The organism is Oribacterium sp. oral taxon 108 str. F0425 (assembly GCF_000214455.1).
Taxonomy (GTDB): Bacteria; Bacillota; Clostridia; order Lachnospirales; family Lachnospiraceae; genus Oribacterium; species Oribacterium asaccharolyticum.
On sequence record NZ_AFIH01000001.1, the window covers coordinates 1,082,967 to 1,313,652 of the forward strand.

Here is a 230,686-nt window from a genome sequence, read left to right on the forward strand (position 1 = left end):
GGAGGTCTTAATAGAGGAAGTTCGCGAACTTGAGGGGGAAACGTATTACACCGGTTTTAATAAAGAATACATTCGGTTTTATATCCCTCTGCAGAAAGACAGTGCATTAGAAATCGGAGGGGTTTATCCGGTGCTTGCGGAGAAAGCCATGGAAGAAAGCCTGCTTGGAAAGCTCTTTTCAGAATAAATACAAGTTCATAGGAAATTCACAAATCCCCTCGGGAAAATTCTTGACAATCTCTTTTCCGAGGGGTATATTATGAACATGTGTTAGCACTCGATATATATGAGTGCCAATAAATCCAAAAAGGAGGAAGGTGGTCTTGTGGATCAGAGAAAGCTTATTATATTGACAACGATAATCAAGAACTATTTAGAGACCGGTGAGCCGGTAGGATCCCGAACCATTAGCAAGTACTCCGGTCTGAACTTAAGTTCCGCGACAATTCGGAATGAGATGAGTGATTTGGAAGAGATGGGCTATATTTTACAGCCTCACACTTCCGCAGGAAGAGTTCCTTCCGACAAGGGTTATCGCTTCTATGTAGACCAGTTGATGGAGAAGCAGGAGAGAGATTTATCGGATGTTCGAAGTTCGATGTTTGACAGGATTGAGAAGCTCGAATCCGCCCTACAGTCTCTGGTTAGGAATATAGCGAGCGATACTCATTATACGGCACTTGTTTCCGGACCCAGGATGGAGAAGAACAGGATTAAGTTCTTACAGATTTCTCTGGTGGAAAAGGGAAAACTTCTCTTTCTTCTGATGTTCGAGGGAAATATCATTAAGACGATGACCGTGGACATTGATGAGGATTTAGAGCAGAATGCGATTCTCTCCATTAACCTTCTTTTAAACGATGTTCTGGGCGGACACAGTGTGGAAGAGATTACGGAAGAATACATTCGGACACTCCTGGATAGGAGCCGGCACAGAAAGACGATGGGACTCCTTCTTCAAAGCTTGGAAAGTATGCTTCGTACCGATGAGCAGGATGTGGAAATCTATACCTCGGGCGCTACGAACATTTTCAAGTATCCGGAGCTTATGGATTCGGAAAATGCATCCAAGTTGATTTTTGCTTTGGAGTCCAAGGAGGAACTTGCCGGTCTTTTACAGGAAGCGGAAGAGAAAGAAGAGGACAACAAGAGTATTCAGGTTTATATCGGAAAAGAAAGCCCCCTGCAGGATATGGCAGACTGTGCACTGGTTACGGCAAAGTACCGGCTTGGAAACGGAATGCACGGTACAATCGGGGTAATCGGACCGAAGCGAATGGATTATGAAAAGGTACTGGATACCTTGAGCAGATTAATACAGGAAATGGGAGAGATTCCCTTGCAATAGGAAGGAGACGTTGTGTCAAAGAAGCATAATGAAGACGAGAAATGGAAGAGGCAGTCGCACGAAGGCGGCGAGCAAGGAAGGGAATGCACAAAGGAGGCGTCTTCCGAAGGTGTAAAAACCGCGGAGGAATGCAGTACGGAGAATTGCTCCGGGAATGCAGGGGAGCAGGAAGTGCCTGGCGAAGAACAGACTTCTTCTACACAGACTTTAGGAGAGGATTCGGAGGAGGCTTCTTCCGGAAAGGAAAATTCCGAAAAAGAGGAGAATGCGGAGCTTTTACAGCTGAAAGATAAATATCTTCGCACCTTGGCGGAATACGAAAACTTCCGAAAGCGTTCCGAGAAGGAAAAGGCGCAGATGTTTGAACTTGGCGCAAAGAGCATTATCGAGCAACTTCTTCCTGTAGTGGATAACTTTGAGAGAGCCTTGGAACATATCCCGGAGGAAGAGAAAGAAAACTCTTTTGCAAAGGGTGTGGAAGGAATTTATAAGCAGATTCAGAAAATGTTTTCAGATTGTGATATTCAGGCAATTGAGGCTGTAGGACAGAAGTTCGATCCTGCGCTCCACAATGCCGTTATGACGGAAGAAGAGGGAGATGCGGAAGAAGATACCGTAACTGCCGATTTGCAAAAAGGCTATACCTACCGCGGAAATGTGGTTCGCCACTCCATGGTGAAGGTAAAGAAGTAAGGCGAAGATAAAGAATCGATGTAAAGAAAAACCGATGTGAAGAAAAACTGCTGTAAAGATGAAGTAGTGTATAAACAGACGAATAAGCTTTTAAAAGAGCTTTTTCCATAAAGTAAAGCAAGAAATCAAATTTAGAATAGAAAAAGGAGAGTAAGAATATGGGAAAGATTATAGGAATTGACTTAGGAACAACCAACAGCTGTGTAGCCGTTATGGAAGGCGGAAAGCCCGTTGTTATCCCGAACGCCGAGGGTATGAGAACCACACCGTCCGTTGTGGCATTTACCAAGAATGGTGAGAGACTTGTGGGAGAACCTGCAAAGAGACAGGCGGTAACCAATGCGGACCGTACCATTTCTTCCATTAAGAGACATATGGGTACCGATTATAAGGTTTCCATAGACGGAAAGGATTATACTCCGCAGGAGATTTCCGCAATGATTCTGCAGAAGTTAAAGACCGATGCGGAGAGTTATTTGGGAGAGAAGGTAACCCAGGCGGTGATTACCGTTCCGGCTTACTTTAACGATGCACAGAGACAGGCAACAAAGGATGCCGGTAAGATTGCAGGACTTTCCGTAGAAAGAATCATCAACGAGCCGACAGCGGCAGCACTTGCTTACGGTCTGGAAGATGAGTCCGAGCAGAAGGTTATGGTTTATGACTTAGGTGGAGGTACTTTCGATGTTTCCATCATCGATATCGGTGACGGCGTTATTGAAGTGCTTTCCACAAACGGGGATACGCATCTTGGCGGTGATGATTATGATGATCGTATTACCAAGTGGCTTGTCGAGGAATTTAAGTCCCAGGAGGGCGTAGACCTTTCTCAGGATAAGATGGCTTTACAGCGTTTAAAGGAAGCGGCTGAAAAGGCGAAGAAAGAGCTTTCTTCCGCAACGACAACCGATATCAACCTTCCGTTCATTACCGCGACAGCTGAGGGGCCGAAGCATCTCGATATGAAGCTTAGTCGTGCCAAGTTTGAAGAGCTTACTGCGGATTTAACGGAGAGAACCGCGATTCCGGTACAGAACTCTCTTCGTGATGCGGGCTTAACGGCTTCCGAGCTTGGAAAAGTACTTCTTGTCGGCGGTTCCACCAGAATGCCGGTAGCACAGGAGAAGGTAAAGCAGTTAACCGGAAAAGAGCCTTCCAAGAATCTGAATCCGGATGAGTGTGTGGCTCTCGGTGCGGCAGTACAGGGCGGAAAGTTAAGCGGAGAAGCGGGAGCAGGTGATGTTCTTCTTCTTGATGTTACTCCGCTTACCCTTTCTATTGAGACCCTCGGCGGCGTAGCAACTCCTCTTATTAAGAGAAATACAACCATCCCGACCAGAGCATCTCAGGTCTTCTCTACTGCAGCGGACAACCAGACTGCCGTGGATATCAATGTAGTACAGGGTGAGAGAGAGTTTGCAAGAGACAACAAGAGCCTCGGTCAGTTCAGACTGGACGGCATTCTTCCCGCACAGCGCGGTGTTCCACAGATTGAAGTTACCTTCGATATCGATGCAAACGGTATCGTAAATGTTTCCGCTAAGGATAAGGGTACCGGAAAGGAGCAGCATATCACGATTACTTCCGGCTCCAACATGTCCAAGGAAGATATCGATAAGGCTGTCAATGAAGCAGCGCAGTTCGAAGCTGCCGATAAGGAAAAGAAGGAAGCTATCGAGGTAAGAAACGGAGCGGATTCCATCGTATTCCAGACCAAGAAGGCACTGACAGATGTGGGAGATAAGATTTCCGACAGCGAAAAGGCAGGAGTAGAAGCTGACTTAAAGGCTTTGGAAGATGTTCTTTCCGCAAATCCTCTGGAGAGTATTACGAAGGACGGTGCTGAGAAAATCAAAGCAGCGCAGGAGAAACTGATGCAGTCTTCTCAGGCACTCTTCACCAAGGTCTATGAGCAAGCACAGGCTGCAGGCGCAGCAGGCGCCGGAGCGGAAGCGGGTAGCAGTGCAAATGCCGGACAAAGCGCAGGTAATGCGGATGACAATGTGGTAGACGGAGACTTTAAGGAAGTTTAATAGAAAAAAGGTTTCCCGAGCCTTTCGTTCGGGGAAGTAAGTAAGAACCGTTTCGTAGGTATCGGACTCTCCGGTACCTACGAAATATTGCGTATGATATGAATTCCCCTTCGGGGGGAGATGTAAATATAAGGATTCCCCTTCAGGGGAAAAGTGAATTGGATAAGAGTCCCCTTTCGAGGGGGAGGAAGAGAAGAGGATTTGTAAACATGGCAGAAAAGCGTGATTATTATGAGGTGCTGGGGGTAGAGAAAAATGCCGATGACAGTGCTATAAAGAAGGCGTATCGGCAGCTTGCAAAAAAATACCACCCGGATGCGAATCCCGGAGATGAGACTGCCGCCGCAAAGTTTCGGGAAGCCTCGGAGGCCTATGCGGTTCTGTCTGATCCGGATAAGAGAAAGGCGTATGACACCTATGGCCATGCGGCATTTGATGCCAATTCCGCTGCAGGAGCAAGTTCCGGCTTCGGAGGCTTTGACTTTAGCGGAATGGATATGTCGGATATCTTTTCGGAGTTTTTCGGCGGCGGGTTCTCCGGAGGCGGATTTTCAGGTGGAAGAGCTTATGGGCGTCGTGCCAATATGCCGGAAAAGGGCGACAATATTCGCGTAGGAATACGGATTACTTTTGATGAAGCAATAAAGGGCGTAAAGAAGAATATAAAGATTCGCTATAAGGATACCTGTAAGACCTGTAACGGTTCCGGTGCAAAGCCGGGAACGGAGAAGACGACTTGCCCAAGATGTAACGGTGCAGGACAGGTCAGAATGACACAGCAAAGTTTATTCGGTATGATTCAGCAGGTAACGACCTGCCCGGAGTGTCACGGTACCGGCTCTATCATTAAGGAGAAATGTCCGGATTGTAAGGGCGCAGGCTATATCAATACCGAAAAGACGATGGAAATTTCGGTTCCTGCAGGAATCGATGACGGACAGGCAATCAGGAGAAGTGGCGGAGGAGATCCCGGAAGAAACGGAGGACCGAGAGGAGATCTTCTCGTTGAGGTTTCCGTAAGCGACCACCCCTTTTTTAAGAGACAGGGAATCAATATTTACTCCACGGAAGCAATCAGTTTTCCGAAGGCTGCCCTTGGAGGAACAACGATTGTGAAGACGGTAGACGGACCGGTTGAACTGAAGATTGCTGCCGGAACGCAGTCGGAGACTCGTACTCGTTTAAGAGGAAAAGGCGTTCCGTCCTTGCAGAATCCGAATGTGCGCGGTGACCACTATGTCACACTGGTAGTGGAGACACCGAAGAAATTGAATAAGAAGCAAAAGGAAGCTTTAAAGGCCTATGCCGAAAGCTGCGGAGAAAGCGTAGAATAAAGGGCATTGCATTTTGTATGGGAAGAGAGACGTATGCAGCGTCTCTTTTTTTGTGTATCGAACAAAAAATGTGCAATGCTCGTTTTTGTTCCCTTTTTATACTTAAAATAAAAATACCCTTAAAAAAGCTTTAATATATTCTGCCAATATGCCGATATCTATAAAAGAATAAGGAGTACTGATTCTCAAGGAGGAAAAATGGAAAAGAAAATGAAAGAAAAGAGGCCTGTGGTAAAGAAGGCGGGATCATGGAAGAAAATCAGCCTTGCGGGAAGAATTTCCGCAATTCTTTGTGTTTCCATGTTGGTGGTTTTTGTTCTGATGAATATCTTGATTCTTGCGGCGGCAGGACAATCTTTTGAAAAGGTTAATGCGGATTATTTATATTCCACAACATCCTTAAACGTAGAAAGAGCCAAGAAATCAATTACACTTGCGGAAAATACCGCAAAGGCAATACAGGATCATTTGGAGGAAATGTACACGGAAACGGATAATGGCACACCTTCCGTTCCCAGTGTTTTAAAGGATTCGATTTTGCTTACGGAGAAGCGTTCCTATGAGGAAAACTATCTTCTGGATTCTGTCTGGGAAATGATTCGTCATGACGAACATATCATGGGCGCCGGTGTATTTTTCGAACCGAACGGTTTCCAGCAGGGTGTGCCGGAGTATGCCATGTACTTAGGCCGTGACAACGGAGATGAAAATAAGCGTTTCTCCAAGTTCCTGGACTATAAGTTCTACGGTAACGGAGCGGAGGAATACTATACCAAGGTGGCAGCGGAGAAGAAGAGCCACGTGGTAGATCCTTTTGTGTCTTCCATCACGGGAGAAACCATTTTTGTTTTGGTAGTACCGGTACTGTATAAGGATGAGTTTAAGGGCGCGATTGTAGTTGACTTAAATGTGACTATGTTTAAAACTCTTGGACAGGATGAGTCCGGAGAAGGCGCAAAGACCTTCTTTGATGTAGTAAATCAAGACGGAAAATTTGTTTACAGTTCGAACCCGGAAGCAGTGGGGAAGAACATCGCGGAATATGTGGGAGAAGACAACTTTAAGAACAATATCCAGAGCAGGTTTGCAGATCGTGAGACCTTCCATGTAAAGGATAGTCACCGTGTTCGTTATTTCTCACCGCTTACCATTTATGATACGGACTGGTATGTGCAGTCGGCGATGAGTCTGGATGTGTATAATGCGGGAAAGAATAGACTTCTCTATACCCTTGTTTTTGCAGAGTTTGTGATATTCGTTCTCTTACAGGTTGTGATTTTCTTTACCACCAGACGTTCCTTGAAACCGCTTGGAAAACTGGCGAAAGAGAGTGATAAGATTGCGGACGGTAACTTTAACATCGATATCAGCTATCCCTATCAGGATGAAATCGGTCGTTTGATTCAGAGCTTTAAACGGATTATAGAGCGTTTAAATTATGTGGTATCGGATTTACATTCCAAGCTGGGAGCATTCTCTCAGGGAGATTTTGGACAGGAAATTCATGAAGATGAGAACTATAAGGGGGATTTCCATCCGATTCTGATTTCTTTACAGGAAATCTCGGGCAGTCTGAATGCAACCTTAAAAAATGTACGGAATTCTTCTTCCGAAGTCAGCAGCAGTGCAGGGCAGGTTAGCTCCATGGCACAAAGAATTGCGGACGGAACAACCAAGCAGGCATCATCCGTATCGGATCTTTCCGGAACGATGGACAACATTTCCAAGCAGATTCATCATACGGCAAAGCAGGCTGAGAAAGCACAGGAGCTTGGAGTACTCAGCGGTTCTCATGTGGAAACCAGTAACCAGAAGATGACGGATATGCAGGGCGCTATGGAAGAAATCACCGAGAAGTCCAAAGAAATCAGCAAGATTATTAAGACAATCGATGACATTGCTTTCCAGACCAATATTCTGTCCTTGAATGCGGCTATCGAAGCCGCTCGTGCCGGAGAGGCCGGTAAGGGCTTTGCCGTAGTTGCGGATGAAGTCGGAAACCTGGCGAAGAAATCACAGGAAGCGGCACAAAATACCTCCGTTTTGATTGAAGAAACCATCGGAGCGGTACAAAAGGGTGCAAGATTCACGGCAGAGACTGCGGAAGCACTGCATTCCGTATCCGACAGTACAAACCAGGTGAACGAATTGATTTTGGAGATTTCCAAGGCTTCCGAGGAAGAGTCGGAAGGAATCAACAAGCTCAGCGAAGGAATCCAGGAGATTTCCGCTGTTGTGCAGGATAACTCCGCAACGGCTGAAGAGAGTGCTGCAACTTCTCAGGAATTGTCGGCACAGGCAAATCTGTTGAATAACTTGGTTGATAAGTTTAACTTACGTTAAAACAGAGCTTACTTCTTTTGGAAAGAGCGGAAAAAATAGTTTGTGAAAAAAAAACTAAGTGACTTTCCAAAAGAAGTATGTATAATAAAAAACGTTGGGAACAGTATGGATTAAGAAAAAGCTTCCTAAAAGCAGTAGGGGTTTTCTTTGGGAAAAAGAAACAGAAGAGAGCGGAAGAGAAGTTTTTTCCATCAGCCGAAGAAAGAAGGAGAAGAATATGGCAAATTTGGATTTGACGAAGTATGGCATTACAGGAACGACGGAAATCGTACATAATCCCTCTTATGAAACACTGTTTAAAGAGGAGACTGCAGAGTCTTTAGTCGGATATGAGAAGGGTAGAGTCAGTGAGTTAGGTGCTGTAAATGTCATGACCGGAATTTATACCGGACGTTCTCCCAAGGATAAATATATCGTTATGGATAAAAATTCCAAGGACACCGTTTGGTGGACCAGTGAAGAATATCCGAATGATAACCACCCGGCTTCGGAAGAGGCATGGGCATGCTGTAAAGAGCTCGCTAAGAAGGAACTTTCCAATAAGCGTCTTTTCGTAGTGGATGCTTTCTGCGGTGCGAACAAGGACACCAGAATGGCCGTTCGTTTCATCGTGGAGGTGGCTTGGCAGGCACACTTTGTGACCAATATGTTCATTAAGCCGTCCAAAGAGGAATTAGAGAACTTTGAGCCGGACTTTATCGTATACAATGCGTCCAAGGCGAAGGTAGAAAACTATAAGGAACTGGGACTGCACTCCGAGACTGCCGTAATGTTCAATATCACAAGTAAGGAGCAGATTATCTTGAATACCTGGTACGGCGGAGAAATGAAGAAGGGTATGTTCTCCATGATGAACTACTATCTGCCTCTTAAGGGCATTGCTTCCATGCACTGCTCTGCCAATACCGATTTGGACGGAAAGCATACCGCTATTTTCTTCGGCCTTTCCGGAACAGGAAAGACAACCCTTTCCACCGATCCGAAGAGACTTTTAATCGGTGATGACGAGCATGGTTGGGATGATAACGGAGTATTCAACTTTGAAGGCGGATGCTACGCGAAGGTTATTGACTTGGATAAGGATTCCGAGCCGGATATCTACAATGCCATCAGAAGAGATGCGCTTCTTGAGAATGTAACGGTAGATGCAAACGGAAAAATTGATTTTAAGGACGGAAGCACAACGGAGAATACCCGTGTGTCCTATCCGATTAATCATATTGAGAAGATTGTACGTCCGATTTCCGCAGCTCCCGATGCAGAGAATGTTATTTTCCTTTCTGCAGATGCTTTCGGAGTACTGCCTCCAATTTCCATCCTTACTCCGGAACAGACAGAGTACTACTTCCTTTCCGGTTTTACCGCAAAGCTTGCCGGAACGGAGAGAGGCATTACCGAGCCGACTCCGACCTTCTCCGCTTGCTTCGGACAGGCATTCCTCGAGCTTCCTCCCACAAAGTACGCTGAGGAGCTCGTTAAGAAGATGAAGAAGACCGGCGCAAAGGCATACCTTGTTAATACCGGTTGGAACGGTTCCGGAAAGAGAATTTCCATTAAGGATACCAGAGGAATCATCGATGCCATCTTAAACGGTGATGTTGTAAAGGCGGAAACCAAGACCATTCCGTTCTTTGATTTCGAAGTTCCGACAGCGCTTCCCGGTGTAGATCCGAAGATTCTGGATCCGAGAGATACCTACAGCGATGTTAAGGAATGGGAAGACAAGGCAAAGGATCTTGCAGGAAGATTTGTAAAGAACTTTAAGAAGTATGAGAATACCGAGCTTGGCAAGAGCTTAAAGAATGCCGGCCCGAAATGCTAATGCAATAGTAGAAAATACTGCGATACTTACAGGAAATGGATAAGATTGGAAAATCTTATCCATTTCCTTTTTTTGAATGGAATACCGCTCGCGGATTGTGCGGTATTCCATTCTGAACGAGTATCGTGCACAGAACGTGCGCTGGCTCGGTTAACAAGAGTGAAGAACACGAGGAATTCCTTGCAAAAACTTGTAGATATTCTTAAGGCGGCTTTCCCGAGAAGAGAAGCTTTGCTATAATGCAGAAAGAATCAGTTTGGAGGGGAAAAATTGGATAGTAGAAAAAGACGTACAGCCAGGAGTCGCAGTTTTAGCAGAGAAAAAGAAGATTTTTCAAATTTGGACATTCCGATTAGGAGAAGTGAAACGCGAAGAGAACGCGATGTGAGAGAATACAGAGGGCAGGAGACTGATAAACAAGAGGAAGGGTATCGAGCTGCAAGAGGAGGAAAGAGGAAGAGAAAGAACCCTTTGAAGGGTGTCTTCTTTCTTTGTCTGTTACTGGTCGGCATTTTTTTCCTTTGGCGCTTTCTTTCTCCTTACATCGGAAAACAATATCGTACGATTGCAATCTTCGGATTGGATAGCCGCGACGGAAATAAGGAAGCGGGTGCGTTATCGGATGTCATCATGCTTGCGAGCATCAATAAAAGAAGCGGAGAAATCAAGCTGACTTCCGTTTTTCGCGATACTTATTCGGAGGTGGACGGAAACGGCAAATACCACAAGATGAATGAAGCCTATTTTTTAGGCGGGCATAAACAGGCCATCAAAGCTTTGGAACGGAATCTGGATATTTCCATTGATGATTATGTAAGTTTTAACTGGGCTGCCGTGGCAAAGGGGATTTCCGCACTCGGAGGGGTGGACCTGGATTTGTCCGACGCCGAATTCTACTATATCAATGCTTTTATTACGGAAACAGTGGAATCCACCGGTATTCCTTCCGTACATTTGGAACATGCGGGGATGAATCATTTGGACGGTATTCAGGCGGTGGCCTATGGAAGACTTCGCTTAATGGATACGGATTTTAACAGAACGGCCCGGCAGAGAAAAGTTCTGAGCCTTGCCATGGAAAAGGCCAAAAAGGCGGGGCCCGTGAAGATGATATCCGTAGCGACACAGGTTTTACCGGAAATATCCACCAGTATGAATATGGCGGATTTTACAGATTTGGCTTCCCAGCTTGGAAGATTGCATCTTGGAGAAACGACAGGCTTTCCTTTTGCAAGAACGACGATGAAGATTAAGAAAATGGATGTGGTTATTCCGGCTACATTGGAAAGCAATGTCATCGAGCTTCATCAGTTCCTTTACGGAGAGGAACATTATCATCCCTCTGCAACGGTAAAGAAAATAAGCGACCATATTGCGGAAGTTTCCGGTGTGACGAAGCCTTTGGAAAATGCGGAAGAAGCAGGAACGGGTGGAGGAACGGTTCGAAAAAAGGATAAAAAGCAAGAAGAAAAAACCACTAAGAAAGAGGAGAAATCTTCCAAGTCCGAGACAGAGGAGAAGAAGGAAGAGCATAAGAGCGAAACGGAAAAAAAGCTTTCCGAGACGGAGGAATCTTCTATCGAAGTGAAAAAAGAAATAGAAAAGGAAACGGAGAAAGAGGAGGAAAAAGTAACGGAAGAGAATTCTTTGGGTCCGGCAGGAGATATCGGGAAAAAAGTTATAGAGTCTTCTGAGGAAAATGCAGAAAATCCTTGACATTTCTAAAGACATTATGTACTATATCTGAGTCGCCTTTTTTAGGTGACTCAATTCTATAGGGCTATCGCCAAACGGTAAGGCAACGGACTCTGACTCCGTCATTTCAAGGTTCGAATCCTTGTAGCCCTGCTTAAGACTCCACACACGGGAGTCTTTTTTTATTCTTAAAGAGTACTTTTCTTGAAGTGTGCGGGATCACGTTCATAACGGACATCACATGCGAGGCTTGAGGTATCTTGCTCATAATGCGTATCATGCGCAAAGCGTGCGATATCTCGTTTTCCAATAAACTGTTCTATGGAAAGTGTTGGAAATGGCAAAGCTTTCGGATAAACTTAAAAATATTAAAAAATAGTATAATAGATAAATTGAATCAATCGAGTCTCTTAAATCCTCCAATTAGATAAGGATGGGAATCGTGTTATAATAAGAGCAAGAAGAAGCGAGAAGGCCTGTAATAAAGGTGCTTTAAAGCAAAATTTCAGTCACTATTTATTAGGCGATGCTTCCTTTCTATTTCCGAAAAAGAGCTGCGGCGGTCGCCACAGCTCTTTTTCGACATGAATAAGCGTCTATTTAAACGGAACTGCATTTGGAAAGAGCGTCCTCGTCTGCAATTAAAATAACATTTTTGTGGAATTGCAGGATGGAAGCCGGAACTTCCGGACTGACCGGACCTTCCAAAACCTTTTTCAAAATAGCGGCTTTGTCTCTGCCGGATACCAAAAGAAGGATTTTCTCTGCTTGCATGATGGTTCCGATTCCCATCGTGTAGGCTTCTCTCGGTACCTCATCCTTAGAATTAAAGAAACGTTGATTGGCTGAGATGGTTTCTTCAGTGAGCTGCACGCAATGTGTTTTTGCGGGGAAAGAATCACTCGGCTCATTGAACCCGATGTGGCCGTCATGTCCCAGACCTAAAATCTGCAGATGAATCCCGCCGAGACTTTGAATCAGTCTTTCATAGCTCTCACAGGCTTCTTGGGCATCGCTTAGACTGCCGTCCGGTACATGCGTATTTTCCTTGGCAATATTGACATGATGAAACAGTTCCTGATTCATAAAGTAACGATAGCTGTGACTATCCTCTGGAGCCAGACCCCTGTATTCATCCAGATTAACGGAGCGAACGGCAGTAAAGTCCAACTTTCCTTCCTGGTACATTTCTCGCAAAACCTGATACGTTCCCACCGGGGTAGAGCCGGTAGCGAGCCCCAGCACGGGCTTTTCTCTTTGGACAATTTCCGCAGCAATGTACATGGCTGCCTTTTTGCTTAAAGTAGCGTAATCCTTCACTTTTACAATCTGAATCATGTTCTTTCCTCCTGCTGATAGAGTCTCTGTTTTAGAATTCCAATCGGATGTTCCGACGGAAGGATTTATGGATATGTAGATGCTTTCAATACGCTTCGTTTTCTCGTATATCGTAGCAAAATGAAAGAAAAAGTACAAGAAGACGAAAGATGGTAAAAGAGAGATTTTATGGTATACTATAGGACAAACTTTTATGGGAGGGTTAAGGCGTGTTTAAAGATAAGAAAAACCAAAACGGTATAGAGAAAAAGAATCGATTTGCAGAGCATGGCAAGGGTTTTGTTTCAGCTCTTCTGCTCTGTTTTACAATCGGCGTTTTTTCTTTGGCATCGGGAGTTTCCGTAAAAGCTGCGGAAGGCTGGGTGAATCGTGAGGGCAGTTGGTATTATTATCCCTCTACGGAAGAAGAGCATTATACGGGCTGGATTCGGTCGGAAGATTCCGGTCGCTGGTATTATATTGTAGATGGACAAATGCAGACCGGTTGGGCGTCTTGGAAGGGAAAGTGGTATTTTCTGAATGCGGACGGAGGAATGGCCGAGAAACAATGGGTCGGAAACTTCTATGTAGGAGAGGATGGAGCAGTCCTTACGAATACGGAAACTCCGGACGGGTGGAAACTTTCAGGAAACGGATCCTATCTTCTGAAAGGAAAACCGACAGAGGAGTTAAATGAAAAAACGGCAAGATACATCAAGGTTTTAATGGAACATCCGGATGCCCGTGCGGTTTTTGACAGTCCGAGTCAGCTTGTCATGGAAAACGGAAATGGCTATCCTTTTGTTATTTTTAAGAAGATGAGTCTTTACGATTCGAAAACTTCCGAACTGCTTTATGAGGGAGATGCAGGTTTTCACAGGAATGCCGTACTGGAGTATTATGATGGGGAAGAATTGAAATTGATGCAGACCATGGATTTTATGCAACACCATTATCTTAGCGGAAAACAGGTTCTTATTGATCCGGCAGGATTGATTACTTATGTTGTGGGTGAAAAACGATGACTTTACAGCAGCTTCGGCAGATTATTGCGGTAGCCGATTCCGGCTCCATTAATGAGGCGGCAAAACGGCTGTATATTACACAGCCCAGTTTGAGTGCTACGATCAAGACGGTTGAGAAGGAAACGGGAATCGACATATTTTCACGTTCCAACAGAGGCATTGTGGCAACACCGGAGGGAGAGGAATTTTTGGGCTATGCCCGTCAGGTTTCCGAGCAGTACCAGCTGATGGAAGACAAGTATTTGACCGGAACGCCTTATAAACAGAAATTCGGTGTTTCCATGCAGCATTATACCTTTGCCGTGGAAGCATTTATCCATCTTCTGAGACAGTATGAAAAAGACAATCTCTATGAATTCTCTATTTTTGAGGGAAGAACCATCGATGTCATAGAGAATGTGCGCAAGCAAATCAGTGAGCTGGGAATCATTTATCAAAACGATTTTAATGAAAATGTGATAGGAAAGATTTTACGAGAGGGAGAGTTGGAGTTTGTCCCTCTTTTCTCCTGTAATATCTATGTTTTTATGGCAAAATCGAATCCGTTGGCCAAGAAAAATTTAATTCAGATGGAAGACCTGATGGATTATCCCTGTTGCAGTTTTGACCAGGGAGAGCGGAATTCCTTCTACTTTGCGGAAGAGGTACTCAGCACCTATTCCTACAAAAAGTTAATCAAGGTCAATGATCGTGCTACCATTTTAAATCTGATGGTAGGATTAAACGGCTACACGCTTTGCTCTGGCATCATTTGCCAGGAACTGAACGGACCGGAGTATATTGCAATTCCCCTGGATACCAAGGAGAGTATGCGGATTGGGTACATCAAACATAAAAAAATGCGTCTTTCGGAGCTTGGAAAGAAGTATGTGGAAGAACTGAAACAATATGAGGGGCAACAGTCCGGACCCATTAGTGCCGGAATGTGAATTTTAGAGCTATCGTTTGCAAAACTTGCGTTAGCTTCTTGATAACGGGCATTCTTTTTTTGCTCAGGCGATTATCTAAAAAAATTTAGGATTGGAGAATTATGACTTTGGATTTTATTGTACCGATGCTTATCCTCTTGCAATGGAGGACCAATATTCCTTTTCTCGATCAAATGCTGGAGAAACTTTCGAAGCTTAGCGGCGGAAGAGAAGAAATTGTACTGCTTGCGCTGTTTATACTTCTGCTTCTATTCCTTCTTTTTATAAGAAGAGTGATACGGAAAAGAAGGCAGAAAGAAGCCTTACAGTATCATATTGAGGAAAAGGACCGGTATCATATCAGTATGGAAAAACAGGACTTGCATAAGCTGGTATCTCTTTTGATAGAAGGACTCGGCGGCAAAGATAATATCCTGTCAGTACGTTTTGATGCAAAGAAGCTGAAAGTCAAGATAAAAGAATATGCCCTGGTTCAGGAGAATACTCTTCGTATGGCGGGTTTTCCCGGCGTTGTACGTCCCAGTAAGGACGAAGTTCACCTTCTCATTGGAGATGAGGCCGGGGAGCTTTGTGAAGCTTTACAGAATTTGAATCTATAAAAATGGAGGAGAAATGAAAAAGAGCTATGAAATCGATATGACGAAGGGAAGTATTTTCCCTAAAATCTTGAGTTTCAGCTTTCCTCTTATGCTCACCGGGATGTTGCAGCTTCTCTTTAATTCGGCGGACGTCATTGTGGTAGGGCGCTTTGTCGGACATAAGGCGATGGCGGCTGTCGGTTCTACCGGAACGGTTGTGTATCTACTGGTGAATCTTTTTTTGGGTCTTGCCATGGGGGTCAATGTTTGCATAGCGCAAAGCATCGGTGCCGGAAAGCAGAAAGACACGGAAGAAGTATTATCTACGGCGTTCTGTGCGGCAATCGTATCGGGAATTCTTGTTTTCTTTCTGGGAAATTGCATTATACGCCCTATGCTTATTCTGATTGCCATCCCCGAGGATGTGTTTCAGGATGCGGAGATTTATCTTCGCTATTATTTCTTTGGAGTTCCTTTTTTGATTCTATATGATTTCCTTGCGGCTATTTTTCGGGCGGTCGGAGATACAAAAAGACCTCTTTACACACAAATTGTAGCGGGAGTGATCAATGTTCTTTTGAATCTTTTTTTGTAATAGAACTTGGTTTAGGGGTAAGAGGCGTGGCGATTGCAACCAGTATCTCCGAGGCCTTTTCTTCTATAGTCCTCTTCGTTCTTCTTTTAAAGGAAGAGGGAGCATTGAAGCTGCCGTTACATCACCTTCGCATTTATCCGAAAAAACTATATAGAATCTTTCAGCTGGGAATTCCCGCCGGCGTGCAGGGAATGCTTTTTTCCATTTCCAACTTGAGTATTCAGTCTGCTTTGAACTCCTTCGGCTCCATGGCTATGGCGGGAGCCACTGTTGCAGGAAATATTGAAGGTTTTGTTTACATTGCCATGAATTCCGTGTCACAAGGAATGCTTTCTTTTACCAGCCAAAATCTGGGTGCAAAACAGTATAAGAGAATCAATGACATCTTAAGGAACTGTGTTTTGGCTCTGGGGATGATTGCTGTAATCAGTAATATCCTGGTTCTTTTATTTTCTAAAAGTCTGGCAGAGCTTTTTACCAATTCGGAAGAGGTGGTGCGTTATGCGCAGGAGAGAATGTTTATTATTATTTGCCCCTACTGCCTTTTTGGTCTGATGGATGTTCTGGTGGGGGGCTTGAGAGGTTTCGGCTACAGTTTTCAACCGATGATTATCAGTTTGATCGGAATCTGTTGTACCAGGGTTTTTTATGTCTTAGTGCTTTTTCCGCTTCCGGCCTTTCACGGACTAAAGCAGCTTTATTTCAGTTATCCGGTGACTTGGGTGATTACCTTAAGTTGCCTTTGGGTTTTATACAAAAAGGTACGGAATACTTTTCCCGCTACCAATGAAGAAGGAGTAGTATGAGAAATTTAACCTTATTAACGGACTTTTATGAACTGACGATGATGCAGGGTTATTTTAAGAGCGGAAAATCACAGGATAGGGTGATTTTCGACATGTATTACCGAAAGAATCCTTGTGGAAACGGCTTCTCTATCTGCTGTGGTCTGGAGCAGGTAGTGGAATATATTCGAAATCTTAACTTTAATGAAGAGGATATCGATTATTTAAGAAGCCTGAAGATTTTCGACGAAGATTTTATTGACTACCTTCGAGGATTCCATTTTACGGGAGACATTTATGCCATTCCGGAAGGAACGGCAGTATTTCCGAGAGAACCTCTTGTAAAGGTGATTGCACCGGTTATTGAAGCCCAACTGATAGAAAGTGCATTACTGAATATCATTAATCACCAGTCCCTTATTGCGACAAAGGCAAGCCGGGTTGTACATGCCGCAGCGGGAGACTCGGTCATGGAATTCGGACTTCGAAGGGCCCAGGGACCTGATGCGGGAATTTACGGGGCAAGGGCGGCGATTATTGCAGGATGCATAGGCACTTCCAATGTTTTTGCCGGAAAGAAATTCGGCGTTCCGGTTATGGGAACGCATGCGCATTCCTGGATTATGTCTTTCCCGACGGAATTGGAGGCTTTTATCACCTATGGAAGACTTTATCCGGAAAGTTGTATTCTGTTGGTCGATACTTATGACACCTTAAAGAGCGGTGTAAAAAATGCGATTCGTTGCTTTGATACCTTGAAGGCGGAGGGAATCAAACTAAAGCGCTACGGAATCCGGATGGACTCGGGGGACTTGGCTTACCTTTCCAAGAAGGCGAAGAAGATGCTGGATGAGGCGGGATATACGGAAGCCGTGATTTCCGCGTCCAATGATCTCGATGAAGACTTAATCAGCTCCCTAAAATTGCAGGGAGCAACAATCAATTCCTGGGGAGTAGGCACGAAGCTCATCACCTCCGAAAATCAACCCAGCTTCGGCGGAGTCTATAAGCTTGCGGCAATTATGGGAGAGAACGGAGAGTGGATTCCGAAAATTAAGCTCTCCGAGAATTCCGAGAAGATTACGAATCCGGGAGATAAGCAGGTTTATCGTATCGTGCAAAAGGAGAGCGGAAAGGTCTTTGCGGATTATATTTGCCTCGCGGAGGAGAAATTTTCCACGGATGAGGATTTGACTTTGTTTGATCCGGTGGAAACCTGGAAGAAGAGCACCCTGGAAGGCGGTAGCTATACGATGGAGCCTCTGCTTCAGCCTATTTTTGAAGGGGGAAAGCTTGTTTACACTTGCCCGAGCGTGGAGGAAATTACCGAACATGCAAAGAGAGAGTTGGACAGACTCTGGGATGAGTGTAAGCGTTTGAAAAATCCGCATAATGTCCATGTGGATTTATCGGATAAGCTCTACGAGATGAAAATTAAGCTTTTGGAAGAGTATAGATAGGCAGTCCGGAGAAGTGCCAATCTTTCCTACACTGCTGTATTCCTACACTGCTGTATTTTCTGCAGTGGATTGTGCGCTTGGATTTCTTGCTTTCTTTTTCCCGAATTATTATAATAGGACGGATAATGCTGAATGAAGGAGTGAATCATGTTTAAAAAAGTAGATACCAATATGAATTTTGTGGAAAGAGAGAGGGAAGTCGAGGAGTTTTGGAAAAGGGAAGATATTTTCAAAAAATCCATTGAGGAGCATAAGGGCGATCAGTCTTATGTTTTCTATGACGGCCCTCCTACCGCAAACGGAAAACCGCATATCGGTCATGTGGAGACCAGAGCATTTAAGGACATGATTCCCCGTTACCATGCCATGAAAGGAAATATGGTTCCGAGAAAAGCCGGTTGGGATACTCACGGTCTTCCGGTAGAGTTGGAAATCGAGAAGGAAATCGGCATCAACGGGAAAGAGCAGATTGAGGCTTACGGTGTAGCGCCTTTCATTGATTTATGTAAGAAAAATGTTTGGAAGTACAAGGGCATGTGGGAGGATTTCTCCTACAAGGTAGGCTTCTGGGCAGATATGGAAGACCCTTATGTAACCTATCATGACGACTTTATCGAGTCGGAGTGGTGGGCCTTAAAGGAGATTTGGAAGAAGAAGCTCTTGTACAAGGGCTTTAAGGTTGTGCCCTACTGTCCCCGTTGCGGAACCCCGCTTTCCTCCCATGAGGTAGCGCAGGGGTATAAGGAGCTTACAGAGCGTTCCGCTGTAGTACGCTTTAAAATCAAGGGTGAAGAGGGCTATTTCCTCGCATGGACAACCACGCCATGGACCCTTCCTTCCAATGTAGCGCTTTGCGTGCATCCGGATCTTGACTATGCGAAGGTCAAGGCTTCGGACGGGAATCTCTATATCCTTGCCGTAGCGCGTCTTGACGCTGTACTTTCCGGTCTTGCGAAGGAGGGCGAAGAAGCCTACTCCGTTTTGGAAACCTGTAAGGGGAAAGACCTTGTGGGTCTTAGCTATGAGCCTCTGTACGCCGGTGCGGAGAAGGAAGCGGAGAAGCAGCATAAGAAAGCCTGCGTTGTAGTTTCCGACTACTATGTCAGTGCAGATGACGGTACCGGTATCGTGCATATCGCTCCTGCCTTCGGTGAAGATGACGGCCGTATCGGAAGAGAGAATGACCTCGCTCTCGTGAAGTTCGTGGACAGCGAAGGAAAACTCACGGAGGAAACGCCTTTCTTCGGTATGCGTTGTAAGCCGACGGAGAAGGAAGTTATGGAAGGCGCAATCAGTGCCGACCCCGAGGTTTTAAAGGATCTGGATAAAAGAGGCCTGCTTTTTGATGCGCCGAAGATGACGCACAGCTATCCGCACTGCTGGCGTTGCGGAACACCTCTTATTTACTATGCAAGAGAGAGCTGGTTTATCAAGATGTCTGCGGTAAAGGACGAATTGGTAGCCAATAACAATACGGTAAACTGGATTCCGGAGTCTATCGGAAAGGGAAGATTCGGCGACTGGATTGAGAATGTACAGGACTGGAGTCTTTCCCGTGACCGTTACTGGGGAACTCCGTTAAATATCTGGGAGTGCGAAGGCTGCGGACACCAGGACGCAGTAGGCTCCATCTCCGAATTACGGGAAAGAGCGGAAAATTATCAGGAAGTTTTAAATAAGCTGAAGGCGGAGGGGGATAAGGGCTATTCCTCCGACCATGTAGGCTATGAGCATATTGAACTGCATAAGCCTTACGTGGATATGCTGACCCTTTCCTGCCCGCACTGCGGAAAGAAGATGAAGAGAGTACCGGAAGTCATCGACTGCTGGTTTGATAGCGGTGCCATGCCTTACGCGCAGCACCATTATCCCTTTGAAAACAAGGAGCTCTTCGAGTCTCAGTTCCCGGCACAGTTTATCTGTGAGGCGGTAGACCAGACCAGAGGTTGGTTCTACTCTTTACTTGCGGAGTCGACCTTACTTTTCCATAAGGCACCTTTTGAAAATGTTCTCGTTCTCGGCCATGTGCAGGACGAAAACGGGCAGAAGATGAGTAAATCGAAGGGCAATGCCGTAGACCCGATGGAGGCTTTACAGAAGCACGGTGCCGATGCGATTCGCTGGTTCTTCTATACGAACTCCGCACCCTGGCTTCCGAACCGTTTCCATGACGGAGCTGTGGTGGAGGGACAGAGAAAGTTCCTTTCCACCCTTTGGAATAGCTATGCTTTCTTTGTTTTATATGCGAATATCGATGACTTCGATCCGACAAAATACAGCTTACACTACGAGAGTCTATCTCCGATGGATAAGTGGCTCCTCAGTAAGCTGAATACTTTGATTGCTACGGTAGACAATAATTTAGCGCAGTTTAAGATTCCTGAGGCGGCCAATGCCCTTGAGGAATTCTGTGATGAGCTTTCCAACTGGTATGTAAGACGTTCCAGAGAGCGTTTCTGGGCAAAAGGCATGGAAGAGGATAAGGTCAACGCCTACATGACGCTTTATGAAACACTTGTTACCTTTGCAAAGCTTGCGGCACCGCTTGTCCCCTTTATTACGGAGTCCATCTATCGTAACCTTGTTTGCTCCGTGGATGCATCGGCACCGAAGTCGGTACATCTCTGTGCCTATCCTGTTTCGAATCCTGCTTACATCATCAAGGATTTGGAGGAAAATATGGACGAAGTGCTGGCTCTTGTAAAGCTTGGAAGAGCAGCGAGGGAAAAGGCGCAGGTTAAGAACCGTCAGCCGCTCTCCATAATGTATATTTCCGGTGGAAAGGCACTGGAAAAACAGTATGAGAGCATTGTGCGGGAAGAGCTGAACTTAAAGGCCATTGAGTTTAAGGAAGATTTATCTGACTTTACCGCCTATATTTTTAAGCCGCAGTTAAAGACGGTAGGACCGAAGTACGGCAAGCATTTGCAGGAAATCCGTACTTACCTGACAGAACTGGACAGTAAGACGGGAATTAAAGCTCTTGAAGAAGGGGCTATCCGCTTTACAGCTAAGGACGGTACTGCAGTAGAGCTTTCCAGAGAGGATTTATTGATTGAGTCCACGAAGAAGGATGGCTTTATCACGGAAGAAGACGGAAAGTACACCGTGGTACTGGATACGAACTTAAGTGAAGAGCTGAAGGAAGAGGGCTTCTTAAGAGAAATTATTTCCAAGGTACAAACCATGAGAAAGGAAGCCGGATTCGAGGTTATGGATCGCATTCATCTTTCCGCAAAAGGCAATGAAAAGCTGATTGCTCTTATGCAGAAATTTGAGAAGGAGCTTTGCAAGACTGTTCTTGCAGATACGCTTAGTTTCGGAGAATTAAGGGGCTATGTAAAGGACTGGGATATCAATGGAGAAGAGTTAAGCCTTTCCGTAGAAAAATAGATCGAAGAGTAGAGGACAATCTAAGGAGGGAAAATGCAAAAGTTTGATAAAGCCATGTTGAAAAAAGAAATTGAAAACAATGCCAGAAAGCTTTTCAGACGAGAACTTACGGAATTAAATGAGAAAGAAGCTTTTCATGCAGTAGCGGCGGCAATCCAGAATCAGATTATTGATGACTGGATTCTCACAACCAAGCGTGCGGAAGAGGAAGATCGGAAGAGGGTCTACTATCTTTCCATGGAGTTTTTAATGGGAAGAGCACTCGGGAACAATATCCTGAATCTTTCCGCACATGAAGAAATCAAGGAAGTGCTTGAGGAGCTCGGTTTGAATTTGTCCGCCCTGGAAGACGCCGAGCCGGACTGGGCTCTTGGTAACGGAGGCCTCGGAAGGTTGGCTGCCTGCTTTTTAGACAGTCTTGCAACTCTTGGCTATTGGGCTTGCGGTTGCGGAATTCGGTATAAGTACGGCTTCTTCAAGCAGCAGATTGTAGACGGCTACCAGAAGGAAGTGGCGGATGACTGGTTAAAGGATGGAAATCCCTTTGAAATCCGCAGAGCCGAGCTTGCCAAGGAGGTGCGTTTCGGCGGTTGGGTAGAAACCGTACAGGAGGCGGATGGAAGGCTTCGTTTTATACAGAAAGGCTATCAGTCCGTAGAGGCAATCCCTTATGATACGCCTGTGGTTGGCTACAATAACCATATTGTGGACACTCTTCGGGTTTGGGATGCCAATGCGAAAGAAACCTTCAGTCTCGACGAATTTGATAAGGGAAATTATCAAAAAGCGGTAGAGTCTGCCAATATGGCTAAGAATATTGTGGAAGTATTGTACCCGAACGACAATCATTATGCCGGGAAGGAATTGAGACTTCGTCAGCAGTATTTCTTTATCTCCGCATCGGTTCAGACCGCAGTAGAATATTACGCCAGAAAACATAACGGAGATGTCAGGAACCTGCCCGAAAAGGTTGCCTTCCAGTTAAATGACACGCATCCCACGGTAGCAGTAGCGGAACTGATGCGTGTTTTAATGGATGATTATCAGTTAAGCTGGGATGAAGCTTGGGAGATAACGGTCAAGACCTGTGCTTATACGAACCATACCATTATGGCGGAGGCCTTGGAGAAATGGCCGATTGAGCTGTTCTCGAAGCTCCTTCCCCGTATTTACCAGATTGTAGAAGAAATCAATCGTCGTTTTTGTGAGGAAGTCAGAAGAAAATATCCTGACCGGGCAGAGGCTAAGATTGCCAAAATGGCGATTATCTATGACGGTCAGGTTAAGATGGCCCATCTTGCCATTATCGGAGGCCATGCGGTAAACGGTGTGGCAGCGCTACATACGGAAATCCTGGAAAAACAGGAGTTGAAGGATTTCTATGAAATGTATCCCGAGAAATTCTCCAATAAGACCAACGGGATTACCCAAAGAAGGTGGCTGCTCCATGCGAATCCGGAGCTTGCCGAGTGGGTTACAAATAAAATCGGAGATCAATGGATTACGGATTTACCCCAAATTGAGAAACTTGCAGTCTATGCTGAAGATAAAAAGGCACAAGCGGAATTTATGGCGATTAAACGACATAATAAGGAAAGACTTGCGCGCTATGTCTTTGAACATAACGGCATCAAGCTCAATGTGGATTCCATCTTTGATGTCATGGTGAAGCGTCTCCACGAGTATAAGAGACAGCTTATGAATATTCTGCATGTCATGTACCTTTATAACCAGATTAAAGACCACCCGGAGAAGGATTTTTATCCGCATACCTTTATCTTTGGGGCGAAGGCGGCAGCAGGCTATAAGACGGCAAAACTCACGATTAAGTTAATCAATAACGTGGCGGAAGTCATCAATAACGATGCTTCTATCAGGGATAAGATTAAAGTAGTATTTGTAGAGGATTATAAGGTTTCTTCTGCAGAAGTGATTATTCCGGCAGCAGATTTCTCCGAGCAGATTTCCACTGCGTCGAAGGAAGCTTCCGGAACTTCCAATATGAAGCTGATGTTAAACGGTGCCTTGACCATTGGAACGATGGATGGGGCAAATGTGGAAATTGTTAAGGAAGTCGGTGCGGAAAATGCCTTTATTTTCGGTATGAGCAGTGATGAAGTGATTCAATTGGAGCAGAATCGAAGTTATAACCCGATGGATATTTTTAACAATGATCAGGAAATCAGAAGAGTCCTGATGCAGCTGGTAAACGGCTTCTACAGTCCGGAAGATCCGGAGCTCTTCAGACCGCTTTATAATTCTCTCTTAAACACCAAAGAATCCGATGTAGCTGACCGCTACTTTATCCTGAAAGATTTACGTTCTTACATTAAGGCACAGGAAGAAGCGGTAAAGCAGTTCCAAAATCGGGATTGGTGGGCTAAAGCGGCAATTTTGAACACATCCCATGCCGGAAAGTTCTCTTCCGACAGAACGATAGAGGAATATGTAAGGGATATTTGGCATCTCGATAAAATTACTCTGTAAGGAAGAAAGAATGGAAGTATTGCTTCAGCTGGAATTGGAAGCAGAGGAGAAGCAGGCCTTTCAAGACCTGATTCTCCTCTGTAATCGAGAAGACGGAACCAACTATGACAGCGGTCTGGACTATGATTTCTTTTACAGCATTCGAAATGAAGAGAAAAAGGAAAGCGGAATCAAAGAAGAGTATCTTGCTATTTTGATGGGATATAAACTCGGAGAGCAGGAAGAAGGACAGGACATTTTGCTTTGTACGGCTTTTGTACATCCCTCCATGCGAGGACAGGGACTTTTTACCATGTGCATGGAATGCCTTTATGATGATTTTCGTGGTAAGAAGATTCGCCTGATGAGAAAAGAAAAGGATGAATATTTTCTGCATTTTCCTTATATCTATACAGAGTATTTTCTGGAAAAAACTTTGGAACGACCGATTGCTTTTCCGGGAGAACGACGAGTTTATCCTTACGGAGAAGTGTTTTTTTCTCCCTATAACGAAAAAACGCTTTACCTTTACGGGCTTATGGTAGAAAATAGATTCAGAGGACAGGGTAAAGGAGAAGAAATTCTTCGTGACTGCCTGGACAGGGGAGAGGCCGGAGTATATCAAAAGGTGATTTTGCAGGTGGATTCCCGAAATAGAGCGGCAATGCGGCTTTATACCAAAATGGGTTTTCAAATAAAGGATCTGGTCTCCTACTATAGGGGGGAAAGAAAGAGGAATAGAGATGGAAAGAATATATAAGGTCATGCGAAATGCGGGAGCGGCATCAATCGCTATGGGGGTGATTTTGATTACAATAGGACTTGTCACCGGGATATTGTCTATTGTAGAAGGCTCTATTCTCTTAAAAAGGAAAGAAGATTTGACATTTTAGGAAGTAGTGATCATGCGTGCTAAAGAAATGACCAGAAACAGGTGGTTTGGCGTTGCGTTTTTTGCACTGTATATCCTTCTCCTGTTTTATATTCTATTCTTTTCCGAACTGAATGGAAGAGGACTTATGAACAGGGATCATATCAGTTATAATATGCATCCCTTTCGAGAAATTTACAGATATCTGTTTTATTGGAAACAGATTGGTTTGTTGAACGCTCTTTTGAATCTTTTCGGTAACATTATCGGCTTCGTTCCTTTGGGGTTCTTACTGCCTTCCTTTTCGGGGAGATGCAGGAGATATTGGTACAATACACTTATGGCAGGATATCTTTTGTCCTTTGCGGTAGAGTTTTTTCAGCTGGCTTTCCGTGCGGGAAGCTGTGACGTGGATGATATCATTTTAAATACGCTCGGAACTGCATTGGGGTATCTTTGCTTTCTGTTTGTACAGTTGGGAAGAAGTAAGAGAAGAGAAAAAAAGAATCTCAGATAAGAAGAAAGTAGGGAGGAAATCATTTGGAGAAGGAAAAAAGATATTCCTACATACGAAAAAATTGGCTAGAGGGACTGTGGGGGCTTGTATCCTTTCCGGATTGGCTCTCCTTCTTTTTTTATTTTGTCTTGCTTATTCTTTTTTAAAAAAGGGAGAGGCGGGACCGGCAGTTGCGGCACTGGCTCTTTTGTCCGTGAATTTTTCGGCCTTTTCTCTCCGCCTTGCGCTTCCTGTGGAGAGAGGAGAGTTTCTTGAAAAAAGATTGCTTTATGGAGCGGTAGGCTTATCTGTTTTGCTACTCTTTATCTGGCTTTTTTTTCTTTTTTTGGGAATGAGAAGATGAATCTTACGAAAAAACTATTGATTTTGTAAGGCTTGTAAAAATGCATTTTGCTATAATGAGGAGGCTATGGGAGAGAGACTGGAGCTTTCATGGGAGAGAATAAGGGAAATTCCGGAAGAAGTGAATAGGGACACCAGGCACGGTGCTTTTTTTGCTTCATTAAGTGTGTTTTTTTTACAATTTTTAAAGGGAAGAGAGGAAGAGAATTTTAATAAGGAGAGCTTAAGAGCCGTCTTGACGGAATGTCTCCGGAATTGCTCGGATTATCTTTTTCCACAGGATGCCCTTCAAAAAATGGAAGAGGGAGATATTCTTTCCGTCTTACTTTATCTTTCACTTGGGCTTGTGTATGAGAAAGAGGAAGAGGCAGTTTGTCGTGTATTGGAACTTTTTATTGAACTGTATTTGCTCTTGCAAGATTCCTCGTTTTCGGACAGACAGAAGCTAAAGGATGTGCTTTATGCTCATTTTTATGATTATACGGGGGATTTTTTAGAAGAGTGGTTTATATATGGCAAGGGGACAAAGACAGGGATGCTTAGCATCCATAACCCTTTGTTTCCCTTAATTTTTCCGTTCAAAACGGTCTCTCCTTTCTTTACGGAAGAATATGAAGAGGCGCATCGAAATGATTTGGCTTTGATTCTGGGAGATCGTCTGCTTAGTCATCTTAAACAGGAACTGGAAAAGCTTCGGAAAAGGGTGGATTTTAAACCGATAAGCAAAGAAAAGATGCAATCCGTTTTATTGGAGGAATCGGTTTTATCATCCGAGCCTGTAAATTGGAGCGATTCTCCGCATGCTTTGACCTTTAATTCGCATCAGATAAAATTATTAAAGAAGTTTAGAGAAGAGTTCTTTCTTTGTTAGGCTGAAACAGCAGAGCCGAAAAATTGTTTTTATTGGAGTCAGGAGGAGCATTTGCGAAACAAAAGTAGGAAAATCTATAGTATGCTTTTTCTCCTGTTGCTTTTATGGGGAGTTTTATGGGAGGCAGAGAGTGCCTATGCGGCAAATTGGGGAAGTGTAGAACTCACTGCGGAAGAAGCTGTTCTTATGGATGCGGACACGGGAGCCGTTTTATTTGAAAAAAATACAGAAGAGAAGGGCTATCCCGCCAGTATTACGAAGGTACTTACAGCCCTTGTTGTTTTGGAGCATACTTCACTGGATGAACAGGTCAGCTTTTCACACGATGCGGTTTACAATGTCGATCAGGGTTCTTCCAATGCGCAAATAGAGGCCGGAGATGTACTGACGGTAAATGATTGTTTGCATGCCTTACTCTTAAAATCAGCAAACGAAGCCGCAAATGCTTTGGCGGAACATGTAGCCGGATCCCGGGAAGCCTTTGCCGAGATGATGAATGAGAAGGCTAAAGAACTGGGCTGTACCGGCAGTCATTTTCAAAATCCTTCCGGCCTTTTTTCGGAGGAGCAATATACGACTGCAAAAGATATGGGACTCATTGCCATTGCGGCATTTCACAATGAAGAGTTCATGAAGATTGAGAAAGATTTACGATATACCCTCTCCGGTCTACAACGTCTTCCGGAGGGAAATATCTTATATATGGAACATAAAATGATGCTTCCGGAATCCCGCTTTTATGATTCTCGCGTGGTGGCGGGAAAGACAGGTTATACAAGGGACAGCGGGAATACTTTACTGACTCTTGCTAAAGAAGGGGACAGAAGACTGGTTACGGTTGTTTTGAAGGATAAGAGTCCCTATCACTATAGTGATACGAGTGCCATGCTGAATCTGGGATTTCAAGAAACGGAAAAACAGAGCTTGGAGGATACGGAAGGCTTTCTGGAGAAGATTAGGGCGGAACTGGTAGAAAAGGGGACGCTTACAGAAGAGACGAAGCTGCATTTTTCTTCAAAAGTGATGCTCACCCTTCCTAAAGGGGAGACACAGGAGGGAATTTCTTATCTTCTTTTAGAAGATGAAGCGGAAAAGAAGGAGCTTTCCGAAGCGGAGGAGAAGGCAAGCGACAGCGGCATGCCCGATGCGAAGGACAGTGCTTTACCTCATATTGTTTTTCTGTTAGACGGCAGAAAGGTTGGAGAGGCAAATTTATATAGAGAACAAAATATACGAGTGATGCTTAGCGAAGCAAGCCCTAAAACCAAGGCTGCCTTTTTTGCGGTTACCATTAGCGGTTTTACGATTATGATTGCAATAGCTGTTTTTCTTTTTGGAGGTGGTGCGCTTTACGGTGCAAAAAATTTCGCAGACGAGAGAAAAAGGAGAAAGAAGTGGAAGGATCGGAGAAAGAAGAGACTGGAAGAAATGAAGATTTCGGAGGAAGAATTCCGAATACTTCTGGAAAAACGGAAAAAAGAGAAGAAGAACTGAGAGAAGAGCCTTATGAAGAGGATCAAGAGATAGAAAGGGAACGGGAAAGGCTTCGTAGGGAGAGAAAGGAAAGAAGAGAGAAAAGACAGGAAAAACGCAAGAAGGAAAGGAATAAAAAGCTTTTACTTTGCTTACTTCTGCTTGCGGCTTTATTTTGTGTAGTATTTTTACTGCGAGGCTTTAGTAATTTGGAAAAAGCAAGGCCGGCTTCCTCTTCCAATTTAACAAAAGAGCTAAATCTGACCATTGTTAAAAAGATTTCCGAAGAAGAAAAAAATGCACTCATGAAACAGGCAGAAGAAAGGCAGGGACTGGTCTTGCATTTTTTGAGTCCTGATACGGATGAGAACAAAATGGAAGAGCAAATTCGGAATTTCCGGACGGATATCCTTCTTACAGGGGATGGAAAGAATGCCAAACTTCTTTCCGCATACAGTGAAAAAGAAAAAACGCCGGTTCTGTTTACCTCCTATCTTCCCAAGGAATCCATGGGCGACTACAGCTTTTGTTTGGGGAAATCGGCAGAGGATCAGGCCGTGGACTTGTCGTTCTTTGCCTATAATGAGGCGTTTCGTTCTATCGGGATTTTGGAGCCGGAAGGATCTTCAAGCGCTCTTTCTCAAGAACTTTCGGAAGCCTTTCAAATTCTTGGCGGGACTTCCCGAATCTTACAGTATTCTTCAATGGAAGATATGAAGACGAAAGAAGCGGAGTTGGAAAATACTGGAGCGGATCTTTTATTTCTGGAAGAGTATAGTGAGGAAGGAGCGGCTTTCCTTGCGGAAGAACATAATCTTCCCGTTTTACTGGGGGAGGATTGGGATAGAAATGATTTTCCCGGAGAGACTGTACTTAAAACTTCCTCCTATCTCTATGGAAAAGATACCCTTGTCTCAAGTCCCAATGCAGCTGAACAAAAAGAGTCGGTGAGTGAAGAGGAAAGCGGAGAAGAGGGGAGCAGAGAGTGGGATGCATTAAAGCTCGCCACGCTTGCGATGGAAAAGTCCGGAAAAAGCTGGGAGGATAAACTGGAAGGTCTGGATTTCCAAGGAACTTACGGCGAATATCAACTTGTTAAGGGGGGCTATGCGCTTCACGGCAGACCCGTATTCTATGAAATTGCAGAGAATAAAAGAGTAGCGCTGTCTCGGTGATTGCATCGAATGGAATGATAGGAAAGGCTTACGCTGAATCAAAGGAGAAACATATGAAATTCACAAAGATGGAAGGTGCGGGAAACGATTACATTTATATTGATTGCTTCCAAGAGAAGGTAGACAATCCGAAAGACTTGGCGATAAAGATGTCTGACAGACATTTTGGAGTAGGAGGAGACGGTATTATCCTGATTGAGCCTAGTGACCGAGCGGATGCTTTCATGCATATGTTTAATGCGGACGGTTCGGAGGGAGCAATGTGCGGAAACGGCATTCGCTGTACCGCAAAATATCTCTACGACCATGGGATTGTGCGCCCTGATATTTCGCTAATAAAAATAGAGACCAAGTCGGGTATGAAAGAGATTCGCTATGAAGTAAAGGACGGGAAGCTCTTTAAAGCCACCGTGGATATGGGAGAGGTGAAATTGGACAGTGATTTACCCGAGAAGATTCAGATTGAAGGACTGGACCTTTCTTTTGTGGGGATTAATACCGGCAATCCGCATGCTATCTACTTTTTAGAGGATAATCCCATACTGGGAAAGAACATTTATGAGATTGATTTTTCCCGCTACGGGCACAGCTTTGAAACCCATCCTCGTTTTCCGAATCGAGTAAACAGTGAATTTATTGAGCTAAAGAATAGAAGAGAAATCAATTTTCGGGTTTATGAAAGAGGATCGGGAGAAACGCTTGCCTGCGGAACAGGAGCAACGGCGGCAGTTGTCGCAGGAAATCTACTGGGAAAGCTGGATGAAGAGGTACTTGTGCACCTTTTAGGCGGTGACCTCACGATTTTCTATGATAAAGAAAGTAGACATGCCTTTATGAGCGGAGGAGCGAGAGAAGTCTTTAGCGGAATTTGGGAAGAATAATCATTAAAAGAGGCTGTAAAAAATCAAAATGATAGATAAATTTTCAGCAATATAGGTCTGAATGTGGGGTAGTCTGAGCCCGTCGGTACTTGCGAAAAACAAGAGAAACGCAGTTTTTCGCTTAGTATCCGTTACGAGGCGAAGCTAGCGAGAGCGTGCCCCAAGTTCAGACCTATATTGCTTAGAAAGATAGTTTGATTTTTTTACAGCCCCTTTTTATTCTAACTCCCACTTTCCATGTAAGAGCTCTTGCTTGTATTAAATTTCATACATATTGCAGGCTTAGAGCAGAAGCAGTCCGTTTCCCACTCCCAGTCTGTCTGCGCCTGCAGCGAGCAGTTCTTCTGCAAATTCTTTGCTTCTGATTCCGCCACTGGCCTTAATCTTCATCTTGTCGGAAACGGATTCCTTCATGAGTTTCACATCTTCCACAGTAGCGCCTCCGGTGGAAAATCCGGTAGAGGTCTTTACAAAATGCGCACCGGCTTCTTCGGAGAGCGCGGAGGCTTTTTTGATTTCTTCTTTTGTAAGGAGACAGGTTTCAATGATAACCTTCACAATTGCCGGCTTAGAGGCTTCCACAACGGCTTGAATATCCTCTCTTACATAATCGTAATCCTTATCCTTCAAGGCGCCGATTTGAATAACCATATCCACTTCGTCGGCACCGTCCGCTACCGCCTGTTTCGCTTCAAAAGCCTTGGCTTTTGTGGACATAGCCCCTAAAGGAAAGCCTACAACACAGCAGGTCTTTACCCCGGAGCCGGAAAGTGTCTTTGCGACTAAGGGCACATAGCATGTATTTACACAAACCGAGGCAAAGCCGTGCGCCTTGGCTTCTTCACAGTAGCGTAGAATGCTTTCCTTCCCTGCATCCGCTTTTAACATGGTGTGGTCAATTTTTTTAGCAATATCCATGGTTTTTCTCCTTATCCCGTATTTTGTTCTGGGCTACGGTCAACATCAGCTTGATTCGATTCAGCTGATTTACTTCTGAAGCACCGGCATCGTAGTCCACGGCAATGATGTTTGCTGTGGGGTTATGCCGCTTCAGCTCTTTGATGACACCCTTTCCGACAATGTGGTTCGGGAGGCATCCGAAGGGCTGCGTACATACGATATTATCTACCCCTTCGGACAAAAGTTCAAGCATTTCTCCGGTTAAGAACCAACCTTCTCCGGTCTGATTTCCCAGGGAGACATATTCTCTGGCAAGAGAAGCCAGTTCCCGTATTTCGCTCGGTGCGGTAAAGTGCTTGGATTTCTGCAATTCCTTCTTCGCCGTCTTACGGAAGGACTCCAGTAAACTGATTGCGATATTGCAAAGAGCTTTTCCCTTCCAGGAAGCTCCCAAGTTCTCGTGCTTAAAGTTCTGGTTGTAGAAGCAGTAGAGCAGGAAGTCCATAAGATCCGGCATCACGGCTTCCGCCCCCTCTTTTTCAAGGAGCTCCACAATGTGGTTGTTGGCAAGCGGAGAGAACTTTACAAGGATTTCTCCCACGATTCCGACCTTCGGCTTTTCTTCCGAGGAGAGTGGAATGTTGTCAAAGTCACGAATAATGCCCTTTACATTCTTACCGAACTCAAAAAGCGGAATGCTCTTCTTGGAAAGGCTTTCCTGACAGATTTTCTTCCACTTCTGATGTACCGCTTCCGCAGCACCGGCCTGCAATTCATAAGGTCTTGTGGCGTAGAGAAGACGCATAAAGAGGTCTCCGTAAACCACACCCTGGAGGGCTCTTGTAAGAAGCGGAATCGTTATCTTAAAGCCCGGAGTGGATTCCATCCCGTTGGCATTTAAGGAAATAACGGGGATATGTCCCATTTCCGCCTTGTCCAAGGCTCTACGAATAAAGCCAATATAGTTTGAAGCACGGCAACCTCCTCCGGTTTGGGACATGATGACTGCGGTCTTATTTAAGTCATATTTTCCGGAAAGGAGTGCTTCCATAACCTGCCCTACCACGATAATGGAAGGATAGCAGGAATCGTTGTTTACATACTGCAGTCCCGTGTCGATAGCGGAACGGTTATCATTGTCCAGCACCACAAGATTGTAGCCCTCCGCACGAATTGCCGGCTCAATGAGCTCAAAGTGCAGCGGAGACATCTGCGGACAAAGGATGGTGTAGCCTTCTTCCTTCATATCCTTGGTAAAGAGGGTTCTCTTGTACTGCTCGGAACGGATCTTTCTTCTGTACTTTTTCTCGGAACGCACGCGGATAGCGGCGAGGAGAGAACGGATACGGATTCTTGCGGCGCCGAGGTTATTGACCTCGTCAATCTTTAATACGGTGAAAATCTTATCGGAGCCGTTCAAGATGTCTTTTGCCTGATCCACTGTCACGGCATCCAAACCGCAGCCAAAGGAGTTTAACTGGATAAAGTCCAGATTTTCCTGTGTCTTCGTAAAGGCTGCCGCGCGGTAAAGACGGGAGTGGTACATCCACTGGTCGGTTACAATAATCGGACGCTCCACTTCCGCAAGGTGGGAAATGGAATCTTCGGTCAGCACGGCAAAGTTATAAGAAGTAATCAGTTCCGGGATACCGTGGTGAATTTCCGGATCACAGTGGTAAGGACGGCCGGCCAGGACAATGCCTCTGTGACCGGTTTGTTCCATCCACATAAGAGTTTCTTCTCCCTTTTCCTCAATATCCTTTCGGGACTGAAGAAGCTCTTCCCAGGCAAGATGCGCGGCATTTCGAATTTCCTTCTCCGTAAAATTCCATTCCTTAAACTGTTCGCCGATTTTCTCCATCGTCCAGTCTCCGGCGGGCTTCACGGAATCTTTAATCTGCTTCGGATGCACAAAAACCTTGGTCAGCTGATCTGTTAGAATCTTCTCATTGGTAAAGGCGAGGAAGGGCTTCATAAAGAAAATGCTCTTTTCCTCGAGATTTTCCACATTGTTTTTGATATTCTCCGCATAGGAAGTCACCATGGGGCAGTTGTAGTGATTGCCCGCAGTCGGAGTTTCATTTCTTTCATAGGGAATACAGGGATAAAAAATGAACTTCTGCCCCTTGTTAATCAGCCACTCGATATGTCCGTGTACAAGCTTTGCCGGGTAGCACTCGGACTCGGAGGGAATAGATTCAATCCCCATCTCGTAAATCTTCTTGTTGGAAGAGGGGGAGAGCACCGTACGGAAACCGAGCTCCTTAAAGAAAATCGCCCAGAAAGGATAATTTTCATACATATTTAAAACTCTCGGAATGCCTACTTCACCTCTTTTGGCTTCTTCCGGAGAAAGCGGCTCATAGCCGAAGATTCTCTTAATCTTGTACTTAAAGAGGTTCGGAATTTCGGACTTGGCCTTTGGAAGTCCTGCACCGCGTTCACAGCGATTTCCGGAAATGAATTTCCTGCCATGACCGAAATCGTTTATGGTCAGCACACACTTGTTGCTGCAAAGTCCGCAGCGACTCATAGTATTCTCATACTGTAAGTCTAAAATTTCATCCAAGGAGAGCATGGAAGTTTTCTTGTAGCCGGCCGCATCAAGCAGTGCCTTATCCTCTTCTCCTGCAAGAATCTCGTTTTCCAGCTTTTCCGTTTCAATATAGTAGCGTTCTTTGGCAATAAGAGCGGCACCGAAGGCTCCCATGATTCCGGCAATATCCGGACGAACTACATTCTGTCCAAGAGTTTCCTCCAAGGCACGAAGTACGGCGTTGTTATAGAAGGTTCCCCCCTGTACCACGATGTGTTTCCCGAGATCCTTCGGATTCGTTACCTTGATGACCTTATATAAGGCGTTTTTAATCACGGAGTAAGCAAGACCGGAGGAAATGTCAGCGACGGTAGCGCCTTCCTTCTGGGCCTGCTTTACATTGGAATTCATGAAAACGGTACAACGGGATCCGAGATCCGTGGGGTTCTCTGCAAAGAGGGCTTCCTTCGCAAAATCTTCTACGGAATAACTCAAGGATTTTGCAAAGGTCTCTAAGAAAGAGCCGCATCCGGAGGAACAGGCTTCATTTAATTGCACATTATCCACCGTGCCGTCCTTAATATGAATGCACTTCATGTCCTGCCCGCCGATGTCCAAGATACAGTCCACATCCGGCTCGAAGAAAGAAGCGGCATAGTAGTGGGCAATGGTCTCCACCTCGCCCTCATCCAGCTGAAAAGCGGACTTAAGAAGTGCTTCTCCGTAACCGGTGGAGCAGGAGTAGGCGATTTCCGCATCGGAGGGAAGCTGTTCTTTAATTTCACTAACCGCACGCATGGCAGTTTTAATGGGAGAACCTTCATTTCCGGAATAAAAGGTATAGAGCAGTTCTCCGTCCTCGGAAATCAAAGCAAGCTTTGTTGTGGTAGAGCCTGCGTCGATTCCGAAGAAGACTTTTCCATGGTAGCTCTTTAAATCTCTTCTTTTTACTTTCGCTTTTTCATGTCTTTTTATAAATTCCGCATATTCCTCTTCGGAAGAGAAGAGAGAGTGCATTCTTTTAATCTCACTGTCCATCTGAATTCCTGCGCGAAGGCGGGGAATCATTTCGGAAAGGCAAACAGGCGCATTGTTTTCCTCTGCATTCAGGGCGGACCCCATAGCTGCGTAGAGGTGGGAATTTTCCGGATTGATAATTTCCTCGTCTGTGAGCTTTAAGGTACGAATAAAGCTGTTCCGAAGCTCCGGCATGAAGTGGAGAGGGCCCCCAAGAAAAGCAACATGACCGCGGATGGGCTTACCCTGTGCTAAACCGGAAATCGTCTGGTTACAAACGGCCTGGAAAATGGAAGCGGCAAGGTCTTCTCGAGCTGCACCCTCGTTAATCAAAGGCTGAATGTCGGTCTTCGCAAAAACACCGCAACGAGCTGCAATAGGATAAATCATCTGAAAGTTCTTTGCGAGCTCATTTAATCCTGCCGCATCGGTATCGAGAAGAGATGCCATCTGGTCGATAAAGGAACCGGTACCGCCGGCACAGATGCCGTTCATTCGCTGGTCGATTCCACCCTTGAAATAAATAATCTTTGCGTCTTCTCCGCCAAGCTCGATGGCAACATCCGTCATGGGATAGTTTTCCTTTAAGGCGGAAGCTACAGCAACAACCTCCTGACAGAATGGCTGCTCCATATGCTTTGCAAGATTTAAACCGCCGGAACCGGTCACCACAATACGACAAGAGAGGTCATCATGTGCCTCTCTTGCTTCTTCTAAAAGGTCTGCTAAGGTTTCTTGGATATTGGCGAAGTGCCTCCGATAGTCTGCAAAAATAAGATGATTCTCTTGATCAAGGATTGCCACCTTTACGGTGGTTGATCCGATGTCAATGCCCAGTCTGTATGTTTCCGTCATAAATACACCCAATCTATACTTTCTAAGTCCTAACAAATATCGTTTAAATAGGAAATAAAACCAACAGTCTGTTACTCTAGCACAGTTCAGGATAGGCAACAAGGAAGGCTTTCTAAAAAAAGAATAAAAGTTTAAGAAATCACAGAATTGCATGGAATTTAAAGCTGTGTAAGAGGTTTGACAGGGCTTTTTCCCCGCGATAAAATACCTTCGTTAAGCGAGAATGGAAAGAAAGCGGAGAGGGCGGTTAATGCAAAGTTTTGTCTTATTGTCCGGAAAAGAAAAAGGAGAGAAAATGAGTGATTTCAGAATTAATTTCATTGATAACTGGGAGAAGAAGGAAGTGAACCTCTCGGCGTTAGAAGAAGCTTTGGAAAACGGTACTTCTTCGGTATATAGAAATCCCCGTTTAAGGAAGATTTCCGCAAAATGGAAAAAATATAAGGAGAGAGGAATTTCCAATCTTTATCTTTTAAAGGAACTGGACGATGACGGAGTAGCTTGTGCGTACTATGCCTATTCCATAACGGACGGCGTGATTTCCGAAGAAATGCTGGAAAGTTTAAGAGCGATTTGTGCAGAGAAGCTTTCTTCCGGGGAGATGCGGGCAGAGGGTTCATTTTCCAAGCCGAACGAGTGGTGGGACTCCAACCCGAAGCGTTCCATTAAGGCGGTAGAGTCGGGGCAGGCGGACAGTTTAAAACAGTATCTTGCGGCAGAGCTCTATCCTAAGGGAATTGTGATTGATGCCAGATCGATTAAGACATCTCATGCAGGAGAATTGGCCTGCTCCGCTATAGCTTGGGGTGTAACGAACTCGATCTTTAAAAAGGGAGCCTATATGAGCACTCTGATTCATAATGACATGCTCTAAACGTGTGAAGAATGTATATCTGTAAGGAATGCAAACTTGTAAGGAATACGAACCTGTGAGGAATATGAGCCTGTAAGGAATATGAACCTGTGAGGAATACGAACTTGTGAAGAATGCCTAAAAACATAGAGGGAAAGCTTGCTAAAAAAACGTAGTACAAGTATACTTTCTGCGTGTTTGTGATAGAAAAAAGCGGTCCTTTTGCTTTTTGAAGTACCGGTGTTTTTCTTAAAATCAAATTGGGAAAAGGGTGAGTTATGAGCATTTTAGACCGATTGGAAAGAAAACTGGGGCGCTATGCCGTTCCCAATTTAATGAAATATATCTGTGCGATGTATGCATTGGGATTTTTGATTCAGATTACCGCACCGGAGTTTTATTTTTACTATCTGGACTTGGATCCGGAAGCCATTCTTCATGGACACATTTGGAGAATCTTAAGCTTTCTGATTTATTATCCTGCGGCAAACGGATTCGGCTCCATATTCTGGGCAATCATCGGAATTATGGTTTATTACAGTATAGGAAAAACGTTGGAGTATCTTTGGGGGAATTTTCGTTATAACTTTTTCTTTTTTTCCGGAGTCATTCTCTATAACGTGGCGGGAATTCTGATTTATCTTTTAACCGGTGTATCCCTTCAGTTGAATCCGACCTATATGGGATTCAGTATTTTCCTGGCCTATGCTTTGACTCTGCCGGATACGGTGTTTTATCTTTATTTCTTTATTCCGATTAAGGCAAAATATCTGGCGCTCATAGAGACTTTACTTTATCTGTATTTTCTGGCGGTAAGTCAAAGCCCGGGCGAGAAGCTTTCGATTGTATTGTCTTTCGCAAACGTTATGCTCTTTTTCATCCTTTTGAATCAGGGCAAGAGAAAAAATATCTTTAATATAAAAAACTACAGATAGATTTTATGGCAATTTATTATGCGAAAGCAATTGAAAGGCTGTAGCAGAATGAAGAAAACTTGTAGAGAGTATCAATAAGGAGATTAAAATGAGAAGAACAAAAATGGTATGTACGATGGGGCCGAATGAGAATGATTACAGTGTAATGAAGGCTATGGCGGAAATTATGGATGTCGCCCGCTTTAATTTTTCACACGGAGATCATGAGGAGCACCTTGGCAGACTGGAACTCCTGCGGAAAGTGAGAAAGGAAGTGGGAAGACCGATTGCTGCACTGCTGGATACCAAGGGACCGGAAATCAGGACAGGTCTGCTGAAAGACGGACAGAAAATTACTTTACAGGAGGGTGAGAAGATTGTCCTGACTACAGAAGAGGTGGTGGGAACCAAGGATAAAATCTTCATTAACTACGATAAGCTGCACGAGGATGTAAAGCCGGGGAATGTGATTTTGATTGATGACGGTTTAATCGGCTTGGAAGTAGAGACTGTAAAGGGAGTAGAGATTCTTTGCAAGGTGACAAATGGGGGAGAACTTGGAGAGAGAAAGGGCGTGAATGTACCCGGTGTACCGATTCAGTTGCCCTCTATCACGGATAAGGATATTGAAGACATTAAGTTCGGTCTTGCGGAAGATTTTGACTTTGTGGCAGCCTCTTTCATTCGTTCCGCTGATGCGGTAAGACAGATTCGCTCGCTTATTGATGAAGCCGGATCCCAGATGAAGATTATTTCCAAAATTGAATCTCAGGAGGGGCTGGACAATATCGATGCCATTATTGAAGCGTCTGACGGCATTATGTTGGCAAGAGGAGACCTCGGTGTGGAAATTGAGGCAAAACGTATTCCTCAACTCCAAAAGGAAATTATTCAAAAGTGTAACTATCATGGAAAACTCGTCATTACTGCGACCCAGATGTTGGATTCCATGATTCGAAATCCGCGTCCGACAAGAGCGGAGGTAACAGACGTAGCCAATGCGGTATACAACGGAACGGATGCGGTGATGCTTTCCGGAGAATCCGCAAATGGAAAATATCCGCTTGAGGCTGCAAAGACCATGGCGTCTATCGTGGAATATACGGAGCAATTTCTGGATTACAAACAGTTTAAGACCCGAATGGTGGAAAAAACCGTATACGAAAGCATCGGAAATGCGATGTGTGCAGCTTCCGTGACGACGGCATCGGAGTTAAAGGCGGCAGCCATCGTGGCATCGACACTCTCCGGGATTACTGCTTCCATGATTTCGAAGTATCGTCCGATTACACCAATCTATGCGCTTTCACCCAGTCAGGTTGTGACCAGACAGATGATGTTGTTCTGGGGGGTTACTCCTATTTGGGCAAGAAGGGCAGAGACGACAGACGAGCTTTTCGAAAGTTCCATTGAGGAATTGAAGGACAGAAAATTGCTGAAGAGCAAAGACATCTGTGTTATTACGGCGGGTGTGCTCTCACGCTTACACAGAAAGCAGGCACCGACCGGTACCAACATTATGCGTGTCATGGAAGTAGACTAGGATTTGTTATGGAAGTAGACTAGGATTTTACTTGAAAAGTCCCTCTAGCTTGTTTAAGATAGAGTGGACTTTTTTTATGCTTAAGAAGATTCAAGGGGGAATATTCCTTGCAAATCATTGTTGCAGGAAATTCATGCTGTGCATTGGAATAAGTATAAGAGAATGTAAGGGTATAGTAAAATGTGCCGTGAGAGCACGAAGGAGAAAAAGATGAAGAAAGCATTTGTGGATTATCGTAAAGCCAAGGAAATCGCGGAAACGTATCCAACTCCTTTCTATCTTTACGATGAGGAAGGAATTCGAGAAACCGTCAGAAATCTATATAAAGCTTTTTCCTGGAATGAGGGGTACAGAGAGTATTTCGCGATTAAGGCGACGCCGAATCCGTCCATTCTTCGCATCTTGAAAGAAGAAGGTTGCGGGGTGGATTGTTCCTCCGATGTAGAACTGAGTCTGGCGGAGGCTTGCGGATTCTCCGGATCGGAAATTATGTTTTCTTCCAATGATACGCCGGATGAAGAATATGTTTTTGCAAATCGTCTTCACGGTATCATCAACCTGGATGACTTTAGTAATATTGAGGAAGTCAGTGAAATATTGGGGGTACTTCCGAAGACCATGAGCCTTCGCTTTAATCCGGGAGGCTATTTCAGCATCGGAAACACCATCATGGACAATCCGGAAGAAGCCAAATACGGGATGACCGAGGCACAGATTCTGGAGGGCTACCGGATATTAAAAGATAGGGGAGTGGAGCACTTCGGCATACACGCCTTCCTTGCTTCCAATACCATCAGTAACGACTATTACCCCGAGCTTGCGAGACAACTTTTTTCTTTGGTCGTAAAGATTAAGGAAGAATGCGGTATTTCCCTGGAATTCGTCAATCTTTCCGGCGGCGTGGGGATCCCTTATCGCCCGGAGCAGGAGGCAACCGACATTTTCCTGATTGGAGAAAAGGTGAGAGAGGTTTATGAGGAAATCCTTGTGAAGAACGGTCTCGGACACATACGACTTTGTTCGGAGCTTGGACGCTATGTTTTAGGACCGCACGGAGCCTTAATCACAAAGGTTATCCATTTTAAGAATACCTATCGGCATTATGCGGGTGTGGATGCCTGTGCATCGAATTTGATGCGACCGGCCATCTATGATGCCTATCATCATATTACCGTGCTCGGGAAGGAAGATGCGAAGGAGACGGAAGTCTATGACGTAGTCGGTTCTCTTTGTGAAAATAATGATAAGTTTGCAAAAGGGAGAGAACTTCCAAAGCTGGAAAAAGGAGACTTGCTTTTCATCCATGACACCGGTGCACATGGCTTTGCCATGGGTTACAACTACAACGGAAAGTTGTGGTCTTCAGAACTTCTCTTACAAAAAGACGGTACCGTGAAAATGATTCGCCGCGCGGAGAAGGACACTGATTACTTTGCAACCTTGGACATCGATGAAGGACTGAGCAACTATTTACAAAGCAGAAAATAGAGTCCGGAAGATTACAATTTGTTTTTAGACGAAATGCTGTGGCTTTATGCATGGTATTGGGTTAGCGATATTGAAAAAGTAAAGAGAGGCAGTATGGCATTAAAGAAAAAGGCCGTAACCGGCATGAAGGATATTTTACCGAGAGAAATGGCGGTGAGACAGCGGGTATTATCCACGATTCGAAAGGTGTACGGGAGATTTGGCTTCACCGAGATTGAGACACCTATCGTGGAGCATCTTTCGAACCTCCTCAGTAAGCAGGGGGGAGATAATGAGAAGCTCATTTTCAAGGTGGAAAAAAGAGGAGAGAAGCTGAAAGAGGCGTTGGAAAAAGGCGATTTCGAGAACCTTTCCGATTCCGGATTGCGCTATGACTTAACCCTTCCTTTGTCCCGCTTTTATGCGGAAAATCAAGGGAGTCTTCCATCTCCCTTTAAGGCTTTGCAAATCGGGCCGGTCTTCCGTGCGGATCGTCCGCAGAAGGGGCGATTTCGAGAGTTTTGGCAGTGCGATATTGATATTTTCGGAGATGCGAGTTATCTTTCGGAAATTGATTTGCTTCTTGCAATGGGGACTGTCTTACAGGAAATCGGCTTCGGAGAAAAGTATCCCTTTTATATCGTATTAAATGACCGTGCTATCTTAAAGGCTATGCAGAGCTATGCGGGATTTCCGGAGGAGGATTTTTCGGAGATTTCCATTGTGCTTGATAAAGAGGATAAAATCGGAAGAGAGGGAGTTCGTGAGGAACTGCTTTCTCTCTCCTACACGAAGGAGCAGATTTCCCGGTATGAGGACTGCTTATATCTTGTGAAGGGAGATAAGGAAGACATTCTGAAATTACAGGAAAAGCTCGGCGCGCATCTTGATGAAGAGGTCGGAAAGAATCTCTACCGGATTATGAAAATGGTGGAGGAGAGCGGAAAGGGTGCGATTCCCCTTCGCTTCGATCCGACGCTTGTGCGCGGAATGGGATATTACACCGGTCCCATCTTCGAAGTGCGTTCCACCCTGTTCTCCGGATCAATCGGAGGAGGCGGACGATATGATAAGATGGTGGGAAAGTTTATCGGTGTGGACACCCCTGCTGTAGGATTTTCCATCGGCTTTGAAAGAATTATCGGCATCCTTTTGGAGGGAGAAGAGAATACGCATTCGGAAGGAAAAATTGCTTATTTGGTAGAGAAGAAGGTTTCCGAAGAGAAGCTTTCCGCCTGTCTTTCGGAAGTCATGGAAAGAAGGGCAAGGGGAGAAACCGTGTTACTTACCCAGATGAATAAGAATAAGAAGTTCCAAAAGGAAAAGCTCAGCTCGGAAGGGTATAACGAATTTGTAGAAATCTACGGAGACTAAAGGCGCATTGCAAAGTCCTTCAGTAAAAAGAAAGTGAAAGAACTGTGCACGATAAGCAAGTGCTTAGCTTAAGAAAAAGCCAAAGATAAGCAAGCGCTACTATAGTATTGACAAAAGAATAAAATAGAATTTTAGAATAAAAAGACTATATAGGACGGAAAAGAAAAGAGGGAAATTATGGCAGAGTCAATGAAAGGTTTACACAGAACGGCCAGATGCGCCGAGCTGGGAGAGAGCTATATCGGAAAAACGGTTTGTATGATGGGCTGGGTACAGAAGTCCAGAAATAAAGGCGGTCTTATTTTTACCGATCTTCGTGATCGCTCCGGTATTTTGCAAATTCTTTTTGAAGAACAGGAATGCGGGAAAGAGGTTTTTGAGAAGGCTAGTGAGTTAAGACAGGAGTATGTCATTGCCGTAGAGGGAGAAGTGAGAAGCCGTGGTAAGGACAGTAATGCGGCACTTTCTACCGGTTCCATTGAACTTGTGGCAAAGAGCCTTCGTATCCTTGCGGAAGCGGAGACCCCTCCTTTCCCGATTGAAGCGGATTCCAAGACTAAGGAGGATCTCCGTCTAAAGTATCGCTATCTTGACCTTAGAAGACCGGACCTTGCAAAGAAAATCATGACCCGTGCCAGACTTTCTCAGCTGATTCGTCACTTCCTTTCCGAGGAAGGCTTTTTGGAGATAGAAACCCCGACTCTCATTAAGTCCACCCCGGAGGGAGCAAGAGACTTCCTTGTGCCGTCCAGACTGCACAGAGGTGCCTTCTATGCACTTCCCCAGTCTCCGCAGCTTTTAAAGCAGCTTCTTATGGTTTCCGGAATGGATCGTTATTTTCAGCTTGCAAGATGCTATAGAGACGAGGATCTAAGAGCGGACAGACAGCCGGAGTTTACTCAGGTGGATATGGAGCTTTCTTTTGTGGATATCGAAGATGTACTGGAGGTAAATGAGCGCCTTTTAAAGTATATCTTTAAGGAAGTTTGCAATGTGGATATTGCCCTTCCGCTGCAGAGGATGACTTGGGACTATGCGATGAATCACTATGGCTCCGATAAGCCGGATCTTCGCTTTGATATGCCTCTTATTGAGCTTACGGAGGCGGTAAAGGACTGCGGATTTTCCGTATTTTCCGACTGTGCAAAGGCCGGCGGAACAGTAAAGGGTATTTTGGTAAAGGGTCAGGCGGAGATGCCCAGAAAGAAGCTGGATTCCTATGTGGAGCTGGTTAAGGGCTATCACGCAAAAGGGCTTGCCTGGTACGGCGTACATGAAGACGGTACGGTAAAGTCTTCCTTTGCAAAGTTCCTTTCGGAAGAGGATGCAAAGAGGCTTGTAGAAGCATCGGGATTTGAAAAGGGGGATCTCCTTCTCCTCGTTTCCGACTTAAAGAGAAATGTGGTTTGGGATTCCTTGGGAGCGCTGAGACTTGCGCTTGGAAAGGAACTCGACTTAATTGATAAGACACAGTGGAAGTTCCTTTGGGTTACGGAGTTCCCGATGTTCGAGTATTCCGAAGAGCTGGGACGCTATCAAGCTATGCACCATCCTTTTACCATGCCGATGGAAGAGGATTTGCATTATCTGGACACGGATCTTTCGAAGATTCGTGCCAAGGCTTACGACATTGTTTTAAACGGGACAGAGCTTGGAGGCGGCTCCGTGCGAATTCACCAGAGTGATGTGCAGGAGAAGATGCTGGAGAAGCTCGGCTTTACACCGGAGAGAGCGAATGAGCAGTTCGGCTTCTTAATGCAGGCCTTCCGATACGGAGTACCTCCCCATGCCGGGCTTGCGTACGGCTTAGATCGCCTTGCGATGTGGATGGTCGGTGCGGAAACGATTCGTGATGTGATTGCCTTCCCGAAGGGTAAGGACGGATCGGATGCCATGATGGATGCCCCTGCTGAGGTATTTGACCCGCAGCAGCTTCTGGATTTGAATATTGCTGTCATAGCCGAGGAAGAAAAGAGTGAATAAAAAGGAATTTTTACAGGCTTTAAGAGGGGAGCTTATCAATTCAGTTTCAGGACAGATTATTGAGGAACAGCTCCGGTTTTATAGTGAGTATATTGATACGGAGGTGGGGAAGGGAAGAGGAGAGGAGGAGGTAGTAGCCGAGCTCTCCGCTCCGAATCTCTTAGCAAGAAGTATTATTGAAGCCGCCGATGCGGGAGGAGACCGTGTGGCAAGAACCACACCCTTCCGCTATGAGGAGAAAGACATCAACTATGCTTCGGATGAAGAAGACCTGCGTTATCAGGGAACGGCTTCCGAAAAAGACAGGTTCGACTCCGAAACGGAAAGCCTTCGCTACGAAAGGCGAGAGAGCAGTTCGAATGGAAGCGGAAATTACAGTAGAAATACAGCTTATGGAGACAGTGGCAACGGCGGATACGGTAATAGCAGCTACGGCAACAACAGAGAAAGCCACGGTTACAGGCCCTATATTCCGGTAAGCAGTACCGGTTGCCTCCTTTTCACCATCGTTGTGATTGCACTTTTGGTGCTGGTGGTGTTGGTTTTTGTGGGAATTCTGTCTTTCCTTGCACCGATCCTTTTCCCGGTGCTCTGTATTGCTGTGATTTTATGGTTGCTTTCGGGGATATTGAATCGATAAAGGGCAGTTCAGCTCATGGATGGAAATGCTCTTTTTCGACTGATTCATAACGAGTATTGTACGCAAGGCGTGCGATATCTCGTTTTATCATTGTGAAGCGATAAAGGAGAAAAATGCAAAGATTTGAATTGATTGTACCCTGTCATTTTGGACTGGAGTCCATTTGCAAAAAGGAAATCCATGACCTCGGTTACGAGGTTTCTTCCGTGAGCGATGGAAAGGTGCAATTTATCGGGGACGCGGAAGCCATCGTGCGGGCCAATATTTTCCTGCGCACAGGAGAAAGGGTACTTTTGAAAGTCGGCTCTTTTCATGCGGAGAGCTATGAGGACCTCTTTCAGGGCACAAAGGCCCTTCCTTTAGAGGACTTCCTTCCTGTCGATGCTTCCTTTTGGGTCACGAAGGCCAGCTCCGTAAAATCCAAGCTTTTTTCCCCGAGAGACATTCAGGCGGTGATGAAGAAGGCGATGGTAGACAGGCTTGCCTCCATTTATCATCAAACTACGTTTTCGGAGCACGGAGCAAAGTACCCCTTTCGTGTTTCTCTCTATAAAGATGAGGTTTTGGTTTGCCTCGATACGAGCGGAGAGTCTTTGCATAAGAGAGGGTACCGTTTGAAAATGGGAAAGGCACCCATTAAGGAAACTCTTGCGGCAGCTCTGATTCTTCTCAGTAAGTGGCGGGATGATGCCCCCTTTGTAGATCCGATGTGCGGTGCCGGAACCTTTCCGATTGAGGCGGCTATGATTGCGGCCAATATTGCGCCGGGCATGGAACGGAGTTTTACGGCGGAGGAATGGGCGAATCTCATTCCGAAGAAGGAATGGTACAGCGCACTGGAAGAAGCGGAAGACAATATTGACCGGCATTTATTGGAAACGAAGGAAAACAGCTTTGGAAAAATGGTGGATATTCAGGGCTATGATATTGATCCCGCGATGATTCCCGTTTGCAGAGAAAATGCGGAAAGAGCGGGGGTGGCAAATCTCATCCATTTTCAGGAAAGAGAAGTGGCAAAACTGTCGCACAGTAAGAAGCATGGTTACATTCTGACGAACCCGCCTTACGGGGAGAGAATCGAGGATAAGCGAAATCTTCCCTTACTCTATACAGAGCTTAGAGAGGCCTTTGAGGGGCTTTCCGAGTGGCAGCTTTGTCTGATTACAGCCTATGAACAGGCGGAAAAATACCTCGGTAAGGCAGATAAAAACAGAAAAATCTATAACGGAATGATGAAGACATACTTTTACCAGTACAAAGGGAAATAGGAGTGTAAAATGCGGATTATCTTTGCGACGCATAATGAAGATAAGTTACGGGAAATCCGGGAAATCATGCGGGAATTTCCGGGGGAAATCAAAAGCAAGAAAGAAATCGGAGAATTGGGGGATGTTGTGGAAAACGGCAGCTCCTTTTTGGAAAATGCCGAGATCAAAGCACGTGACTTATATGAAAAGCTGAAAGGGAAGGGGCTTCTACAGGATGGAGATATCGTGATGGCGGACGACTCCGGCCTTTCCATTGAGGCGCTTTCCTATGGTCCCGGAATTTATTCTGCGCGCTTTTTGGGGGAAAACACAGCGTATTCGGAGAAGAATAAACGGATTCTTGCCATGCTTAAGGAGGCTTCCAATAAGAGTCGCTATGCTTACTATACCTGTGCAATCGTGGCGATTCTTTCCGACGGGAAGACTTTAAAAACGGAAGCCCGTTGCGAGGGAGAAATAGCAGAGGAAATAAGAGGAGAGGGGGGATTCGGCTATGATCCCATCTTCTTTATTCCGGAATGCGGTAAGATGGCTGCAGAACTTTCCGAGGAAGAGAAGAATCGCGTCTCTCACAGGGGAAAAGCGCTTCGGAAAATGGTGCGTATCCTGAAGGAAGAAAGTGCACATTTAGAGGGAAAACAAGCTTCGGAAGACAAGAAGGAAGGAAAGCCGAAGGATGATTCGAAGAAAGCGCAGGAGACCGTTTCCGAAGAAGAAAAAAAGATTCTTGTGGTGTCTGACAATCACAGAAAGCTGGAAACGCTGTTTCAATTAATCGATGCCAATCCGGATATCAGCTGTTTTCTGCATTTAGGGGACAGTGAGGGGGGAGAGGAAGAGATTCGTGCTCGTTTGCCGAAGAAATGTGACAGCTATTTTGTGCAGGGAAATAATGATTTTTTCGCCTATTTGCCGAAAGAGGCGGAAATCAGACTGGGAAAGGAAAGACTTTTTCTTACACACGGTCACCTTTACGGAGTGAATTTTGATTTACAAAGACTGGCAGACGAGGCAAAGGACAGAAATTGCAGTATGGCTCTTTTCGGGCATACGCATAAGCCTTGTCAACGTACGGTGAACGGCGTACTGTGTATTAATCCCGGATCCATCAGTTTTCCGAGGCAGGATAACAGAAGGCAAAGTTATGCCATGTTTTATTTGGATAAGAAGGGGAATCTTCGAACGGAACTCCGCTATATTTAAGATGGATTGGATAATCTGCATTTTTACGATTCTTTTGACCAAAAAATTCTTGACAAACAAATTGAAATTCGCTACTATAAACGAGTCGCACATGATGCGTTTACGATTCAGTAGCTCAGCTGGATAGAGCAACGGCCTTCTAAGCCGTGGGTCGGGGGTTCGAATCCCTTCTGGATCATTTTGCGAGAATAGCATGGTGGCCATAGCGTAGTTGGTTATCGCGCCAGATTGTGGTTCTGGAGGTCCCGGGTTCGACTCCCGGTGGCCACCCTTTTTTTTGAGAAGGGTTTTTATTTTCCCTTATCTCGCAATATTGGAGGGTGGCAGCTCTGGCACTCACCAGCCTTAGGGCCATCGCCAAGCGGTAAGGCACAGGCCTTTGACGCCTGCAGTCGTTGGTTCGAATCCAACTGGCCCTGTTATGAGACACTAGCTCAGTCGGTAGAGCACTTGACTTTTAATCAAGTTGTCGCGGGTTCGATTCCCGCGTGTCTCATTCCTTTTTTTTAAGGGACATGCGGATGTGGCGGAATTGGCAGACGCGCCAGATTTAGGTTCTGGTGGGCGACCGTGCAGGTTCAAGTCCTGTCATCCGCAGTAAGAAAATAGAGATGTTTATCTTGAACGAGTAAAACTCCTTTCGAGTTTACTCGCTATTTTTTTGTAATTTTATCTTTCTTAAGCACCTCGGCCATAGACTTTTTCACACTTAGCCTTTATGCTAAGTAAAGCATCTTGTAGTTTGTGCGGAGAGAGAAAAAGTCGAAAAAAATGGATAATTTTCTAAAGAAAAAAGGAGAGGACTATGGGAACAGCACACAATAAGGCGGAAGTAGGAGACATTGCAAAAACGGTTTTGATGCCCGGAGATCCCTTGCGGGCTAAATATATTGCGGAAACCTATTTAACAGAGGTGAAGTGCTTTAATTCCGTACGAAATATGCTTGGCTTTACCGGAAAATACAACGGGAAAGAAATCTCCGTTATGGGAAGCGGAATGGGAATGCCTTCTATCGGCATTTATTCCTATGAGCTTTATCAGTTTTACAATGTGGAAAGTATTATTCGTATCGGTTCTGCAGGTGCTTTGCATGAGGATATTGATTTGAAAGATCTTGTATTTGCGCAGGGGGCATGTACGGATTCCCGTTTTGCCTACCAATATGAATTGCCGGGCAGTTTTGCTCCGATTGCGGATTTTTCTTTATTGGAAAAGGCGGTATCGGAGGCACGTGCTTTGGGAACCCGTTTTAAGGTGGGCAATGTGGTTTCTTCCGATATTTTCTATAATGTTTATCCGGAGGCGGCAAAGAAGTGGGCCGGCATGGGGGTCCTCTGTGTAGAAATGGAGGCTGCAGCGCTCTATATGAATGCGGCCAAACTCCATAAGAAGGCACTGGCCATTCTTTCTATTTCCGATCACATCCTGAAGGGAACGGAACTCAGTCCGGAAGAAAGACAGACCGGTTTTTCCGAAATGATGGAAATAGCATTAAAACTGGCATAGTGTGATTTGCTTCAGAAAAGGAGGAGTCCATGATTAATTATTCGGAAGATGACAGATGCTATCATATCGGAGTCAGACCGGGAGAAGTAGGAAAGTATATTATTTTACCGGGCGATCCGAAGCGTTGTGCAAAGATTGCACAGTATTTTGATAATCCTGTGCAGGTTGCGGACAACAGGGAATACATAACGATTACCGGGACCTTACTTGGAGAGAAAGTCAGTGTATGCTCCACAGGAATCGGTGGTCCCTCCGCCTCCATCGCCTTGGAAGAACTCAGTCAGTGCGGAGGAGAGGCCTTTGTGCGTGTAGGTACAGCGGGAGGAATGGATCTTGCCGTGGAATCCGGTGACCTGGTTATTGCGGAATCCGCTGTTCGCATGGAAGGAACTTCCAGAGAATATGCCCCGCAAGAATGGCCTGCCACTGCAGACTTTTTTGTGACAAAGGAGTTGTATGAAGCGGCGGAACGTCTCGGCTTCAGAAATCATGTGGGCGTAGTGCAGTGTAAGGATGCTTTTTACGGGCAACATAAACCGGAAGATTTGCCTGTTTCCGGGGAATTGCTGGAAAAGTGGCAGGCCTGGTTGAAACTCGGCTGTAAGGCGTCGGAGATGGAAAGCGCGGCACTTTTTACAGTGGGTGCCTATCTGAAGAAGAAAATCGGAACCGTACTGTTTATCGTGTCCAATCAGGAGCGAGTGAAGGCCGGCTTGTCCAATCCGATTTATCATGATACGGATAAAGCGATACAAGTTGCGGTAGAGGCCATTAAGGAAATGATTCGTAAAGAAAGAAAAGGATAGGAAGAATCCGGATGCATACCGTTCTTAGAGAGAGTCAGGGAAACGGGAAAGGAAGATTATGAAATTTAAAAGAGTATTTTTAATTGTTTTGGATTCTTTGGGAATCGGAAACGGAAGAGATGCCGCGCATTTTGGCGATAGCGGATCGGATACATGGGGACATATTGCGGAAAAGATGGAAAATTTCTCTATTCCGAATTTGCAAAAGATGGGAATCGGGAATTTTAAAAAATTGAAAGGTGTTTCTCCGGTAGAGCACCCTACTGCGAAGTTCTTCCGACTCAATGAGGCCAGTAGCGGCAAGGATACGATGACCGGACACTGGGAGATGATGGGGATTAAAACAGAGATTCCTTTTGTTACCTTTACGGAAACCGGCTTTCCGAAGGAACTGATTGACGAGTTGGAAAGACGAACAGGCAGAAAGGTTATCGGAAATAAATCTGCTTCCGGGACAGCGATTCTGGATGAATTGGGAGAAGAGCAAATCAAGACCGGAGCTATGATAGTTTATACCTCCGCAGATTCCGTTTTGCAGATTGCGGCTCCCGAAGACGAGAGATACTTCGGTTTACAGGAGCTTTACCGTTGCTGTGAAATTGCAAGAGAAATATGTATGAAACCGGAATGGAAGGTGGGCAGAATTATCGCCAGACCCTATGTGGGAGAAAAAGCGGGAGAATTCAAAAGAACCGCAAATCGGCATGACTTGGCGGTGAAGCCTCCTCAGGATACCGTTTTAAATGCCTTGGAGAAGGCCGGTTTCACGGTCTTTTCCATTGGAAAGATTGCAGATATATTTGACAATGAAGGGATTACCGAGGCGGAGCATTCCAAGTCTTCGGTACATGGGATGGAGCAGTGCATTGCGGCGGCTGAAAATAAAGATTTTAAAGGACTCTGTTTTGTGAATTTGGTGGATTTTGATGCGATATACGGACATAGAAGAGATCCTGTCGGATATGGAGAGGAAATTCAGCGTTTTGATGAGAAACTGGGAAAACTCTTGTCCGTGATAAAAGAGGATGATTTGGTGCTTCTCACGGCTGACCATGGAAACGATCCTACCTTCAGCGGAACGGACCACACCAGGGAGCAGGTACCGCTTATAGCCTATTATAAGGGGATAAAGAGCGGAGAAGGAAAAGAGCAGGAGAGCTTCGGCGTAATCGGAGCAAGCATTGCGGAGAATTTTTCCGTAAAAATGCCGGACGGTTTGGTTGGAGAATCCGTACTATCCGAAATCATAAATTAGTGTCAAGATGAGAAGTATGTCTGAAAAAACAAGGAATACATGGCTTTAGCCTTAGAACTTGCAAAACAAGCGGCAGAGAACGGAGATGTTCCGATAGGGGCGGTCATTGTTTATGACGGCTTGAAGGAGGATTCCCCTATGGGAAGACTCTGTAAGGAAAAAGGCATTCAGACGGGAGACATTCTCGGAACCGGATTTAACCAAAGAAATTTGCTGGGAAATGCCTTGAGTCATGCCGAGATTCTTGCAATAGAGGAAGCCTGCAAGAAAATAGGGGACTGGAGACTGGAAGATTGTACGCTTTACGTCAATCTGGAGCCTTGTCCGATGTGTGCGGGAGCCATTTTACAGGCACGGATTCCCAGGCTGCAAATGGCGATTCGAAATCCTAAGGCGGGATTCTGCGGTTCCGTTATGAATATCCTGCAGATGAAAGAATTGAATCACCGCGTAGAGATAAGCGAAGGCTTGGAATCGGAAGAGGCACGAGCTTTGCTGCAAGGTTTTTTTATAAAGCTAAGACTGAAGGAAGAATAAGCGGGAATCAAAAAGGAAAAGGAAGGTCGGATGAGGGAAGTATTTGCAAAGCAAAAAGAGAAAAGAGCCATTCTTATTGCGGCGGGAAGCTTCTACGGGCTTCCTTTTTCCGTGACGGAAAGTGATCTTGTGATTGCCATAGACGGAGGGATGAAGTACTGTGAAGAAGAGGGAATCAAGCCGGACTTGCTTCTGGGAGATTTTGATTCTTACCCATTCGGAGAAGAGGGAGTGCTGCTTTCTTCAGCCGACCCCAAAAATCTTTCCGACGGAGCTATAGGGCAGGAGCAAGAGCAATACGTCATATTCGGACAAAGTTCTTTAACAAGGAAAGATTACAATTCTGCGGTCATCCGCTTACCGAGAATTAAAAATGAGACGGACCTTCATGCGGCAATTCAGGTGGCTTTGGAACAGGGAGTTCGGGAAATTCATATTTTCGGTGGACTCGGAGGATCAAGAATGGACCATAGCTATGCGGCTTTACAAAGCCTGGCTTATTTGACCGCTTCGGGTGCGGAGGGATATCTGTACGGAGAAAAACAGGTTTTTACGGCTCTGAAGAACGGAACAAAAACATTTTCCAAAGAATATAAAGGCTATTTTTCCGCCTTTTCTTTTACGGAGGAGTCCAAGGGAGTGACGGAAAAAGGATTCAAGTATCTGGTGGAAAACGTCAGCTTATTTAGTACCGAACCGGTTGGAGTCAGCAATGAATTTATTGGAAAAGAGGCGGAGATTTCGGTAGAAAACGGAATCTTGATTTTATGCTACGAAGTCTTGCAAGCATAAATAGCCTTTGCTATAATTTATAACGAGTGTCGTGCGCAAAGCGTGCGATATCTCGTGCATAACGAGTATCGTGTGCAGAGCGTGCGATATCTCGTTTAGGCGAGCGGACAAGACTTGGAAAAGTTTTTTGTATCGTTTTACACAGACTTTGCTGGGGCGTTCGAGGCCACACAATTTGAACCTACAAATATGACATACGGGATTCCAAGATTTGTGATAAGGAAAGCAAGCCTTCCGTCCGCGGTAAAGGATCCTTGAGATATCCGTGAGGTTACCCACCTGGCAATCAGCTAGGAGTCAAACGTGTGGTACGGCGCTTCGGTAGTCTGTTTTATATCCTGTACTTATGCTTCATATCAGTGGATGTGGAGCTTTTTTTATAAGATGCTGCTTCGTAAGTGTTCGAAATAAAATTTGTTTTGAGAATAAGGGACAGAAAAATGAAACATGAAGAGTGGAAAGAGCAGATAAAATGGGGACTGACCGCCTTTTCAGTATTGGCGGCGGTTTCTTTAGTTTACATTGTGGCAAGTAACTTCTATCTTGTAGAACAGAATTTTGCCATATTTTTACAGATTTTAATGCCTATTATTTACGGTGCGGTTTTAGCGTATTTGATGAGTCCCGTATATAATGTTGTGGTTTCCGTTTTAGGAAAAGCATATCATTCCCTCTTTCGTAAGGAGGCTTCTCATCGTTTCTTGGGATTTTTCGGAACCGTAGCGAGTCTTTTGTTTCTTTTTCTTTTAACCAGCGGCTTAGTTTCCATGCTGATTCCGGAACTGACGAAATCGGTTCTGAGTCTGTACTTCAGTCTTCCGGATACCATTAATCGTTCCTACAACAATTTGACGGTTATTCTGGAAAAATTTCCCGACATTAGGCCCTATGTGGAAAAAACCTATGAAGAAGTCAGCCGATTTTTTGTTGGAACGACGGATAGTACACAAACCATTTTCTCCCATTTGCAAAATCTGGCGACCTTCTTTACAAACGGAATCTGGAGTACTCTGACGATTGTAAAAAATATCCTGATCGGACTCATTGTTATGGTCTATCTTTTAAATATGAAGGATCTTTTGAGGCGGCAGTTCAGAAAACTCCTCTTTGCTCTTTTTTCCCGGAAGAAGGCAAAGGAAATTATTGAAGAACTGCAATATGTACATCGTGTTTTCGGAGGATTTATTCTGGGAAAAATCATAGATAGTGCGATTATCGGAGTGATTACCTTTTTCGTTTTGAGCATCATGAAGATGCCCTATACTTTGCTGGTTTCCGTAATTGTGGGAGTCACCAATGTCATTCCGTTTTTTGGTCCTTTTATCGGTGCGATTCCCTGCTTTTTCCTGATTTTACTCACCAGTCCTGTGCAGAGTCTTTATTTTGCGATAACCATCCTTATCATTCAGCAGATTGACGGAAATATTATCGGGCCGAAAGTTCTCGGGGATTCAACCGGCTTATCCAGCTTTTGGGTGCTTTTTTCCATCCTCTTATTCGGCGGTCTGTTCGGCTTTGTGGGAATGATTATTGCGGTTCCTTTCTGGGCGGTTATTTTAAATACGCTGCGTCGTTCTGCAGATAAGCGTTTACGGAAAAAGGCGTTGCCCGTTTCTTCTGCCGAATATGAGGATTTTGAAAAAATGGCAAAAGAAGTTTCTCCGGAAAAAGTTCATGGAGAATAGGAGTCGGGAATTGTAAAAAAGTTTTAAGTCCGTTATAATGATACGGTTTACACGGAGCATTGCGGCTTGTACGGTATATGCTCGATATAGGCAGGATGGATGAGGCTTAAGCTTTTCCGCTTGTAAAAAAGAAAAAGGACAGATAGAAGAATGCTTTCCATTCTTTAAAGAGTCTATAAGAAACGGAGAAAAAGAGATGGCAACATTATTAGAAAATTGGAGAAATGCAGCGTACGGGAACGGATTAAACAAGAATGAACAGGAAGCACTTTGGCAGAAGTATTTTACCTTGGAGAAGGGCTTCTACGAGAAAGTGCTTTCCGATCCGAAGAAGGTTTATGAAGGGAGCGTTAAGGAGCTTGCCGAGCAGTTCGGGATTGAAGAGTTTATTTTCGTGGGCATTCTGGACGGCATTGATGAGTCCCTTGCCGGTTTCCACAATCCGATTGACAGCATGGATGAGAATACAACGGTAAAAATTCAGGTTGATCCGGAGAAACTGTACTACAACATGGTGGAAGCAAAGGCTTCCTGGCTCTATGACCTTCCGCAGTGGAACGACATCTTATCCGAGGAGAGAAGAAAAGAACTGTACAAGGAGCAGAAGAAGTCCGGTACGGTTAGAAGAGAGGGAAAGAAGATTTACCCGAACGACCTTTGTCATTGCGGATCCGGGAAGAAGTACAAGAAGTGTTGCATGAGAAAGGACGAAGAAAGAGAAAAGGAACTTTCCGCAAATGAGTAGTAGAGATTATTTACTGAGAGCAACAGCGGCTGAGGGGCAGATTCGTGCTTTTGTTTGTTCGACCAGAGATACGGCGGAAGAGCAAAGAAAACTTCATAATACTTCACCGATAGCAACTGCGGCAATAGGAAGACTGATGAGTGCCGCGCTTATGATGGGAGTGGACTTGAAGGGAGAAAAGGACTTGATTACGCTTTCCGTTAAGGGAGACGGCCCGATGAAAAGTCTGGTTGCTACAGCAGATTCTCACGGCACAGTGAAGGCGACTTGTGCCAATCCCTATGTCATTTTACCGGCAAAGGCGAATGGACACTTAGATGTTGGGGGCGCAGTGGGAAAGGGATTTCTTTCCGTGATTCGCGACAATGGCCTGGGAGAACCTTATGTAGGACAGACCCAGCTCTTAAGCGGAGAAATTGCGGAGGATGTAAACGCCTATTTCAGTATCAGCGAACAGATTCCTTCCTCTGTAGGTTTGGGAGTATTGCTGAACAAGGAAAATACGGTGGAAGCCTCCGGAGGCTTTATCATTCAGCTTTTGCCTTTCGCCGAGGAAAGTTTACTGGATAAGCTGGAGGAAAAGCTGAAAACGGTACATTCGGTTACGGATCTGTTAAAGGACGGTCATACACCCGAAAGTCTTTTGGACTTCCTCTTAGGTGATTTTTCTCCTGAAATTCATGAAAAGCGAGAGCTTTCGTATTTCTGTAATTGTAGCAGGGAAAGAGTGGAGAAAGCTTTGATTTCGCTTGGAAAGAAGGAGATAGAGTCTCTGATTTCCGATCATAAAGCACAGGAAGTTCGTTGTGATTTTTGCAACAAACGCTATATTTTTACGGAAGCGGAATTGGAAGCGCTTTTGAAAAGATAAGAATATATGGGAAAATCCACCAAAACAGCATGGCATATAAAAGAATATTAGTTGACTATGATGAATTCGTATGCTATTCTTATTTTGTTGTAATCAATTTCGGTTACAATCGTTTTTTTGGAGGATATAGTAATGAAAGGTACAGTAAAGTGGTTTAATAACCAAAAGGGATACGGATTCATCTCTGATGAGACAGGAAAGGATGTATTCGTACACTACTCTGGTTTGTCCGGAGAAGGCTACAGGTCTTTAGAAGAAGGACAGGCTGTTGAGTTTGAAGTAGTTGATGGTGCTAAGGGACCTCAGGCTACCAATGTAGTAAAGCTTTAAGAGATACGATAAGCTTTGCGTACATGACTTGAGAAGTGCTGTGTACAGCCACGGATAGACAGACACAAAGCATCAATCATCTCACTTTCTCTTTAGTTTTGTACCGTATTGTAATATAGATTTCTTTCTTTCAGTGGACAGGATTGTTTCCTTTTAGAGAGAGACAGCATTGCAAGAAGTGGCAAGTTAAAAGAAAAGAAGCAGGACGGCGAGAAGCCGTCCTTTTTTTATTCGAAAAGACGTGGTACACTAGGGGCTGGCTATTTTGGAGGATGATTTCTTTACGGAGGAGGAAGATGGACAAAGGCACCAAGAAATTGACGGCTTACGCAATGTTGCTCGCGCTTTCCATGATTCTGGGTTATCTGGAATCGATGATTCCGACGCCTTTTCCGATTCCGGGAATCAAGCTGGGTCTTGCCAATATTGTCAATATCATCGGTCTCTTTTCGTTGGGTATACTGCCGACGGGAATCATCAGCTTTCTTCGCGTGCTGCTTCTGTCCATGCTCTTCGGAAACCTGATGACCTTAAGCTATTCCATGGCGGGATTTTTCCTGAGTTTTTTTGTGATGATTCTTGCGAAACAATGTTTCAAGTTATCCTTCATTTCCGTAAGCCTTTTGGGGGGGATTTTTCATAATATCGGACAAATCCTGATGGCGGCCTTTCTCCTCCGAAATCCTGTTCTTTTTGCCTATTTACCCTTGCTATTACTTGCCGGAACGGCAGCAGGAATCGTGATGGGAGTTTTGGCTTCTATAGTGGCGAAACGTCTGGGGAAATTTTTCAGAGAATTAAGAGGATAGCTTGTCAGAAGCAAGTTTCGGTGCTATTTTATAAAAGAACAAACGTTCCTATGAATAGATGTCTTTTCGTTCCGTCTTGCAGTGCTTGTTTCTGTATTCTGGCATTCGGGAAAGAGAAAGCATAAGGTGGAATACAAAAAATTAGAATAGAGATAGAAAAGGGGAAAATTTTGGAAAAAGGGCAAATTTTGGAAAAGAAGTGGATCAAAATTCGAGGTGCCAATGAGCACAATTTAAAGCATGTCAATCTGGATATTCCGAGAGATTCCCTGGTGGTGCTTACCGGACTTTCGGGTTCGGGAAAGTCCTCTCTTGCCTTCGATACGATTTATGCGGAGGGGCAGAGGCGTTATATGGAGTCGCTTTCCTCTTACGCGAGGCAGTTCCTCGGACAGATGGAAAAGCCGGATGTAGAGCTCATAGAAGGACTTTCTCCCGCGATTTCCATTGATCAGAAGTCGACAAACCGAAATCCGCGTTCCACGGTGGGAACCGTCACGGAAATCTACGATTATATGCGTCTTCTCTATGCAAGAGTGGGCGTGCCCCATTGTCCCGTGTGCGGACGAGAGATTAAGAAGCAGACCGTGGACGAGATGGTGGATCTCCTTATGAAGAAGGAGGAGGGAACAAAGATGCAGCTTTTTGCTCCGGTGGTACGGGGGAAAAAGGGTATGCATGAAAAGCTCCTGCAGAGCCTGCGCCGTTCCGGTTATGTTCGTGTACGAATTGACGGGAATCTCTATGAGCTCGAAGAGGAGATTTCCTTAGAGAAAAATATAAAGCATACGATTGAAGTCTTGGTGGATCGTCTGGTGGTGCGTAAGGGGATTGAAAAGAGGCTTACGGACTCGATTGAGCAGGTGCTCTCCCTTAGTAACGGCCTTCTTTTGGTAGACTTTTTAAATGGAGAAGAGCTTCAACTCTCTACGAATTTTGCCTGCCCCTTTGACGGCACAAGCATTGAAGAAATAGAGCCGAGAAGCTTCTCCTTCAACAACCCTTTCGGAGCCTGTCCGACCTGCTTCGGTATTGGCTATAAGATGGAATTTGACGTGAAGCTGATGATTCCGGATGAGAGCCTCTCCTTAAATGAGGGTGCGATTTCTGTACTGGGCTGGATGAACTCGAAGGATGAGGGAAGCTTCACCCATGCCATGCTTGTGGCCATGAGTGAGAAGTACGGCTTTTCTTTGGATACGCCCTTTCAGGAGCTTTCGGAAAAGGCAAAGGATCTCATCATAAACGGCACAAAGGGCGAGCGGGTGACAGTGCATTACCAGTCGCAGTACGGGAAGGGTGCAGTGCATCAGGTGGCGTTTGAGGGCTTACTTGCCAACATTGAACGCCGCTATAAGGAATGTTTTTCCGAGAAAATGAAGATAGAGTATGAGCAGTTTATGCGCATTACTCCCTGTCCGAGCTGCCACGGGGCGAGACTGAAGCCCTCATCCTTAGGCGTGACTGTCGGAGAGAAAAATATTCATGAAGCGACCATGCTTTCCATGGATGAGTTCTTTGACTGGATTAATTCTATTCGTTTAAAGCCTATGGAAGCGAAGATTGCGGAGCAGATTCTTCGGGAAATTAAGGCGCGATCCAGGTTTATGCTGGATGTCGGCTTAAATTACTTAAGCCTTGCCCGTTCCGCGGGAACACTTTCTGGAGGGGAGTCGCAGAGAATTCGTTTGGCGACCCAGATTGGATCGGGTCTTGTGGGGGTTGCCTATATTCTGGATGAGCCGAGCATCGGTCTTCACCAAAGGGACAACGATAAGCTGATTGCAACCTTAAAACGACTTCGTGACCTCGGAAACTCCGTTATCGTCGTAGAACATGATGAGGATACCATGCGGGAAGCGGATATGATCGTAGATATCGGTCCCGGTGCGGGAGAGCACGGAGGAGAGGTAGTTGCCGTGGGAACGGCGGAAGAAATCATTCAAAATCCGGCTTCCATAACGGGACAGTATCTAAGCGGGAAAAAGAAGATTCCACTCCCGAAAAGCAGAAGACCCCATACCCATACCTTGGATGTTTTCGGCGCGGAGGAGAACAATTTAAAGAATATCGATGTACAGATTCCGCTTTCGGTCTTTACCTGTGTGACCGGGGTTTCGGGTTCCGGAAAATCCTCCCTTGTAAATGAAATCGTGCACAAGTACTGCGCAAAAACTTTAAATAAGGCGAGATTGGTACCGGGTAAGTTCCGTAAAATCACGGGAACGGAGTACCTGGATAAGGTAATCGATATAGATCAAAGTCCGATTGGAAGGACGCCCCGTTCGAATCCGGCGACCTATACCGGGGTCTTTGACCTCATTCGTGACCTTTTTGCAAGTTCCAAGGATGCCAAAGAAAGGGGCTATAACAAGGGAAGGTTCTCCTTCAATGTAAAGGGCGGTCGTTGTGAAGCCTGCAGCGGAGACGGAATCGTAAAGATTGAAATGCACTTTCTGCCGGATGTCTATGTGCCCTGTGAGGTTTGCGGAGGGAAACGCTACAACAGGGAAACTCTGGAAGTAAAATACAAGGGAAAGAGTATCTATGATGTTTTAAACATGACGGTAGAAGAGGCATTGACATTTTTTGAAAATATTCCTAGCATTAGTCGTAAGATGCAGACTTTGATGGACGTGGGGCTTTCCTATATCCGTCTGGGACAGCCCAGTACCGAGCTTTCCGGAGGAGAGGCGCAGCGAATCAAGCTGGCTTCGGAGCTGAGCCGAAGAGGTACCGGAAAGACACTGTATATCTTGGATGAGCCGACTACGGGACTGCATTTTGAGGATGTACGGAAGCTCGTGGAAATGCTGCAAAGACTTGCCGACGGCGGAAATACCGTGCTGGTGATTGAGCATAATTTGGATGTCATTAAATGTGCTGATTATCTTATTGATATGGGACCGGAAGGGGGGGCCGGCGGCGGAACGGTGCTTTGCACCGGCACCCCGGAGGAAGTGGCAAAGAATCCGAAGTCCTATACCGGGCAGTACTTGCAGAAGTATTTACAGTAGTATTTACAGTAGTCTTTATAGTAGTATTTGCAGTAGTCTTTGTAGTAGATTTACTTGAAAACGGTAAAAATCCAGCTAGGATAAGGAGGCAAAAATGAGTGCGGATTGTATTTTCTGTAAGATTGCAAACGGGGAGATTCCCGCGAAGACGATTTATGAGGATGCGGATTTTCGTGTGATTTTGGATATTGCACCGGGCACACCCGGTCATGCTCTTATTTTACCGAAGAGCCACGGAGAGGATCTTTTTAGTCTGGATGATGCAGTGCTTCAGAAGGTTTTTCCTCTGGCAAAAAGAATGGCGAAGGCGATTATGAAGGCAACGGGGGCGAAGGGTTGCAATATCGTGCAGAATAACGGCGAAGTAGCCGGGCAGACCGTGCATCACTTTCATGTACATATTATTCCGCGTTTCGGGACGGAAGGAAATATTGTCTCTTGGAATCCTTCCGAATATGCTGATGGAGAAATGGAAGTTTTGCAGGAAAAGATGGTAAAGGAGCTTCATGGCTAAGATATTGTTAACCGGCGGAGGAACGGCGGGACATGTGACCGCGAACCTTGCCTTACTCGGGGAATTAAGAGAAAAGCATACAATTTATTACATGGGATCCAAGGACGGTATAGAGAAGGAACTGGCGGAAAAGGTAGGACTCCCTTACTTCGGGATTTCGACAGGAAAGCTTCGTCGCTATTTTTCTTTGCGGAATCTCACAGATCCTTTTCGGGTAATCAGTGGATTTTTTCAGGCAAGAAAGCAGATTAAGGCATGGAATATCAATCTGGTCTTTTCCAAGGGGGGCTTTGTGGCGGTACCGGTGATTTTCGCGGCGGCAAGCCTAGGAATCCCGATTATTTGCCATGAGTCGGATTTTACACCCGGACTGGCAAACAAGCTGACCATTCCTTTCACGAAGAAAATCTGCTGTAATTTCCAAGAAACGGTTTCTCTTCTCCCCAAGGGGAAGGCGGTTTGTACCGGTGCACCGATTAGAGAAGAGCTTTTACAGGGAAGCAGGGAAGAGGGCTTAAGGCTTTGCGGCTTCTCCGGAGAAAAGCCGGTGTTGATGGTGATTGGCGGAAGTCTGGGCTCCGTGGCAATCAACACTGCCGTTCGGGAGAATCTAAGAAAATTAGGGGAAAACTACGACATCATCCATATCTGCGGGAAGAAGAATGAGGACAAGTCTCTTTCCGATTTAGCGTATTACAGGCAGTTCCCTTATGTGAATCAGGAGCTTGCCGACCTCTATCAGGCGGCGGATTTTGTGATTTCCCGCGCCGGAGCGAATGTGATTTATGAGATTCTGGCCTTAAAAAAGCCGAACATCCTGATTCCTCTACCGAAAAAGGCTTCCAGAGGAGACCAGATATTAAATGCGGAGTCCTTCTCTGCACAGGGCTTTTCCATAGTTCTTCCTCAGGAAGAGCTGGAGGAGAATCCTTCGGTACTCTTGGACTGTCTTGAAAAACTTCATGAGGACAAGGAAAAGTATATTAAAGCGATGGAAACATCCAGAGAAAGAGACGGCCGAAAGAATGTGTTGGCTGTTATTCAGTCTGTTCTGGACAGCAAATCTTAGTATAGAGAAGGAGAAAAGAAAATGATTGGAATCATCGGTGCTATGGAGGAAGAGGTTGCCCACTTGGTTAAGCTCTGCGAAGAGCGGGAAGAAATTGTGCAAGGCCCCTATCATTTTTATAAGGGTAGACTCTCCGGAAAGGATGTGGTGCTGGTTCGTGCAGGGGTTGGGAAGTGCAATGCGGCAGCTTGTACGCAGGCCTTGATTGACCGCTTTCACCCGAGTTACATTTTTAATACGGGGATTGCCGGAGCGATTTCTCCGGAGGTGCATATCCTGGACCTTGTGATTTCAAGAGATGCCTTGCAGTACGATGTGGATGTGACTCGCTTTGACTATCCTCTCGGGAAGGTACCGGGCGATGAGAAAGTGGGATATGATGCGGATGCGCGCCTTTTGGAACTAGCTGTAGAGGTAAATCAGGAAATCAATCCGGAACACAATAGTTATATAGGACGGGTAGTTACCGGAGACCGCTTTGTATCCTCTCATGAAACAAAGGAGTATTTGAAGAAGACCTTTGATGCCGCATGCTGCGAAATGGAGGGAGCTGCCATAGCACAGATTGCCACGAAGAACGGCGTTCCTTTTGTGATTCTTCGTTTTATTTCCGATGAGGCCAATAATGAGGCAAGCATGGTGTACGAGGAATTTGAAGCAAAGGCCATAGAAAAAACGGTGGATTTTATGTTGGAGTTTTTGCGAAGAGTTTAATCTGCATCAGAATAAGATTTTGTGAAGGGTTTGGGCTGAATTAGAATAAGATTTTGCGAAGAGTTTGGGCTGAATTAGAATCCATTTTTGCTTTGGGATTTTAAAGTATTTTTAAGAAAAGATTTCTAAAACAGGGAAGAAAGACTTGCGTGTCCTCTTACCTGTTTTTATAATAACGGAAGTTGTTTGGAATTTTATTCTTTCTATAGAGGATGGCTTAGGATCGTTTTTAGAAAAGGAGAAGAATATGCTGAAGTTGGATTTATCGAAGGCAAGACAGTTTGTTTCCGAAGAGGAAATGGCGAATTTTAAGGCACAGACGCTCTTGGCAAAAGAGATTTTGCTGAAGGGAAGCGGCGCCGGAAATGATTTTCTCGGCTGGGTAGACCTTCCGGAGAATTACGATAAAGAGGAGTTTAAAAGAATTCAGGCTGCCGCAAAAAAGATTCAGGAGGATTCCGATGTTTTACTGGTTATCGGTATCGGCGGATCCTATCTTGGAGCCAGAGCAGCCAATGAATTTTTAAATCACAGCTTCTACAATGAGCTTCCGAAGGAAGAGAGAAAGACACCGGAGATTTACTATGTGGGAAACAATATTTCCTCCAAGTATATTTCCGATTTAAAGCAGGTTTTAAAGGGAAAGGATTTTTCTGTAAATATCATTTCCAAGTCCGGAACCACTACCGAGCCGGCCATTGCCTTCCGTGTGTTTAAGGCTATGCTGGAAGAAAAGTACGGAAAAGAGGGAGCGGCAAAGAGAATTTACGCGACAACCGATAAGGCAAGAGGGGCTTTAAAGAGCCTTGCCGATGAGATGGGCTATGAAGAATTTGTGGTACCCGATGACGTAGGAGGAAGATACTCCGTGCTGACTGCTGTCGGACTTCTTCCCATTGCCGTTACCGAGGCAAATATCTGTGAACTGATGGAGGGTGCCGCTTCCATGAGAAAGGCTCTTTTGGAGCAGGATTACGAAGTAAACCCGGCCTTGCAGTATGCTGCGGCAAGAAATATTATGCTTCGTAAGGATAAGAAGATTGAGATTTTTGTAAACTATGAGCCTTCCTGCCATTATATTTCCGAGTGGTGGAAGCAGCTCTACGGAGAGTCTGAAGGAAAGGATCAGAGAGGCATTTTCCCGGCTTCCGTAGACTTTACAACCGACCTGCACTCCATGGGACAGTTTATTCAGGAGGGAGCAAGACTGCACTTTGAGACGGTTTTAGAGGTCATGGAAAGTGCAGCGGAACTTGTACTGGAGAAAGAAGAGATCGATACGGACGGCATGAACTACCTTGCCGGAAAGACCGTGGATTTTGTGAATAAGGCGGCTATGCAGGGAACAATCCTGGCACATACGGACGGAAATGTACCGAACTTCCTCTTACAGATTGATAAGCAGTGTGAGAGAACGCTCGGAGAGCTTTTCTACTTCTTCGAGTTTGCCTGCGGTGTCTCCGCTTATATAAACGGCGTGAATCCTTTCAACCAGCCCGGTGTAGAGAGCTACAAGAGAAATATGTTTGCGCTTCTCGGAAAGCCCGGATATGAGGAACTCGCGAAGGAGTTGGCAAAGAAATAAAAACGAGGCTATAAGCCTTTCATGAGAATGAGATATCAGGGCTGGATTTTTAGATTTCAGTCTTGATGTAAAGCGAATATTTATAAAAATGGACTGCAAAAATCAAAAGATTGCATTTTAATGCTATGAAAGTTTTGATTTTTACAGTCCCTTTTATTCCTCAATCACCTGAATTTCCAATCCGTCAAAGTAAATCTCCTCCATAAAGGAGTCGGAAAGAAAAGTTGTTTTGGAACGGGTTTGAAATTCTCGAATTCTTGTCGGAAGCCAGATGGGGACCGGCAAATCAAAGTGATGACAGATTTCTTCCAGTGCGGTATAGACTTTTTTGGTTCTGTTTTCAGCTCCTTCCTGCCTGGAGACGCAGGAAGCCATCACTTTTCCGTTTTTCAGTATTTGTCCGCTTAATCGAAACATTAAAACCCCCGTATAAAATCATCTTGAAATCCATTTTTTTCCTTACGGGACAGTGTCACCGTATGGAAGCTTTCCAAGCTTAGTCTGAAAAAGTTTTTTTGTCAAAATAATTTCCGTATATCTTAGGTATTGAAAAATTATAATCAAAGAATTGTATTGCAGAAAACTTCTTACAAAAAGTGCTTTTCAGAGTTCATTGTAAGAGTCGGGAAAGTATGTTATAAGTAAAGAAAGATACAAAGATGAACGACAGATTTTTCAGAGAGAATAGAGAAGAAAGACGGAGGCCGAAAATGGGACTGGAAACAGAAAATCCTAAACTTTTTTTAGAACAGGCAAAGGCGGAATTAGAGAATTATCATGGAATACAGGATAGATTACAGGAATCTCTTGCCAAAGAAAAAGATGCGAAACAGGCATTTGAAAAAGACAGGGCTGCTGTTACGGAGAAAATAGAAAAGACAATCAAAGACAGGCAAAAAGAACTGGAACAGTCGTATGACCAAAAAATCAGTCAGAGTAGCGGAAAGATTAAAAAAGCACAAAGCGAAAGAGATGCGGCGAAAAATAAGGGAATAAAAGAGCGTATTGCGGACGAGAGTGCGCCGCTGAAGCAGGAAAATATCGAGCTAAAGAGGCAAATGCAGGGGATTTGCAAAAGAGAAGGCGCACCTCTTTTCATTGCGAGTAAATTCTTTGCCGTATTATATAAGCCGGTCAGTTTTGTGGAAGTGTTGATTTTGATTCTCTTATTTCTTCTGATTTTCGCAGCTCTACCCTTAGGACTGTATTTCTTTTTGTTGAAATCTAAGGGAATCTTATTTTTGGCAGGAATCTATTTGCTGGATATTTTGCTTTTCGGCGGACTGTATGTCTTCGTCGGAAACAGAACGGTAGGAAAATACAGAGAGGTGGTAAAGCAGAGTATTGCCATCCGTAAACGGATTTTAAGAAATAAGAAGTCTATGAAGGCATTAGCAAGGGAAATCAGAAAAGATTCCGATGAGGGCCATTATAATTTGACGGAGTATGATGATGAACTGGCTTGTTTGACGCAGGAAAGGAATGATTTTATCGCTCAGAAGCAGAATGCATTGCATAATTTTGAAACGGTAAGTCAGGAAATTATTCGTGATGAGATCGAAAATGCAGAGAGAGAGGGCTTGGAGGCCTTGAAGGCGGAATGGCAAAGAAATACGGAGGAGAGAATCAGTCTTGAAGCCGCAGAGCGGGAAACAACATTGAAGCTGTCCAAGGAGTTTGAACAGTATATCGGAAATAAACATATGAATGTTGAAGATTTACAGGCGATGATTCAGATTTTGGAGGAAGGAAAGGCCCAAAGTCTGACCGAGACAATCTTAAAACTGGAAGAGGGAGATAAAACCCTTTAAATCGGGATAAATAAAGTTTCGAAAAACCGTACCGTAAGAGGATGAATTTGCAAAGAATTGCAGAGTAAAGTCCGCTACAGTACGGTTTTTTCTGTTCTTACAGTAAGAAAATAGTTTCAATTCGTATAAATTTTGTAAAAAAATACAAAATATTTGGCACTCTATTACCATGGCTCTTAAATAATAAGATTACAATAAGAGAAAGTCTAAGTGTATTTTTTCATGTACATTTGGAAATATTATCAATGAAACCTTTTCAAGGTTAATGATTGATTTTTCACAATTTTAAATTAAGCGCGCAATTTCAAGTTGTGGGAATCAGTGGAATTAGAAGGAGGAAAATCATGTCCAACATTCATGTAACGAGTGAGATTAAAAAACTCAAAAAAGTTTTACTTCATAGGCCCGGTGATGAATTATTGAACTTAACCCCGGATACATTGGGAGAGTTATTGTTTGATGATATTCCGGATTTAGCGGAAGCACAGCTTGAGCATGATCGTTTTGCGAATATTTTAAGAGATAATGGTGTAGAGGTTGTATACCTTGAGGATTTGATGGCAGAAACTCTGAAGGCCCGACCGGAAATCAAGGAGCAGTTCCTGGATCAGTGGATTACCGAGTCCGGTGTTCACACAGAAGTATATCATAAGATTATCAAGAATTATTTAGAGAAGTTTAAGGATGAGAAGGAATTGGTTCTGAAGACCATGGCCGGTATCACCTTTGCCGAGCTTGGTGAGATTCATACCAATTTCCTGGTAGACCGCATTGCAACCGCTTCTCACCTTCTTGTTAATCCGATGCCGAACCTTTACTTCACACGTGATCCGTTTGCATCCGTAGGAAATGGTGCTGTAATCAACAGAATGTTCTCCGTAACCAGAAACCGTGAGACGATTTATGCGGATTACATCTTCAAGTATCATCCGGATTATGCAGGAAATGTGCCTGATCTTTATGGTCGTAACAACTACTTCCATATTGAGGGTGGAGACGTATTGAATGTAAATGAGAAATTACTCTTCATCGGAATGTCTCAGAGAACACAGCCTGAAGCGATTCAGGAACTTGCTATGAAGATGTTCTATGAGAACGAAGGCAATAAGATTGAGACCATTCTGGCATTTAATATTCCGGTTAGCCGTGCTTTCATGCATTTGGATACCGTATTTACACAGATTGATACCGATGCCTTTACCATCCACCCGGGAATCATGGGAACCTTACAGGTTTTCGCCATCACCAAGGATGCCGCAAAGCATGATGTAAAGATTGAAGAGCATACCGGAAAGCTGGAAGATATTCTCGCAAAGTTCATGGGACTTCCGAAGGTTCGTTTGTTCCCCTGCGGTGCCGGAGATGCACTTGCAGCAGAGAGAGAGCAGTGGAACGACGGTTCCAACACACTGTGTATCGCTCCCGGAACGGTTATCGTTTACAAGCGTAACTATGTAACCAACAAGTATCTGAAGGAGAACGGCTTCAACGTTCTGGAGCTTGAAGCATCGAACCTTTGTGTAGGACGTGGCGGCCCCAGATGTATGTCTATGCCGCTTGTTCGTGAAGATTAAAAATTGTATTAGAAGAGAGAGAGGGAAATTACTATGGGAGTTAATGTTAGAGGAAGAAGCTTTTTGACACTGTTGGACTTCACACCGGATGAAATCAGATATTTCTTGGAGCTTTCTGCCGAGTTCAAGAGATTAAAGGCAAACGGTGTTGATCACAGCTATTTGAAGGGAAAGCAGGTTGTTCTGCTTTTTGAGAAGACCTCCACAAGAACTCGTTGTGCATTTGAAGTTGGTGCTCGTGACCTGGGAATGGGCGTTACTTTCCTCGATTCCGGATCTTCTCAGATGGGAAAGAAAGAGTCTCTGGAAGATACCGCGAAGGTATTGGGCCGTATGTATGACGGTATTGAGTACCGCGGATTTGATCAGAAGGTTGTTGAAGACCTTGCAAAGTATTCCGGTGTTCCGGTATGGAACGGTTTGACCGACTTATATCATCCGACACAGATGCTTGCAGATATCCTTACCGTTAAGGAAGAGTTCGGTGATGTTAGAGGCCGTAAGTTAACTTTCTTCGGCGATGCTCGTAACAATGTTGCCAATTCCTTAATGGTTGTATGTGCTAAGCTCGGTATGCACTTCTGTGCTTGTGGACCGAAGGAGCTTATGCCGACTGATGATCTCGTTGCTAAGTGCAGAGAGGTTGCAAAGGATACCGGAGCTGAAATTGAACTTACCGATGATATCAAGATCGGTGCAAAGGATGCGGATGTCCTTTACACGGATATCTGGCTTTCCATGGGTGAGCCGGCAGAACTTTGGGAGAAGAGAATCAAGCTTCTTCGTCCGTATCAGGTAAACAAGGAGCTTATGGCTATGGCTAAGCCGACAGCTATTTTCTTACACTGCCTGCCTTCCTTCCATGACCGTAATACCACTGTCGGAGAGGACATCTACCAGAAGTACGGCTTAGAGGCAATGGAAGTTACCGATGACGTATTCCTTGGCAAGCACGCAAGACAGTTCCACGAGGCAGAGAATCGTATGCATACTATTAAGGCTGTAATGTATGCTACATTGAAGTAGGAGAAGAGCATGGCAAAACGTATTGTTGTAGCTCTCGGGGGGAATGCCTTAGGCAATACCCCCGAAGAGCAGCTTGATTTAGTGCGTCATACCGCAAAGACAATCGTGGATTTGTCTGAAGCGGGTTATGAGGTGATTGTGGGCCATGGAAACGGACCGCAGGTAGGAATGATTAACCTGGCAATGGAGTTTTCCAGCACTAAGGGCGGAAACACACCGTATATGCCGTTCCCGGAGTGCGGCGCCATGTCCCAGGGATATATCGGATATCATTTACAGCAGGCAATTCAGAAGGAATTAAAGGCACGTCATATCGATAAGGAATGTGCTTCCGTTATCACACAAGTTGTTGTAGACGAGAAGGATCCCGGATTTGCTAAGCCGACGAAGCCGGTAGGAAGCTTCTATACGAAGGAAGAAGCTGACAAGATTGCCGCTGAGAAGGGATTTACTTTTGTGGAAGATGCCGGACGCGGCTATCGTCGTGTCGTACCATCTCCGATTCCGCAGCGTATCGTTGAGCTCAAGGTTGTTGAGCAGCTTGTGAAAGCTGGCGATATCGTGATTACGGTTGGCGGCGGCGGCATTCCCGTAGTAGAGACCGCTGACGGCTTAAAGGGCGTAGCGGCAGTAATCGATAAGGATCGTTCCAGTGCTCTTCTTGCGCAGGATATCGGAGCGGATATGCTGATCATCCTTACCGCTGTAGACAGAGTTTGCATCAATTATAACAAACCGGACCAGAAGGAACTTCCAACCATGAATCTGGCAGAAGCTGAGCAGTATATTGCCGAGAAGCAGTTTGCACCGGGCAGTATGCTTCCGAAGGTTCAGTCATGTATGGAATTCGTAAAGAATAATACCAACGGAGGAACCGCTCTTATTACCTCTTTACAGAAGGCAGCCCTTGCACTGAAAGGTGAAACAGGTACTATTATTACAAAATAACTAGAAGGGGGATAGTATTTCTGTGAAAGCGAAAAAACAATCTTTAACAGCGTTTAGTATTTTATTTATCATTTTGGCAGTTTTATGCATCATTTCCGTTCTTTTGAACGGACAGCCGATTAGCAACGATATTATTTCCGGTTTAAATCCCGATAAGTACGGTGATTTGGTTAAGACCGTTGCGGATGGTGGAACCGTTACCGTTGTTGGAGCTAAGCTGAATAACTTTTTTATGGCTTATCCCAATGGATTCGTTAATGCAGCGGACTTAATTGTATTTATCGTATCCATCGGCGGATTTATCGGCGTAGTGATGAAGACCGGTGCACTGGAAGCGGGTGTTTATCATCTGGTTAAGAAGATGCACGGGAAGGAAGAAGTTTTAATTGTAATCTTAATGGTTCTTTTCTCCATCGGCGGATCTACCTACGGTATGGCGGAAGAGACCATCGGCTTCTATGCCCTGATTACCACTGCACTGGTTGCAGCGGGCTTTGATACCATTGTTGCGGTAGCGACCGTTCTCCTCGGTGCAGGTTGTGGTGTTTTGGGATCCACCATTAACCCCTTTGCAACCGGTGCGGCAACCTCCGCATTACAGAGCGTAAATGTTCCTTACAGCAGTACAACCATCATGGTTCTCGGCTTTGCGCTTTGGGTTACTTCACTGCTTATCGCGATTATCTTTGTACTGAGTTATGCCAAAAAAGTAAAAGCGGATAAGGGATCCACCATCCTTTCCTTACAGGAACAGCAGGACATGAAGGATCATTTTATGAAGGAAGACGGCCAGACCTTGGAGTTTACCGGAAAGCATAAGGCCGTTCTGATTGTATTCGCTATTTCTTTTGCGGTTATGATTGCTTCTCTGATTTCCTATCAGGACATCACCTTTGGCGGAAATGAAGACGCTTATCTTGCGGCACTTGGCTGGTCCGATTTCTTAACCGGTGTTCCTCTTGGACAGTGGTATTTTGCGGAGTTGGCAGCTTGGTTTACTTTTGCAGCTGTTCTTGTCGGCATTATGGCAAGGATGTCTGAAAACGAATTGATTAATACCTATCTTGACGGAGCAAAGGATCTTCTTTCCGTAGCGCTTGTTATTGCGGTTGCCCGCGGTATCACGGTTGTGATGCAGGCAACACATATGGACTTCTGGATTTTGGATAAGTCTGCAGCAATTCTGAAGGGTGTTCCAGGATTCGTCTTTGCACCGCTTTCCTATGTCATTTACCTGGTACTCAGCTTCCTGGTTCCTTCCACTTCCGGATTGGCAGGATTCTCCATCCCGGTAATGGGCGGATTGGCAAACACTCTTGGATTCGATGCATCCGTAATGGTTGCCGTATTCTCTGCAGGTTGCGGTTTGATTAACCTTTTCACACCGACCTCCGGTGTTGTAATGGGTGGTCTGGGTGCTGCCAAAGTAGAGTTAAAGACCTATATGAAGTGGGGACTAAAGCTCTTTGTAGCAATCGGCATTGCAAATATCGTTGTTCTTTCTTTGGCAATGATGATTATTAAGTAGTTTGTAAGTAATCCTTGCAAAGCATATAAGAAGGACTTCTGCTTGGAAGTCCTTCTTTTTTTATACCCTATATTAAAAAAATTAAATTTATTTATAATATCTATGAATGAATTTGTGCTATAATAACAAAAACAGGAAAGAAACAATAAAAAAGTTCCTTCTTTTTCACTTTGGCGTTCCGGCATTCTTTAAGGAACTATGTGAACTGTTTTGAGGAAGAAATGGATGAGTAAAAAGGCAATTATGCAAGAAAGCTGGACATCGGGAATCAATCCTGTTTCCCTTTGTTCTTTTGATTATGAAGCGATAGAGAAGCCAACGAAGGCCATGATGCATCAGGCTGCTCGCTTTATGTATTTTAATAAGGGTGTCGGTAAGATTAAAATTGACGGGGTGGAGTATGATATTGTACCCCATACTTTATGTGCTATTACCCCTTGGAAGGTAACGGACATCATAGACGTTAGAGATACTTTGCACTTGAGCCTCATCGTTTATGACTTTCAGTTTATGAATACGATGCTGAAGGTGGCTCCCGGTTTGGAGGTGGATAGTACAAGCTTATTTACTTTTTTAGCGTCTCATCCGGTAGCTTACCTGGAAAAAGAGCAGATTTCCACGATTTATAGAATCATGTCCTCTCTGCAAAATGAATTGGGCGTGGATTCGGCAGTAATGAGACAGGCGGAGCAACCTTTCACTTTCCTTTATACGGTAGTAAAGATATTAGAGCTCATGGTAGAGTATCGACGATGTTTAGCTTTGACGGAAGAGGCTGTGAAGCAAAAAAACAATATTGGGATACAGAATTCTATCTTAAGCTATATCTATTTTCATTCAGCCGAGCACTTGACTTTGGAAAAGGTTGCAGAGGTCTTTTATATCTCCGAATCTTCCTTGTCCAAGAGGCTGAGCGATTTAACGGGAACAACCTTTACGAAGCTTTTAAATGATATACGGATTGAAAAGGCAACAGATTATCTGATCTATACCGGATTAACCTTGGAAGAAATTGCAGATATATTGGGCTTTTCCGATGCATCCCACCTTTCCAAGCATTTTGTGGAGAAAATGGGACTGACACCGAACAAATATAGAAAGGCTTATGGAAAAGAGGGGGCGGTGTATCGTCCCGGAGATAAGAATATTGCTCTGGAAGTTACCGATTATCTCTATAACCATTATGATGCGGATGACTTATTGGCCAGTACGATTTCGGAGAAGTACGGGATAAGCGTTTCGGAATTAAATCGAGCTCTATTATATTATACGGAAATGAATTTTATAACCTTGCTGAATTTTGTTCGAGTGAATAAGGCCAGTGAGATGCTGGTGGATTCGAATTATTCCATCCTGGATATTTCGGTTTCTGTGGGCTATAGTAATATAAAGACCTTTAATTTGAATTTCTACAAATTCAAAGGAATGACCCCCAGTGAATTTAGAGAGTCTATCACCTTGCAAAGGACAGATCAGTCTGAAAATAAGTATAAAAACAAGGATAAAAATAAAGAAAAGAAAAATGGAGTTTAATGAAAAAGTTCCCGGGTTACCGGGAACTTTTTTATAAGGAACGCATATGAAAAGGGATATCGAGCTGTTGCAAAACTTCGGCTTCTCTTTTATGACAGGTGAAGAGAAGAATCTGAGCAGGATATGCCTTATTGACAAAAGAAAGTGCTGCAGCCAGACGGTTTTCATCATACATGGCAAAGCTGTCATCAAAGAGTAAAGGAAGGTATTCTTTCCGTTCCTTTTGCAAGAGCTTTGCCATGGCCAAACGTAAAGAAAGATAAAGCTGATCGATTGTTCCGGTAGAGGCCTGCTCCAGAGGTAACATTGTTTCTTTCGTATTTACAAAGATACGCAGATTCTGGTCAATAAAAAGAGAATCATAGCGTTCCCCGGTGATATAGGAGAGAATTTTTGCGGTTTCTTTGTTTAAATAAAAGGCAAAGCTTTGATAAATCTCTTCGGATAAAGCGTGAATCCTTTCTTTTGCTTCGGCAATGGCTTCCAGCTTCTCACGAAGCTTCTCGTTGTCATAGAGACTTGGACGGATTTGCTCCGCTCTGTTTTGCCAACTGCCGATTTGACGCAATTTCTCTTCCAGCACGTTTTCTTCTTCCTCTAAACGCTTTTTTCTTTCCTCTTCTTTCTGTTCCTTTTCTTTCAACGCGGAAATATCGGTATTTAGCTCCTCAATTTTTGCTCGCTTTTCAGAAAGCAATGTGAAATTATTTTTTACTTCGCTATAATATTTATCCAATACATAAGGGCTAAAGAGAGAGGAAGGAGCGGATTTATCCACCTCTTCTTTACTGGAGTTTGAAAAAGCGGCGTATGCGGCAAAATTTCTCTTATTTGCAATCTCCCGGAAAAAAAGATTCTGCTTTTGTTCCAATTGGATACGTTTCTTTCTTTCCACAAAGCTCGTAAAAGAGAAAATTCCGAAGAAAAGACCCAAACAGAATGCCGGATAAAGCATGGGAACAGAACGAATCTGAAATGCAAAAACCTCGGAGATAGGGTAGTCGGTATAAAAATACAGATAACTCAATAAAGAGTAGCAGAGGAAGAGCACGGACAGGAAAAGAAGGCAAAACGGAAAAAGGAAAGCTTGCTTTTTTTGCCCGTCTAATGCCTCGCTTTCGGATAGAAGTTGTTTTACAGTGCTTTCTTCGTTCAGAACCTCTTCTTCCGAGTGGAAGCCCTCCTTGTGGACAAACTCCTCCAAAGTTTGTATTTCTTTTTGTAAATGCAATATTGCGGATATTTTATTTTCAAGCAAGTCCTTGTCATTTTTTTCTTCCTGAGAAGACGGAAACGCTTTGGCTTCGGAGGCAGAGTCTGAAATTAGATCCGGTGTTTCCTCGCGCTCTTTTACGGAAAGTTCTCTTTGGCTGTTTTTAACGTCTCCCAGTAAAGAGGAATATTCCTTTTCCGCCTGAAAATAAATCTGCTCTTGGATTCTCTTTTCTTCTTCACTAAGATAGGCAATGGCAGCTTCCGGATTAATGTGCATATTTCCACTATGTTCCATATTGGAAAAAATCTTTTGCAATTCTTTTACCATTTCGCGGTCGGTGCCGGATTTTAATTGACGAATAAATACCGTATTATGAAAGCTTTCCGAGGAAAAAGAGGAGAGCGCCTCTTCGAGAAAGCAATCGGCATCAGAGACGGGGGTGTTCGTGTCGAGCTGAAGAATCACTGCATTTCCGCCGGAGAGGAAATCCCGACTCAGACAATAGGACTTATTTTGATAGGAAAAGAAAAGCTTTCCGCCAAATGGCAGCTCCTTTTGGAACGGACGGTGACGAAAGAATTGCTCCTTCCTGCTCGGAGAAGAAGGAATACCGTACAGCATTCCCTGAATAAAAGCATGTAAGGTGGATTTTCCGGCCTCATTTTCTCCGTAAATTACATTGCAGAGGGGAGAAAAATCCAATGAAAATTGATGAAATTTTCCGAACCCCGAGATTTCCAAGCTGGTAATAATCATTTTTTTCCTCCGGAAAGCAGTGCAGAGATACCGTAATGCAAACTATCTTTTTCTCTGGCGGATAAGTTCTCATTTCCTTTTTTTAGGTAAGAACGAATATAAAATCCGATTAAATCGTTACTATGCTCACGGTAGAGGTTATAGAAGTCATATTCCGGAACACTTTCATCAATCCACTCAATGACGCGGCTGTTTTGGGGCAATAAATCTTCTCCGACATGGGTTTCGGGATCTCTTTTCCCGCTGAATTTGATGCGATAAATGTGTTGCATCCCTCTTTTCTTGATTTCGTCGGAGAGTCTGTTTCGGAGCATTTCGGTTCCTACACCGGTATCCAAACGGAAATGAAGCGAAATGTATTGTGTATCGGCAAGGCGAATAAATTGCAAAGCATCAATCTTTTTCTGCAAAGGATCGAGATTTCCCAAAAACACGCCGTGTTCCCCTAAATTCTCCTTACTGAGGGCTTCCGGTGAACCGGAAAAAACCACCTTATCCGCTAAAAGAATTTGTTTATCGGCTTCTCCCCCCAATGCAACATAGGAAAAAGGAAGAGCCTGCAACTTTTCCGGATTTTGCGGAAAAGGTTCTTCCCTTGAAACGTTGCAAAGCAGAACAGGAATCGCTCCGCTGTGTTCCGGGGTAAAATGCTCCAATGCCTTTTTTCTGTCAGCCTTTTCCTGTAAGCTGAGAATTTCAAGGTTTAATTCTTCAATATAAAGTTGTTCCTGTTCTTCTTTCAGGATATGTACATTTCGCGGGAAAATCGCAGAATTCAGAAAATGGTAGGAGAGGTCCGGTTTGGAATAAAAGAAGACATGACAAAAAGGAATCCGAGAGAGATTCTGTCGGATTCGTTCCACATCTTCCTTTAAAGGAGAAAAATGGAAGCTTTGTCCCAAAAGAAACAAAGCATCCACATTTTCCTTAAGTGCTAAATCTACAATTTTATCCAAAGAGGAGAGGAGGGCATTGCTCCGCTCTCTTCCCCATGATTTTTGTCCATCGGGAATCATCCCCAAATGGAGATCGGAGGCATGAATAAAACGCATGAACGTTCCTTCCTTTATAATTCGCAGTTGCCAACGGTTCTCGGGAAGGGAAGCACATCTCGTATATTGCTCATTCCGGTAATATACATTACCGCTCTTTCAAAGCCCAAACCGAATCCTCCGTGTCTGGTACTGCCGTACTTACGCAGGTCAAGATAGAATTGGTAATCCTCCATATTCATATTCAGCTCCTGCATCCGTTTTGTCAGTTTATCCAAATCGTCCTCTCTTTGCGAACCACCGATGATTTCTCCGATTCCCGGAACCAGACAATCCACTGCGGCTACCGTTTTTCCGTCTTCATTCAACTTCATATAGAAAGATTTGATGTCTTTGGGATAATCGGTTACAAAGACAGGACATTTATAGATTTCTTCCGTCAAATAGCGTTCATGTTCTGTTTGCAGATCCGAACCCCACTTGACCTTATACTCAAAACGGTCATTTACCTTTTCAAGCATTTCTACAGCCTCGGTATAGCTTACTCTGGCAAAGTCCGACTTTACAATATGTTGCAGACGCTCTAAAAGACCCTTGTCAACAAATTGATTCAAGAATTCCAATTCTTCCGGTGCATTAACCAAAACGTATTGAATAATGTACTTCAGCATGTCTTCTGCAATAAACATCACATCATCCAGGTCGGCAAAAGCCATTTCCGGCTCAATCATCCAGAATTCCGCGGCATGTCTTTGGGTGTTGGACTTTTCCGCACGGAAGGTTGGACCGAAGGTGTAAATATCGCGAAAAGCCTGAGCAAATGCTTCTCCGTTTAACTGCCCGGAAACGGTAAGGCTGGTTTTCTTCCCGAAAAAATCTTCGCTGTAGTCCACTCTGCCGTCCTTCATGGGGACATCGTTCAAGGGGAGTGTGGTTACCTCGAACATTTCACCCGCGCCTTCCGCATCGGATGCGGTAATCAAGGGAGTATGGACGTAGACAAAGCCTCTCTCCTGAAAGAAGGAATGAATCGCATAGGCAATTTGAGAACGGATACGAAATACAGCCTGAAAAGTATTGGTTCTGGGACGTAAGTGCGGGATAGTTCTCAAATACTCCAGACTATGCCTTTTTTTCTGTAAGGGATAATCCGGCTGCGTTTCCCCCTCTACGGAAATTTCCACAGCCTGCAGTTCAAATTCCTGCTTTGCTTCAGGTGTGGGAATAAGCTTTCCGCTTACGATAACGGCAGCGCCTACACCGAGCTTGGCAATTTCACCGAAGTTTGCCATTTCGTCATGATATACGACCTGAAGCGGTGTAAAAAAAGTTCCGTCAGAAATAGTGAGGAAGCCGAAATTCTTGGAATCCCGATTACTTCTTACCCATCCGCTGACACAAACCTCCTGGTTTAAATATTCCTCCTTGGAAAGGAAAATATCCCGAAGTCCTGTGATTTCCATAAGTCCCCCTTATACATAATTAAACTGAATGGCAGAGTTATAAAATGAAATTTTGCCATAAAAAGCAGCGTAATCGCTTAACTATCTTTGTAGTATACTTAAGCTAAGGCTTTTTTTCAAGATTATTTGCCTCTTCTTAAGCAGAGATAGATGCAGAAAAAAAGAGCAAAGATATTTCATGAAGGAAAAGAATAAAGAACAAAAAAGAAAAGTGTTAATTAATTTTATAATGAAAATAATTTATATAAAAGTTGCCGGTTTTTATAGATTTATTGACATTAATTCTTGTGCAAATTAAACTAAAATAAAAAATAATGAGAGGAGAAATGTGATGTCTTGTACAACGCTTTTGGTGGGGAGAAACGCCAGCTATGATGGTTCCACTATGATTGCCAGAAATATGGATTCCGGCTCGGGAGAGTATACTCCGAAAAAAATGCTCAGAGTTTCCGGGAAGAATGCTCCGAAGAAGTATAAATCGGTACTTTCTCATGTTGAAATTCCTCTACCGGAAAAGGCTTTGGACTATATTTGTTTTCCGGATGCACTGGGAGATAAAGGAATATGGGCAGGCGCGGGAACGAACAGTGCCAATGTTTCCGTCTCGGCTACGGAGACTATTACCAGTAATGAATTAGTGCAGGCGGCAGATCCTTTGGTGGTTTTGCATAAAGAAGGAAGAAAGGAGATTCCGGGTGGAATAGGAGAGGAGGATATGACAAGCCTCTTGCTTCCGTATATTCATACTGCCAGAGAAGGTGTGATTCGACTGGGAGAGCTTTTGGAGAAGTACGGAACCTATGAAATGAATGGTGTTGCTTTTTCCGATACCAAGGAAATATGGTGGTTGGAAACTATAGGGGGTCATCACTTTATTGCAAAAAAAGTGCCGGATGATGCTTATGTTATGATGGCAAATCAGCAAGGGATTGATTCCTTTGATTTGGAGGATGCATTTGGAAAACAGAAGGAGCATATCTGCTCAAAAGACTTAAGAGAATTTATGGCTGAGCATCATTTAAATCTGGATTTTGAGGGAGATTTTAATCCCAGGGCGGCATTCGGAAGTCATAGTGATGCGGACCACGTCTATAATACTCCGAGAACCTGGTATATTTTAAGAAGATTAAATCCGAATACTTTTCGCTATGAGGGAGAGTCGGCGGACTTTAAGCCGGATTCCGATGATATTCCTTGGGCCATGGTTCCGGAAAGAAAAATCACGCCTATGGATGTGAAATATCTGCTTTCTACTCATTTCCAGGGGACAGCCTATGATTGCTATGGAAAATTTGGAGATTTAAGTCGAGTTGGGCAAATTCGTCCTATCGGTATAGAAAGAACAAGCTTCCTTTCTCTTCATCAAAACAAGGAAGAAAAATGCAAGGACTTGGAGTGCATTACTTGGTTCACTTTCGGAGCCAATGTTTTCAATGCTTTAATTCCGATGTTTTCAGCTGTTACAAAAATTCCAAATTACTTTAGCAATACCAAAAAGGAGGTTAGTACGGACAGCTTCTACTGGCAAAACCGTTTGATTGGAGCTATGGCGGATGCTTCTTATCAAAAAAGTCGTTTTCATGTAGAAAGATATCAAGGAAGTGTACAGGCGAAGTGTTATCAGCTTATTGAAGAATATAAGAAGGAGGTGTCAAAAAGGAAGAGAGGGCAGGCGGAAATAACGGCATTGCTGGAGGAGTGCAATGAAAAGATTGCGGCCATTTGCAAAAAAGAAACGGCTGAACTTCTGGACAAAGTACTTTATGAGGCGAGCAGTATTATGAAAAATTGTTATTCCCGTTCCGATGCATAATGAAAAGATTCACCTTATTCTACTATCAATTTTAAAATCAAGATAAATTGAAGGAGGAAAATATGGGCACTTTAATTTCAGCTGAAGATACCTGGATGCTGTGGACGGTTTTGGCACTTAGTGCGGCGCTGTCTATTTATCTGGAGCAGAAATACAAATGGGCGAGTAAGATAACGGGCTGTATTTTGGCAACACTTTTCACTTTAATTCTTGCTAATTTGAATATCATTCCAACGGATGCACCGGTTTATGATGCGGTATGGGGCTATGTTGTACCACTTGCTGTTCCGCTGCTTCTTTTTAATGCCAATGTCAAAAAAATCTGGAAAGAGTCGGGAAGAATTCTTGTGATTTATCTGTTAAGTAGTGTGGGAACTCTACTTGGGGGCTTCGCCGCATTCTTTGCATTAAGAAATGCAATTCCCAAATTAAATGATATTATTCCGATGTTTGTGGGGACATATACGGGAGGCTCCGTAAACTTTATTGCGATGTCACAACAGTATGAGGTGCCGGGCAAGACGGTTTCCGCCGCTTTGGTTGCGGACAATCTTCTTATGGCGATTTATGTATTCGTGTTAATTTCTCTTCCTGCTATGGCGATTATCAAGAAGCTGTATAAACAGCCCTATGAGGATGCGCTCCGAGCAAATACCGCCGATCAGGATCAGAATAAGACTATGGCTGCCAAGTATTGGGGAGCCAAGGAGATTTCTCTAAAGGATATAGCTTTTGCGGTTGCAATCGCATTTACCATTGTTACCCTTTCCACAAAGCTTGCGGGTGTAATCAGTTCTGCATTTTCGGGAGGAGATGTTGTAAGTAAATTTATTGGTGGCTTCTTCGGGAATAAGTATCTTCTGATTACTACCTTTACCATGCTGATTGCATCCTTCTTCCCGAAGCAGATGTCGTCCGTTAAGGGAGCGCAGGAGATAGGTACCTTCCTTATCTATCTCTTCTTTGCAGTTATAGGAGCGCCTGCCTCTATACCGATGATTATTCGTGAGTCACCATTGCTTTTGGTATTGGCTTTGATTGTTGTGGCGACAAATATGATTGTTTCTCTGATTCTTGGAAAAATCTTTAAGTTTTCCATTGAAGAAATCATTATCGCTTCCAATGCAAATGTGGGTGGACCTACAACAGCGGCTGCAATGGCTGTATCAAAGGGCTGGACTGAATTGATTATTCCCGGTCTACTGACAGGAACTCTCGGCTATGTGCTTGGAAACTATTTGGGTATTTTTGTGGGTATGCTTTTACATTAAAATTATGAGAAAAGAATACTATTAATTTTTTGAAATATTAGACTATTAATAATAATTATCATATAAAATATTAGGAAGCAGAACAAAGCTCTGTTTCCTAATATTTTGTTATATTTAATATTTGTTTCGGAATTGCTTAAATATCTTGCTGATTAATAGAAATATAAACAAAACAGGAAAAGTTTCGATTGTTGGAGGAAAAAACGAAAAAGAAAAGTTAAATTCTATTTATGGCTACTATGTAAGGACATTTACACAAAATCCACAAGAATAAATTCTAATTTATGGTGAATATTTTAAGTTTAGCTGTTTTCAACAGCTTTAATTCGTGCTATAATTCAATTACCGGATGCAGGAGATTCTTTTTTGACTACAATTTTCTATAATCCGGATTCAGCCAGAGCGAGAATTCCCAGAAGCGGTGAGGTGTAAAGATGATCAAGAAGGAAATGATTGCCATGCTTTTAGCTGGTGGACAAGGTTCACGTCTTGGTGTTCTGACGAAGAATGTCGCAAAACCGGCAGTTTCATTTGGAGGGAAGTATTCCATTATCGATTTCCCGTTAAGCAATTGTATTAACTCCGGTATAGACACCGTCGGAGTCTTAACACAGTATCAGCCTCTCCGTCTCAATGCGCACATAGGGATTGGGATACCTTGGGACTTGGACCGAAACAGAGGCGGTGTTACGGTGTTGCAACCCTATGAGTCTTTACGGGATACAGGTTTTTACTCTGGCACGGCAAATGCCATCTATCAGAATATTGCCTACATCGAAAACTATGATCCGGAGTATGTACTGATTTTATCAGGGGATCATGTGTATAAGATGGACTATGAGGTAATGCTGGAATACCATAAAGCGATGAAAGCGGACTTGACTATTGCTTCTATGCCGGTACCCATGGAAGAGGCCAGCCGTTTCGGTATAACGGTGACGGATGAGCATGGCAGGATCACGGATTTCCAAGAAAAACCAAAAAATCCGAAGAGCAATTTGGCTTCGATGGGAATCTACATTTTTAATTGGAAAGTATTAAAGGAAGCTCTGATTCAAAACAAAGACGTTCCCGATTGCGATTTTGGCAAACACATTATTCCTTATCTTTTTCAGAAGCAGGGACAGATTTATGCTTATGAATTCAATGGATACTGGAAGGATGTGGGAACATTGCTATCCTACTGGGAATCCAATATGGAACTCATTGCATTGATACCGGAGTTTAATTTATACGAAGAGTATTGGAAAATCTACACGCAAACCGATAATGCGGCCCCGCAGTATATAGCAAGCGAAGCACAGATTGAGCGCTCTATTATTGCGGAAGGCTGTGAGATTCACGGAAAAATCCGGAATTCTATTATCGGTCCGGGCGTCACAGTGGAACATGGGGCAGTCATTACAAACAGCATCATCATGGAAAACACAGTCATCAAGGAAGATACCCACATCGACCAGGCTGTGGTGGCAGAAAATGTTATAATAGGAAAGGCTTGTGAAATCGGTATTGGAGAATACCAGGAATCAAGCTATGACAGCAGGGTTTATTGCTCGAATCTTGCGACCATCGGGGAAAATTCCCTGATACCGGATGGGGTAAGAGTAGGAAGAAATACAGCTATATATGGACCGACGGAGCTTTCCGACTATCCGGATGGACTTCTTGTTAGCGGAGGAGTGATTATCAAGGAGGAGGAAAGACTATGAGAGCTATCGGAATCATACTGGCGGGTGGAAACAACAAAAGAATGCACGAGCTTTCCAATAAGAGAGCCATTTCTGCTATGCCTGTAGCAGGAACGTTTCGTGCGATAGATTTTGCCCTTTCGAATATGTCCAACTCTCATATTCAGAAGGTTGCGGTACTGACGCAATACAATTCCCGCTCTTTAAACCAACATCTATCTTCTTCCAAATGGTGGGATTTTGGAAGAAAACAGGGAGGGCTTTATGTTTTTACTCCGACCATAACCGCTGAACACGGTGACTGGTTTAGAGGAACAGCAGATGCTCTCTACCAGAACCTTGTTTTTTTACAGTCTTCTCATGAGCCTTATGTGATTATTGCAGCAGGAGATGGGGTATATAAACTTGACTACAACAAGGTACTAGAATATCATATCGAAAAGAGAGCGGATATAACCGTTGTTTGCAAGCCTATTGATGCAAACGATGATATTTCCCGCTTTGGCTGTCTGAAAATGAATGAGGACAGTCGAATCGTGGACTTTGAGGAGAAGCCTGTATTTACGGATGCCAATATACTTTCTTGTGGAGTCTATGTCATTCGAAGAAGGCTTCTGATTGAGCTTTTAGAAAAAGCCCACGACGAAGATCGCTATGATTTTGTAAAGGATATTCTGGTTCGCTATAAGAATTTAAAGCGAATCTACGGTTATAGACTGAACACTTATTGGAGCAATATTGCTTCTCTGGAGTCCTATTACAAGACGAATATGGACTTCTTAAAGAGAGAGATTCGGGATTATTTCTTTAAACAGGCGCCTGGTGTTTACACAAAATTGGCCGACAACCCGCCTGCAAAATACAATCCGGACAGTAATGTGCATAACTCCATTGTGGCCAGCGGTTGCATTATCAACGGAACGGTTGAAAATTCCGTTCTGTGCCGTAAGGTCTACATTGGAAACAACTGTATCGTTCGGAATTCGGTAATCCTGAATGATGTGTATATCGGAGATAACAGCGTATTAGAGAATTGCATCGTGGAGAGCCGGGACACCATTCGCGCCAATACAACCTACATTGGAACACCGGAGAATATCAGAATCGTCATCGAGAAAAATGAAAGGTATACCATGTAAAAAGGAAGGAGTATCATGGAGGTTACAGATGTACGGGTTCGCAAGGTTGACAAAGAAGGTAAGATGAAGGCCATTGTTTCTATCACTTTTGATGAGGAATTTGTAATTCACGACATTAAGGTTATCGAAGGAGAAAAGGGCTTATTTATCGCTATGCCTTCAAGAAAAACTACGGACGGGGAGTACAGAGATATTGCGCACCCTATCCGCTCCACCACGAGAGAACTGCTTCAACAAACTATTTTGGAAAAATACCAAGAAGATGCTGAGGAAGAGAGCGAAGCACTTTGAGCTCAGCAGAAGAACACAACTCTAGAATCAGAAAAGATTGCATGAAACAAAGCCATGCATCTTTCTACGAGGGAAAACTCCAATGGAATAGTTTGACTCGCGCAAAAAAGCTACTAAGAGATTGACCCTCTCTTAGTAGCTTTTTGTTTCAGATAATTTAATTTTATACCTTTTTCTATTTTTGTCGAAATACTAATTGGAAAAATGTGCTCACAAGTAGAAGGGAAGTTTAGAGAATAAATGAAAATAATTACAGAACGGAAAATGCGCTTTATTTATCTCTTATTTCTGCTATTCATTTTTATCTTTATTTTTGGAAGCTCTGTACGAGAATATTACAGGCTTGGTTTTCGTGAGCATAAATTTGAAGTGCTCAAAACGGGGTGGCAGAGAATTCTTCCCGACGGTTCAAAAAAGAAACTGGGCTCTTCGGAAGAGATGGTTCTGATTAAGGATTTACTGATTGAGAGACAGCTTCCGAGTGAGGTTCCCTATTCTTTGACATCACTTTATATCAAGACAATGCATCAGGATTTAACAATTTGGATTGATGAAAAGCCGGTGTATCAGTTTGACTATCAGGATATTCCTCCGTTTAACAGTAAAATCCCTCCTTTGTACTGGGTGCGTCTCCCGATACAGAAGGATCAGTTGGGGAGTACGATTCGAATCGAATTCAGAGGAAGAGCCAGAAGCGTTGAAAATACCCTGGAAGGACTGTATTTTGGAGAGGATTTATCCATCATTTGCGAGATTTTATGGAAGAATATCTTGCAGATCTTTGCGTCTCTTTGTTTGATTTTCATGGGAATCGGTCTGCTTGTGGAATATCTTATTCTGGATCGAAGGAGAGGAGAGGAAAAGGGCTCATTTTATTTGGGAGCCGTTCTGTTCTTTTTAGGACTTTGGATGGGGTGTCAGATTGATGCCAGACAGCTGATTTTCAATAATATTTTGTTGATTTGGAATATGGAATATCTTTCTTTGATTATGATTCCGATTCCGGCTTTGTTGTTTATCAATAAAGTGGAAAGGGGAAATTGTCAAAGGGGGATTTATTGGCTGTGCTTATCGATAGCACTTTGTGATCTTTTGATCATTGTTTCCGCGGGAATAGGTCTGTACAGCTTTGCGGAATTGAACTTATTGATTGACTGCATACTTCTTTTGACCTGTTTTGCCATTGCAAGAAGCTTTGTCGTGATTCGCTGGCGTGATCCGGATCTTTTTAAAGATTTAACATGGATGATAGGTGCCGGAAGTACCCTTATCTCCTTCAGCTGCATTGAGCTTGTGTCCTTCTTCTTAAACGGTTATGAAAACCAGGGGCGTTTTCTTTCCGTTGGAAGTGTGATTTTCGCTTTCCAGATGATTCATATGCAAAGTATGGAATACGATAAGGTTCGAAATGAAAAGAATAAGCTGGAGGTTGCCGAAAAGGTCCAGTCCGAGTTCTTGGCCAATATGTCTCATGAGATTCGCACGCCAATCAATACGGTTATCGGGATGAATGAAATGATTCTCAGAGAGAGTCATGATGATGTTGTCTTGGGGTATGCCAGAAATATTCAGGTTTCCGGAGAAAGCCTGCTTTCTTTGGTGAACGATATTTTGGATTTTTCGCGTATTGAATCTTCAGGAATCAAGTTGGTTCCCAAACCCTATGAACTTGCCAATTTATTGCATGAACTCAGTAATACTGCCCGCTTTAGGGCGGAATGGAAGAATCTGCGTTTCTCCGTAATTGTGGATGAGGATACACCGGCAGTCCTTTTTGGAGATGTTTTCCGCGTAAGGGAGGTACTTGTGAATCTCCTGGATAATGCAATCAAGTATACCGATACGGGAACGGTTACGCTGACGGTAACTTTTAAAAGCTTGCCTGTGGAAGAGAAAAAGTTTTCTTTTAATGAGGAGGATGCAAATGTAAGTCCGGAGGATAGGGAGGAACAGCCCCCGGCTAATGCTGTCCCCGTAGAATTGCAATTTGCGGTGAAGGATACCGGATTGGGAATCAGTGAAAAAGATCAGAAATTGGTTTTCCAAAAATTTCAAAGAGTGCATTCCGGCTGGAGAAAGAACATCCAGGGAACCGGTTTGGGACTTCCAATCACAAGATATTTAACAAAATTGATGCATGGGCGCATAGAATTAAAAAGTGCTCTGGGAGAAGGGTCCTGCTTTACGGCTTATATTCCTCAGTATCGTTTAAATGATGAATCCATCGGGAACTTTGAAGACCGATACAAAAAGCAAAAAGGGGTCGGAAACGGTTTCAATAAGGGATTTATTGCCAGTGACGCCAAAATTCTGGTTGTGGATGACAATGAACTGAATCTGCAATTGGTGAAGAATCTTTTGAAGCGTACCGAAGTACAGATCGATGTTGCCTATTCCGGTGAGGAATGTTTGGAAAAGTTGGCAACGGGAACTTATGATATCGTTTATTTGGACCATATGATGGCCGGGATGAACGGTGAGGAGACTTTGGAAAAAATTCGGGAACAAGCCATTGAAAATCGATATGGAAAGCCCATTCCCGTTATTGCTTTTTCCTCTAATGTATACTTATTTGAAAGCCATAAGGATGGAAGCAGTAAATTTGATGCTTATCTTTTGAAGCCTGTAGACGGGAATGAACTCGATAAGAGCCTTTATACCTTCCTACCGGAAAATTTGATCAGGAAGAGAAGCAATGAGGAATATTTTGAGGCGGAAATGAAGAAGCATACCATTTCCGAAAAGGAGGACAAAGAGAAACTTCTGGATCGTGAGATTGGCTTGGCTTATTGCATGCAGGATGAGTCGGTCTACCAGGAAATCCTTACTCTATTTAAAGAAAACAGTACGGAGAAACAGAAGGAGTTGGAAGATGCTTTCAGCAGTTCCGATTATGCAAAATACAGGTTATACTCCCATGGCTTAAAAACGACTTCTCTTACTGTCGGAGCAGTATTGCTCTCGGAAAATGCGAAAAAAATGGAGTATGCGGCTAAACGGGTGGTTGAAGGAGTTGAAAAAGAGGAGGCAATACAGTATATTCGTTATAATCATAGTGCTTTTATACGGCTATATAATAAGACGGTAGAGGAGGCCTCGAAGTATTTGGAGCCTTAAAATAAAAGATAGGGGGTTGTGATAACTTACAGGTGACGTAATGGACAGGTTAAAGATTGTGGTTTGTGATGATGAGATAGTGCAACAAAAACTTATGAAAGCCCTATTGGAAAAGTATTTGCTGGAGAATGAAATGCAGGCAGAGCTTAAGCTCTATCCTTCAGGGCAGAGCTGTCTACAGGATAGCCGGGAAATATTGGATGCGGATATTTTCCTCTTGGATATTTTCATGCCGGAATTAAACGGGATTGATATTGCACGAGAACTGAAAGATCTGGGAACAAACGGGAAGATTATTTTCATTACCGGTGGAAATGATTATATTACAGAGGCATTTGAAATTCATGCTTTTTCCTATATTCAAAAGCCGGTGGAGTATGAAAAGTTTGCCAAGGTAATGAATGCTGTTGTGCATTGTTTGGAGAAAGCAAGATATATCGATATTATTGCGGATCGTGAAAAGAGAAGAGTCTATTTGGCGGATATTCTCTATGTGGAAACGTTAGGAAGAAGACTGGTGATTTATACGAAGGATGAGGAATTGGAAACCTATCTTTCGGTGAAAAACTTCATGGATGAATATGGCGGAAACGAGTTTTTGCAAATTTCTCGCTATGCTGCTGTTTCCAAGAGCAGAATCCAGAGAATTGTGGGACGAAGTTTATATCTGATGAACGGAAAAGAGCTATTGGTCAGTGAAAAGTACTTACCTACCACAAAAAAGTTACACATTGAATATATTCACACCAAAAAAGTGGCAAATGTTTAGAATGTGAGGAAATATGTTGCAAAGCATAGTAATCGTTGATGATGAAACTATTCCGCGGAAGATTGCCGAGAAGGCGCTGAAGGACAAGTATGTAGTAAGTGCCTATGCCGATGCGAGAACGGCTCTTTCGGAGCTGACAGTTACTCGCCCTAACTTGCTTTTAGTGGATTTACATATGCCGGATATGGACGGGTATGCCATTTTAAATGAGATTAGACAGCTGGAAGATCACGAGTTAAGCAATGTGCCGGTTGTGATTATGACATCCGACGATGATGCTAAAAATGAGATTAAGGGATTTGATTTAGGGGCTTATGACTATATTCGGAAGCCTTTACTTCCCGACGTGTTGATTCGACGTGTAGATCGGATTATGAAGGGGGAAGAAACTTTAAAGCATCTGGAGAAGAAGGCGGAAATTGACATTTTGACAGGTCTTCTGAATCGGAGCGCTTCTATACAACAGATTAATGAGAATCTGAAGATGCGCAGGGAAAGCGGTTTGCTTTTGATGATGGATTTGGATCATTTTAAGCTGGTAAATGACCGTTATGGACATGAGATGGGAGATAAGGTTCTTTCTCTGGTGGCCAATACTCTAAAGAAATTTGTCCGCTCCGATGATGTTTTAGGGAGAATTGGCGGAGATGAGTTTGTGATTTTCTATAGAGGCTTTTGGAAGGATGAGGCCTTACAGGAAAGATGTGAAGAAATCTGCGGAGCGGTAAAACGGGTAGTTGCGGAGACTTTACAGACTTCGAAGATGCAGTTTGGAATTTCCATCGGTGTTTCCTCCTCGCCCAAAAACGGCTTGGACTTTCTTAGCCTTTATCAGAAAGCCGATGAAGCAATGTATCATGTCAAGTCCGGCGGGAAGGGCGGCTATTTTGTTTACAATGAGGATGATGAGGAAGAAAAAGCGGAAGCAAATATTATTTCCTTAGAATCCATTCAAAAACGAATAGAGAATCGCGATTTCTTCCCGGGAGCTTATATGGTGGATTATAATGATTTTTGCAGTATCTACCATTTTATCAAACGTAGCGGAGAAAGAGGGCATATTCCGGTACAGATGGTGCTCTTTACGGTAGAAGAATCGGAGGATGTTGATCGCAGAGGGCTGGAAGAGCGTATGCAGGCTTTTGGAGAACTTCTAAGCCAAACCATTCGAAGAGGGGATGTTGTTGTTCGTTGCAGCAATAAACAGTACATGATTCTTCTTGTCGGAACAGAGAAGGAAAACAGTTTGATTGCCATTGATCGGGTTATGCAAAAGAGAAGTGAAGAAGAAAAAAGAAAATACCCGATACATTATGAAATCAATACCTTGATTTCCTAATGAACGGGTATAGCAGGAAAAGCTGCAGGTTTTAGTTTTTCTTCTTGGAGGATTTTTTTTCGGAACTGCTTTCTGTCTTGGAAGAACTTTTATCGGAATCGCTTCCTTTTTTGGAAGCGGTTTCTTTTTTATTGTCGGATGATTCTTCTTCCAAATCCGCCTTTGTTTTAGGATAGGGAGAATCTTCCAAATTGAAGTTTCCGCTTACCTGATTCCCTGCATTGTCGGAAACATAGACGGTAATGCCGTTTGTTTTCATGGAAAACTGGACCGTACCGGTGTTTTCATCAATATTTTTTGGCTTTATATTGTCGCCATCCTTGTCTATTCCGTAAATCGAAGCGAAGTCAACGCCCGACTGTGTGTCGCTTACCGTAAACTCCACATAACCGGAACCCAGAACGACATGGTCCTCATCGATGACGGGAGGATTTTCATCAAAACTGTTGATTTGGGAATTTACCACCTTTTGCATTCCGTTGATAGAAGTCACACTGATTCGAAGATTTCCGTTACTGCTGACAGGAATAAGGTAATTTTGATTTTCTTTTGTAAAATTCAGTTCTTCTCCCTCCAGCTTTGCGGAAAAATTCTTAATCGGAAGAACGGAATCCACATGCACGAGCACAGCCAAGGCGTTTTTGTCTCCATGCTCTGTCGGATCATTGACCTGCAATTTGGGTGTGGCCAGGACAAAGAAGAGTATGCAGGAATTTAGAACAAGATAGGGTAAAACATAATGTAAAAGTATGGAAAGGAAGGGGGACTTCTTTTTCTTTTTTTTCATGTAGAAATCCTGTTTTCTTCCGGATTCAGCCATAATTCAGCCTCCTTTATATCTTAATACTGGCAAAAAAGTATAGCAAAACTTCCATGGACTGGCAAGATAACAAATCTTAATATAGTCTTGGAAAAAATAAAAATAAAATTTTAATAAATATTATATTTCAAATACTTTTCTCCGATAATGAGGTAGATTGGTTTTTTTAGAGGGGAGAAAACAATGAAATCGATTCGTAATACTTTAATACTTTGCATGTTATTACCCATCGTGGTTGCTTTTGCTATGTTGGGTGGCACCTTAATGCTGTACATGAGTAATATCAGTGTTTCCGATGGAAACAAGACTATGCCGATTGCTGCCGCACAGACGGGAGAGTCTGTGGATGGCGTCTTAAATCTGGTACAGTCGAAGGTGGATTCCTTGGTGATGGCAACTTCCAGCCTTGCGGATGAAGACAAAATTCTCGGGAAGGACAGTCAATACTTTAGCGATTTCGAGAAGCGTATGAATGAGCTGGTTGTTTCCTCCACAAAGGATATCAACGGCTTGGTAGCTTCTTATATTCGTTATGACCCGAAGCTCACCTATGGTACTTCCGGAACGTTCTATACGGATGCGGACGGAAACGGTACTTTGGAAGAAGTGACTCCGACGGATTTGGGTGCATATGATCCCAGTGATATGGAACATGTCGGATGGTTCTATACGCCGTTGCAAAACAAGAAGGCAACTTGGATGGAGCCGTATTTTAATGCGAATATCAATAAAACCATTATTTCCTATGTGAGCCCGGTTTATTTAAAGAGCGGGGAAGGCTTTGCGGTTGTCGGAGTGGATTTTGACTTTGATTACCTGAATCAATTGTTTTTAAAGCATCAAAAATACCATCCGGGAGATACCTATCTTTTAAATGCGGACGGAAAAATTTTATATCATCCGGATTTTACAAATGGAGAAAATTTTGCTGATATTTTAGACGGAAAATACAAAAATGTTATCTCCCAAATTCTCAGTACGGACAGCGGATACGTAAATGAGGGAAGTAAAAAGGATGCTGTTTTGCTGGGCTTCAGTACACTTGACAATGGCTGGAAGGTAGTGGTAACACCGGACCACAAGGATATTTACGGAGCCATTGAAACCCTGCAGATGACTTTGGGATTCTTCATTGCGGTTTATCTGATTATCATGCTCTTCATCTCGCTTTGGGTAGGAAACAAACAGGCTAAACCGATTCTGGCACTTACCAAGTCGGTGAAAAAATTGGCCTCCGGTTCTTTAGACGAAGAAATCTCGGTAAAGAGCAGGAATGAAATCGGATCTCTTGCACATGGACTCAGACAATTGGTAGGACAATTAAAGGATTACAGAGCTTATATTCAAGAGATTACGGACAGCTTAAATGAGATTCAAAACGGTAATCTGAACATTGAGCTGAAGAATGAATATGCAGGAGAGTTTGCTAAGGTCAAGGTGGCTCTTTTGGATTTGTCGGATAAGCTGACAGATTTAATCGGGAATATTCAACTTTCCTCCGATCAGGTTTCCGAATCTGCAAAGAATGTGTCAAACGGAGCGCAGAATTTGACGGAAGGCTCGATGTCTCAGGCAAGCAGTATCGAAGAGTTGTCTGCAACAATCAGCGATATCTCCTCACGAATTAAGATGAATGCGGACAATGCGGGAAAGGCCGATTCTGAAGCCAAGGTAGGGCAGGAAGAGTTATTAAAGAGCGATGGACAGATGCAGGAAATGAAGAAGTCCATGAACCATATCAATGAAAAATCAGCGGAAATCAGTAAAATCATCAAGACAATTGATGACATTGCTTTCCAAACCAACATTCTCGCCTTAAATGCGGCAATTGAGGCTGCCAGAGCGGGTGAAGCGGGAAAAGGCTTTGCGGTTGTGGCTGACGAAGTTCGTAATCTTGCGCAGAAATCTGCTGAAGCGGCGCAAAATACAACTGTGCTTATCGATGAGACGGTAAAAGCGGTTGAAGTGGGAAGCAGTCTTGCGGACAGCACGGCAAATACTCTGCATCAGGTAGTTGAAGGACAAAATTCTTTAAGTAATTTAATCACGGAAATCGCCAGGGCCTCTGAGCAACAATCCTCTGCAGTATCCCAGATTACTACGGGAATTGAGCAGATTTCCAGTGTTGTACAAAATAACAGTGCTACCGCACAGGAAAGCTCTGCAGCGAGCATGGAGTTAAATGAACAGGCTGAGAAACTGCGAAATCAAATCAGCAGATTCCGCCTTCGCGAAAGAGACAAGTCCGGCTTAGATGCAGAACCGACTGTTGTTCCGGATGAAAAAGAGGAAGTTTTGGAAGAAGTTCCGGAAAACAAAGAAGTTTTTCGGGAAGAAACAAAACGTTCGGAATATAATAAACCGGTTAAGGCGGTAGATGTACGCTCGGAATATAATAAACCGGTTAAGGCGGTAAATGTACGTCCGGAATATAGAGAAGCGGAAGAAGAGTTTGTCTCGAACGCAGGAGATAAATATTAAAGCGCAGAGAAATAGAAGAAAGAGTGACACGATTATTTCGCTTGTTTGTCATGGAGAAGAGCATTCGTCCTTTCCTTTTTGGGAAGGGGCGGATGCTTTTTCACTTGTTTTGGAGCGAAAGGAAGGCAACAGACATTGGAACAAAGAAAGGCGACAGACATTGGAACAAAGGAAGGTGGAAAACATATTGGAACAAAGAAAGGTGACAAACATATTGGGAAGGAGCGGAAAAACAGGTGCTTCCGAGACTTCAGCAAAAAAAGAAAAAAACGTTGACAAGATTATAAGGCATATAGTAATATATCGTTCGTGCCTCGAAAATAGAAGAGAACACAATTGCGGGTGTAGTTCAATGGTAGAATGTCAGCCTTCCAAGCTGAACACGTGGGTTCGATTCCCATCACCCGCTTTTTTGCCCAGATAGCTCAGTCGGTAGAGCAGAGGACTGAAAATCCTCGTGTCACTGGTTCGATTCCGGTTCTGGGCATTGTGCGCGAGTGGTAGAGTGGTACTATGTCTCCTTGCCAAGGAGAAGGTCGCGGGTTCGATTCCCGTCTCGCGCTCTCAGAGTAAATCGAAGGATAGCCCTTCGATTTTTTTTATTCACAACGAGTGGATCAGGCGAAGCCTGAGACATCTTTTATAACGTTTTTACTTAGCTATTGACAAAAGCATCCTTTTCCTTTACTCTGATTTAGATTTACTAGCAGAGGTATCGAAGTGGTCATAACGAGGCGGTCTTGAAAACCGTTTGTCCGCAAGGGCGCGTGGGTTCGAGTCCCACCCTCTGCGCTATCTGAAAAAGTCCGGAGTTTGAGCCGTATGGCTGAAAACACCGGGCTTTTATCTTTTTCGACGAGTAGCGTGCGCCCGGCTTACGGAAAAAGAATTTGCTTGACTGTAAAATCCAAAAATGCTATAGTTACCGAGTTCGCAGAAGTGGCGGAATGGCAGACGCGCACGGTTCAGGTCCGTGTGAGGTAACACTCATGTGGGTTCAACTCCCATCTTCTGCATGATAGGAGAACTTGGAATGATTCTGAATTATTCCAGGTTCTTTTTTCTTTTTTCCGATTCACAGATAGACATTTTCACTTCCTATGGTAAAATTATTAAGAAACTCTTGGACGAAATGTAGGAGGAAACGATGAATAGGGAAATAGAAACAAAAGCAATTAACAGTATTCGTATACTTTCCGCGGATGGCATACAGAAGGCAAATTCCGGACATCCCGGTTTACCTCTCGGAGCAGCGCCTGCCGCATATACTCTCTGGGGCAAGTTCTTGAACTTTAATCCAAGTCATTTACAGTGGGAAAACAGAGACCGCTTTATTTTATCTGCAGGGCATGGTTCCATGCTGCTTTATTCCCTATTACATTTATTCTCTTGCGGTCTTAAGAAAGAGGATTTGATGTCCTTTAGACAAATGGGATCCCTGACCCCGGGACATCCGGAGTATGGTCATACCATGGGGGTTGATGCTACGACGGGACCCTTGGGAGCGGGACTGGCTATGGCAGTCGGCTTTGCCATGGCGGAGAGTCATTTAAGCGCGGAGTTCAATAAAGAAGGGCTTCCCCTGGTAGATCACAGAACTTATGCACTTTGCGGCGACGGATGCCTTATGGAAGGTATTTCCTCAGAAGCCCTGTCTCTTGCGGGAACGTTGAATTTACATAAGCTGACCATTTTGTATGATTCCAATCATATTTCTATAGAGGGAAATACGGAGATTGCCTTTACGGAAAATGTCCAGAAGCGTATGGAGGCATTTGGCTTTAAAACACTTACCGTAGAAGATGGAAATGATGTTTCGGCTATTGCTGCGGCTTTACAGAAGGCTAAGGAAGATGACTCTGCACCGTATTTCATTACGGTTAAGACGGATATCGGCTATGGGGTTCCAAAGAAGCAGGGGACGGCTTCCGCTCACGGAGAGCCCCTGGGCGAAGAAAATATCAAAGAGATGCGCAAATTCCTGAGCTGGGAGTATGAGGAAGCGTTCTACATTCCGGAAGAGGTCTATGCACATTATCAAGGTCTTTTAGAAGAAAAAAGAAGGCATACGATGATTGGGAGACGGTTAAAACGGAGTATGCGAAAAAATATCCTGCAGAGTATGAGAAATATGTATCTTATCATGATCCCAAGAAAGTCTTGGATTTGGTGAACAATGAAGCGCTTTGGGCAAAACAGGAGAAGGCGGATGCGACCCGAAACTCCTCCGGAGAAGTTCTCCAGATTTTAAAAGAGGCTGTGCCGAATCTTTTTGGAGGCGCTGCAGACCTTGCTCCTTCCACCAAGACGGAAATGAAGGGAGAAGGATTCTTCTCGAAAGAGAACAGACTGGGCAAGAACATCCACTTCGGGGTGAGAGAGCTGGCTATGGCCGGAATTGCAAACGGCATTCTCTTACATGGAGGATATCGTTCCTATGCATCTACCTTCTTTGTTTTCAGTGATTATATTAAACCAATGGCAAGACTATCCGCTTTGATGCGGATTCCGCAAATATTTATTTTAACGCATGACAGTATCGGAGTAGGGGAGGATGGTCCTACTCATGAGCCAATTGAACAATTGGCTATGCTCCGTTCAACACCGAATTTCCGTGTATTCCGTCCTGCTGACAGACAGGAGACGGCGGCCGCCTGGTTCTCCGCATTGAGCAGTACGGATTGTCCTACTGCCATTGTTTTAAGCAGACAGAACTTACCGCAGTTATGCCGGGATGGAAAGGAAGCTCTGCAGGGAGCTTATATTCTTTCGGATTCCGAGAAAACACCGGAACTCATTTTCATTGCTACCGGTTCCGAGGTGGAACTCGCGGAAAATGCGGCAGAGATTTTAAGGGCAGAGGGAAGAGCGGTTCGTGTTGTTTCCATGCCGTCTATGGAAGTTTTTGAAATGCAAAGCAAAGAGTATCGGGACAAGGTACTTCCCGCCTCCGTTGAAAAACGAATTTCTGTGGAAGCCCTTTCCTCTTTTGGTTGGGGCAAATATGTAGGTCTCAAAGGAAAATCTTTATCGATGGACGGATTCGGTGCATCGGGACCTGCTAAGGAATTGTTTAAGCACTTCGGCTTCACGGTGGAGAACCTTGTAAACATGGCAAGATCTCTTTAAAGAAGAGGAACAGTCGTTTTAAAGTATTTATTTTAGCCAAAAAAGGAGAGTTATATGAAGTTTTTTATTGATACTGCTAATGTTGATGAAATTCGGGAAGCCTATGATATGGGAATTATTTGCGGATGTACGACGAATCCTTCCTTGATTGCGAAGGAGGGAAGAGACTATACGGAAACCTTAAAGGAGATTGCTTCCTTTCTGGACGGCCCTATCTCCGGCGAAGTAAAGGCGGATACCGTAAAAGCGGAAGATATGATTCAAGAAGGAAGGGAAATTGCTTCTATTTCTAAAAACATGGTTGTTAAGATTCCTATGACGGAGGAAGGAATGAAGGCGGTTAAGGTTCTTTCCAAAGAGGGGATTAAGACCAACGTTACTCTGATTTTCTCCGCTACACAGGCTATCCTTGCGGCAAGAGCGGGAGCGACCTATGTTTCTCCTTTCCTCGGAAGATTGGATGATATTTCTTCCGACGGGATGATTTTAATTGAGGACATTATGGAAATCTTTTCTATGTATCCGGAGATTGAAACAGAGGTGATTTGCGCCTCCGTACGTCATCCGATTCATGTGGTACAATGTGCCAAGACCGGAGCGGATATTGCTACCGTACCGTTTAAAGTCTTAAAGCAGATGATGCATCATCCATTAACGGATATAGGTATTGAAAAGTTTATTGCAGATTACAGGAAGGTATTTTCCAACTAAGAATGTTTTTTATTCTTTTTCCTGTTATAGCATTGACAGCATTTTCACAAGTAATTATATTGGGAAGGTAGGCAGTAAAATCAGGTGAAAGAATATGGAACGTAAAGAGATATCAAAAGCAGTTATCCAACGTCTTCCGCGGTATTATCGTTATTTGGAAGACTTGATGGATCAAGGAATAGAACGTATTTCCTCCGGGGATTTATCCCGGAGGATGCATTTAACGGCATCACAGATTCGACAGGATTTAAATAATTTCGGCGGTTTCGGACAGCAGGGCTATGGCTACAATGTTTTCAATTTGCATGAGGAGATTGCCAAGATTCTGAAAATTGATCAAGTTCATTCGATGATTATCGTCGGTGCCGGACACTTGGGATTGGCACTTTCGAACTATACCAATTTTAGAAAAAGAGGATTTGATATCAAGGGGGTATTTGATAATAATCCGAAGGTGATTGGACAGGAAGCCGGAGGCGTCAAGGTTTCTCCCATGTCTGAGATGAAGGATATTGTGGAGAAAAATCATATTCGCTTGGCAGCACTGTGCATTCCCAAGGATGCAGCCGTTAAAATTGTGGATGATCTTATTTCGTACGGGGTAAGCGGATTTTGGAATTTTGCACATGTGGATTTGGAAGTTCCCGAACATGTAGTGGTGGAAAATGTGCATCTTTCCGAAAGTTTGATGAGACTGTCTTACCGTGTTTTTGAGGAACAATGATGATGATATCTGTGGGCTCTGATATTCTGGAAATAGCTAGAGTGGAGCGTTTACAGAAAAAAGGCAGAGTAGAGAGGATTTTTACAGAAGAAGAACGCCGGCAAAGCGAGGGAAAAGCTTCTCGTCTTGCCGGTGATTTTAGTGTGAAAGAAGCGGTGGCAAAGGCACTCGGAACCGGAATAAGAGGTTTTTCACTTTTGGATATTGAGGTTTTGCGGGATGAACTTGGAAAACCCTATGTCAAGCTTTACGGCAATGCTTTAAAGCTCTTTAAAGCGCGGAGAGGACAGGCTTTGGAGGTGAGTATTTCCAACACAAAAAGTCTGGTGATTGCCAGTGCAGTAATCCTTGGAAAAGAAGCCGGAGGGCAGATGGATGCTTTGTGTGAAACAAAAAGATACTTTTTATCCATTCCGAAGAGGAATCCTTTGTCTCATAAGGGTTCTTACGGAACAGTGGGAATCATAGCCGGAAAAAAAGGGATGGCCGGAGCGGCTTTTTTCTCCGCCTTGGCTGCCTATCGGGCCGGAGCCGGCTTGGTTCATCTGGTCTCCGATGAGGAAAATAGAAGCGTTCTGCAAACCATGGTTCCTGAAGCGATTCTTTCGGATGTGAGAGAACTGAAGGTGGAAGAGCTATTGCAAAAAAGTGAAATTATCCTATTCGGTCCGGGAATCGGAACGGGAGAAGATAGAGAAAGGCTTCTCCTGAAGCTTTTAAACGAGCTAAGAAACTTTCCTCCGGCTTTTCTTATTTTGGATGCGGATGCGTTAAATGTGATAGCGGAGTCCTCTTTGTTGGACGAGGCATTATGTAAGGCTGCGGAGTACTGTCCGATTATTCTTACGCCGCATCTTAAAGAATTTTCGAGGCTTTGCCATTGCTCTCTTGAGGAAATTCTAAAAAACAAAGAAGAATTGGGTCGGAAATATGCTGCGAAGCATCGCTGTATTTTAATTCTGAAATCGCATGATACGATGGTTTTTACCCCTTTTTCGGAGGATACGGGGAAAGAAACAGTACCGGGCAAAGAGGACAATTTTTGGGAAGGAAAAGGCTTTTTCCATAATCGGGAAGCATCTCCATCCTTAAGTAAGGGGGGCTCGGGAGATGCTTTTGCCGGTCTTTTAGCCGGTCTTCTGGCGGTTTTAAAGGAAAGATATCCGGAAATAGATAAGCATGAACTTGCGTTTCAGGCGGCCTGTCTTTCCGTTCTCATTCAGGTGAGAGGGGGGAAGCTGGCAGCGGAAGCCGAGGGAGAGCATGCTGTCCTGGCAAGGGACCTTCCTCATTATTTTGCCCTTGCCATGGAAGAGTTTATAGAAAAGGATGATGGGAAAGATGACAGATAAAAAGAGTTACGACAGAACCTATGCCATTGTGAATTTAGACAGGATGGAGGAGAATCTTCGACTCTGTAAGAAAAGTTTGAGAGAGGGCATAGCATTCTGTGCTGTAATTAAAATGGATGCTTATGGGCATGGCATGGTGGAAGTGGCGAAAGCGGTAGAGGAAGAATGTGCACTTTTCGGCGTGGCAACCATAGAGGAAGCAATTACCTTAAGAAAGGCAGGAATCGAAAAAAATATCCTGGTTCTTGGGGTTGTTCCGGAAAGCCAATATACATCTTTATTTGATTATCGGGTAATGCCGAGTCTCTTCACCACGAGGCAACTCGATAAAATCGAAAAAATAGCGGAAAAAAGAAAACAAAACTGGCGGTACATATTGCTTTGGATACCGGAATGGGAAGAATCGGGATCCAAGTAGAAGAAAAAGATGCTTTGAAGACGGCAATGGATATTTTGAACAGTCCCTATGTGGAAGTGGAGGGGATTTTTTCTCATTTTGCATCCTGTGACGAGGCGGATAAGAGTTATACCTTGAAACAACATAAGCGCTTCCACGATTTTTTGGAAAGTTTGAAGAAAGAAGGCTATACCATTCCCCTATGTCATATTTCGAATTCTGCAGGGATCTTGGAAGATATTGGTACAGAGTACAATATGGTACGGGACGGCATCGCGCTTTACGGGATTTATCCTTCTTCGGAAGTGAGGCAGGACCTGCCCCTCAAGATGGCACTTTCCTGGAAGGCGAAAATTTCGCATATAAAGACTGTTCCGAAGGGAGAGGGAATTTCCTACGGTTCCGCCTTTGTGACGGACAGGGAAATGCGGATTGCCACGATTCCGGTGGGCTATGGAGACGGTTATCCCAGGTTGCTTTCCGGAAAGGCGGAGGTTATTATAGGCGGAAAGAAATGTCCTATCTTAGGCAGAGTTTGTATGGACCAGTTCATGGTGGATGTCAGTGCCGTAGACGCAGTTCTTTTCCAGGAGGTGACGCTTCTCGGGGAAGAGGGAGGAGAAGCAATCAGTCTTTATGATTGGGAAAAATTCGGTGTCTTCCCTTATGAGTTTTTATGCGGCCTCGGCAATCGTGTTCCCCGTGTTTATTTCAGAGGAAAGAAATGGATTGGAACTTTTGATCCGCATTCCAACCTGCATATTGATGATTTTTCCTAGGAAACACAGGTATTCTGAAAAAAACTTGCGAAGAAAAGAGAAAATAGGTACACTAAGAAAAAATTAGAGGAGAGAGTATGTCAGGCCATTCAAAGTTTTCCAATATTAGAGCAAAAAAAGAAAAGAACGATGCAGCAAAGGGAAAGATTTTCACGATTATCGGTCATGAACTTGCCCTTGCGGTAAAGCAGGGGGGAACAGATCCGAACAGTAATTCAAAGCTTCGGGATGTCATTGCCAAGGCAAAAGCAAACAATATGCCGAACGATACCATTCAAAACGGGATTAAGAAGGCTGCCGGAGCACTGGACGCGGTAAATTTTGAAGAAATGCAGTATGAGGGTTACGGTGTAAACGGCGTTGCCATTATCGTAAAGGTATTAACGGATAATAAGAATCGTTCCGCGGCGGATGTACGCTCCGCTTTCACAAAGGGGAAGGGAAGTCTTGGCGCACAGGGATCCGTATCTTTCCTCTTTGAAGAAAAGGGACAGATCATTCTGGATAAGGAAGTCATGGATGATCTGGATAAAGATTTTGATGCGCTGATGGATATTGCCATCATGGCAGGTGCGGAGGATCTGATTGATCGGGATGACAGCTATGAAATTATCACGAGTCCGGCAGATTTCTCCACTGTGCGTGAAAATCTGGAACAAGAGAACATTCCCATGGTACAGGCGGAGGTCGTGATGATTCCCGGTAATACCGTTTCCGTGACAGAGGAAGAAGCGGTAAAGAACTTAAGAAAAACCCTTGATTTATTGGATGCATCCGATGATGTGCAGAGTGTTTATACGAATTGGGAAGAAGAATAGAAAGTTCCGGAGGAGCTTAGAGCTCTTCCGGAACTTTTTTTGGCGAAACAAGGATGGAATAGTTTTGGTGGTAAATCACAAAGCCGGGAGCTCCACCCACTACCTTTTTTAAATTTTTTCTTTCCGTATAATCCACTTCCACCTTGGCACTTTCTTTTTCCGAGGAGAAGTAGGCTGCAAGCTCGGCTGCTTCTTCAAAGAGACGGTCGGGAAGCTCTTCCAGATTCTTTCCTTCCGTTTTGGCAATGACATGGGAACCGGCTGAGCCTTTTACATGGAACCAAAAATCCGTTCCTTCCGCAATGCGGAAACTGACTTCTTCATTTTGATAATTGTTCTTTCCGACATAGAGAAGATAGCCGTCCGAGGAACGGAAGATTCTCGGAGAGGATTTGTCCTCTTTTCGTTCTTTTTTCTTCTTCTTGGAGAGTGGCTTCATGTAGCCGTATTCTCCCATTTCTCTTCGTATATCTTCTAAGTCTTCCGCATTCTCTGCGGTGGAAAGACTGTTCAAGATGGATTGCAGGTGTTTAAGCGTGCTTCTGCTTTCCTTTACTTGTGTGGAGAGATTTAATTCCGTGCGCTTTGCCTTATCGTATTTCTCAAAATACTTTTTGGCATTTTCTATGGGACTTAAGCTTTCATCCAAGGGAATGTGTTCCTCTGTTCCATTGTAATAATTTTCACAGATCAATTCTTTTTCTCCGCCTTTTAAGCTGTACCCATAGGTAGTGAGCAATTCTCCGAAGATTCGAAAACGCTCTTTTTTCTCCGTGTCCTTCAGCTGCTTTTCCTGCAAACTCAGCTTTTTGCTGACGCGTTCCAAGAGAGTAGTACATTGTTTTTTTAAGTCTGTGGATTTTTGCCGGACACGGTCCTCTTTTTCCTTTCCACCGTAGTAAAATGTAAGAAGTTCGGAGGGAGAGGGAAAGACCTCGAGGTGAAAGGCGGGATTTCCGCTATACTGCCGTACGGGAATGGCGGAAAAGTCAAAGGCTTTTTCATTTTCGTAGAGAATGGCGGGAGAGAAATTCCCTTCTTGAATCCGAAGTCGAAGTCTGCAAATGGCCTCGGAAAGCTTTTTCCAGTCGGAAGAAGACAGTTTGTCCAATTCCTGATCGGAGGCAAGACCGGCATCCAAGGAAAGCTCCCTGGCCGACATCGGACTTAAGCCGGAAAAGCTGTGGAAGAGGAGCTCGGAGAGGGTTTCCGCCTTAGACTCTCCGTTTCTGCTTTTCGCCCTGCTTTCCAAATAAGATTGCAAGTTTTCCAAGGGAAAGTAAAGGAGATTCTCTTTTTCGAACTGGTCGGGAATAAAGTACTTTCTCCCGGGTAAAACCTCTCGAACCGAGGATTGTACGGAGGAAATTCGTTTTATGGCGTCCAGAATAGTGAAATCTTCCTTTAAGAGGATGATGTTGGAATATTTCCCCATGATTTCTACGGAAAGATATTTTGTGCCTATGTCGCCCAGTTCATCTCTATGGGATATATGGAGAAGGAGAACACGCTCCAGCCCTTCTTCCGAGAGTGTAGTGGAAGCCTGCGTGATATTTTGAATCACTCCGTTTCCGATATGCTTTCTTAGCGCCATACAAAAGCTTGGTGCGGTAAGCGGTGCAGTCTTATTTTTATCCGTCAGATAAACTAAGGGAATAGAAGGATTTACGGAAAGATGCAGAAGATATTGCTGCCTTTCCTTTTTGATTGTGAGTTGAAGTTCATCCTTTTCACTCTGCACAATTTTGCTGATTTTTCCTCCGAGAATCGTATCTTTGAACTCGGAAACCAAAGCTGATAAAAATAAACCGTCAAATGCCATAAAACCACCTTTTTTCCTTGAAAAAGCCCTAGTCCCTTGCTATCATAAAAAATTAACAGGAACGAATCCAGCTTGTGTATTTCCTAGGATAGGCGAAAGGATAAAAAAACACAAGAGAAAAGGAGTGCGTAAAAATGAAAAGTATGACCGGTTTCGGGAGGGCTACGGCCAACTTACAGGAACGTGACATTACGGTAGAAATAAAGTCGGTGAATTCCCGATTTTTAGATTTGAGTTTCCGACTGCCCAGAAGCTTTCAAGCGATGGAATTGAGTATTCGAAATCATTTGAAAGACCGAATTTCCCGGGGAAAAGTGGAGTTATTCCTTTCGCTGGAGGACAGTGCCGAAAGAAATAAGAAGTTACTGGTGGATTATGCCCTGGCGGAAAGATATAAAAAGGAAATCACGGAGCTTTCCGAAAAACTGGGTATTCCCTGTTCTGTTACCGGAGATAGAATTTTCTTTTATCCCGAAGTTTTCAGGCTTGTAGAAGAAGAGGTTGAAGAAGACGCGGACGGACTTCTTTCTATTGTAGATAAGGCGATAGAGGAATTCGTTCATTCTCGGGAAGTCGAAGGGAGAAAGTTGCAGGAAGACTTAGAGTTGAAATTATCCGAGATGGAGTCTTATGTTCGATTTTTGAAGGAAAGGGAACCGGAGATTCGCCTGCAGTATGAAAAGCGCTTACGGAAGAAAATAGAAGAAAGTCTGGAGGGAAGAAGTATTGATGAAGGAAGGCTTCTGGAGGAAGTGGCAATCTTTTCCGATAAAGTCAGCACCGATGAGGAAATTACCAGATTGGACAGTCATATTCAAAGAGTAAAAGCGATTCTGAAAGAAGAATCGGCAGTAGGACGTGATTTGGATTTTTTAATGCAGGAGATGAATCGGGAAAGCAATACGATTCTTTCCAAGGCTACGGATTTAGACATTACGGATATTGCTTTAAAAGCGAAGAATTGCATTGAGAAAATGCGAGAGCAGGTACAGAACATAGAATAGAAGAGGGAAAGATGGAGAAAGGGATGTTGGTTGTGGTTTCCGGTTTTTCGGGTGCGGGAAAAGGAACCATTATGAAACGTATTACGGAGAAGTATGATAATTATGCCTTGTCTATTTCGGCTACTACAAGAAGTCCGAGAGAGGGGGAAGAAGAGGGAAAATCCTATTTTTTCGTGAGTAAAGCGCGTTTTGAAGAAATGATAGACAAGGACGAGCTGGTTGAGTACGCGAAGTATGTGGACAACTATTACGGAACACCCAGAAAATTTGTGGAAGACTGTTTGAATCGGGGAAAAGACGTTATATTGGAGATTGAAATTCAAGGCGCTCTAAAGATTAAGAAGAAATATCCGGGAAGTCTTCTGATTTTTATGACACCGCCTTCGGCAGAGGAGCTTCGCAGCAGACTGATCGGCAGAAATACGGAAGATGAAGCGACTGTCAACAAACGTCTGAGCCGAGCCATTGTTGAGTCGGAAGGGGTCGAAGCTTACGATTACATCTTGGTGAATGCGGATATTGACACTTGTACCGAAAAACTGCATAATCTAATTCGTGCGTCTCATGACCGGGTAGAAGCGCACTTGGATTTGATTGAAAAAATCAGAAAGGATTTAAGGAGGATAGAAGATGCTACGTCCAACATATAATGACTTAATAGATTCTATGAACAAGAATAGAGAAGAGGGAGAATTGGAAGTGCAGTCTCGCTATTCCGTTGTCATTGCCAGCGCAAAAAGAGCCAGACAGATTATTGACGGGGACGCGCCGCTTGTAAAGGCGGAGGAGGGTAGAAAGCCTCTTTCCGTTGCCATTGAAGAGATTTCCAAGAATCTGGTTAATGTAGAGAAAGGCTTGGATTACGAAGAAGAGCCGATACAGCATTCTCATGAAACGGAAGACTTTTCACGCTATGCCTTAGATGAAGATTTGGACGAGGAAGACGAGGAAGAGGACGATCCGGAGGCAGAGGAAGAAGAGTATATCGACGAGGAAGATGAGGAAGAAGACGACTATTCCGACGGAGATTATCCATCAGACGGTGAAGAATAATGAAGCTGTATTTGGAAAGCCTCGGTTGTGATAAAAACAGAGTGGATTCGGAGAAGCTCTTATCGGAACTTTTGGAAAAATATGAGGGCTCTGAGGTAACTTTGGATCCGTCTGAAGCGGATATTGCAATTGTGAATACCTGCTCGTTTATCGGACCGGCCAAAGAAGAAAGCATAAATACCATATTGGATTTAGCGGAGTATAAGAAAAGCGGAAGACTTAAGAAACTGATTGTTGCCGGCTGCCTTGTGGAACGATATAAGGATGAAATACGGAAGGAACTTCCCGAAATAGATGAGATTGCCTCGGTAAAAGACTACGTACGTCGTCTCGATTCGCAGATGAAGAGAGTAGAGAGCGGAGAACGTTATACCCGCTATTTAAAGATTGCTGAAGGCTGCGATAAGTACTGCAGTTATTGTATTATTCCCCGCCTTAGGGGGCATTTTCGTTCCATTCCTATGGATGCGGTTTTGGAAGAAGCAAGAGAACTTGTGGAAGACGGTGCGAAAGAACTGATTTTGGTGGCACAGGAGACGACTCTTTACGGAACCGATCTTTACGGGAAAAAGAGCCTGCATCTTTTGCTTCATGCTCTTTCCGAGATAGAAGGATTGGTCTGGATTCGAGTTTTGTATTGCTATCCGGAGGAAATAGAACTTCCGCTCATGGAAGAGCTTCGTGATAATCCGAAAGTCTGTCATTATTTGGATTTGCCGATTCAGCATTCTTCCGATAGGCTTTTGAAAGCCATGAACCGGAAAACGCGGAGAGAAGAGTTAAAGGAAAAGATAGCGCTTCTTCGGAGAGAAATTCCCGATATTTGCCTACGAACAACTTTGATTACCGGCTTTCCCGGAGAGACGGAAGAGGATTTTCAAGATGTCCTTTCCTTCATTACGGAAGAACGTTTCGACAGGCTGGGCGTCTTCCCATACTCTCAAGAGGAAGGAACCCCTGCGGCAAGTATGGAGAATCAGATTCCGGAAAGTGTGAAGAACAAGAGACTTTCCCGTATTATGGAATTGCAGCAGGAAATTGCGTTCCAAAAGGCTGAGGAACAAAGGGGCAGAATTTTAAAGGCCCTTATTACGGGCTATGACGAGGAGGAAGGCAGAGTTATTCTTCGATCGTATATGGATAGTCCGGAGATTGACAGCTTTATCTTCGTAAAAGGACCGGAGAGAGTCAGCGGAGAGTTTGTCCAAGTGAAAGTAGTGGATACGGAAGGCTATGATTTAATAGGAGAGTATTGTGAATCTTCCCAATAAATTGACCGTTTTAAGGGCGTTGATGGTCCCTGTGTTTGTATTTTTTATCTTGTATCCGGCGGAACAGGAAATGCTATTCCGTCTGGTTGCGTTGTTCTTGTTTTGTACAGCCTCTTTTACAGACTATCTGGACGGACATATCGCAAGAAAAAGAAATCTGGTTACTAATTTCGGTAAATTTATGGACCCCTTGGCGGATAAATTACTGGTTTGTTCCGCATTAATCTGTATGATTCCTTTATCGAGGCTTCCGGCATGGTACGTAATCATTCTCATTTCCAGAGAATTTATCATTTCCGGTTTTCGCCTGATTGCCGTGGAGCAAAATGTGGTAATAGCCGCATCCTATTTCGGTAAGCTGAAGACAGTCAGCCAGATGGTGATGATTATTCTCCTCATTTTACAGCTTCCTGCCTTACATTTTGTCAATTTGCTTTTTATTTATCTGTCTTTAATTTTAACTATTGTTTCACTTATTGATTATTTATATAAAAATCGGAAAGTGCTGCAAGAAGGAGGCTTTTAATGGGAGAGAAGAAAAAGGAGAAGGAGCTTCATTACCCTATTGATGCTACTCTTGAAGAGCAGGTGGTGTTTCTTTTGAAAAACTCGAAGAAAACAATCACTACGGCTGAGAGTATTACCGGAGGGCTGGTTTCTGCCGCCATCACCTCGGTGGAAGGAGCTTCGGACTGTTTTAAGGTTGGATATGTAACTTATTCCAATAAATCGAAGCGAAAATTGCTTTCCGTGAAAAAGGAGCTATTGCGAAAGGAAGGCGCGGTATCGGCCTCTACCGCAAAAGAAATGGCGATTGGCGCCATGATGGAGTCCGAGGCGGATTTAGCCGTTGCGCTCACCGGAAATGCCGGTCCTGGCGCGTTGGAAGAGAAAGAGGTAGGTTTAGTCTATATTGCTGTTTGCGCAGGAGGAAAAACCAAGGTTCTGGAGTTCCATTTTACGGGAAACAGAAAAGAAGTTCGGGAACAGGCCTGTAATGCGGCTTTGCAAATGGTCAGAACCTATCTTACGGAAAAGAAATAATGCGTTTGTCTAAGGATTTATGCTTCGGGAATAGAGCCCAAAAATATATTCCCTATCTCATGGAAAATTTGAGAGAAGGGCATATTGTGCCCATGGCTTATCTGGTATATAGCGGATACGGAAGCAACTTATTCGAGTTCTATCCTTCTTCCATGCTGAAAATGAAAAACTTTCCCAGAATAGAGGATGAGATTCTCGGAATAGCCTACGGATATAAGGATGCGCTTCAATTGGTATCGATGATGAGTCTTAAGAAGCTGAGAGGAGAGGAGAAATGCTCATCGCTTTAACGATTCTCAAATATCTCTTATGGATTCTTCTTTTTTTGCTTCTGCTTCTTCTCTTCCTTCTGTTTTTTCTTTTATTTGTCCCCTTTCGTTACAAATTGGACGGGAAGAAGGAGAGGGAGGAAGAGCATCCGAAAGGGGAGTTCTCCCTGCGTTTTCCTCTCATGCATTTTCAGGCAAGCTATCAAGAGGAAAAACTAAGTTACTCCGGAAAGATTCTTTTCTTCACGATTTTTGAGGGAGGAAAAGAATGAAGGAAATAATCGGAAAAGGGAAGAAGATTTTTCGGGAGAAACTGAGAAGCTTCAAAGAAGTTCTTGAGACCGTCAAAGAGCTTAGCAAGGAAGAATCAAGGGAGATGATAGCCCTGGTTTTACGCGAAACGCTCCGCTTTTTAAAGACCTGTCGAATTCGAAAGGCGAAAGGAGAGCTCTATTTTGCAATAGAAGATCCTTATACTATGGGGCAGGTTTTAGAAGGTCTGACGCTCTTTTATCCGCTTGTGCAGGATAAAATCAGACTTGTTCCGGAGTTCGGAGACAGTTATTATTATGGAAAGATTCGTATAGAGGGAAGAATACGGTTGATTCATTTGCTGATTCTGTTGGTTCGCCTTTTAAAAAATAAACAGTTCCGAAAATTAGTCCTCAAGGGAGGGAAGCATGGCAAATAACAATACAAAAGAGCTTATTCAAGAACTATTTCAAGGGATGGACGGCTTTGTGCAATCCAAAACCGTTGTCGGAGAGCCGATTAAGCTGGGAGATACTGTTCTCATTCCTCTTATGGAGCTTAGCTGCGGAATGGCAAGCGGTGCTTTTGTTAAAGAAAATAACAAAAAAGGAGACGGCGGCGCCGGGGCTATGAATTCGAAGATCAGTCCTGTTGCAATGCTTGTGATTCAAAATGGAAGAACAAAGCTGATTCGGGTGAAAAATGAAGATGCTATTTCCAAGATTATAGACATGATTCCGGAGGCTATCGATAAAATCACCGGAGGAAGCAGGGTCAGTGAGTCTGCAGAAGAGAAGGGGCAGGAGGCCTTAGACTCTATGGTTCAAGCTGAAAAAAAGCAGAAAAAGGAAGATAAGAAGTATACGGTTCTTTCTGCCGGAGAGAGTGGCGATATTTATGCCGATTCCGCCGAGGATGTAATCGATATAGATTTGAGTGATTTTGAAGAGTAAAAAGCGATTATTCCGGAAAAGTTGAATGATAGAAAGTTGATGCAGAGTTCTCGTTTGGATTTTAAATTTCTGCTTGCAATCTAAAATCATTTTTGCTATAGTACTATAGTCGCTGTGAAGCAGTGGATTTTTTAAAAGAGGGAGGTGCAATCATGGCTAAGTGTGCTATTTGTGAGAAGGCAGTACATTTCGGAAATCAAGTAAGCCATTCACATAGAAGATCGAACAAGATGTGGAAAGCAAATGTGAAGTCAGTTAGAGTGAAGGTAGATGGCGGTACAAAGAAGATGTACGTCTGTACTTCCTGCCTGCGTTCCGGTAAAGTTGAGCGTGCTGTTGCAGGCGCTGCGGAATAAGAAAAGTTTGAAAAGATATTGTCGAAAGGCAATATCTTTTTTATGCCTTGACAGACTTATTATATTAGTGTACTATTCTGCTAGTGCACTAATACAGAATCATTCCATGTGATTTTTAGCTCAGTTAAGAAAGGAGGCAAAATGCAATACAATCCTTCTCTTCCAATCTACTTACAGGTGGAAGCGGATATTATTAAGGATATGTTAAACGGAAAGCTCTCTTCGGGAGAAAGGCTGCCTTCAGGAAGAGACCTGGCTGTAAAGTATAAAATCAATCCCAATACCGCATCACGTGTCTATCAGGAATTGGAACTGAAGGGGCTTTGCTTCACAAAGAGAGGAATGGGGACTTTTGTTACCGAAGATGAGAGAAGATTAAAGACGGAAAGAGAAAGGCGTGCAAAGGAATATACGAAAGAATATGTTGTGCGGATGAAGGATCTTTCCATTTCAAGAGAGCTTATTCAGGAATATGTAAAGGAGGAAATTGATGCTTCAGTCTAAAAAGCTAAGTAAGAAATATAATGGAAAAATCGCCCTGGATCATGTCGATGTGGAGCTTTTGGATGGCAAAATTTATGCCTTACTGGGCCCAAACGGTTCCGGAAAAACCACATTCATGAAGATTCTTTCCAGTCTGACAAGGGAGAGCGAAGGGGAGGTTACTTTAGACGGAGAAGCCCTTTCCATGAAAAGTAGAGCACTTGTTGCCTACCTTCCTACGGAGTCTCATGCGTATCCGTTTATGACGGTGGGAGAGTTTGGAGAGTATTATAAGAAGTTTTTTACGGATTTTCAGGAGACGAGATATACGGAGTGGATCCGGAGAATGGAGATTCCCTTTAAGACTCCGTTTAAGGTTCTGTCTTCCGGAATGGATAAAAAGGTGCGGGTGGCGGCCACTCTTTCCCGGGATGCCAAGCTTCTTATTTTGGATGAACCCTTTAACGGTGTGGATCTTTTGGCCAGAGAAGAAATTGTGAAAATGATTCTTGAAGTGATGGCAGAGGACAAAATCATCCTGCTTTCCAGTCATCTGGTGGAGGAAGTGGAATCCTATGTGAATACGGCCCTGTTTTTTAGTGAGGGAAGGCTGATTGCAAAGGAAGATGTGGAAGAGTTAAGAAGCAGTAGAGGTATGGCTTTAACCGATCGCTACAGAGAATTATTCGGAAAGGTGGGAGATTGATATGTGGACTTTGATTCGATATGAAATGAGAAAAACGATGCAGATTAAAATTATTTCCGTTTCCCTGATTGCCATTTTTGAATTTCTACTGCTCTTTGGAAGCACAAGCGGAAATATTGCCGTTATGGGACTTGCGGGGGTATTTCTTTTCTTTTTCAGCTTTGTGGCATTTCTGCTTTTTGGCCTTTCCAGTATGGCGAGCCTAAGCAAAGACTTAAGTACCAACCAGGGCTATATGTTGTTTATGCTTCCCAAACCGAGCTATACCTTTCTTCTCGCTAAGATATTGGAAAGCTTACTCAGTACATTTTGTCTCAGCCTATTGCTGTACTTTCTGTTTCTCTTTGATATCTTTTTCTTCAGTGTGGATGTCGCCAGTTTTATGGATGTTTTTAAGATGGTATGGGGACTTACCATGGAAAGCAGACTGGGAGACTTTATCCACTTTATGATTTCCATCGCCTTGATTTATGCAGGATTTTGGCTGTATATGTCATGCCTGGCCGTTCTTTGTGTTACGGTACAGGCCAGTTTCTTCAGGGGGAAAATCTTGGCTTTCCTTATTTCAATCATTGTATTTTTGTTCCTGGCGGTCAACATTGTGGAGTGGTGCGCGACTCTTTCGGAGAAGATAGTGGATTTGGTCGGCTTGGACAGCCAAATGAATTCTCCTCTGCAGATTCTTTTCTTGACTTTGGTGTCTCTTCTTTGCTTCGGTCTTTCCGCCTATATACTGGAAAAGAAGAGAAATTATTAATCCCTTTTCATCTATGGAAAAATAGAGTATACTAAGAAAGAATTCTCGAACTATCGAGAATTCTTTTTCTTTTAGCTTAGTATTGCTTTGTATACATGCTTAAAAACAGAATTCTTTTTTGTTTATTAAGAATTGGAGGACAGACTATGAAAGGAAAAATTCCGTCGCATTTTGGAGAGGTTGAAATTTCCGAGAGAGTCATTGCCGAGTATGCCGGGAATTCTGCGGTTTCCTGCTTTGGAATCGTGGGAATGGCCGCGGTGCCCATGAGCGGAAAAGGCCTTGCCCGTTTACTTAGGAAAGAGAGTTATCATAAGGGAATAGACGTAAGGATTAAAGAAAATAAAATCAGTCTGGATTTTCATGTCATTGTAGCTTACGGTGTCAGCATCAAGGCAGTTGCGGAAAATCTCATGGAAAGTGTTGAGTATCGCATTTCCCAGTTTACAGGTATGGAAGTGGACCGTATCAATGTGTACGTAGAAGGCGTACGCATTATTGATTGATAGGAGGGAAGGCCCTGTGAGTAAGGTGCTTAGTGTAAAAGAGTTAAAAAAGGCATTTCTAGCGGGTGCAAATCAGTTAAATGCTAAAAAAGATCTGATTAATGAGTTAAATGTATTCCCCGTACCGGACGGGGATACGGGAACCAATATGACGATGACCATCCTATCTGCAGCCAGAGAAGTGGACAGTGTGGAGGACAAAAATTTAAAGGATATTTTGAAGGCTATGTCCGGTGGGGCCTTAAGGGGGGCCAGAGGTAATTCCGGCGTTATCTTGTCCCAGCTGATTCGCGGTTTTACCAAAGAACTTTCGGAAAGCGGAGAGATGGATGCCTTATCCCTTGCAAAGGCATTCCAAAGAGCCGTGGAGACTGCTTACAAGGCTGTGATGAAGCCGAAGGAAGGAACCATACTGACCGTTGCAAAAGGAATGGCGGACAAGATTATGGAGCTTTCTCTGACAGAGGAAGAAATCCTTCCCTTGTTTGAAAAGGTTTATGCACATGGAGAAGAAGTTTTAGAGCATACGCCGGAGCTTCTTCCGGTACTTAAGGAAGCCGGAGTAGTGGATTCCGGCGGAGCAGGCCTTATGGCAGTCATGGAAGGAGCGCTTCGCTCTTTGCGGGGAGAGAAGATTGTCCTGGATCTGGAACTGAAGGAGAGTGGAGCAGTATCCGCTCTGGTAGGGGAAAGAAAGAACAGAGGGGAGATTTCCACTGCGGACATTCGCTTCGGTTATTGTACGGAGTTTATGGTTAACGGAGACCATGCCTTTACGGACGATGAGGTGGATGCACTTCGTACTTATTTGAACGGAATAGGGGATTCCATCGTATGCTTTTCCGATGAAGAATTGATTAAGGTACATGTTCATACCAATCATCCGGGAGATGCTTTTGAAAAAGGTTTATCGATGGGCTATCTTTCCAAGATGAAGGTGGACAATATGCGCCTGGAGCATCACGAGCTTTTGATTGAAGATGCGTCCCGCATTGCTGCGATGGAGAAGCTGGACGAGGAGCAGGTTAAGCCTGCGGAGAGAAAGACTTTCGGTTTTGTTGCGGTTTGCTCCGGAGACGGCTTGGAAAATATTTTCCGGGATCTTGGCGTCGATCAGGTGGTTTCCGGCGGACAAAGCATGAATCCTTCTACGGAAGATTTGATGCAGGCGGTGGAAAAGATTAATGCGGAACATATTTTCATTTTGCCCAATAATAAAAACATTATTCTTGCTGCCGAGCAGGTAGGTAGCATCTTGTCGGAACAGTCTTTGGCGGTAATTCCGACTAAGACGATTCCCCAGGGAATTTCTGCGATACTTTCTTTCCAGGAGGAAGAAGATTTCGAGAAAAATAAAGAAGCTATGACGGAAAGTCTTTCCTATATTCATTCCGGAGAAATAACCTATGCAGTAAGAGATACTTCGATTGACGGCAGAGAGATTCATTCCGGAGACATTTTGTTCTTGGGAGATCAGGGGCTTCTTTCTGCAGCAAAGGATATATCCTCTGCAGTGAAAGAATCGATTCCCAAGATGGGAGAGGGCGAGATTTTGACCCTTTACTACGGAGAGGAAGTAAAGGAGGAAGATGCGGAAGCATTGGTTTCGGAAATTCAAAACGAACATCCGGAGTTGGAAGTGGAGTTGCATCGCGGCGGACAGGCTGTCTATTACTATATTGTATCTTTGGAGTAAGACTGCAGACGCTCTGCCTGAGAGAAAAGAGGACTTTCTATAGGAAAAGGATGTAAGCATGCTACAGGATGCCATAGAAAGAGTTAAGGGAGTGGGGGAGAAAACCGCCACTCTCTTTCATAAAGAGGGGATTTTTACAAAGGAAGACCTGATTCTCGGTTTTCCAATCAGTTATAGAGAATATCCGGCCCCCGTCTTAATCCAACAGGCAAGAGATAAGGAGTGGATGGCCTTTTCGGGAGTCTTAAAGGAAGATTTCAGGGGAAATTCGGGGAATGCGAAGGGCTTTCTCTTTGCCAAAGTTTTCGATCAGAGCGGGGAGATGATTCTACAGTACTTTCATGCTCCCTATATCCGCAAAGTTCTAAAAAAAGGGATGCAATTTGTCTTCTTCGGACAGGTCAGGGAGTTCAAGGGGAAGCTGTATCTTCAGCAGCCGAAATATTTTTCTCCGGAGGAGTATCGGGAAAAACAGAGCTGTCTGGAATCGATATACTCGGGGACAAAAGGAATGAAAAGCTATGTTCGGAGGAAGGCGATAGCGGAGATTTTCAAAGAAGACTTCCCTTATCCGGATTTGTTTTCCGAAGAAGACTTGGAAAGGCTTTCGCTTCGGAATAAAAAAGAAAGCTTACGGCTTCTTCATTTTCCACGAAATTTCAAGGAGAGAGAAGAAGGGAGGAGACGATTTGCCTTTGAGGAACTCTTTTTTTACTCTTTGTATCTGGAGAAGGAAGAAAAAGAGTATAAGAAAGTAAAAGAGACGGTTCTTTATCAGGAGGGAGAAGAGGAAGACTTTCAATCTTATTTTCCTTTTGCTCTCACGAATTCACAAAAAAACTGTATTACAGAAATGAATCGGGAACTTTTGGAGAAAAAAAGGATTTTTCGTTTTGTGGAGGGAGATGTAGGATCCGGAAAGACGGTAATTGCTCTTTATTTACTGTACTTAACGATGAAGCGCAAAAAACAAGTCGCTTTTATGGCGCCTACCGAGATTCTGGCAAGACAGCACTATGAAAATGCTCTAAAACTTTTTCCGAATGGAATAGCCTTACTGCTTGGCAGTACAAGTCCCAAGGAAAAAAAGAGGATTTATAAGGACATCGCGGAAGGAAAGATACTGGGAGTCTTCGGGACACAATCTTTAATTCAGGAACTTGTTCACTTCCAAGACCTGGAGAGTATTATTATTGATGAACAGCATCGCTTTGGCGTGAAAGAAAGAAGGAAGCTGGAAGAAAAAGGAAAATTTCCGCATGCGCTCTTTCTTTCCGCGACACCTATTCCGAGAAGTCTTGCAAAGTTATTATACGGCAGTTTACCGCTTTCCGTTTTGCAGGAAAAACCGGCAGACAGACTTCCCATAAAGAATGCCTTGATTCATAAGGAAGAGCAAGGAAAGGCGTTCTCCTTTATCTTGGAAGAAATTCAAAAAGGCAGACAGGCTTATGTCATTTGTCCGATGATAGAAGAAAATGAGAACTTGGAAGTAGAGTCGGTTCTTTCTTATGAAAAGCTGCTAAGGAAATTCTTTCCGGAAAATGTGCGGATTTCCGTATTACACGGAAAGATGAAGGCTGAGCAAAAAGAGGAAGTGATGGAGGCTTTTAAGGAAGGAAGGACACAAATTTTGCTATCTACCACAGTTGTGGAAGTCGGCGTAGATGTAGGAAATGCAACGGTTATGCTGATTGAGAATGCGGAGCGCTTCGGCCTTGCCCAGCTACACCAGCTGCGCGGAAGAGTGGGACGGTCTGCTTTACAGAGTTATTGTATCTTTTTGGATCGAAAGGATGATGAAAAGTCGAGAGAACGTCTGGAAATTATCAAGAACAGTAATGACGGATTCAGCATTTCAAAAGAGGATTTGCGACTGAGGGGACCCGGTGATCTTTTCTTTGGGGAAAGACAATCCGGAGACTTGCAATTTCATATGGCGGATCCGATTCTGGATGAAGCTCTTTTTCGGGATGCAAGACTTGAAGCGGAGAGAATATTGAAGCAGGATCCAAATTTGGAAAGGCATGAAAAACTGCACAATGCTTTTATGAGAATGCTTGAGGCGGATTGTCCCTAGTTTTTATAACGGATAAGGAGAGTATAGATGAGAGTGATTGCCGGAACAGCAAGAAGAATGAACTTAAAAACGCCGGAGGGTCTGGATACACGTCCTACACAGGATAGAATCAAGGAAACCTTATTCAATATCATTCAATTTGATCTTACGAATAAGGATGTACTGGATCTTTTTGCCGGAAGCGGGGCACTTGGGATAGAAGCCCTTTCCAGAGGAGCTGCCAGGGCCGTTTTCTGTGATTCTGCCAGACAGGCAATCCTTTGCATTGAAGAAAATCTGCAAAAAACGCATTTTAAAGAGCAGAGCCTGGTCCTTTCCGGAGATTATAACGGAGCGATTAACAGTCTGATGCGAAAGGACTATCATTTTGGACTTGTATTTATGGATCCTCCTTATGGTCGAGAACTTGCGGAAAAAGCTTTGATCCGTTTAAAGGATAAGGCTTTTGTGAGTCAAGATACTCTTTTTGTTGTGGAGGCGGGTCTACAGGAAGACTTTTCCGGAATGGAAGAGGAAGGATACAGTATTTTAAGGGAAAAATTTACAAAACCAATAAACATGTTTTTCTTCGTTTAAAGGGTGAAATAGGATAAATACAAGCAGTTTAATAGAGGAAAGTAGAGGAGGGAAAATGAAGATAGCGATTTATCCCGGTTCCTTTGATCCGGTAACTTTCGGGCATCTGGATGTCATTGCCAGAAGTGCAAAAATGGTAGATAAATTAATTATTGCCGTTTTGCTAAACAAAAATAAGTCGGCGTTGTTTTCCATGGAGGACCGTGTTAGAATGATTAGCGAATATGTCAAAGATGTGCCGAATGTGGAGGTGCATTCTTTTAGCGGACTGACTGTGGATTATGCCAAGAAGGTAGGAGCTACGATGATTGTACGTGGTCTCCGTGCGGTATCGGACTTTGAGTATGAACTGCAGCTGGCACAGACGAATAAGGTGATTGCCGAGGAAATTGATACCTTGTTTCTGGCAACGAATCTGAAGTATTCTTATCTGAGTTCCAGCATCGTAAAAGAGATTGCATCTTATAACGGTGACATTTCGGCTTTTGTACCCAAGATGGTAGAGACAGCCATGAAAGAAAAATACGGATTTTAAGTAGGCGGAGGGAATATGAGCAGAATAGAGCAATTGATTGGGGAAATTGAAGAGTACATTGACAGCTGTAAGTTTCAGCCCTTGTCTAATAGTAAGATTATCGTGAATAAAGAAGAGATGGAAGAACTTCTGGTGGAGTTACGGTTAAGAGTTCCGGAAGAAATTAAGAAATATCAGAAGATTATTTCTCAACAGGATGCGATTTTGTCCGATGCCAAGGTGCAGGCGGAGTCTATGTTAAGTGATGCGAAAGCACAGACGGAAGAAATGGTTTCCGACAGTGAAATTATGCAGCAGGCTTATGCAAAGGCCAATGCGTTGGTACAGGATGCACAGAACCAGGCGGACAGCATTGTGAACAATGCCGTAGCGGATGCAGATCAAATTCGATCCAATGCCATCCGGTATACGGATGAAATGCTCGCAAGCTTGGAAACGATTATTTCCCGTTCTTTGGAGAATGCCAGCCTTCATCTGAATGAGTTAAAGTCTTCTCTGGGAGATTCCAAGAGTATTGTACAGTCCAATCGAGAAGCTCTTGCAAAGGCAATTCCACAGAATAAGCCTGCAGAGCAGAACTAAGGCTCGGAAAGAACTTAGCGCCCGGATTTGCGGAAAGCTTGAAAATTTTTGTAGATTTATTTCTGTATGACATTGACAGAAGAGCAGAGAAAGATTATAATCCTTCACTAGCGGCTTGTGAGGTAAAAGACATGATTCGCTAGTGTAGGAACTTTAAGGATGAACCGGGATTCATTTTTGGAGGAAAGAATAGATTTTAAGAATCTATCAGATAGCGATGCGTGGCTCAGCTTGGTAGAGCGCTGCGTTCGGGACGCAGAGGTCGCTGGTTCGAATCCAGTCGCATCGACTTCGAAAAGCAGGAGGTGTATGACATCTCCTGCTTTTTCGCTATAGTTAGGATGCTTGTTTGTAGAGGGGAAAGTAAGGATATGGGAAGAGAAAATTTTAAGTCAAGAATCGGTTTTATCCTGGTCAGTGCCGGCTGTGCCATCGGTATCGGAAACGTCTGGAAGTTTCCTTATTTGGTCGGACAGAATGGAGGCGGCATTTTTGTACTCTTTTATCTGCTTTTTCTTTTAACTATGGGGCTTCCCATTCTTACCATGGAACTTGCGGTAGGAAGAGCCAGCAGAAAATCTGTGGTACAGGCATATAAAAAGTTGGAGCCGGAAGGCACAAAGTGGCATATTCACGGCTATGTTTGTATTTTCGGTTGCTATCTCTTGATGATGTACTACACAACGGTATCCGGTTGGATGCTCTCTTATTTTTTCAAATTTCTTTTTAACAGCTTTGGAAACATTGAACAGAGTCAAGTAGAAGGGATTTTTACTACGATGCTCAGTCGTCCTGAAGAAATGACACTTTGTATGGGAATCACGGTTATCGGCGGTTTTATGATTTGCTCCTTAGGCTTACAGAAGGGCCTCGAGAAGGTAACTACCGTTATGATGAGTGCCTTATTTATCCTTATAGTACTCCTTGCCGTACATAGTCTTCTTTTACCCGGTGCCATGGAAGGCGCGAAGTTCTACCTTCTTCCGAATGTGGAAAAGGTAAAGGAAATCGGATTGTATCATGTCATTTCCTCTGCAATGAATCAGGCATTTTTCACCTTATCTCTCGGTGTTGCGGCAATGGAGATTTTCGGCTCCTATATGTCTGATGACTATACCTTGGTCAGTGAAGGGGTGAAGATTTGTGCCTTGGATACCTTTGTGGCGATTATTTCGGGACTCATTATTTTCCCGGCATGCTTCAGCTTCGGTGTGGAGCCGAATGCCGGCCCGCCCCTTATTTTCTTTACCTTACCGAAGGTTTTCATGCATATGCAGTTCGGTAGAGTTTGGGGAGCTCTTTTCTTCCTGTTTATGACTTTTGCAAGCTTCTCCACGGTGATTGCCGTTTTTGAAAATCTGATTTCCACCAGTATGGACAATTTTCATTGGGACAGAAAAAAAGCGGTCATTGTGAACTGCATTTTTATTTTTGTAATGAGCATTCCTTGTATTTTAGGGTATAATTTATGGCAGGATTTAAAGCTTATCGGTGGAAGGGATGTACTGGATTCGGAAGATTTTATTGTAAGTAATCTGATTCTCCCTATCGGATCCCTCATTTATCTTCTTTTCTGTGTGAGTAAGTGGGGCTTCGGTTTTGACCGGTACATTGAAGAATGTAATAAGGGAGAAGGCATCAAGATGTCCAAGGCTTTAAAGCCGTATTTCGTGGTTGTATTACCGATTTTGATTCTGATTTTGCTGCTGCAAGGATTGCGTTAATCGTCTTTCGGAGACGGGATAGGAGTCTTATGACGATACGGGAAGAAATGGAGGAACTGGAGAAGAGGACACTTTCCCCTTATGCTTTTTTAAGCATGAATTCTTTGGGGAGGGATTATCCGGAGGAGGAAGACGATATTCGTACCATTTTCCAAAGAGACCGGGATAGAATTCTGCATTCGAAGGCCTTTCGTCGCCTGAAGCATAAGACACAGGTCTTTATTCAACCGGAGGGGGACCACTATAGAACGAGACTCACGCATACCCTGGAGGTAAGTCAGATTGCAAGGAGTATAGCTAAGGCCCTGCGCCTAAATGAGGACTTAACGGAGGCAATTGCACTCGGACATGACCTTGGACATACGCCTTACGGACATGCGGGAGAAAGAGCCTTGAATCAGATTTGTTCCTTTGGATTTTCCCATGTGGAACAGAGTGTCCGTGTCGTAGAAGTGCTGGAAAAAAATGGAAAGGGTTTAAATTTATCGAAGGAAGTGCGGGACGGAATCCTGAATCACAGAAGTTCGGGGCATCCGAAGACTTTGGAAGCGCAGGCCGTGCGACTGTCCGATAAGATTGCTTACTTGAATCATGATGTGGATGACAGTATAAGAGGCGGAATTATTACGGAGGAAGATCTACCGGAAGAGTTTCGCTCCGTTCTCGGAAGGAGTGTAAAAGAAAGGATTGATACTCTGATTCGTTCCGTCATCTTTTCCTCTATCGGAAAAGACAGTTTAAGAATGGATCCCGTAGTGGGTGAGGCCATGCAGGGACTGAGGAAGTGGATGTTCAGTCATGTTTACAAGAAAAGTGAAGCCAAGGAAGAAGAATGGAAGGTGGAAGGCATGCTTCGTCTTCTCTTTACATTCTATATGGAGCATCCGGAGACTTTGACGGAGGAATATCGTTTCCTCTTTGAGAAGAGCTTGGAAGACAAGAGTGTTTCGGAAAAAGAGCATTTAGAGAGAGTCGTTTGTGACTATATTTCCGGCATGACGGATGAATATTGCAATCATAAATTTATGGAGTATTACGTGCCGAAGGCCTGGGCTAAAGACTAAAAGGAGCTTTCATGTACTACGGAGAGGACATTGTCGAGGAAGTTCGTCAAAAAACGGATATTGTGGACCTGGTAGGGCAATATGTTAACCTGAAGAAAAAGGGATCGAGCTATTTCGGTCTCTGTCCTTTTCATGGGGAAAAAACCGCTTCCTTTTCGGTTTCTCCCGGAAAACAGATTTTTTATTGCTTCGGTTGCGGAAAAGCCGGAGACAGTATTCGTTTTCTGATGGAATATGAAAACCTAAGCTTTGTGGAAGCTCTGGAGGAGCTTGCAGAGCGCGCCAATGTCACGCTTCCGAAGGAGGAAAAAAGAGACAAGGGAGAGGAAGACCTTCGTTATAAAATATTGGAAATTAATAAGCAGGCGGCACTCTTTTATGTGAAGCAGCTCAGGAGTGAAAAGGGAAAACTCGGACTGGCTTATTGTGCAAAGCGAAAGCTCAGCGGAGAAAGTATCACGCATTTCGGCTTGGGTTATGCCGGGAAGGAAAGAGATAGCCTTTATCAATATTGTAAGTCTTTAGGCTTTAAGGACCAAGTTTTACAGGAGTCGGGTTTATTTAGCTTTAAGGAAGCCGGAGTTTATGATAAGTTTTTCAACCGACTTATGTTCCCGATTATGGATTTACACAATAGGGTTATCGGCTTTGGAGGGAGAGTTATGGGGGACGGAGAGCCCAAGTATTTAAATTCTCCGGAAACCAAACTTTTTGATAAATCAAGAAATCTCTTTGCACTTAACTTTTCGAGGAAATCCCGTTCCGATTTTTTTATCCTATGTGAAGGCTATATGGATGTGATTTCTCTTCATCAATGGGGATTTCCGGAGGCGGTAGCGGCTCTTGGGACAGCTTTTACGGAACAGCAGGCGGATCTCATGAAACGTTTCCATTCGCTTGTTTATCTCTGTTTTGACAGTGACGGAGCAGGGAAAAAGGCCTGTAAACGTGCTATTTCCATTCTGCGGGAAAAGAACTTGGAGGGAAAGGTAATAAACCTTTTACCCTATAAGGATCCGGATGAGTTTTTGAAGGCGGAAGGAAAAGAAGCTTTTGAAAAACGAATGGAAGAAGCAAAAAATGCCTTTCTCTGGGAAGTGGAAGAGAAGAAAAAGGAATTTGACCTCCATGACCCTGCAGGAATGCAGAAATATATGGAGAGTATTGCGGAGCTTTTAAGGACGAATTTTCAGGATCCCGTTGAAAGGGAAAATTACCTGAAGGCGGTTGCCAGAGAGCAGATGTTAAAGGCGGAAAATCTGCAGCATCTTGTGGATAGAGGGGAAGAAAAAACGCAGCTGGAGTTTGGTCTTAAAAAAGCTTCCGGGGGAAAGGAAAAAAGAGAGAAGAAAAATGGAATTCCCCGCTGGAGGAGGAGTTTCTTTCCGTTTTGATGCAGAGAAATGAATTTCTTGCCATCGCGCGACAATATGTAGAGGAAGAAGATTTTCAAGGTAATTTTGCTAAGGAAGTGTACAGAAAACTTTTATCCGGTACGGATGCAAAGCTGATTTTAGATAGCTATAGGAATGAAGAGGAGAAATATCAAAAACTCGCAAAACTCTATCATGGAGACTTGTATCATATGGATTTGGAGCGGGACGAGGAGAAAAAGCTCTTGTCGGACTACATCCGTCAGCTGAAATTGCAGAAAATCGAAGCAAAAATCAGGGAAGTGACGGATGCGGAAGGCCTTTCCCTCTGCTTTAAAGAACGGGATAAGTGGGAGCATTTTGTTTTCGGGTAAAGAATAGGACAGAATAACACAGTTTTTTGGGGGAGGAGCCTTGAGTAAAAGAATAGAAAGACTGGTGGAATTATTTCCCGGAGCGACTTCCGTGGCGGATATAGGCTGTGACCATGGCTATAGCTCGATTCTTCTTGCAAAGAAAGGGAAGGCGGAGAAGATTATAGCCTGTGATATTGGGGAATCTCCCTTGGAAAGTGCCAGAAATAATATTCGAAAAGAGGGGCTTACGAATAAGATTCAGTGTCGTTTGGGAAATGGTTTAGAGCCCTTGAAACCCTTTGAAGTGGAGGCTTTACTGATTTCCGGCATGGGCGGTCCTCTGATCACGGAAATTGTGGAGAAGAGAATAGAAGAGTTTTCTCTGGCCGTATTTTCTCCGCAATCCGACTTTTCCAATTTTCGTCGATTTCTTGCGGAGAAAATGGAAGTTTTAAAAGAAGAGTATCTGGAAGAAGGCGGGAAATTTTATCGTCTTTTTCTTGCGGGAAAGAAAGAAAAAAAGGCGGAAACAGCGGCAAGAAGTTATGTGGAATGGGAATACGGTTGGATTCCTTTACAGCAAAAAGATCCCGTGTTAAAAGCTTTGCTGGAAAAAGAAAAGAGGCAGTATGGGGAAATACTGGAGAAAAGGCAAGTGGAGGAAGTCCGGAACAAGCTTGCCGTGATAGAAGAGGCTTTGGGATTTTATAGGGAGAAATAATGATGGATAGAGAACAATTCATTCGTTTTTTGGAGGACTTTGCCCCGAAAAATCTTGCCGAGGATTGGGATAATGTAGGATTTCTTCTTGGGAAGAGAGAAGGAGAATTAAAACGGGTCTATATTTGCCTGGATGTGGACGCCTACTCGGTGGATGCTGCGATAGAGGAGGGATGTGACTTTATTCTAAGTCACCATCCTTTTATCTTTAAGGGAATGAAGTCTGTGACAGGAGAAAATGTTTCCGGAAAGAAAGTTCTTTCTTTAATCGAAAATAGGATTTCCGTTTTTTCCATGCATACGAACTTTGACAGTGTAGAAAAGGGAATGGCGGACCTCCTTGCCGAGATTCTGGGATGGCGGAAGGAGGGAGTTATGGAAGAGGTCTCTGTGAGTCCTTCCGGAAAGACGGAGGGAATCGGCTTTTTTACCCATTTAGACAAAGCATTGTCCTGCAAAGAATTGGCAGAGTATGTCAAAGAAAAATGCAAGCTTCCCTACATAGAGTATTTTGACGGCGGAAGAAAAATTCGAAAGCTTGCGGTTTGCCCCGGATCCGGAAGAAGCTTTCTTTCTACTTTACCCGTGGATGTAGACGCCTATATTAGTGGCGATTTCGGACATCATGATGCCATTGACAGTATGGAAAAGGGACTTAGCTTAATTAATGCAGGGCATTACGGACTGGAGCATTTCTTTGTGCCTTATATGCAGAGCTTAATTTGTCGACAATTCCCAGAGATAGAGATTGTTCAGGAGAAAACCCGTTTTCCGGGAAAGATACTTTAATGCTGCCCGGAAAATGAGCGGATATTTAGCATGGGAACAGCAGGAAATCGCTTTTACTGTAGGAAATATCAGGGAGGATAAGAGACAATCGAAGGAGTACGAAAGGAGAATACAGTATGCTTGTAACAGCAAAGGGAAAAACCGTTGAAATAGAAAAGGGGAGTCGCTTCCAAGATTTAGTGCCTTTTTTTCAGGAGCAGGAAGAGTATCCTCTTCTTTTGGCAAAGGTCGGAAGTCGTATTTTTGAACTGCATAAGAAGGTTCCGGAGGAAGATTTTACCGTAGAGTGGATTACCATTCGGGACCGGATTGGAATGCAAAGCTATCAGCGATCCGCTGTTTTTATGCTGTTAAAAGCGTTTTTCCATCACTGCAAGGGTGTTCTGGGCTTTAATGTCACAATAGATTATACTTTGGGAGGGGGCTTTTACGGCTATCTTTCCGGAGGGGTCAAAATTACGACAGACTTGCTCTCCAAGGTTAAGGCTACCATGGAGGAGTATGTTAAGGCGGAGATGCCGATTATGAAACGCAATATTTCTACAGGAGAAGCCAGGAAGCTGTTTCATGATCTAGGAATGACTTCCAAGGAGGAGCTTTTCCGTTTCCGTATGACCAGCCGCGTCAATATTTATTCTCTGGGGAATTTTCAGGATTATTTCTACGGCTACATGCTGTTGAATACCGCTTATGTGACCAAATTCGATTTATTCCCTTATGGAGACGGCTTTATCTTACTTCTGCCAAAAGAGGATAATCCCGGTGAACTGTCCGAGTTTCATCCGATGAATAAGCTGTATGAAGTACAGAAAACATCCTCCAACTGGGCTAAGGAGGTAGGAATTAAAAATATCGGCGAGTTAAACCGTAAGATTGTATCAGGGGATCCGGACTCTTTGATTCTCATGCAGGAGGCATTCTTTGAAAAACAAATCGGCAATATGGCGATGGAAATTGCCAAAAAGAATAAGCGATTGGTGTTGATTGCAGGACCTTCTTCTTCCGGAAAAACCAGCTTTGCCAAGCGTCTCGGCATTCAGCTTTCCGCATTGGGAAAGAAGCCGCATGCTATTTCCGTAGACAATTATTTTGTAGGAAGAGATCAGACTCCGAGAGATGAAGAAGGAAATTACGATTTTGAATCTATCCTGAATGTGGATTTACCTCTTTTCAACAAGGATATGAGGGCGCTTCTTTCGGGTGAGCGAGTAGAGCTTCCGAGGTTTAATTTTCTTACCGGAAAAAGAGAATATAAGGGTGATTTCCTAAGCTTGGGTGCGGATGACATTCTGGTCATTGAAGGAATTCATTGTTTAAACGATAAGATGTCCGAATCGCTTCCCGAGGACAGTAAGTATCGCATTTATATTTCCGCACTTACACCGATTAACATTGATGAGCATAACCGGATTCCGACAACCGATGTAAGACTTTTGCGCCGTATGGTACGAGACAATCGCACCCGCGGATATTCAGCGGAAAATACAATTTCGATGTGGAAGAGCGTAAGAAGAGGAGAGGATCAAAACATCTTCCCTTACCAGGAAAAGGCGGATGTCATGGTAAACTCCGCACTGATTTATGAACTTCCCGTTCTAAAAATTTTTGCAGAGCCGCTTTTATTTCAGATTGAAGAAGATAGCCCCTGTTACCAAGAGGCAAAGCGTCTGCTGAAATTCCTGGATTATGTTTTGGCCTTAAGCCCCGAGTCGATTCCGCATAATTCCATTTTAAGAGAATTCATCGGCGGCTCTTGCCTGCATGTAGGATAAAATCTGTATAAAGAGTCTGTGAAAAAATCAAAATAATAAAGTAATTTTTGCAATATAGGTCTGAATGCGGGGTAGTCTGAGCCCGTCGGTACTTGCGAAAAACAAGAGAAACGCAGTTTTTCGCTTAGTATCCGTTACGTGGCGAAGCTAGCGAGAGCGTGCCCAAGTTCAGACCTATATTGCTTAGAAAATTATTTTGATTTTTTACAGCCCCTTCATTCTTCATTGTACCATTCCAGAAAGGAGTGCTTTACCCCTTTGTCCTTTAAACCCAAGATGGTTTGCTTGGAGACATTTTCCGTGGAACGGAATATATTTTTCTCGATAAAAGGATTCGTTTTTTTCAGCTCGGCAATCAATTTCTTTGTTTCCAGACGTTTGGAACTTGTGGTTCCGTCCGTATGGCAGGTGGAGCAGGTTTCCGTAAACTTGCAGGCACATTGAATAAAGTTCAATTTATTGTAATCTCGCCAATGCTTGATATCGTCTTCTCGAACATAATATAGGGGGCGAATCAGTTCCATGCCCGGAAAATTGGTGGAGTGGAGTTTCGGCATCATGGCCTGGAACTGTCCACTGTAAAGCATCCCCATGAGAACTGTTTCAATAACATCATCAAAATGGTGCCCCAGAGCAATTTTATTGCAGCCCAATTCTTTTGCCTTGGAATAGAGGTGTCCTCGTCTCATTCTTGCGCAAACATAGCAGGGCGAAGATTCAATTTCAAAAACGGACTCAAAGATATCGCTTTCAAAAAAATGCAGGGGAATCCCAAGCAACTTCGCATTCCCCTCAATGATTTTTCGGTTGTATTCGTTGTATCCCGGATCCATGCACAGAAACTGTATTGTAAAGGGAAATTTATTATGTCTCTTCAGCTCTTGGAAGAGCTTGGCCATAATCATCGAGTCCTTTCCGCCGGAAATACAGAGACAGAGATTGTCCCCTTCCTGAATCAGCTCAAAATCGTTGATAGCTTTAGCAAAGGGGGTAAAAATGGATTTTTTGAATATTTTTCGCAGGCTTTTTTCAATCTCCTCCCGTCGTTCCTCTTCGGAAGCATACTTGATTTTCATGAGGATATACTGTCCGTAGCCGCCGCTTAAATTGGCTACCCGATGGCCTTTTTCCAAAAGCCTTTCTCCAAGTTCTCGAGAAATGGTGCCGTATTTACAGTAGAGCAAATAGGCCTTGGACGGATCCAAAATTGTATCATCCCGTAGTAAATCCGAAATGGCTATCCATTTGGCGTTGTCGATATGCCCGAGCTGATACTCCGCTTCATCACGAAGATCAATCGGGATATAATTTTTATATTCTTCTTTTTCCCACTCTTCCGGGGATATTTCTCTTAAGTTTGTCATAGAATTTCCTTGTTACGGTCTTGATTGCTTCGAATTAGACCCTGCATAGAAAAAAATTTTTCCAAACAGCAGGAACTATTTTCAAAACAGAAAAATTGCAAACGAAGACAGTATAGCATACTTCGGGGATTCTATAAAAACATATTGCAGAATGTCTCGGGCTTCGTTATTCTAAGAGAACAAAAATCGTGTAAAAGGAAAGGAAAAAGCTATGAATCCGATGGAAATGATGCAATTTGCAAAGGAACTGGATAATTTCAAAAAAACCACCCGAAGGTGGCTAAGTTTTTGGCAATCGAGTTTGGAAAAGGACTTCCGGAGGGGAGTATCCTGGAATTGAAAATCACAAGGCCGGGACAAGAGGAAAAAGTTAGCAATATGCGGATTCTTCCGGAGGATCAAAACTTTCTGAGCAAACTCATGCGGTCTTAAATTGCTAAGCGAAATTTTTTTTGCTAAGAATTTTATTCTTCTAGTGCGCCAACTCGTTAATTTCTTTCTCTTCGGTCTTGGAGAACAGAATCTTCTGTGTGTGATATAGACCATAGTTTCCGGAGCAAAGATAGCTGACTGCTATCGCCAGAATAAAATAGGATGAAGCCTGAAATCCGAAAAGCTCGAAGCAAATGAGTAGAGTGGCAAGCGGACAGTTCGTTACGCTGCAAAAGACGGAAGCCATGCCGAGTGCGGCACAGAGTCCGGGATCCAGCGGTAAAAATAGTTGTAAAGCATTCCCCAAGGTGGCACCGATAAAGAGGGAGGGCACAATTTCTCCTCCCTGATAGCCGCCGCCCAGGGATATGGAAGTAAACAGGATTTTCAGAAGAAAAGCAAAGAAAAAGACTTTGTAGCCTGAATCCGTAATGGTTTTTACAATGATATCCATGCCGGTTCCGTTATAGTCGGTGCTTCCGACAAGGAGAGTGCCTATAATCAAAATCAGTCCGCAGACAAAGATGCGAAAATAGCTATTCTTAAAGTATTTTGTAAAAAGAGCCTTTGCCTTATGGGCTGAGAGCACAAAGAGAACACTGACCATGGAGGCCAGGATAGCTAAAAGAATGGTAGCCAGTGCTGACTTCCAATCTATCTCGGAAACGAGACTTAAATGAAGCTCCGGTTCAATCACGTGTACGACTTTTTCGGCAAAAAAATTGGCTACCAGGGCGGAGACGGTACAGGGAAGAAGTGCTGTGTAATACATATGTCCTACAGTACAAATCTCCATTGCCAAAACGGAGGCGGCAAGCGGTGTTCCGAAGAGGCCTGAAAAGGCGGCACTCATGCCGCACATCATAATTCTGCGTCTGTCTTTTTCTTTGAGGCGGAGAACCTTTCCGATTATGGATCCCATGGAGGAGCCAAGCTGTAATGCAGCTCCTTCACGTCCTACCGAAGCACCGAAAAGGTGTGAGAGAATGGTTGCCAAAATAATGAGGGGAGCCATATAGGATGGGAGATTTTCTCCGTTTTGTATGGATTCCAAAACCAAGTTGGTCCCCTTTGGTTCTTTCACGGAACAAAGCCGATAGGAAAAAACAATCAGAATCCCGGCGAACGGGAGGAGGCCGATCAGCAAGGGGTGAAGACTTCTGATTTGGCTGACAATCTGAATTCCCTTTGCAAAGTAAGCGGCAACCGATCCCACAATGCCTCCCGTGAGTCCCCCGATGATAACCCACTTTATGCCGTTTCCATAGGTCAGTATGAGTCTCTTTTCCAGGTCTTTCATGCTTTACTTTCCTTTTCTGGCATTGATTGCCAGCTGTAAACAACCAAGGACGCCCTGGTTATCGTTGAGACTTGCAGGAACAATATAGTTGTCTAAATCAGCGAGTTCTTTTGTTTTTATATATCCGTTCAACTGCTCTTTTACTTGTTTTCGAATGAGGGGGAAAAGCTGCATTTGATGCATTACTCCGCCACCTAAAATAATTCGCTCGGGACTCAGGGTAAGGATAATATTGCAAAGTGCCTGTCCGATATAGTAGGCTTCTATCTCCCAAACCAGAGGAACACCGGAGAGGCTATCCGCTTTCTTTCCGTAACGGGCTTCCATTGCCGGACCGGATGCCATGCCTTCAAAACAGTTTTTATGAAAGGGACAGATTCCCTGAAAATGATCTTTTTCGTGCGGCACAAGAATCATATGTCCAAGTTCGGGATGAAGCATACCGTGAAGAAGCTTTCCGTTACTCAATACTCCGCCGCCGATTCCGGTACCAATCGTTATGTATACGGCATTTTCGAGACCGCGACTGGAACCGAAGGATACTTCTCCCAGCAAAGAGCCGTTTACATCCGTATCAAAACCGGCAGGAACCGAGAGCGCTTTCTCAATTACCGGTAAAATAGGATAATTCTGCCATTTTACCTTCGGCGTACTGGTAATGTAGCCATAGGTCTCAGAGGACTTATCCAGGTCTATCGGCCCGAAGCAGGCTACACCAAGTGCAACGATTCCCTTGTCCTTAAAGAAATCAATCACTCTGGGCATTGTTTCATCCGGACTGCTCGTCGGGATGGATACTTGTTCCAGAATTTCCCCGTTTTCTTTGCAAATAGCGCAAATCATTTTTGTTCCGCCTGCTTCCAAAGCACCATATACCATAGTTTTTACCTCATTTTCCTAAAAAATTATCAAACTGCCTTTTTCCCGTTGCATCTTCTCCGAGCAAGGCTGAATGAGAAGCTTTCGTGATATAGTGTATATAAGCGAATGAAAAAATGCAATCTCTGAAGCGAGACTTGAGGGAAGAAAAAAGAAACGCTTTTTCCGTATTTTATTCCGCTTTTTAAGCTTGTTGAAGATTTTTTATTCGGGTATAATAAACGGGATTGTAATGACAGGGATTTTGGAGGAGGGAGTAGGATGAAATCTGGTTCCGCTAGCGAGAAAAGTGCAGGAAAAGGAAAGGATGGAAGCGTTATGCCTAAAACGGAAACGGTTCGGTCGAAGAAAAAAACGCTATCCAAGACGCTTGAAAAGACTGTGAAAAAAACACGCCAAAAGATTGATAAAACGGAAGAAACGCGTACTGCTGAGAAGAAGGACTCCTTAAGCCTAAAAGAAAGAGCGGAAATCTCCTATCGGAATAGATTGAAGAAGCATTACGATGAGATGAAATGGCTTTATCATGAGCTGTATCACGGTGCGGATGAAGCTTTCCAATATCTTCTCGGTTTATTGGAAAAGTATGCTCTGAGTCGTGAAGAGGATTTGCTTCTTCTGGATGAAGAAAGAATGGCAAAGCCGAACTGGTATAAAAATAACGAGCAAATAGGAACGCTCCTTTATGTAGATCATTTTGCGACCAATTTGCAGGGAGTGGAGAAAAACCTCTCTTACTTAAAAGAAAGCGGTTTCAATTATCTGCAGATTATGCCTATCTTGGAGAGCCCAAAAGGAAAATCGGACGGGGGATATGCCGTTTCGGATTATCGAAAGGTTCAACCGGAACTGGGGAGTATGGAAGATCTTCGTTCTTTGTCCAAGGCCTGTCATAAAGATGGAATGATTATCGGACTGGATTTTGTGATGAATCATACCTCTGAAGAACATGAATGGGCAAGGAGAGCAAGAGGGGGAGAAAAAGAATTCCAGGATCGCTTCTTTGTGTTTGACGATTGGGGTATTCCCAATGAATTTGAAAAGACGGTTCCCCAAGTCTTCCCGGAATCGGCGCCGGGAAATTTCACCTACTATGATGATATGCATAAGGTGGTTATGACCACGTTCTATCCCTATCAGTGGGATTTGAATTATGCCAATTTCATGGTATTTAATGATATGCTGGAGACGGCGTTATACTTTTGTAACCAAGGAACGGATGTATTCCGTCTGGACGCGGTTCCCTATATTTGGAAAAGGCTGGGAACCAATTGTCGCAACCTCCCCGAGGTGCATACTTTGGTTCGACTTTTCCGTATGGCTATAGAAATCGTAGCGCCCGGTGTTCTTCTTTTAGGAGAAGTGGTCATGGAGCCGACTAAAGTAATGCCATATTTCGGAACGGATGAGAAACCCGAATGCCATCTTCTTTATAACGTTACCACCATGGCGACTACATGGCATACTCTTGCGACACAGGATACTCGACTTTTGCAACATCAACTTGGTCAGATTTTTACGCTTCCGAAAGACAAGATTTTTTTGAACTACCTTCGTTGTCATGATGACATCGGTTGGGGATTGGACTATGAATTTTTGGCACAGTTTGATATGGCTGAAGTTCCGCATAAGGCATTTTTAAATGCCTATTTCCGGGGCTTTGCAGACTTTTCCGAGGCAAGAGGAGAACTCTATAATGATGATCCGTTGAAAGGAGACGCCAGACTTTGCGGAACCACCGCATCTCTTTGTGGAATAGAGGCCGGTGTTAAGGAAGGAAATCAGGAGAAGATTGATGCCGCCATTCGTCTTGACCTGATGCTTCATGCTTTTCTACTCAGTCAGTCGGGTATCCCGGTATTGTATTCAGGGGATGAAATTGCCATGGAAAATGACTACAGCTACCATGATGATCCCTTAAAGCGACATGATTCCCGTTATTTGCACAGAGGAAAATTCCCTTGGGACAAGGCTGCTAAGCGAAAAAAGAAGGGGACGGTGGAAGAAAAGCTATATTCCGGTATTTTACGTTTGGAAGCCATGAGGAGAAAAAACAAAGCTTTTTCCGCTTTGGCCGATACTTGGATTATAGATACGAAGAATATTCATGTTCTGGCTTTCGGTCGTTATTATGAGGGAGAAAAAATTCTCTGCTTCTACAATTTCTCGGTGTTTGAAGAAATTGCCTATGTTTCCGAGGTGGAGGATTATGTCAATGTATTTACAAATGAGGGAATGAAGGCAAGAGATTTGCGAATTCCGTCTCATGACTTCCTCTGGTTAAAGACCAGTTTCTAAAAAGAAGGTGCGTTTTATGCGCATCATCCGTTATGTACAAGTTTTTTCGCCGGAAGAAGCTTCATTCTTCCGGCTCCGTTCATAACGAGTATCGTGCGCAAAGCGTGCGCTATCTCGTTTATCCTCTATATCACAATTGTATCTCCATCCATCAACAGCAAAAAATCTGATTTTATAGCAAGGAGCTTTCATGAAAAAAAAGGACGAAAAAGAAGAGAAAAAATCCATAAGTGAAGTAACGCAGGAAGGGAAGGAAGAATTGCTCAGTCCTCCGAAAAAAAGAAGAGGCAGACCTAAGAAGGAAGAAATTCCGGAAAGTTCCGGGGGAGAGGCTGAGGTTGCGGAACCTGTCTTAAAGGAAGAAAAGAAGAAAAAGAGAAGCGTAAAAAAGGCGGTAAAAGAATCTTCTTCGGAAGACAGTGCCCCCTCCGAGCTTCGCATAGAGGAGGACAATTCTCTATTTACAGCCTATAAAGAGACGCAGCCTGCCGATGCTCCGGAAGAACGGATAATGCCGGAAAAGACGGATGAACCGGTTAAAAAAGAGGGACCTCGTGATGCGGACGCGAAAGCTGTACAAGGCATTCTGGAAATCATGTCGGAGGGCTACGGCTTTATTCGCTCAGAGAATTTTCTTCCCGGAGAGCAAGATGTTTACGTGAACAATCTCATGATTCGCCGTTTTCACTTGAAGACGGGAGATATGCTTTACGGTTATGCAAAGTCCAGAAATCCGCAGGAACGTTACAGCGCTTTGCTTTATATAGAAAAGGTAAACAATCTTCCGATTTCCGCGCTTTACGGAAGGCCTGATTTTGATAAGCTCACTCCGATTTTTCCGGATGAGCGTATTCCCATGGAAAGAGAAGGAAAGCGTGTATCCACATCACTCCGTGTCTTAGATCTTTTGGCACCCATCGGAAAAGGGCAAAGAGGGATGATTGTCTCTCCGCCCAAGGCCGGAAAAACCACTTTGCTAAAGCAAATTGCACAGTCTATTTTACAAAATGAACCGGATATGACCTTACTGATTCTTCTTATCGATGAAAGACCGGAAGAAGTAACGGATATGATGGAAGAGGTAGTAGGGGATAAGGTTCAGGTGATCTACTCCACCTTTGATGAATTACCGGAACATCATAAAAGAGTGGCGGAAATGACGATTGAGAGAGCGAAGAGACTTGTGGAACAGGGGCAGGATGTATGCATTCTTCTGGACAGTATTACCAGACTTGCAAGAGCCTACAATTTGATTGTACCTTCCTCCGGAAAGATTCTTTCTGGCGGTATGGATTCTGCCGCACTTCATATGCCCAAGCGTTTTTTCGGTGCAGCCCGTAATATTCGTGAAGGAGGAAGCTTGACCATTCTGGCTACGGCGCTTGTTGATACAGGATCCCGTATGGATGATGTCATTTATGAGGAGTTTAAGGGGACCGGAAATATGGAACTGGTATTGAATAGAGAGTTGCAGGAAAGAAGAATTTTTCCGGCAATTGACATTCAAAAGTCCGGAACAAGAAGGGATGATTTACTTTTGAGCCCTCTTGAGAAGGATGCGGCCGATTTTCTGCACAGAGAGCTTTCTTCCGATAAGAAAAATGCGGTGGAAGATACTCTTTCTCTCTTTGACAGAACCTTAAACAATATTAAACTATGCGAAACTTTGGTGCGTGGAAAAACCGTCACCGCCCCGGAAAGAACGACGGAGCGCGATGAAAATGTGTTTGTTCGCGTAAATAAAAAGAATTTTTCAAATTAAATGTAACCTTTTTCTGTATTCTCTGTCTCTATAGATGTAGCGCCCTTTGAGGGAACTATGAAATGAGGGAGAGTAGGGTCTCCCGTATAAAACGGAGGATAAAAAAATGAAAAAGAACAGTACTGTAGTAAAGAAGGATTTGTTGAAAAAGGCCGGTATCGTTTCCGCTGCCATGCTTCTTGGAATTTCCATGATGGCCTGCGGATCTTCTTCCGGTTCGGATAAAGCAAGCACAGAAAAGACAACGGTTGCCAGCGAAGCTGCGAAGGAAACGAAAAAGGCAGGAGAAAAAGCCGAAGAGAAGTCTGAAGCACAGGAATTAAAGGGAAAAATTTCCGAGATTAAGGATTTCATGTTTACGGTTACCACGGATGACGGAAAGTCCTATGCGCTGAACTTTGATAAGAAGCCGGAAGGGCTGGACAAGGTGAAGGAAGGAGATGAAGTAATCGTTCACTACACCGGAGAGCTTTCCGAAGTGGATTCCTTTACTGGAGAGATCCTTTCTGTAGAGAAGGCATAAAAATTCACACTCCGGACATATCTTTCTTTTATCCTGTACTATCAGTTAAAACTTAGTGATTTTTGAGCGAATTTATAGGGTGGATATGGAAGATCAAAAGATTCTGGAGTTGTTTTTTGCAAGAAATGAAGAAGGAATTCTCCGTTTAGAGGAACAGTATAAGGCTTATTGCGGGAAGATTGCGAGTCAGATTCTCTCACAAAGAGAGGATGTGGAAGAGGTCTTAAACGATACTTGGCTCAGCGTTTGGAATGCCATTCCTCCGGAGAAGCCTTCTTTTTTAAAGGCTTATTGTGCCAAAATTGTACGAAATACCGCCATTAATCGTTTCAAGATGATTGGAGCAAAGAAGAGAGCGAGTGATAGTTTCACGGAAAGTGTAGACGAGCTCGGTGAAGATATACAACTTTCTTTCAACAATATAGAAGATCATATTAACGAAGAAGCCTTGGTTTCCGCAATCAATGATTTTCTGTCCCGTGAAAAGAAAGAGCTCCGTATTTTTTTTGTCAGACGATATTTTTATCATGATGAAATCAAAGAAATTGCGTCGAAATATAAGGTAGGAGAAAGTAAGGTAAAAGTCAGTCTGCATCGTATGAGGGAAGCTCTGAAGAAAAAATTGCAAGAAGAAGGTCTGCTATGAAAAGAAATAAATTGATAGAGGCAATGGGGAAAATAGAGGATCGCTTTATTTTGGAAGCGGATGAAGAGGTGTCATCTAAGAAGGCAAAGATTTTCTCCTTTGGCGAGGGAAAAAAATGGATAAAATCTTCTTTTGTAAAAACGGCGGTTGCTGCCTGCCTGATTCTTTCGGTTGTTCTCCCGAATGTTTCTGAAAAGAGTGCCTATGCCTTGCAAGCCATTCCGGGACTTGGAAGATATTTCCAGTTAATCACTCTTCGAAACTATTCTTTTGATGACGGACAGCATAGTGCGGAAGTGGATACTCCGCTTCTTGCCGTAGAGGCGCCGAAAGAAGTTGTGGAGGCATATGGAGAGAGAAGCGTTGCGGGAGCTTCTCAAGATGAAGTTCAGGACGGAATTTCGGGGGAAGAGGCAGCAAAGTCGGCATTTAAAGAAAAAGAAGATGAAAAATTAGCCTCTGCAGAGCAGATTAATTTGGATATCAATGCGAAAACGGAGGAGTTGATTCGTGAATTTAAAGAAGAACTTTCCAAAACGGAATATAAGAATTTGGATGTATCCTATAGTGTAATTTTAAATTCTGAGGATTATTACGTTCTTGCTCTTTCCGTGTTGAAGCAGGAGGGTGATACGCAGACCATTCATCATTATTATACTGTGGATAAGCATAGCGGGGAACTTTTACAGTTGGCAAAGCTTTTTCCGGACAGACCGGACTACAAGGAGATTTTATCCGAGGAAGTTGTCAGACAAATAAAGGTACACAACCAGAACTCTAAAGATAAATATTTTCTGCAGGACGGGGAGGATGAAGAGGGCTTCAGAGAGGTAACGGACGAGCAAAGCTTCTATATTAATGCCGATAAACAGCTGGTTTTGGTTTTTCCGCAGGGGGAAGTGGCACCGATGTATATGGGAGAAAGTCAGTTTATTATCCCAAAGAGCATTTGGCAGGAAAGCTAAAGCTGTGATAGAATAGGCTATGTTGCAAGTAGGCTTTTTAAGGGCGAAAAATGAAGTTCACACGACATAGTATAGAGAATCGTTTATATGAAATGAAAAGTAAGCGAGCACGAATATGGCACAGGTTTACAGGAATTTTGAAGACGGTAATCCTGTTCTGTTTCGTTGCTTCGCTTTTTTTGGGTGCATCTTTCGGCTACGGTTTGTTTAGAGGAGTTTTGGATTCCGCTCCCGATATTCATAAAATTCATGTAGGGCCGACTTCTTACGCCACAAAAATTTATGACAAGAAGGGAAATCTGATGTCCACCCTTGTTACGGAGGGGTCAAACAGAGAGCGAGTCAGCTACGAAGAACTCCCGAAAGACATGATTAATGCCTTTGTGGCGATAGAAGATGAGCGTTTCTGGAGACATAACGGCATCGATTTTCGCTCTATTTTGCGTGCAGTAAGAGGAGTAGTCTCCGATGACAGTTCAGCCGGAGGCGGTTCAACGATTACGCAACAGCTTCTGAAAAACAATGTTTTCGGCGGCGGTCTGCACGAGGGAAAATTTGAGAAATACGTACGAAAGATTCAGGAACAATATTTGGCCTTGGAATTGGAGGACCAGCCGGGTCTCGATAAAAAGGAAATTAAAAAAGTATTTTGACCGAGTACTTAAATACGATTAACCTTGGAGCCAATACTTTGGGCGTAAAGGTTGCAGCACGTCGTTATTTTAATAAAGAGGTTTCGGAATTGAGCCTCTCCGAGTCAACCGTTATCGCTGCGATTACGAAAAATCCTTCCAAGTTAAACCCGATAACCCATCCCGAGAACAATGCAGTCAGAAGAAAACAGGTTCTGCACAATATGCTCAGTCAGGGTTATATTGATGAAAGTCGCTATCAGGAAGCGCTGAATGACCCTGTGTATGAGCGAATTCAAAATGTTAATTTAGTTACGCAGGGAGAGGATAAGCCCTATTCTTATTATACGGATGAACTTACGGAGCAGGTAGTTGATGCTCTTATGGAAAGGCTCGATTATAAGAAGGAAGATGCCACAAAGCTGCTTTATTCCGGCGGTTTGACGATTTATGCAAACCAGGATCCGGATCTGCAAGCAATCGTCGATCAGGAAATCAATAACCCGGAGAATTATGATACGGCAAAATATTCCATTTCCTGGCGATATACTTTGCAACATGAAGACGGTACCATTGTTAATTTCAGCGAAAAGGATATAGAAAAGTATTTAAAAGAAGGAAAGGGGCTCTCCTTTAACGGCCTGTATACCTCGAAGGATCAGGCTAATAAACGGATAGAGGAATTTAAAGAGAAGGTTACTGTGGATTCCGATCGTATCCTGGGAGAAACGGTAGATTATGTATTGGAGCCTCAAGCATCCTTTGTCCTGATGGATCCGCATACAGGCGAAGTTTTGGCTCTTACGGGAGGCAGAGGCGAGAAAAAACAGAGTAAAACCTTGAATCGTGCCAGTAATGTTCTGCGTCAGCCCGGTTCCACCTTTAAAATCATCACTTCCTTTGCACCGGCCATCGATTTATACGGAGCAACGCTTGCCTCCACCTACTATGACTCGGAATATACTTTGGGAAATAAGACCTTTAAGAACTGGTATTCCGGAGGATATTTGGGATTTCAGAGTATTCGAGACGGAATAGTCTATTCTTTGAATATTGTGGCGGTTCGTTGTCTTATGGAGACGGTTAAGCCGGAACGAGGCTATCAATATGCGGAGTCTTTGGGGATTACATCCTTGGTAAAGGATGATGAAAATCCTGCCCTGGCTCTGGGCGGATTAACCCGCGGTGTATCGAACCTGGAGCTTACCCAGGCATTTTCCGCCATTGCCAATGGGGGAGAACTGGAAAAGGCCAAGTTTTTCTCTAAGATTGTGGATCAAGACGGAAAGGTACTCATTGATACGACGGAGGATAAGCCTACACAGGTTATGAAAGCCACTACAGCTTACCTTCTTACGGATGCCATGAAGGAATCCATGGAATCGAACCGTGCCTTTGCATCCGATGTACGGGTAAGTTCTACATCCACAAGGGCGCATTTTGACGGGATGAGTCAGGCCGGAAAGTCCGGAACAACCAGTAATAACAGAGATATTTGGTTCATCGGCTATACACCCTATTATATCGGCGGAGTTTGGGGCGGTTGTGATGATAATCAGGTTTTAAAAGATGCGAAAACCGGGGAATACAACGGCGGAACCGGATTCCACAAGGATATATGGCGAAAAATCATGACGAAGATTCACGAAGGGAAGACGGATCCGGGCTTCAGTAAGCCGGAAGATATTGTGGAAGCTCAGGTATGCCGAAAGTCAGGAAAGCTTCCGACTTCAGGATGCTATCAGGATTACAGGGGCAGCGCCGTCATTACGGAACTTTTTGCCAAGGGAACGGTACCTACGGAAAAATGTACCTATCATACTTCCTGGGGCGCTATGCTTGTTCCTGAAAATCTGCGAGACTTGGATACGGATGATCATTATTACAGCTACAAGGAACCGGAGGAAGAGGAAGAAGACGAGGATTCTGAAAGAGATTCCGACAGTTCGGAGAAAAATACAAAAAATAAGATTACGATTTCCGAACAAGGACCGAGTAAAAAGAAAAGTGCCGAGGATTAGGGAATGAAATTTATTAAGGAGTGCTTTTACGGAGAGGTTGAAGAGAAGAAGTCCAAGTTTTACGCCGGACTTTTTCCGCTTGAAAGAGAAGAGGATGTAGAAGGGCTCCTTGAAGCATGCAGAAAGAAATACAGGGATGCAAGACATCACTGCTATGCCTATATTTTTCTGGAAGAGGGAGACGGAATTCTGCAGGAGCACAAGAAGCAGAGTGATGACGGAGAACCGGCAAAGACCGCAGGGATGCCTATTTTGCAAAGGATGGAAAGTCTGGAACTGAAAAATGCCCTTCTTGTGGTAAGCAGAATTTTTGGCGGTACGCTTCTTGGAACCGGAGGTCTTTCACGAGCCTATTCCGATGCGGCAAAGGCGGTACTGGAAAAGGCGGTTTTTCTGGAGAGAATCGAGGGGTGGGAACTGCAACTGCAAATTCCGTATTCCTTACTCGGAAAACTGGAGTACAGTTTTACGGAACAGAATATTTCTATTTTGGATAAGGCTTTTACAGAAAACGTGATTCTTAAGATACGCGTTCAAGAAGAACAATATTCCGGTTTTGAAAAGCAAATCCGGGAATATGGACCACAGGTGGTTTTCCTTGCAATCAAAAAATGCCGGTGGTATACTCGATAAGTTAAAGCAATAAATAAATATTGTATAAATTTGTTAAAGTTTAAGTTTGTTCGATTTCGTTCAGGAAGTGAAAATTCATGTTAAAAAAGAGAGAAGATGTTCGTAATGTAGCCATTATTGCCCATGTAGACCACGGGAAAACAACCCTAGTGGATGAGCTTTTAAAGCAGTCCGGTGTATTTCGCGACAATCAGGATATCGGTGTTCGTGTCATGGACTCGAATCCCATTGAGCGGGAGAGAGGCATTACGATTTTAGCGAAAAACACTGCTGTAAGCTATAATGGAGTAAAGATTAACATTGTCGATACACCGGGACACGCGGATTTCGGCGGTGAGGTTGAGCGTATTTTAAAAATGGTGGACGGCGCCATTTTACTTGTTGACGCCTTTGAGGGACCGATGCCGCAGACTCGTTTCGTTTTGCAGAGAGCCTTAGAGCTTCGCCTTCCTGTTCTTTGCGTAGTCAATAAAATCGATAAGCCGCAAGCTCGTCCGATTGATGTTGTGGATGAGGTTTTGGAGCTGATGCTCGACTTAAATGCCTCCGATGAGCAGCTGGACTGCCCCTTCCTCTTTGCTTCCTCGAAAAACGGCTATGCGAAGAAAAATCTGGAAGATCCCGATGTGGACATGAAACCGCTTTTTGAGAGCATTATCGATTTTATTCCGGCACCGGAGGGAGACCCCGATGAGGAGACGCAACTTCTCGTTTCTACGATAGACTACAATGAGTTTGTAGGAAGAATTGGAATCGGTAAGGTGGAAAACGGAAAAATCAAGGTCAATCAGGATGCTCTGGTCGTAAACCACCACAATCCGGATAAAAGAAAGAAAGTGCGAATTACAAAACTCTATTCCTTTGACGGATTAAAGAGAGTGGATGTGGATGAGGCTACTTTCGGAGATATCGTAGCGGTATCCGGTATTGAAGATCTTCATGTAGGAGATACCATATGTACGGAGAAGAACCCGACCCCGCTTCCCTTCCAGAAGATTTCCGAGCCGACCATTTCCATGGACTTTATGGTCAATGATTCTCCGCTTGCCGGAACAGAGGGAAAGTTTGTGACTTCCCGTCATATCCGTGACAGACTTTTCAGAGAATTAAATACGGACGTTTCTCTTCGCGTAGAAGAAACCGATTCTGCAGACTGTTTCAAGGTTTCCGGACGAGGAGAGTTGCACCTTTCCGTGCTGGTCGAGACCATGCGTAGAGAAGGTTTTGAATTTGCGGTTTCCAAAGCGGAGGTTATTTATAAAACGGATGAATCCGGTAAACAGTTGGAGCCGATGGAGATAGCGTATATCGATGTTCCGGAAGAGGCAACCGGTGCCGTTATCCAGAAACTAACCCAGAGAAAGGGAACTTTAAACGGCATGAGTCCTTTGGCATCCGGCTATACCAGACTGGAGTTTGAAATTCCTTCCCGCGGACTCATCGGTTACCGAGGAGAGTTCTTAACCGATACCAAGGGGAACGGAATCTTAAATACGGAATTTGAAGGCTACGGGGAATATAGAGGAGACTTGAACTACCGTCACCAGGGATCCCTCATTGCCTTTGAGCAGGGTGAGGCGGTAACCTACGGTCTTTTCCAGGCACAGAACAGAGGCGTACTCTTTATTGGACCGGGAGAAAAGGTCTACAGCGGTATGGTTATCGGACAGAGTCCGAAGTCGGAAGATATAGAGCTGAATGTTTGTAAGACCAAGCATTTAAGCAATACGAGAACCTCCAGTTCCGATGAGGCTTTGAAGCTGGTACCGAAGAAAATTATGTCCTTAGAGCAGTGTATTGACTTTATTGATACGGATGAACTTTTGGAAGTGACGCCTGAGAACTTACGAATCCGTAAGAAGATTCTGGATCCTACGGCAAGAAAACGTGCCGGCTTTAACAGAAAGTAAGACAAGAAGAGTAAAACAGGACGAGCAAAACAGGATGAGCAAAATCTAGCGAGGTAATTTATGGCTTTATTTAAGGGAGCGGGAGTGGCATTGGTTACTCCTATGCATGAAGACGGGACGGTAAACTTCGAGGTACTGGAGGCAATTATTGAAGATCAAATTGCGGGCGGTACGGATGCCATCATCTCTGTGGGAACCACGGGAGAAGCGGCAACACTGACTGTTGAGGAGCACCTTGAAGTGATTCGTCATACGATTAAGGTGGTAAATCATCGCATTCCGGTCATTGCCGGCACGGGTTCCAATTGCACAAGATCTGCTTTGTATACTTCCAAGTGTGCGGAGGAAGCCGGTGCAGACGGCCTTCTTTTGGTAACTCCTTATTATAATAAGGCTACCCAGAAGGGGCTCTATCAGCACTTTAAGACCATCGCGGAATCCGTTTCCATTCCTTCCATTCTCTACAATGTTCCCGGAAGAACGGGAATGAGTATCGAGGCGAAAACGATGGCGGCTCTGTATCATGATGTGAAGAATATTATAGGGGTGAAGGATGCGAGTGGAGATGTCGGAAAAACCTTAGATTTGATGCGTCTTGTGGATGAGGACTTTTGCCTTTATTCCGGAGAGGACGGCTTGATTCTTCCCCTCCTTGCAGCAGGCAGCCTGGGTGTTATTTCCGTTTTATCGAATGTGGCACCGAAAGAAACCCATGATATCTGTGCAAAATGGTTTGCCGGAGACTTAGAGGGCGCTAGAAAAGAGCAGCTTCGAGCTTTGCCGCTTATTCGCGCCTTGTTCAGCGAAGTGAACCCCATCCCGGTTAAGGCTGCAATGAACCTGCAGGGAAAGAAAGTGGGTCCGCTTCGCCTGCCTCTTACAGAGATGGAAACAGAGCATTTGGATAGTTTAAAAGAGGAAATGATTCGTTACGGTATTTTAAAATAAAGAAGAAAAGGCTTGTGAAAAAGAAGAGAAGCTCCGGGTGTTTCCGAGCGGATTTTCTTTTTTACGGCTTTTTTCTTTTGTGGAGTAAAGGAGGGAAAATGAAACTGCTTTTACACGGTGCGCGAGGGGTAATGGGAAGAAACGTGATTGATCTTGCAAAAAACACGGAAGACTGCGAGATTAGCTGCGGTGTGGATGCCCATGCGGAAGGAGTTGGCCTCGGCTTTCCGCTTTATGAAGATATTTTCAAGGTAAAAGAAGACTTTGATGTGATTGTTGATTTTTCAGTAAGAGAAGCTGTGGACAGGCTCTTGGATTTTGCAGTTGAAAAGAAGAAGGCTCTTGTCTTATGCACAACGGGGCTTTCCGAGGAACAGGAAAAGAAGATTACAGAGGCGGCAAAAAGCATCCCTATTTTACAGTCCGGCAATATGTCTCTTGGCGTAAACATCCTGCAGGAACTGGTTCGACTTGCCGCGGCAAAGCTCTATAAGGAAGGTTTTGACATAGAAATTGTGGAAGCCCACCACCGGAGAAAAAAGGATGCGCCGAGCGGCACGGCTTTAATGCTCGAAAAAGCGGTAGAAGAGGGAGTCGGAGAGGCACTCAATAAGATATATGACCGGGAGGAAAGGCATCAGGCAAGAGAAAGACAAGAAATCGGCATGCTCTCCCTTAGAGGCGGTACAATTCCGGGTGTGCATGAGATTATTTTTGCAGGAGAAGATGAAATTGTAAAATTGGAGCATACCGCCTACAGCCGGAAAATCTTTGCCAAGGGAGCCATTACGGCGGCATTTTTCCTTCTTCAAAAAGAACCGGGAAAATATGATATGACCGCGGTTTTACGATAAAATCCCGAATTGTATTGAAGGAGTTCAAGTTTTCAAAGAATAGAAAGGGATGCGAAATGGAAGCATTTTCAAGCTATGAAAGTCCGTTATCCGGGAGATATGCCTCTCCCGAGATGCAGAAGATTTTTTCTCCGAGCTTTAAGTTCAAGACTTGGCGAAAGCTCTGGATTGCTCTTGCGGAAACCGAAAAGGAACTGGGACTTCCAATCACGGAAGAGCAACTTCGGGAGCTTCGGGAGAATGCCGAAAACATCAATTATGATGTGGCAAAACAAAGGGAAAAAGAGGTTCGACATGATGTAATGAGTCATGTCTACGCCTATGGGCTGCAGTGCCCGAAGGCAAAGGGCATCATTCATCTTGGGGCGACCTCCTGCTATGTGGGAGATAATACCGATTTAATCACGATGCGGGAAGGTTTAAGACTGATTCGAAAGAAGCTTTTAAACTGTATGAAGGTCCTTTCCGACTTTGCGATGGAATATAGAGCCCTGCCGATGCTCGGTTATACGCATTTTCAAGCTGCACAGACGGTGACTCTTGGAAAAAGGGCGAGTCTTTGGCTTCATGACCTCTATCTTGACTTTTGTGAAATAGAAGAGTGCATTCTGTCACTCAAGCTATTGGGTTGCAAGGGAACCACCGGGACACAGGCTTCCTTCCTGGAACTTTTTGAGGGAAACCATGAAAAATGTAAGGAGCTGGACAGAAGAATTGCAGAGAAGATGGGATTTTCCGAAGTTTATCCTGTATCGGGACAGACCTATTCCCGAAAGGTGGATTTTCGTGTTCTTTCCGTCCTCTCCGCAATCGCGCAGTCTGCACACAAGTTTTCCAATGACCTTAGACTTTTACAGCATTTAAAAGAAGTGGAAGAGCCTTTTGAGAAGCAGCAGATCGGATCCAGTGCCATGGCCTATAAAAGGAATCCCATGCGCTCTGAGCGAATGGCGGCACTTTCCAACTTCATTTCCTCGGAAATCATGAATCCGAGCATTACAGCTTCCACCCAGTGGTTTGAAAGAACCTTGGACGACTCCGCAAACAAGAGACTTTCCGTTCCGGAGGCGTTCCTCGCCTGTGACGGCTTACTGGATTTGTTTTACAATGTTGCGAAGAACCTCGTGGTCTATCCCAAGATGATTGCAAAGCATTTGAACCAGGAGTTGCCCTTTATGGCAACGGAAAATATCCTGATGGATGCGGTGAAAAAAGGGGGAGACCGACAGGAACTTCACGAGCGAATCCGTATGCATGCCATGGAAGCGGGAAAGAGAGTCAAGGAAGAGGGCTTGGAAAACGACCTTCTGGAAAGAATTGTAAAAGATGAGGCTTTCCCACTTACGGAAGAGGATATACAGGGACTTATGCGCGGAGAGCTCTATATCGGACGCGCAAAAGAACAGGTGGAGGAATTTGTATCGGAGTACATTCAGCCGATTTTGGAGAAAAATCGAGAAGAGCTGAATTTATCGGTAGAGATTAAGCTTTAGGAATTTGTGCTATAATGCAAATCGGGTGATTTTAAAATAGTAAAGGATTTGGAGGGAAGATGAAACGAATTTTTGCAATTCTGGCTTTGGTCTTTATTTTGCTGACTTTGCTTCATTTTCTTTATACCGCGTTTACGGGAGGAAGCAAGGAGTCGCTGCTTGCTCATCTCTTCCTTCTGATGATTGTACCAACCGTATTTTATGTATTGCAATGGGTAACCAAGTTGATACGGAAGGATTCATCGGAGACGGAGGAATAAAATCGCATCCGTATTTTGTGAAAGCCGGAATGGTTCTAAAATACTATTTTCAGTAAATGATTTGGAAAGGGGAAAATTATGGTTCAGGCAATCGTCGGTGCAAACTGGGGAGATGAAGGAAAGGGGAAAATTACGGACTATCTTGCAGAGAATGCAGATGTGGTAGTACGTTTCCAGGGAGGAGCCAATGCAGGGCATACCATTATCAACAACTACGGCAGGTTTTCCCTGCATCTGCTTCCAAGCGGTGTATTCAATCCGAATGTGACTTCCGTTTTGGGAAACGGAGTGGCCTTGGACATCCCCAAGTTTTTAACAGAGCTTCATGCTTTGGAGGAAGCCGGTGTTCCGACACCGAAGATTTATATTTCAGACCGCGTACAGGTTTTGATGCCTTACCATGTTTTACAGGATGAGTATGAGGAGGAAAGACTCGGGAAGAAGAGCTACGGCTCCACAAAGTCCGGAATAGCACCCTTCTTCTCCGATAAGTATGCGAAAATCGGTCTGCAGGTTAATGAGCTCTATTATGATGACATTCTGGAAGAGCAGTTACAGAAGATTTTGGAAATTAAAAATGCGTTGTTTGAGAGTCTCTACGGAAAGAAGGGACTGGATTATGACACTGTTCTTTCCGAGTTGAAGAAGCAGAGAGAGCAGATTCGTCCTTACCTTTGTGATACCTCTCTTTTCCTGAGAAAGGCGATTAAGGAAGGAAAGAAGATTCTTTTGGAGGGACAGCTTGGAACGATGAAGGATACCGACCACGGAATTTATCCGATGGTGACTTCCAGCCATACCCTGGCCTCCTTCGGCGCAGTAGGGGCCGGAATTCCGCCATACTCTATCAACAGTGTGGTTTGTGTTACAAAGGCATATTCTTCTGCAGTCGGAGCCGGTGAATTCGTTTCTGAAATCTTCGGAGAGGAAGCGGAGGAACTCAGAAAGCGCGGCGGAGATAAGGGAGAGTACGGGGCAACGACAGGTCGCCCGAGAAGAGTCGGCTGGTATGATGCAGTGGCCTCCCGCTACGGATGTGCTTTACAGGGAGCAACGGAAGTGGCTTTAACGGTATTGGATCCTTTGGGATATTTAGAAGAAATTCCGGTATGTACCGCTTATGAGATTGACGGAAAGGTAGTCAAGGACTTCCCGGTTACGCCTCTGCTTCGAAAGGCAAAGCCGATATATACCGTGTTGAAAGGCTGGCACTGCGATATTCGCGGAATTCGAAAGTACGAAGAATTGCCTGAGGCGTGTCGAGATTATATCGACTTTATTGAAAAGGAGTTGGAGGTTCCGATTACCATGGTATCCAACGGACCGGAAAGACATGAAATGCTGATGAGAAGACCGAAAATATAGAAAGGAAGGCCTATGGCACATTGTCCGAATTGTGGGGGAGAGGTACGGTTCTCCATCGACAGTCAGGACCTGGCATGTCAGAACTGTCAGACCCATTTTGACCCGGTAACTTACAACAGAACCCCGGAAAGTATGGAGCAGGATGTTTATGAAACAAAGGTATTTACCTGCCCTAACTGTGGTGCGGAAATTGAGAGTACAGACTTATCGGCAACCGGTTTTTGTGCTTACTGCGGCTCCGCGGTAGTCTTTGAGAGTCGTATCAAGCAGGAGAAAAAACCGCAGAAAATCATCCCCTTTCAAATCACAAAGGAGCAATGTAAGGAGATATATCTGAAGAAGATTCGCTCCTTCTATTACAGGCAAAGAGATTTGGAAGATCCGGCCTATCTGGATCGCTTTGTAGGATTTTATCTGCCTTATTGGCTTTATAATTATCATTTCGGCGGAGAAATCAATTTAAAGGGTGACAGAAAATATGTCAGAGGCAATTATGTCATTATGGAAGACTATTCCTTAAGTGGAAAGTTGAAAGGAGAGGTGGAAGGCATCCCCTTCGATGCCTCCCTTCGTTTTGATGACAATATTTCCGCTGTCATTGCCCCGTTTTCCAGAGAAAAGATGAAAGAGTTCACGCCGAACTATCTCTTGGGATTTTATAGTGAAATTGCGGATACGGAATCTTCCGGGTATGAGAAGGAAGCCTTTTCCATGTTGGGAGAAGAATTGGGAAGATTTGTGACGGGAAGCAATGGATTCGGTACGGAAGATATAAGAATTCATGGAGGAATAAATCCCTATTCTTTAGAAAAAGAAATGACAGTCGGAAGAGGAATGTTTCCTATCTGGTTTTTGAGTTATAAAAAGAGAGACAGAATTGCTTATGCGGTAGTTAACGGGCAAACCGGAAAAATCTATTGTGATATCCCGATTGATGAACAGAAGTTTCAGAGGGCTTCCTTACTGATGGCTGTGCCCATTTTCCTTGTTTTAAACCTTTTTATCCAGATTTCGGCGGAAAGCTTACCTATCTATACTTTAGCGCTTTCTCTCTTTTTGATTTTCTTATCTCAGCTGCAAATGAAGAAAATTCAGGAGAGGGATAAAGAAGCTTTACGATATAGTAAGGAGCAGAAGAAGCAAGAAGAAACGGACAGGAAAAAGAGTGGAACTTCGTTTGCCTTACTAGCCCTTTTCCTTTCCGTAGCCATTTTAATCTGGCATCCGGTTCGGGATGAGTATTACTATATTGCGGCTGCTTTATCCGCTTTGGCATCGATTCTTTCTCTGAGAATGATGATTCGGAAATTTAATGTTTTGACGACGCGTGCGGTTCCCGATTTTTTTGAAAAGAAGGAGGAGTGATGATGAGGACAATCTTTAAGAGCCTTCTTTTTGCTCTTTTTCTTGGACTTTTCTCCATGGGAAAGGCCTATGCTTTGGATGTAAGTTCCTTCCTTTCTTCTTCTGTTTATGAAAATGAAAAAACGGGCTACACGGCTTATATTGATGATGAAGAGGACTTACTCAGCAGTTCGGAAGAAGAGAAGCTTGCTCAAAAATTAATTCCTTTGACGGAATACGGCAATGTGGCCTTTCTTTCAGGACGTGGGGAAAATGATGCGGCTTCCAATATTCGCGATTTTTACAAGGAAGTATTTTATGGAAAGAGCGGCCTGATTTTCTTTATTGATATGGGAAATAAAGAGATCCGCATTCAAAGCGGAGGAAACTTTTATAAAACCATTACAAGCAATGTGGCAAACAGCATTACGGACAATGTCTATGTTTTCGCAAGTAAAGGTGATTTTTATAAGACTGCGTCTCTTGCTTTCAGACAAGTGCAGGGAAAGATGGAAGGACGCTTTATTGCGACTCCGATGCGCTGGATCAGTAATTTCTTCCTGGCAATCTTCTTGGGACTGCTCTTTAACTTTACCATGCTTCTTCTATCCTGGAAGCAGAATAAAGCCGGCTCCCGGGCTGTACTTGGAGCACTTCAACCCAATATCACGCTGGAAGATCGTGAGGTTCTTATGACAAACCAAAGTAAGATGCGAATCAGCTCCGGCGGTGGAAGCGGAAGAAGTGGAGGAGGACGTTCTGGCGGAGGCTTTTCGGGAGGAGGATTCTCAGGCGGCGGACATTCCGGCGGATTTTCTTCCGGAGGCGGCGGACATCGTTTTTAGGATTCTGAGTTTGTGGCAAAAGATGTCTCGGGCTTCACCTGTGCGACATTAAAATCGAGGATTTAGCTATAGGAATAAACTATAGCTAAATCCTGTTTTTTTATATTTAGCAAAATCGGCTTCTTTAGTATATGCTATACCTACTTTAGACTTGTTTTTTAGTCGACTGTTCACTACTCTTGAGAATGGTTCATAAAGAAAAAGATACAGGAAGAAAAAAACAGAAAAACAGAAAAGTAAGGAGAACAAATATGCAAACATCGGTAATCGGATTTCCCAGAGTGGGAGCATTAAGAGCACTTAAGTTTACAACGGAGAAATTTTTTAAAGGATTGGTATCCGAGCAGGAGCTGGAGGCACTTGCAAAGGATATCCGAAAAAAGCAGTGGCTGAAAATGCAGGAAAAGGAAGTGGATTTTATTCCGTCCAACGATTTTTCTTTTTATGACAATTTCTTGGATGCCGCAGTGCTTTTTAATATCATTCCGGAGCGTTACAGAGAACTGTCTTTAAGTCCCTTAGAGAAGTATTTTGCAATGGCAAGAGGCTATAAGGGACCGGCTGGAGATGTGAAAGCGCTTGCGATGAAGAAGTGGTTCAATACAAACTATCACTACATGGTAGCGGAGATTTCCGATAAGGATGAGATTCGTCTTGCAGGAGATAAGCCTTTTAAAGAGTATGAAGAGGCGAAGGCTTTAGGGGTTGAGACGAAGCCTGTGGTTATCGGTCCCTTTACCTTATTAAAGCTTCTCCGCTATACCGAAAAGAAGACGGAGAAAGATTTCCTTCCTGAGGCGATTTCCGCTTACAAGGCCTATGTGGAAAAGTTTGCGTCTCTCGGTGCACAGTGGATTGCCTTTGATGAAGCGTATCTTGTAAGAGATTTGGATCAGGATGATCTTGCACTTTTTACTGCCTTATATAAAGAGATTCTTTCTGTAAAGGGCGAGACAAAGGTATTGTTACAGACTTACTTCGGCGATGTAAGAGACGCTTATGAAAGCATTTTGGCACTGCCCTTTGACGGTGTAGGCCTGGATTTTCTGGAAGGAAAAGAGACTCGTAATCTTCTTGCGAAGGGCTTTCCCAAGGATAAGCTTCTTTTTGCCGGCTTGATCAACGGAAAAAACATTTGGAAGAACCATTATGAAAAGACGGTAGAAACAGTAAAGGATTTGGAGAAAAAGGGCGTTTCCGTAGTGCTTGGCACCTCTTGCTCCTTACTGCATGTTCCCTATACCTTGGAGGGGGAAAATAAGCTTTCCGACGAGGTAAAGAGACATTTCAGCTTTGCGGTGGAGAAGCTTTCCGAGCTTTTGGATTTGAAGCATATCTTAGACGGGAAGGCAGGGGCGGAAGTCTTGGAGGAAAATAAGGTTCTCTTTGCCACAGCAAGACCGAACAGTGAAGATAAGGCGGTTAAGGAACGTTGCGCTGCCATTACCGATGCGGATTATACCAGACTTCCTGCCTTTTCCGAGAGAGAAAAGATTCAGAAGGAAGAATTTAAGCTTCCGCTTTTCCCGACCACAACCATCGGATCCTTCCCGCAGTCTGCGGATGTTCGCGAGAACAGAAATGCCTTTAAGAAGGGCGAGAAGTCCAAGGAAGAGTATGTTGCCTTTAATAAAGCAAAGATAGCTGAGTGGGTAAAGATTCAGGAAGAGTTGGATTTGGATGTTCTGGTGCACGGTGAGTTCGAAAGAAACGACATGGTGGAGTACTTTGGAGAGCTCTTAAGCGGCTTCTTGTTTACCGAGAAGGCTTGGGTACAGTCTTACGGAACCCGTTGTGTAAAGCCGCCTATCATCTGGGGAGATGTTCGAAGACTTTCCGCTATGACTGTGGAATGGTCCACTTATGCGCAGAGCTTAACGAAGCGCCCCATGAAGGGTATGCTTACCGGTCCGGTAACGATTTTAAACTGGTCTTTCCCGAGAGAGGATATCAGCATTGCGGAAAGCACCAAGCAGATTGCTTTGGCAATCCGGGATGAGGTCTTGGATTTAGAGAAGAACGGCATCAAAGTGATTCAGGTAGATGAAGCGGCTTTAAGAGAGAAGCTGCCTCTTCGTAAGTCCGACTGGTACAGTGAGTATTTGGATTGGGCTATTCCCGCCTTCCGTCTGGTACACAGCGGATGTCAGGCAGGGACGCAGATTCATACGCATATGTGCTACAGTGAGTTTACCGATATTATTAAGGCGATTGACAACATGGATGCGGACGTTATTTCCTTCGAGGCTTCCCGTTCCGACTTACTGATTTTGGATTCTTTGCGGGAGAACCATTTCCGTACGGAAGTAGGCCCGGGTGTATATGATATCCATTCTCCGAGAGTACCGTCCGTTGAGGAAATCAAAGAGGCACTCGGAAAGATGCTGAAGAAAATTGAAAAAGAAAAGCTCTGGGTCAATCCGGACTGCGGCTTAAAGACCAGAGGTAGAGAGGAAACCTTGGCAAGCTTGAAAAACCTTGTACAGGCGGCAAAGGAACTGAGAAATGAGTATTGTTGATTTATTTTCCCGAAAAACGGTTTTTTCCTTCGAGGTATTTCCGCCTCGAAGGAATGCTCCGATTGAAACCATCTATGAAACCTTATATGAGCTGCAGGATTTGCGCCCCGATTTTATTTCGGTAACTTACGGCGCGGGAGGTGGAGAGAACAAGCAAAGTACAATCTCCATCGCAGAGCATATCAAGAATATCTGCCATGTTCCCAGCGTGGTGCATTTTCCCTGCATCGGTTTAACAAAAGAAGATATATTGGATAAAATAGAGGAGTTTAAGAGTGCCGGGATTCAAAATATCCTGGCCTTACGTGGAGATATTCCCGAAGGCATGGAAAATCGAGGAGACTTCCGTTACGCTTCGGATTTAGTAGCTTTTCTGAAAGAGAACGGTGATTTTCGTATTTCTGCAGCCTGCTATCCGGAAGGACATATTGAAAACCCGGATAAGGTAGCGGACATTCGAAATTTGAAAACCAAGGTCGATGCCGGCGCAGAGTATCTGATTTCCCAGCTTTTCTTCGACAACGAATATTTTTATGATTTTCTTGAAAAATGTGATTTGGCGGGGATTTCAGTACCGATTGAGGCGGGAATCATGCCGGTCATTAACCGGCGCCAGGTTTTAAGGATGGCAGGCCTTTGCGGCGTCAAAATTCCGAAGAAATTTCAGAGAATTCTGGAAAAATATGAAGATAATTCGGTCGCCATGAGAGATGCCGGAATTGCCTATGCCGTAGATCAAATCGTGGACTTGCTGACGCATGGGGTAGATGGGGTACATCTTTACACGATGAACAATTCTTATATTGCCAGAGAAATTTATAAGGCAACACACAGCCTCTTCGACACCGGTGAAAAGGGAGAGAAAGAGGGAACAAGCGCTTCGGCCTAAAGGTCGAAGCCATATTTATGTAAAAGTTTTTTGGCCATTTCACAGTCCTCTCCCGTGTAGAACGAAAGCTGTAAGGCGCCTTCACCCTTTTCTCGGTTGTGATTGATGCCGATGTTACGGATACTGACCCTGTTGGAGGCCAGTATCGTGGAAATGATGGAAATGGCACCGGGATGATCCTGAACACGGATGGAGATGGCGTAGTCACTGTGAATCAGACCCTGTGCGCTGCTGTCCATGGAATTGCGATAGGTCCCCGATTCCCGGAAGAGTTCCTCGATTGCATGGGGCTCTTCTTTTTTTATGGAAGAGCGGATTTCTTCCAATTGTTGCATGTAAGCCTCTATCATTTCCAAAATCGGCTTTTTATTGCTGAGGCAAATCTGCTGCCACATGACGGGAGAAGAAGAGGCGATACGGCTGATGTCTTTGAAGCCTCCCGCTGCCAGCTTTTTCATACTGCCTTTTTCATCTTCTTTCTTTAAAAGCTTTACCAGACTTGCGGCAATCAAATGCGGAAGATGGCTTACACAGGCGACGGACCGGTCATGTTCCTCCGGACTCATGACAAAGGGAATACTACCGATAGAGGAAAGAAAAGTCTTCATTTTCTCCGTATTTTCCGAGGAAAAATCTTTTCCCGGTGTCAAGAGATAATAAGCATTTTCCAAAAGAAGAGCATCGGAAGCCTTATAGCCGGAAAGTTCCGCCCCGGCCATAGGATGCCCACCGCAAAATTGCGCCGAAATCCCCAACTTTTCCGCTTCCTCCATGATGGCGGTTTTGGTGGATCCTACATCACTTAAAAGGGTATGGGGGGAGAGCTGCTTTTTCAGTTTCTTTAAAAAGGAGCGGTTTTCTTCTACCGGAGCGCATAAAAACAGAAGATTGCAATCCTTCCCTATTTCTTCGAAACTTTTCAATTCTTGATTCACGATGCCTTCCGTTAAAGCGATTTGCACGGAAGAGCTGTCCTTATCCAAAACGGAAATATGCGTATCGGGATAGACTTTTTTGATGGCCTTTGCCAATGAACCCCCGATTAAGCCTAAGCCGAAGAAAGTGATATGATTCCACTCCATACTTTTACCCCTCTGATTTCTTTGAAATCAAGTCATTTTTAGACAAGATAGTATGATTACAAAACAGATCCTTGCAATCTTTTCAAATTATACATGAAAACTGCGAAGAGTGTACGTTTTTCAAGAAAAGCTTGCGTGCATTTTCATTTTATATTAGAATTGACTGCGAGTTTAGGGTAGAACTGTGCCCTTGTGGCTGTTTCCCGTATATAGATGATATTTAGGAGGATTTATGGTTTCTGCAGGTGATTTCAGAAATGGTATAACAATCGAGATGGATGGACAGGTAGTTCAGATTATTGAATTCCAGCACGTTAAGCCCGGTAAGGGGGCTGCTTTCGTCCGAACCAAGTTAAGAAATGTAATCAATGGCGGCGTGACAGATAAGACATTCAGACCGACCGAGAAGTTCCCGGCAGCCAGAATTGACAGAGTGGATATGCAGTATCTCTATGATGACGGAGAGATGTACAACTTCATGAACAATGAGACCTTTGAGCAGATTGCTCTTTCTCATGACCAGATTGCCGATTCCATGAAGTTTGTAAAGGAAAATGAAACTGTTAAAGTTGTTTCTTATCAGGGAAATGTATTCTCTGTAGAGCCTCCTTTGAAGGTTACCCTCGAAGTGGTACACACCGAGCCGGGCATCAAAGGAAACACTTCTACCGGTGCTACCAAGCCTGCTACCGTGGAAACAGGGGTAGAGGTTCAGGTACCTTTGTTTGTGAATATTGGAGACAAGATCATCATCTCCACACAGACAGGAGAATACGAGTCCAGAGCATAAGTCTTTTTATGCGGAGTGAGCGTCGCGCAAGGCTGTACGATGTCTCGTTTAGATAAGGAATAGACTTCCGATTCAGGAAGTCTTTTTCCATAATTGGGAAAAGAATAGAAAGGATTAGTATGGAAAGCGTAAAGAAGATTTTACAAAATGCCGTAGAACTTGCATTTGAGTCTGCCGGATATGAAAAGGAATTGGGAAAGGTTACGATTTCCAATCGTCCGGACCTTTGTGACTATCAGAGTAACGGCGCTTTAATCGGAGCGAAGAAATATCAGAAGAATCCGATTGAGCTGGCTGAGGATGTGCAGAAGTATTTGGAAGGAGATAAGGCGCTTTCCGTACCTTTATTCTCCAAGGTGGAAGTCGTTAAGCCGGGATTTTTGAATATGACTCTTTCTCCTGCATTCCTTGCAAAATACTGCGGTCTTATGGCTGAAGATGAGAAGCTCGGTTTAGACCCGAAAGAAGGACAGAAGGTGCTTGTGGACTACGGCGGAGCGAACGTGGCAAAGCCCCTCCATGTAGGACACCTCCGTTCCGCATCCATCGGAGAAGCCTTAAAGCGTCTGGCTATCCGTATGGGAAATGAAGCTGTGGGCGATGTGCACCTTGGTGACTTCGGTCTGCAGATGGGTCTTATCATTGGAGAACTGGAAGAAAGAGGAGAACTGGAAAAGGATTTTACCATTGGAGAACTGGAAGAAATCTATCCCTTTGCTTCCGCAAAAGCCAAAGAGAAGAATGCCGACGGCAGCTTAAAGAATGAAGAGTATGCGAACCGTGCAAAAGATATCACGGTAAGACTGCAGAAGGGCGAAGAAAAGTATAAGAAGGCTTGGGAAAAGATTATGAAGGTTTCCATTGCCGACTTAAAGAAAAATTATGATGCGCTGGATGTGCATTTTGAAATCTGGAAGGGCGAGTCCGATGCGGAGCCTTATTTCCCCAGACTCATTGAAATTTTGGAAGAGAAGGGGCTTTCCTATCGTTCGAACGGTGCGCTTGTCGTGGATATTGCAGAGCCGGGGGATAAGAAGGAGCTTCCTCCCTGTATGATTTTAAAGTCAGACGGAGCAAGCCTTTATGCAACTTCCGACCTCGGGACCATTATGGACAGAGAAAAGCTCTATCCGCAGAACTGGTATCTTTATGTGGCGGACAGCCGTCAGGAGCTGCACTATACTTCCTTCTTCCGTGTAGGAAGAAAGGCAGAGCTCCTTCCGAAGGAAACGAAGCTCACCTTCATGGGATTCGGAACCATGAACGGCAAGGACGGAAAGCCCTTTAAAACAAGAGATGGCGGCGTGCTTCGTTTAGAGAAGCTTATTGACGAGATTCGAGACTCCGTACTTTCCCGTATGGAGGAAGGAAAGGATACCGGACTCACAAGTGAAGAGAGACAGGAAACCGCAAAGGTTATTGCTCTTGCAGCCTTGAAGTACGGGGATCTTTCCAATCAGATTACGAAGGATTATATTTTCGACCTTGAGAAGTTCAGTGCTTTTGAAGGAAATACCGGTCCTTATATCCTTTATACCATCGTGCGTATTGCCTCTATTTTACGGAAATACGCCGAAGCGAACGGTGAGAGTTCTGCAGATACCGCAACTTGGATTGCAAACTACGGAAAGAACTATCCGATTCATTCCGAGGATGAGCCTTCTTTACTCGCTCTCGAGAAGCAGATTGTTGTTTTCTCCGATGAAATGAAGGATGCATGGAAGGAGCTGGCACCGCATAAGATCTGCGGATACATTTATGCCCTGGCAAACAGCTTCAATGCCTTCTACCACAATGTAAAGATTCTTGGGGAAGAGGATAAGGAAAAGCAGAAGAACTATATTGCTCACCTTGCACTGACTTGGAGAATATTGACCGACGCCATTCATGTGCTCGGATTCTCTGCACCGGAGAAGATGTAAAATGAAGTATTTTGTTATGAGCGATTTACACGGCTCTTCTTACTATACGAAGAAGGTATTGGATGTCTACCGGGCGGGAGACTATGAGAAGATTCTCCTCCTGGGCGATGTCCTCTACCACGGTCCGCGAAATGATTTGCCGAAGGACTATGCGCCGAAGGAAGTCATCAAAATGCTGAATCCTTTAAAAGACGAAATCTTTGCCGTTCGCGGAAACTGTGAGGCGGAAGTGGATCAGATGGTGCTGGACTTCCCGGTTATGGCGGATTACGCCCTTTTAGACTTGGGAGGAAGAAGCATTTTCTTAAGCCACGGGCATGTGTATAATCATGAAAGCTTTCCGTTAAGAAAGAACGGCGATGTCTTCTTACAGGGGCATACCCATCTTCCTGTTGCGGAGAAAAAGGAGCGGGACGGAAAGTTTTATTATCACTTAAATCCGGGTTCAGTGAGCCTCCCGAAGGAAGGAAACCCGAACAGCTACGGGGTGCTTACGGAGAAGGGCTTCACCATTTACACTTTGGACGGGGAAGTGGTGAAGGAAGTGGAGTTTTAATAAGGAAAAGTAAGTCACGTTTCATGAAAAAGCTTCAATAGCAAGTAAAAACGCTAGGTTTCAAGCCGTTCTTGGATTAATTCCTAGCGTTTTTTAATCGTGGACCTGATGGGAGTCGAACCCATGTCCGAAAACGAATTCCCTTTCCTTCTACTATCATAGTACACTTCAAGATTCCCCACATATAAAAGCTGTGCACTTCTTTTATAAGCCGGTATCCTCTACATACGCCCGAGCATGGGAGGAACCATACACGTCGTTTCTCACATAGATGAGGTCAGGTTCTTCTCCTGTGAGTGAGAGAAGGCTGGCCAGCAGCGCTTAGGCTGCTAATGCGTAACTATTATCGTTAGCGTTTAATTTTAGGTTTGAAGTTTAACGCGACTTCTTTCGGATAGCTTCTAAAGCTGCATCGTCCCCGTCGAAACCGGTACAAGCCCTTAGACAGCTTTTATTTTACGGGGAAAAGAAGGATTTGTAAAGAAGCTTGTGCATTCTCTGATTACCCATCCTGTGCTCTCTTATTGTCCATCCGTCATTTCTTTTTTCAAGTACGCTGTTTTAAAAGAGAGAATTCATCATTTTGAAAGAAAATGATTCGAATGGGAGGGAGATTTTGGCGGATATTTCTCTCGCTTTTAAGGAATAGTCGAATCACATTTCCATTATAACCAAATCTGCAATTTCACCTCCTTTTTCCGAAAATTCGTGTTACAATATAGATTGTTAAATATATAACCATTATATTTTGCATCTTTTTTTTAGAAAAATGATGCGGAAAAGAATCTAACAAGTTGGGAAAAGAGTTTTAAGGAGAATGAAAATGAAAATGCTTAGAGAAATGAGAAATCCGTTGAAATATGTTCAGGGAAGAGATGCATTGCTTTCTTTCTGTAAGGAAACAGAGTATATGGGAAAAAATTATCTCTTTGTCTGTTCTCATAGCTCCTATGAAGCTTGTCATGACAAGTTGGAAAAAAGCTTTGAAGGAACGGATAAAACTCGTTACTATGAGATTTTCGGCGGCATTTCCAGTGAGTCCGAGATTGCCAGAATGCGGAAAATCGTACAGGAAAACAGCATTGATACTGTTGTCGGAGTAGGGGGCGGTTCCGCTGTGGATACGGCGAAGGCAACAGCCTTTTATGAGAAAAAGCAGATTGTCATCATTCCGACGGTAGTGGCTACGGATGCTCCCTGTACCGGTCTTTCCGTAATCTATCATGATGACGGATCTTTCAAAGAATATCTTTTCTATCCGACGAATCCGGACTGTGTTTTGGTAGACAGCACCGTAATTGCCCATGCCCCGGTTCGTTTCTTAATTGCCGGAATGGGAGATGCCCTTGGAACTTATTTTGAGGGAAGAGCTTCTCTTCGTACCGAGTCTCCCAGCTTGGAAAATGCCGGTATTCCCGGTGCAGGAATGGTTTTGGCGAAGTATTGTTATGAGAATCTGAAGAAGTTCGGAGAAGCAGCCATTGTAGCCTGTGAAAATCACGTGGTTACCAAGGCTTTGGACAATATCATTGAGGCTTGCGTCTATCTCTCCGGCGTAGGTGCGGATAATGTTAATGTTGCCGCAGCGCATTCCTTCTACAACGGTCTTACCTCCCTCGGCGGACACAGTGCTCCGCACGGAAATTGTGTCGCCTTCGGTACACTGGTACAGCTTTGTCTGGAAGGAGTTAAGAAGGAAGAATTTGAAGAAGTGCAGGACTTCTGTGTTGCTGTAGGTCTGCCTATAACCTTGGAAGAGCTCGGAAATTTCTCCGATCAGGATTTACACACTATTGCAAAAAATGCCTGCATTCCCGGAGAAACCATTCATAACCTAGCAGGGGATGTTACGGAAACGGAGCTTTATGATGCAATCATTGCCGCAGACGCTCTTGGCAGAAAGAGAAAAGGAAGCTGCTAAGGAGAAACTCAAATTTTCCGCAGTCCATTTCTATCGCGAATATCGCGGTGGAAATGGATTTTTTTCATGGACTTTAGCCAGTATCGGAGCTGACATTTGAAAAATGTTAGCTCTGATACAAAAAACCACCCGCTATGCGGGTGGGAAACACTTGTTATACAAAAATCACCTTTCCTAATACAATAAAGTTGTTCAAGCTATATTGCAGAAAAGGAAGGTGATTTTATGGCGAAGAAAGAATATGCATTAGCACATACGAAATGGATGTGTAAATATCATATTGTCTTCACACCGAAGTATAGGCGAAAAATAATATATTATCAATATAAGTCAGATATTCGGGATATTATCAAGCAACTCTGCGCCTTTAAAGGAGTGGAGATTATAGAAGGGCATTTAATGCCGGACCATGTACACATTCTGGTTAGTATTCCACCTAAGATTAGCGTTTCTTCTTTTATGGGCTATTTAAAGGGAAAAAGTGCTTTGATGATATTTGATAAACACGCAAATCTTAAATACAAATTTGGGAACAGACATTTCTGGGCCGAAGGCTATTATGTCAGTACAGTAGGTTTAAATGAAGCCACAATAAAAAAGTATATCCAAGATCAAGAAAAACACGATATAGCTTTGGATAAACTAAGTGTTAAAGAATATGAAGACCCTTTTAAGGGTTAAAGTGCAGTAGTAACAATACCCCTTTATGGGGTAGCGACGAGTCAAACGCAATATGGCTTGAATGGAGCTGTGGGAAGGTGCAAAGCAAACTTCCCATAGCCCAAAATGAAAGCCAGCGCCTTTAGACGCTGGCCAGTAGCAGGGGCTTATAGCCCCGAGCAAACCACCCGTTTGACGGGTGGTAGTGATTCTTGTCGAGAATGGGAATTATCTTCGGAATAAGTATTGCGATTACGAAATGAGACAAGAAATATCTTCCGGATATGTACGGCAATCCCAAAATGTGAAAAGAAATATCTTCCGGATAGCACTTGCTATAAGGAATAAAGATAAACTATAATGAAAACGATTTTGTGCAAGTGAATGCTTCCACTGGATTGCCGTTGGACGAACTGAAGAAAAGGGGAAAGAAAAATGAATCATGAGAAGATTCTCGTTTTGGATTTTGGTGGACAGTACAACCAGTTGATTGCCCGTAGAGTAAGAGACGAAGGGGTTTATGCAGAGGTTTACAGTTCCGACATTGGCATAGAGAAGATTAAGGAATTAAGTCCCAAGGGAATTATCTTCACCGGGGGACCTCAGTCCGTGTACAAAGAGGAAAGCCAGCATATCGGAAAAGAAATTTTCGAGCTGGGCATCCCCATTTTCGGCTTCTGCTATGGAGCACAGCTCATTGCCTATGAGCTTGGGGGAGAGGTGGCTACCGCCCCTGTCAGCGAATATGGAAAGACGGAAACTCATGTGGAGAAGTCCTCCGTGCTTTTCTCCGATGTTTCGGAGGAGACCACCGTTTTCATGTCCCACACCGACTATATTGCCAAGGTGCCGGAGGGCTTTACCATTACCGCCCATACGGAGCATTGCCCTGTTGCGGGAATGGAAGACGTGAAGAGACAGATTTATGCGGTGCAGTTCCACCCGGAGGTACAGCATAGCGTGGAAGGGCAGAAGATGATTCATCATTTTCTTTATGACGTCTGCAAATGTACCGGAGACTGGAAAATGGCGTCCTTCGTAGAGGAGCAGGTTTCCCTTTTGAAAAATAAAATCGGATCCGGCAAGGTACTTTTAGCCCTTTCCGGCGGTGTGGACAGCTCCGTTGCAGCAGGGCTTCTTTCCAGAGCCATCGGAAAGCAGCTGTACTGCGTGTTCGTGGACCACGGCCTTCTTCGGAAAAATGAAGGAGATCAGGTGGAGGAAATCTTCGGCGAAAAGGGAGATTTCGAGTTAAACTTCGTCCGTGTCAATGCAGGAGAAGAGTATTTTGAGAAATTAGCCGGGGTGGAAGATCCGGAGAAGAAGAGAAAAATTATCGGAGAGCAGTTTATCCGTATCTTTGAGCGTGAGGCAAATAAAATCGGAACAGTGGACTTTCTTGCCCAGGGAACCATTTATGCCGACGTGGTGGAATCAGGCCTTGGAAAGGGCGCAGTGATTAAGTCTCATCACAATGTGGGCGGACTCCCCAAGAACATTTCCTTTAAAGAAATCGTAGAGCCCTTGCGTCTTCTTTTTAAGGACGAGGTGCGAAAGGTAGGACTGGAGCTTGGTCTTCCGGAACACTTGGTTTATCGTCAGCCCTTCCCGGGACCGGGACTTGGGGTAAGAATCATCGGAGAGGTGACGCCTGAGAAGGTTCGCATGGTACAGGATGCGGACTTCATTTACCGTGAAGAAATCGAGAAGGCGGGACTTTCCCGTTCCTACAGCCAGTATTTTGCCGCCCTCACCAATATGCGCTCCGTGGGGGTTATGGGAGACTTCCGTACCTATGACTATGCGGTGGCGCTCCGCGCGGTGATTACCGATGACTTTATGACCGCAGAATGTGCGGATATCCCCTTTAGCGTACTCCAGAGAGTAATGAATCGAATCGTGAATGAGGTAAAGGGAGTGAACAGGGTGTTCTATGATTTGACATCCAAGCCACCAGGAACGATTGAGATGGAATAGCAGAAGCAAATATGTTTCTGTTTTAAAATGCCTGAAAATACAGGTATTGAGCGTTTTTGAAGTGGTGAAATTCTCTAAATGATACTGTTTTGATACTAAAAAGCTGAAAAAGCATGTCTGAAAGGGAGTTGTTGAATTAAGCGAGCTTTACGAGCGATACTTATTGACCGAAGGGCAATAAGGTAGGAGATCATAGAAAGCCTTCCATCATTTTGATGGGAGGCTTTTGTGGAAAATAGCGGGTGATAAATTTGAATTTGAAAGAGATAAGGATATGGAGAAAGAATAATGAGCAAAATTACAGATAGATAGGATTATATTCTTCACCAGTTTCGAAGAACTTGGAATAAGAAGAGCGAAAATTACTGCATAGAACGAATCTATAATAAAATTGACAATCCAGATTTAAAATTCGTAACACAACAAATGTTCAGGCGTAAAGAAAACAAAATAGCCTTAGCAGATTTATACTTTCCGCAACTAAATTTATCGGTTGAGATTGACGAAGATCACCATAAGACGCAAGAAGAATTGGATAAAGAACGTACTGCAGACATTCTTAAGAAGATGCGGAGTCTGGAAAACGTGGTTGAATTTGAACCAGAGGAATTAAGAATAAATGCTGAGTTCAGTCAAACGCTTGAATCACTAAACGCACAAATTGATAAAGTTGTTGAACTTATTAAAGAACGAATCAATAAACTTACTAAACCATTAGAGTGGGAAGATATCATCAAAACTGCAGATCAAGTAAAAGCTGAAGGTAAAGATATATTCGATGGCAAGATTGCATTGAGGACAATCCAAGAAGTGTCGGAGTTATTTGACAAGGGATATCACGGTACGCAGAGGTGTTACTTCGAAAAGTCGAAAGGATCTAATATATGGATTTGGTGTCCGAAGCTCAAGTTAGAGGATGTAATTCAAAGAGTACCTTATAATAATGAAATATCTCTTGACGGAAACACAATCTACGAATCAACAAAGGAAAACGCTAATGAATTTGTTGAGGCAGTCTTACAAAAGCCAGAGGCAGATCAGAAAAGAATCGTTTTCCCATATTATAAAATGGAATCTGGAGAAATGGCATATGTATTTAAGGGTATATATGTATTGGATTCAGAAAAGACAAGAGAAATACAAAAGAGAGTCTGGGTAAGAGAATCAAAATGCATTTCTTTAAATCTTTCCAAATAACAAATCTCAGTTTGTTTAAATCATAGAGCAACTTAAGGAGGAGGGTGCGGACATAAATCTGGACTACCATAGGGCTCCGAAAGGAGCCTATTTGTGTATTCAAAACAACAAAAAGAAATCGCACTTAAACTATATCATCAGACAGAATCTGTATCAGAGACAGTAAGGATATTGGGATATCCTACTAGAAAGAATCTATATAACTGGGTTTATGAAGAAAAATATCCTACTAAGGCTCGGGAGGATTATCCGATTGTTGACTATCCACCAGATCATCCAAGAAACTCTCCATTGCAGGTTAAATTAGATGCAATCCATCGTTGCTATGAGCTTGGTGAAAATATAAAATATTACGCAAACTGGAATTATCCAAAAGCAGCTATTATGATCAAGAAAAGGTACTTGGGCAAGTTGATAAATATGAAAATGTAAGAAACAAGATAATAACATTGCTCAATGAGAACAAGCACAGATATGGATATAGACGTATTCATGCTTTACTAAAAAGGGAAAACATCATAATTTCAGAGAAGATCGTTCGAAGAATAATGAATGAAGAACATCTTACTGTAAAAATCAAAAAGACACATAAATATAATTCTTATAAAGGTGAAATATCACCAGCTGTAGGAAATATAATAAATAGAAATTTTTCAGCAGAGAAACCAAATGAGAAATGTTTAACTGATATAACGGAATTTGCCATTCCTGCCGGAAAGGTCTATTTATCCCCCATTGTAGATTGTTTCGATGGACTTCTGGTAATAGAGTAAAGATTTTGTCAGTTGATAAAGAAATAAAAAGAGAGTAATCATTAACCCTTTGATACAATGGTTTCGACAAAAAAACTATGCAAAGGAGATTACTCTCATGGATATTGTAGCACTATTAGAGGTTTTGGTAAAAGGATTACTTGATGCAGAGGAGGATGACACAGATGAGCAAGATCAGGATTGAAAAGGTAAGCATCACTGATGCCGGGACAGATTGCATTGTGAATGCTGCCAACGAGCATCTTCAGGGCAGTAGCGGCGTCTGCGGAGCAATCTTCAAAGCAGCCGAATGGAACCAGCTGCAGAAGACGTGTGATGCGATAGGGTATTGTGATACAGGCAGCACGGCAGTCACGCCGGCGTTCAATCTGGACGCCAAATACATCATTCATGCGGTCGGCCCGGTCTGGATGGATGACAATCATAAAGAGACGCAGAAACTTTACGGCTGCTATCAGGCCTCTCTGAAACTTGCCATGGAAAACGAATGCCATTCCATCGCGTTCCCTCTGATCTCCGCCGGGATTTTCGGGTATCCCAAGGACAAAGCCTGGAGGAAAGCGCTGCAGGCCTGCAACGACTTTATCGCTAAGAATTCGAACTATGATATCGTCATTCTCTTTGCGGTTCTGGATGACAAGATCCTTCAACTTGGTAAGGAAGAATTGCAGCGGCAAGCACTGGAGGTGATGTAATGAATTATAAGAACGCAGGCTTCAGAGCCTTCTATCATCACTTCACAGCGATTCCGCTGAAGGAAATGCTGAAAACATCTGTGAAAGATTTTTCCGGAGCGGACAAAGCAAACTGTATCCTGACTTACGGGTACATTGATCAACAATGCGGTCTTACCATGGAAATCCTCGCGGTCGGCGAAGAGAGCAAAAACGGTTTCAGATTTTATGACGGTAATGATACAATCCGATCTTTCATCCGCATCGGCGCTGTAGCGGAAGATGAATTTTCATTCTTTGACGATGAGGATGGAACTCTCGCAAAAAGGTATGCCGATAAGCTTGAGATGCTCCACCATTACGATGCATCCGAAGAGGTTGAGAAGACCAGAGAGATGAGCTTTCTTGACGGGAGCAGACACGAGTATTTTGTTGATGATGTGCTCGTGTATCTGATGAAGGACGGTCTAAAGCCGGAAGGGTGCTGGACGCGGATCACTGGTCTTGGAGATCATTGGATTATGGGAACACTCCTCAATGAACCGGATCAGAATTTCGGATATCATAAGGGCGAAACGATTGCATTTTTCGTGCAGGAGACAGATGAAAAGAAGGTAATCTGTTATTCTGATATGAATCCGAGTCAGAAGATCACAGCAGCGAATCTGGAAGATGGAAGTATGTTGGAAGAGGCTGTCACTGCCTTCAACAACGAGCGCACAGAGCCGCACCTGATTGACATTCTGGAGATACTTCGCGACAGCTATGTCTGGATTCCTTGTAACGCTGTCCTGAGCGATGAGGACCAGAAATACTGGAATGATATCGCTCAGAAGGTGACCGACGATCTCGACGCAGACCCTGCCGAACTTATTGGGAAAGAATTCAAAACGGTTGGTGCGACGAGAATGATTCCGGATATCCTGCAGAACGGAGAGCAGTTCTTCTTCCCGATCTTCACCACTACGGAAGCCATGGGTGGGTGAGTACGGGGACAATTTCTCAAAAGTGCAGAGACACATGCTGGAAGTGATTCCTCTTGCCAGGAATAACGAAAAGGATCTTGCCGGCATCGTACTGAATGCCTTTACCGAGCCTTTTGTACTGGATAAAGAGATATGGGACATCGTGGAGAACATGAAGTCCCGCATCGAGGAATAACTGCAATTCTCAATGGGAAGATGGAGAAAACTCTCTGTCTTCCCATTCTTAAAAAGCGGCTCCGCTGCTTAGCTCATTACCGGAGAAATCCGGTGATGTCGAAGGGGGTTGGGGCGCTTCCCCAACGAGCTCTTGGAGGCGTTTGTCAGGACAGACGCATTGCTCGTACAGTTTGTGCCGATCATTTCTAGCGCGGAAATTTTCTAAAATTTCATATCGCTGATACCACTTGCCATTTTATAGTCGAAATCCTCTTTGAAAATATTCCCAGACAAGACATGGACGGTTGGATGATTCGTCTTGCTGATTATTATCTGGAGCCGGTGCATAAGATGTGAAGGCTGAACTTCTTCAGTCCCATCACGTGCATTGTGATGAAACTCCATTCATTATGCTGGAGCATTCCAAGGAATATATGTGGGTATTTTATTCTCCGGAAGGACCGGTTTCTCCCCCCCTATCTTTTTGTATGAATACTTGGGAGGCCGAAATGGTACCGGCTTGGAGAAATACCTGAAAGGATACAAGGGAACTCTGGTGACAGACGGCTATCAACCCTATCATACGCTCATGAAAAAGGATGGAGAACTCAAAGTAGCGGGCTGCTGGGCTAATGTGCGCAGAAAATTTGCAGAGATCATAAAAGCAACCCAAAAAGGGCAAGCCCTGACTCCGGCACAAGAAGCTGCCGCTGAAGCTATCCGCTTGATTGACATGATTTACCATCAGGACAATAGCTTTAAGGAATCATCTACAGAAGAGAGGCTAACGAACAGGCAACAGACTGTAGCGCCACTGGTAGATGCTTATTTTGCGTGGGTGAAACAGACTCGCAATAAAATATGCGGTAGTCAAAAGCTTACAGAGGCTCTGAATTACTCTTTTAATCAGGAGCCCTATCTTCGAGTATTCTTGCAGGATGCTTTAATCTCTCTGGATAATAATGACGCAGAGAGAAGCATAAGAACCTTCTGCGTTGGAAAGCATTCCTGGCACATCACCGATTCCGTCAGAGGAGCCTCTGCCAGTGCTCTTCTATACAGCATTGCGGAAAGTGCAAAGGCAAACCAACTAAAGCCCTACGAATACTTTACATACCTACTAAAGGAGCTCATCAAATATCCAAGAGAAAATGTTCCCGAGGAGGAGTTGAAAAAACTGATGCCTTGGTCGGAGGAATTACCGGATAGCTGTAGGAAGAATAAAACCAGATAAGAAAAATCTGCCAGCCTGCAGGTTTTTATTGAACGGACGGGTTATTTACCATTTACAAAAGAAAATGGTTGAATCGCTAGATACACAATTGGGAACCAAAAAGTTGGTACTGGAAATTACGGATGAAGAACTAAAACAAAAAGGTTCCTTTCTGGAATTACTGGATATTGTAAAACAATTGATTCAGTCGTATCTACCTCTTCAACCAGATATAGAGGAATTTGCAAACACAGTGGAAAGGGGAGAAAGTATTACGGCAGGGAATTCCTTTCGAAGCTTTCTATCGACATTGGGACAGTTACTATTATCCTTTAAGGAAATGGTGCAAGAGGGGTTCTGCTGGTTCCCACGATTGATGAGATGGAATACAAGTAAAGGAGAAGTGGCTTCAGTATTTCGGGATGATCCGAGTGGATACAATTACAAGTTGGAGGCGTTTCGGAATATGGAGACAAAGGCAATCTATCGGGCGGAAAATTTGAAAGGGAAAATTTGTTCAGATAATCGAATTGGGACACTAGAGCAGATACAGGGAAGTGTGGAGATAGTGGAGAAGGACTATAAAAGAGGAATAGATAAAACAGAACAAGACTTGCAAAGATAGAGATTACAGTTTCAGATTGTAAAAATCTGAGGCTGTAATATAAAATCAATGTAGTTGAATTTGCATAATTGTTTGGTCTTAACACATTTTTAAAGAAAACAACCAAAATACAAAAGATTTACAAAATTATTGTAAATTTTGAGACATTATCTGATATAATTTAACAAAATATTAATCTGTGGAGGGCGTAATGGAGATGTTGTTAAGTGGTATATTATGTAATGTGGTATCGAATATAATTTATGATATAGGCAAGTGTGTCGTTGGAAAATTTCAATACAGAAAGGAACAATTTGATAAGCAAGATATTGAAAAGTATGTTGGTGAAAAATTGAATAACAAATATGAACATTTATGCGAATCGGGATTATTAGTAGAATATTTAAATTTACCATTAGTGAAGGACACCATAAACAATTATATAATATATAAGATTACGGGACATTTAGGCAGTAACTTAGCGAATGTTCAGAAAAAGAAAAATAAGATGTATCTGATTGAAGAAGATGTAGTTGTTTTTTTGACGACTGGGTTGATGAAGCGTTATGAAAATAATAAAACAATTACTATTCCTAATAAATCTGATGTGTTTAGATTGTTTATGGATATATTTGAAATGTCTAGTACATATTTGTGTGACAAATTAGGACAAGATCAAAAAGCAGTGGCTTTTTTTGTAAATACAAAGATTGATTTTGTAAGTAATATGTTGATGTCCAAAATTCAAGAAGTTATATCCACTTTAGAAAAAAGCATGACTAAAGACGTGATAGATAGGAATGATGATTTTGAAGAAGTTAAAGAGCACTATATCAAATTATTAAAGGAGAATCATAATACCGCACATATTTACTTACTTGATAGATTTGAAATTAATTCATTTTATGTACCACCTTTTCTTAAGCTTAGGTGCAATGAAAACTTAATAAACAAACTAAATTTTATTAGAACAAGAGAACGGTATAATGCTTTTCAAAGCAGGGATGTAAATAATGAACAGTTTTTTGACGACTGGAGGTATATTTTTGAGAGGAATAACATAGCATATATTACAGGAGGAGCAGGCTATGGAAAATCTCTGTTTATGAATAAAGTTATTACTGATTTTGAAAACCTAAATATTTTTGATAGTAGGGAATATTTGGTGATATATGGTGAGTTAAAATCTTTTTATGTTAATAATTCAGAGGATCCAATTTCTGTAATTGAATTTTTGCAGAACAGTATGACTAAAGAAACTTTGATTGAAAAAGAAAAAATCACAAAAGAATTCGTACAGTATTACTTAAATATGGGAAGATGTATTATTTTGTTAGATGCTCTAGATGAAGTGGAAAAGTCAAAAAGAAAGAGTTTACATAAAAAGGTAGTAACATATTTTAAAGGAGAAAATCCGAATAATAAGATTTGTATAACATCACGAAGCAGAGGTTTTTTTCCTGAAAAAGAAATAGAGGTGTATGATATAGCTCCACTAGACAAAACACAGATAGAAACATATGTAAATAATATAATAAAACTAGGAAAATTTGACAATAAAGATAAAGAGGCCTTTTTGGAGCAAAGTAACACCTTAGTAGAAAAGGGATTTCTGTGTAGTTTTTTGGTTTTGTCATTGCTCATAAACATTTACAAAGCTGAAAGGGAATTACCCGAAAATAAACTGGAACTATATCAAAAGTGTTTTGAGTATATTGCAAACAAAAGAGAAAAGGAAAAAACACAAGAAAAAAGTAGATGGAAAGTCATTGCTCCATTGATGAAAGATAATACTTTTATGGTATTGTCAAATTTATGCTTACCGAATAATGCCGAGGCGGATAAAGAAACTATTAAGGATACATTGATGAATGAATACAAAACAAAATATTCATCAGAAGTAGAAACCGAAGAGGCAGTAGATGAGTTTTTAGCATTCTGCGCAGACAGAACAGAATTATTTGTACCTTCTGCAGGTGAGGACAAGTTTAAATTTTTCATCGATCTTTTTTTGAATATTTCTATTCACAGTATGTATTTATTAGAACAGGTTCTGTTGAAGAAATTTATGCATGTATAAGCGACTTTGATGTGGACTCTGAAATATTTGAGTTAACATTTGCGATGCTTAAACAAAAAAACGAATTTAAATATCAGAAATTGATAGAGTATATTTTTTCAATTGTATTAGATGGTGCAATTGAAAATAAGGAACGTTTGGGAGCGCTCAATATTTTAATATTAGGAATGCAGGTCATAGATGACGAAGTATATAAAAAGCAATTGGTAGATTTTGTTGTTGACGAAAGTGACTTTATATTTAAACATCAAAAAAATATTCATAGTCAATGGATTTTGATAAATATTATAAGTGGTAATAGCGAATATTTAAGTGTTGTTAATGACAAATATGAAGAAAAGGCTATATTATCAGTGCTATTCTCGTTTGCTGATATTTTTCAAGAAGTAAAGAGGGGCTTGGAAGAATTGTCAAAAGAGAATAAAAATGATGATAATTTACTTGAGTATATACATTTTCGATATAGAATGTTTTACTATGATGAATTTTATACGCAGACATATTTTCACCAAAATAGTATAAAGATACTATTTCAAGAATTGACTATAGAGAAAATAAAGACTTTGTGTAAAAATTACAAAATTCCTGAGAAAAGTTTGGCTAAATTAGTAGGAGTATTTAATGAGTATTTAAATCAGAATCCTTCATTTAAAAATAAAATAGATAAATTAATTTTTGCTGAAAATGATAGTATATAATGGAATAGTAAAGCTTTATGAATGAGAAATTGTTCCATTGGCTATTGCGTAGGGTTAATTAAGAAAAAACAGTCCTGAGACGTAATAAAACGTCGTGGGTGTGAAACGTATGTGCAACAATGAATACCACAAACCCTGCATTTCTGGGCTTTTCAAGCTCTCAAACGGTTGACAAAGAGATAAGAAAAGACTATATCGTATATTGTGACCTTCCAATTTATTGAGAGGTCTTTTCTTATCCCGTAGAACTGTGGACTACTCGCCACAGGCTCGTAGCTACTTGCGGTAAGATGCCAAAGGGCATCTTACTCATCACCGGTGGGAGCTGTATTTTTTAAAAAAAGGAGTTTAGTTTATGAAGGATGGTATTAAATGCAAAGCCATAGCCTTTGATTTTGTAAAGGTAAATGGTAAATAACCCGTCCGTTCAATGAAAATCTGCCGGCTCTCGAAGTGGAATCGGTTTGTCATGCATGCACGGAAGAAGAACTGACGAAACAGTTTCCTAAAGGCTGGCATGAACTTCCGGACGAAGTTTACAAAGAGCTTCTTTATACTCCTGCAAAGTTTAAGGTTTTGGAACATCACATCAAGGTCTATGCCGGAGATTGTGATAAAGGCGGAATCTTGAGAGCCAAAGCACCAAACCGGGCTGCTTAGATAGTGTCAATAATTTTTCGCAAATTCATTTTCAGCCACTGGTGTATTCAAAAAATTCGATAGACTTTGTGTATTTTCAGCGTGTCATAAAATTAAATTATTACAAAACAGGAGGTGATTTTATTCTTTTACAACCAAATAGTTTTAACCTCGAGCAGACCAGCATTTGGTCTTTTCCAGAACGTGGGAAATGGGCTACTCACTCAGGAAAGTATCGAGGAAATTGGTCACCTTATATACCGAGGAATCTGATACTTCGATATTCAAAGCCGGGAGACTGGGTTTTAGATCAATTTTTAGGTAGTGGAACAACCTTAGTAGAAGCCAAGCTACTCAATCGAAATGGAATTGGTATCGATATCAATCCCAAAGCCTTATCTTTATCTAGAACAAATCTTTCTTTTCATTCTAATTCAAGAGCTCAAATTTTTCTTAAGAAGGGAAATGCTGCCAAACTAGCTTTTATCAAAGATAATCGCATCGACTTTATTTGTACTCATCCACCTTATTCTAATATTATTTCCTATAGTTCAGATCTTGCAGGAGATATTTCTTTATGCAATGAAAAAGAGTTTATCATCGCTATGAAAAAAGTAGCGGCGGAATCCTTTCGCGTTCTCAAAAAAGGGAAGTATTGCGCTGTGATGATTGGGGATAAAAGGATTCATGGAAATGTAATTCCTTTGGGATTTCAACTTCTAACTTGTTTTTTGGAAACAGGATTTGTTTTAAAAGAAATCATTATTAAAGTTCAACATAATTGTAGAGCTACATCAAATTGGCAAAATAAGAACAGAAATTTCTTAATGCTGGCACATGAGTACATCTTTGTATTTTATAAGCCAAATTTCTAAGTCTTTATTTTGTTAATGGTCTCCTTCGTATTAATAAACACAAATTAAGCCCAAGTATAAAAAATTTACTCTCTCTGATAGTTCGTTGAATAAAATTCAACATTCTCTTATAATCAATATTGTTTTTATAAAAAGAGGAGATAGGGATGTCAGAGCAATCATTGAAACCATTTGTGAAGTGGGCAGGAGGAAAAAGGCAGCTTTTAGGTGAAATTCTAGAGAGAATTCCTCATTCTTTTGAAAATTATATTGAGCCTTTTCTTGGAGGAGGAGCGGTATTATTTGCATTGCAGCCAAAACGAGCATTGCTCAATGATATCAATGCTTCCCTGATTCATACATATAAGACTATTGCATGCGAGCCTCAGCGGTTTATTGTCCAGGTTAAAGAGCTGGATAGTAGAATAGATGAGGGGGGTAAAGAGTATTACTATTTAATTAGAGATCTTTATAATAGCAAATTAATGAGAGAAGAGTTTGATCTGGAATTGGCGGCTCTTTTCGTTTTCCTCAATAAACATTGTTTCAATGGTTTATATCGTGTAAATGGCAAAGGTTTTTTTAATGTCCCATATAATAATAGTAAAAAATCATCTATTGATGAAGAAGTTATTTTTGAAGTCTCTAAGTATTTAAAAGACTTGACTATATGCTTGGGGGATTTTGAAGATGCATGTAAGGATGCGAAGGAAGGGGATTTTATTTTTTGGATAGTCCTTATGCTCCACTTAATCCCTCCTCATTTGAATCTTACACAAAAGAAGGATTTGATATGGATAGCCATATCAGGCTTTCTAAACTTTTTGATGATTTAACAAAAAGAGGCTGCTTCTGTATGTTGACCAATCATAATACAGAGTTTATTAATGACTTATATGGAAATAAAGGCTATAAGATGGACGTGGTTAATGTTAAACGAATGATTAATTCCGATGCTTCAAAAAGAACCGGAGAAGAAATTATTATTTGTAATTATTAGTAGGAGGTATTTTATTTGGGAGATTTTTTTGAAAAAAAGCAAAATTTTTTCTATGAAGATACCTCATCTTTTCTTATTCATGGAGATTCATTAAAGTTACTTTCTAAAATGAATCCGGAATGTATTGATATGGTCTTTGCGGATCCGCCATATTTTTTGAGTAATGATGGAATAACTTGTAATAGTGGAAGAATGGTTTCCGTTAACAAAGGAGAATGGGACAAGATAGGGAATAATTCTCCAAATGTAGAGGAGAAACATCGTTTTAATCGGAAGTGGATTAAGTTATGTAAAAGGATTTTAAAACCAAATGGCAGTATTTGGATTTCTGGAACTTTACATAACATATATTCCATTGGAATGGCTTTAGAACAAGAAGGATTCAAGATTATTAACAATATAACTTGGCAAAAAACGAATCCACCACCTAATCTTGCCTGTAGGTGTTTTACCCATTCTACAGAGACTATATTATGGGCGCAAAAAGCTGATAAGAAAGCACATCATTATTTTAACTATGAGCTAATGAAAGAACAGAATGGTGGAAAGCAAATGAAGGATGTTTGGCTAGGTAGCTTAACAAAACCTTCTGAGAAAAAAGCAGGAAAACATCCAACACAAAAACCGGAATACCTTTTAGAAAGGATTGTGCAGGCTTCTACAAAAGAGAATGATATTATTTTGGATCCTTTTTGCGGTTCAGGGACAACCGGTGTTGTAGCAAAAAGATTGGGAAGAAGATTTATTGGCATTGATACGGAAGAGGAATATTTAACTATTTGCAAAAAAAGATTGGAGACAGAAAGTAATGGAGAAAAGGAACTTTGATGAATGGCTTACTAAATTTCGATCTAGTATATCTACTTATGACTATTACATTGATTTTTCCAAAGTTATAAAAAATGTAGATAGTATAAAGATTGAACTGAATATCTTGAATTCTTTAATCGGATCAAAAAATATTGAAGAAGCATTTGAAAATATTATTGCAAGATATCCGGAAACGCTAGAATGCATTCCTTTACTACTTGCTGTAAGAAGCAATCAAATTTATGCTCAAGATGATGAAGGCGCTTTTGAATATAACTTTAAAAAGATGAATTATCCAATTGAGCAGTATAAAGTGTTTATGCGAAAAACCGGTTTATTTGATATGATTTCCAACCACTTAGTAAATAATTTAGTAGATTATGCTTTTGGTATCGAAACAGGATTGGATTCTAATGGTAGAAAGAATCGTGGTGGCCACCAGATGGAAGATTTGGTGGAAAAATATATTACTTCCGCGGGCTTTGTTAAGGATGTTAATTATTATAAGGAAAAGTACTTAATTGACATTGAAAGAATGTGGGGGATTGATTTATCGGTAATATCTAATCAGGGAAAGGCAGCTAAACGCTTTGACTTTGTGGTGAAAACAGAGGATATGATATATGCAATTGAAACGAATTTCTATGGCAATGGTGGTTCTAAGTTAAATGAAACTGCCCGAAGTTATAAAATGCTTTCCCAAGAATCAGATACTGTAGAAGGCTTTACCTTTGTCTGGTTTACTGATGGAATTGGTTGGAGAAGTGCTAGAGAAAATTTAAGAGAAACCTTTGATGTTATGGAACATATTTATAATATTGATGATATGGAACAGGGGGTTATGAAAAAGATATTTATATAATCGAAAGCCTGAATTGATTCATATAGATGAGGTACAAAGAAACGCGATTGTCGGAGAACTTCCGGCAAAATAATAAATAACTTGTCACCCTTCATAAAAAAGGAGCAACATTTACAAAGTGTTTAAACTTTTCACGCCTTTCACGCTTTTTAAACTAAGATATTAATGTAATACAGAGTGTTTTGTGAATCCTATAGAAAGCAAAAAAATCTAAACAATGGCAGATTGCATGAATGAAGAAACGTTCTTATCGAAAATAAGTCAACTTGAAAATGAAATTGAATATTTGCATGGACTTCTCGATAATGCTGGAATTTCATACAAACGGAAGGCAAAGGAATTAGAGGAATTGTCTCCGGATAAGAACCTGGCTTTTGAAGAGAATCAAGGAGCCCGTATTCTTCCCGTTACCATTACGAAGCAGCATATTCAGTATTATTATCATCTGTTCAAGGGTAGAAATGATGTGTATAGTAAGCGCTCCGGAAAGGCTAACAAGAAAACCGGAAAGCATGGATATTATACGCAATGCTGGAATTTCTGGAAAGATGGCATATGTCCTAAGAAGAATAATCCCCAGTTTAATTGTGGAGAATGTCAGAATCAGAAGTATAAAGAACTGACTGGTCAAGTGCTGTATGAGCACCTGATCGGGGCTAGGGAAGATGCCTCGGATGTGATTGGATTATATCCGATGTTTCCGGATGAAACTGTCAATTTTCTCGTGTTTGATTTTGACTGTCATGATGACAAAATCGGTGGAGATGATGGAGCTAACTTTGAGTCGGATTGGATGACAGAGGTTAACGCTTTCAGAAAAATCTGTGAAATCAATGAAGTTCCGGTTTTGGTTGAACGCTCCCGCTCAGGGAAAGGCGCCCATGTATGGATATTTTTTGAAAAGCCTATTCTCGCAAGTGTTGCACGTCGATTTGGCACGGCACTTCTAAGCAAAGGTGCTGAGTCTGTAAATATGAGAAGCTTTAAGTATTATGATAGAATGCTTCCGGCTCAGGACCATATACCACTTAATACAAAAACGGGAAAACCGGGGCTTGGTAATCTTATTGCACTGCCATTACAAGGGCAGGCCCTGAAGCTTGGAAATAGCGCATTTATAGATGAAAACTGGAATGCTTATCCAAATCAATGGGAATGTTTAAAAGAGGTAAAAAAGCTTTCTTCTGAAACAGTAGAAGAAAGAATAAAAGAATGGTCTGCAGAAGGAATCCTAGGTGTTCTTAGTAACGAGTTTGAAGCGGATACGGAGGGGGCAAACGATACTAAGCCTTGGGAAAAGACTAAACCTTCTTTGCATAAAGAGGATGTCTCCTCTGCAGTTGAGATTATAATTGCTGACAAAGTTTACGTAGGTACAAAAGACATGAAGCCTCGAATGCAGAATGCATTACGGCGGATGTCGGCTTTTAGTAATCCGGATTTTTATAAAAAGGCCGCAATGGGATTATCAACCAAATGTATACCGCGAATAGTTTTCTGCGGCTATGATGACGCAGGCTATATTTGTATTCCGAGGGCACTACTTGATTCTGTGATTGACAGATTCAACGAAGTAGATATTTCTTTTACACTGACAGATAACAGGTGTACCGGAATGACTTTGGATGTTTCATTCAATGGTACGCTATATGAAGAGCAGATGAGAGCTGCAAAGGCCATTTTGGAACACGATAATGGTATTCTCGCTGCGACTACTTCTTTTGGTAAGACGGTGGTAGGCGCATATATGATCGCACAAAGAAAAACCAATACTCTTATCCTGGTACATAATACAGAAATACAAAAGAATTGGATTGAAGATTTAAATAAGTTTTTGGATGTAAATGCTGAATTACCGGAATATAAGACAAAAACAGGAAGAATTAAAAAGAGAAAGAGCCTTATTGGAAAGCTACATGCAGGTCATAATTCGATGACCGGTATTATCGACGTTGCAATATTTTCCTCCTTGGGAAAAGGGGATGAAATTAATCCAATGCTTGAGCAGTATGGAATGGTAATCATGGATGAATGTCATCATGGAGCGGCTCAGACTGTCGAAGATGTTGTAGGTTCAGCAAAAGCAAAGTATGTTTATGGCTTAACGGCCACACCGAAACGGGAAGACGGGCTGGAAAAGAAAGTTTTTATGCAGTTCGGTCCCATAAGATTCCGCTATACGGCAAAGGAAAGAGCAGAAAAACAAGGGATTGATCACTTTGTTTATCCAAGATTTACAATGTTGGTTAGTACAGCGAATTTAAAAGTTATGGAGGCAAACAGGGCAGTTATTGAATGCGAATCCAGAAATGAACAGATTATTGCTGATGTAGAGAACTGTATTCAAAACGGTAGAACACCGCTTGTTTTGACGAAGTATAAGGAGCATGCGGAGCTTTTATATCAACGATTGCAGGGGAAGGCAGATCATGTTTATCTTTTGCAAGGAGGGGGCAGTAGAAAAGCTAAGGACAAGATGAGAATTCAAATGAGAGCGATTTCGGATGCGGAGTCTATTGTCCTTGTTGCTATTGATAAATATATTGGCGAAGGCTTTAATTTTCCTCGTCTTGACACAATGATGCTTACCATGCCTGCAGCAGCAGAAGGAAATATTGAGCAGTTTGCCGGGCGTTTACATCGAGACTACGAAACAAAGAAAGAAGTAATCATATACGATTATGTGGATTCTCATATACGTGTGCTGGAGAAGATGTATCATAAGCGCCTAAGGACTTACAAGAAAATTGGATATGAAATTTGCAATAATATTAATGTCGAAAAACAGAATGCCAATACTATTTTTGATATAGATAGCTATGAAAAAGTATATGAAAAAGATTTATTGGAGGCCAATAAAGAGATTATTATTTCCAGCCCCGGAATAAATCACGCCAAGTTGGATGCTTTCGTAAAACTTATAAACCAGAGACAGGAAGATGGAATTAAGCTTACGGTGATAACCCTTAATCCCGAGGGATATCCTGAAGAAAAGATTGAGGATACCAAAAGACTTGTAGAGATACTTAAAAATTGCGGTATCAGAGTTAAGCTTCAGGAGCATATGCATGAGCATTTCGCTATCATAGACGATGAGATAGTATGGTATGGAAGTATGAATTTTCTATCACGAGCGAAAGCGGATGACAATCTAATGCGTGTAAAAAGTAAAGATGTAGCGCAAGAGTTGTTGGAAAGAAGCTTTGGATAAGAAATATGCTAAGCTTCGATGCTACACTCCAATGTAGGACGCACTGCGTCTTGAATTAAGACAGACTCATTATTGACCCCTAATGAAAATTCCTGATGAAAAAGCTCTTGAGTTTTACATGGAAGCGAAGAATTAAAGAATTATAGAACTATACGGAAACGATGTCATATAGTAGAAAAATGTCAAATGTTGTGAAAATCAGGAATTTAGAGCTTGATTGATTATCTATAGTTTAAGAAAATTTATTCACTTGACAATATAGGATAAAAACTATATTATTTTATTAGGAGTTTGGAATGAAGTTTGAAGTAGAATTTTATGAGACAAAAAATGGGATTCAACCGGTGAGGGAATTTATTCTTTCACAGGAGAAAAAATTTATTGCTAAAACCCTTGATATGATACAACTTTTACAAGACAACGGATACCAATTACGTGAACCTTATTCAAAAGCTCTAGAGGATGGTATTTTTGAATTGCGAATAAAATTGGGAAATAATATTTCAAGGATTATGTATTTCTTTTATGTAGATCAACATATTATTCTTACAAATGGATTCATTAAAAAGACACAAAAAACTCCTCGAAATGAAATTGAGAAAGCGAAAAAATATCGAGCAGATTATATGGATAGAAAGGAATCATACAATGAGTAGAAAGTTTGATGATTTTCTTCAGGAACAACTTCAGGATCCTGAAATTCGAAAAGAATATGAAGCTCTTCAACCGGAACATATAGTTATTCAGGCTATGATTGATGCCAGAAAGAAATCCGGAATGACACAAAAAGAGCTTGCAGAGATAACCGGTATTGCACAAGGAGATATTAGCAAACTGGAACGTGGTAGTGCCAATCCCTCTATTAGGACGCTTCAGCGCTTGGCAAAAGGAATGGGAATGATTCTTAAGATTGAATTTACTCCGGAGCAGGTATCGGTAGTGAAATAGTTTTTAGCATTGCGAAAGGACAGAAATTTTTTTGGATTAGACAGTTTAAATGATTCAAGGAAATCTCTGTCTTTCCTTTAATTATACATTGCTCTGTGTCATTTACTAATGAGGAAGTTTCAGCTGAAGGTACAAGAAATCACTCCATTCGTTGCATAAGCAACAAAATAATTTTCTTTTTAACTGATAATTAGAATATACTAACAAGAAACATAGTATACGCATCGACTAATATCGTAAAAATGATCTGACTCTATCCGTCAAGTGAAAAAAGTAAACTTACCTCATAGCTTGTCAGAAGAAATCAGTGGAATGAGAAGGAGAAGAAAATGGATAAGATTTTGGATTTGGATAAAAGTGTAGCATCCCTTGTAAAGGAGTACCCGGAAGTTGCCGACATCATGGCTAATTTAGGTTTCACGGAAATTAAAAATCCTGCCATGCTGGCTTCTGTAGGTCGGATTATGAATCTGAAGAAGGGTTCACAGATGAAGAAGATTCCTTTGGAGGAGATTGTTCGTGCATTCCGGGAAAAGGGATTTGAGATCACGGATGGAGGGAAGCCCTTTCCTACTGAATCAGCTGATTCAGCTGAGGTAGCCAAGATAGCTAAGGCTGCTGATTCAGCTGAGGAAGCCGAGATAGCTAAGGCTGCTGATTCGGCTGAGGCGGCTAAAGCACCGGTAGATCGTGCAGAAGCCTTGCGTTCGCTTTTGGATCGTCTGTCTGAGGGCGAGGATCTGGAGTCTGTTCGTGCAGATTTTGTACGGGATTTTAAGGACGTGGATCCTGCAGAAATCATGAGGGCGGAGCAAGGACTAATGGAGTCCGGCATGCCTCTTTCCAAAGTACAGAAGCTTTGTGATGTGCATTCGGCTCTTTTCCACGGAGATACCCGGGAAGAAAAAATTGCCAATGCGGAAAGAGCTGTTCAAGCTTCTTTAAAGAATCATGCAGGGAAAGAGGAGAAAAACTACATCAATAAAAGTGTAGAGGCGGAAAGCTTGATTCAGATTCCCGGACATCCTCTTTCAACATTCACGAAGGAAAATGAGGCTCTCGGGCAGTATTTGGAGAATACGAAGGCAAGATGGGAAAGCTTAGTAGAAAGTCTTTCCGGAAAAGCCGGCGGAAAAGATAAAGCAGAAAAATAGAAGGAATAGAAGGAGTACAAGGTGCGCAAGGGGCGCCGGATTGGGAAGCTTTGCTTGCTGTATTTTCAGAGGAGCTTGCAAAACTCCGTTCCTTTATCGTGCACTATGCGAAGAAGGGAGACCTTCTCTATCCGCTTTTAAAAGTGAAATACGACATTTCCGGGCCTTCTCAAGTCATGTGGACAGTGGATGATGAGATTCGGGATACTCTGGGAGAACTGAAAAGAGAGCTTAGCGAGAAGAGTAAAGGAGTGAGAGCGCTTCGGAACACCGGAGAAGATCTGGATGATGAGGAAGAAGAGTATAGTAGAAGCAAAGCGGAGATTGCGGAAAGTATCCTAAACAGCTTTTTTTTAAAGAATTATCTTGCTGTACGGAACCGTATGGAAGAGATGATTTATAAGGAGGAAAATATCCTCTTCCCTATGTGCGCCCTGCAATTTCAAAAAGAGGAGTGGATACAGATTTACTTCGATTCCAAAGACTATGATGCTTGTTTTTCCGTTGAAAATGCAAGTTGGAAGGAAGCGGAAGAAACCGGCAATACTCCGGAAAAGTGGAGAGCGGTCGAAGGAGCAGGAGAAGCAGAAAGAGAGAAAGGCAGGAAAGAAGCTTCTGAGGAACATTCCGGAGATGTTCACAATGCAGAACTTCCTCAGGGAGCCGGAAAAATGTTGGAGGATCTGCTTCGCAGAGTAGAATCATTGGAAGGAAAATCCGGGAATAGCGGAGAGTCCTCTTCTGCAAGCGATGGAGAAATCATCATGCCCGGTGGACATTTAAAGAGAAATGAGCTCATCGCCATGTTAAATACTCTTCCGGTGGAGATTACCTTCGTGGATAAGGACAATATCAATCGTTTCTTTAATGAAGGGCCAAAGGTCTTTAAACGCCCGCAAATGGCTATTGATCGGGAAGTATTTTCCTGTCATCCTCCCAAAGTGGAACCTATGGTGCGTATGATTATCGGAAACTTCCGGGATGGAAAGGAAGATGAAGTTCCAATTTGGATGGAGAAAGGCGGAAAACCTTTCTTGGTACGCTATATGGCTGTTCGGGACAAGGAGCAGAACTACGTGGGAACCTTGGAAGCGGTAACGGATATGACAGAGGTTAAAGAACATTTCCGTCAGTATTTTAAGAGCCATCCGGAGGAACTGTAAGAAAAGCGGATGTATAAAATCAAAATAATTTTCTGTACAATATAGGTCTGAATTTTGGGCACGCTCTCGCTAGCTTCGCTACATTTTTGGGGGAAGGATGAAAATGGTATTTGAAGAAAAATCTATGAAAGATAAGCTTGGCAGGTCCGTTGTATTCAGAAACGCGAGACCGGAAGATGCGGAGGATTTGATTCAATATTTAAAGATAACGAGTGCCGAGACGCCTTATCTTGTCAGAGAGCCGGAAGAAATCACCATAACAAAGACGAAAGAAGAACAGTTTATTCGGGACAAGATGGATGCAGAACGTGAGCTTATGCTTGTTGCGTTTATGGATGGAAAGCACATCGGAAACTGCTCTCTTATGAGCATTGCCCCGTACAAGAGATACAGCCACAGATGCGAGATTGCCATTGCTTTATACAAGGAGTACTGCGGCTTCGGGATTGGAAAAGCGATGCTGCAGATTGTTCTCGAATTTGCAAAAAATGTCGGATATGAGCAGGTAGAGCTGGAAGTGATGGCAGAGAATAAAGATGCCATTCATTTGTATGAGAAACTGGGATTTGAGAAGTATGGTACCTTCCCGGATAACATGAAGTTTGCGGATGGGTCTTACATGGATGCATTCTGGATGATGAAGAAGCTATAATAATCTTTGTGTTCCCTTAAGCATTTATTTTTAAGGGAAAAAATATAGCTTCTCATCCTCCAATTTTTCGTCCGTAATTTACCGTCCTTTATTTTACAGTTTTATATTGTAAATAAATACACTTGAAATCCCATTATTAAAAATCCGGAAATTGCACATCTTCCGTCTTTACCAGCTTCGCCTTTCCGTCCTTATCTTTTCCGATGTAAAGGAGAACATAGTTTGTTTTGGCATCTTTTCCTTTTGACTTCTTGGCGGTGAAAATCACGTCTTCTTCGGGCTTCCCCTCCTGTGTGTGCTTCCCAATATAGGCTAGCGGAATATAGGATGCATTTTCGTTATCCGGTACAGCCTCTTTAAAGGCATTTTGGATTGCCGGAATATTTTCCGGGAGATAGGAGCCGGTATTGTCAATGTAATCTTCTCCCTCCTCTCTGGATTCTTCTGTGGGAAAGAGAATGGCACTTCCCATTACCTCGGACTTTCCGGAAAGGTCCTGATAAATCTGTAAAAGTACAAAGGAGACATTTTCCTGATAATCCGTCCAAGTACTCTTACATAGGTAAAGGTAGTTTGTGCCGGAAACCACCTGGGTGCCCAGCAAGGCGATGGGCTCATAATGGGTATAGTTATAGCCATTTGGAAATGCCGCTTCAAAGGCACTCATGGCATCGGGGTTATCCTTCATAGAGAAGCTTGCAAGATTCGTGTTATAAGCCCCCACGAGTGGAGCATCGGAATTGTTTTGAGCCTTCTCTTTTTCTTCTGCGGTTGCTCCGAATTCTGTAGGATTCGGAGCACTGCTTTCTTTTTCTGTGTCTTCGGAATCAGTCTTATTGCTTTCTTTTTCTACGTCACCGGGATTCGCGGAACTGCTTTCTTTAGCGGCTTCCGTGGGACTCACTATGCTACTTTCTTTTGCCGTCTTACTGCTGCAAGCGGTAATGGATAGAGCGGACAATGCTGTGATAAGCAGTGTATGCTTTAAAAGATTCTTTTTCATTTTTTCCTCCCTCTTCCTCTTGTACTTCTTTATATTTCTTTATTTCTATTTCCTTTGTATTATAAATCGAAAAAGGGAAAGAGCTTCTTACAAAACATTACAAAACAGAGTCAATCTTAAATACAATTCAATCGAAAAGAAATTTTATCAATTTTTTTCGGCCGTAAATTCAACCGTAAAATTTTACGATTGAATTTACAGCTGTTTTCAATTACTAAAAGTTTATTTTGAAAGAGCCCACATGACTTTATTCATTGTTTCTTTTGCAAGATAAATCACTAAAAAAAGATTAAAAAAATCTCTTAAAAATCATTGGGGGATCTACGCCATCATTTACGTCAAAACGATTGATGCATCTCGTTTGCTGTAGTACAATAACTAATAAAGTTGTTTTGGTTTCCAAAGTAAAGAATGACTAATGATAAGACGAATAGTTGCATATTATATCTTGGATTGAAGGAGAAAAATAAGTTGTTTTTGGAGGTGAGCCATGCCGGAAAGATATATTCCGCCATTTACAATGACAGATGAGATTACGAATCTGGTAATAGAGATAGCAGAGATTACCGGAGCAATGACGGTATCTGAGCAGCTTTCTAAGAACCCTAAGTTGAGACGTGTGAATCGTGTCAGATCTATTCATTCTTCTTTAGCCATTGAGCAGAACTCTTTGACGAAGGAACAGGTAAGTGACATCATCGATGGAAAGCGTGTCCTAGGGCCACCTCAGGATATCAGAGAAGTTCAGAATGCTTATGAAGCGTATGAGATTATGACAAAGCTGAATCCTTATTCAGTTAAAGATCTTTTGAAAGCATATAAGATTATGATGGGAGGTTTAGTAAAGGAAGCTGGTGTATTCAGAAGCAAAGGAGTAGGAGTGTATGCCGGAGAGCAGCTGATACATGCCGGAGAGCAGCTGATACATGCCGGAACACCTGCTAATTATGTACCGAGTTTGATAGGACAACTATTTGATTGGCTGAAAAAATCAAACTTGCATCCATTAATAAAAGGCTGTATTTTCCATTATGAATTTGAGTTCATCCATCCTTTTGTAGACGGAAATGGAAGATTGGGAAGACTTTGGCACACTTTGATTCTTGCAAAGTGGCAGGAGTTTTTTTTATGGATTCCTATTGAAACTATTATACATAAGCGTCAGGATGACTATTATAAAGCTTTGAATGCATCTAATGCCGTCAGTGAGTCTACAATATTTGTTCAGTTCATGTTGTTGCTAATTAGAGATTTGTTAAAAGAACTTTCACATAATGGTGTAATGAACAAAGAAAAAACATTGGATGAGAAGCTATTTGGTTTGCTGAAGGAAAATGGCAAACAATCAGCTGCTGAACTTGCTGAGATAGTAGGTTCCTCTCCAAGGACGGTTCAAAGAGCACTAAAGCGTCTTACGGATGATGGAAAGATTGAACACGTTGGTTCGAATCGGTTTGGCCATTACGTCATAAAGCAGGGCTTGTAAAATGTCATAATAGATGGCGTGATAAATGGCGTAATAGAAGGAATTATTTTGAAAGCCTCCCGAAATTCTGTCGGGAGGCTTTTTTGAAAAATTTTCTAAGGAATTATTCTTTTGAAAGACGATAAAATTTTAAGTAGCAAATATTCTGTATTTTTCAATTTATCTTGCACTATTTCCCGGCTTTAAAGTATTAGACTCTCCATGCGGATTCAACACTTCCAAGATAGTTTGAGCATAAATGCGGACAGAAAAATCGTTTGGATGATTGATACAATTACCGGTTAATTCTAAATAATTCTTTCCATGTGCAATTAGTTCTTGAAATACAGAATGTACAGGTGCAACACAAACTCCATCAATATTATCAGAAATCTTATATAAAGCTTTTTGTTGATCTAGTAGCTGATTGTTTTGAAAACTCAGGATATCCGGATTGGGAATCATTGGTGAAACAAGCACAAACTCGCAGTTCGGATTTTTCTTGCGTACAATTTGAATAATCGACATAATTGTGTCTTGATAATCGTCCGCGTGCTCCTGCATGCTATTCATGCCAAAACCTAGAATAACAAGATTTGGCTTATGTGGATTTACAAGTTCTTCGGCATGCTGTAGTCCCCATTGCATATTAGCGCCTCCGGCTGAGCAATTTGTTTTAATTATATTGCTTTTAGGGTAGCAATTTTGTAATTCATTTGTAACTAGTTCAGCCCATGATGGTTGATAAGGAGCATGCCAGATTGAAGCATGATATTTTTCAATTGTTACCATATCAATAACATGTTCGTTACAACCACTTGACTCCCAGCCGGCAGTAATGCTATCGCCATAGAAAACAAGTTGAAAGTCTCCACCTTCACAGAGCTTTTTTACGCTTTTAGGAAGCTGCTTTAATCTACTTTCCGGTTTAAATCCATTCCAAGCTGTTTTATGAGTATATGTCACAAGCACTTGCCAGCGGTAAATATCCGATACAAGATCAATGTATTCTTTTTCTCCGGGGAGCCGGACCCAAGCAGTTTCCGGTATGCCGGTAAATGACTTGCAATAAATTTTTCTATCTACAAACGGAATTTGCGATGTCTCTGTTCTTAGTATATTTTTTCCTAGAACAACATAGTCCTGATTTACTTCGTAATAAACACTACCATCAAAAGAGGTAACGGACAAAATCTTATCCGGAAAATAGAGTAAAGATCCACCAATTGCTTGGTTTTTTATATCAGTGGAGAAACATATAGGCTCTTGATAGACAAATGTACCATTCCAAATTCGCTGTAAAATTCCCATAACAAAAAATTCCTCCTGTAAATTTTGATATTTCTATCATAACTGACTTCAACAAGAAGAAAACTGTACTTTTTTGAAGACTTTTCTCTTATGAACATCTTATTATACAAAGTTTTCAATATTTCGGTTTTGGGACTTAAATGGAAAAAATTCGATAAATATCCAAAAGAAGAATAGATTTAATGGATATTAAATGAAGCATTATTCTAGAACAAGTTTCAGCTAATATATTTAACTTATATTATACATAAAGTTTAAATTCTCTAGTTGTTTTAGAAAGTAATATATAATTATATATAATATTTAAGATGGGCTGAAAGGTGGATATAGTATATGAAGGTTTTCCACAGTTTTACCTCAAAGATTCTTGCTATTATGCTCATATTACTGTTATTTTTTTGTGCAGTTAATACGTTTGCCTGGTATAGAAGTTTTACCCGAGAGGCGATTGAAACTGCCCAAACTCATTTAGATTCGCTTATAGAAACATTAAATGAGACTTTCGATGAAAACCTTCGTGAAATTGACTACACAACTGCATTTATCTCTAATAAGGTTCATTCTTCTCAGAATAACTGTATTGTTCAGTTCCTTACTGCGAAGGAAGCCAATGTACGGTTTTTATCATTTCAGCAAGCGCGTAACTATCTCTTTAATCGATGTAATTTCAAAGCATACATTAGTGGTATTTCAATTTATGGTTTTGATGGACGAGTTTGTACTTATGGAATTACTACACCTTATGATGAAGTTTCTCAAACCGAGTGGTTTTCTCAGATACAAAGTGGAAAAGAGGATGTAATCTATCTGGCCCCGCATGCATATACAAGTAAGCGCCCCTCTCCTCATAGTAGTTATGTTTTTTCTATTGTCCGTCCGGTGTTCAATAACGGTACAATTATTGGGGTAATTAAAGCGGATGTAAAAAGTAGCCTTTTAGAAACCATTTTTGATATTCAAGAAATGCAAGGTTATGTATTGTACGTATTCGATCAGGATACGGGAGAAGCTATCTATGTACCTAAGAAATCGGATAATTTAATATTAGATCACTTTCAAGCTTCCATTCCTCATGGTCATGGAAGCTATATAGATAAAATTGGAGATGTAGATTGCTTGGTTGTTTATACGACTTCAAGGACAACTCCTTGGCAAATAGTAGGAGTTGTTAGTCAAAATGCGGTTATATCCGGCTTTTTGCAAGTACGTAATCGTATGCTTTTGCTTGTTATCATATGTACAGTGCTTTTTGCGATCATTGCATTTATTTTGTCATACTATATGACAAAAGATTTACGAAACTTGACAAAAGCAGTGGAGAAAATTAGTGACGAAACACTGGAACTTGAAGTTAGAATTAGTAAAAAGGATGAGGTTGGGAAACTTTACCATCGTATCAGTGCAATGCTTGTACGCCTACGAACTTTAATTGATAATACTCGTAAAGTAGAAGAAGAAAAACGAAGATCTGAAATATTAATGCTTTCTATGCAGATGAATCCACACTTTCTTTATAATACTTTGCATACCATTAAAGTGCTTTCCATTATGCAAGGTGTTGAAAATATTCAAACTGTTACAGATGCACTTTCTCGTATGATGCACCTTAACCTGGATGTACGAAAACTTATAAGCGTTGCTGAAGAAGAAAATTATTTACTGGATTACCTGCAAATCCAGAAATACCGTTATGCGGGTAAATTTTCATACAGTGTTTCGATTGAAGAAGAAGCAAAAATTCGTTTTGTGCCCAAACTTCTTGTACAACCTATTGTTGAAAATGCTTTACAGTATGGAATTGCAAAGTCTCAAACACTTGGAATTTTGCAGATTCGCATATTTTTAGAACAAGAAAAATTACATATTTTAGTGAGAAATAGTGGACCCGGTTTTCCGCCTGAGTTACTCAATAATCAGAAATACTGTGGGGGAATCTCCAAGCATATTGGACTTCAAAATATTACTCGGCGACTGCAGCTACTTTTCGGTGATGAAGCAGATATTCGAATTTTATCCGGTGAACAGTTGCTGACATCGGTAGAATTGATTTTGCCGGAACTATTGGAAAGTGAGGTTGAATGTGATGCGAATATTAATTGTAGATGATGATTTTCTTGTTAGGTCTAATCTTAAGCGGTTAATTGAAACATCTTCATTGTGTAGGAAACGAGGTTTTTCTATAGTGGGCGAAGCAACTGATGGTGAACAAGCTGTACAATTGATATTATCTTCAAGACCTGATCTTGTGATTTCTGATATTCGTATGCCTAATATGGATGGACTTGAACTACAGGAAACGATCCTACAAAAATACCCGAATATTTTGCTGGTCATGTTAAGCGGATATGATGAGTTGAATTATGTACGGAAAGCACTAAAAAACGGAGCTGTTGATTATATTCTAAAGCATGAATTGAATACCCCGGTATTGGAACAAATCCTAAGCACGGTAGAGAAGCAAATGCAAAGAACTCATGTGCTTGAAGACAATTCTGTTGATAGTCAGATGGCTCTAAAGCGTAATTTTATGATGAAGCTGATGTCCGGCGGGTTTCGTAGTGAAGAGGAAATTACATCACATGCAGAAGTCCTGGAATTAAAACTGGGACTTAGAAATATATCAGTGATTCTTATGCAGGTTGAGCCACGGAAATGTAATATGATCGCTTCATATTTACTGGAGAATTCAATTTTAAATATAGTTGATGAAGTTTTACAAGATTATCATGCGGGAATTTGCTGTCATGTCTCTGATGATAAATATGTATTTTTAATTTGTTATGATGGAATAAATAGTAGCTTGATGAGGCTCGAAAAATGTCATGAAGTATTTGCACGAATCCGCACTTGTCTACAAAGTTATTTGAATCTATCTGTAGAGTTTTATATGGGTCAAACGGTAACAACTGCGGTACAGATTCCTAAATCTTATTTATCTGCAGAACAAAAGTATGACAGTCGTTTTTTTTCGGATACGGTATCTTTAGAAGAGATATCTCAACCCTTTGATATTTTTTCCGTATTTGATGCCACACGTGAAAAACAACTGGTGGCATCTATACGTCAGAATTATTCTGTACAGACTCAGGAAATTTTGAAAGAAGTCTTTGAAGAGCTTTCCAGAATGCGTCCGACATCTGATATGTTTAAGAATTTTATGCTGGATTTGCTCAGTATACTTAGCCGTGCGTGGATTGAACGAGGAATAGATCTTTCAAAATTTTATCAGTCGGAAGAACCACAAAGAGTATTTAATAGCTTTAGAAATTTGAATATGGCGTTAAAATGGTTCAAGAATTTAAATGATCTTGCATTTGAGGGCGCAGATAAGAAGAAATGTCCGGATTCACCATATGTTGAACAAGCAATTGGGTTAATCCGAAGGCATTACGCGGAAGACATTTCACAAACCTATGTCGCAGACTTAATTGGCATTAGCGCAGCTTATCTAAGCCGTTTGTTTCGTGAAGATCTTGATACCGGCTTCGCAGATTATCTTTGTTCCTATAGAATTGAAAAAGCAAAAGAGCTACTGAATACTGGAGGATACAGCAATAAAGATGTGTCAAGATTGAGTGGATTTCATGACGACGCCTATTTCGCAAGAGCCTTTAAAAGATGCACTGGAATGACACCGAAATTATATCGAAAAACGCAGAAACAGGTATAAACAGAAGTTATCATTTGACTTTGCATTATAAAAGACTCTTGCAACATTAATAATTGTATTAAAAAGTACAGTTATTTCAAAAAAGAATCCAATTTTTAAAAAATTTCTCCGAATATAATAAATTCATAAGAGAAAAGCTGTCAAATAGCTAAAAAGGAGGAATACCATGAGAAAAATTCTTGCATTACTGTTGACACTCGTCATGTTTATGTCGTTAATTGCTTGTGGTGTAAAACAAGAAAAAAACACCTCGCAGGAAACTACTGTGATAAATGAAGGAAATAACGAAAAAACATCACACTCGGAAGAACTTGCTGAGATTCCTACAGTTACAATGTTGACATTTACAGACTGGTATAAGTCAGGTTGGGAAGCGTTAAGTGCTTATATTGATGAACATGCTGAAGAACTTGGCTTTCGTCTAAAGATTGACATCATTGCAGGAGGCGGTGAAGGTGAAGAACTCGTTCGTGCAAAATTTGCAACGGGAGATTTACCTGATTTACTTCAGACCTACGGTCCAAAGTGGTTGGACCATAATGCGGGTGTTCTTGATCATATTGTTCCGCTTCAGAATGTGGATATATCAGAGTACAGTCAGGACCAATTAAAAGAAGGCCACTATATCTACAACGATCAACTTTATGCTGTACCAATGGATTCCACTTCCTTGGTTGGAATTTTCTACAACAAGGATGTTTTTGCAGCTGCCGGTATCAATACCGTTCCAACAAATTGGGAAGAATTCCTTGACTGTTGCGAAAAGCTTAAGGCCATTGGAGTAACACCGTTATATTATTCCGGTGCAGATACATGGACGCTACAATGTATAACACACTTTGGATTTAATGAAGACGTTGAAAAAAGTGGTTTAAGTTATACTGATTTTTGGGATGAAATGAATACCAATAAACGCCATTATTCTGAAGCAATCAATTTTAAGAATGCTATTATTATGTCCAAAGAGATGATTGATAAAGGCTATGTAAACAGTAGTTTTCTTTCGGATACCTATGATATGGCACAGACTGCACTTGCTGAGGGAACTGCAGCTATGTATTGTAATGGTACTTGGGTTTACGATGAGATAGCGGGAAAATATCCCCAAGCTGCTAATAAGATAGGATCTTTTATACTTCCTTTGTACAAGAAAAATTATACTTGTTCATCAATGCCCGGATCAATAGTAATGACAACATCCTGTAAGGATCAGGTACTTGGCGAAAAAGTTTTAAATTTTCTAGCTTCTTCTGAGGCACAGCAGATTTATGCTACTGCACAGCCTGGTATTTATCTCAATAAGAAGGTAAGCTGTGAGCTACCCGAGGCGTATCAGACTCTTTATGATGAAATGCTCAAAGGAAATAGTATGGAAGTATGGCAGAACGGTAATGTTTATCATTATGGGGATTATCATATTCATGTGCAAGATTATCTTGCTGGAGGCATGGATATTAATCAAGTTATAGAGTTGTTGGATAGTGATACTGCCGATAATGCGAAAGCTGCTAATGATTTAAACTGGAAATAATTATATATAGTTGTTGAATATATATGAATAAATGGAGTGCATGCACTCCATTTATTCATATACTCAAAAAGGAGACGTTCACTTGAAACAAAAAAATTTAAGTAGATATAAAATAAAAAGTCCTTATCCCTATTCGCTAGTAATACCTGCATTTCTTGTCTATGCAATTCTATATGTGATTCCGGCGGCATCGGGATTCTTACTATCGTTTTTTAATATTAAAACATTCAAGATTTCTTCTTTTACATTTGCCGGGATTGAAAACTATGCAACAGTTTTACGTAACCCCTATTTCAGTGTTGCAATCAAAAATACATTACTTTTTGCTGTTTTTACTACACTCGGTAAGCTTGCATTAGGTATGTCGTTGGCACTTTTAGTTAATAATCGTTTTCGTGGCGTAAATTATATGAGGACAGTATTTTTTTGCCTGCTGTACTTAATAATGTCGCTGTTGGATTAGTTTTTCGCTCTATGATGCATCCGATTGGACTCATCAATCGAACATTGACAGGAATTGGACTTGAAACGTTTACACAAAATTGGCTGACTAATCCGAAAATTGCTATTTTCTCCTGTGCGTTTGTGGAAATTTGGAAATGGACCGGCTATACGATGGTGATTCTTCTTGCAGGACTCCAAGCAATTGATTCAACATACTATGAGGCTGCAGAATTGGATGGTGCCAATCGCCGGCAAAAGTTTTATTTCATAACATTACCCCTTATTATGCCGTCCTTTAATAATGCAGTTGTAATCAGTATAGTTGGCGGGCTAAAAGTATTTGATATTGTTCAGTCTTTGACAAATGGAGGGCCCGGAAATGCAACGTCTGTGTTTGGGACCTTAATATACTCCTCATTTAGTAGCGGAAATTATGGAAGAGGATGTGCGGCAAGTATGATTTTGACAATCTTTGTATTATTAATTGCGTTACCAACCAACCGCTTCTTGTCTGGGAAGGAGGTTGAGTTATGAAAAAATACGGTGATATGTTTCGCTCAGCTTTAGGTCTTATATTAAGTCTATTTATGCTTGTGCCTTTTATAATGATTATTTTAAATTCATTTAAGACAAAAAAGGAGTCAGCAGAGCTTGGATTGGAATTTCCGAAACAATGGAACTTCCGGGAAAACTATAGTGTTGTCATGTCAAGTGGTATCCTACATGCTTTCCGCAACAGCTGTTTTGTTACTTGTCTTTCCGTACTTCTGATAATTTTAGTTTCTGCAATTGCTGCCTTTGTATTGCAACGAAGGAGAACAAAATTAAGCAAGAAGCTCATAACATTTTTCGTCATAGGTTTAATAGTACCGGGACAGATTATCCCAACCTATATGCTTTGTAGTTTTTTGCATTTAAAAACATTTTTCGGTGCAGCAGCGGTTTTGACAGCAGCCAATATACCTCTAGGCATTTTTTTATATATTGGAGCTCTAAAAAGTATAAGCCGAGATATCGATGAAGCTGCGATATTAGATGGCTGTGATTCTTTATCATTATTTTTTTCGTGATATTTCCGCTACTTAAACCTATGACTGTAACTTTGTTTATATTAACATTTATGAATATATGGAACGATTTTGGGACGACAATTTATTTTTTAAATACATCAGAAAATTATACATTGCCACTTACCATCTATAATTTTTTTAGTACTCATAGTTCTGATTGGAACTTAGTTTTTACTGACGTGGTTCTCGTTTCACTTCCTATCGTAATATTATATTTTAGTGCACAAAAGCAGATTATGTCAGGCATGACATCCGGTGCAGTAAAGGGGTGATTTAATGAGAATACAATCTATGGAACCTTTGGAATCCTTTTCCTGTGCTGAAAACTGCCGCAACTTCCGTACACGGTGTGCAGATGCGCAAAGTGCATGGCCATCAGGACTTGTTCAATCGTCATATTGGCGTATTTTGGCTGATGGGATAGAACTTACAGTCTATGACACACCAGTTACACATAACGGCCCTCAAAGCTTTGTCGTAATCCCATTTTCTGCCTTAGAAATAAAAGCTATCTCTTTTTCACCCTTATGGAATGCGGAAATTCTACCTGAATCGCTACATATTAATCCTTTGCTTGAGAACAATACAATTATATTTTCAGTTCCGGGAGTAAATAATGTTCTTATAGAGACGAACGGTGGCACGATGCATCCTTTGGCAATTTTTAGAGCTGATGATCCGAGCAAAGCTCCGGATCCGGAAGATGAAAGTGTTTTGTTTTTTGAGCCGGGAATTCATCATATTCGCACATTAGAATTGAAAAGTGGACAGACTCTCTATCTTTCGCCCGGGGCAATTATCGTTCCGAAGCAACCGGATAAATTGGATGCTATTTTGGAAGAGAGAGATTGGGCAGGAAAAACGAATTATCAGGACTTTATTTTTCTAATGGACAAAAGAACATTCATGTTTTTGGTGCCGGTATAGTAGATTTGACATCACTAAATTGGCATGCACGTCGCAGTATGGTATTTACTAGTTGCGAAAATATATCTATTTCTGATGTTATTTTCATCGGTGCAGCTCATTGGACACTTCCATTTTTTGGATGCAAAAATATTTATGTCGATAAAGTTCGAATGATAGCTTACCGTGAAAACAGTGATGGAATCGATTTGGTTGACACGCAGTATGCGGTAGTTAAAAACTGCTTTCTTCGCACAGGTGACGATGCAGTAAGCCTAAAAAGTATGGCGTGCACTTCACAGCTGGAAACACATGACATATTAGTTCAGCGTTGTACAGTATGGAACGATAAGGTTCGAGCCTTTGGTGTATCGGGAGAATCTCGCTCAAATATCTATAATGCAGTATTTGAAGATTGTGATGTAGTACAAAGTATGGCAGACTGGACAGTCGAGGTTGGGGCTTTAGCAATCTATATCTGTGATGCTGCGGAGGTACATCATATTACCTTTCGAGATATACGTATACGTCAAGAAAGCAATTATGCTATTTGTTGCATGATTACGCTTGATAAATGGTCAAAAGATAGAAAAGCAGGACAAATACATGATATTATTTTTGATCAAATTACAATGCCGGAGAATTATTTAATTTACCTTTCTGGTTATTCAAAAATAAATTGTATTAAAAATATATATTTTGACAATATTTTTACATTACCCGATTTAGTAAGGCAAACAAGAAGCAATATCTATAGACATTTAGATCAAGCTACCTATGTTAAATTGCACAAAATTAATGGGGAGGTAATTTAATGAAAAGTTTTTTCACATTATTGTTAACTACAATATTATCTGCTTTCTGCATTTCCTTTGTGGCTGAAGCAGCTATAGTTATAAATGATTATACCATGCCGAAAGATCTACCTGAAAAATACAAGTCATCTTTGTTTTCTGTGCTTGTAGAGGGGGAAGTTATAGACACTTATAAAGTTGGATTAAATGCATGGAATAATGAAGTTGCCTGTTGTGAATTTTCATCTGTGGATTCTGTAGGCATTACTGTAACTACAAATTTTTCATTTTCTTCTGCAAGAATTCTTCCAAGAGATGCAGATATTCAATGTATAATAAATGGAAATCATCTAACATTTACTATGCCTGTTCCTCAAAATGTAACAATAATTTTTGATGAAGATTTTCATGGAAATACGCTCCATATTTTTGCGCAGCAGCAAAAGAATAATACAATTAAAAAAAATGACGCTAATATAATTTATTTTGGACCAGGATATTATGACTATTCATCTCTGCCTCCACTTCAGATTGAAAGTGGAAAGATATTGTATTTGGATGCTGGCGCAGTCCTGCGAGGTAGGGTACTTATTTCGGATGCAACTGATGTTAAAATTTGTGGACATGGAATAATTCTTGACGATTTTACAACAAGTGATGAATATGATAGCGTTGCCTTAACATTAAAAAATAGCAATCATGTTACCATACAAGATATTACCATATTGAGAAATGCAGCCTCGTGGAGTGCATTTATGTGGAAATGCGGAAATATATCTGTTAATAATGTAAAAATAATTAATCCCAAATATGCGTGCTCAGATGGATTTGATATTGGTAATAGTCATAATGTGACGTTCAACCATATGTTTATTCGCTCTTGTGATGATAGTATAGCAATAAAAGGAACAGGGAATTATGGTTATAATGTTGCCGAAAATCCTGCAATTACTCAAGCGAATTATGCAATATCAGTTTGTAATACACAGGTTTGGTGTGATACAAATAATGCACTAGGGATTGGAGCAGAAACAGTTGCTGCTTATTATGATAATATTCAATTTAAAAATATAGATATACTTTATAATTATGATGATCTTACATATCCAGACCAGTTTAAAGAGAGGTCTGCACTTAATATTTGCGCACTAAATGCAACGAATATTTCTAATATAACTTACGAAGATATTCGTTTAGAGAAAGGTAAGCAGTTAATTTCTGTTACGATGCCCAATGACTTTTGGTTTGGTAGCATGAAAGGTAACTGGAATTGGAATGGTAGTTTCTCAAGAATAACTTATCGTAATATTGTATCATATTCAGATGGAAGCAACGTGATTCAACTTTTCGGTAGAGATTCAAGACATACGGTTTCGGATATATTATTTGATAATATTAAAGTTAACGGAAGCATAATTGATTTAGATAGTCCACTTTTTAAGACGAATAAATATACTAAAAGAGTTCGTTTTTGTAGAAATGGAATTATAACCCAGGAAAAAATGGACCATTCGGAGCTAATGTTCATAATGCAGCACTTGAGTTTTCGGAAGGATATCAAGGGAGGAATCAATGGTTTTATCGCACGTGGACTAATGGAATTGGCAATGAAAATATGATCTGGAATAGTGACGGCAGTTATCATTGGCGTGGAAGTCATAATTATGATGCAATTTGGATGTACAATAATACATTATATATACATCCCGATACAGATCAATCTATGCTTGAATGGGAAGCTCCTTATGCAGGCACAGTTCAAATTGATGGAAATGTAAGAAAATATAGCACACTTGGTGGCGATGGAGTTACGGTAAGCATATGGAAGAATAACACCTTGGTATGGCCTCAAGATGGTTGGCGTACAATCCCTTATAATGATAATGTCGGTTTATCTTATGATTTTGCATTCGATGTTAGCCGTGGAGATATACTCTCGTTTCGCGTTGATGAAGGGGGGGATAATGCTTATGACACAACAATTTGGGACGCAAACATTGTTTACAATTCCTACAGATCTTATTAGAATTCGAGATCCATTTATAGTGGCGGATCATACATCCATGCTATATTATTTGTTCGGTACAACGGATAAGGACCCCTGGAAGGGGAAAGGAGAGGGATTTCAAGTATACCGAAGTAGAGATTTAAAGTTATGGTCTGAACCTGAATTTATTTTTTACCCACCAAAAGGGTTTTGGGGGGTGAAAAATTTTTGGGCACCGGAGGTTCATTACTATCGAAATGCATGGTATTTAATTGCAAGCTTTTATGCAGATGGAAAACATCGCGGTGTACAGATATTTAAATCCACAGCAGTTACAGGTCCATATAGTCCAATTTCATCAGGACCGGTTACGCCTGAGGATTGGGATTGTTTGGATGGAACACTTTTTATTGAGGAAAACAGTCCATGGCTTGTTTTTTCTCATGAATGGACACAAATTCAAGATGGAGCGATTTGTGCAATAAGACTGTCAGATGATTTATCAACTGCAATTGGAGAACCTTTCACTTTATTTCATGCTACGGATGCCCCATGGAGTGTTGCGGATACAGGAGATGTAATTATTACAAGCGGTAAAAATTATGTAACAGATGGTCCATTTTTGTTTCATGATAAGGGTAGGCTAAAAATGCTTTGGTCAAGTTTTGCAAAAAGTGGATATGCTATAGAGATTGCTGAGAGTATGAACGACAAATTAGAGGGACCTTGGAAGCATCAAAATCAACCAGAATTTTCTTTTGGTGGACACGGGATGATTTTTGAAACGTTCAGTGGAGAAAGATACCTTGCGCTTCACGCTCCCAATATAGCTGGAAAGGAACGATTAACTCTAGTTGCACTTATTTAAAACCGTAGTAATAGATAAAAAAAGAAGCTTTACTTTCTAAAGAAAAATGGGTTTTTATGTTTTAGCTTTTGTAAAGCATGGATATTTATTCTGATTTTGAAAATATTTACTATTTTTTCAGCCGTAAATTCAACCGTAAAAATTTGCGATTGAATTTGCGGCTGTTTTCAATTACTGTTTTATAATGAATCAAAATTATTAGTGCCATTTTAAAGAAGGAAAAATCATATGTGGTCCGATAGCAGCATTTTTTATCAAATCTACCCTTTGGGATTTTGCGGCGCTCCAAAGGAAAATGACGGGGTACTTGTTCCGAGAATCAGGAAAGTTATAGAGTGGATTCCCCATCTTAAGCGTCTCCATGTGGATGCCGTTTATTTTTCGCCTGTCTTTGAGTCGGACCGGCATGGCTATGATACAAGAGATTATCAAAAGATAGATTGTCGTCTGGGGAGTAATGCGGATTTTTCCGAAGTTTGTAAGATTCTCAAGGAAAATGGGATCCGCATTGTTCTGGACGGCGTCTTTAACCATGTGGGACGAGGCTTCTTTGCTTTTCAGGATGTGCTTCTTAAGCGTTGGGACTCGGAATACAAGGACTGGTTCTATATTTATTTTGATGGGAATTCCTGCTACAATGACGGCTTCTCCTACGAGGGCTGGGAGGGACACTTTGAGCTTGTAAAGCTGAATCTCGATAATCCAAAGGTGAAAGAGTATCTTTTTTCCTGTGTAAAGGCTTGGATGGAAGAGTTTCAGATTGACGGCTTGCGGCTGGATGTGGCTTATTGTTTAAATGAAAATTTCATGCGGGAGCTTCGACATTTTTGTGACTCTGTAAAGCCGGATTTCCTGCTTCTCGGAGAAATTCTTTTTGGGGACTATAAAAGGATTGTGAATGACGCTATGCTGCATAGCTGCACGAATTATGAGTGCTATAAAGGGCTGTATTCCAGCTTTAACGACTTGAATCTTTTTGAGATTAACTATGCGCTGAATCGGCAATTTGGAAAGGATAACCCTATTTACAGGGGGATGCATTTGCTTTCCTTTGCGGATAACCATGATGTGACGAGGGTGGCCAGTATCTTAAAGGAGAAAAGACATTTACCTCTCTTATACGCCATGCTTTTTACCATGCCGGGGATTCCCTGCATCTACTATGGCAGTGAGTGGGGGATTATAGGGATAAAGGAAAATGGCAGTGATGATGCCCTTCGGCCGTCACTTGCAGAGCCGCAGTGGAACGAGCTTACTGACTGGATATCCGCCTTTGCCAAAGTGCATAAGGAGCAAAAGGCTTTGGTTTATGGAGACTACAAAAGTATAGTACTGACCAATCGTCAGCTCATTTTCCAAAGAGAATTTGAGGGAGAGCGGATATGGGTGAGTGTGAACGCCGATGAACAGGCGTATCAGGCGCAGTTTCACGGTATGGGTAATTGCGAAGTTACAGACTTACTAAGTGGGGAAAAGCTCTTCCTCAATGATTCTTTTACGCTTCCGCCATTTAGTTTCTTTATGTGGAAGTTGGCATAAACAGTTGTAATCATTCGCTGTTTCACTTATATTTTCTCTTTAAAAAGAATCCAACGAAAGAGGCGAGAGCTTATTTTAAGTAAATTTGCGGAGAAGGAGTGAGGGTAATATGAGAGTGATTTTTACGGATATGGACGGCACATTACTGAATGAGCAGCATCGTATTTCGGAGCGGACGGAGCGGATTTTAAAAAAGTGGACAGAGGAAGGTAATCATTTGGTGCTGAGTTCTTCCAGAGGCGTTTCCGGTATCCTGCCGGTTATAGAGAGATATCGGCTTGATGCGGCGGTCATTGCTCTTGGCGGTGCCGTGATTTTAGATCATTCGAAAAAGTTAATTTATGAGAGAGGAATGTCCCGTAAGGAAATGCAGGAAGTCGTTCAATTTGCAGAGGCGAATTTTCCGGATGCGACTTGGAATGTCTATACGGCAAGGCATTGGATTGTGAAAGACTTGGCTGATCCCCGGGTAGTGAAGGAAGCATCGATTGTGGAAGTGGAGCCGACAGGAATGGATCTTTCCGTCCTCCACGAAGCGGAGCAAATTGGAAAAGTGCTTCTGATTTGTGATTCTAATCAAATTGATAGCATAGAAAATGCCTTAAAAGAACGGTTTCCGAAATTGAATATCTGTAAGTCGGCAAAGACGATGCTCGAAGTCAATGCCTGTGGAACCTCGAAAGGACAGGCGGCTGAGATTTACTGCAAAGAAAATCATTTCGAATTGAAAGAGGCCATTGCTTTTGGGGATAATTTTAACGACCTGTCTATGCTGAAAGCGGTGGGAATTCCGATTCTCATGGGAAACGCTCCGGAGGAGCTGAAGAAGCAGTTTAGAAGATTGACTTCGGACAATAACCATGACGGACTGGCTGAGGCATTGGAGAAAATTCTATGAAAAAATTACTTTTAACGGCATTTACTCCTTTTGACGGGGAGAGAATCAATCCTGCCTTAGAGGCGGTGAAGCTTGTTAAGGATAAGATAGGGAATCTGGAGATTGTAAAGCTTGAAGTACCGACAGTATTCGGAAAATCTATTGAAACGGTGAGAGAAGCGATAGAGCGAGAGAAACCGGACTTTGTTCTTTCTATCGGACAGGCCGGCGGAAGAGCCGAGATTACACCGGAAAGAATTGCAATCAATCTTGATGATGCAAGGATTCCGGATAATGAAGGGAATCAACCGATTGATGAGCCGATTTTCCCTGATGGGGAAAATGCGTACTTTTCCACACTTCCTGTGAAAGCCATGGTGGAGGCAATCAGAAAGGAAGGACTGCCTTCTTCTTTATCGAACTCGGCCGGTACTTATGTTTGCAATCACCTGATGTACGGGGTTTTATATTATCTTGATAAAAGACCTAGTATGAAAGCCGGTTTTATTCATGTCCCCTATATTCCGGAGCAAGTGAAAGATAAAAAAGAGATGCCGGATCTTCCACTTTCGGATATCGTAAGAGGGCTTGAAGCGGCTATTCAGGCTGTGGAAGAAAATGAGCTGGATTTGAAAAAAGCCTTTGGAAGCGAGTTTTAAACGTAAAGAGATGTCGAATAAGTATGATTTTCCATCGGAATAAATACAAGCAAAACTTCCATACTAATGATAAGATACTACGAAATGATTGAAGGATTGAAAAACGAAATAGCGAGAATGATTTGATTTAGACGGAGAAAGAAAATGCAGAATCCTGATCTAAGAGATCAAAAAGAAATGCATAATATCGATGAGCTCGAGACAGTGCTTTATGCCGGAAATCTTTTACTGAGCAGTGGGGCGGAGATTTATAGAGCCGAGGAGACGATGTCTCGTATTGCGGAATCCATGAGGATCAAAGATTTGGATGCCTATGTGACAAACCGCGGAATCTTTGCGAGCGGAAATGTGCCCGGGAAGGGAATTGAAACCCGGATTATGAGCATCCCGGATAAAGAACTGAATATTGATAAAATAGAAGCGGTAAACGAACTGTCTCGGGAAGTTTGCAGCGGTACTGTGGATTTACTGTATCTTCGGTCTTCTTTACAGAAAATCGCGAACATGGGAGAACAAAAAGTCTCAGAGCGGATTCTATCCTATTTCCTCGGGGCGGGATGTTTTAGCTATGCCATAGGAACTTCCTTCCGGGATTCGCTTTGCGCCGCCATTATCGGAAGTTTGGTCGGTTTCTATATGATTTGGTCAAAATACAGAATTAAATCCAGAGTACTGATTACCATCATTGCCAGTGTATTAACGGCCCTTCTCAGCAATTTATTTGTAGCAGTCGGGCTGGGGGCACAGCTTTCCTTTATTATTATCGGAGCTATGATGGATTTGGTCCCGGGAGTAGCCTTTGTGAACTCCGTGCGGGAATTCAGCCAAAACAACTTTGCAACGGGGCAGACGCTGCTTACCAGCGCTTTACTTAGTTGTGTTTCCATGGCTTCCGGTGTTGCTTTAGTGGAGCTGATGGTATCCGGGACGATTATGACGCCGAGTGTGATTTATGATATTCCGGAAATCTCCTATACGGTTCTTCTTATTCGGAGCCTTGCAGCCGGCCTCGGTACCATTGCCTTTGCCCTGATGTTTCGCGTAAGAAGACGACATTTTATAGATTGCGGAGTGATGGGAACCATTACCTGGCTTATGTATATGCTTTGTATCAGAATCTGGAACAATGAAGCAATAGCCGTATTCGTAAGCGGCTTTTCCGCAGTTTTGGCTTCCAGAGTGCTTGCTGTACTCAGAAGATGTCCGGCTACGGTATTTTTGATGACCAGCTTGATTCCTCTTCTTCCCGGAATCAGCTTATACAGATCCATCTATTATCTCTTAATGGGGAGTGCACAGATTTCCATGCATTTTGGTAAACTCTGCTTCTTAACGGCTTTTACCATAGCAGTATCCATTGCCATTGTGCAGCAGATTCCGAGGAATTGGACAGTCCCAACAGGTATTTTTCGGAAAAGCAAGGAAGGAAAATTGCCTTCATAGAGGAAAAATATTGAAAAACATTGAAGGGCGGGAGAAAATATTTTAAAACATTGCATGACTGCAGCGTGTCTCCTCAGTGATAATAAATCGTATTACGCCACCACTTTGGCTAAAACTCCGTAACTGACAATCGACATTATTGCACCGGCTAGAAGAATTCCCAAAAGAATCGCTATGCCGGATTTTTTTCGATTCATTTTCAGGAGACTGGCAACCATAGCCCCGGTCCATGCGCCTGTTCCCGGGAGCGGGATTCCTACAAAAAGAGTAAGTCCCCAAAAATCATATTTCTCAATCTTCTCTTTGTTGTTTTCCACTTTTTTTCGAAACCAGTTGGCGAGAGGCTTTGTATAGGAAAACTTTTCTAAAAAAACGACGAGTTTGGAAAAGAAAAAAAGAACAAACGGAATTGGCAGGATATTCCCGACGATAGAAAGACAGAGTGCTTGTATATAAGGAAGCTTCAAAAGGGACGCGGCAATCAAGCCTCCGCGAAGTTCAATTACAGGCAGCATAGAGAGAATAAAAACGATACTTTCTCTTGAAAGATAGCCTCTTAATTCTTGTGTAAAAAATGTAATAAAACTTTCCATGTTTCTGATTCTCCCTTGCTTGAATGCCTATATAACTTATGTTAGAATCTAACGATGATGCGGTTTTCGTAAACGATTACTGGAGTTTATAGGATAGGGATGTGAGAGTCAAGATGCTTTCACAGATTGTTCATATAAAAACGGAGTAGCTAAGTTTTATTAAAGGAGCGCTATGATAGACTTTGAAAAAGAAATTCAAAGATTTAAGCCGAGTTTGGATGTCGATCAGTTGGAAGATGCCATTTTAAAGGTGGATTTGACTGATATGAATGATTTGATGACGCAGCTCATTGAAGACGCCATGAAGAAGGGAAATACCCAATGAAATATGACGTCACCTTAGAAAGAATTGCTAATTGTTATTATAATCTGGGATTGGAGAGAGCAAGGCTAAGGGATTTGAGCGGCGCGGCGGAATTGCTGAAGAAGGCACTCCATTATGATAAATATCAAAAAGAAGCCAGGAATTTGTTAGGGCTTATTTTCTTTGAAATGGGGGAGGTTGCTGATGCGCTTGTGCAATGGGTCATCAGTATGAACCTTTTGCCGGAGGACAATATTGCGGATTATTACTTAGATGAGATTCAGCGCAAACCGGCAATTCTCCGCATTTGTTCCGACAATGTAAAGCGTTATAATCAGGCTTTGGATTATGCACAGCATAACAATGCGGATCTTGCGGTTTTCCAGCTGAATCAGGTTATTGCGGACAGCCCCAATTATGTTAAAGCGCATATTCTTCTGGCTCTTCTTTATATGAAGAGAAATGACTGGGTAAAGGCGGGGAAAAGTCTTTATTTGGTATTAAAGATTGATCGGAATAATCCGAAGGCTCTGGTGCTTATGGATATTGTGAAGAAGAACACCGGAAGAGCGGAAATCGAACAAAACAGGCTGAAAAATGTATTTTCGCATAGAAAGATGATGGATGATGACGTCATGATGCCGCAGGAGATTAAACAACTTTCTCCATGGTCCGTTTCCTTGCTTTTGCTATTGGGTGCCGTGATTGCCTTGTTTGTATATTATCTTCTTATGTTGCCGGCCGGAATCCGCACTGCCAATGCCAAAAACAATCAGGTCCTGATTACGTATACGGAGAAACTTGATGCGGCGAATCAGAAACTGAGCAATTTAGAAGAGGAAAATAAAAAATCCAGCAGAGCTATGATGAAGCAAAGGCAAATCTGGATCGCTACGAGAATCAAAATGCCTCCTTTATGGCGCAGTATCAAAGCCTGGTCAACATCAATAATGCATTGTCCACGGGAGATATTTTGACGGCTGCAGAGGCTTATACGAAGTTGGATCAAAGTACGATTACGGATGAAAGCTTACAGAACATGCTTTCTTCCGTGAAATCGCAGATGGAGGGAAATGTTTATCTTCGTTTGCAGGAAATGGGAACCGCAGCATGGAATTCCGGAAGGACGGATGAAGCTTTGCAGTATTATACCTGGAGTGTGAAGATCAGACGAGAAGCGGAGAACCTCTTCCTCTTGGCCAGGTTACAACAGACTGTAGGCAATACCGCAGAGGCCAATCAAAACTTTGACGCAGTAGTCGGAGAGTTTCCGAGCTCCCCCTATGCTGAGCGTGCTCGAAACGCAAGAGGGTATTAATGTTAAAGAAAAGCAAGATCATTGCCATGACGAAACTGGCAATTTATGAAAAACATAAAGGCGAAGAAGCCTTGGAAATCACGAAGTATTACAGGGAAGACTATATTTCCAATCGGATTTTACAAGGCGTTATTCGTTATACGGCTATTTTCATTCTCTTGCTTTTCATGTATTTACTGATGCAGGGAGAGGAACTGCTCTATAAAATGAGCTTTGTCTTTCTTGTCGGTCTGGGAAGAAAGATTGTGATTCTCTATTTAATGGGATTAACCTTCTTTGTTGCGGTTTTTCTTCTTTTCTCCTATTTTACCTATGAAAAGGCTTTGGAAGAAAGACAGAAAGTGGAACAGGGGCTGGAGGAGATTCTTTCTTTGAGCCAGGGTTCTAAAGAACCGAAGAGACCGGAAGAAAAGGAAAAGGTCGGGGGAAATGCGGTACAGTATGCGCGAAAGGAAGTACAAGATATCGTCCTGCAGATGAAAAGAGAGGGCGAAAAATTGGACTTTACACCGCTTTACAGCAGAGATAGAGAAGGAAAAGAAAGCACAGGAAAGAAAACGTCTCAACCCGGAAATACCGTTACAAAAAAGAAGCCCGTGGAAAAGGCTTTGAATAAAAAAAGCGGAGATTGGCTGGATGCAGCGGATGATTGGTTGGATGAGTAGGGAGAGTACATGGAAACATTAAGGCAGTATCGGGAAAATTTACAAAAAATCTATGGGAAAAATGATTATTGGATGGTTCCGATTTTTCGTTCTCTTTTTTCTATGACATTTCTCTTCTTTCTCAGCCGGTATCTGCAGATGACGGGGAAACTCGGAAATCCTATGGTGATTCTCAGCTTGGGATTACTTTCCTTTTTTCTGCCATTTTCCTTTGTCCCCTGCCTTAGCGGAATATTCCTGCTGTATTATTTTTATACGCAGTCGATTCTTTTACTGGGAGTTGGTGCACTGTTTTTTGTCTTTATTTTTATTATACAGAGCAGTGTAAGAGGGAAATATGCGATTCTTATTGTAGCAATGCCGTTGTGCTTTTTCTTTAGAATTCCCTATTTTCTGCCCTTACTGATGGGGCTTACTATGGGCTTAAGTGCCGTTATTTCTCTGGATCTCGGCATTCTCGTTTATTATTTTCTGCGCTATATCCGGGAATATAAGGATAAATTCAGTACCGGTGGGGATTTAGTGGAACAGCTTGATGCTTTTTCCGGGAATTTAGCTCCTTTTATAAAAAACAAGGAACTCTTTTTGGTGCTTTTACTTTTTACATTGGCAGCTTTAGCCATTTTTGTGATTCGAAATTTCAGTTTCAACTATTCTTTTGAAACAGCGCTGGCAATCGGTCTGTGCCTGGAAGCGACGGCATTTATCCTTTATCCGGCAGTGGGGATGAAGATGAATTTAACGGGAGAGTTGCTTTCCTTCCTCCTATCCGCACTTTTATCGATAGTAGCTTTGTTTTTTTGGCATGATGCGGATTATCGGGGGACGGAATTTGTGCAGTTTGAAGATGATGCCTATTACTATCATGTTAAGGCGGTTCCGAAGAAAAAAGCTTAGTCATTCTTGGTATGTGTAGAAGGGAGTAAAAAGTGAATCTGATTACAAAAATGCGAGGATGGGTCAGTTTATTACCCTCCTTCAGTTTTACAGGGCTTCTGGAAATCGCGATTCTTTCGGCTCTAATTTATATTATCCTTCTCTGGATCAAAAATACCAAGGCTTGGCAACTTTTAAAAGGAATTTTAATCATTATTCTCTTTACCGCCTTTGCCGTTTTCTTCCATTTAACAACCATAGTATGGCTGATTGAGAGATTGTCCACGGCTGCGATTATTGCAATCGTGATTATTTTTCAACCGGAACTTCGTAAGGCGCTGGAGCAGCTCGGTTCGAAAAATTTGATTAGTCAGTTTCGGGCGGGAGAAAGAAAAGCTTATACCCATATCAATCAGGAACTGATAGCAGCTTGCAGTGTTATGTCGGAAAATAAAACCGGTGCATTGATTGTCTTGGAGCAGATGCAAAGTCTGGAGGAGATAGAAAAGACCGGAATCTATGTTGACGGAATTGTTACGGCGGCTTTACTGATTAATATTTTTGAAAAAAATACGCCCCTGCATGATGGAGCGGTAGTGATTTCCAATGGGAGAATTTCTTCCGCAACCTGCTATTTGCCTCTCTCCGATGCCGAGATATCCAAGGCATACGGTACAAGGCACAGAGCGGCGCTTGGGATATCCGAAAATTCCGATTCCATTACTCTGGTGGTTTCCGAGGAGACAGGAAGAATCTCTGTTGCGGTAGAGGGAAAATTACATCGTGTGAAAGATGCTGAGGGACTTTTAAAATATCTTCCGAAAGAAGAAGACGGCGAAGAAAAGAAGTCTTTCCTGACACAGCTTTTTGCAATAGGGAGAAAGAAGGAAGAGGAATGAAGTATTTCAAAAATAATTTAGCCTTAAAACTGTTTAGTATAGGTTTAGCCCTCTTGCTTTGGCTGATTGTCTTTAATGTTTCCAATCCGGAGCAAAAGGGGAGTCGAACCGTGGAACTGAATATTTTAAATCGGGATGCATTTTCCGCGGATAACAAGACTTGGGAGATTGACAGGAATACGGTTACGGTCAGTTATACCGTACGAAGCAATATGGCATCCTCCGTACAGGCTTCCGACTTTAATGCGTATATTGATTTAAAGGATTACTCCATAACCGGGGCTGTTCCGGTTTATGTGGAATTGAAAAATTCGGAAAACAGCAGTGTGATTCAGGATATTGTTGCGAAACCTTCCGTTGTTCGGGTTTCCGTAGAAGATTTACAAATTAAAAAATTTACTTTGACTACAAATAGAAGAGGAAAAGAAAAGGATGGATATGTTGTTTCGTCCATTCATACGGAACCGGAGACCATCTATGCTACCGGGCCGGAGTCTTCCATCGGAAGAATTTCCTCTATCGGGATTTTGATCAATGTAGACGGTTTAAGCGAAAATACCAGCGGAAAAGAAAAGGCGGTTTTCTATGATGCGAATGGGAAGACCATTGATTCTTTAGAAAATGTAACTTTGTCCCAGTCGGAAATAGACTACACAATCGTTGTTAATAAGAAAAAGAATTTAAAAATTACATCTTCGACGAGCGGCAATCCGCAGAGCGGATATTCTTTGTCCGGAATTGAAATTTCTCCTTCCACGGTCTCCGTGTCGGGAAATGAGAGCTTATTGGAGTCCGTTACCGCGATCAGTCTTCCTGCAATCGATGTCTCTTCTGCAAATACGGATGTAAAAAAGGAATTTTCCATAGTAGATTATCTTCCCAAGGGGATTTCTCTTGCTGAACCGAACAGTACGGTTACCGTTACGGCAAAGATTCAGAAAAATGAGGAGACAACGAAAGAAAGCACAGTGAAGGAAGAAAGCGAGAGCACGACGGAAGAATCCAAGACGGAAACTACGGCGGAGAGCAGTACAGAGGAAACGAAGGAAAGTAAAGAAACAAAGGAAAGCAAGGAAAGTAAGGAAGGGAAAGAAAGTAAGGAAAGCAAATCAAGTGAAGAGAAGCAGACAAAGGATGCGGAAAAGGAATGAAAACAGTAAAAGTATTGAGTGTCTACAGTGTCGTCTACTTTTTGGCCTTCGTCGTAAAGACACAAGGATTGTCCCTTCTTTCCTCCTTTTTGTTTCTCTTTCTTGCTGTATTTTTGTACTGTGTTGAAAAAAAAGAGGAAAAAAACAGTCTCCCACTTTGCGGTTTGTTTGCGCTGGGATTATTGGGGGGCGAGGGAATTGCCGTCTTGCAGCTGAGCAGGCTTTCTCTACCTTGGTCCAACACGATGTGGCTCAGCTTATATTTGGCGTATTTTTGTTTTTATTTGGCTTATCATCTCTTTCCGTACATTGTCTCGTTTCCGGAAAAACGGGAGAGAGAAAGAAGTGCCGGGCAGGATGCAAAGTTCCTGAAACGTTGCATCCTTTTTTTACTGGGAATTTCTTACCTGTCTTTTTCGATAGAAGCGATTTCCTTGGGTTACATTCCGCTTTTTACGGAAAATACACCGCATGCCTATTCTTACTTTCATTTAAAAGGCTTACATTACTTTACTACTCTTTTCGTTCTCGTTCCCATGCTTCTTCCCTGTCTTTATAAACTGGAAAAAAAGATTGGCTTATTTAGCTATATGAGCTTTTTTCTGTCCCTTCTTCTGCCGATTCTTCTGGTTTCACGCTACCAACTTATTTTTTCTATTTTACTGTTTCTATTTTCTCTTCTTTTGGAAGGCTATCGCCCGAAGTGGAGGAAGGTGGCTGTTCTCTTTCTCTTTTTAGGCGTTTGTTATGTTGTTTTGACCATTGAGCGTGCTCATTCCGTGTCGTATCTCCTGGATATTTTTGAAATGAAGAATCGGAATATTCCGATTGTTTTGGTTCAGCCGTATATGTACGTGGCCAATAACTTTGAGAATCTGAATTTACTTACGCTAAATCTGGCTGCGCATTCCAACGGCTTTAGAATGGCCTATCCGTTTCTTACCTTATCGGGCCTGAAGTTTTTTATAGAGTTTCCGCTTGCATACCCGCTTTACTTGACGAAGGAAGAACTGAGTACTTTAACGATATTGTATGATGCCTACTATGATTTTGGACTTCTTGGCGTGGTTCTGTTTTCTGCGGTATTGGGAGGAATGGGGGAAATTCTTTATGCCCTGCAATCCGTAAAGAAGAATCCCTTTCTTAGCGGGATTGTAGCGCAATTTTCTTTCTACCTTCTCTTTTCCTTTTTTACAACCTGGTTTTCCAATGCTTCGAGTATTTTTTATTTTGGAGTCAGTATTTTCTTTGCGATTCTATGGCAAAGGAAGGAAGAGAAGAGGACAAAGCAGGGAAAGGAGAAGAAATGAAAAAAATACTTTTGCTAAGCTACAGGATTTGTTTTCCGATTGCAATCACGGCCATTTTTCTGATTTTGCTTCCTCGTGTGCTTCTGTTTTTCCTTCCGTTTACTTTAGGAGCGGTTCTTGCTTTACTTTCGGAGCCTCTGATTCGACTTGGAAGAAAAGCGTTTCCTTTTTTGAAAAAGGATCAGCTTTCTGTTTTAGTGATTTTGCTTCTGTTTTTGCTTTTCGCTACTTTGCTCTATCTATTGATTTTACTCGGGCTTCCTTTTGTGACGAAGAAAATGGCCGGCTTTCCCGAGTATCTTCTTTCGATAAAGGAAATGAGTTTGGAAACGCTGGAAACTTTGCGAAACTTCCTTCCGGAAAGTTTTCGGGGCGTATTTTTGGATCTGCCGAATAAAATGGAGAGTTTCGGAAAGAATCTTTTAAAAAATTGGTCTTCTCCCGCACTACGGCTTTCCCTGCACTTTGTCAGCGGCCTGCCGGAACTTCTGCTGTATTTTGTCTTAACAATTCTTTCGGCACTGTCTTTTGTGAAGGATGGCGGGAAAATAGTAGAAGGACTCAAGACTTTGGTCCCACACAGTTTTAGGCATTATGGAGAGCTTCTGCGGGAAGATGGAAAAAAGATTTTAAAGGGATATATTCTTGCACAGTTCGAAATTATGTTTTGTGTATTTCTTCTTTTGGCTCTGGGATTCAGTTTTTTGAAAGTTCCCTATGGGATTTTCCTGGCTTTTTTAACTGCATTTTTGGATGCGCTGCCGGTTTTTGGTGTGGGCTTTATCATGTGGCCTTGGATGCTGATGCTTCTGCTGCAGGGACGTTTTGTGCTCTTTCTGGCTTTACTGGTTCTGTATATTCTAAGTCAGATGATCCGGCAGTTTTTACAACCTAAAATTATCGGAGAAGCAATCGGGCTTCCTCCTATTTTGGCTCTATTGTTTTTGTTTCTGGGATATAAATTTTACAGTTTGTCGGGAATGGTCCTGGCTCTGCCTGTCGGGATGTTGTTGCTTCGTTTTTATCATTATGGAGCATATGACGGTCTGTTTCAGTCCGCTAAAGAGCTGAGAGAAGTCTTGCTGGAATATCTGTAAGGAGAGAAAGGAAAGGCATGCTTGGAAATAGTCAAAAAATACCGGAAGAATTTTTAGACAGAATGCGAAAGCTTTTTCCGGAGGAAGAGGAGTGGGAACGTTTTCTTGCTTCCCTTTCGGAAAAACCCAAAAGAGGACTTCGCCTGAATTTACAAAAACTGAAAAAAGCGGAAAAAGCGGGATTTTCTTTTGAAAAATGGAAAGAGGCATGGAAGCTTGAACCTCTTTTTCCGGAAAAAGAGGAAATGGATTTTCCGCAAAGAGAAGAAATGGATTTTTCGGAGAACAGAGAATATCTTGTTTGCGAAGAGCAATCAGGATGCCGGGTGGAAATCGGAAGAGATCCCTATCATGAAGGCGGACTCTACTATATTCAGGATCCCTCCGCCATGGAGGTGGTTTCCGGAATGCATATTCGTCCGTTTGATCGTTGTCTCGATCTTTGCGCAGCTCCGGGGGGAAAGAGTCTTCATATGGCGGATCGTTTGGATGGACACAGGGGTGGTTTCCTGCTTTCCAATGAGTATGTGGGAGAGCGAGCAAGAATTCTTTCCCAAAATGCGGAGAGGATGGGCTATTCCAATCTTTGCGTGGTAAATGAAAGTCCTCAAAATTTAGCGGAAAAATATCCCGGATTTTTTTCCAGAATCCTGGTGGATGCCCCCTGTTCCGGGGAAGGAATGTTTCGAAAAAGTGAAGAGGCCGTTGCAGATTGGTCTCCCGAGTTGGTTGAAAAATGTGTTTTAAGGCAAAAAGAAATTCTGAAGGAAGCTTTTCTCATGCTTAGGGAAGGGGGAGAACTGGCCTATTCAACCTGTACTTTTGAAGAGGCCGAAAACGAAGGGATCCGCAAGTGGATTTTGGAGGAGAATCCTGATTATCAATTCCTGGGAGAGAAGCGTCTTTATTTTCATCATGCAAAGGGTGAAGGACAGTACTATGCCTATTTTAAAAAGGCGGGGCAGGATTTAGAAGAGAAGAAGCAGAGAACGGAATATTCCATTTTGAAAAAGAATAAGTCGATTTTTTTGTATCCCGCTTTTTTAAGTGTTTTTCAAGATTTAAAGCTGTTCCGTTTAGGAATCCGCATTTTCGAAGAGGGAAAGAACGGATGGGAATACAGTCACGGACTGAGCCATGCATTGAATCTGGAAGAAATACTACCGATTGTGGAAGAGCAAAGGCTGGAGAAAAAATACAAGCTTCTTTACGGGATTTACCTCACGAGAGAGGATAAACGGATAGAGGACTATCTTTACGGAAATGAAATTCCGATTGCCGAAGAAGAACTGCAAGTTCTATTGCCCGGAAAAATGGCGGAGAAATCGGGAATGGGGATTTTGTACTGTGACGGAATTCCTCTTGGCTTTGGATACTATCGAAACGGAAGGCTTCGAAATTATTACCCCAAGGGCTTACGATACAGAAAATAAAAATCATGTGGATACGTTAAGGATTTAACAGTCTATATCAATATATTTACATAGAAGGCTTAAAATCGTCTTAAAATCCCTTGAACTCGATATCCCTATCGTTTACAATACCAAAGAATATGACTTGATTCATATATAGAAATGGAGGAGACTTATGGATTCTAAGGCAAGAAGCCGTATAGAGGCATTGCTGGACGCACAAAGCTTTGTGGAAATCGGCGCTTTGGTAAAAAGTAGAAGTACCGACTTTTTACAGGGTACTGAGAAAGCGGCATCAGATGGTGTTATCTGCGGCTATGGAAGCATTTCCGGAAAGCCGGTATACATTTATGCGCAAAACAGAGATGTGCTGTCCGGTTCAGTTGGGGAAATGCATGGCAGAAAGATTGCCCATCTTTATGACATGGCAATGAAAATGGGAGCTCCGGTGGTGGAACTTTTGGATTCCAGTGGAATTCGTTTGGAAGAGGCTACAGATGCACTATATGCCCTCTCCAAGCTTTACAAGAAAAAAGCGCAGGCAAAGGGCCTGATTCCATTATATTCTGTACTTTACGGACAGGCAGGCGGCGGAATGGCGCTCCTTGCTTCTCTTTCCGACTTCTGCTTTATGGAGAATCAGGAAGGAAGACTCTTTATCAATGCTCCTGATGCGGTAAAAGGAAATAAAGATGCATCTTTTTCTGAAGGAAAAGCACAGGAAGAGGCCGGAAACGTTGATTTTTCCGGAACGGAAGAAGAAATTGTGAAAGAGTTGCAAAAAGCATTTACCTTCCTCCCGGCGAACAATGAGGATGCAGCCTACAATGAGGATGCGGACGACAATTTAAACCGTGCGGTGGATGGATTCTTCGATTTAAAGGGTAGAGAAGCTTTGACGATTCTTTCCGATGAAGGAGAAATTTTTGAAGTAAAGAGAGCTTACGGAGAAGAGGCGGTTACCGCATTTATCCGTTTAAACGGTCAGACAGTGGGCGGAATTGCCACAAACGGGGGAGCTTTGCATTGGAAGGATATTGCAAAGATGAACCGCTTCATCCGTTTCTGTAATACGTATTCTCTACCGATTCTTACACTCTGTGATACCACGGGCTTTGAGAATTGCCTTTGCAATGAAAAGCATTTGGGAACAGAGATGGCTGAGCTTTTGTCCGCTTACGGTAATGCTTCCGTGCCAATGGTCACTGTGGTAAAGAAGGCTGTAGGTTCTACAGGAGCTTGCCTTGGAAGCAAGGGTGTCGGTGCGGATCTTGTTTTTGCGTACCCCGAATCGGAGATTTCCGTTATGGAACCGGGGCTTGCCGCCAATATCTTGTATCCGGATGAGTCCTTGGAAGAAAGAGAAGCCAAGGCAAAGCGCTATTTGGAAGAAAAAGCTTCTGCAGAGAGTGCTGCGGCTCGCGGTTATATTGACGCTCTTATTTTCCCGGAAGAAACAAGACAAAGAGTTATCTCTGCTTTGGACATGCTCTACGGGAAAGCTGACTTTGATTTTCATAAAAAGTTCGGAAGCATTTAAATGGAGGAAGTATGAAGAAAATAAAGCGAATCTTTATTCTCCTTTCCGTTCTTCTCTTCTCCGCTTTTCTTCTGTCCTGTTCTAAAAAAGAAGAGGAAAGTACTTCGGTATCTGCCGAAGAAGCATCAGGACTGGAAGGGGTCATTACCAATTATTTCCAGCAGATTGAAGCGCAGGATGATGAGCAGTTGGAAGAAAGCATCAACAGTGCCTATAAGGCCAAGGAAGAATTATTTTACAATGCTCTGTCCAATTATAAAAATACAAAAAAGGATTTAGGAGAATTTCAAGAAATTGAAAAAGTAGATGTAAAAAAAGAGGGTGATACCTATGTGGTTGACCTTCATGCCAAATATGCCAAGCGTGAATTGATTTTTCATGCCGCTTTACATGATGACTATTCCGGGTTTAGCGAACTGAGCTTCAATCCCGTCTACAGTCTTTCCGAAAAGCTTTTCGCCGCTTTCCAGAATATGATTGTCGGTATGGGAACCGTATTTGCGGTTTTAGTCTTCATTGCTTGGATTATCAGTTTATTTGCGCATTTACACAGATGGGAAGTCCGACAGGCGGAAAAAAGAAGGAAAGAGATGGAAAGAGCAGTTCGGTAGCGCCTTCTCCTGTTGCGATTAGCCCGGAGAAGCCGGCAGTTCCTGTTTTGGAAAAAGAAGAGGGGATTTCCGAAGAGCTTCTGTCCGTCATTCTGATGGCGGCGGTAAAGGCATACGAAGAGGATTTTGCAAAGAAGAATCCCTACAGTGATGCCCGTACCCTGGAAAATGGTTTGTTTGTGCGCTCGATTAAAAGAAGGAAGTAGAGGTTAAAAATGAAAGAATATACAATTACTGTAAATGGTGTGGCATATGATGTGACGGTGGATGAAAAGGGTAATGGAGGCGCTTCCGTAGCTCCTGCTGTGGCTCCTGTAGCGAAAGCCGCTGCACCCGCTGCAACCCCCGCGCCGGCACAGAAGACATCTCAAGCGGGAAATATTTCCGTTACGGCTCCCATGCCCGGGAAAATTCTCTCTATTAAAGTTAAAGAAGGGGACAGTGTTCACAGCGGAGATGTGCTTCTGGTACTGGAAGCCATGAAGATGGAAAATGACATCGTTGCACCGAAGGACGGTACCGTAGTCAGCATCAATACCAAAGTTGGAGACAGCGTGGAGTCCGCTCAAGTACTTATTGGCCTGCAGGGTTAAGCAGTTAGGAGGATATGAGATGAATATAGTAGAGACCTTTTTAAATCTACTAGAACAAACCGCATTCTTCAGCTTAAGCTACGGGAACTACTTGATGATTTGCGTTGCCTTGATTTTTTTATACTTAGGGATTGCAAAAGGCTTCGAGCCGCTTCTTATGGTTCCCATTGCTTTCGGAATGCTTTTAGTAAATATCTATCCGGACATTATGCTCAGTCCGGAAAAATCAATAAACGGTACAGGGGGGTTGCTTTGGTATTTCTTCCGTTTGGATGAGTGGACGATTTTTCCTTCTCTGATTTTCCTCGGTGTAGGGGCACAGACGGATTTCTCCCCTCTTATTGCAAACCCGATCAGCTTTCTTCTCGGAGCGGCTGCACAGTTCGGAATTTATGCGGCATACTTCTTTGCCATTTTTATGGGCTTTAACGGCGCCGCTGCCGCTGCAATCTCCATTATCGGAGGTGCGGACGGCCCGACTTCCATTTTCCTCTGCAATAAGCTCGGTCAAACGGCCTTACTTGGTCCGATTGCCGTTGCGGCATATAGCTATATGTCTTTGGTGCCGATTATTCAGCCGCCTATTATGCGTGCTTTAACAACCAAAGAAGAAAGAATGTGCAGGATGGAACAGCTTCGCCCGGTTTCCAAGCTGGAAAGGATTCTCTTCCCTATCGTTGTAACCGTTGTGGTTTGTCTTTTACTGCCGACTACGGCTCCTCTTGTGGGAATGCTGATGCTCGGAAACCTTTTTAAGGAGTCCGGAGTAGTGAGACAGTTAACCGAAACGGCAGCGAATGCTATGATGTATATCGTAGTTATCTTACTGGGAACCTCTGTTGGAGCCACCACTTCTGCGGAAGCTTTCCTGAATTTGGATACCTTGAAAATTGTACTTCTCGGTCTGATTGCCTTTGCTTTCGGTACAGCCGCCGGTGTTTTACTTGGAAAAGTGATGTATTACTTGTCCGGAAAGAAGATCAATCCGTTAATCGGTTCTGCCGGGGTTTCCGCCGTGCCGATGGCAGCCAGAGTTTCACAGAAGGTGGGAGCGGAGTCCGACCCGACCAATTTCCTGCTTATGCATGCCATGGGACCAAATGTAGCGGGAGTAATCGGAACCGCCGTTGCGGCAGGCATGTTTATGGCTGTTTTTGGGGTAAAATAAGAAAGGGGAATTTATGGCTAAAGTTAAAATCACGGAAACGGTGCTCAGAGATGCGCATCAGTCCTTAATTGCCACCAGAATGCCCAGTGAGCTGATGGAGCCGATACTGGATCAGATGGATGAAGTAGGATATCACGCTGTAGAGTGCTGGGGAGGAGCAACCTTTGACGCTTGCCTCCGTTTCTTAAAGGAAGATCCATGGGAACGTCTCAGAATGTTTAAGAGACACTTTAAAAATACAAAGCTGCAGATGCTTTTCAGAGGACAGAATATCTTAGGCTACAACCACTATGCAGATGATGTGGTCGAGTATTTCGTAGAGAAATCTATTGCAAACGGCATTGATATTATTCGTATCTTTGACTGTTTAAATGATATTCGGAATTTGGAAACGGCGGTAAAGGCTTGTAATAAAGAGGGTGGACATGCGCAGATTGCCCTTTGCTATACTTTGGGGGATGCCTATACCTTGGAGTATTGGGAGAATCTTGCTCGAGAGGTGGAAAACCTCGGCGCCGATTCTCTTTGCATTAAAGATATGGCGGGCTTACTTCTTCCGAAGCAGGCCACAGAATTGGTGGAGGCCTTAAAGAAGGGAACCAAGCTGCCGATTGAAATGCATACACACTATACCACCGGAATGGCTTCCATGACCTATTTAAAGGCAATTGAGGCAGGTGCCGATATCATTGATACGGCATCAACTCCCTTCGCGATGGGAACCTCTCAGCCGTCCACGGACGTCATGGTTGCCGCTTTACAGGGAACGGAATATGATACCGGATTGGATCTCGATAAGCTGATTGCGATTTCCAATTATTTTCAGCCGTACAGAGAGGAGTGCATTAAGTCGGGGCTTCTTTCCACAAAGGTTCTCGGCGTAGATGTCAAGGCTCTGAAGTACCAGGTACCGGGCGGTATGCTCTCGAACCTCATTTCTCAGCTTCATCAGGCCGGAAAGGATGATAAGTTGCAGGAAGTGCTGGAAGAAGTACCAAGAGTGAGAAAGGACTTCGGAGAACCTCCTCTTGTTACGCCATCCTCCCAGATTGTGGGAACCCAGGCGGTAATGAATGTCATTGCCGGAGAGCGCTACAAAATGGTTCCGAAGGAGTCTTACAAGCTTGTAGCCGGAGAATTCGGAAAAACGGTAAAGCCGATGAATCCGGAAGTGGTAGAGAAGATTCTAAAGGGAGAGAAGCAGATGACGGATCGTCCTGCAGATCATATTGCACCGCAGCTTAAGAAGTTTGAAGAAGAGGCTAAGGAGTGGACAAGACAGCCGGAAGATGTTCTGTCCTATGCACTTTTCCCGCAGGTAGCCAAAGACTTCTTCGAATATAGAAATGCACAAAGTACAGGCGTGGCTTTAAGTGCCGCGGACAAAGCAAATAAGGCTTATCCGGTATAATAGGGCAAAGCAGTAAAAGGCGAACAGCTTTTTACTGCTTTGTTTTCATAGCGAGATATCGTGCGCAAAGCGTACGATATCTCGTTTAAATCTTTACTTTTATCTGAATTCTTCCAATATGCATTGACTGAAGGTGGCAAAAAAATTAAACTGATTCAGAATTATGTCGATAAATAAGATAAGGTATTTTTTATATAGTTTTCGTTCATTCATGGATTAGGAGAGTTTATGCACAGGAAGCATTTCGGAGCAGTATTTTTAAGCGTCTTTTGTCTTATGACGCAGTTTACTGCTGTAGCTGCGGAAAGAGCGGCTTTAATAAAGGGAAGCATTGTTAATATAAGGTCGGAAGCAAATGTAAACAGTAAAAAAGTTGCAAATCTTTTTTCCAATACCAATGTAACGGTAGGGGATTCGGTAAAAAACAGCAATGGAGAATCGTGGTATCCCGTTACATTTTCTTCCGGAAAGGGCTATGTTCGTTCCGACTTTATTAAATTTCCGGTACAGTATCAGCGAAATGAACAGTTTGAAAATGATTTAAACCAACAGGGGTTTCCGGAAAGTTACAAGGAGGGGCTTAGGAGCCTCCATGCTGAATTTCCAAATTGGCGTTTTCAAGGCTTTAAAACCAATCTGAATTGGAATGATGTATTAGACGGGGAAATGGAAGGTACCGGCAGTCTGGTCGACAAAAATGCCATTTCTTCCTGGAAATCTACGGATGCCGGAAAATATGACTGGAATTCAGGAACATGGCCGGGCTTTGACGGGCCGACTTGGGTTGGTGCATCCAGAGCGTTGACGGCTTATTACATGGATCCTCGAAACTTTTTTGATGAGTCGTATATTTTCCAATTTTTACTCCACAACTATAATCCCGAGGAGCAGACCAAAGAGGGACTGAACTCCATTCTGAAAGGGAGCTTTATGGACGGCGGGGCAAGTACGCAAGCAATACAGAGTACAACGCAGGGGTCCGAAGTAAGCTCGGATGCCGTGATTACCGATACTGCATCATCCGGTGAAAATGCTATTGTATCCGCAGGAGGACCGGGAGAGTTTCTTTCGGGAAATGAGAGTACCACTGCCGAAGCTTCCGAGACAAGTTCCGGAAACGTTTCGGGGATTGACTACAGTGCTATAATCATGAAGGCTGCCGAAGCTTCAAAACAAAACCCCTATGTTCTTGCTGCTATGATTTTGCAGGAGCAGGGAAAGGGAAGCAGCGGTTCCATTTCCGGAGCGAGCGGTTTATATAATTATTTTAATGTAGGCGCCTATGCAGCAAACGGAATGGGAGCTGTAGAAAGAGGAATCTGGTATGCCGGACAAAGCGGTTCCTACGGTAGACCTTGGAACAGTCCGGAGAAGTCCATCCTGGGCGGCGCACAGTTTTTTTCGGAAAATTATATGAATGCCGGACAAAATACTTTATATTTAAAGAAGTGGAATGTGCAGGGAAGTAATCTGTATAAGCACCAGTATATGACCAATGTACAGGGAGCTGCGGAAGAAGGGGCGAAACTTTCCAAAGCTTATTCATCCGAGATGAAGCAAAAGGCGCTCACTTTTTCCATTCCCATTTATGAGAATATGCCGAATGAGAAGGCTGCCATTCCGACCGGAACGGGTAGCCCGAATAATCGTCTGTCTTCTCTTAGCGTGTCGGGATATACTTTAAGTCCGGCTTTTTCCGGAGATAAGCAGGCTTATACGGTAACTTTGGCAAACGGAACAAAATCTCTTACCGTGAATGCTTCGGCAATTGACGGAAAAGCACAGATCAGTGGTGCAGGTTATCAGAGTTTGGACGGAAAAGACAGCATAAACGTTTCCGTAAGAGCGGAAAACGGGTCGGAAAGAGTTTATACGATAAAGATAAACTATGGAAATGTGTCTTCTTCGGGAGGCGGCGGAAGTGAAAGCGGTGTAGAGATAGTTGAAGTCGGAAAGGGACCTTTAAACTAAAAGGGAGATATTAGTATGATGATTAAAGTAAAGTACATAGTATTCAGTCTACTTTTCGGGATGCTGTTTTCTTTTACCGTTTTAGCGGCGGACGGGCAGCTCAGCTTCTCCGATCCGACAGCCAATGTTGGGGATACCATCAGCTTGAATATGAAGGTACGCAGTGATACGCCTCTTTCCAGAGCGGATATCACACTTCGTTATGACAGTAATGTCTTGCAGTTTATTTCCGGTACGGATACGGATGGCGGTGCAGGTACGATTCGTGTTCACGGGTCCGGTACGCAGGGAGAAAACAATGCCTTAGTCTATACAATTCAGTTTAAAGCCTTAACTGCAGGTGTTTCCTCCGTAAGCGTGGAAAAGCAGGAGGTTTATTCTCAAGACGAATCACTGCTGAATTTGACCCATGTCGGCTCATCCAAGGTAAGTGTAAACGGTGCTTCTTCCACGGAAAGCAGTGCTGAGGAAAGTACGGCTTCTTCCGAAGAAAGTACGGAAGCGGACAAAGAAACGGTGAATGAAGGGGTTAAGCTTACTGCAAAAGATAAGAGCATTACCATTATGAATCCCGGTTCGGACGTCCAGATTCCCGCAGGTTTTTTGGAGAGCACCATTGATGTAGACGGGCATCAGGTGAAGGGATGGGTATGGAAGGCGGAATCCGAGCATCAATACATTATTCTTTATGGAATGAATGATGCCGGAGACTTGAGTTTCTATCGCTATGATTTAAAAGAAAAGACCATTCAACGGTATTTTCAGGATCCTTTGGAAGCTGAGCAGAAGAAGAATGCGGAGAATTATCCGGGACTTTTAGGAAAATATGATACCTTGGTCGGTAAATATAATATTCAATTCATTCTTTCCAGTGTGTTTGGCTTTACTACTTTGTTATTTATTGTTTTGTCTGCTTTCCTATGGCAAGAAAGAAATCGACTGAAAAGAATTATCAGTTTCCAAAAGGAAGGAATCCACGGGAGAGAGCTTCGCCCCAATGTAGAGGATATTTCCATGGAAGAGCTTTCCTTTGATGAAAATAAGGAAGAAGATGAATTGGATCATACCAAAATGGTTTCCGTTGTACATAAGGCGATTCCGGAAAATGATTTGGAGGATGAGGACCTCGGTGCAACCAGAAGCATTTCCATTAAAGAGGAAGATTTGAAAAGAAGGAATGAAAAGAAAGTTAAGCATGAAGATAAGCCGGAAGATGCAGATGATCCGGAATTGGAAATAGAAGACCTGTAGAAGATTGAGAGAGAGGCTGAGGCCTTTCTCTTTTTTCTAAGCAGTCTGCGGATAGGCGAAAGTACCTGTTGTATAATAAATTTAATGGGAATAGGGTTTTCCCCTCTTGTTCACATAATATTCAAATATAACACGTATGATTGTTGCGTTATGTTGTATAATGATTTGTATGGAATAAAGGGGATGTTTTTCCCTATAGAAAAGAATCGAAAGGTTCATAAAGAGTATAAAGGATTAGGGTGAAAAGATGAATCAGTTTACTATACAGGCACAAAGAGCACTTCAGCTGGCTATAGAGGTTGCTGAAGAATGCCGTCATCAATATATCGGTACGGAGCATATTTTACTGGGGCTTGTACGGGAAGGCACAGCGGTAGCCGGAAAGGTGTTGAAAGCCAATGCCATTTCGGAAGATAAAATCATGGAAATGATTGCAAAGTTTATCAGTACGGACGGTAAGCTTTCCGTTGCGGATCCCAGCGGTTATACGCCTTCCGCAAAACGGGTTTTGGAACAGGCTATGCAGGAATCCAGAGATAGCGGTTCTCGACTTGTGGGAACGGAGCATCTTCTTTTGGCAATATTGAAAGACGGGAACTGCGTAGCATCCAGAATTATTTCCACCCTGGGTGCCTCAACGCAGAAGATTTATTCGCAGCTGAACACCGCAATGGGGAGAGATCAGTTTGTTGAGGATAAGGGCGAAAAGGATAGAAGCGGAAGAGTTTCTCAGACACCGACATTGGATCAGTTCTCCAGAGATTTGACGGCTCTGGCAAGAGAGAGAAAGCTGGATCCTGTAGTGGGAAGAGAACGGGAAATTATGCGTATGATTCAGATTCTTTCCAGACGTACCAAGAATAACCCCTGTCTTGTCGGGGAGCCGGGAGTAGGAAAAACGGCTGTGGTAGAAGGTTTGGCCAATCGTATCGTAGCGAAGGATGTACCGGAGATTATCGAGAAAAAGCGTCTCCTTACCTTGGATCTTTCTGCAATGGTGGCCGGTTCCAAGTATAGAGGAGAATTTGAAGAGAGGATTAAGAGAGTAATCAGCGAGGCCAGAAACGACGGAGAGGTTCTTCTCTTTATCGATGAAATTCATACGATTATCGGCGCAGGCGGAGCGGAGGGGGCTCTGGATGCGGCGAACATTTTAAAGCCTGCACTTGCACGCGGAGAATTACAGATTATCGGTGCGACCACTCTTGAGGAGTATCGGAAGCATATTGAGAAGGACGCAGCATTGGAAAGGCGATTCCAACCGATAACGATTGATGAGCCGTCCGAAGAGGAAAGTATTGCGATTTTAAGAGGAATCAAAGAGAAGTACGAAGAGCATCATAAGGTAAGTATAGATGATGCGGCGATTTTAGCGGCTGTAAAGCTGAGTTCCCGCTACATTAATGATCGTTACCTTCCGGATAAGGCCATAGATTTGATTGATGAGGCTTCTTCGAAGCTTCGTATTACCCATAGCGGTGAGCCGAAAGGAATCAAGCGTTTGAGAGAACAGCTTATGGAGCTGGAAATAGAGAAGGAGGACTGCATTCGGAAGGAAGATTTCGAAGCGGCTTCTTTAATCAAGAAAAAACAGGAACAAAAGAAAAAAAGGCTGGATAAAGAACTGGAAGAATGGAAGAAGGAGCGGGAAGAGAACAAGCTCCATGTCACCGAAACGGATATCGCGAACATTGTATCGGATTGGACCAGAATTCCTGCTAAGAAGTTAAGCGAATCGGAAAGCGAGAAGCTGAAGAATCTTGAAAATCTTCTGCATACTCGTGTGATTGGACAAAATGAGGCGGTGCATGCTGTTGCACAAGCCATTAAGAGAGGAAGAGTGGGGCTGAAGGATCCGAAACGTCCCATCGGCTCTTTTATGTTCTTAGGACCTACAGGCGTAGGAAAAACAGAACTTTCCAAAGCCTTGGCTGAGACGGTATTCGGTTCTGAGCAGAATTTGATTCGTGTAGATATGTCCGAGTACATGGAGAAATACAGTGTTTCCAAGATGATTGGATCTCCTCCCGGTTATGTTGGTTACGATGAAGGTGGACAGCTTTCCGAAAAGGTTAGAAGAAATCCTTATTCCGTGATTCTGTTTGATGAGATTGAAAAAGCGCATCCGGATGTTTTGAATATTCTTCTTCAAGTCTTGGATGACGGGCATATTACGGATTCTCAGGGACGAAAGGTTTCATTTAAAAATACCATTATTATCATGACCTCCAATGTAGGAGCAGAACAGATTATCAGTCCGAAAAAACTGGGCTTTGATTCTCCTGCTGATCAGGGAGACAAGGATTATAAGTACATGAAAACGAAGGTTCTGGAAGAGTTGAAGCATCTCTTTAAGCCGGAGTTCCTGAATCGTGTAGATGAAATTATTGTTTTCCGCCCGATCAGTAAGGAGGATATGTCTCAGATTTTGGAGATTTTATTAAAGAACCTTTATGCACGGGCGAAGGGAGAAATGAATCTGGGCATCAGCCTGGACAAGAAGGCGAAGTCCTTCCTAATAGAAAAGGGTTATGATCCGAAATTCGGGGCACGTCCGTTAAAGAGAACCATTCAGACCGAAGTGGAAGATCTTTTATCGGAGGCGATTTTGGACGGGAACGTTATTCCTGGAGAGAAGGTCAATCTTCGTGTGGATAAAAGTGGAGAAGCTTTGCGTACCAGTGTTCGAAAAGAAAAGGTTTAAAAATGGCAAAAAGTCTGAGTCGTTTTTTTTGTAAAGAGTGCGGATATGAAACCATTAAATGGTTAGGACAGTGCCCCTCCTGTAAACGATGGAATACTATGGTAGAGGCTCCGAAAGAGCTTCCGGAAAAGAATAGGGCATTTTCCAGAAACACCACCGGTGCAAGGGCAGAGGTGAAGCAACTGAAGGACATTGTTCTTCTTGAAGAAGACAGGCTCACGACCGGCTATGCTGAGTTGGATAGAGTTTTGGGGGGCGGGATTGTAACCGGCTCCCTTCTTCTCTTGGGAGGAGATCCCGGAATCGGGAAGTCGACTATTTTTCTTTCCATCTGTTTGAATCTTGGAAAACAGGGGAAAAAGGTGCTTTATGTATCCGGAGAGGAGTCCTTAAAGCAAATTAAGCTTCGGGCAGAAAGAATGCAAAAAGCGGAGGGAGAAATCTATTTCCTGTCTGAAACCAATTTAAAACACATTGCAGAAAGTGTGGAGGATTTGGAACCGGATTTTTTGGTTGTCGATTCGATTCAGACGATGTTTTTGGAAGAGGTATCCGCATCCCCCGGTTCGGTAAGTCAGGTTCGGGATTGTACAGCGGCATTGCTTAGGATTGCAAAGGAAAAAGGAATTGCAATCGGGATTATCGGACATGTAACGAAAGACGGCAATGTTGCCGGTCCCAAAATTCTGGAGCATATGGTAGATGCGGTACTGTATTTTGAAGGAGAAAAGAATACCCAATTGCGGATTCTTTACGGTCAAAAAAACAGATTCGGTTCTACGAATGAGATAGCCGTATTTACCATGGAAGCAAGCGGATTGGAGGAAGTAAGGAACCCTTCCGAGTTTCTTTTGTCGGGAAGAGCGGTTTCCTCTGCCGGTTCCGTGGTTTCTTCCGCAGTGGAGGGAACAAGACCTCTCCTTATGGAAATACAGGGCTTACTGGTACCTACCGCCTTCGGTATCCCGAGAAGAACCGCAAACGGGATGGACTATAATCGTCTCACTATGCTTTTAGCCGTTGTAGAGAGAAATTTGGGAATAGAATGTTCCCGGTTCGATGCCTATATCAATATTACAGGAGGAATGCGGATTTCCGAGCCTGCGGTTGACCTGGCCGTTATACTGGCTCTTTTATCCAGCTATCGTAATATTCCGATTGCCGAAGATATTATGGTTTTCGGCGAAGTTGGCCTTTCCGGTGAGGTTCGTGCGGTAAGTCAAAGCAGACAGAGAGTGGAAGAAGCAAAACGACTGGGATTTAAACGAATCGTCTTGCCATCCTATCATTTACAAAAAGACAATTATAATGTGCAGGGAGTGCAACTGATTCCGGTAAAAAACATTCGTGAAGCGTTGACAATCTTTAAAAGCTAGAGTAGAATAACACCGTTGTTTTGCACCGAAGGGGATTAGTTCAAGGGTAGAGCAACGGTCTCCAAAACCGCCGATGGGGGTTCGAATCCCTCATCCCCTGTTACCAAGAAACCCTAGGAAGATAGCCAAGAACGGCTTGAATCCTAGGGTTTTTGCTGTTTTATGAGCCGGAAACAAGATAATGGAAATCCGTCACCGGACAAGGACTTTCCAAAAGTCATTACTGATGTTAAAATGAAGGAAATTTTTTTGGGAGGAAAGTCATGAAAATAGATTTGAAAGAAGATGGCAAACGGCTAATAGGGGTTATTGCAGGCGGTCTTCTTATGGCTTTGAATTTGAAAACCTTTGTCTCTGCAGGCGGGCTTCTTCCCGGTGGGGCAAATGGCCTTACCGTTTTAGTTCAAAGGATAGCCCTAAGCTATTTTAATATTTCCATTCCCTTTTCTCTTGTCAATATCACAATCAATTTAATTCCTATCTATATAGGCTTTCGTTATGTGGGGAAAAAGTTTACTTTTTTCTCTTTAATTATGCTTTTGGTTACCGGTTTCTTTACGGACTATTTGCAGCTTGGACCGATTACTTCCGATAAGCTCTTGATTTCCATATTTGGCGGAATCATGAATGCTGTAGCAATTACTCTTTGTCTTTGGGTGGATGCCACTTCGGGAGGAACGGATTTTATTGCCATTTATCTTTCGGAACGGAAAGGAGTGGATACCTGGAATCTGATTTTTAATTTTAACGCTACAATTTTATTGGTTAACGGCTACCTTTTCGGTTGGGATAAAGCCTTGTATTCCATTATTTTTCAGTATGTATCTACACAAACCTTATCCGCTTTATACAGAAACTATCAGAAGTTAACCTTTTTTATTATTACGGATTATCCCCATGAAATAGCAGCGGGCATCCATGAGGTTTGCCATCATGGAGCCTCTATTTTGAAGGCGGAAGGGGCTTATGCGCATCAAGAAAAGAGTATGGTATACTCCGTAATTTCTTCTATGGATGCCAGAAAAGTAAAGATGAAAATAAAAGAAATAGATCCCAAGGCCTTTATCAATACCGTTCATTCCAAGGATATAATGGGGCGTTTCTATATGAAACCGAAGGACTAGAATGGTGGTTTTTCGGGTTTCTTGCGTTAACTTGATATGACATTACATTACAGATAGGTCGTTTCCTTGTAAAAAGACGGAAAATGCACTGATAGGCATTTTTGTTCAGCATAAATAAGAGGAGGATTATGGGAAAGTATCAGAATATACTTTTGGATTTAGACGGAACGATTTTGGACTCCGGTCCCGGAATCAAGAAGTCTGTGCAGTATGCCTTGGATCATTTTTCTCTGTACCATCAACCGGAGGAAAAGTTGAGACGTTTTATAGGGCCGGCTCTAACGGATTCCTTTATGAGGGTATACGGTTTCAGTACGGAACAGGCTGAGGAGGCTCTTTCCTATTATCGTGAGTTTTATCCGACCAATGGAATATTCGATGCTTCTCTTTATCCCGGAATGGAAGAGTGCATAAAAACTCTGGCAGAACATGGGAAGAAGGTGATTTTACTTACAGCAAAACCGATTTTTTTTGCCGCACAAATCACCAAACATTTCCGGATTTCCGATTATTTTTTCTGGAAATCGGAACGGAGCTGACGGAGCGGGATTCCAGTAAAGCGCATCTTATAGAGAAGGCTTTACGTGACGGGAATCTAAAAAAGGAAGAATGTCTTATGGTTGGAGACACAAAATATGATATTGATGCTGCAAAAGAGGTGGGAATAGATTCGGTTGCCGCGTTGTATGGCTATGGTTCTCCGGAAGAAATTGCAAGTGCAAATTATAGCATTCAAAAACCCTTGGATTTGCTTTCTCTTGTTTAAGAGGAAGGCAAAGTAAAGAGTTTTCAAGATGTTGTAAGATAAGGTTTCACAAAAGAAAGGGGTTCTTATTATGAAAAAAAGGATGGCATTGGTACTACTTTCTACTGCGGTTATGCTCGGTATGGCCGCATGCGGTGGGAAAAAGCCCGAGAAAGAAACAACACAGGCCGTTACAACGGAGATGACAACGGAAAAGGCTGAAGCAACGACGGAAAAGGCGGAAGAGAGTACGGAAGAGGCAAAGACGGAGATGGAGTCGGCATTGAAGGTCATCAGCCTTAAGGGACCGACCAGTATCGGTCTTGTACATCTTATGGAGAAAGCGGAAAAGGATAATTTGCCCTATAGCTTCCAGATGGAGGCAAGTCCGGATGCGCTTCTTCCCGAATTTGTTTCCGGAAAGGCGGATATTGCGACGGTTCCCGCAAACATGGCGGCTGTTTTATATCAGAAACTTAATAAAGATTTATATGTTTTAAATATCAATACCTTGGGCGTTCTTTATGGTGTAAGCGGAAACGCGGAAGTGAAAGCATTTTCCGACTTGGAGGGAAAGACCTATTTCAGTACCGGGCAGGGGGCCAGTCCCGAATATCTGATGAATACTTTGTTAAAGAAAAATTCCATTCATGCAAATGCCGAATTTTACACGGATGTGACGGAAATTGCGGCAAAATTAAAGGAAAATCCGGAAGCTGTTGCTATTTTGCCGGAGCCCTTTGCGACTGCCACACTGTTACAGAATTCCGCTTTAGAGAGAAAGTTCTCCTTGACGGAAGAGTGGAATAAGATTTTCCCCGGAACAGAGCTTCCGACTGCGGTAACGATTGTTAAGAAGTCCTTCTATGAAGAAAATAAAGATCAGGTAGAGGCTTTCTTAAAGGAAGAGCAGGAAAGCATTGAAGCAGTAGAGAAGGATATGGATACGACAGCGGCTTTGATGGTGAAGTACGGCATTTTAGAGAAGGAAGAGCTTGCCAAGAAGGCGATTCCGAATTGCAATGTCCATTTTATTGACGGAGAGAATATGAAGAAAGACTTGGAGCAGTATTTTACCGCACTCTTTGCGGAAGATCCGAAGTCTGTCGGCGGTGCTTTACCGGAGGCGGATTTCTATTTTATGCATTAATCCGTTTATGAAAAAGAGGCTACAGAAACTAATTATTTTATGTTTTTGGCTGCTGATTTGGGAATTGTTTACGAGACTGGTAAACAATTCCTTTATTTTAGTGGGACCTCTCGAAACAGTAAGGCATATTGTCATTCTCATGGGAAGAGCGTCTTTTACGGGGATTTTGTATTTCAGTTCCGTCCGAATTCTTTCCGCTTATTTTTTGGCGTTTCTTTTAGCCTTGGTTTTCGCATTCATTGCCTATCGTTACCCTTTTTTCGAGAGTCTGATTCAAGCCCCTCTGTTTCTGCTGAGAAGCCTTCCCGTGGCGAGCTTTGTTATTATTTTATTGTTCTTTCTGGGGAGAGGGAGCTTGTCTTTTTTTATCAGCTTCTGGATGTCCTTTCCCGTGTTCTACTTTAATTTTCTGGAAGGATTAAAAAACCTGGATCGGGATATTCTGGAAATGGCAAAGCTCTTTCGATTTTCTCTATGGAATTGCTTTCGCTATATATTTATTCCGGGAATCTATCCGCAGATTCTGAGCAGTGCAAAGCTTGCAATGGGGCTTTCATGGAAGAGCGGTATCGCGGCGGAGCTAATCGGACAGGTACGGCAAAGTATTGGCTATCAATTAATGGATGCAAAAGTCAGCTTGGAAATGGGAGATGTCTTTGCTTGGAGCATTATCATGATTGCTCTTTCCAAGTTTTTTGAATGGCTCGTTCTGTTTCTTCTCAAAAAAATCTTTTCGAAAGGCAGTGTGTAATGGTACTGAGTATAGAAAAGGGTACAAAGGCATATGGAAATCAAGTTCTGTTTCAGGATTTTTCATGTGAACTCGATTTTTTGAAGCATCCGATTTATCGTATTACCGGGGAGTCCGGAAAGGGGAAAACCAGCTTGCTGCGCATTCTCTCTTCCCTGGAGACTTTGGACAGCGGTACATTTTCTATTGTGATGGGAGAAGCTGCAAGGGGAGGAAACAGGCTGCGTGCCTCCTGGATGTTTCAGGAGAACCGGCTTTTGGAAAATCTTTCGGCAGTGGAAAATCTTTCTTTTATTCCCTCAGGCTATACTATATCTGAAATAGCATATTTTTTTGAAAATTTACTTTCCGGTGAAAATAAAGAGAAAAGAGTTTCCGAGTTTTCAGGAGGAATGAAAAGACGACTTGCTTTTTTGAGGGCTATGATAGCCGACTTTGAGATTTTGTTTTTGGATGAACCCTTTACGGGAATAGATGAGGAAAATCGGCTTAAAATGGAGCATTTTTTTCTGGAACATATTGGGAAAAGACCCATGATTTTTGCCAGTCATGAAGATCCTCTACTTTGGAAAAATTATGGCAGAATCGAACTGTAGCATAATCAGTATAGTGTTATATTTGGGGAAAAGAGCGTTGCTCACTTTCTTTATTCCGGAAAGGTTATATCTGCCATAATCAGAAAATTCTTGACATAGAAAAAGGGCTATGGGATAATCAGACATATTTTTTAGGAGGAGCAAGCAAATGAATGCAATGGTTACACTTACAGTCATTATTATTCTCGTGGGCATTATTGTCTTAGACAGTAGTGATTGTTTGCGTAACGCCTCATTTGAAAGATAAAGACAGTTAGAGAGCCTTTAGCCTTACAGCGTTACGCTGTAAGGCTTTTTCAATGAGAAAGGGAGTTGGGGAATGAAATTAAAAGGAGCAAGAATCTTAATTGAAGAACTCATTCGGCAGGGAGTGGATACCGTTTTCGGCTATCCGGGCGGTGCGGTTTTAAATATTTATGATGAACTGTATCAATGCAGAGACCGTATTCACCATGTTTTGACGGCGCATGAACAGGGGGCTGCCCATGCAGCTGACGGATATGCGAGAGCAAGCGGAAAAGTCGGGGTAGTGATAGCAACGTCAGGACCCGGTGCTACAAACCTCGTTACCGGCATTGCCAACGCCTATCTGGATTCCGTACCCTTGGTTGCCATTACCGGGAATGTTGCTACGGAAGCTTTAGGAAGAGACAGTTTTCAGGAAGTGGATATTGTATCCATTACCCAGCCTGTTGTGAAGCATAACTTTATGGTCAAGGATGTTTCTGAACTGGAACAGACCATTAAAGAGGCGTTCCTGATTGCCAATTCGGGAAGGAAGGGACCGGTCCTCATTGATATTCCGAAGGATGTACAGGTTAATGAGTGTGAGTACGGAGTTGCGGTACTTCCCAAGATGCCGGAGAAGGCGGAACTGCCCTACGATGAAGAAGGGGTTATAAAGCTTCTGAATAGTGCCAAGAAACCCTTTATTTATGCCGGGGGAGGCATTATTGCCTGTGGAGGAGAAGACTGTCTCCGTGCCTTTGCAGAGAAGTTAAATGCACCGGTAGCTGTCAGTATGATGGGACGCACTGCATTTCCGGACTCTCATCCTTTAAGTCTTGGTTTAGTGGGAATGCACGGCAGCTACCAGGCAGCCAAGGTACAATCGGAATGTGACCTAATGCTTGCAGTCGGTGTTCGTTTTTCCGATAGAGCTACAGGAAATCTGTCCGCTTATACGAAAAATTGTAAAATCATTCATGTGGATATTGACAAAGCAGAGCTTGGAAAGAATCTTCCTCCTGATTTTTCGGTACAGGCGGATGTAAAAAAATGGATGAAATCGGTCCTTCCGAAACTGAAGGAGAGAAAGAATACGGAGTGGTGGAAGGAAATTGAAAGCTATAAGAAAGTCACCAGTCTCGAAAAAGATGCTTTTCACCCAAAGAATATTCTGGAAACGGTTCGTCGCTTCACAAAGGATGAAACAGTTGTAGCAACGGATGTGGGACAGCATCAGATGTGGACAGCACAGTATTATCGCTTTGAAAAGCCCGGAACTTTTCTGACTTCCGGCGGGCTAGGAACGATGGGATACGGCCTGGGTGCCGCAATCGGTGCCTGCCTTGCCAAGAAGAAAGAGGAAACAGTGCTGATTACTTCGGACGGTTCCTTCTCCATGAACTGCAATGAACTTTGTACGACAGTAAAGGAGGGACTTCCGATTACCATAGTACTTTTAAATAACCAGGTACTCGGTATGGTTCGGCAGTGGCAAACCGCTTTTTTCGGAGAACGATATTCCGCTACAATCCTTGACAGAGGGACAGACTTTGTAAAGCTTATTGAAGCTTACGGCGGAAAAGGATTTTCCATTCATAAGCTTTCCGAACTGGAGAAAGCTTTAGAGGAAAGAAAGAATATTGCCGGGCCGGTCCTTCTTGACTGCCATATTGATAAAGACGAGAAAGTTTTACCGATGATTCCACCCGGAAAGTCAGTGGCGGAAATTATCTTATAAGGAGAAAGCATGAAGAAATTTACCATTGACCTCTTTGTCAACAATCGTTTCGGCGTATTGAATCGTATCACCGGTTTGTATTGTAAGAGAGGCTATAATATTGAGTCGATTCAGGCAGGACCGACTGAAATTCCGAATTGCACCAAGATTGAAATTGTTTCCACCGGAGACGAGTATATGCGGATGCAGGTTATTTCTCAGCTGGAAAAGCTTTACGACGTGAGAAAGGTAGAGCTGAAGTCTGTAACGGATTTGGAATAAGTCTATAAACCGGCTGTTTTCAGATGCATAATCACATAGCGTGTGAAGTTGTAATTGCTCTGAGATTGGACATGATTTAATGAGCTAAGCCCATGGGCTTTGCAATAGAGTGGGAGCGGATTGCTCCTTAGGGACCAAGGAAGTGAAAAAGGAAAAATTTCTTTATGACGAGGGCGTGCTCTAAGTCAGGAAAGCTTTCGTTTATCACTTTCGTAAGAATAAGAAAAGGAGAAAAAAATGGCTGTAATGTACTATGAAAAGGATTGTGATCAGAGTCTTTTAAGAGGGAAGAAGGTAGCGGTAATCGGATATGGATCTCAGGGCCATGCCCATGCTTTGAATTTACGTGATAGCGGCGTGGATGTGGTAATCGGCCTATATGACGGTTCAAAATCCGCTGCGAAAGCAAAAGAAGATGGTTTTACCGTATTAAACACCGCTGAAGCAACAAAGCAGGCGGACATCATCATGATTTTAGTAAATGATGAGAAGCAGGCTAAGCTCTATAAGGAAGAAATTGCCGGAAACTTATCTAAAGGAAAGACCTTGGCTTTTGCGCACGGCTTTAACATCCACTACCATGCTATCGTTCCTCCAACAGATGTGAATGTCATCATGGTTGCTCCGAAGGGACCCGGACACACCGTTCGTTCTCAGTATGTGGATGGAAAGGGAGTGCCTTGTCTTGTAGCTTGTGAGCAGGATCCGTCCGGTAATTCCATGGACATTGCCAAGGCTTATGCTGCAGCAATTGGCGGAGCAAGAGGCGGTATTTTGGAGACAACCTTCAGAGAGGAGACGGAGACCGATCTTTTCGGTGAGCAGGCTGTGCTTTGCGGCGGTGTTTGTGCTCTTATGGAGGCGGGATTCAATACTCTCGTAGAAGCCGGTTATAAGCCCGAAAATGCCTATTTTGAATGTGTGCATGAGATGAAGCTGATCGTAGATTTAATCTTCAATGCCGGCTTTGAAGGTATGCGTTATTCTATTTCCGATACGGCAGAGTACGGCGATTATACCGCAGGCCCGAAGATCATCGGGGAAGAAGTGAAAAATGCGATGAAGAAGATTCTTTCCGATATCCAGGACGGAAGTTTTGCGAAGGATTGGATTCTGGAGAACCAGGCAGGCAGACCTCATTTCCTTGCTATGAGAGAAGCAAAGCTGAACAACCTTGTTTCCGAGACAGGAAGAGACCTTCGCAATAAGATGGGATGGAAGCAGGTTCAGGATTTGGATCAGGCAAGATAAGCAGGAAGAAGGGAAAAATGGAACTAACGCTGGACAGAGTTTACCAGGCAGCTCATGTGTTAAAGCCGGTAATCAATAGAACGGATCTTGTTCATGCGACAAGAATTGAGGCAGATTGTGACTTGTATTTAAAGACGGAAAATCTGCAAAATACCGGTTCTTTTAAAATTCGAGGTGCGTATTTTAAAATATCCACACTCTCGGAGGAGGATAAGAAAAAGGGTGTTGTAGCCTGTTCGGCAGGAAATCATGCCCAGGGAGTAGCACTTGCCGCGACAAAAGCCGGAACAAAGTCGACCATTTTCCTTCCTGCCATTGCGCCTATTTCCAAGGTGGAAGCAACCAGAAATTACGGGGCGGAAGTGCGCATGATTGACGGAGTTTATGATGATGCCTATAACGCTGCGGTAGAATACCAGAAGGAAAGCGGTGCAGTTTTTATTCATCCTTTTAATGATATCGATGTCATGGCAGGACAAGGTACGATCGGAATGGAGATTATGGAACAGCTGGAGGATGCGGACGCGGTAGTGGTTCCGGTCGGTGGCGGCGGACTCATTTCCGGCGTTTCCTTTGTGGTTAAGAAATTAAACCCGAAGTGTAAGGTTTACGGTGTGCAGGCGCAAGGAGCCGCATCTATGGTGCAGGCTGTAGCGGATAAGAAGCTGGAAAGTCTGGAAGAGGTGCATACCTTTGCGGACGGTATTGCCGTGAAATCTCCCGGAAACTTAAGCTACGAGATGGTAAGAGAGTACGTAGATGAACTGGTTACCGTCAGTGACGACGAAATTGCCGCAGCGATTTTGACACTTATGGAGAAGCAGAAGATTGTTTCGGAGGGAGCCGGTGCAGTTTCCGTTGCGGCGGTTCTCTTCAACAAGCTTCCGCTTAAAGGGAAAAAGGTGGTTTGTATCATTTCCGGCGGCAATATTGATGTAAATATTCTTTCCCGCGTTATCAGTCGAGGACTTTTAAAGACCGGCAGGAAAGCATCTCTGACGCTTTCTCTTTTGGATAAACCGGGGCAATTGGAAGAAGTTTCCCGTATTATTGCGGAACTTGGTGCCAATGTGACGAAGGTCGATCATAATATGAATGTGGAGGATTCGGACATCAACGGATGTTATCTGACTTTACGGATAGAAACACGGAATTTTGCCCATATTGAGGAAATTAAAAAACGTTTTAGAGAAGAAGGGTTCTCCCTGGTATAGAGGAGGTAAGATGACAGGTGCGAATGCGATTGTAAAATGTTTGGAGCTCGAGAAGGTGGGCTATGTTTTCGGGTATCCCGGTGTAGCGATTTGTCCCTTTTTCGATAGCTTGGAAAGCAGTGAAATCAACAGTGTTTTAGTTCGCTCTGAACAAAATGCGGCACATGAAGCAAGTGGATATGCCAGAATCAGCGGTAAACCCGGTGTCTGCGCCGTAACGTCGGGACCGGGAGCAACCAATGTGATTACCGGGATTGCTACGGCCTTTGCGGACAGCATTCCGCTTGTTGTCATTACCGGTCAGGTGGAAAGCAGACTTTTGGGTTCCGATGTCTTTCAGGAAGCGGATATATGCGGCGCTTGCGAATCTTTTGTAAAGTATAGTTACACCTTAAGAAATGCGGAAGAAATTCCGAGAGTCTTTAAAGAGGCTTTTCATATTGCCATGACCGGTCGAAAAGGTCCGGTTTTAATCGATATTCCTATCGATGTGCAGAAGGCGAGCCTTCGGAAGTTTCAGTATCCCGATGAGCTGAAAATGAGAACCTATAAACCGACTGTACAGGGGAATCCTGTACAAATCAAAAGAATGTTTCAGCGCCTTCAAAATGTGAAAAGGCCGATTCTTTGTGTCGGTGGAGGGGTTCTGTTAGCAAATGTTGCAAAAAAGGTAAGGGACTTTTCGCATAGATTCAATATTCCGGTAGTAAGTACCATGATGGGACTCGGCACCATGCAGGACCTTGATCCGTTATATTTCGGCATGGTGGGCAATAACGGAAGATCCTATGGCAATAAGGCTATGAATAAGGCGGAGCTCATTATTATGATGGGGGCAAGAGTTGCAGACCGATCAATCAGCCAACCTGATTTGATCACAGAAAATAAGACTTTGATTCATATTGATGTGGATCCTGCCGAGATTGGAAAGAATGCCGGTCCGGAAATTCCGCTTGTCGGAGATTTATCCAGCGTTCTGGATAGTCTTCTTGCAGTGAAAGAAGAACTATCTTATACGGAATGGATAGAAGAATTAAACGGCTTTAAAGAAGAGGCGGAGCTTCTAGTAGAAAAAAAGAAAAAGAAGAGTTGCATTCCGCTCTAGTCAATCCGCATTATTTTCTAAGAGAATTGAATTTGGCACTGAAGGACAATGCAATCTATGTGGCAGATGTAGGGCAGAACCAGCTTTGGTCCTGCAAGCATTATAAAATGAAAGAAGGGCGATTTTTAACTTCCGGCGGAATGGGAACGATGGGCTATTCTCTTCCGGCTGCCATCGGAGCCTATTTTGCGGTACAAGAAAAATGCAATACCGGAAAGGAAGAGGCCGGAAGAGAGATTGTGGCAGTAATGGGAGACGGAGCCTTTCAGATGAGCTTGATGGAGCTTGCGACTATGCGACAATATGGAGCCCGTGTTAAATTGATTGTCTTTCATAATGGTGTGCTTGGTTTGGTTAGACAGTATCAGCGTACAGCGTATAAAGACCATTTTTCCATGATCGACCTTACGGGAAATCCGGATTTATCTCTACTTTCCGGTGCATATGGACTTTCTTATACTTCCATTTCGAACAATTCAGCTGTTCCCGAACGGATTCGGGAATTCTTGGGAAAAGAAGAAAATGGAATTCTGGAAGTCTTTGTGGATGCGAATGAGGTGGCCTAATGAAAAGAATTTACTCTGTTTTGGTAGAAAACCGTTCAGGTGTTCTGGCTAAGGTTGCCGGATTATTTTGGAGACGATGCTTTAATATTGATTCTTTAACCGTAGGTGAAACGGAAGATAGTGCGGTTTCCAATATGGTTATCGTTTCCAGCGGGGAAGAGAGAACTCTGGAACAGGTTGAGAAACAGCTGAATAAAAAGCTGGATATTATTAAGGTGAGAACCTTTACGGAAAATCAGGGGCTTTGCAGGGAACTGCTTATGGTAAAGCTGCGTTATAAGCGGGATAATCGAAAGGATATCATGGAGAACTGCCAAATTATGGGAGCAAAGATTTCGGATCTCAGCAAAAGCCAGATGATAATCGAAATGTGTGATACACCGGAGCGAATCAATATGTTTTTGGATACCTTGAAAACGGTCAGTATTTTAGAATGTGCAAGAACCGGTACTTTGGCAATGCTGAAGATTGCGGAAGGGGAGAATAAGTAATTAACAATAGAAAAGCTTGTTTTTCAAGAGTAATTTTGGCATAATATACCAAGAATTATTGTCTTTACCAGATAAGGAGAGGAATATGAAAGTTGTTTCTACAAGCAATGCACCGGCTGCTATCGGACCTTATTCTCAGGGATTTGTGGTAGGAAATCTACTTATTACCTCCGGGCAAATTCCGGTAAATCCTGAGAACGGAGAAATCCCCGGTGATATTACATCACAGGCAGAGCAGAGCTGTAAGAATGTGAAGGCGATTTTGGAAGCGGGTGGAAGTGACATTACAAAGGTTGTGAAGACCACTTGCTTTTTAGCGGATATGGCTGATTTTGCTACCTTTAACGGTGTTTATGAGAAGTATTTTACTTCCAAGCCGGCTCGTTCCTGCGTAGCGGTAAAGACTCTCCCAAAGAACGTACTTTGTGAGATAGAGGCGATTGCAGAAATATAAATGAAGTTCTATACCTATAATTATTTATTAAGCAGAATTGAGGTAACTAACTGGGTACAAATTGTACTGATTGTTTTAGCTACCTCTGTCTTGCTGTTCGGAGTTTTTAAATATTATAAAGAAAAGAAACAAAGCAAATACAGAGAGCTTGCTCTGATTGCTTTGTTTTTGGTGCTTATTTTAGTCGGAATCAGGATTAACGAGGCACAGGAACATAAGGCTGTGGATGACGGATATGGAACAGCGCTTAGACTGATAGAAGAGTTATCGGAAACCTTGGCTATTCCGAAAGAGGAGATTGTCATTAATACACAGGCTGCCCGGGACGGTGCAATCATCCGAGTTCCGGAGAATCGTTTCTTCAGAGTTATTTATACGGATGGGAAGATTCTTTTGGAGAATATGGAAATTTATAATCCCCAAATTGAAATAATAGATGCGGAGTCAACATCATGATTTTATCTTATGTGAATATTGCTATTAAGCTGGCCTTAGGTCTGATTAGTTTAATTATCGTAATCAATATTACTGGAAAAGGAAATTTGGCGCCTTCATCTGCTATTGATGCGGTACAGAATTATGTTTTAGGTGGGATTATAGGTGGTGTAATTTACAATAGCAGTATTGGAATATTACAGTACCTTATTATTTTATTAATCTGGATCTGTTTGGTATTAAGCATGAGATGGTTAAAGACAAACAGTTCTTTCTTTAAGGTAGCGATTGACGGAAAACCGGTAGTTCTGATTTCCAGAGGGAAATTGGATA

199 protein-coding genes, 13 tRNA genes, 1 other RNA gene and 10 pseudogenes (2 of these 223 only partly in view) are annotated in these 230,686 nt (G+C 42.8%); 206 read left to right on the forward strand and 17 right to left on the reverse strand.

From position 1 onward, the window contains the following. The 9 genes from mtaB to HMPREF9124_RS05200 form a co-directional block, all read left to right on the forward strand. Nucleotides 1-187, forward strand: partial view of a tRNA (N(6)-L-threonylcarbamoyladenosine(37)-C(2))-methylthiotransferase MtaB gene (gene mtaB, locus HMPREF9124_RS05155; RefSeq protein WP_009428069.1) — the 3' portion only. 1,199 nt of this gene lie to the left of the window's left edge; the window shows 187 of its 1,386 coding nt (coding positions 1,200-1,386); the start codon falls outside the window, past its left edge; the stop codon is at nt 185-187. 99 nt (nt 188-286) lie between these two features. Further along, nucleotides 287-1,348: a heat-inducible transcriptional repressor HrcA gene (gene hrcA, locus HMPREF9124_RS05160; RefSeq protein WP_009428410.1), complete on the forward strand. Its 1,062-nt coding sequence runs from the start codon at nt 287-289 to the stop codon at nt 1,346-1,348. Nucleotides 1,349-1,360: 12 nt separating this feature from the next. Continuing rightward, a complete protein-coding gene (gene grpE, locus HMPREF9124_RS05165; RefSeq protein ID WP_009428765.1) occupies nt 1,361-2,041 on the forward strand; it encodes a nucleotide exchange factor GrpE in 681 nt (226 codons plus the stop codon). Between the two features lie 158 nt (nt 2,042-2,199). Beyond that, nucleotides 2,200-4,074: a molecular chaperone DnaK gene (gene dnaK, locus HMPREF9124_RS05170; RefSeq protein WP_009429563.1), complete on the forward strand. Its 1,875-nt coding sequence runs from the start codon at nt 2,200-2,202 to the stop codon at nt 4,072-4,074. Nucleotides 4,075-4,283: 209 nt separating this feature from the next. Continuing rightward, nucleotides 4,284-5,408: a molecular chaperone DnaJ gene (gene dnaJ, locus HMPREF9124_RS05175; protein WP_036598000.1), complete on the forward strand. Its 1,125-nt coding sequence runs from the start codon at nt 4,284-4,286 to the stop codon at nt 5,406-5,408. A 198-nt stretch (nt 5,409-5,606) separates the two neighbouring features. Next, nucleotides 5,607-7,751 carry a methyl-accepting chemotaxis protein gene (locus tag HMPREF9124_RS05180; protein ID WP_009428637.1) on the forward strand — a complete coding sequence of 715 codons (2,145 nt, stop codon included), beginning with the start codon at nt 5,607-5,609 and terminating at the stop codon, nt 7,749-7,751. 217 nt (nt 7,752-7,968) lie between these two features. After that, the gene (gene pckA, locus HMPREF9124_RS05185) at nt 7,969-9,573 is read left to right on the forward strand and encodes a phosphoenolpyruvate carboxykinase (ATP) (RefSeq protein WP_036598004.1); all 1,605 of its coding nucleotides are present in this window, start codon (nt 7,969-7,971) and stop codon (nt 9,571-9,573) included. 384 nt (nt 9,574-9,957) lie between these two features. Next, nucleotides 9,958-11,289, forward strand: a complete 1,332-nt coding sequence (locus HMPREF9124_RS05195; RefSeq protein WP_009429517.1) for an LCP family protein — start codon at nt 9,958-9,960, stop codon at nt 11,287-11,289. A 60-nt stretch (nt 11,290-11,349) separates the two neighbouring features. Continuing rightward, nucleotides 11,350-11,421: transfer RNA gene (locus tag HMPREF9124_RS05200), tRNA-Gln, on the forward strand. A gap of 447 nt (nt 11,422-11,868) precedes the next feature. Here HMPREF9124_RS05200 and nagB read toward each other — a convergent pair. Further along, nucleotides 11,869-12,606, reverse strand: coding sequence for a glucosamine-6-phosphate deaminase (nagB, locus tag HMPREF9124_RS05205; protein ID WP_009428906.1), 738 nt, complete (start codon nt 12,604-12,606; stop codon nt 11,869-11,871). A gap of 209 nt (nt 12,607-12,815) precedes the next feature. Here nagB and HMPREF9124_RS05210 point away from each other — a divergent pair, with 209 nt between their 5' ends. The 15 genes and pseudogenes from HMPREF9124_RS05210 to dapF all read left to right on the forward strand — a co-directional run bounded on the left by HMPREF9124_RS05210 (nt 12,816) and on the right by dapF (nt 29,946). Continuing rightward, a complete protein-coding gene (locus tag HMPREF9124_RS05210) occupies nt 12,816-13,610 on the forward strand; it encodes a cell wall-binding protein (protein ID WP_009428664.1) in 795 nt (264 codons plus the stop codon). Continuing rightward, complete coding sequence (locus HMPREF9124_RS05215) at nt 13,607-14,539, forward strand: LysR family transcriptional regulator (RefSeq protein ID WP_009428013.1); 933 nt, start codon at nt 13,607-13,609, stop codon at nt 14,537-14,539. Before HMPREF9124_RS05210 ends, HMPREF9124_RS05215 begins: the two co-directional genes overlap by 4 nt. A 101-nt stretch (nt 14,540-14,640) precedes the next feature. Next, nucleotides 14,641-15,138 carry a hypothetical protein gene (locus HMPREF9124_RS05220; protein WP_009429920.1) on the forward strand — a complete coding sequence of 166 codons (498 nt, stop codon included), beginning with the start codon at nt 14,641-14,643 and terminating at the stop codon, nt 15,136-15,138. Nucleotides 15,139-15,151: 13 nt separating this feature from the next. Then, nucleotides 15,152-16,518 (forward strand): annotated as a pseudogene (locus HMPREF9124_RS12930) (MATE family efflux transporter). After that, complete coding sequence (locus HMPREF9124_RS05230) at nt 16,515-17,957, forward strand: nicotinate phosphoribosyltransferase (protein ID WP_009427817.1); 1,443 nt, start codon at nt 16,515-16,517, stop codon at nt 17,955-17,957. Before HMPREF9124_RS12930 ends, HMPREF9124_RS05230 begins: the two are co-directional and overlap by 4 nt. 147 nt (nt 17,958-18,104) lie before the next feature. Next, on the forward strand, nt 18,105-21,350 hold the full coding sequence (ileS, locus tag HMPREF9124_RS05235) for an isoleucine--tRNA ligase (RefSeq protein WP_009429271.1): 3,246 nt from the start codon (nt 18,105-18,107) through the stop codon (nt 21,348-21,350). A 33-nt stretch (nt 21,351-21,383) separates the two neighbouring features. Next, nucleotides 21,384-23,837, forward strand: a complete 2,454-nt coding sequence (locus tag HMPREF9124_RS05240) for a glycogen/starch/alpha-glucan phosphorylase (RefSeq protein WP_009428364.1) — start codon at nt 21,384-21,386, stop codon at nt 23,835-23,837. 10 nt (nt 23,838-23,847) lie between these two features. Beyond that, the gene (locus HMPREF9124_RS05245) at nt 23,848-24,576 is read left to right on the forward strand and encodes a GNAT family N-acetyltransferase (RefSeq protein ID WP_009429002.1); all 729 of its coding nucleotides are present in this window, start codon (nt 23,848-23,850) and stop codon (nt 24,574-24,576) included. Next, the gene (locus tag HMPREF9124_RS11975) at nt 24,560-24,709 is read left to right on the forward strand and encodes a hypothetical protein (protein ID WP_009429234.1); all 150 of its coding nucleotides are present in this window, start codon (nt 24,560-24,562) and stop codon (nt 24,707-24,709) included. The genes HMPREF9124_RS05245 and HMPREF9124_RS11975 overlap by 17 nt, the downstream gene beginning before the upstream one ends. 12 nt (nt 24,710-24,721) lie before the next feature. After that, nucleotides 24,722-25,204, forward strand: a complete 483-nt coding sequence (locus HMPREF9124_RS05255) for a VanZ family protein (RefSeq protein ID WP_009429788.1) — start codon at nt 24,722-24,724, stop codon at nt 25,202-25,204. Nucleotides 25,205-25,280: 76 nt separating this feature from the next. After that, on the forward strand, nt 25,281-25,547 hold the full coding sequence (locus HMPREF9124_RS05260; RefSeq protein ID WP_009428533.1) for a hypothetical protein: 267 nt from the start codon (nt 25,281-25,283) through the stop codon (nt 25,545-25,547). A 66-nt stretch (nt 25,548-25,613) separates the two neighbouring features. Beyond that, nucleotides 25,614-26,417, forward strand: coding sequence for a hypothetical protein (locus HMPREF9124_RS05265; protein ID WP_009429321.1), 804 nt, complete (start codon nt 25,614-25,616; stop codon nt 26,415-26,417). A 51-nt stretch (nt 26,418-26,468) separates the two neighbouring features. After that, the gene (locus HMPREF9124_RS05270; protein WP_036597655.1) at nt 26,469-27,911 is read left to right on the forward strand and encodes a D-alanyl-D-alanine carboxypeptidase family protein; all 1,443 of its coding nucleotides are present in this window, start codon (nt 26,469-26,471) and stop codon (nt 27,909-27,911) included. Then, nucleotides 27,812-29,065, forward strand: coding sequence for a hypothetical protein (locus HMPREF9124_RS05275; RefSeq protein ID WP_242821558.1), 1,254 nt, complete (start codon nt 27,812-27,814; stop codon nt 29,063-29,065). The genes HMPREF9124_RS05270 and HMPREF9124_RS05275 overlap by 100 nt, the downstream gene beginning before the upstream one ends. 53 nt (nt 29,066-29,118) lie before the next feature. Further along, on the forward strand, nt 29,119-29,946 hold the full coding sequence (gene dapF / locus HMPREF9124_RS05280; protein ID WP_009427867.1) for a diaminopimelate epimerase: 828 nt from the start codon (nt 29,119-29,121) through the stop codon (nt 29,944-29,946). A gap of 282 nt (nt 29,947-30,228) precedes the next feature. On the opposite strand, the gene deoC is transcribed toward dapF, so the two are convergent. Further along, nucleotides 30,229-30,864, reverse strand: a complete 636-nt coding sequence (gene deoC / locus HMPREF9124_RS05285; RefSeq protein ID WP_009428447.1) for a deoxyribose-phosphate aldolase — start codon at nt 30,862-30,864, stop codon at nt 30,229-30,231. Next, entirely contained in the window at nt 30,851-35,254 is a 4,404-nt protein-coding gene (locus HMPREF9124_RS05290; protein WP_009428980.1) for a 2-hydroxyacyl-CoA dehydratase, read from the reverse strand. Before HMPREF9124_RS05290 ends, deoC begins: the two co-directional genes overlap by 14 nt. 295 nt (nt 35,255-35,549) lie before the next feature. Between HMPREF9124_RS05290 and HMPREF9124_RS05295 the strand changes: the two genes are divergently transcribed. The 29 genes from HMPREF9124_RS05295 (at nt 35,550) to HMPREF9124_RS05435 (ending at nt 62,735) form a co-directional block, all read left to right on the forward strand. Beyond that, complete coding sequence (locus tag HMPREF9124_RS05295; RefSeq protein ID WP_036598008.1) at nt 35,550-36,128, forward strand: hypothetical protein; 579 nt, start codon at nt 35,550-35,552, stop codon at nt 36,126-36,128. Between the two features lie 257 nt (nt 36,129-36,385). Further along, nucleotides 36,386-37,042, forward strand: coding sequence for a hypothetical protein (locus tag HMPREF9124_RS05300; RefSeq protein WP_009427873.1), 657 nt, complete (start codon nt 36,386-36,388; stop codon nt 37,040-37,042). An 88-nt stretch (nt 37,043-37,130) separates the two neighbouring features. After that, a complete protein-coding gene (gene pyk / locus HMPREF9124_RS05305) occupies nt 37,131-38,564 on the forward strand; it encodes a pyruvate kinase (RefSeq protein ID WP_009428395.1) in 1,434 nt (477 codons plus the stop codon). A 210-nt stretch (nt 38,565-38,774) separates the two neighbouring features. Continuing rightward, nucleotides 38,775-40,052, forward strand: a complete 1,278-nt coding sequence (locus HMPREF9124_RS05310; RefSeq protein WP_009428974.1) for a diaminopimelate decarboxylase — start codon at nt 38,775-38,777, stop codon at nt 40,050-40,052. A gap of 18 nt (nt 40,053-40,070) precedes the next feature. Further along, nucleotides 40,071-41,405: a histidine--tRNA ligase gene (gene hisS / locus HMPREF9124_RS05315; RefSeq protein ID WP_009429457.1), complete on the forward strand. Its 1,335-nt coding sequence runs from the start codon at nt 40,071-40,073 to the stop codon at nt 41,403-41,405. Between the two features lie 177 nt (nt 41,406-41,582). Next, a complete protein-coding gene (gene aspS, locus HMPREF9124_RS05320) occupies nt 41,583-43,388 on the forward strand; it encodes an aspartate--tRNA ligase (protein WP_009429938.1) in 1,806 nt (601 codons plus the stop codon). Continuing rightward, nucleotides 43,381-44,028: a DUF1700 domain-containing protein gene (locus tag HMPREF9124_RS05325; protein ID WP_009428204.1), complete on the forward strand. Its 648-nt coding sequence runs from the start codon at nt 43,381-43,383 to the stop codon at nt 44,026-44,028. Before aspS ends, HMPREF9124_RS05325 begins: the two co-directional genes overlap by 8 nt. 113 nt (nt 44,029-44,141) lie before the next feature. Then, the gene (locus tag HMPREF9124_RS05330; protein WP_009428585.1) at nt 44,142-45,296 is read left to right on the forward strand and encodes a THUMP domain-containing class I SAM-dependent RNA methyltransferase; all 1,155 of its coding nucleotides are present in this window, start codon (nt 44,142-44,144) and stop codon (nt 45,294-45,296) included. 9 nt (nt 45,297-45,305) lie between these two features. Then, nucleotides 45,306-46,499: an RdgB/HAM1 family non-canonical purine NTP pyrophosphatase gene (gene rdgB, locus HMPREF9124_RS05335; protein ID WP_009429257.1), complete on the forward strand. Its 1,194-nt coding sequence runs from the start codon at nt 45,306-45,308 to the stop codon at nt 46,497-46,499. Nucleotides 46,500-46,603: 104 nt separating this feature from the next. Next, a tRNA-Arg gene (locus HMPREF9124_RS05340) sits at nt 46,604-46,677 on the forward strand. Between the two features lie 18 nt (nt 46,678-46,695). Next, a tRNA-His gene (locus tag HMPREF9124_RS05345) sits at nt 46,696-46,769 on the forward strand. Nucleotides 46,770-46,846: 77 nt separating this feature from the next. Then, nucleotides 46,847-46,918, forward strand: a tRNA-Gln gene (locus HMPREF9124_RS05350). A gap of 4 nt (nt 46,919-46,922) precedes the next feature. Next, nucleotides 46,923-46,995, forward strand: a tRNA-Lys gene (locus HMPREF9124_RS05355). A gap of 21 nt (nt 46,996-47,016) precedes the next feature. After that, nucleotides 47,017-47,096: transfer RNA gene (locus HMPREF9124_RS05360), tRNA-Leu, on the forward strand. Nucleotides 47,097-47,304: 208 nt separating this feature from the next. Next, nucleotides 47,305-48,006, forward strand: coding sequence for a purine-nucleoside phosphorylase (gene deoD / locus HMPREF9124_RS05365; protein ID WP_009428369.1), 702 nt, complete (start codon nt 47,305-47,307; stop codon nt 48,004-48,006). Nucleotides 48,007-48,035: 29 nt separating this feature from the next. Continuing rightward, complete coding sequence (gene udp / locus HMPREF9124_RS05370) at nt 48,036-48,812, forward strand: uridine phosphorylase (protein ID WP_009428866.1); 777 nt, start codon at nt 48,036-48,038, stop codon at nt 48,810-48,812. 58 nt (nt 48,813-48,870) lie between these two features. After that, nucleotides 48,871-50,067, forward strand: coding sequence for a phosphopentomutase (locus tag HMPREF9124_RS05375; protein WP_009429769.1), 1,197 nt, complete (start codon nt 48,871-48,873; stop codon nt 50,065-50,067). A gap of 39 nt (nt 50,068-50,106) precedes the next feature. Further along, nucleotides 50,107-50,604 (forward strand): nucleoside deaminase, encoded by a 498-nt coding sequence (locus tag HMPREF9124_RS05380; protein WP_009427892.1) that lies wholly within the window; start codon nt 50,107-50,109, stop codon nt 50,602-50,604. Nucleotides 50,605-50,634: 30 nt separating this feature from the next. Next, nucleotides 50,635-51,396, forward strand: coding sequence for a thiamine diphosphokinase (locus tag HMPREF9124_RS05385; protein ID WP_009428079.1), 762 nt, complete (start codon nt 50,635-50,637; stop codon nt 51,394-51,396). 440 nt (nt 51,397-51,836) lie between these two features. After that, the gene (locus HMPREF9124_RS05390; protein WP_009428530.1) at nt 51,837-53,081 is read left to right on the forward strand and encodes an AI-2E family transporter; all 1,245 of its coding nucleotides are present in this window, start codon (nt 51,837-51,839) and stop codon (nt 53,079-53,081) included. Between the two features lie 196 nt (nt 53,082-53,277). Continuing rightward, on the forward strand, nt 53,278-53,826 hold the full coding sequence (locus tag HMPREF9124_RS05395; protein WP_009429309.1) for an SEC-C metal-binding domain-containing protein: 549 nt from the start codon (nt 53,278-53,280) through the stop codon (nt 53,824-53,826). Next, nucleotides 53,819-54,697, forward strand: a complete 879-nt coding sequence (gene hslO / locus HMPREF9124_RS05400; RefSeq protein WP_009429279.1) for an Hsp33 family molecular chaperone HslO — start codon at nt 53,819-53,821, stop codon at nt 54,695-54,697. The genes HMPREF9124_RS05395 and hslO overlap by 8 nt, the downstream gene beginning before the upstream one ends. 132 nt (nt 54,698-54,829) lie before the next feature. Then, entirely contained in the window at nt 54,830-55,027 is a 198-nt protein-coding gene (locus tag HMPREF9124_RS05405) for a cold-shock protein (protein WP_009536535.1), read from the forward strand. Nucleotides 55,028-55,323: 296 nt separating this feature from the next. Continuing rightward, complete coding sequence (locus tag HMPREF9124_RS05410) at nt 55,324-55,836, forward strand: Gx transporter family protein (RefSeq protein ID WP_009429046.1); 513 nt, start codon at nt 55,324-55,326, stop codon at nt 55,834-55,836. Between the two features lie 170 nt (nt 55,837-56,006). Further along, nucleotides 56,007-58,853: an excinuclease ABC subunit UvrA gene (uvrA, locus tag HMPREF9124_RS05415; RefSeq protein WP_009427795.1), complete on the forward strand. Its 2,847-nt coding sequence runs from the start codon at nt 56,007-56,009 to the stop codon at nt 58,851-58,853. A gap of 94 nt (nt 58,854-58,947) precedes the next feature. After that, entirely contained in the window at nt 58,948-59,367 is a 420-nt protein-coding gene (locus HMPREF9124_RS05420; RefSeq protein WP_009429485.1) for an HIT family protein, read from the forward strand. Continuing rightward, nucleotides 59,360-60,436 (forward strand): undecaprenyldiphospho-muramoylpentapeptide beta-N-acetylglucosaminyltransferase, encoded by a 1,077-nt coding sequence (locus tag HMPREF9124_RS05425; protein ID WP_009429331.1) that lies wholly within the window; start codon nt 59,360-59,362, stop codon nt 60,434-60,436. The genes HMPREF9124_RS05420 and HMPREF9124_RS05425 overlap by 8 nt, the downstream gene beginning before the upstream one ends. A 21-nt stretch (nt 60,437-60,457) precedes the next feature. After that, nucleotides 60,458-61,150, forward strand: a complete 693-nt coding sequence (locus tag HMPREF9124_RS05430; RefSeq protein ID WP_009428624.1) for a 5'-methylthioadenosine/adenosylhomocysteine nucleosidase — start codon at nt 60,458-60,460, stop codon at nt 61,148-61,150. A 247-nt stretch (nt 61,151-61,397) separates the two neighbouring features. Then, a complete protein-coding gene (locus HMPREF9124_RS05435) occupies nt 61,398-62,735 on the forward strand; it encodes a glucose-6-phosphate isomerase (protein WP_036598011.1) in 1,338 nt (445 codons plus the stop codon). A 153-nt stretch (nt 62,736-62,888) separates the two neighbouring features. On the opposite strand, the gene HMPREF9124_RS05440 is transcribed toward HMPREF9124_RS05435, so the two are convergent. Further along, entirely contained in the window at nt 62,889-63,152 is a 264-nt protein-coding gene (locus tag HMPREF9124_RS05440; RefSeq protein ID WP_009429227.1) for a hypothetical protein, read from the reverse strand. A gap of 293 nt (nt 63,153-63,445) precedes the next feature. On the opposite strand from HMPREF9124_RS05440, the gene HMPREF9124_RS05445 reads away from it, so the two are divergent. The 6 genes from HMPREF9124_RS05445 to HMPREF9124_RS05470 all read left to right on the forward strand — a co-directional run bounded on the left by HMPREF9124_RS05445 (nt 63,446) and on the right by HMPREF9124_RS05470 (nt 71,155). Next, nucleotides 63,446-64,546, forward strand: coding sequence for a hypothetical protein (locus HMPREF9124_RS05445; RefSeq protein ID WP_036597656.1), 1,101 nt, complete (start codon nt 63,446-63,448; stop codon nt 64,544-64,546). A gap of 344 nt (nt 64,547-64,890) precedes the next feature. Then, nucleotides 64,891-66,120: an arginine deiminase gene (gene arcA / locus HMPREF9124_RS05450; protein ID WP_009429667.1), complete on the forward strand. Its 1,230-nt coding sequence runs from the start codon at nt 64,891-64,893 to the stop codon at nt 66,118-66,120. 33 nt (nt 66,121-66,153) lie between these two features. Further along, a complete protein-coding gene (argF, locus tag HMPREF9124_RS05455) occupies nt 66,154-67,146 on the forward strand; it encodes an ornithine carbamoyltransferase (RefSeq protein WP_009429874.1) in 993 nt (330 codons plus the stop codon). 9 nt (nt 67,147-67,155) lie between these two features. After that, nucleotides 67,156-68,094 (forward strand): carbamate kinase, encoded by a 939-nt coding sequence (gene arcC / locus HMPREF9124_RS05460; protein WP_009429522.1) that lies wholly within the window; start codon nt 67,156-67,158, stop codon nt 68,092-68,094. Between the two features lie 22 nt (nt 68,095-68,116). Beyond that, a complete protein-coding gene (locus HMPREF9124_RS05465) occupies nt 68,117-69,622 on the forward strand; it encodes a YfcC family protein (RefSeq protein WP_009427929.1) in 1,506 nt (501 codons plus the stop codon). A 225-nt stretch (nt 69,623-69,847) separates the two neighbouring features. Then, nucleotides 69,848-71,155 (forward strand): helix-turn-helix domain-containing protein, encoded by a 1,308-nt coding sequence (locus tag HMPREF9124_RS05470; protein WP_009428477.1) that lies wholly within the window; start codon nt 69,848-69,850, stop codon nt 71,153-71,155. Nucleotides 71,156-71,186: 31 nt separating this feature from the next. On the opposite strand, the gene HMPREF9124_RS05475 is transcribed toward HMPREF9124_RS05470, so the two are convergent. Genes HMPREF9124_RS05475 through asnS form a run of 3 tightly spaced genes read right to left on the reverse strand, consistent with a single transcriptional unit; the run spans nt 71,187 to nt 75,582 of the window. Continuing rightward, nucleotides 71,187-73,127 carry an ATP-binding protein gene (locus tag HMPREF9124_RS05475; protein WP_009429290.1) on the reverse strand — a complete coding sequence of 647 codons (1,941 nt, stop codon included), beginning with the start codon at nt 73,125-73,127 and terminating at the stop codon, nt 71,187-71,189. Then, nucleotides 73,124-74,179: a metallophosphoesterase family protein gene (locus HMPREF9124_RS05480; protein WP_009429785.1), complete on the reverse strand. Its 1,056-nt coding sequence runs from the start codon at nt 74,177-74,179 to the stop codon at nt 73,124-73,126. The genes HMPREF9124_RS05475 and HMPREF9124_RS05480 overlap by 4 nt, the downstream gene beginning before the upstream one ends. A gap of 14 nt (nt 74,180-74,193) precedes the next feature. After that, complete coding sequence (gene asnS / locus HMPREF9124_RS05485) at nt 74,194-75,582, reverse strand: asparagine--tRNA ligase (RefSeq protein ID WP_009428659.1); 1,389 nt, start codon at nt 75,580-75,582, stop codon at nt 74,194-74,196. Nucleotides 75,583-75,913: 331 nt separating this feature from the next. Here asnS and HMPREF9124_RS05490 point away from each other — a divergent pair, with 331 nt between their 5' ends. From HMPREF9124_RS05490 to HMPREF9124_RS05525, 8 genes are all read left to right on the forward strand, one after another. After that, entirely contained in the window at nt 75,914-77,395 is a 1,482-nt protein-coding gene (locus HMPREF9124_RS05490) for a C69 family dipeptidase (protein WP_009429571.1), read from the forward strand. A gap of 62 nt (nt 77,396-77,457) precedes the next feature. After that, nucleotides 77,458-78,666 (forward strand): DUF819 family protein, encoded by a 1,209-nt coding sequence (locus HMPREF9124_RS05495; RefSeq protein WP_009428154.1) that lies wholly within the window; start codon nt 77,458-77,460, stop codon nt 78,664-78,666. A 434-nt stretch (nt 78,667-79,100) separates the two neighbouring features. Further along, on the forward strand, nt 79,101-80,375 hold the full coding sequence (locus tag HMPREF9124_RS05500; protein WP_009428895.1) for a glucose-1-phosphate adenylyltransferase: 1,275 nt from the start codon (nt 79,101-79,103) through the stop codon (nt 80,373-80,375). Further along, entirely contained in the window at nt 80,372-81,493 is a 1,122-nt protein-coding gene (gene glgD, locus HMPREF9124_RS05505; RefSeq protein ID WP_009428377.1) for a glucose-1-phosphate adenylyltransferase subunit GlgD, read from the forward strand. Before HMPREF9124_RS05500 ends, glgD begins: the two co-directional genes overlap by 4 nt. 15 nt (nt 81,494-81,508) lie before the next feature. Continuing rightward, nucleotides 81,509-81,784, forward strand: a complete 276-nt coding sequence (gene spoVG / locus HMPREF9124_RS05510; protein ID WP_009428933.1) for a septation regulator SpoVG — start codon at nt 81,509-81,511, stop codon at nt 81,782-81,784. A gap of 240 nt (nt 81,785-82,024) precedes the next feature. After that, nucleotides 82,025-84,901, forward strand: coding sequence for an ATP-binding protein (locus tag HMPREF9124_RS05515; protein ID WP_009429164.1), 2,877 nt, complete (start codon nt 82,025-82,027; stop codon nt 84,899-84,901). Between the two features lie 40 nt (nt 84,902-84,941). Continuing rightward, complete coding sequence (locus tag HMPREF9124_RS05520) at nt 84,942-85,670, forward strand: LytR/AlgR family response regulator transcription factor (RefSeq protein ID WP_009427889.1); 729 nt, start codon at nt 84,942-84,944, stop codon at nt 85,668-85,670. A 13-nt stretch (nt 85,671-85,683) separates the two neighbouring features. Continuing rightward, complete coding sequence (locus HMPREF9124_RS05525; RefSeq protein ID WP_009536516.1) at nt 85,684-87,009, forward strand: GGDEF domain-containing protein; 1,326 nt, start codon at nt 85,684-85,686, stop codon at nt 87,007-87,009. A gap of 31 nt (nt 87,010-87,040) precedes the next feature. Here HMPREF9124_RS05525 and HMPREF9124_RS05530 read toward each other — a convergent pair whose 3' ends face one another. Continuing rightward, nucleotides 87,041-87,829: a hypothetical protein gene (locus HMPREF9124_RS05530; RefSeq protein ID WP_009428467.1), complete on the reverse strand. Its 789-nt coding sequence runs from the start codon at nt 87,827-87,829 to the stop codon at nt 87,041-87,043. A gap of 183 nt (nt 87,830-88,012) precedes the next feature. Between HMPREF9124_RS05530 and HMPREF9124_RS05535 the strand changes: the two genes are divergently transcribed. From HMPREF9124_RS05535 to HMPREF9124_RS05590, 12 genes and pseudogenes are all read left to right on the forward strand, one after another. Then, complete coding sequence (locus HMPREF9124_RS05535) at nt 88,013-90,310, forward strand: methyl-accepting chemotaxis protein (protein ID WP_009429655.1); 2,298 nt, start codon at nt 88,013-88,015, stop codon at nt 90,308-90,310. 338 nt (nt 90,311-90,648) lie between these two features. Further along, nucleotides 90,649-90,719: transfer RNA gene (locus HMPREF9124_RS05540), tRNA-Gly, on the forward strand. Nucleotides 90,720-90,724: 5 nt separating this feature from the next. Then, a tRNA-Phe gene (locus tag HMPREF9124_RS05545) sits at nt 90,725-90,797 on the forward strand. 4 nt (nt 90,798-90,801) lie between these two features. Then, a tRNA-Gly gene (locus HMPREF9124_RS05550) sits at nt 90,802-90,873 on the forward strand. A 143-nt stretch (nt 90,874-91,016) separates the two neighbouring features. Then, nucleotides 91,017-91,102 (forward strand) — tRNA-Ser (locus HMPREF9124_RS05555). Nucleotides 91,103-91,243: 141 nt separating this feature from the next. Then, nucleotides 91,244-91,326, forward strand: a tRNA-Leu gene (locus tag HMPREF9124_RS05560). 131 nt (nt 91,327-91,457) lie between these two features. Beyond that, nucleotides 91,458-93,439 (forward strand): annotated as a pseudogene (tkt, locus tag HMPREF9124_RS12845) (transketolase). 54 nt (nt 93,440-93,493) lie between these two features. Next, nucleotides 93,494-94,150, forward strand: coding sequence for a fructose-6-phosphate aldolase (fsa, locus tag HMPREF9124_RS05570; RefSeq protein ID WP_009429994.1), 657 nt, complete (start codon nt 93,494-93,496; stop codon nt 94,148-94,150). 94 nt (nt 94,151-94,244) lie between these two features. Beyond that, complete coding sequence (locus HMPREF9124_RS05575) at nt 94,245-94,874, forward strand: redox-sensing transcriptional repressor Rex (RefSeq protein ID WP_009427689.1); 630 nt, start codon at nt 94,245-94,247, stop codon at nt 94,872-94,874. Further along, nucleotides 94,871-96,226: an NAD(P)H-hydrate dehydratase gene (locus tag HMPREF9124_RS05580; protein WP_242821559.1), complete on the forward strand. Its 1,356-nt coding sequence runs from the start codon at nt 94,871-94,873 to the stop codon at nt 96,224-96,226. The genes HMPREF9124_RS05575 and HMPREF9124_RS05580 overlap by 4 nt, the downstream gene beginning before the upstream one ends. A gap of 43 nt (nt 96,227-96,269) precedes the next feature. Then, nucleotides 96,270-97,402: pseudogene (gene alr / locus HMPREF9124_RS05585) on the forward strand (alanine racemase). A 77-nt stretch (nt 97,403-97,479) separates the two neighbouring features. Further along, nucleotides 97,480-98,220 carry a YebC/PmpR family DNA-binding transcriptional regulator gene (locus HMPREF9124_RS05590; RefSeq protein WP_009429061.1) on the forward strand — a complete coding sequence of 247 codons (741 nt, stop codon included), beginning with the start codon at nt 97,480-97,482 and terminating at the stop codon, nt 98,218-98,220. A 16-nt stretch (nt 98,221-98,236) separates the two neighbouring features. Here HMPREF9124_RS05590 and HMPREF9124_RS05595 read toward each other — a convergent pair whose 3' ends face one another. Further along, the gene (locus HMPREF9124_RS05595; protein ID WP_009427882.1) at nt 98,237-100,042 is read right to left on the reverse strand and encodes an Rqc2 family fibronectin-binding protein; all 1,806 of its coding nucleotides are present in this window, start codon (nt 100,040-100,042) and stop codon (nt 98,237-98,239) included. A 134-nt stretch (nt 100,043-100,176) separates the two neighbouring features. Between HMPREF9124_RS05595 and HMPREF9124_RS05600 the strand changes: the two genes are divergently transcribed. From HMPREF9124_RS05600 to HMPREF9124_RS05730, 28 genes and pseudogenes are all read left to right on the forward strand, one after another. Then, a complete protein-coding gene (locus HMPREF9124_RS05600) occupies nt 100,177-101,046 on the forward strand; it encodes a YicC/YloC family endoribonuclease (protein WP_009428067.1) in 870 nt (289 codons plus the stop codon). Between the two features lie 11 nt (nt 101,047-101,057). Further along, nucleotides 101,058-101,696 carry a guanylate kinase gene (gene gmk, locus HMPREF9124_RS05605; protein ID WP_009428597.1) on the forward strand — a complete coding sequence of 213 codons (639 nt, stop codon included), beginning with the start codon at nt 101,058-101,060 and terminating at the stop codon, nt 101,694-101,696. Continuing rightward, nucleotides 101,677-102,099 carry a DNA-directed RNA polymerase subunit omega gene (gene rpoZ, locus HMPREF9124_RS05610; RefSeq protein WP_009429435.1) on the forward strand — a complete coding sequence of 141 codons (423 nt, stop codon included), beginning with the start codon at nt 101,677-101,679 and terminating at the stop codon, nt 102,097-102,099. The genes gmk and rpoZ overlap by 20 nt, the downstream gene beginning before the upstream one ends. Further along, nucleotides 102,099-103,370 (forward strand): 30S ribosomal protein S12 methylthiotransferase RimO, encoded by a 1,272-nt coding sequence (rimO, locus tag HMPREF9124_RS05615; protein WP_009428014.1) that lies wholly within the window; start codon nt 102,099-102,101, stop codon nt 103,368-103,370. Before rpoZ ends, rimO begins: the two co-directional genes overlap by 1 nt. After that, a complete protein-coding gene (gene pgsA, locus HMPREF9124_RS05620; RefSeq protein ID WP_009428639.1) occupies nt 103,354-103,896 on the forward strand; it encodes a CDP-diacylglycerol--glycerol-3-phosphate 3-phosphatidyltransferase in 543 nt (180 codons plus the stop codon). Before rimO ends, pgsA begins: the two co-directional genes overlap by 17 nt. Further along, nucleotides 103,896-104,414 (forward strand): CinA family protein, encoded by a 519-nt coding sequence (locus tag HMPREF9124_RS05625; RefSeq protein WP_009429024.1) that lies wholly within the window; start codon nt 103,896-103,898, stop codon nt 104,412-104,414. Before pgsA ends, HMPREF9124_RS05625 begins: the two co-directional genes overlap by 1 nt. After that, entirely contained in the window at nt 104,414-104,704 is a 291-nt protein-coding gene (locus HMPREF9124_RS05630; protein WP_009429646.1) for a hypothetical protein, read from the forward strand. The genes HMPREF9124_RS05625 and HMPREF9124_RS05630 overlap by 1 nt, the downstream gene beginning before the upstream one ends. Further along, nucleotides 104,689-104,955 carry a hypothetical protein gene (locus tag HMPREF9124_RS05635; protein ID WP_009428464.1) on the forward strand — a complete coding sequence of 89 codons (267 nt, stop codon included), beginning with the start codon at nt 104,689-104,691 and terminating at the stop codon, nt 104,953-104,955. The genes HMPREF9124_RS05630 and HMPREF9124_RS05635 overlap by 16 nt, the downstream gene beginning before the upstream one ends. Continuing rightward, nucleotides 104,952-105,374 carry a hypothetical protein gene (locus HMPREF9124_RS05640; protein WP_009429744.1) on the forward strand — a complete coding sequence of 141 codons (423 nt, stop codon included), beginning with the start codon at nt 104,952-104,954 and terminating at the stop codon, nt 105,372-105,374. Before HMPREF9124_RS05635 ends, HMPREF9124_RS05640 begins: the two co-directional genes overlap by 4 nt. Next, on the forward strand, nt 105,364-105,888 hold the full coding sequence (locus tag HMPREF9124_RS05645; protein WP_009428949.1) for a GerW family sporulation protein: 525 nt from the start codon (nt 105,364-105,366) through the stop codon (nt 105,886-105,888). Before HMPREF9124_RS05640 ends, HMPREF9124_RS05645 begins: the two co-directional genes overlap by 11 nt. A gap of 152 nt (nt 105,889-106,040) precedes the next feature. Then, a complete protein-coding gene (gene rpmB, locus HMPREF9124_RS05650) occupies nt 106,041-106,244 on the forward strand; it encodes a 50S ribosomal protein L28 (RefSeq protein ID WP_009428400.1) in 204 nt (67 codons plus the stop codon). A 141-nt stretch (nt 106,245-106,385) separates the two neighbouring features. Further along, nucleotides 106,386-106,748, forward strand: a complete 363-nt coding sequence (locus HMPREF9124_RS05655; RefSeq protein ID WP_009428192.1) for a GntR family transcriptional regulator — start codon at nt 106,386-106,388, stop codon at nt 106,746-106,748. After that, on the forward strand, nt 106,735-107,433 hold the full coding sequence (locus HMPREF9124_RS05660; protein ID WP_009429489.1) for an ABC transporter ATP-binding protein: 699 nt from the start codon (nt 106,735-106,737) through the stop codon (nt 107,431-107,433). The genes HMPREF9124_RS05655 and HMPREF9124_RS05660 overlap by 14 nt, the downstream gene beginning before the upstream one ends. A gap of 1 nt (nt 107,434) precedes the next feature. Continuing rightward, nucleotides 107,435-108,190 (forward strand): hypothetical protein, encoded by a 756-nt coding sequence (locus HMPREF9124_RS05665; RefSeq protein ID WP_009428744.1) that lies wholly within the window; start codon nt 107,435-107,437, stop codon nt 108,188-108,190. A gap of 146 nt (nt 108,191-108,336) precedes the next feature. Continuing rightward, nucleotides 108,337-108,696: an Asp23/Gls24 family envelope stress response protein gene (locus tag HMPREF9124_RS05670; RefSeq protein WP_009428205.1), complete on the forward strand. Its 360-nt coding sequence runs from the start codon at nt 108,337-108,339 to the stop codon at nt 108,694-108,696. 16 nt (nt 108,697-108,712) lie between these two features. Further along, complete coding sequence (locus HMPREF9124_RS05675; RefSeq protein WP_009427879.1) at nt 108,713-110,392, forward strand: DAK2 domain-containing protein; 1,680 nt, start codon at nt 108,713-108,715, stop codon at nt 110,390-110,392. Nucleotides 110,393-110,450: 58 nt separating this feature from the next. Further along, nucleotides 110,451-112,472: an ATP-dependent DNA helicase RecG gene (locus tag HMPREF9124_RS05680; RefSeq protein ID WP_009429285.1), complete on the forward strand. Its 2,022-nt coding sequence runs from the start codon at nt 110,451-110,453 to the stop codon at nt 112,470-112,472. Nucleotides 112,473-112,499: 27 nt separating this feature from the next. Beyond that, nucleotides 112,500-113,065, forward strand: a pseudogene (gene rsmD, locus HMPREF9124_RS05685) (16S rRNA (guanine(966)-N(2))-methyltransferase RsmD). A 38-nt stretch (nt 113,066-113,103) separates the two neighbouring features. Continuing rightward, on the forward strand, nt 113,104-113,583 hold the full coding sequence (coaD, locus tag HMPREF9124_RS05690) for a pantetheine-phosphate adenylyltransferase (protein WP_009428528.1): 480 nt from the start codon (nt 113,104-113,106) through the stop codon (nt 113,581-113,583). Between the two features lie 15 nt (nt 113,584-113,598). Continuing rightward, on the forward strand, nt 113,599-114,165 hold the full coding sequence (locus tag HMPREF9124_RS05695) for an HrpE/YscL family type III secretion apparatus protein (RefSeq protein WP_009429617.1): 567 nt from the start codon (nt 113,599-113,601) through the stop codon (nt 114,163-114,165). A gap of 215 nt (nt 114,166-114,380) precedes the next feature. Further along, a tRNA-Pro gene (locus HMPREF9124_RS05700) sits at nt 114,381-114,454 on the forward strand. A gap of 82 nt (nt 114,455-114,536) precedes the next feature. Next, complete coding sequence (locus HMPREF9124_RS05705; protein ID WP_036597658.1) at nt 114,537-115,889, forward strand: sodium-dependent transporter; 1,353 nt, start codon at nt 114,537-114,539, stop codon at nt 115,887-115,889. 29 nt (nt 115,890-115,918) lie between these two features. Further along, nucleotides 115,919-116,953, forward strand: coding sequence for a deoxyguanosinetriphosphate triphosphohydrolase (locus HMPREF9124_RS05710; RefSeq protein WP_009429395.1), 1,035 nt, complete (start codon nt 115,919-115,921; stop codon nt 116,951-116,953). Nucleotides 116,954-116,964: 11 nt separating this feature from the next. Then, nucleotides 116,965-118,347 carry a DNA primase gene (dnaG, locus tag HMPREF9124_RS05715; protein ID WP_009427746.1) on the forward strand — a complete coding sequence of 461 codons (1,383 nt, stop codon included), beginning with the start codon at nt 116,965-116,967 and terminating at the stop codon, nt 118,345-118,347. Then, nucleotides 118,344-118,700, forward strand: coding sequence for a hypothetical protein (locus tag HMPREF9124_RS12255; protein WP_242821560.1), 357 nt, complete (start codon nt 118,344-118,346; stop codon nt 118,698-118,700). The genes dnaG and HMPREF9124_RS12255 overlap by 4 nt, the downstream gene beginning before the upstream one ends. Before the next feature lie 40 nt (nt 118,701-118,740). Next, on the forward strand, nt 118,741-119,403 hold the full coding sequence (locus HMPREF9124_RS05720; RefSeq protein ID WP_009429199.1) for a tRNA (adenine(22)-N(1))-methyltransferase: 663 nt from the start codon (nt 118,741-118,743) through the stop codon (nt 119,401-119,403). Then, nucleotides 119,403-120,191, forward strand: a complete 789-nt coding sequence (locus tag HMPREF9124_RS05725; protein ID WP_009428858.1) for a Nif3-like dinuclear metal center hexameric protein — start codon at nt 119,403-119,405, stop codon at nt 120,189-120,191. The genes HMPREF9124_RS05720 and HMPREF9124_RS05725 overlap by 1 nt, the downstream gene beginning before the upstream one ends. Nucleotides 120,192-120,307: 116 nt before the next feature. Beyond that, entirely contained in the window at nt 120,308-121,963 is a 1,656-nt protein-coding gene (locus HMPREF9124_RS05730; protein ID WP_009428187.1) for a nucleoside kinase, read from the forward strand. A gap of 215 nt (nt 121,964-122,178) precedes the next feature. On the opposite strand, the gene HMPREF9124_RS05735 is transcribed toward HMPREF9124_RS05730, so the two are convergent. Further along, a complete protein-coding gene (locus HMPREF9124_RS05735; protein WP_009428066.1) occupies nt 122,179-123,327 on the reverse strand; it encodes an ATP-binding protein in 1,149 nt (382 codons plus the stop codon). A gap of 288 nt (nt 123,328-123,615) precedes the next feature. On the opposite strand from HMPREF9124_RS05735, the gene HMPREF9124_RS05740 reads away from it, so the two are divergent. Beyond that, entirely contained in the window at nt 123,616-123,759 is a 144-nt protein-coding gene (locus HMPREF9124_RS05740; protein WP_242821561.1) for a hypothetical protein, read from the forward strand. Between the two features lie 40 nt (nt 123,760-123,799). Here HMPREF9124_RS05740 and HMPREF9124_RS05745 read toward each other — a convergent pair whose 3' ends face one another. Both HMPREF9124_RS05745 and HMPREF9124_RS05750 read right to left on the reverse strand, forming a co-directional pair. Continuing rightward, entirely contained in the window at nt 123,800-125,059 is a 1,260-nt protein-coding gene (locus HMPREF9124_RS05745) for a chloride channel protein (RefSeq protein ID WP_009428077.1), read from the reverse strand. A gap of 3 nt (nt 125,060-125,062) precedes the next feature. Beyond that, entirely contained in the window at nt 125,063-125,938 is an 876-nt protein-coding gene (locus HMPREF9124_RS05750) for an ROK family protein (RefSeq protein ID WP_009429912.1), read from the reverse strand. Between the two features lie 261 nt (nt 125,939-126,199). On the opposite strand from HMPREF9124_RS05750, the gene HMPREF9124_RS05755 reads away from it, so the two are divergent. The 17 genes and pseudogenes from HMPREF9124_RS05755 to metF all read left to right on the forward strand — a co-directional run bounded on the left by HMPREF9124_RS05755 (nt 126,200) and on the right by metF (nt 147,845). Further along, nucleotides 126,200-128,236 (forward strand): alpha-amylase family glycosyl hydrolase, encoded by a 2,037-nt coding sequence (locus HMPREF9124_RS05755; protein ID WP_009429377.1) that lies wholly within the window; start codon nt 126,200-126,202, stop codon nt 128,234-128,236. Nucleotides 128,237-128,426: 190 nt separating this feature from the next. Further along, a complete protein-coding gene (rho, locus tag HMPREF9124_RS05760; protein WP_009428372.1) occupies nt 128,427-129,998 on the forward strand; it encodes a transcription termination factor Rho in 1,572 nt (523 codons plus the stop codon). A gap of 106 nt (nt 129,999-130,104) precedes the next feature. Beyond that, nucleotides 130,105-130,521, forward strand: a complete 417-nt coding sequence (locus HMPREF9124_RS05765; protein ID WP_009427725.1) for a DUF1344 domain-containing protein — start codon at nt 130,105-130,107, stop codon at nt 130,519-130,521. An 85-nt stretch (nt 130,522-130,606) separates the two neighbouring features. Beyond that, nucleotides 130,607-131,167, forward strand: a complete 561-nt coding sequence (locus tag HMPREF9124_RS05770; RefSeq protein ID WP_009429584.1) for an RNA polymerase sigma factor — start codon at nt 130,607-130,609, stop codon at nt 131,165-131,167. Continuing rightward, nucleotides 131,164-132,132 carry an RsiV family protein gene (locus tag HMPREF9124_RS05775; RefSeq protein WP_009429020.1) on the forward strand — a complete coding sequence of 323 codons (969 nt, stop codon included), beginning with the start codon at nt 131,164-131,166 and terminating at the stop codon, nt 132,130-132,132. Before HMPREF9124_RS05770 ends, HMPREF9124_RS05775 begins: the two co-directional genes overlap by 4 nt. A gap of 50 nt (nt 132,133-132,182) precedes the next feature. After that, nucleotides 132,183-134,785: pseudogene (locus tag HMPREF9124_RS12495) on the forward strand (transglycosylase domain-containing protein). A 3-nt stretch (nt 134,786-134,788) separates the two neighbouring features. After that, entirely contained in the window at nt 134,789-135,418 is a 630-nt protein-coding gene (locus tag HMPREF9124_RS05785; protein ID WP_009429930.1) for an IMPACT family protein, read from the forward strand. Between the two features lie 77 nt (nt 135,419-135,495). Further along, nucleotides 135,496-137,328 (forward strand): translational GTPase TypA, encoded by a 1,833-nt coding sequence (gene typA, locus HMPREF9124_RS05790; RefSeq protein ID WP_009428966.1) that lies wholly within the window; start codon nt 135,496-135,498, stop codon nt 137,326-137,328. A gap of 60 nt (nt 137,329-137,388) precedes the next feature. Further along, nucleotides 137,389-138,276 carry a 4-hydroxy-tetrahydrodipicolinate synthase gene (gene dapA, locus HMPREF9124_RS05795; RefSeq protein WP_009428292.1) on the forward strand — a complete coding sequence of 296 codons (888 nt, stop codon included), beginning with the start codon at nt 137,389-137,391 and terminating at the stop codon, nt 138,274-138,276. Nucleotides 138,277-138,374: 98 nt separating this feature from the next. Then, nucleotides 138,375-139,130 carry a 4-hydroxy-tetrahydrodipicolinate reductase gene (gene dapB / locus HMPREF9124_RS05800; protein ID WP_036598014.1) on the forward strand — a complete coding sequence of 252 codons (756 nt, stop codon included), beginning with the start codon at nt 138,375-138,377 and terminating at the stop codon, nt 139,128-139,130. 56 nt (nt 139,131-139,186) lie between these two features. Then, on the forward strand, nt 139,187-140,623 hold the full coding sequence (gene purB / locus HMPREF9124_RS05805) for an adenylosuccinate lyase (protein ID WP_009429386.1): 1,437 nt from the start codon (nt 139,187-139,189) through the stop codon (nt 140,621-140,623). A 59-nt stretch (nt 140,624-140,682) separates the two neighbouring features. Continuing rightward, nucleotides 140,683-140,883, forward strand: a complete 201-nt coding sequence (locus tag HMPREF9124_RS05810; protein WP_009428566.1) for a hypothetical protein — start codon at nt 140,683-140,685, stop codon at nt 140,881-140,883. A 78-nt stretch (nt 140,884-140,961) separates the two neighbouring features. After that, complete coding sequence (locus HMPREF9124_RS05815) at nt 140,962-142,248, forward strand: adenylosuccinate synthase (RefSeq protein WP_009428948.1); 1,287 nt, start codon at nt 140,962-140,964, stop codon at nt 142,246-142,248. 12 nt (nt 142,249-142,260) lie between these two features. Then, nucleotides 142,261-143,613, forward strand: coding sequence for a zinc ribbon domain-containing protein (locus tag HMPREF9124_RS05820; protein ID WP_009428435.1), 1,353 nt, complete (start codon nt 142,261-142,263; stop codon nt 143,611-143,613). Further along, nucleotides 143,613-144,437: a TPM domain-containing protein gene (locus HMPREF9124_RS05825; RefSeq protein WP_009427953.1), complete on the forward strand. Its 825-nt coding sequence runs from the start codon at nt 143,613-143,615 to the stop codon at nt 144,435-144,437. Before HMPREF9124_RS05820 ends, HMPREF9124_RS05825 begins: the two co-directional genes overlap by 1 nt. A gap of 251 nt (nt 144,438-144,688) precedes the next feature. Then, the gene (gene metE / locus HMPREF9124_RS05830) at nt 144,689-146,956 is read left to right on the forward strand and encodes a 5-methyltetrahydropteroyltriglutamate--homocysteine S-methyltransferase (protein ID WP_009428310.1); all 2,268 of its coding nucleotides are present in this window, start codon (nt 144,689-144,691) and stop codon (nt 146,954-146,956) included. Beyond that, entirely contained in the window at nt 146,943-147,845 is a 903-nt protein-coding gene (gene metF / locus HMPREF9124_RS05835) for a methylenetetrahydrofolate reductase [NAD(P)H] (protein WP_009428563.1), read from the forward strand. The genes metE and metF overlap by 14 nt, the downstream gene beginning before the upstream one ends. Here the strand turns inward: metF and HMPREF9124_RS05840 are convergent. Further along, nucleotides 147,842-148,927, reverse strand: coding sequence for a prephenate dehydrogenase (locus tag HMPREF9124_RS05840; RefSeq protein ID WP_009428080.1), 1,086 nt, complete (start codon nt 148,925-148,927; stop codon nt 147,842-147,844). The genes metF and HMPREF9124_RS05840 overlap by 4 nt on opposite strands. A 232-nt stretch (nt 148,928-149,159) precedes the next feature. Between HMPREF9124_RS05840 and efp the strand changes: the two genes are divergently transcribed. From efp to yfcE, 3 genes are all read left to right on the forward strand, one after another. Further along, complete coding sequence (efp, locus tag HMPREF9124_RS05845; RefSeq protein ID WP_009429426.1) at nt 149,160-149,717, forward strand: elongation factor P; 558 nt, start codon at nt 149,160-149,162, stop codon at nt 149,715-149,717. Between the two features lie 119 nt (nt 149,718-149,836). Beyond that, complete coding sequence (argS, locus tag HMPREF9124_RS05850; protein WP_009429925.1) at nt 149,837-151,639, forward strand: arginine--tRNA ligase; 1,803 nt, start codon at nt 149,837-149,839, stop codon at nt 151,637-151,639. Between the two features lies 1 nt (nt 151,640). Continuing rightward, on the forward strand, nt 151,641-152,195 hold the full coding sequence (gene yfcE, locus HMPREF9124_RS05855; protein WP_009428283.1) for a phosphodiesterase: 555 nt from the start codon (nt 151,641-151,643) through the stop codon (nt 152,193-152,195). A 97-nt stretch (nt 152,196-152,292) separates the two neighbouring features. Here the strand turns inward: yfcE and ssrA are convergent. Further along, nucleotides 152,293-152,635, reverse strand: a transfer-messenger RNA (tmRNA) gene (gene ssrA / locus HMPREF9124_RS11680). A gap of 383 nt (nt 152,636-153,018) precedes the next feature. On the opposite strand from ssrA, the gene HMPREF9124_RS05860 reads away from it, so the two are divergent. The 25 genes and pseudogenes from HMPREF9124_RS05860 (at nt 153,019) to HMPREF9124_RS05965 (ending at nt 176,427) form a co-directional block, all read left to right on the forward strand. Further along, a complete protein-coding gene (locus HMPREF9124_RS05860) occupies nt 153,019-154,116 on the forward strand; it encodes a glycerol dehydrogenase (RefSeq protein WP_009428871.1) in 1,098 nt (365 codons plus the stop codon). A gap of 225 nt (nt 154,117-154,341) precedes the next feature. Further along, nucleotides 154,342-154,797: an IS200/IS605 family transposase gene (gene tnpA / locus HMPREF9124_RS05865; protein ID WP_007156859.1), complete on the forward strand. Its 456-nt coding sequence runs from the start codon at nt 154,342-154,344 to the stop codon at nt 154,795-154,797. Nucleotides 154,798-155,211: 414 nt separating this feature from the next. Continuing rightward, on the forward strand, nt 155,212-156,753 hold the full coding sequence (gene guaA / locus HMPREF9124_RS05870; RefSeq protein WP_009427856.1) for a glutamine-hydrolyzing GMP synthase: 1,542 nt from the start codon (nt 155,212-155,214) through the stop codon (nt 156,751-156,753). A gap of 318 nt (nt 156,754-157,071) precedes the next feature. Beyond that, nucleotides 157,072-157,950: an AbaSI family restriction endonuclease gene (locus tag HMPREF9124_RS05875; protein ID WP_330367763.1), complete on the forward strand. Its 879-nt coding sequence runs from the start codon at nt 157,072-157,074 to the stop codon at nt 157,948-157,950. Nucleotides 157,951-158,043: 93 nt separating this feature from the next. Further along, nucleotides 158,044-158,382 (forward strand): hypothetical protein, encoded by a 339-nt coding sequence (locus HMPREF9124_RS12270; RefSeq protein WP_036597661.1) that lies wholly within the window; start codon nt 158,044-158,046, stop codon nt 158,380-158,382. Nucleotides 158,383-158,399: 17 nt separating this feature from the next. Continuing rightward, nucleotides 158,400-158,474 (forward strand): annotated as a pseudogene (locus HMPREF9124_RS12935) (hypothetical protein); the annotation flags it as partial. Nucleotides 158,475-158,498: 24 nt separating this feature from the next. Further along, nucleotides 158,499-158,723, forward strand: a complete 225-nt coding sequence (locus HMPREF9124_RS12665; RefSeq protein WP_330367697.1) for a hypothetical protein — start codon at nt 158,499-158,501, stop codon at nt 158,721-158,723. 164 nt (nt 158,724-158,887) lie between these two features. Continuing rightward, nucleotides 158,888-159,418 carry a macro domain-containing protein gene (locus HMPREF9124_RS05890; protein WP_009428209.1) on the forward strand — a complete coding sequence of 177 codons (531 nt, stop codon included), beginning with the start codon at nt 158,888-158,890 and terminating at the stop codon, nt 159,416-159,418. Beyond that, nucleotides 159,418-160,383 carry an SseB family protein gene (locus tag HMPREF9124_RS05895; RefSeq protein WP_009428718.1) on the forward strand — a complete coding sequence of 322 codons (966 nt, stop codon included), beginning with the start codon at nt 159,418-159,420 and terminating at the stop codon, nt 160,381-160,383. Before HMPREF9124_RS05890 ends, HMPREF9124_RS05895 begins: the two co-directional genes overlap by 1 nt. Continuing rightward, nucleotides 160,376-160,558 carry a hypothetical protein gene (locus tag HMPREF9124_RS12050; RefSeq protein WP_083816305.1) on the forward strand — a complete coding sequence of 61 codons (183 nt, stop codon included), beginning with the start codon at nt 160,376-160,378 and terminating at the stop codon, nt 160,556-160,558. Before HMPREF9124_RS05895 ends, HMPREF9124_RS12050 begins: the two co-directional genes overlap by 8 nt. 391 nt (nt 160,559-160,949) lie before the next feature. Further along, a pseudogene (locus HMPREF9124_RS05900) lies at nt 160,950-161,608 on the forward strand (IS66 family transposase); the annotation flags it as partial. After that, entirely contained in the window at nt 161,603-161,773 is a 171-nt protein-coding gene (locus tag HMPREF9124_RS12850; protein WP_242821608.1) for a transposase domain-containing protein, read from the forward strand. The pseudogene HMPREF9124_RS05900 and the gene HMPREF9124_RS12850, both read left to right, overlap by 6 nt. A 64-nt stretch (nt 161,774-161,837) precedes the next feature. After that, the gene (locus tag HMPREF9124_RS05905; protein ID WP_139090280.1) at nt 161,838-162,377 is read left to right on the forward strand and encodes a hypothetical protein; all 540 of its coding nucleotides are present in this window, start codon (nt 161,838-161,840) and stop codon (nt 162,375-162,377) included. Nucleotides 162,378-162,567: 190 nt separating this feature from the next. Further along, nucleotides 162,568-164,436, forward strand: a complete 1,869-nt coding sequence (locus HMPREF9124_RS05910) for an NACHT domain-containing protein (protein WP_009428741.1) — start codon at nt 162,568-162,570, stop codon at nt 164,434-164,436. 11 nt (nt 164,437-164,447) lie between these two features. After that, nucleotides 164,448-165,134 (forward strand): hypothetical protein, encoded by a 687-nt coding sequence (locus tag HMPREF9124_RS05915; RefSeq protein ID WP_036597668.1) that lies wholly within the window; start codon nt 164,448-164,450, stop codon nt 165,132-165,134. Between the two features lie 453 nt (nt 165,135-165,587). Further along, entirely contained in the window at nt 165,588-165,794 is a 207-nt protein-coding gene (locus HMPREF9124_RS05920) for a hypothetical protein (protein ID WP_036597669.1), read from the forward strand. An 11-nt stretch (nt 165,795-165,805) separates the two neighbouring features. After that, nucleotides 165,806-166,648 (forward strand): annotated as a pseudogene (locus tag HMPREF9124_RS05925) (DNA methyltransferase); the annotation flags it as partial. A gap of 146 nt (nt 166,649-166,794) precedes the next feature. Continuing rightward, a pseudogene (locus HMPREF9124_RS05930) lies at nt 166,795-167,627 on the forward strand (DNA adenine methylase). A 75-nt stretch (nt 167,628-167,702) separates the two neighbouring features. Beyond that, nucleotides 167,703-168,455 (forward strand): DNA-methyltransferase, encoded by a 753-nt coding sequence (locus HMPREF9124_RS05935; protein ID WP_242821609.1) that lies wholly within the window; start codon nt 167,703-167,705, stop codon nt 168,453-168,455. Beyond that, nucleotides 168,436-169,299 carry a type II restriction endonuclease gene (locus tag HMPREF9124_RS05940; RefSeq protein ID WP_009429774.1) on the forward strand — a complete coding sequence of 288 codons (864 nt, stop codon included), beginning with the start codon at nt 168,436-168,438 and terminating at the stop codon, nt 169,297-169,299. The genes HMPREF9124_RS05935 and HMPREF9124_RS05940 overlap by 20 nt, the downstream gene beginning before the upstream one ends. 229 nt (nt 169,300-169,528) lie before the next feature. Next, a complete protein-coding gene (locus tag HMPREF9124_RS05945; protein ID WP_009429887.1) occupies nt 169,529-172,510 on the forward strand; it encodes a TOTE conflict system archaeo-eukaryotic primase domain-containing protein in 2,982 nt (993 codons plus the stop codon). 296 nt (nt 172,511-172,806) lie between these two features. Beyond that, nucleotides 172,807-173,166 carry a type II toxin-antitoxin system RelE/ParE family toxin gene (locus HMPREF9124_RS05950; protein ID WP_009427998.1) on the forward strand — a complete coding sequence of 120 codons (360 nt, stop codon included), beginning with the start codon at nt 172,807-172,809 and terminating at the stop codon, nt 173,164-173,166. Further along, a complete protein-coding gene (locus HMPREF9124_RS05955; RefSeq protein ID WP_009428237.1) occupies nt 173,159-173,458 on the forward strand; it encodes a helix-turn-helix domain-containing protein in 300 nt (99 codons plus the stop codon). The genes HMPREF9124_RS05950 and HMPREF9124_RS05955 overlap by 8 nt, the downstream gene beginning before the upstream one ends. Before the next feature lie 329 nt (nt 173,459-173,787). After that, nucleotides 173,788-175,775 (forward strand): annotated as a pseudogene (locus HMPREF9124_RS12855) (DUF438 domain-containing protein). A 103-nt stretch (nt 175,776-175,878) separates the two neighbouring features. Continuing rightward, nucleotides 175,879-176,427, forward strand: a complete 549-nt coding sequence (locus tag HMPREF9124_RS05965; protein WP_009429710.1) for a GNAT family N-acetyltransferase — start codon at nt 175,879-175,881, stop codon at nt 176,425-176,427. Nucleotides 176,428-176,563: 136 nt separating this feature from the next. Here the strand turns inward: HMPREF9124_RS05965 and HMPREF9124_RS05970 are convergent, their stop codons facing one another. Further along, nucleotides 176,564-177,430 carry a hypothetical protein gene (locus tag HMPREF9124_RS05970; RefSeq protein WP_009427973.1) on the reverse strand — a complete coding sequence of 289 codons (867 nt, stop codon included), beginning with the start codon at nt 177,428-177,430 and terminating at the stop codon, nt 176,564-176,566. A gap of 490 nt (nt 177,431-177,920) precedes the next feature. Between HMPREF9124_RS05970 and HMPREF9124_RS05975 the strand changes: the two genes are divergently transcribed. Further along, nucleotides 177,921-178,916 carry a Fic family protein gene (locus HMPREF9124_RS05975; protein ID WP_009428629.1) on the forward strand — a complete coding sequence of 332 codons (996 nt, stop codon included), beginning with the start codon at nt 177,921-177,923 and terminating at the stop codon, nt 178,914-178,916. A gap of 159 nt (nt 178,917-179,075) precedes the next feature. On the opposite strand, the gene HMPREF9124_RS05980 is transcribed toward HMPREF9124_RS05975, so the two are convergent. After that, nucleotides 179,076-180,206: an SGNH/GDSL hydrolase family protein gene (locus HMPREF9124_RS05980; protein WP_009428668.1), complete on the reverse strand. Its 1,131-nt coding sequence runs from the start codon at nt 180,204-180,206 to the stop codon at nt 179,076-179,078. Nucleotides 180,207-180,539: 333 nt separating this feature from the next. Between HMPREF9124_RS05980 and HMPREF9124_RS05985 the strand changes: the two genes are divergently transcribed. From HMPREF9124_RS05985 to HMPREF9124_RS06050, 15 genes are all read left to right on the forward strand, one after another. Continuing rightward, complete coding sequence (locus HMPREF9124_RS05985; RefSeq protein ID WP_009429652.1) at nt 180,540-182,312, forward strand: cache domain-containing sensor histidine kinase; 1,773 nt, start codon at nt 180,540-180,542, stop codon at nt 182,310-182,312. Further along, nucleotides 182,290-183,876: a response regulator transcription factor gene (locus tag HMPREF9124_RS05990; protein WP_036597670.1), complete on the forward strand. Its 1,587-nt coding sequence runs from the start codon at nt 182,290-182,292 to the stop codon at nt 183,874-183,876. Before HMPREF9124_RS05985 ends, HMPREF9124_RS05990 begins: the two co-directional genes overlap by 23 nt. Nucleotides 183,877-184,042: 166 nt before the next feature. Beyond that, on the forward strand, nt 184,043-185,407 hold the full coding sequence (locus HMPREF9124_RS05995) for an ABC transporter substrate-binding protein (RefSeq protein WP_009428300.1): 1,365 nt from the start codon (nt 184,043-184,045) through the stop codon (nt 185,405-185,407). An 82-nt stretch (nt 185,408-185,489) separates the two neighbouring features. After that, entirely contained in the window at nt 185,490-185,870 is a 381-nt protein-coding gene (locus HMPREF9124_RS12285) for a carbohydrate ABC transporter permease (protein WP_242821562.1), read from the forward strand. After that, nucleotides 185,834-186,385: a carbohydrate ABC transporter permease gene (locus HMPREF9124_RS12290; protein ID WP_009429263.1), complete on the forward strand. Its 552-nt coding sequence runs from the start codon at nt 185,834-185,836 to the stop codon at nt 186,383-186,385. Before HMPREF9124_RS12285 ends, HMPREF9124_RS12290 begins: the two co-directional genes overlap by 37 nt. Next, complete coding sequence (locus HMPREF9124_RS06005) at nt 186,382-186,921, forward strand: carbohydrate ABC transporter permease (protein ID WP_009429907.1); 540 nt, start codon at nt 186,382-186,384, stop codon at nt 186,919-186,921. Before HMPREF9124_RS12290 ends, HMPREF9124_RS06005 begins: the two co-directional genes overlap by 4 nt. A gap of 291 nt (nt 186,922-187,212) precedes the next feature. Then, nucleotides 187,213-187,848 (forward strand): hypothetical protein, encoded by a 636-nt coding sequence (locus HMPREF9124_RS11880; RefSeq protein WP_009428138.1) that lies wholly within the window; start codon nt 187,213-187,215, stop codon nt 187,846-187,848. Further along, nucleotides 187,770-188,642, forward strand: a complete 873-nt coding sequence (locus tag HMPREF9124_RS06015) for a glycosyl hydrolase family 28 protein (protein WP_009428424.1) — start codon at nt 187,770-187,772, stop codon at nt 188,640-188,642. The genes HMPREF9124_RS11880 and HMPREF9124_RS06015 overlap by 79 nt, the downstream gene beginning before the upstream one ends. After that, nucleotides 188,642-190,240: a glycosyl hydrolase family 28 protein gene (locus HMPREF9124_RS06020; protein ID WP_009427868.1), complete on the forward strand. Its 1,599-nt coding sequence runs from the start codon at nt 188,642-188,644 to the stop codon at nt 190,238-190,240. The genes HMPREF9124_RS06015 and HMPREF9124_RS06020 overlap by 1 nt, the downstream gene beginning before the upstream one ends. Then, on the forward strand, nt 190,237-190,647 hold the full coding sequence (locus HMPREF9124_RS06025) for a hypothetical protein (RefSeq protein WP_036597677.1): 411 nt from the start codon (nt 190,237-190,239) through the stop codon (nt 190,645-190,647). Before HMPREF9124_RS06020 ends, HMPREF9124_RS06025 begins: the two co-directional genes overlap by 4 nt. Further along, nucleotides 190,586-191,476 carry a glycoside hydrolase family 43 protein gene (locus tag HMPREF9124_RS06030; RefSeq protein ID WP_009428494.1) on the forward strand — a complete coding sequence of 297 codons (891 nt, stop codon included), beginning with the start codon at nt 190,586-190,588 and terminating at the stop codon, nt 191,474-191,476. The genes HMPREF9124_RS06025 and HMPREF9124_RS06030 overlap by 62 nt, the downstream gene beginning before the upstream one ends. 228 nt (nt 191,477-191,704) lie before the next feature. Next, the gene (locus HMPREF9124_RS06035; RefSeq protein ID WP_009429145.1) at nt 191,705-193,015 is read left to right on the forward strand and encodes an alpha-amylase family glycosyl hydrolase; all 1,311 of its coding nucleotides are present in this window, start codon (nt 191,705-191,707) and stop codon (nt 193,013-193,015) included. Nucleotides 193,016-193,124: 109 nt separating this feature from the next. After that, a complete protein-coding gene (locus tag HMPREF9124_RS06040) occupies nt 193,125-193,913 on the forward strand; it encodes a Cof-type HAD-IIB family hydrolase (protein WP_009429837.1) in 789 nt (262 codons plus the stop codon). Further along, nucleotides 193,910-194,551 carry a pyroglutamyl-peptidase I gene (gene pcp, locus HMPREF9124_RS06045; RefSeq protein WP_009428104.1) on the forward strand — a complete coding sequence of 214 codons (642 nt, stop codon included), beginning with the start codon at nt 193,910-193,912 and terminating at the stop codon, nt 194,549-194,551. The genes HMPREF9124_RS06040 and pcp overlap by 4 nt, the downstream gene beginning before the upstream one ends. A gap of 144 nt (nt 194,552-194,695) precedes the next feature. Continuing rightward, on the forward strand, nt 194,696-195,994 hold the full coding sequence (locus HMPREF9124_RS06050) for a threonine/serine ThrE exporter family protein (RefSeq protein WP_009428785.1): 1,299 nt from the start codon (nt 194,696-194,698) through the stop codon (nt 195,992-195,994). A gap of 92 nt (nt 195,995-196,086) precedes the next feature. Here HMPREF9124_RS06050 and HMPREF9124_RS06055 read toward each other — a convergent pair whose 3' ends face one another. Beyond that, a complete protein-coding gene (locus tag HMPREF9124_RS06055; RefSeq protein WP_009429557.1) occupies nt 196,087-196,587 on the reverse strand; it encodes a COG2426 family protein in 501 nt (166 codons plus the stop codon). 172 nt (nt 196,588-196,759) lie between these two features. Here HMPREF9124_RS06055 and HMPREF9124_RS11980 point away from each other — a divergent pair, with 172 nt between their 5' ends. The 37 genes from HMPREF9124_RS11980 to HMPREF9124_RS06215 form a co-directional block, all read left to right on the forward strand. Next, entirely contained in the window at nt 196,760-196,912 is a 153-nt protein-coding gene (locus tag HMPREF9124_RS11980) for a hypothetical protein (protein ID WP_009427745.1), read from the forward strand. Beyond that, nucleotides 196,909-197,868, forward strand: a complete 960-nt coding sequence (locus HMPREF9124_RS06060) for a tetratricopeptide repeat protein (protein WP_009429483.1) — start codon at nt 196,909-196,911, stop codon at nt 197,866-197,868. The genes HMPREF9124_RS11980 and HMPREF9124_RS06060 overlap by 4 nt, the downstream gene beginning before the upstream one ends. Then, complete coding sequence (locus tag HMPREF9124_RS12295) at nt 197,865-198,209, forward strand: tetratricopeptide repeat protein (RefSeq protein ID WP_009429608.1); 345 nt, start codon at nt 197,865-197,867, stop codon at nt 198,207-198,209. Before HMPREF9124_RS06060 ends, HMPREF9124_RS12295 begins: the two co-directional genes overlap by 4 nt. Then, complete coding sequence (locus HMPREF9124_RS06065) at nt 198,209-198,874, forward strand: hypothetical protein (RefSeq protein WP_009429113.1); 666 nt, start codon at nt 198,209-198,211, stop codon at nt 198,872-198,874. The genes HMPREF9124_RS12295 and HMPREF9124_RS06065 overlap by 1 nt, the downstream gene beginning before the upstream one ends. A 9-nt stretch (nt 198,875-198,883) precedes the next feature. Beyond that, nucleotides 198,884-199,771: a hypothetical protein gene (locus HMPREF9124_RS06070; RefSeq protein ID WP_009428834.1), complete on the forward strand. Its 888-nt coding sequence runs from the start codon at nt 198,884-198,886 to the stop codon at nt 199,769-199,771. Between the two features lie 32 nt (nt 199,772-199,803). Next, nucleotides 199,804-200,649, forward strand: coding sequence for a diadenylate cyclase CdaA (gene cdaA, locus HMPREF9124_RS06075; protein ID WP_009428492.1), 846 nt, complete (start codon nt 199,804-199,806; stop codon nt 200,647-200,649). Continuing rightward, entirely contained in the window at nt 200,646-201,800 is a 1,155-nt protein-coding gene (locus HMPREF9124_RS06080) for a CdaR family protein (RefSeq protein ID WP_009427813.1), read from the forward strand. Before cdaA ends, HMPREF9124_RS06080 begins: the two co-directional genes overlap by 4 nt. Continuing rightward, the gene (locus HMPREF9124_RS06085; protein ID WP_009429214.1) at nt 201,797-203,110 is read left to right on the forward strand and encodes an O-antigen polymerase; all 1,314 of its coding nucleotides are present in this window, start codon (nt 201,797-201,799) and stop codon (nt 203,108-203,110) included. Before HMPREF9124_RS06080 ends, HMPREF9124_RS06085 begins: the two co-directional genes overlap by 4 nt. Next, entirely contained in the window at nt 203,107-204,207 is a 1,101-nt protein-coding gene (locus HMPREF9124_RS06090; RefSeq protein ID WP_009428274.1) for an AI-2E family transporter, read from the forward strand. Before HMPREF9124_RS06085 ends, HMPREF9124_RS06090 begins: the two co-directional genes overlap by 4 nt. 17 nt (nt 204,208-204,224) lie before the next feature. Next, complete coding sequence (locus tag HMPREF9124_RS06095; protein ID WP_009427765.1) at nt 204,225-205,640, forward strand: methyltransferase RsmF C-terminal domain-like protein; 1,416 nt, start codon at nt 204,225-204,227, stop codon at nt 205,638-205,640. A 154-nt stretch (nt 205,641-205,794) separates the two neighbouring features. Then, nucleotides 205,795-207,159, forward strand: coding sequence for a carboxyl transferase domain-containing protein (locus HMPREF9124_RS06100; protein WP_009429335.1), 1,365 nt, complete (start codon nt 205,795-205,797; stop codon nt 207,157-207,159). Between the two features lie 11 nt (nt 207,160-207,170). Continuing rightward, nucleotides 207,171-207,770 (forward strand): OadG family protein, encoded by a 600-nt coding sequence (locus HMPREF9124_RS06105; RefSeq protein WP_009428560.1) that lies wholly within the window; start codon nt 207,171-207,173, stop codon nt 207,768-207,770. Further along, the gene (locus HMPREF9124_RS12300) at nt 207,713-207,976 is read left to right on the forward strand and encodes a hypothetical protein (RefSeq protein ID WP_242821563.1); all 264 of its coding nucleotides are present in this window, start codon (nt 207,713-207,715) and stop codon (nt 207,974-207,976) included. The genes HMPREF9124_RS06105 and HMPREF9124_RS12300 overlap by 58 nt, the downstream gene beginning before the upstream one ends. Before the next feature lie 9 nt (nt 207,977-207,985). Then, nucleotides 207,986-208,363, forward strand: a complete 378-nt coding sequence (locus HMPREF9124_RS06110; protein WP_009428139.1) for a biotin/lipoyl-containing protein — start codon at nt 207,986-207,988, stop codon at nt 208,361-208,363. 19 nt (nt 208,364-208,382) lie between these two features. Further along, a complete protein-coding gene (locus HMPREF9124_RS06115) occupies nt 208,383-209,531 on the forward strand; it encodes a sodium ion-translocating decarboxylase subunit beta (RefSeq protein WP_009428501.1) in 1,149 nt (382 codons plus the stop codon). A 13-nt stretch (nt 209,532-209,544) separates the two neighbouring features. Continuing rightward, on the forward strand, nt 209,545-210,942 hold the full coding sequence (locus HMPREF9124_RS06120; RefSeq protein WP_009429238.1) for an oxaloacetate decarboxylase subunit alpha: 1,398 nt from the start codon (nt 209,545-209,547) through the stop codon (nt 210,940-210,942). 228 nt (nt 210,943-211,170) lie between these two features. Further along, nucleotides 211,171-212,913, forward strand: a complete 1,743-nt coding sequence (locus tag HMPREF9124_RS06125) for an SH3 domain-containing protein (RefSeq protein WP_009429701.1) — start codon at nt 211,171-211,173, stop codon at nt 212,911-212,913. Between the two features lie 15 nt (nt 212,914-212,928). Continuing rightward, a complete protein-coding gene (locus tag HMPREF9124_RS06130; protein WP_009427672.1) occupies nt 212,929-214,164 on the forward strand; it encodes a cohesin domain-containing protein in 1,236 nt (411 codons plus the stop codon). A 247-nt stretch (nt 214,165-214,411) separates the two neighbouring features. Beyond that, nucleotides 214,412-216,868 carry an ATP-dependent Clp protease ATP-binding subunit gene (locus tag HMPREF9124_RS06135; protein WP_009428315.1) on the forward strand — a complete coding sequence of 819 codons (2,457 nt, stop codon included), beginning with the start codon at nt 214,412-214,414 and terminating at the stop codon, nt 216,866-216,868. A 2-nt stretch (nt 216,869-216,870) separates the two neighbouring features. Further along, entirely contained in the window at nt 216,871-218,244 is a 1,374-nt protein-coding gene (gene radA, locus HMPREF9124_RS06140; protein WP_009429116.1) for a DNA repair protein RadA, read from the forward strand. Between the two features lie 29 nt (nt 218,245-218,273). Continuing rightward, nucleotides 218,274-218,344: transfer RNA gene (locus tag HMPREF9124_RS06145), tRNA-Trp, on the forward strand. A gap of 163 nt (nt 218,345-218,507) precedes the next feature. Further along, nucleotides 218,508-219,368, forward strand: a complete 861-nt coding sequence (locus HMPREF9124_RS06150) for a YitT family protein (protein ID WP_009429815.1) — start codon at nt 218,508-218,510, stop codon at nt 219,366-219,368. A gap of 128 nt (nt 219,369-219,496) precedes the next feature. Further along, complete coding sequence (locus HMPREF9124_RS06155) at nt 219,497-219,907, forward strand: HAD hydrolase-like protein (RefSeq protein ID WP_009429108.1); 411 nt, start codon at nt 219,497-219,499, stop codon at nt 219,905-219,907. Nucleotides 219,908-219,936: 29 nt separating this feature from the next. Further along, nucleotides 219,937-220,134 carry an HAD family hydrolase gene (locus HMPREF9124_RS12305; RefSeq protein ID WP_255348635.1) on the forward strand — a complete coding sequence of 66 codons (198 nt, stop codon included), beginning with the start codon at nt 219,937-219,939 and terminating at the stop codon, nt 220,132-220,134. 70 nt (nt 220,135-220,204) lie between these two features. Continuing rightward, nucleotides 220,205-221,263, forward strand: a complete 1,059-nt coding sequence (locus HMPREF9124_RS06160) for an ABC transporter substrate-binding protein (RefSeq protein ID WP_009427707.1) — start codon at nt 220,205-220,207, stop codon at nt 221,261-221,263. Between the two features lie 64 nt (nt 221,264-221,327). Next, nucleotides 221,328-222,014 carry an ABC transporter permease gene (locus HMPREF9124_RS06165; RefSeq protein ID WP_242821564.1) on the forward strand — a complete coding sequence of 229 codons (687 nt, stop codon included), beginning with the start codon at nt 221,328-221,330 and terminating at the stop codon, nt 222,012-222,014. Continuing rightward, the gene (locus HMPREF9124_RS06170) at nt 222,014-222,610 is read left to right on the forward strand and encodes an ABC transporter ATP-binding protein (RefSeq protein ID WP_009429337.1); all 597 of its coding nucleotides are present in this window, start codon (nt 222,014-222,016) and stop codon (nt 222,608-222,610) included. Before HMPREF9124_RS06165 ends, HMPREF9124_RS06170 begins: the two co-directional genes overlap by 1 nt. A gap of 319 nt (nt 222,611-222,929) precedes the next feature. Next, nucleotides 222,930-224,576: a biosynthetic-type acetolactate synthase large subunit gene (gene ilvB / locus HMPREF9124_RS06175; RefSeq protein ID WP_009429945.1), complete on the forward strand. Its 1,647-nt coding sequence runs from the start codon at nt 222,930-222,932 to the stop codon at nt 224,574-224,576. A gap of 9 nt (nt 224,577-224,585) precedes the next feature. Next, nucleotides 224,586-224,837: an acetolactate synthase small subunit gene (gene ilvN / locus HMPREF9124_RS06180; RefSeq protein ID WP_009428749.1), complete on the forward strand. Its 252-nt coding sequence runs from the start codon at nt 224,586-224,588 to the stop codon at nt 224,835-224,837. 237 nt (nt 224,838-225,074) lie between these two features. Further along, nucleotides 225,075-226,088, forward strand: a complete 1,014-nt coding sequence (gene ilvC, locus HMPREF9124_RS06185) for a ketol-acid reductoisomerase (protein WP_009428197.1) — start codon at nt 225,075-225,077, stop codon at nt 226,086-226,088. A gap of 17 nt (nt 226,089-226,105) precedes the next feature. Beyond that, nucleotides 226,106-227,302: a threonine ammonia-lyase gene (gene ilvA, locus HMPREF9124_RS06190; protein ID WP_009429659.1), complete on the forward strand. Its 1,197-nt coding sequence runs from the start codon at nt 226,106-226,108 to the stop codon at nt 227,300-227,302. A gap of 10 nt (nt 227,303-227,312) precedes the next feature. Then, nucleotides 227,313-228,407: a thiamine pyrophosphate-binding protein gene (locus HMPREF9124_RS06195; RefSeq protein ID WP_009429330.1), complete on the forward strand. Its 1,095-nt coding sequence runs from the start codon at nt 227,313-227,315 to the stop codon at nt 228,405-228,407. Nucleotides 228,408-228,439: 32 nt separating this feature from the next. Further along, nucleotides 228,440-228,973: a thiamine pyrophosphate-dependent enzyme gene (locus HMPREF9124_RS12940; RefSeq protein WP_330367699.1), complete on the forward strand. Its 534-nt coding sequence runs from the start codon at nt 228,440-228,442 to the stop codon at nt 228,971-228,973. Continuing rightward, on the forward strand, nt 228,973-229,464 hold the full coding sequence (ilvN, locus tag HMPREF9124_RS06200) for an acetolactate synthase small subunit (RefSeq protein ID WP_009428242.1): 492 nt from the start codon (nt 228,973-228,975) through the stop codon (nt 229,462-229,464). The genes HMPREF9124_RS12940 and ilvN (HMPREF9124_RS06200) overlap by 1 nt, the downstream gene beginning before the upstream one ends. A gap of 85 nt (nt 229,465-229,549) precedes the next feature. Continuing rightward, nucleotides 229,550-229,918, forward strand: coding sequence for a RidA family protein (locus tag HMPREF9124_RS06205; RefSeq protein WP_009429138.1), 369 nt, complete (start codon nt 229,550-229,552; stop codon nt 229,916-229,918). Next, nucleotides 229,919-230,374, forward strand: a complete 456-nt coding sequence (locus HMPREF9124_RS06210; RefSeq protein ID WP_009429937.1) for a DUF3290 family protein — start codon at nt 229,919-229,921, stop codon at nt 230,372-230,374. Further along, nucleotides 230,371-230,686: the start of a DUF421 domain-containing protein gene (locus HMPREF9124_RS06215; protein WP_009428248.1), read on the forward strand. The gene runs 317 nt beyond the window's last position; 316 of the gene's 633 nt are visible here — the first part of the coding sequence; its start codon is at nt 230,371-230,373; its stop codon lies off the right edge, out of view. Before HMPREF9124_RS06210 ends, HMPREF9124_RS06215 begins: the two co-directional genes overlap by 4 nt.

Bases quoted from the DNA above. Each gene is read 5' to 3' on its own strand.
- metF (WP_009428563.1), top strand. From the start codon at position 146,943: ATGAGTATTGTTGATTTATTTTCCCGAAAAACGGTTTTTTCCTTCGAG.
- HMPREF9124_RS05435 (WP_036598011.1), top strand. From the start codon at position 61,398: ATGCTGAAGTTGGATTTATCGAAGGCAAGACAGTTTGTTTCCGAAGAG.
- HMPREF9124_RS05245 (WP_009429002.1), top strand. From the start codon at position 23,848: ATGGAAGTATTGCTTCAGCTGGAATTGGAAGCAGAGGAGAAGCAGGCC.
- HMPREF9124_RS05810 (WP_009428566.1), top strand. From the start codon at position 140,683: ATGAAACGAATTTTTGCAATTCTGGCTTTGGTCTTTATTTTGCTGACT.
- HMPREF9124_RS05625 (WP_009429024.1), top strand. From the start codon at position 103,896: ATGGGAGAGAAGAAAAAGGAGAAGGAGCTTCATTACCCTATTGATGCT.
- HMPREF9124_RS05425 (WP_009429331.1), top strand. From the start codon at position 59,360: ATGGCTAAGATATTGTTAACCGGCGGAGGAACGGCGGGACATGTGACC.
- HMPREF9124_RS05825 (WP_009427953.1), top strand. From the start codon at position 143,613: ATGATGAGGACAATCTTTAAGAGCCTTCTTTTTGCTCTTTTTCTTGGA.
- HMPREF9124_RS05295 (WP_036598008.1), top strand. From the start codon at position 35,550: ATGAGTGATTTCAGAATTAATTTCATTGATAACTGGGAGAAGAAGGAA.
- HMPREF9124_RS06210 (WP_009429937.1), top strand. From the start codon at position 229,919: ATGAAGTTCTATACCTATAATTATTTATTAAGCAGAATTGAGGTAACT.
- rho (WP_009428372.1), top strand. From the start codon at position 128,427: ATGAAAAAAAAGGACGAAAAAGAAGAGAAAAAATCCATAAGTGAAGTA.
- HMPREF9124_RS05785 (WP_009429930.1), top strand. From the start codon at position 134,789: ATGAAATTTATTAAGGAGTGCTTTTACGGAGAGGTTGAAGAGAAGAAG.
- HMPREF9124_RS06095 (WP_009427765.1), top strand. From the start codon at position 204,225: ATGCTTGGAAATAGTCAAAAAATACCGGAAGAATTTTTAGACAGAATG.
- HMPREF9124_RS05815 (WP_009428948.1), top strand. From the start codon at position 140,962: ATGGTTCAGGCAATCGTCGGTGCAAACTGGGGAGATGAAGGAAAGGGG.
- HMPREF9124_RS05980 (WP_009428668.1), bottom strand. From the start codon at position 180,206: ATGGGAATTTTACAGCGAATTTGGAATGGTACATTTGTCTATCAAGAG.
- ilvA (WP_009429659.1), top strand. From the start codon at position 226,106: ATGGAACTAACGCTGGACAGAGTTTACCAGGCAGCTCATGTGTTAAAG.
- HMPREF9124_RS06050 (WP_009428785.1), top strand. From the start codon at position 194,696: ATGCAGAATCCTGATCTAAGAGATCAAAAAGAAATGCATAATATCGAT.
- HMPREF9124_RS05385 (WP_009428079.1), top strand. From the start codon at position 50,635: ATGAGGGAAGTATTTGCAAAGCAAAAAGAGAAAAGAGCCATTCTTATT.
- HMPREF9124_RS05265 (WP_009429321.1), top strand. From the start codon at position 25,614: ATGGGAGAGAGACTGGAGCTTTCATGGGAGAGAATAAGGGAAATTCCG.
- ilvB (WP_009429945.1), top strand. From the start codon at position 222,930: ATGAAATTAAAAGGAGCAAGAATCTTAATTGAAGAACTCATTCGGCAG.
- HMPREF9124_RS06030 (WP_009428494.1), top strand. From the start codon at position 190,586: ATGCTTATGACACAACAATTTGGGACGCAAACATTGTTTACAATTCCT.
- HMPREF9124_RS05990 (WP_036597670.1), top strand. From the start codon at position 182,290: ATGCGAATATTAATTGTAGATGATGATTTTCTTGTTAGGTCTAATCTT.
- HMPREF9124_RS05300 (WP_009427873.1), top strand. From the start codon at position 36,386: ATGAGCATTTTAGACCGATTGGAAAGAAAACTGGGGCGCTATGCCGTT.
- HMPREF9124_RS05600 (WP_009428067.1), top strand. From the start codon at position 100,177: ATGAAAAGTATGACCGGTTTCGGGAGGGCTACGGCCAACTTACAGGAA.
- HMPREF9124_RS06125 (WP_009429701.1), top strand. From the start codon at position 211,171: ATGCACAGGAAGCATTTCGGAGCAGTATTTTTAAGCGTCTTTTGTCTT.
- coaD (WP_009428528.1), top strand. From the start codon at position 113,104: ATGAAGATAGCGATTTATCCCGGTTCCTTTGATCCGGTAACTTTCGGG.
- HMPREF9124_RS05735 (WP_009428066.1), bottom strand. From the start codon at position 123,327: ATGACAAACTTAAGAGAAATATCCCCGGAAGAGTGGGAAAAAGAAGAA.
- HMPREF9124_RS05950 (WP_009427998.1), top strand. From the start codon at position 172,807: ATGAAGTTTGAAGTAGAATTTTATGAGACAAAAAATGGGATTCAACCG.
- HMPREF9124_RS05445 (WP_036597656.1), top strand. From the start codon at position 63,446: ATGGGACTGGAAACAGAAAATCCTAAACTTTTTTTAGAACAGGCAAAG.
- HMPREF9124_RS05475 (WP_009429290.1), bottom strand. From the start codon at position 73,127: ATGATTATTACCAGCTTGGAAATCTCGGGGTTCGGAAAATTTCATCAA.
- ilvN (WP_009428749.1), top strand. From the start codon at position 224,586: ATGAAGAAATTTACCATTGACCTCTTTGTCAACAATCGTTTCGGCGTA.
- HMPREF9124_RS06130 (WP_009427672.1), top strand. From the start codon at position 212,929: ATGATGATTAAAGTAAAGTACATAGTATTCAGTCTACTTTTCGGGATG.
- hslO (WP_009429279.1), top strand. From the start codon at position 53,819: ATGAGTAGTAGAGATTATTTACTGAGAGCAACAGCGGCTGAGGGGCAG.
- dapB (WP_036598014.1), top strand. From the start codon at position 138,375: ATGAAACTGCTTTTACACGGTGCGCGAGGGGTAATGGGAAGAAACGTG.
- HMPREF9124_RS06090 (WP_009428274.1), top strand. From the start codon at position 203,107: ATGAAAAAAATACTTTTGCTAAGCTACAGGATTTGTTTTCCGATTGCA.
- HMPREF9124_RS05470 (WP_009428477.1), top strand. From the start codon at position 69,848: ATGAGTAAAAAGGCAATTATGCAAGAAAGCTGGACATCGGGAATCAAT.
- HMPREF9124_RS05180 (WP_009428637.1), top strand. From the start codon at position 5,607: ATGGAAAAGAAAATGAAAGAAAAGAGGCCTGTGGTAAAGAAGGCGGGA.
- HMPREF9124_RS05330 (WP_009428585.1), top strand. From the start codon at position 44,142: ATGCAAAGATTTGAATTGATTGTACCCTGTCATTTTGGACTGGAGTCC.
- fsa (WP_009429994.1), top strand. From the start codon at position 93,494: ATGAAGTTTTTTATTGATACTGCTAATGTTGATGAAATTCGGGAAGCC.
- HMPREF9124_RS11880 (WP_009428138.1), top strand. From the start codon at position 187,213: ATGGAACCTTTGGAATCCTTTTCCTGTGCTGAAAACTGCCGCAACTTC.
- radA (WP_009429116.1), top strand. From the start codon at position 216,871: ATGGCAAAAAGTCTGAGTCGTTTTTTTTGTAAAGAGTGCGGATATGAA.
- purB (WP_009429386.1), top strand. From the start codon at position 139,187: ATGGAAGCATTTTCAAGCTATGAAAGTCCGTTATCCGGGAGATATGCC.
- HMPREF9124_RS05820 (WP_009428435.1), top strand. From the start codon at position 142,261: ATGGCACATTGTCCGAATTGTGGGGGAGAGGTACGGTTCTCCATCGAC.
- HMPREF9124_RS05440 (WP_009429227.1), bottom strand. From the start codon at position 63,152: ATGTTTCGATTAAGCGGACAAATACTGAAAAACGGAAAAGTGATGGCT.
- HMPREF9124_RS05905 (WP_139090280.1), top strand. From the start codon at position 161,838: ATGGTTGAATCGCTAGATACACAATTGGGAACCAAAAAGTTGGTACTG.
- HMPREF9124_RS05770 (WP_009429584.1), top strand. From the start codon at position 130,607: ATGGAAGATCAAAAGATTCTGGAGTTGTTTTTTGCAAGAAATGAAGAA.
- HMPREF9124_RS06195 (WP_009429330.1), top strand. From the start codon at position 227,313: ATGACAGGTGCGAATGCGATTGTAAAATGTTTGGAGCTCGAGAAGGTG.
- HMPREF9124_RS05595 (WP_009427882.1), bottom strand. From the start codon at position 100,042: ATGGCATTTGACGGTTTATTTTTATCAGCTTTGGTTTCCGAGTTCAAA.
- HMPREF9124_RS05500 (WP_009428895.1), top strand. From the start codon at position 79,101: ATGATCAAGAAGGAAATGATTGCCATGCTTTTAGCTGGTGGACAAGGT.
- HMPREF9124_RS05840 (WP_009428080.1), bottom strand. From the start codon at position 148,927: ATGGAGTGGAATCATATCACTTTCTTCGGCTTAGGCTTAATCGGGGGT.
- HMPREF9124_RS05255 (WP_009429788.1), top strand. From the start codon at position 24,722: ATGCGTGCTAAAGAAATGACCAGAAACAGGTGGTTTGGCGTTGCGTTT.
- HMPREF9124_RS05380 (WP_009427892.1), top strand. From the start codon at position 50,107: ATGGCTTTAGCCTTAGAACTTGCAAAACAAGCGGCAGAGAACGGAGAT.
- nagB (WP_009428906.1), bottom strand. From the start codon at position 12,606: ATGATTCAGATTGTAAAAGTGAAGGATTACGCTACTTTAAGCAAAAAG.
- ilvC (WP_009428197.1), top strand. From the start codon at position 225,075: ATGGCTGTAATGTACTATGAAAAGGATTGTGATCAGAGTCTTTTAAGA.
- dapA (WP_009428292.1), top strand. From the start codon at position 137,389: ATGGCTTTATTTAAGGGAGCGGGAGTGGCATTGGTTACTCCTATGCAT.
- HMPREF9124_RS12300 (WP_242821563.1), top strand. From the start codon at position 207,713: ATGGGAAGTCCGACAGGCGGAAAAAAGAAGGAAAGAGATGGAAAGAGC.
- HMPREF9124_RS06080 (WP_009427813.1), top strand. From the start codon at position 200,646: ATGAAGTATTTCAAAAATAATTTAGCCTTAAAACTGTTTAGTATAGGT.
- dapF (WP_009427867.1), top strand. From the start codon at position 29,119: ATGAAATTCACAAAGATGGAAGGTGCGGGAAACGATTACATTTATATT.
- HMPREF9124_RS06110 (WP_009428139.1), top strand. From the start codon at position 207,986: ATGAAAGAATATACAATTACTGTAAATGGTGTGGCATATGATGTGACG.
- rdgB (WP_009429257.1), top strand. From the start codon at position 45,306: ATGCGGATTATCTTTGCGACGCATAATGAAGATAAGTTACGGGAAATC.
- HMPREF9124_RS06115 (WP_009428501.1), top strand. From the start codon at position 208,383: ATGAATATAGTAGAGACCTTTTTAAATCTACTAGAACAAACCGCATTC.
- HMPREF9124_RS06170 (WP_009429337.1), top strand. From the start codon at position 222,014: ATGGTACTGAGTATAGAAAAGGGTACAAAGGCATATGGAAATCAAGTT.
- hrcA (WP_009428410.1), top strand. From the start codon at position 287: ATGAGTGCCAATAAATCCAAAAAGGAGGAAGGTGGTCTTGTGGATCAG.
- HMPREF9124_RS06065 (WP_009429113.1), top strand. From the start codon at position 198,209: ATGTTAAAGAAAAGCAAGATCATTGCCATGACGAAACTGGCAATTTAT.
- gmk (WP_009428597.1), top strand. From the start codon at position 101,058: ATGGAGAAAGGGATGTTGGTTGTGGTTTCCGGTTTTTCGGGTGCGGGA.
- HMPREF9124_RS06035 (WP_009429145.1), top strand. From the start codon at position 191,705: ATGTGGTCCGATAGCAGCATTTTTTATCAAATCTACCCTTTGGGATTT.
- HMPREF9124_RS05630 (WP_009429646.1), top strand. From the start codon at position 104,414: ATGCGTTTGTCTAAGGATTTATGCTTCGGGAATAGAGCCCAAAAATAT.
- HMPREF9124_RS05480 (WP_009429785.1), bottom strand. From the start codon at position 74,179: ATGCGTTTTATTCATGCCTCCGATCTCCATTTGGGGATGATTCCCGAT.
- typA (WP_009428966.1), top strand. From the start codon at position 135,496: ATGTTAAAAAAGAGAGAAGATGTTCGTAATGTAGCCATTATTGCCCAT.
- asnS (WP_009428659.1), bottom strand. From the start codon at position 75,582: ATGGAAATCACAGGACTTCGGGATATTTTCCTTTCCAAGGAGGAATAT.
- dnaJ (WP_036598000.1), top strand. From the start codon at position 4,284: ATGGCAGAAAAGCGTGATTATTATGAGGTGCTGGGGGTAGAGAAAAAT.
- HMPREF9124_RS05955 (WP_009428237.1), top strand. From the start codon at position 173,159: ATGAGTAGAAAGTTTGATGATTTTCTTCAGGAACAACTTCAGGATCCT.
- HMPREF9124_RS05575 (WP_009427689.1), top strand. From the start codon at position 94,245: ATGGAACGTAAAGAGATATCAAAAGCAGTTATCCAACGTCTTCCGCGG.
- HMPREF9124_RS05430 (WP_009428624.1), top strand. From the start codon at position 60,458: ATGATTGGAATCATCGGTGCTATGGAGGAAGAGGTTGCCCACTTGGTT.
- HMPREF9124_RS11980 (WP_009427745.1), top strand. From the start codon at position 196,760: ATGATAGACTTTGAAAAAGAAATTCAAAGATTTAAGCCGAGTTTGGAT.
- guaA (WP_009427856.1), top strand. From the start codon at position 155,212: ATGAATCATGAGAAGATTCTCGTTTTGGATTTTGGTGGACAGTACAAC.
- HMPREF9124_RS06205 (WP_009429138.1), top strand. From the start codon at position 229,550: ATGAAAGTTGTTTCTACAAGCAATGCACCGGCTGCTATCGGACCTTAT.
- rpmB (WP_009428400.1), top strand. From the start codon at position 106,041: ATGGCTAAGTGTGCTATTTGTGAGAAGGCAGTACATTTCGGAAATCAA.
- HMPREF9124_RS05970 (WP_009427973.1), bottom strand. From the start codon at position 177,430: ATGAAAAAGAATCTTTTAAAGCATACACTGCTTATCACAGCATTGTCC.
- HMPREF9124_RS05670 (WP_009428205.1), top strand. From the start codon at position 108,337: ATGAAAGGAAAAATTCCGTCGCATTTTGGAGAGGTTGAAATTTCCGAG.
- HMPREF9124_RS12665 (WP_330367697.1), top strand. From the start codon at position 158,499: ATGAATGAAGAACATCTTACTGTAAAAATCAAAAAGACACATAAATAT.
- HMPREF9124_RS06060 (WP_009429483.1), top strand. From the start codon at position 196,909: ATGAAATATGACGTCACCTTAGAAAGAATTGCTAATTGTTATTATAAT.
- HMPREF9124_RS06155 (WP_009429108.1), top strand. From the start codon at position 219,497: ATGGGAAAGTATCAGAATATACTTTTGGATTTAGACGGAACGATTTTG.
- HMPREF9124_RS05535 (WP_009429655.1), top strand. From the start codon at position 88,013: ATGAAATCGATTCGTAATACTTTAATACTTTGCATGTTATTACCCATC.
- glgD (WP_009428377.1), top strand. From the start codon at position 80,372: ATGAGAGCTATCGGAATCATACTGGCGGGTGGAAACAACAAAAGAATG.
- pcp (WP_009428104.1), top strand. From the start codon at position 193,910: ATGAAAAAATTACTTTTAACGGCATTTACTCCTTTTGACGGGGAGAGA.
- ileS (WP_009429271.1), top strand. From the start codon at position 18,105: ATGTTTAAAAAAGTAGATACCAATATGAATTTTGTGGAAAGAGAGAGG.
- HMPREF9124_RS05230 (WP_009427817.1), top strand. From the start codon at position 16,515: ATGAGAAATTTAACCTTATTAACGGACTTTTATGAACTGACGATGATG.
- HMPREF9124_RS05395 (WP_009429309.1), top strand. From the start codon at position 53,278: ATGGCAACATTATTAGAAAATTGGAGAAATGCAGCGTACGGGAACGGA.
- HMPREF9124_RS06025 (WP_036597677.1), top strand. From the start codon at position 190,237: ATGATCTGGAATAGTGACGGCAGTTATCATTGGCGTGGAAGTCATAAT.
- HMPREF9124_RS06150 (WP_009429815.1), top strand. From the start codon at position 218,508: ATGAAAATAGATTTGAAAGAAGATGGCAAACGGCTAATAGGGGTTATT.
- HMPREF9124_RS06070 (WP_009428834.1), top strand. From the start codon at position 198,884: ATGGAAACATTAAGGCAGTATCGGGAAAATTTACAAAAAATCTATGGG.
- HMPREF9124_RS05765 (WP_009427725.1), top strand. From the start codon at position 130,105: ATGAAAAAGAACAGTACTGTAGTAAAGAAGGATTTGTTGAAAAAGGCC.
- HMPREF9124_RS05640 (WP_009429744.1), top strand. From the start codon at position 104,952: ATGAAGGAAATAATCGGAAAAGGGAAGAAGATTTTTCGGGAGAAACTG.
- HMPREF9124_RS05750 (WP_009429912.1), bottom strand. From the start codon at position 125,938: ATGGTATATGGTGCTTTGGAAGCAGGCGGAACAAAAATGATTTGCGCT.
- HMPREF9124_RS05410 (WP_009429046.1), top strand. From the start codon at position 55,324: ATGGACAAAGGCACCAAGAAATTGACGGCTTACGCAATGTTGCTCGCG.
- ilvN (WP_009428242.1), top strand. From the start codon at position 228,973: ATGAAAAGAATTTACTCTGTTTTGGTAGAAAACCGTTCAGGTGTTCTG.
- HMPREF9124_RS05660 (WP_009429489.1), top strand. From the start codon at position 106,735: ATGCTTCAGTCTAAAAAGCTAAGTAAGAAATATAATGGAAAAATCGCC.
- efp (WP_009429426.1), top strand. From the start codon at position 149,160: ATGGTTTCTGCAGGTGATTTCAGAAATGGTATAACAATCGAGATGGAT.
- rimO (WP_009428014.1), top strand. From the start codon at position 102,099: ATGAAGCTGTATTTGGAAAGCCTCGGTTGTGATAAAAACAGAGTGGAT.
- HMPREF9124_RS06005 (WP_009429907.1), top strand. From the start codon at position 186,382: ATGAAAAAATACGGTGATATGTTTCGCTCAGCTTTAGGTCTTATATTA.
- HMPREF9124_RS05495 (WP_009428154.1), top strand. From the start codon at position 77,458: ATGGGCACTTTAATTTCAGCTGAAGATACCTGGATGCTGTGGACGGTT.
- HMPREF9124_RS05945 (WP_009429887.1), top strand. From the start codon at position 169,529: ATGAATGAAGAAACGTTCTTATCGAAAATAAGTCAACTTGAAAATGAA.
- HMPREF9124_RS06020 (WP_009427868.1), top strand. From the start codon at position 188,642: ATGAAAAGTTTTTTCACATTATTGTTAACTACAATATTATCTGCTTTC.
- HMPREF9124_RS05705 (WP_036597658.1), top strand. From the start codon at position 114,537: ATGGGAAGAGAAAATTTTAAGTCAAGAATCGGTTTTATCCTGGTCAGT.
- HMPREF9124_RS05530 (WP_009428467.1), bottom strand. From the start codon at position 87,829: ATGGCTGAATCCGGAAGAAAACAGGATTTCTACATGAAAAAAAAGAAA.
- HMPREF9124_RS05895 (WP_009428718.1), top strand. From the start codon at position 159,418: ATGAATTATAAGAACGCAGGCTTCAGAGCCTTCTATCATCACTTCACA.
- argS (WP_009429925.1), top strand. From the start codon at position 149,837: ATGGAAAGCGTAAAGAAGATTTTACAAAATGCCGTAGAACTTGCATTT.
- spoVG (WP_009428933.1), top strand. From the start codon at position 81,509: ATGGAGGTTACAGATGTACGGGTTCGCAAGGTTGACAAAGAAGGTAAG.
- HMPREF9124_RS05220 (WP_009429920.1), top strand. From the start codon at position 14,641: ATGACTTTGGATTTTATTGTACCGATGCTTATCCTCTTGCAATGGAGG.
- aspS (WP_009429938.1), top strand. From the start codon at position 41,583: ATGGCAGAGTCAATGAAAGGTTTACACAGAACGGCCAGATGCGCCGAG.
- HMPREF9124_RS05645 (WP_009428949.1), top strand. From the start codon at position 105,364: ATGGCAAATAACAATACAAAAGAGCTTATTCAAGAACTATTTCAAGGG.
- HMPREF9124_RS05710 (WP_009429395.1), top strand. From the start codon at position 115,919: ATGACGATACGGGAAGAAATGGAGGAACTGGAGAAGAGGACACTTTCC.
- HMPREF9124_RS11975 (WP_009429234.1), top strand. From the start codon at position 24,560: ATGGAAAGAATATATAAGGTCATGCGAAATGCGGGAGCGGCATCAATC.
- HMPREF9124_RS05910 (WP_009428741.1), top strand. From the start codon at position 162,568: ATGGAGATGTTGTTAAGTGGTATATTATGTAATGTGGTATCGAATATA.
- HMPREF9124_RS05525 (WP_009536516.1), top strand. From the start codon at position 85,684: ATGTTGCAAAGCATAGTAATCGTTGATGATGAAACTATTCCGCGGAAG.
- HMPREF9124_RS05310 (WP_009428974.1), top strand. From the start codon at position 38,775: ATGAAGAAAGCATTTGTGGATTATCGTAAAGCCAAGGAAATCGCGGAA.
- HMPREF9124_RS05680 (WP_009429285.1), top strand. From the start codon at position 110,451: ATGCTACAGGATGCCATAGAAAGAGTTAAGGGAGTGGGGGAGAAAACC.
- dnaK (WP_009429563.1), top strand. From the start codon at position 2,200: ATGGGAAAGATTATAGGAATTGACTTAGGAACAACCAACAGCTGTGTA.
- HMPREF9124_RS06105 (WP_009428560.1), top strand. From the start codon at position 207,171: ATGAAGAAAATAAAGCGAATCTTTATTCTCCTTTCCGTTCTTCTCTTC.
- tnpA (WP_007156859.1), top strand. From the start codon at position 154,342: ATGGCGAAGAAAGAATATGCATTAGCACATACGAAATGGATGTGTAAA.
- HMPREF9124_RS05515 (WP_009429164.1), top strand. From the start codon at position 82,025: ATGAAAATAATTACAGAACGGAAAATGCGCTTTATTTATCTCTTATTT.
- HMPREF9124_RS06040 (WP_009429837.1), top strand. From the start codon at position 193,125: ATGAGAGTGATTTTTACGGATATGGACGGCACATTACTGAATGAGCAG.
- HMPREF9124_RS05390 (WP_009428530.1), top strand. From the start codon at position 51,837: ATGAAACATGAAGAGTGGAAAGAGCAGATAAAATGGGGACTGACCGCC.
- HMPREF9124_RS05665 (WP_009428744.1), top strand. From the start codon at position 107,435: ATGTGGACTTTGATTCGATATGAAATGAGAAAAACGATGCAGATTAAA.
- HMPREF9124_RS05695 (WP_009429617.1), top strand. From the start codon at position 113,599: ATGAGCAGAATAGAGCAATTGATTGGGGAAATTGAAGAGTACATTGAC.
- HMPREF9124_RS05755 (WP_009429377.1), top strand. From the start codon at position 126,200: ATGAAATCTGGTTCCGCTAGCGAGAAAAGTGCAGGAAAAGGAAAGGAT.
- HMPREF9124_RS05860 (WP_009428871.1), top strand. From the start codon at position 153,019: ATGAAAATGCTTAGAGAAATGAGAAATCCGTTGAAATATGTTCAGGGA.
- HMPREF9124_RS05240 (WP_009428364.1), top strand. From the start codon at position 21,384: ATGCAAAAGTTTGATAAAGCCATGTTGAAAAAAGAAATTGAAAACAAT.
- pckA (WP_036598004.1), top strand. From the start codon at position 7,969: ATGGCAAATTTGGATTTGACGAAGTATGGCATTACAGGAACGACGGAA.
- HMPREF9124_RS05405 (WP_009536535.1), top strand. From the start codon at position 54,830: ATGAAAGGTACAGTAAAGTGGTTTAATAACCAAAAGGGATACGGATTC.
- pyk (WP_009428395.1), top strand. From the start codon at position 37,131: ATGAGAAGAACAAAAATGGTATGTACGATGGGGCCGAATGAGAATGAT.
- HMPREF9124_RS05520 (WP_009427889.1), top strand. From the start codon at position 84,942: ATGGACAGGTTAAAGATTGTGGTTTGTGATGATGAGATAGTGCAACAA.
- HMPREF9124_RS06055 (WP_009429557.1), bottom strand. From the start codon at position 196,587: ATGGAAAGTTTTATTACATTTTTTACACAAGAATTAAGAGGCTATCTT.
- HMPREF9124_RS05775 (WP_009429020.1), top strand. From the start codon at position 131,164: ATGAAAAGAAATAAATTGATAGAGGCAATGGGGAAAATAGAGGATCGC.
- HMPREF9124_RS05580 (WP_242821559.1), top strand. From the start codon at position 94,871: ATGATGATGATATCTGTGGGCTCTGATATTCTGGAAATAGCTAGAGTG.
- arcA (WP_009429667.1), top strand. From the start codon at position 64,891: ATGTCCAACATTCATGTAACGAGTGAGATTAAAAAACTCAAAAAAGTT.
- HMPREF9124_RS06120 (WP_009429238.1), top strand. From the start codon at position 209,545: ATGGCTAAAGTTAAAATCACGGAAACGGTGCTCAGAGATGCGCATCAG.
- HMPREF9124_RS05965 (WP_009429710.1), top strand. From the start codon at position 175,879: ATGGTATTTGAAGAAAAATCTATGAAAGATAAGCTTGGCAGGTCCGTT.
- rpoZ (WP_009429435.1), top strand. From the start codon at position 101,677: ATGCTACGTCCAACATATAATGACTTAATAGATTCTATGAACAAGAAT.
- udp (WP_009428866.1), top strand. From the start codon at position 48,036: ATGATTAATTATTCGGAAGATGACAGATGCTATCATATCGGAGTCAGA.
- HMPREF9124_RS05995 (WP_009428300.1), top strand. From the start codon at position 184,043: ATGAGAAAAATTCTTGCATTACTGTTGACACTCGTCATGTTTATGTCG.
- HMPREF9124_RS05655 (WP_009428192.1), top strand. From the start codon at position 106,386: ATGCAATACAATCCTTCTCTTCCAATCTACTTACAGGTGGAAGCGGAT.
- HMPREF9124_RS06100 (WP_009429335.1), top strand. From the start codon at position 205,795: ATGGATTCTAAGGCAAGAAGCCGTATAGAGGCATTGCTGGACGCACAA.
- HMPREF9124_RS06085 (WP_009429214.1), top strand. From the start codon at position 201,797: ATGAAAACAGTAAAAGTATTGAGTGTCTACAGTGTCGTCTACTTTTTG.
- HMPREF9124_RS05940 (WP_009429774.1), top strand. From the start codon at position 168,436: ATGGAGAAAAGGAACTTTGATGAATGGCTTACTAAATTTCGATCTAGT.
- metE (WP_009428310.1), top strand. From the start codon at position 144,689: ATGCAAACATCGGTAATCGGATTTCCCAGAGTGGGAGCATTAAGAGCA.
- HMPREF9124_RS05215 (WP_009428013.1), top strand. From the start codon at position 13,607: ATGACTTTACAGCAGCTTCGGCAGATTATTGCGGTAGCCGATTCCGGC.
- HMPREF9124_RS06135 (WP_009428315.1), top strand. From the start codon at position 214,412: ATGAATCAGTTTACTATACAGGCACAAAGAGCACTTCAGCTGGCTATA.
- HMPREF9124_RS05420 (WP_009429485.1), top strand. From the start codon at position 58,948: ATGAGTGCGGATTGTATTTTCTGTAAGATTGCAAACGGGGAGATTCCC.
- HMPREF9124_RS05730 (WP_009428187.1), top strand. From the start codon at position 120,308: ATGCTTGTAACAGCAAAGGGAAAAACCGTTGAAATAGAAAAGGGGAGT.
- HMPREF9124_RS05975 (WP_009428629.1), top strand. From the start codon at position 177,921: ATGCCGGAAAGATATATTCCGCCATTTACAATGACAGATGAGATTACG.
- HMPREF9124_RS05890 (WP_009428209.1), top strand. From the start codon at position 158,888: ATGAGCAAGATCAGGATTGAAAAGGTAAGCATCACTGATGCCGGGACA.
- HMPREF9124_RS05635 (WP_009428464.1), top strand. From the start codon at position 104,689: ATGCTCATCGCTTTAACGATTCTCAAATATCTCTTATGGATTCTTCTT.
- HMPREF9124_RS05745 (WP_009428077.1), bottom strand. From the start codon at position 125,059: ATGAAAGACCTGGAAAAGAGACTCATACTGACCTATGGAAACGGCATA.
- dnaG (WP_009427746.1), top strand. From the start codon at position 116,965: ATGTACTACGGAGAGGACATTGTCGAGGAAGTTCGTCAAAAAACGGAT.
- HMPREF9124_RS05375 (WP_009429769.1), top strand. From the start codon at position 48,871: ATGAAATTTAAAAGAGTATTTTTAATTGTTTTGGATTCTTTGGGAATC.
- yfcE (WP_009428283.1), top strand. From the start codon at position 151,641: ATGAAGTATTTTGTTATGAGCGATTTACACGGCTCTTCTTACTATACG.
- deoC (WP_009428447.1), bottom strand. From the start codon at position 30,864: ATGGATATTGCTAAAAAAATTGACCACACCATGTTAAAAGCGGATGCA.
- arcC (WP_009429522.1), top strand. From the start codon at position 67,156: ATGGCAAAACGTATTGTTGTAGCTCTCGGGGGGAATGCCTTAGGCAAT.
- HMPREF9124_RS05985 (WP_009429652.1), top strand. From the start codon at position 180,540: ATGAAGGTTTTCCACAGTTTTACCTCAAAGATTCTTGCTATTATGCTC.
- HMPREF9124_RS05490 (WP_009429571.1), top strand. From the start codon at position 75,914: ATGTCTTGTACAACGCTTTTGGTGGGGAGAAACGCCAGCTATGATGGT.
- deoD (WP_009428369.1), top strand. From the start codon at position 47,305: ATGGGAACAGCACACAATAAGGCGGAAGTAGGAGACATTGCAAAAACG.
- argF (WP_009429874.1), top strand. From the start codon at position 66,154: ATGGGAGTTAATGTTAGAGGAAGAAGCTTTTTGACACTGTTGGACTTC.
- HMPREF9124_RS05590 (WP_009429061.1), top strand. From the start codon at position 97,480: ATGTCAGGCCATTCAAAGTTTTCCAATATTAGAGCAAAAAAAGAAAAG.
- HMPREF9124_RS06160 (WP_009427707.1), top strand. From the start codon at position 220,205: ATGAAAAAAAGGATGGCATTGGTACTACTTTCTACTGCGGTTATGCTC.
- HMPREF9124_RS05725 (WP_009428858.1), top strand. From the start codon at position 119,403: ATGATGGATAGAGAACAATTCATTCGTTTTTTGGAGGACTTTGCCCCG.
- HMPREF9124_RS05290 (WP_009428980.1), bottom strand. From the start codon at position 35,254: ATGACGGAAACATACAGACTGGGCATTGACATCGGATCAACCACCGTA.